Raw genomic sequence first — 224,820 nt, forward strand, 5'->3', positions numbered from 1 at the left:
TCCCCCGCCACCGCCCTTCGCACGCGCGATGCCACCAAAGGCGGCGTATGCGATGCTTGCACCCAAGGCCGAAAGCAATACACGACGAGACGTAAACACTGTTCGATCCTCCTACAATTTCTGTGAAACTTCGGAATTTGATAATCGAAATGCGACACGCACGCGACTTCCACCCGCAAGACGAGAGGGGTCCTTAAGCGATGCTACCGTAGTGTTTAAATGATTTGCGAGTTCCGCTTTAGCTTAACTTCGTCGGCAGCAAAATATCGGAATTTACAATTTTGGCTAAGAGGAATTTCAGTGCCCAAATCGAAATCTCAACCTATCCTGCCTTGAGCGATTTGCTGATATAGAGTGTAGTGCCTCCGCTCCCGACCACAGTTCCTTTGGCGGGCTTGGAAATTGCGGGGCCCCCATCTCACCGATACATTCAGTCTTCAACTTGAGCTTGGGGTTTGCAAGGAAATCAGCAACTACTTTCGACCCGCACGGATCGGAATCAATGACATCGTGTCCGATCCCCCGAAAGACCACCACCTGGCCGAAAGGAAGGGTCTTCGCCGCGTGGTCCGCCCATGCTGTCGGCGTTGCTGGATCATATTCTCCCGACAACAGAAGAGTGGGTATGTCAGTGCGGCGCGGCTGCACCTGCGATGCTGGCCCGTTCTCAAGCATCCAAAGAGGGCATGCCCAGGAGTAGTCGTTCAGCTCAACCCATTTCGACCAGTATTTGTCCTGCTTGCCATTCAGATCGGGGAGATCGCTGTCGGAACAACTTACAGAGAAGTCCATACCTTGGGAGATCTCCAGGTCGTCAGCATCGAAAAGTATCTCCGCCAGGGGTCTGAAATCCTGTTTGTATGTCCTCTCGATCAGCTCCGGCAGGGTCAGGAGCGCATCGCGATCGTATAAAATGCCGAATATAAGCTCGAGGAAATCTGCCCCGGAGACATATGTGTAGCGCGCCTCTTTATCTGTGCTGCGCAAGAGCAAAGGCTGCCGATCCAGCTGTCTTGCAATAAGCTGAACAGCATTGGATATCCCATTCATGCATCTGTTCGCTGCCTCACAGTCTCGCTCTAGCAATTTTAACGATCGGTCGAGATTCGGCCCATCTTCGTTCAGGTAATTGATATCCAGCGGAACAACTGAATCCAATATACTCGCCGAGACCCCTTCGGGGTGCTGGTTCATCACTTCGAGTGCAAGCCTGGTGCCATACGAGACGCCATAGAGAACCCACTTTTCTATCCCGAGAGCCTTCCGAAGGTCATCAATATCCTCCGCATTCTCCTCAGTGTTGTAGGCATCAAGATCAATGCCCTTTGCGATCAACGCCGTCCTGCATGCAAGAACTTCATCTTTTTTGAGCTTGCTAAAGGTGGTTTCGACCTCAACGCTCGAGAGAATGGCGTTCCAATGATCGGGCTTGAAATATTGAGAACAGTCCAAGGCGGGAGCGGACTTTCCGATACCCCGCTGATCAGCGACGATTACTCGGCGTCCGATCATCCAACTCTGGGCGCCGATGAATTCCCACCATCCATCGATGTCGTCGCTATTGGCAATGTCGGTAGGCTGCCCCGGTCCTCCTGTGAGAAACACCACCGGTTCGTGCCGTTCGCGGTCCGGTTCGAATACGACCACGGACAGGACGACCTCGGTACCGCCCGTCTTCTTTCGATTTTCTGGAACATTCACGGTCCCACACGTCATTGCCCGATCCCGGGGAATTTCGAACCAACAGCTGGTTTTCTTGAACTCACCCGCAGTGAGCTCCCCACCCCCCAGGCAAATGAGGAACGCAACCGACGTGACCACGAGAAGAAAACACCAACCTGGTTTGATGTACGCGCGTCTAAACACGGTAGACATCTCGCCCCTCATTTATAAGTATATGAAAACTGCTCGATTACGGATCGAATATTCTTCGCGTCATCGACAAATCAGGAATAAAACGCCCGTAATCACGGCTTCGTTATTTTATTCAAGACGGAGAGTCTTCCCCCGACATTGCCAAGGAACAATTCCGTGTTTCAGAAAAATGGCAGGAAAAAACCTACCCTGCACGCAGCCTAACGACTCTCTCCATTTCGTGTTCCCAAGCGATATTGGGTTACTCCAACACAAAATTGGAAACAAGCTCGACAAACCGGAGATTATATTAGCGCTTTTGATTGAGCCGTGCGCGAGACAGTTGGTCAGCACTGCGCTTATGTAAGCCGTGTTTTGCGCTACATTGCTCATCCGATTTTGCGCGGGTGCTCGCACCCTCCTCCTTATGGTGGATTCCCATTCTTTAGCATTAACGCATATAAAGACCGCGCTTCTGCACTCACGATGGGAACACAACCATGCGGAATCGAAAGTCACTTCAACTGGCGCTTTGGGCTTGTATATCGCTTTTTCTCACCGACGCCGCCTTAGCGAAAGATGCCTACAAGACTCCCTGTAGAGCGGACGCCAAGCGGGTGTGCCACATGGACAACGAAGTGAAGGCGCAAGGCTGCCTTAAACAGCACCTCAGCGAAGTCACGCCGGCTTGCAAGGCCTTCCTCACTAAACAATGAAATGACCACGGATCCTGTTGTTCCGCGTGCTCCAACAGCGGGGTTGCTCGCCGTGGGGTCTCACGCGATGGCACGATGAGCAAGGCGGACACCGTTCGCCCTGCCGGCATTCTGGTCCCGTTCGCTCCAACCGGGCGCCAGTCACGGCCCCGCCAGTTGCGTGGACATGCGAGGATGGCCGGGATTGACGAAAGGTATCAAAGGCCAGCGAGCGGCTGGCTTGTCTGTCTGACAGCCTGCCTCAGCCCACCCTGACCACGAAATGCTTCGTCACCGGCTCGATGATCTTCCAGGTTCCCTTGAAATCGGCTTCCACCACGAAGGCGTCGCCGGGGCCGACTTCGACCGGCGTGCCGCCGTCGGGCGTGATGATGATGCGGCCGGCGATCATGTGCACGAACTCATAGTCGGTGTAGGTGGCGTGATACGTACCGGGCGACGCGCGCCAGGTTCCGGAGATCACCTTGCCGTCCGCGGTCGTGTGCTGGACTGCGGTTTGCATGGTCGGCCGGCCCTCGACCGCGATCCAGCCAGGCAGGTCGCCGGCTTCCGCGTGTTCGACGGTGCCGAATTTCAGGATCGTCTTGTTCGTCATGCCGGGGCTCCGTTTTGCTTCGCTGTCGCACCGTCGGATAGCCGTTACGCGTGGCGTGGGCAATGCCGCCAGGGGGACCAGGGCAACCAATCCGGGTTCACCGGCGCCTTCGCACTGTTTGACGGAGCTCTGAACGAAAAAACCCGCCTGCTCGGCGGGTCCCTGGCGCGACTCAGCACCATAGGCAATTTGTAGCATTAACTGCCTTCACAGTCAATGAAGCTGAGTTCGCGGCCTTGCACCAGGAACCAGGCGCGTCCGCGCCTGGGTTGGGCGATTTGGCAATTCCTGCTGCTCCTCAGTCTGAAATCCTCAGGGCTTGTGGCGCGCCGCGACGAGTTCCGCCTTGCGCCTTGCCGTTTCCATTCCCAGCCCGATGAAGGCGCGCGCGTGCTTGGCCAGCGCCATGTTGTCCGTCCACAGATTACGCCAGATGGCGGTCTTCTTCGACAGGTTCTCGTCGACGATCTCCGAGGAGAAGGATTCGAAGCTGAGATCGTCGGCATAGCCGCTCGCCGTCAGGGCATCGAATATCGCGGCGAAGTCGATATTGCCGGTGCCGAGGAAGCCGCGATGGCTCTCGCCGATATGAACATAGCCGATCCTGCCGGCGGCATGGCGGATGGCCAGCCCGACATCGGCCTCCTCGATGTTCATGTGGAAGGTGTCGAGGTGGAGAAAGATGTTGTCAGAGCCGGTGTCCTCGATGAAGGCCAAGCCTTGCGCCGCAGTGTTGAGCAGATTGCTCTCGAAGCGGTTGACGATCTCGAGGTTGAGCGTGACGCCTGCCGCCTTCGCGGTTTCGGCGACCTTGGCCAGCGTCCCGGCGCTGCGGTTCCACTGGTCTCGCGTCGGCGCCTCGGTCTGCAATCCGTGGCTGGTCGAGAGGATACCGGCGACCTTCTGGCCGCCGAGGTCGCGCGTCAGGGCGACGGTGTCGTTGAGGATCCCGACGCCGCGCGCGGCGACCGCCTTGTCGGCGCTCGAAATGTCGCCGTCGACCGGCAGGCCGATGCTGATCGCCACGCCGAGGTCGAGATCGGCGATGCGCTTGGCGAGCCCGCCAATATCGACATTGGCGGGGTCGAGATAGGAGAATTCGATCAGGTCGAAGCCGGCCTCCTTGGTGTTGGCCAGCGTGCGTTCGAGCTCGGCCTGCGTCGAGCTCGCCGACCAGACGAAAGAGTGGATTCCGATGCGCGACATGATCGTCTCCGGTTTTGCGACGAAATGAGGAGGACGCGGCAGGTCAGCCCGGCCGCGTCCGCCTTGGACTGATCAGCGGGCCGCGGTCCAGCCCTTGTAGTCCTTCAGATTCTCGGCGGTGATCAGCTTCGGATCGAGCAGCACCACCGGCTCCGCCGGCTTCTTGCCGGCAAGCACGTCGGCGGCCATCGTCAGCGACTGGCCGGCCATCACGTAGGGATCCTGCGAGGCAGAAGCCTTGATCATGGACTTGCCGGATGCCAGTTCCTTCTCGATGTCCGGCGCGCCGTCGACGGCGGTGAAGATGAACTCCGAGCGGTTGAGCTGCTTGGCGGCGAGCTCGGCGCCGATCGCCGTCGGATCGTTGATGGCGAACACCGCGTCGATCTTGTCGAAACGGGTCAGCAGCGACTGGAACACCTTCAGGCCGCCGTCGCGCGAGCCTTCGGCGTTCTGGTCGTCGGACAGGATCTTGATGTCGGGATGCTGGGCAAGCACGTTCTTGCAGCCCTTCACGCGCTCCAGGATCGACGAGGACGCCGGACCGTTGAGGATGACGTAGTTGCCCTTGCCGCCAGTTTGGTCGACCAGATATTGGCAGGCCTCCTCGCCGGCCTTGACATTGTTGGTCATAACGGTGACGTCGGCGCCTGGCGCGGAGACGTCGAAGGCCGCGACCACGATGCCCGCCGCCTGCGCCTTCTTCACCGCGGGCGCGATCGCCTTGGCATCGACGGCGTTGAGCATGATGACGTCGACGCCGGCGGCGATGAAGGAATCGACCTGCGAGACCTGCTTGTTCAAGTCATAGTCGGCCGACACCGACGTCACCTCGACGTTCGGATTGATCTTCTTGGCCGCGTCCTCGATGCCCTTGATGGTGGCGACGAAGAAGGGGTTGCCGAGCAGGCCGACCGAGATGCCGACCTTGTTCAGGTCCTTGGCCGATGCCGGCGCAATGGCGACGGCCGCGAACGCGGCGCCGCAGAGCAGTTTGGCGATGGTCTTCATTACGCTTACTTCCTCCTGATGCCCCGCGCCTCTCACGGTGCGTTACACAAGCCGGTCTTTGATGCCGGCGACAAGGTCACTCACGTTCTTGCCCCTGCCTGGAGCCTGTAGCGGTCGAGGGCGACCGCCACGATGATGACCAATCCCTTGATGATGTACTGCCAGATGTCCGAGACGCCGGCCAGGATGAGCCCGTTGGACAGCACGGCGATGATCAGTCCGCCGATCAGCGTGCCCCAGATCGAGCCGACGCCGCCGACGAAGCTTGTGCCGCCCAGGATGACCGCGGCGATGGCGTCGAGTTCGTAGGACTGGCCGAGCTGCAGGCCGTTGGCGGCATAGAGCCTGGCCGCCGACATGGCCCCGCCGAGACCTGCCAGCAGGCCGGACACGCCATAGACGAAGAGCAGCACCAGCGGCACCTTGATGCCGGTCAGCCGCGCCGCCTCGGCATTGCCGCCCACGGCATAGATCCAGGTGCCGAGCACGGTGCGTTTCAGCACCAGCCACGACACCACCACCACCGTCAGCGCGATGATGACCAGCCAGGGAACGCCGAACAGCGAGCCGTTGCCGATGAAGTCGAACGGCAGGTCGGAGTTGAACACGGTCGTGTCTTCACCGAGCAGGCGGGCGACGCCGCGCACGGCGGTCAGCGAGCCCAGCGTGACGATGAAGGGCGGCAGCCTGATATAGGCGATGAGCAGCCCGTTGATGACCCCGAAGCCGAGACCGACCAGAATGGCCGCCGGCACGCCGAGCAGGCCCCAGTCCGGCACCAGCGACACCAGCACCGCCACCATTGCGGAAGCGGCAAGGATCGAGCCGACCGACAGGTCGATGCCGCCGGTGAGGATGACAAAGGTCATGCCGGCGGCGAGCACGATGTTGATCGAGGATTGCTGCGTGACGATCAACAGGTTGGTGCCGGTGAGAAAGCGCGGATTGATGAACTGGAAGCCGGCCGCCAGCAACACCAGCACCGGCAGCATGCCGAGCGCGGCCAAAGCCGTGCGCAACCGCCGGCTCCTGACCGCCGCCTGATCCACACTCGTCGTCGCGGTCGTTCTGTCGGTCATCCCTTCGGTCCTTCCTGGGCCGCTCCCGTCGCAAGTTCCATGATCGCTTCCTGGCGAAGCGCCTCGCCCCGGGACGCCGTCACCTCGCCCGCTATGGCGCCGTCGCGCATCACCAGAACCCGATCGGCGACGCCGATCACCTCTGGCAATTCGCTGGAGATCATCAGTATGGCGATGCCCCTGTTGGCGAGATTGTCGATCAGCCGGTAGATTTCCGATTTGGCGCCGACATCGACGCCGCGCGTCGGCTCATCGAGGATGACCACTTTGGGTTCGGTCTCCAGCAGGCGGGCCAGCAGCACCTTCTGCTGGTTGCCGCCCGACAGCGAACCGGCATTGGCCTGCGCCGAGCGGGTGCGGATCGAGAGATCGGCGACGGCTTTCGCAGCGCGCCTGTCGGCGGCGGCGAAGTCCCGCAAGCCGCCGGCGCGCGCATCCCTGGCCAGCACGCCCATGTTGATGTTGTCGGAAATAGACATGTCGAGGAACAGCCCGAGTTCCTTGCGGTCCTCGGTGAGATAGGCGATGCCGGCATCGAGCGCCTCGCGCGGCGAGCCGATGGCGATCGGCTTGCCGTCGAGCTCCAGCGTGCCGGCGCTGCGCCGGTCGGCGCCGAAGATGAGCCTGGCAAGTTCGGTGCGGCCCGAGCCGACGAGGCCCGCCAGCGCCAGCACCTCGCCGTGATAGAGGTCGAAGGAGCAGTCCTTCAGCAGCCTGCCGTCGGACATGCCGCGCACCGACAGCGCCACGGCGCGCTTTTCGCCCGGCGGGCGGTGATCCTTCTTGTAGAACGCCGAGAGATCGCGGCCGACCATCATCGAAACGAGCCGCGAGGCGCTGAGGTCGGCGCGCTCCAGCGTGCCGACATAGCCGCTGTCGCGCAGCACGCTGACGCGGTCGGCGAGCTGGTAGACCTCTTCCATGCGATGGCTGATGTAGATGATGGCGATGCCTTGCGCCTTCAGCGTCGCGATCACCTCGAACAGCCGCTCGGTCTCGCGCGAGGTCAGCGACGTGGTCGGCTCGTCCATGACGATGATGCGCGCATTGGTCGACAGCGCCCGGGCGATCTCGACCAGCTGGCGCTCGCCGAGTGACAGGCCGGAAACCAGGGCACGCGCCGAAAAGGAAACGCCGAGCCGGCCGATGATCTCGGTCGCGCGCCGGTTGCACTGGTCGCGGTCGACGATGCCGAAACGGCGCGGTTCGTTGCCGAGGAAAATGTTCTGCGCCACGGTCAGATTGGGCGCCAGCGACAGTTCCTGGTAGATCACCGCGACGCCGCTGGCGCGCGCCTTGATCGGATCGCCGGTCGCGGCGGGCATGCCATCGATCAGGATCTCGCCCCCGGGATCGGGACGATAGGCGCCCGAAAGCACCTTCATCAGCGTCGACTTGCCGGCACCGTTCTCGCCCATCAGCGCGTGCAGCTCGCCGGCCTGGACGGTAAGCGAAACATCCTGCAGGGCGCGGATCGCGCCGAACGTCTTCGAAATATGGCGCATTTCCAGCACCGGGTGGCGTTCCGCCCCCATGCCGGCTGTCTCCGTCCTGGCCTGCGCGCTCATCGGGCTGCGACCTTGCCGGCGGTCCCGGCGACCAGATCGCGCCAGCCGTCGCGGTAGCCGGCGAGGCTGGTGAAGCGCACTGCTTTCACCGGCTCCGGCGGCTCGGCGGCGAATTCACGCCCGACGCTCTCGAAAGCCAGGGCCGCAGCGCCCGTGGCGCTGCCTTGCAGCGAAGCGCCCTGCATGAAGGCCTGCTCCGGCCGCAGCTGCGCCAGCAGGCTGGCGAGCAGGCCGCCAGTGTTGAGACCGCCGTCGACGATCACGGTGTTGCTGGAATGGATGAGGTCGAGGCAGAGGTCGAGCATCAGCGCGACATAGAGCAGTGCCACGGCCGCACGCTCGCCGGCATCAGGCGTGCGTCCGACCAGCCGGCCCGAACGGCCTGGCATCGGCCCGCCCGGCGCGAAGCTCGGTAATGCCATCATGCCGGCATCGATCGCCCGCTGCACCGCCGCGCCTTCGACCGGGCCTTGCCAGCCGTCGCTGATGGCGGCGAATTCGCGCCCGCCCATGAAGCGGATGGTCGGCACCGGGCCGCCGTCCACATCGACATTGACCAGCATGTCGCGATCGCGGTCGAGCGCCTCGAGCGGACAGTCGGGATTGAGCACGATGACCCAGGTGCCGGTCGAAACCACTGTCACCGAGCCCAGCCCCTGCCGCCGATAGGCATGGAGCGCGGCATTCGAGTCGTGGACGCCGTTGTGGATGGCGAGCGGCCGTGCCGCGCTGCCGAAGTCCTGCTCGCCGATGACAGTTCCCGCACGCGCGAAGGCCGGCATCTGGTGGCGCCACCCCTCGGCGTCGACCAGTGAGGAAAAATCGTGACGACGCGGCGCCCACAGATGCGAATGGCAGCCGAGATAGGACACTTCGCAAACCGGCCTGCCGCCAAGGCGCCAGCTCCAATATTGCGGATAGCCGAGGATCCATTTCGCCGTCGCGAAAGCGTCGGGTGCGGCCTCCTGCAGCCACAGCATGTGGCGGCCGTAGTTGAAACCGAGCGGCAGCCGCGGCGAGAACGTCTCGGCGTAGTCCGGAATGCGGCGATCGATCCGCGCGGCGATTTCGGCCGGCGGCTCCTGCTCATAGTCGAGGATCGGATGCGTCAGCGCCGCGTCGTCCACGAGGGCGAAGGTGCAGCCATGGCCCGACACCATCACCCCTTCCACGCCATGGTTTTCGATCACAGCGGTGACGGCGCCGAGCGCCCAATCGTGGAGGTCGGCCTCATCGAGCACGCTGAAGCCGCCTTGGCGCGTCCATTTCGGCTGGGTCCGGCGCTCGTCGAGAATGCGTCCGTCCTGGCCGAAGACGAACAGCTTCGAATTGGTCTTGCCGAAGTCGAGCACCGCGACCTTCATGCGATGGCTCCCGTGGTCGAAGCAATCCGCACCATGACGCCGGCATCCTCCAGCATGCGCGCGTCGGCATCGGAAAGACCGTCGTCGGTGACCAGCGTGCCGATGCGCGACAGGGGCAGCGCAACGTTACGGGCCTGGATCGAAAGCTTGCGGCTGTCGGCCAGCACGACGATCTGGTCGGCGCACTGGCTAAGCTCGACGATCGAGCGCACCAGCAGCGGGTGCGATTCCAGCAAGCCTTCCTGGCCGATGCCTTGCGCGCCGAGAAAGAACTTCGAAGCGTAGAAAGGTGCCGGATGGGTGAGCGAGTGAATGATGCCCGGCTCGCGGTGCAGGTCGCCGCCGGCAACGGTCAGGCTGCAATGGCCATGATCGCTCAGATACGCCGCCAGCGGCATCGAGTTGGTGTAGAGCCGGATGCTGCGCTCGGCGAGCTTGACCCCGAGATGGAAACAGGTCGAGCCGCCATGCACGATGACCGCGTCGCCGTCGCGCACCATGGTCGCGGCTAGGTTGGCGATCTGCCGCTTGGCCTCGACCGCGAGGTCGCGATTCTCGTCATAGGGCCGGGCATAGGCGACGCCGGCCTGCGACGTGCCGTCGAGCGCCGAAACACCGCCATAGACCTTGCGCGCCTCGCCCGCCTCGTCGATCCGGTCGATGTCGCGCCGCACCGTCGCGGCCGAAACGCCGAGCCGCTCCTGCAGCTCCCGCACCGAGGCGAAGGGGCGATCACGCAAGAGTTCGACGATCTGACGCTGGCGGCCGGAGTCGCTCAACTGTTTCCTCCAAAACGCCGTTCTGCGACGGCAGTTGGTGTAACTTACTCAACATTAGCTCGATTGCAAGCCGCAACTGACGGTATTCGATCACGGTTGACGGAACTCACTCTTATCTGCGATATCAACCCGTCGAATGCCCGACCACCGCATTCGACGGTTGGCGGATTGTTGGAGGAGATGCGTGATGGCGACCCAGGCGGATGCGCAGGAATTGGCGGCGCTGCGGGCGCTTTCGGCCGCCATCGGACAGGATCCGCATCTGACCCAGGCCGCCGGCGGCAACACCTCGCTGAAAGCCGGAGACACGCTGTGGATCAAGGCTTCCGGGACCTGGCTGAAAGACGCGCTCGCCGATGACATCATGGTGCCGGTGGCGATGGCGCCATTGCTCGAGGCGGTTGAACGACGCGACCCCGCCGCCGACCAGCCTCAGGCCTTCGCCATTGGCGCGCTCAACCCGCGCGGGCTGCGTCCCTCGATCGAGACCACGGTGCATGCCTTGATGCCGCAGCGCGTGGTCCTGCATGTCCACTGCGTCGACACCATTTCGCTTGCGGTGCAGGCCGATTGCGAGGTCCTGGCCGCGTGCCGGCTCGCAGGCATCCAATGGGCCTATGTTCCCTACCGCCGGCCGGGCCTGCCGCTGGCCCAGGGCATCTCCGAAAGGCTGCGGCCGGGCGTCGATGTCCTGATTCTGGGCAATCACGGCCTCGTCGTCGCGGCCGAGACCGTCACCGGGGCCGAGGCGCTGTTGCGCCGCGTGACCGGGCTTCTGGCAAGGGCGCCGCGCGACGCGGCCGCGCCCGACATCGCGGCACTGACCGCGCTTGCCGCAAATTCCGGCTACCGCTTGCCCGTCGACACCGAGGCGCACGCGGTCGCCATCGATCCCGACAGCCGCCGCATGGCATCGGGCGGCAGCCTCTATCCCGACCATGTCATCTTCCTCGGCAAGGGTTCGGTGGTGGCTGCGCCCGGCGAGGACGTCGCCGCTGTCGTCAGGCGTCGCGGCGCCCAGCCCCTGTCGATCCTGTTCCCGGGGCTCGGCGTCCTGATGCGCGCCAATGCCAGCGCCGGCGCCGACGCCATGCAGCGTTGCCTTGCCGACGTGACGGCGCGGGTCGATGTCACGGCGACGTTGAATTACCTTACCGAGGCGGAGAACGACGAACTCGTCAACTGGGACGCCGAGCAGTACCGCCAGAAACTGAACGCCTCCGGTGGCTGACATGTCGCCCGTCGCCGGCTCGCCTCTCTCGGATCGCCTCGTCATCGGCGTCGATATCGGCACCTCGGGCGCCCGCGCCGTAGCCATGCGCCCGGACTTTTCAATTGCCGGCCAAGCCGCCGTCCGCCTCGACGCATTTGGCCAGGATCCGCGCAGCCCGGCGGCATGGTGGCAAGCGGTCCGGGCAGCGCTGGCGGAGTTGATTGCGGGCATCGACCGGACCACGGTCCGCGCCATCGCCGTGGATGGCACCTCGGGCACGTTGCTGCCGGTCGACGGTGCCGGACGGCCGCTCGCCGAACCGCTGATGTACAACGACAAGGTCGCCGGCGACGATATACTGGCCGCGATCGCGCGCGAGGCGCCGGCGGGCAGCGCCGCGCACGGCGCGACCTCAGGCCTCGCCAAGGCGCTTCACTTCCAGCATCTGCCGGGCGTGGCGGCGGTGCTGCATCAGGCGGACTGGATCGCCGGACAGTTCTCGGGCCGCTTCGACGTCAGCGACGAGAACAACGCCTTGAAAACCGGCTACGATGTCGAGGCCCGCCGTTGGCCGGACTGGATCGCGGCGACCGGAATGCGCATGGATTTGCTGCCTGACGTCGTCGAGCCGGGCGACGTCACCGGCACGCTCACCGCGGCGATGGCGGATCTGTTCGGCTTGGGCCGCGACGTGATCGTCGTTGCCGGCACGACCGATGGCTGCGCCTCTTTCCTGGCGACGGGTGCGGCGGGGGTCGGCGACGGAGTCACGGCGCTTGGCTCCTCGCTTACCATCAAGATCCTGTCCGACCGGCCGATCTCGGCGCCGCGATACGGCATCTACAGCCATCGGCTGGGCAATGCCTGGCTGGCCGGCGGGGCCTCGAATTCCGGCGGCAAGGTGCTGGCGCAGCATTTTCCCCTCGCGCGCATCATCGAGCTCAGTGCCATGATCGACCCGGCGACCGAGACCGGCCTCGACTATTATCCGCTCGCCACATCGGGCGAACGGTTCCCGATCGCCGATCCGGCGCTCCCCCCGCGCCTCGTCCCGCGCCCGGTGGATGATGCCGACTATCTCAAGGCGATGTTCGAAGGCATGGCCGCGATCGAAGCGCTCGGCTATCGCCGGCTTGGCGAGCTCGGCGCGCCGGCGCTGACTTCGGTGCGCAGCGTCGGCGGCGGCGCGGCAAATCCGGCGTGGAGCGCGATCCGGCAGCGTAAGCTCGGCGTTGCGTTCTTGCCGGCTTTGTCGGACGAGGCCGCTGCCGGAACGGCGCGGCTGGCGTTGAAGGGTGCGAACGAGGCGGGGCTGCTATGAACCGGAAACTGGCTGAACGCCTCGACGGCATCGGACCGCTGGCGGAGCGCTACCAGGTCTTCCTGGTCGACCAGTTCGGCGTGCTGCATGACGGCTCGGCCCCCTATCCCGGCGCGGTGGCGGCCTTGGCTGCACTGAAGCGCGCCGGAAAGACCGTGGTGCTGGTCTCCAACTCCGGCAGGCGCGCCAAGCCCAACGAGGACCGTTTGCTGAGGCTCGGCTTCGAGGCCGGAAGCTGGGATCATTTCGTTTCCTCCGGCGAGGTGGCGTGGCGATCCTTCCACGAAATGGCGGGGACCGGAGCGTTGCGGCCCGGCACGAACTGCCTGTTGATCAGCCGCGATAATGACCGCACAGCGATCGAGGGCCTGCCTTTTGTGTTGACCGGAGCCGGCGATACCGCCAACCTGGTATTGATCGCGGCCAGCGAGGGCGACCGCTACGACCTGGACCATTATCGCCGCCTGCTGGCGCCGGCGGCGGCGCGAAAGGTGCCATGCTTCTGCACCAATCCCGACAAGATCATGCTGACGGCGGTCGGGCCTCGCTTCGGCGCCGGCGAGATCGCCGATCTCTACGAGAGCCTGGGCGGCAGCGTCACCCGCATCGGCAAGCCCGGCCCGGCGATCTTCGATGCCGCACTGGCGCTGGCCGGCGAGCCCGACCGCGCCAGCGTGGTCTGCGTCGGCGACAGTGTCGAGCATGACATAGCGGGCGGAAACGGCTCCGGCATCGCCACGGCGCTGGTCCTGAGCGGGATATTGGCGGACACTTCGGATCTTGTCGCTGTTTTCGACGAGGAGCAGGCCTGGCCGGACTACGTCACGGGGTCCTTCAGCTTCCGTTGACCGCCTCGAGCATGCGCCTTGCGCTCTCTTCGTCGGTGATCAGGATGGTCGGCGCGATCAGGTTCATGGCGCCGAGCAGCGCCGCTGTCTTCTCTTCGCCGCCGGACGTGAGAATGCGGATCGGCGCCTTGCGCAGCCGATCGACCTCCACCGACATCACATGGCTGTTGACGGGGTGGTCGACGAGATTGCCATTGCGGTCGAAGAAATGGAACAGAAGGTCGCCAACGGCGCCACGCGCAACCAAGGCCTCGCGGTCCGCCTCCTTAAGAAAGCCGCCGCGAGAGAAGGTAGTGGCCGAAGCGATGCCGCCGACGCTCAGCAGAACGGCATCGAGCACGTTGGCCATCTCAAAAACCTCCTGCAGTCCGCAACGCTCGACCAGCGCGATCTTGGTCTCGACGCTGTCGACGACGGCCGGCGTCGGGATCAGATAGCCGTCGCCCTGGAAGATTTGGGCGAAGCGCCAGGCGAACTCGGCCGGGTTGTAGCGGCGCACGACGCCCACACCGCCTAGCAGCGAAATGACCTTGAAGTCGGTGAGCGATTTGGCGCTGATGAAGGGCAGACTCGAGAACAGCGTCTGACCCCAGCCGACGCCGACGCGCATGCCGGATTTCATCGTGTCGGACAGGAAAATCCCGGTCTTCGCACTGATCGCGGGGATCGGATCGGCATTGGGCGCGGTCAGCGGCGCCACCAGCGCCTGCTTCAGGCCGAACGTGCGCTCCAGCGCGCGCTCCAGCCGCACGATCTCTGACAACTCGCTTTCGATGGTGATTTTCACCTCGTTGCGCGAGCGCGCCTCCGCCAGCATGCGAACGATGGTGACGCGGCCGACGCCGAGCACGTCGGCGATCTCGTTCTGCGTCATCTGCTCGACGAAATACATCCAGGCGGCGCGGATCCTGAGGCGGTCCGTGCGGCTCTCGTTGACGACCTGTTCGGGCGCCTCGGTCACTCCGCTTTCGCTATCGCCCTGCCGTCGCCTGCCCAACTGTCTTCTCCCCGCTCGGCGATGTAGGAGTCACTCGCCGATTCTCCACGCTGGTTTAATATCGCCTATTGAGCTACCAATCGATAGGAACAATGTAGGGTCAGCGGCCGGCTCTCGGCGGCCGAGGCCGGTAGACGTTTTCGAGGCGATTCGCGATGCTCCGACAAATCTCCAGGGATGTCCGCGTCAATTTGAAGGACCGGCTGCGCGACGTCCGCGACATCATTCGCCAGAGCCGCCACGACAGCGACAGCGAGGCCAATCTCGTGCGGGAAGCAACCAGCCATTTGCCGCCGTTCCCGGGCAAAGGCATCGAAGGCCTGCTCGGCCATGCCGCCAGTGCCGTCGACGAAGCCTTGTCGATCGCCGAATCCTTTGTCCCGCATGACCGCCCGACGAAGATCGACGGAACGACCGTGAAAGGCCTTGGCATCTATTTCCCGGCCGGCAACGAGGAACGCCGGTCCAGCGCCGAGCGCGTCTTCCGGCGCGACATGTACTATCTGACCAGGACCGTGCTCGCCGCCCTGAGGATCGACAATGCCCGGATCCACGAGGCGGATTTCGCCGCCGTCCACGCCGCCATGCGAAAACGCCACGCCGGTCTGCTGGCCGCGATACCCGCCAGACCCGGCCCCGCCGCGCTGCCGGCCGTCGCCGCTGCCTGTGCGGCGCTGCTGGTCGAATGCCTCAATCACCGTCCTGTCCGCCTTGTCGAAGTCGAGCCGGAAGCAATGGGCGACCGGACCCTCGACATAGCTTGCTTGGCCCCCGTCGTCCTGGCCTGCGGCCTGGCCACCACGGCCAGCGACGGTGCGCCTGAGCCCGACATGCTGGAGACCGCTGTTCTGGCGGCCGGCATCCGTCACGACCGCGTCGTCAAGGCCTGTGCCAAGGCGAGCCCGGTCGATGAATTGACACCTGTCTTCGCCACCTTGCTTGCCCATTTGCCGTAGCTGCCGGTTCTGGCCGAGACTATCGCCCGAGCGCCATGTCCGCGATGGTCTTCTTGGCGCGCTGGATCGAGGCCGGGCTCATCGAGAGCTCGGTCAGCCCCATCTTGAGAAAGGCCGGGATGAGGTCGGGGCGTCCGGCCGCCTCGCCGCACATGCCCACCATGATGCCGGCGGCCACGCCGGCTCTTGCCGTCAACTCGATCGCCGACATGACGGCCGGGTTGGCGACATCATTGAGCTTGGCCACGGTCGGGTTGAGCCGGTCGGCGGCCATGATGTACTGGGTCAGGTCGTTGGTGCCGATCGAGAAGAACGACACCTCTTTCGCCAGCGCCGGCGCGATCAGAACGGCGGCCGGCGTTTCGATCATCACACCAAGATCGAACGCCGCATGCGGCACGCCTTGCGCCTTCAGTTCCGCCGCGCACTCGGCAACCAGAACCCGCGTCTGCCGTACCTCCGATATGTCGGAGACCATCGGGAGCATCACCTTGATGTTGCCGTGCACGGCTGCCCTGAGCAGCGCCCTGAGTTGGCGCTTGAAGATATCCGGCCGGTCGAGGCACATGCGAATGCCGCGCCAGCCGAGGAAGGGATTTTCCTCGTCGGGAAATTCGATGCCGGCGATCGGCTTGTCACCGCCTATGTCGAGCGTGCGCACGATGACGGGATAGGGCGCGAATGCCTTGGCCAGCGCCGCATAGGTCTCCGCCTGCATGTCCTCGGAGGGCAGATGCATATGACGCATGAACAGAAGCTCGGTGCGGAACAGGCCGACGCCCATGGCGCCGGCTTCCTGCGCTGCCTCGATTTCCTCCAGCGAGCCGATATTGGCGGCGACCTCGATGATCCTGCCGTCCGCGAGTTTGGGCGTCACGGTCTTGAACACGGCCAGTCCGGCGCGCTCCTTGGCCGCCGCCTGGACGCGGGCGGCGAAGTCCGCGCGGGTCGCCGCATCGGGGTCGACGATCACCTGCCCGCCATTGCCGTCCACGGCCACTTCGCGCGCGCTGCGCAGGGCATTGATCTGGTCGCCAAGGCCCAGCACTGCCGGAATGCCGTGCGAACGGGCGATGATGGCAATATGCGAGGTGGCCCCGCCATGGCCGCATACCACCCCGCCGATGCGCTTCAGCGGCGCCCGCGCCAGGTCCCAGGCGCCGATATCGTCGGCGATCAGGATGGCGCCTTCGGGGATATTTTCGAGGCTGGCGTCATCCTGGCCGAGCAACGCCAGACAGATCTGTCGTCCGACCGCATGGCAGTCGTCGGCGCGCGCGTTGAGATAGTGATCATCGACCGCGCTGAAATCGGCGGCTATGGTGGAGGCGGCGGTGATGACGGCTGAGACAGCGTCATTGCCGCTTTTGATCGCCTTCTCGGCCTCGCCGGTCAGGCTGTCGTCGGCGGCGATGTCCCGCAGCGCCGCGATGATGCCGCGATCTCCGGCGGACAGGGTGTCCTGCGCCAGCGCCTTGTCCATGCGCGCCTGAACGGCGGCGACGGCGGCGCGGAACCTGTCGATCTCGCCGGCGATCTCCTCCGCCTGCAGCATGCGGCCCTGTCCAGCGATGTCAGGCGGAAAATGCGCGAAGGCAGGCCCGATGGCGACGCCCTCGCTCGCCGCGACGCCGCGCAAACCGGCCACGCCTGAAGCAGCCGGTACGGGTTCGGACGCCGGCACAATGTCCTCGCCCGTATTGGCGGCCGGTTGCGGATCGTCATCGTCGAGACCTGCCTTCGGATTCTCGAGATAGCCGATCAGCGCCTCGATCGCCTCAATGGCGTCCGCGCCATTCGCCCGCACGGTGACTTCCTGGTTTTCCTTCACCGCCAGCAGCATCAGCTTGACCGAGCTCTTGGCGCTGACCGCCTTGCCGTCCTTGACCAGCTCGACATCGGATTCGAAACCCTTGGCAAGCTTGACGAAGCGCGTGGCGGGACGGGCGTGCAAACCTTCATGCACTCTGACGATAGTCGAGCGTTCCATGGCAAATACTCTGTTGTGGCGCCGCGCCGACATGGGTCGCGGCGCGAATGCTTCAGGCGGCGATGGTGATGATCGCGTCTGTCTTCAGGGCGGCCACGAGCGCTTGAGTGTCGACCTGCGAAGCGCAGATCTCGCCCGGCCGCTCGGCCTCGGTGGCGCCATTGAACGAGATGACGACATGCCCCATCTCGAGCACCTTGCTCCAGGCGCTGGAGCCGACCGCCGTGATTGTCGCGGAAACAGGTCCAAGGGTGATCAACGCGCCCTTCTGCGGCGCGCCTTCGCTGGGCCCGAGTTCCGTCTTGTGGAGCACGGAAACCTCGGCAAGCTCCGGCGGCGAGCCATCCGCGAACAGGATGAGCACGCCCCCTTCGGCAAGGTCCGCCACCTCAGGCCCGATGGAAGTGACCCGTGTTCTCAGCAGAACCGTCATATGGCGAACCTCATTTCCTTTTTCCGGGAAAGCCGTTTCAGGCTTTCCCGGAATTTGCTTAGAACACGATCAGGCTGACGACCCAGGCGATCAGCACCGAGACCGGGCCCATGATCTGGCGGCTGATGAGAACCGCCGGGACGCCGATTTCGATCGTCTTGGGCTTGGCTTCACCGAGCGCCAGGCCGACCGGGACAAAGTCGCAGCCCACCTGGGTGTTATAGGCAAACAGCGCCGGCAGCGCCATCGCCGGCGAAATCGTGCCGTTGGCGATCTGCGGACCGATGATGGCGACGCCGATGACCTGCGCGATGACCGCGCCCGGTCCCAGGATGGGGGACAGGAACGGCAGGCCGCAGATGGCCGAGATGATCAGCAGGCCGACGATGTTGTTGGCGAGCGGTCCCATCGGCTGGGCAAGCACGTCGCCGATGCCGGTGTACAGGATCAGGCCGATGAGCATGGTCACGAAGGCCATGAACGGCAGCACGTTGCGCACCACCTGGTCGATCGTACGGCGGCCGGCATTGAAAAAGATGCCGACCACGCGGCCCATGACGCGGCCGATCGAGCTGATCAGGCCGATCAGCCCGCCTTCGCTCGGTAGCGGCTGTGGTGCCGCGGCCGCGGTGTTGTTGCCTGGACTCATCGATGCTGCTCCCCCCGCAGTGGTGACCGCCTCGGATCCGTCCGCCATTGTGACATTGGCCGGCTTCACGCCCGAAACGTAGATGTCCTCGGTGATGAACTGGGCGAGCGGCCCAGCCTGGCCGACCGGCGTCAGGTTGACGGTCGGGATGCGCTTGCGCGGATAGACGCCGCAGCGTGCGGTGCCGCCGCAGTCGACGACGACGACCGCCATCTCGCTTTCGATCGGCGGCGCCTTGAAGCCGTCGACGGCCGTAGCGCCGGTCATGTCGGCGATGAGCTGTGCCACGGGATGGATGCCGCCTCCGGTGACGGAGACGATCTTATCGCGCTGTGCGGTCGGCTCGATGACGAGCGGGCCGCCCCAGCCTGTGGAGCCCCGGGAGATCCTTACGGCTTTGTATGTCTTGGCCATGATGTCCTCCCCGCCCTTACAGCTCGATGCCCTGGCGGCGTGCCATGATGGCGGTGATGCGCTCGGTCAGCATGCCCTTGAGCAGGATGACGACGAGGCCGACGATGGCGTACCAGATCGCCACCTTGACGTGATAGCCTCCGGCGACGACACCCCGCTTCTCGAGGTCGAGCAAGGCGACCAGCATGCCGCCCCAGACGAAGTATTCGCCGGGGTTGATATGCGGGAACAGGCCGAGCGGCGGATGCACGTAGGAGACAGCCGCGTCATAGAAGGCGGGCTTGTGCTTTTCTTCCAGGAACGATCCGAAGGTGTAAGCCATCGGGTTGGTGAGGAAGAACACCGCCAGCAGAGGCAGCAGCGTATAGCGGGTCAGCGCGATCCTGCCGGCGCCGCGTGCCAGGCCGTGGACGCGCTCCTCGCCGACCAGTTCGGTGACGGCGTAGAAGGCGGTCATCAGCACCACCAGTGTCGGGATGATGCCGGTAACGAAGCCGGCGAACACTTCGCCGCCTTTCTGGAAGATGCCGATGAAGTATTTGCCGATTGCGGTCAGCCAGCCGAGTTGCTCTTCCTGCTGCACGTTTTTCAGCTGTTCCTTCAGCTGATCGGCGGTGACAGGCGCGCTGTCGGTCTGCGCCTGCGCCAACACCACGAGATGATCGGTGGCATGCTCGACGCCGAGCCTGCCGTGCCAGGCAGCATCCGAGACCATGGTGCCTGCAACATGCAGGTTATGCACGGCCATGTCGGCATGCTGCGCCAATAACGAAAATACAGACATTTCTCCTCCTTATGCCGCCCGCCGGTTGATCCCGGCCGGTGCGCGGCGTCCTCTAGGCCCTTGCTACGTTCAAGCCGGACAAGCCCGGCTTCTTCCCCGGCTCCGACCGTGCTTTGTCGATCTGTTCGATCGCCCGTTTCACGGCCTCGGCCACACCGGGTTCCCCCTCCCCCATGATCGCAGGGTTGGACCGGAGTTGATCGAGGGGAACACCCTCGAATTGTTGATGTCGTTTGAATTTGGTGAACACCGAGCGCCCGCTCATGACCATCATGCGGCGCACGATGAGGTCCGGCGTCACCACGACGAGCGCGATGGTGCCCTTGGCCAGCCGGCCGCGAAAATTGCCGGCCCCGACGAAGCCATCCTTGTACTGGTCGGTGACGCCCCGGAAGACATCCGAATAGTGCCGCATCTGCAGCCAGACGCCGAGCGACTGCAGCGCCCACACGATAACCAGAAGAAGCAGTCCCCACTGCCAAATCGCCATTCGGTTCTCCTCCCGAAGCCTTCATTGAACCGCATCTTGGACGGATGCGCGACAACAGCAAAGTGAGAACATTTGTTTCCGAGAATGTCAATATGTATGATATTGACCTCGGTCACGGTCATCCACAGGGCCGTCGGCCGATTTCGGCGACGGCACGGTTGTGCTAGCCTGTCGTCAAACGGGATATGTGAAATGGAACTGCCCTTCAGGGATGAACTGGCCCTTATGCCCGACCTTCGCCATCGGTTGCGGCAATTGCGCTGGTTCCGCGCCACGTTTCGCGGCAGCGCCAAGGTGGTGTCCGACACATTCGGCGTGCGTTTTGAAATCGACGAAGCCAGGCTCACAAGGGCTTTTCTCGACTGGGTCGAGATCATGGAGGCGCAGAAGCGTTTCGCCGCGATCGACCGCGCCGACTTCATCGTCTTTGCCGCCGGCCTCGTGCTGCGCGAACTGATACGGCAGGCGCCGGCCAGGGAAGTCTCCGGCCTCAGCCATCTCGTCGAGACCGAGCAGAATGCCGGCACGCTGGAAATCGTCCGCTTCTGGCCTGAGGGGTTCCTCTACACCAATTATTGCGTTTCGGTGATTTCGGCGATCTACGAGCAGGAATTCGGCTCAGCGCCCAGCATCGACAAATGCGCCGACGACCTGCGCACATGGTGGTCCTATCGCGAGAACGTGACCGAGATGCCGGCCTATGCCGTGGCTTTCCTCGACCGCTTCCTTGGCGCCGAACCGAACTGGATCACGCCGGATCGCGCGCAATCGCGGCAGGCCATGCAAAGGGCGCTTGGGTCGGCCCGGGCCAGCGATGCGCTACGCCAGCTTTGACAGATTTTGGCGCCCGACCACCACGCTATTGAACATTTGACTTTTTGCCGGTAGCAAAGTGCAAAACTCCGGGGAGAAGCGCGTGGCGCGATCAAGGCCTATCATTTTCGATTGCGACGGCGTTCTCGTCGACAGCGAACCGCTGGCCGCGAGGGCCTATGAGCGCGTCTATGAAAAGCACGGCATGCCGGGCGTGCACGGCGGCATCATCGCTCAGTGCATCGGCATGAAACAGTCCGACATCATCGTCAAAATCAGGGAATTGACCGGCCATCAGTTTCCGGCGGCGGCGGATGGCGACATCTGGACCGAGACCAGGATCCTGTTTTCGCAGGAACTGAAGCCGACACCAGGAATCGCCGCGTTTCTGGAGGCGCTTGAGGGCGACCGCTGCGTTGCCTCGTCGTCCTCCGTCGAGCGCATAAACCACAGCCTGGCAGTGACGGCGCTGGCACGGTTCTTCGGCGACGCAATTTACAGCTCCTCGATGGTTAAGAACGGCAAGCCCGCGCCGGACATTTTCCTGTTCGCCGCGGCAAAGAGGGGCGCCAATCCGGCGGACTGCATCGTCATCGAGGATTCGCCCTTCGGTATCCAGGGCGCGGTTGCCGCCGGCATGACGGCGATCGGCTACACCGGCGGCGGCCACACCTATCCCGAGCATGGCGCGCGACTGAAGGCGGCCGGCGCCGATTTCGTCTGCACCGACTGGCAAGAGATCAGCCGGCAATTGTCCGGGCTCGGTGTCCCCGCCTAAGAGCTTGTTCTAGCGAGTGGGTAGTCCAAGCCGAACCCATTCGTCGGGCGGGATTACAGATCCGACACGTAGGCCGAACGACAAAACCCTGGTCACATCGCTGTCGACCTCGCAGCGGAAGCCCACATGGTACCACGTGCCCGTTGCGCGGAAAGCGACATCCGGGGCGTTGAGAATATTGCCGGCCTTCAGCGGCACGCTTGGGATCAAGTCGGGGAAATAAGAGGCGTCCAGCAATTGCTGCTGCAATGCGCTGGCGCAAAGTTTGGCACCACGCTGGGCGCGCGGCACGCCGCCCATCGAGGTCGTGGCCAGCGCATCGCCGGTAGCGTCTTGCGAATAGAGCTTGCGAACGCCCGGAAGCCCGGAATAGCGACGCGACGCGGCACTGGCGACATCAGGGGAAGCTGGGTCTCCCGCGCTCCCCTTGGGGGACTTCGAGACCTTTGAAGAGCCGGGCTTCGGCGCATTTGCGGGTTTGGGCGTCGGCTTTTCAGCCGATATGGGAAGCTCGACCTCAGTGTCGCCGTCATCGGCGGCCAACGGCGGTGCCGCGGCCGTTTGCTTGTCGGCGTCGGGGGTTTCCGCCTCCTCAGCATCCTTCAGGGACTCGGCATCCTTCGCGGCGGTTGCCGGCTTCTCGCCGGCCTCGGGCAACTCTGCCCCCTTTTCGGTGGCCGCCGGCGCGCCAGACTTGGTCTCCGCAGGCTCAGGTGTCACAGGCGGCTTCGACGTCTCCTCCTTGGCAGGCGCTGGCGAATTGTCTTGAGCGCTGGCTCCGTCCAGGGATTTCCTGGGGCCGGCGTCCTTGTCGCCGAACTGAAAGACAGGTCTCAAGGTCTCGATCGGCGGCGTCTTGCGCGGCTGCTTTGCGGGCGGTTCTTCAGCCTTCGTTTCCGGCGGCTTCTCGGCTTTGGGCTCCTTTGGCGGTGCGGGAGCAGGTTTCGGTTTTGGCTGATCGGGCGGAGGCACGAGCGCGACATTTACCGGCTGGTCCTGCTGCGGCTCTTGGGCTGGCCTCGGCAGGTTGTAGAACACCAGCGCTGCGAGGAGCGCATGCAGGATCAGCGATGCGGGCAGCGCCCACAACAGATCCCGACGCCGCTCTCGTGCCTCGTCCTTCATGCTGACCGATGTGGAATGAAATAGCGGCGGCTTCAAGCATAGGCTTTGGATTGATGCAATTTAACCGCTGCACAGCTCGGTGATCTGGATGATCCGCGCCGCTGCGCCGCCCGTCGAGGCGTTGGCACGGCTGGTCGAGCGACCGTACCGTCCTGAATATTCGCAACGACCCTGTTCTGTGACGAGTGACTAGCCTTGCCGCTGGTGCTGGATCTCGTCCAGAAACTGTCCGTCCAGCGGCGTTTCGCCAAACCAGTTCAGCCGGTTGATGCTGACGAAGCCGGCATCGATCGCCTCGTTCTCGTCGCCCGGCTCACTTGCGTGAGCGCGCCCGCGCGGGACTGTGATGACGGTGCGATCGCCGTCGCTCTCCAGGATTTCAGCCTTGCGGCCGATCTTGTCGCGGCCGATGCGCGGCTGCCGGATCCCGGCCGGCAGCGAAGCCGGCAGGTTGATACTGAGCCAATGGCCATCCGCCGCCCACTCTTCACGCGACCGCCAGAGCGAGGCGATCAACGCGCCGAGCCACTCGTCGTCGACACCGCTGAAGTCCGGATTCTTCACCCGGGAAAAGCCGATCGCCGGAATACCCCAGAATGTCGCCTCGCGCGCAATGCCCAGCGTCCCGGAATAGGCAAGGTCCTCGGCGACGTTGCGCCCGTCATTGACGCCCGCCAGAACCAGGTCGGGCTTTTGGCCATCCGCGAACAGCCAGGCCATCGCGCTCACCACGCAGTCGGCCGGAGTGCCGGAACACGAATACCAGCCGGGCTTGACGCGTCGCATCGTCAACGGCCGCGCGATCGTCAGCGACGCGCCCGCGGCGGTGCGCTTGCCGTCGGGTGCCACCACCCACAAATCGTCGCTCAGGCCGCCGGCCGCCTTGACCAGCCGGACAAGGCCCGGCGCCTCGATGCCGTCATCGTTGCAGATCAGGAGTCTCATGTCTCTTTTCCTCGGCGCACCGTTATGCTCTGGCCGGTGCGGCATTGCGGGCGCAGCGACGGAATATGGGCTTTCAGGTCGTCGAGGAGTTCGCTCGCGCAGGAATGACCGAGCGCCTCCGGGCGCCCTGCCTTCTCCCAGATATCGACATTGCCCGACAGCGTTGGGTGGGTGGGCATGCGCACCCAGTCCGCCCGGCCGGCTTTGTGCAGCAGATCGCCGGGGGAGCCGGAGGGCAGATGCCCGGTCAGCAACACCGGAAAGCCGGCCCGGTCGGCGCGCGGCAGCAGGCGGGACGAAGGCCCGGCCTCGCCCATGCCGTCATCGGCCAGCAAGGGCAGCGAGGGCAGCGGGTCGGCGTCGGTCCAGTCTGCGGCACTACCCAGCCGCAAGCGCAGGATCTCGGATACGCCAGGCAGCAGCGCTGAAGTGGCGGCGATCTGCGCTTCGAGCGAAGCACGCATGCCGGCGTGGATGGCGAAGGGTCCCGGCAAGGCCGCGATCAATTCCAGCGACCGCCCCGACAGCGGCGTCGGCAGAAGGCATCCGTTCGAATGGCGCGCCACCCAGCCCGAAATGGCCTCGGCGCGCGCCGCACCCGGCACGGGATCGGCGCCATAGGACGCGTCGAGAACGAGAAGATCGCATTCGGGGATCGCGTCCATCACGAAGACATTGCTGTCCGGCACCACGTCGGCCGAATAGACGACGCGGCTCTTGCCATCGTCGACGGCAAACCAGACGCCGCCGACGACATGTCCCGACCTCCCCGTCCTGACCCTGAGATTGCCGCTCTTCAGCAAATCGCCGGGTTCGAAAATCTCGATGCGATCTTCCGGAAAGGGAAATCGCTTGAGATCCCCGGGATCGGCATAGCCGGCGAGCGTGGCCGGAGCCTCGGCGCGGGTTTCGGCCGTCATGAAAATCGGACCGGCATAGCCGCGCGACAAAAGCCAGCTCAGAGCACCGACGTGATCCTCGTGCGCATGCGAGACAAACAACGCGTCGATGTCGGCGATCGACCCGTCAAGTGCCGGATAGTACTCCGCCCCTGTGGCCCCGACCTTGATGCCGATATCGAGCAGGATGCGATCGTTTCCGCTGCGGACGGCAACGCTGGTGCGGCCCTTTTCGCCGAAGCCGCCGGCCAGGTCCAGCTTCATCACGACGCCGCCTCCGCCGGGATTACCCAGCCGGACTTAATGCGCAGGCGCGCCTGGGCTCCGCTCTCCAGCACGACCGGGTCGGGCTGCTCGAAATGCAAGGTAAGATCAGGTCCTGCGGAAGGCGTAAATTCGATGCGCGCCGAGCCACCCTGGTAGATCACCCGCTTGACGAGGCCATCGAAGCCGGGGCCGTCCGACGAGACGTCGAGATCGGCCGACCGGCAGCAGATCCTTGCGCCAGCGCGCGGCCGCTCGCCTGCCCGGCAGCGGACGACCAGCTCGGTTCCGAGAACCCGGACCTTGCAATGACCCGCCTCCTCGGAGCTCAGCACGTCGGCCGGAAGCAGAATGCCCTGTGAAATGAAGGAGGCCACCATTTCATTCGCCGGCTCATGATAGAGCTCGCGCGGGGTCGCGAGCTGGACCAGGCGACCGTGATCCATCACCGCGATGCGATCGGCCAGCGCCATAGCCTCGGCCTGATCGTGGGTGATGTAGACGATGGTCGTGCCGGTGCGCTTGTGAAAGGCGGCGAACTCGTCCTCCATCGAGGCCCTGAGATGCACGTCGAGATTGGCGAGTGGCTCGTCGAACAATACCAGCGAGGGCGCGGCGACCAGGCAGCGCGCCAGGGCCACGCGCTGGCGCTGGCCGCCGGAGAGGTTGGCCGGCCTACGGTCTCCTAACCCCTGTAGATTGACCAGGGCCAGCGCGTCGGCAACCTTCTGGCGGGCGACCGCCTTGTCCAGCTTTGCAACCTTGAGCGAATAGCCGATGTTCTCGGCGACCGTCATGTGCGGCCACAATGCGTAGTTCTGGAAGACGATGCCGACCCGCCGCTTCTCTGGTGGAACGCTGCCGCCTGCACCCGACACGACCTCGCTGCCGACGCGGATTTCGCCCGACGTCACCTTCTCGAAGCCGGCCACAAGCCGCAGCAACGTCGTCTTGCCGCAGCCGGAAGGCCCGAGCACGGCAAGGAATTCGCCGTCGCCGACATCGATCGAAACGTCCTTGACCGCATCGAACTCGGCGAAGCTCTTGGTCACATGGTCCAGGGTCAATCGCGCCATGGCAGAACTCCACTCGGAAGGTGAGGGGCAAGCAGGTTGGTCACCAGCATCAGCACGAAGGTGACCGCGACCGTGATGACGGACATCGCCGCCGCGTAGTTGGAATCGCCGCCCTGTTCGAACGAGAACATCACCACGCCGATTGTCTCGGAACCCGACGACCACAGCAGCGCCGAGACCGTGAGCTCGCTGAGCGCCGTCATGAAGATCAGCAGGCCGCCGGCGATCGCCGCCGGCGCCACCAAAGGAAAGACGATGGTGCGCATGCGCGTGAACAGGCCGGCGCCCGCCACTTGTGCAGCCTCCTCCAGCGTCCGGTCGATCTGGTGATAGCCGCTGATGGTCGGCCGCAAGGCCAGCACCAGGAAGCGGGCGAGATAGGCGTAGAGGATGATCCAGACCGTGTTGTAGAGCTGTATGCCGGTCAGCGGGATCGGCCGCAGGAACAGCAGCAGCGATGCGATCGCCAGCACCACGCCGGGCAAGGCATAGGGCAGTTCGACCGAAAGATTGAGCAGCCGCACCCAGCGCTGTTTGCCCCAGGCAATGAGATAGCCGATCGGCACGGCGACGAGGACCGCGAAGAAGGCGGCGGCGATAGACAGCCAGAAGCTGTTGAAGAAGGCGCGGCTGGCGGCAGCGTGCTCGAACAACACGAAACGGTAATTGTCGAGCGTCGCCGTCTTGGCGCTGAGCGCGATGCCGTAGCCGGGAACCAGCGACGTCAGCACCAGCCCGAACAGCGGCAGGAACAACACCAGTACGACCAGCAGCCACATGCCGGCCTGGACGACCGGACGCCAGCGGCCAAGCTCGTAGGGCTCGGCGGGCAGCGAGGTGGAGCTGATGCGGTAGTCGCGGCGCCGGCTCATGACCTCCTGGGCGATAATGCCGGCCATGGCGATGATGCCGATCAGCACCGACAGGAACGCCGTCTCGCCGAGCACGGCCGGCCCGCCGCCGGCCAGTTTTTGATAGATCAAGGTCGGCAGCACCAAGTAATTGGCGGGAATGCCGAGAAAGGCGGGAATGCCGAAATTGCCGACGCAGGACACGAAGGCCAGTGCCGCTGCCGCCATGATCGACGGTGTCATCAGGGGTAGCACGATGGTGACGAGCACGGTGAACCAGCTCGCGCCGCCGGCTCGCGCCGCCTCGACCAGTTCGCGCGGCAGCTTGCGCAGGCCGGCGCGCACCAGCAGGAACACCAGCGGGCCATACTGCACGCCGAGCAGCAGGATGATGCCCGACGTGGAATAGAGCGGGTTTTTGGTGCCCAGCGGCGGTGCGGCGCCGAACAGCTTGAGGAACGGGCTGGCCGGTCCGAACAGTTGCAGCCAGGCAAGCGCCGTGACCTGCGGCGCGATCATCAGCGGCATGACGTAGCAGAGCACCAGCGCGCTTCGGCCACGTATGTCGGTCAGCGTGATGAGCACCGCCACCAGCGTTCCCGACAGCACGGCAAGCACCGTGCCGCCTATGCCGACGACAAGCGTATGCCAGGTGGCGATCCAGGTCGCCGGACTTCTCAGTCCGGCCTCCAGGGCCATCGTTGACACCATGCCGCCGGGTGCCACGATTTCCTTGATCAGGCGCAGCATCGGCAGCAGGGACAGCAGCACGATGACGACGGCTACCGCCGCCGTCAGGACCATTTCCTGGCCCCGGCTTTCCCTGATCGTTGATGGCATCGTTGCTTTCCTGAAATTCGACCAGCGCGCAGTGGGGATGCCGCCGAAGCGGCATCCCGGCCGGATCGCCGAGCCTTGTCAGCCGCCGAACAGTTCCGAGAACTTCGCCTTGTCGGCGTCGGTCTTGGCGACGATTGCCTTGGTGTCGAACGACATCACCTTGACCTTGACGCCTTCCGGCAGCCATTCGGGCCGGCCGACCGAGGCCCGTGCCGGCAAGTAGCCCATGGAAAGCGCCAGCTTCTGGCCTTCGTCCGAGAGAATGAAGTCGACGAACTTCTTCGCGCCGTCGACATTCTTGGCCGTCTTCATGATCGCGACCGGTTCCGTCACGGCCGGCACGCCTTCCGAGGGGAACACGAATTCCACCGGCGAGCCCTTCTTCTTGGCGTTCATCGCCATGAAGTCGACGAGGATGCCATAGGGCTTCTCGCCTGATGCCACGGACTTCAGCACCGCGCCATTGCCGCGCACGCTGACGGTGTTGTTGGCCTTCAGCTTCTGGAAGAAATCCCAGCCGTAATCGGCATCGCCGGCGAAGCCCGAAAGCAGGTAGGCGGCGGCACCTGAGTAGAGCGGGCTCGGCATGACGAGACCATCGGCATAGGCCGGCTTGGCGAGATCGGCCCAATGTTCCGGCTTCTCGGCGGCCGCGGTGTTGTAGACGATGCCGGTGGTGATCAGCTTGCTGCCGAAATAGGTCTTGTCGGCGTCGTAAGCATCCGGCTCGATGCCGTCGAGCTTTGCCTCGGGATAAGGCAGCAGCCGGCCGTCCTTCTTCAGCAGCTCCATCGAGACCGCATCGGCGATCAACAGCACGTCGGCCTGCGGGCTGCCGGCGGCGAATTCGGCCGCCATCTTGGTGAGGATGTCGCTGGTACCGGAACGATAGATTGCCACGTCGATGCCGGGCTGCGCCTTCTTGAAGGCCTCGACGGTCTTGGCCGCATCGGCTTCCGGCTGGGATGTGTAGAGCGTCAACGTTTCGGCACTTGCCATGCCGGCAAACAAAGTTGCCGCGAGCGCCAGCTGGCTTCCCAGCAGCTTGATGAATAGCGTCTTCATAAGACCTCCTGTCCTGTCTGTGCACGACTGGCCCGGCCCCGGCCGGTTCCCTGTCTCTTCCTCCCTGCACGGCGCATATGACTGGTGGATGACACAGCGCGTGAGATATACAAAATATGTTCATATGTTCGATGTCAATTACAAATGAACAAAACTGTGCAACAATCGACACGCCGGACATCCGGTGCCAGTTGACACGCGGCCGGCCTTTCTCCGAAGAGGCGATGCGGGGCCCAGGCCAAGGCTCATGAGGACGAAAAGCGATGCCCGTGGAAAAACCGAGACCGGCCCGCTCCGGATTGCCGATGGTGTCGTCGGATCTCAACGTCAAGACGGCGTGGCTCTATTATGTGGAGGGCTTCACGCAGGAGCAGATCGCCGAGAAGCTCGATGTCTCCAGGGTTAAGGTCATGCGCACGCTGGCCGCGTGCACGGCCGAGGGCATCGTCGTCACCATGATCAACGCGCCGACCGCCGAACAGGTGGCGCTCGAACGTGCACTCGAGAAGCGCTGGGGCCTCGATGCCGCCGTCGTCATCCCGACGCCTTCGGCGCAAGAGCACCTGGAGAAGGCGATCGGCCACGCCGTGGCGGCCTATCTCGGCGAGCAGATGCAGGACGGCATGACGCTGGCAATCGGCGGCGGCGCGACCCTGCATGCAAGTTTGGGCTTTCTCGCCCGCCGGCAGCTGAAGCACGCCTCGGTCGTGGCGCTCGTCGGCAGCCTGCCGCATTCGCAATGGATCAATCCGTCGATCGTCGCCGCCAAGGTCGCCGATGTCTTCGAGGTCGACAGCTACCAGATCACTGCGCCGGTGACGGTCGACAACCCCTCGCTGCGTGACCTGCTCTGGGCGCAGCCGGCGCTGCAGGACGTGCGGCAGCGCGCTGCCGCCGCCGATATCGCGCTGCTTACCGTCGGCGACATGTCGCCGGACGCGACCATCTTCCGCCACGGCATCGTGCCGTCGTCGCTCATCGCGTCGCTGAAAGCGAAGGGCGCGGTCGCCAACATGCTGTGCTATTTCGTCGATGCCTCAGGCAGGCTGGTCGACCACGAAGTCAACGGCCGCGTCATGGCCATCGACCTCGATGTCGTCGGCCAGGTGCCGAATGTCGTGCTGGCCGCCGGCGGAAAACGCAAGGTGGCCGCGATCCTCGCCGCGCTGAAGGCCGTCAGCACCAATGTGCTGATCACCGACAGCGATACGGCGACGGCGCTGCTGGCAAAGGCTGGCTGACGCTGCTTCCAGTGCCGCTTAGATCAGGCCGCGTTCGCGCAAGAAATCCTCGACGCCGACATGGGTCATGGATTCGAATTCGGCGATCGCCTCGGCCACCCGCCTGCGCTGGGCCGCCAGCAGCGTGAACACCTGCTTCATCTCGCCGGAAACGCCGAAGCGGCCCCAGCGCTCCGCGATATGCGCAGGCAAGCCGATGTCGGCGCAGAACGCATCCAGGCTCTCATAGCCGAGACTGGCGACGAGTTGCTTGGTTTCGTCCGCCGACATGCGCGGCTCGAAAGCGTGATCGTGCAGGCGCTGCGCCACCAGCTTGATGTCGGACGGAGACGCGCCCATCACCTTGCCGAACAGGGTCTTGACGTCGGATGGATCGAATGCGGGCATGCGGACCTCCCTTCATCACAGTCCACCTGAAACATGGGCGAAGGGTTCGCGCCTGACAAGTCGATTCTGTGGTGAGCCGGCGCATCATTCGACGCCGGCTCACGTCAACGTGACCTACACCAGCATGCCCATCGGGTTCTCGATCAGCTTCTTGAAGGCGACCAGCAGTTCGGCACCGAGCGCTCCGTCCACGGCGCGATGGTCGGTCGACAGCGTTACCGACATCACCGTGGCGATTCTGATCTCGCCGTTCTTGACCACCGCCCGCTCCTCGCCGGCGCCCACCGCCAGGATCGTCGCATGCGGCGGGTTGATGACGGCGGCGAAATCCTTGATGCCGAACATGCCAAGGTTCGACACCGCCGTGGTGCCGCCTTGATACTCTTCCGGCTTCAGCTTGCGACTGCGCGCGCGGCTGGCCAGGTCCTTCATCTCGTTGGAGATCACCGACAGCGTCTTTTCATCCGCCTTGCGAATGATCGGCGTGATCAGGCCGCCGGGGATCGAGACGGCAACGCCGACATCGGCATGCCTGTGCTTGACCATGGCGCTTTCGGTCCACGAGGCATTGGCATCCGGCACCGCCTTCAAGGCCATGGCCATCGCCTTGATCACCATGTCGTTGACCGAGAGCTTGTAGGCGGGCGCCTCGCCCTTGTCGGTCTTCTTGACCGGTGCGGCCGCATTGAGCTGCGTGCGCAGCGAAAGCAGCGCATCGAGCTCGCAGTCGAGCGTCAGGTAGAAATGCGGGATGGTGGTCTTGGCCTCGACCAGCCGGCGCGCGATGGTTTTGCGCATATTGTCGTGCGGCACCAGCTCGTAGGAACCTTCCTCGAACAGGCGCAGCACGTCCCCCTCCCCCTTGAAGAGAGGGTGGCCGGCCGCAGGCCGGTCGGCTGGGGTCGCTTCGACGGGGCTCGGCGCAAAAGCGGTGCCTTCTGAGGCGACCCCCTCCGTCCGCTTCGCGGACACCTCCCCCTCGAGGGGGGAGGAGAGTACCGCATCGATATCCGCCTTCACGACGCGGCCATGTGGGCCTGTGCCGGATATGCCGGAGAGATTCAGTCCTGCTTCACGAGCCAATCGACGCGCCAAGGGTGTAGCGCGGGTTTTCCCCTCCCCCTCGAGGGGAGGGTGGCCGGCCAAAGGCCGGTCGGGTGGGGTCGGTTCGACCGGGCTCAGCGCCAGAGTGGTGCTCAAGGACTTGGCGGTGCCTTCTGAGGCAACCCCCTCTGTCGACTTCGTCGACATCTCCCCCTCAAGGGGGGAGATTGGCGCCTTGTCCTGCTTGGCCCCGTAGCTTTCATCATCGGCATAGATCCACGCAACCGGCGCGCCGACGGGGATATCGACACCTTCCTTGCCGGAGACATCGCGCAGGATGCCGCTGGCCGGCGCGTCGATTTCCATCGCCGCCTTGTCGGTCTCGATCTCGAACAGCACGTCGCCCTTCTTGACCCGGGCGCCTTCCTCGGCGAACCAGCGCGAGATCTGTCCGGTCGCCATGTCCATGTCGACCTTGGGAAGAATGACTTCGGTCGGCATGTCTCAGCGAACCCCTCTCACGAGGTCGCGGGCGGCGGTGATGATGCCGGGAACCTGCGGCACCGTCGCCTTCTCCAGCTCCGGATTGTACGGGATCGGCGTCTCCGCGCCGCCCAGCCGCACGATCGGCGCGTCGAGATAGTCGAACGCCTCGCTCTCGGCGATCATGGCGCTGACCTCGGCGCCGATGCCCAGCGTCTTGACCGCTTCGTAGACGCACATCAGCCGCGACGTCTTCTTGACGCTGTCGATGACGGTCTGCTTGTCCATCGGCCGGATCGTCCTGAGGTCGACGACTTCGACGTCGATGCCTTCCGCTTCCAGCGCGGCCGCGGCGTCGAGCGCCTTCTGCACCATGATCGAGGTGGCGACGATGGTGAGATCGCGCCCTTCGCGGCGGATATTGGCCTTGCCGATCGGCACCGTGTAGTAGCCTTCCGGAACCGGGCCCTTCATCTTGTAGAGCAGCTTGTGCTCGAAGATCATCACCGGATCGGGATCGGCGACGGCAGCCAAAAGCATGCCCTTGGCATCGTGCGGCGTCGCCGGCTGGATGACCTTTAGGCCCGGCACATGGCCGAGCCAGGCCTCGAGGCTCTGGCTGTGCTGCGCGGCGGCACCGGTGCCGGAACCGGCGGGAAAGCGCATCACCACGGGAACGGAAACCTCACCGCCCAGCATGAAGCGCATCTTGGCCGCCTGGTTGACGATCTGCTCCATGGCGAGCGTGGCAAAGTCGGAGAACTGGAACTCGAAGATCGGCCGCATCCCGGTGAGGGCCGCACCCACCGCGACACCCGCGCCGCCCAGTTCCGAGATCGGCGTATCCATCACCCGGTCCGCGCCGTAGCGCTCGACCAGATCGCCGGTCACCTGGAAGGCGCCGCCATAGACGCCGATGTCCTCGCCCATCAGGAAGACGCGTTCGTCCATCTCCATGGCGATCGCCATGGCTTCCTGGATCGCCTGGGCGTAGCTCAGTTCACGCACCATCGCGTCCATCACGCCTGCTCCGTATACACGTAATTTCCGGTCTCGCTGACATCAGGCGACGGGCTCGCCTTGGCGAACTCGATGCCGTCGGCGATTTCCTTGGCCACCGCTTCGCGGATCGCCTCGATGCCCTTATCGTCAATGAACCCGAAGTCGCGCAGTTCGCTTTCGAACAGGGTGATCGGATCGCGGTTCGACATCCAGTCCTCGATCTCCTCCTTGGTGCGATAGCGGTTGCGGTCGCTCTTGGAATGGCCGCGATGGCGGTAGGTCTTGGACTCGATCAGCGTCGGCCCCTCGCCCGCGCGTGCGCGCTCGACGGCCTTGTAGGACGCCTCGGCGACCTCCGAAAAAATGTTGCCGTTGACGATGACGCCGGGCATCGAATAGGCGGCGGCGCGCTCGGCGATGTTCTTGACCGCGGTCGAGCGGGCCGTCGACGTCGACATGCCGTAGCCATTGTTCTCGCACACGAAAATCACCGGCAGCTTCCAGATCGCCGCCATGTTCAGCGCCTCGTGGAAAGCGCCCTCATTGTTGGCGCCGTCGCCGAAGAAGGAGACCACGACCTTGCCGGTCTTCATCATCTTGGAGGAGAGCGCCGCCCCGACGGCGATCGGAATGCCGCCGCCGACGATACCATTGGCGCCCAGATTGCCCTTGGCCACGTCGGCGATGTGCATCGAGCCGCCGCGTCCCTTGCAGTAGCCGGTGGTCTTGCCGAAGAACTCGGCGAACATGCGCTTGACCTCGGCGCCCTTGGCGATGCAGTGGCCGTGGCCGCGATGCGTCGAGGTGATCTGGTCATCCTCGCCGAGCGGCATGCAGATGCCCATGGCGCTGGCTTCCTGCCCGATCGACAGATGCATGGTGCCGTGGATGAGGCCGCGCGTGTAGCTCTCCTCCGCGCCCTCTTCGAAGCGGCGGATGAGGTACATCTTGTAGAGCACCTGTCTGAGCTGCTCGGCGCTGTACTGGCGATAGACGAAGGGCAGGTTGGCGCGGCTGTCCGCGACGGCTTTGCTGGCTGCGGCCATGATCACACCTCCACGGTTCCGTAGACGAGCTTGTCCTGGCGCGCGCGCAGTTCGGCGATCTTGGAGCCGGGAGCCGGGGCGGCATTGGCGTAGGTGATGAGCTCGCCCTTCTTGATCGGCGCCGTCACCGAACCGCCTTGCAGCAGACCGCAGGGAATGGCCCTGGCGGCATGTGCTTCCGGCGCCGTCATGATCCAGGCGCGGTAGCAATATTCGCCGATCGCATCGAGCTTCTCGCCCGGCTTCATGTCCTTCTTGGCCACGGCTGCGACTTCGGCCACCGGCTTTGCCAGCGGCACCATGTCGGCCTTGCCGTAGAGCACGACGCGGGCGCAGGTCAGGGGCACTTCGAGCGAGGTCAAATGGTAGGGCCGATGGAAGGTGAAGTACGGGCCCTTGCCCATCTTCAAATCTTCCATGCGCTCCGAAATGCGCGGATGCGACATGTCGGCGACGACGAACACGCCGGGCGCGACACCCTTGCCGATCGAATAGTCGACGACGCCGACCTTCGACAGCACGCCGCCGTCCTTCTGCGGCACCAGCACCTTGGACAATTCGCCGAGCGTCGCCGCCGGACCATGCATGCCGGCCTTGTCGGGCACCAGCCCGGTGGCGTTGGCGATCGCCGCCATCTCGACCATGGTCTTGGAGCCGTCGACGAACTCGACCAGCATACGCACATTCATGTGCCGGCGCTTGGCTTCCTCTTCATAGTCGGGCGGCGTGGCGTCGATGTTGAGCGGATTGTTCTTGCCCTTGCCGGCGGCGACGATCGGATGGCCCATGGCCGAGACGAATTCGATAAGCTCCATGCAGGAAGACGGCTCGTCGCCGGCGCCCAGCGAATAAGTGACGCCGAGCCGGTCGGCCTCGCTCTTGAGATAGGCGCCGATGGTGACGTCGGCCTCGACATTCATCATCACCAGGTGCTTGCCGTGCTCCATGGCGCGCAAGCCGATCTCGGCGCCGACGGCGGGAACGCCGGTGGCGTCGATGACGACATCGATCAGGTCATTGTTGATGACCAGGCTGGCGTCGTTGGTGACCGCCACCTTGCCGGTCTCCATGGCGGCCGTCATCGCCGAGGCGTTCCACACTTCGCGCGCATGCCCGGTTTCCTGGAAGGCGATATCCACGGCCTTACTGGCGGCGGGCAGGTTCAGCTCGGAAATGGCGCCGATCTCAATACCGGACATATGGGCGACGCGGGTGACGATGTCGGTTCCCATCTCGCCCGAACCGATCAAGCCGATGCGGATTGGCTTGCCCGACTTGGCCCGCACCTCGAGATCACGGGCAAGGCCCGTCAACGAAACATTGGAAGCCATACCGCTCATTCCTCCCGTAATGCTGCTATTCAATCACCTGACGGGTATTGAACATCTGTATTTCTGTCAAGACTAATGTCCAGATTTGATGCGCTTTTGCAGCACTTCCCAGCATCACGAGCAAGATGGGAAAGCCGGCAAATCCGACAACCAAACGGCTCGCGACGGTTCGACGCATTCGGGCCCGGAAAAACTTCAACCGTGAGCGCGCTTGATGGCGAGAGAAGGGGCGTCCCCTGCTTAAGTGCTAGCCAACCGGAAAATCGTGGAAATGGATGATGGTGCTGACCGGAATGCCGCGCCATTTGCCGGCGATCAGCCGGTGGACACGTCCGGCGAAGATGTGACGGACACTGCCATGGCGTTGGAATAGCTCTTGAAGGGCATTGGCGTCGGTTAGCGTGACCTCGTCGAGCACCGGCATGTGGATGCCGAACGGCGGGTGGTGCATAAACAGGAGGACCGACCGGTCCTGTGCCTCTTGCAACCGCTTGCCGGCGCCTGCGGCATCAGCCGGGAACAGAACCCCTCGCCTGGGCTCTATTGTGCCGTCCAGCCGCCGTCCATCGGCAAGGTCGTGCCGGTGATCTGCCTGGCTGAATCCGAGCACAGGAACAGCGCCAGGGCGGCAAGGTCCTGGACGGCGACGAATTCCTTTGTCGGCTGTGCGGCCAGAAGCACATCGCGCTTGACCTGTTCCTCGGTCATGCCGCGCGCCTTCATCGTGTCGGGGATCTGCTTCTCGACCAGCGGCGTCCAGACATAGCCGGGCGCGATCGCGTTGACGGTGATGCCGTCCTGCGCGACTTCCAGCGCCACCGTCTTGGTCAGGCCTGATATGCCGTGCTTGGCCGAGACATAGGCGGATTTGAACGGCGAGGCGACGAGCGCATGAGCGGAAGCCGTGTTGATGATGCGGCCCCATTTGCGGCTCTTCATGCCAGGCAGCGCCGCTTTTATCGCGTAGAAGGCCGACACGAGGTTGATGCGGATGATCGCTTCCCATTTGTCGTCCGGGAATTCCTCGATCGGCGCGACATGCTGGATGCCGGCGTTGTTGACCAGGATGTCGAGGCTGCCGAACGCCTCTTCCGCCTCATGCACCATGGCGCTGACCGCCGCGCCGTCCATCATGTTGGAATCGGAGTAGCGGCATTTGACGCCGAAATCCTTCTCGATGCCGGCGCGCTCCTGCTCGATCGCCGTGGCCTCGCCCAGGCCGTTGATGGTGAGATTGGCGCCTTCGGCGGCGAAGGCGCGGGCGATGGCCAGGCCGATGCCGCTGGTCGAGCCGGTGACGAGCGCATTCTTCGAAGACAGGGAACCCATGGGTGATCTCGATATGGTGGGAGGGAACACGAAAGATAGGGCGCGGTCTTGTGCGCCGCAACATGACGATGCCACAGCCATATATCCGCGCATGCCCGACTCGACCGGCTTCGGCGACTACACCGAGACCGGTCACGTCATTCCGGTGCGCTACAAGGCCAGCATGGCGACTATGTCCACTCGATGTACCTCGACGACGCGCCGATCACCGGCGCGAGCGCGGTTTTTCCTCCGGAATTGCCTGGAAACCGAACCGCCCTGATGGTCCGTCAGGGTCGCTTGGCCCGGGCAGGGCCAACATCGGGCGACCCGGCGATTTCCAGCAGCGACGACACCAGCAATTGCCGCTCGTCTGGGGAAAGCACGTCCGCGTCGAACAGGTTCATGCTGCGCAGGCCCTCGATGGCGAGATAGCAGACCAGCAGCGACTTGAGATCCGGCGTCTCGCTCTTCAGTCGTTGGAAGAGTTGTCGCTTGAACGTCTTTATCGGCGACATGAAGTCCGGATCCTCGGCGATCGCCGAAAATATCCACGACGCCGATGGCTGCTTGTCCTCGCAATCCTTGGCCGAAAGCCTGATGTAGACGGCGAGCGGATTTGCGCCATTGTCGTTGCTGCTGGCGGTCTCTAGCGCCTGCTCGAATTCGCGCAGATAGCCTTCGACCAGGCCCTGCATCAATTTGGCCTTGGTCGGGAAATTGTAGAGCAGTCCGCCCTTTGATACGCCGGCGCGGCTGGCGACGGCATCCAGGGACAGGCTACCGGGACCGGATTCCCGTGCGACGTCCGCCGCCGCAGCGAGAATCCTCTCGCGCGAGTTCGTTCGTTGGGCTTTCATGGCGCCTCCCATCGCAAGCTTAGGCCCAATTGACAAGACCGTCCAGACGGTACAGTAAGACCGCGGTCATTTGAAATCGGGGCCCGCAGTCGATATGTGTCCCGATATCCGCGCTTCGCGCCGGATTTCGACTGAGGGGACTTCCTTGTTCAAGCGCATACTCCGTTTCGTTATCATCATTCTTGTGTTGGCCGTGCTCGTCATCGTGGTCGGCGGCATCGTCGGGTTCAATTTCCTGCGTGACAACGGCATCAAGCAATATTTCGCCACGATGAAGCCGCCAGCGGCAACCGTGTCGACAACCATCGTCAAGCCGTCGAACTGGACGCCGGGCATCGAGGCGATCGGCACGGTCCGCGCCGTGCGCGGTGTCGACCTGACGGTTGAGACCGCCGGCATCGTCAAGGAGATCCCCTTCCATGCCAACGAGAAAGTGGCGGCCAATGCGGTGCTGCTGCAGCTCGACGACGCCGTAGAGCGTGCCGATCTCGCGGCACAGAAGGCGCAGGCGGCGCTCGATCAGACATCGCTGACCCGTGCACTCGAACTGACCAAGCGCGGTGTCGGCTCGGACTCGACCTTGGACACCGCACGTGCGGCCGCGTCCGCCTCGGCATCCCAGGTCAACAGGCTTCAGGCAGTGCTCGACCAGAAGCAGCTGACGGCGCCCTTTGCTGGAACCGTCGGCATCCCCAAGATCGATCTAGGCCAATATCTGGCGCCCGGCACCGCCGTGGTGACGCTGCAGGATCTCGACACGATGCGGGTCGACTTCACGGTTCCCGAACAGCAACTGCCGCTGCTCAAGATCGGGCAGACGGTTCGGCTGGGCCTCAGCGGCGGCGACATGCCTTTTGCTGGGACCATTCGCGGTATCGATCCCAAGATCGACCCGTCCAGCCGGCTGGTGAACATCCGGGCGGAAGTCGCCAATCCCGAAGGCAAGCTGACCCCCGGCCAGTTCGTGCAAGTGCGTGTCGAACTGCCCGAGGAGCAGAATGTGCTGGCGCTGCCGCAGACGGCGCTGACCACCAGCCTCTATGGCGACTACATATTCGTGGTGCACCCGGCAAAGCCCGCCGAGGCGCAGCCGACCAAGCCGGAGACAAACCCCGCCGCGGCGGCGACCGACAAGCCGGCGGACGCCAAGCCCGCGGCCGATGCCAAACCGGCCGAAGCCGCGAAGCCTGCCGCCGATGCGGCAAAACCAGCGGACAAGGCCGCCGCCGATCAGGCCAAGCCGGCCGCGGGGGGCGAGCAGCCTGCCCTGGTCCTGTCGCAGGTATTCGTCAAGCCCGGCCGCCGCAACGAGGGCATGGTCGAGATCGTCGAAGGCCTCAAGGCGGGCGATGAGGTTGTCACGGCAGGTCAGAATCGCCTCTTCAACGGCATGTCCGTCAACGTCGACAACACCATCGACCCAACCAAATCGGCGAACAAGCAGGCCGACCAGCAATGAGCGTTTCCGATCTCTTCATTCGCCGGCCCGTCCTCTCCACGGTCCTTGCATGCATGATCCTGCTCCTGGGTTTCCAGGGCATATTCAGCCTGTCGATCCGCCAGTATCCGAAGGTTGACGAAACCGCGATCACCATCACGACGGCCTATCCGGGCGCCAGCGCCGACCTGATCCAGGGCTTCATTTCCGCTCCGATCGCGCGCGCCGTCGCCTCGACCGAGAACATCGATTACGTCACGTCGTCGAGCCGACCGTCCTCCAGCACCGTGACTGTGCAGATGAAGCTCGGCTCCAACCCGGACGTCGCGCTGACCGAAGTGCTGTCCAAGGTCCAGGGCGTGCGCGGCACCTTGCCGGACGCCTCCAAGGATCCCGTCATCGTCAAGGGCACGGGCCAGCAATTCGCGATGATGTACATCTCGATGCAGAACCCGAACATGACCAAGGAGCAGCTGACCGAGTATATCGAACGCGTCATCAGGCCCCGCATGTCGACGGTCGAAGGCGTCGCCGACGTGCAGATCTTCGGTGCCCAGGAATACTCGATGCGGGTCTGGATCGATCCGGTCAGGCTCGCCGCGCGCGGTGTGACCGCATCGGAAGTGCTGACGGCGATCAACAACTCCAACTTCCTGTCGGCGCCCGGCAACACCGAGAACGAATATGTCGTCTCCTCGATCACCGTGCGCTCGACGCTCCAGACGCCGGAAGCCTTCGCCGAACTGCCGCTGCGCTCGACCGACGGCAATGTGGTGCGGCTGCGCGATGTCGCCCGCGTCGAACTGGGCGCCGAGAATACCGACACCAGGGTTTCCTTCAACGGCAAGCCAGGCACCTTCCTCGCCATCTTCCCGACCCCGGCTGCCAATCCCCTGACCACGGCGGCGGCGCTCACCAAGCTGGTGCCTCAAATCCAGGAGACGTTGCCGAAAGGCATGACGATCGAGATCGTCTACGACGCGACCGGGCAGATCAGCGCCTCGATCGACGAAGTGTTCAAGACCATCGGCGAGGCCGTTGCCATCGTCGTCGTCGTCATCCTTTTGTTCCTTGGCTCTTTCCGTTCGGTGATGATGCCCATCGTCACCATCCCGCTGTCGCTGATCGGCGTCTGCTTCCTGTTGTTCGCGGTGGGCTATTCGATCAATCTTCTGTCGCTGCTCGCCATGGTTCTGGCGATCGGCCTCGTCGTCGACGACGCAATCGTGGTGGTGGAGAATATCCACCGCCACATGGAAGAGGACCACATGTCGCCGATGCAGGCGGCCTTCAACGGCATGCGCGAGATCGCCACCGCCATCGTCGCCATGACCATGACGCTGGCCGCGGTGTTCGCACCATTGGCCTTCACCGGCGGCCTGACCGGCGCGCTGTTCCGCGAATTCGCCGTCACGCTCGCCGGCTCGGTGGTGCTGTCGGGCGTGATCGCCATCACCATCACGCCAATGATGTCGGCGCGCCTGCTGAAGTCCGGCTCGCCAGGCCGTTTCCAGCGCATTGTCGACGGCACTTTCGCGCGGGTCGAGCACGTCTATGAGCGGGCCGTCACCGGGTCGCTCAACTATCGCCCGCTGACGCTGATCATCGTGCTGGCGCTTGTCGGGGTGACCGGCTTCATGTTCACCAAGACCTCAACCGAACTGGCGCCGGAAGAAGACCAGGGCTTCCTGCTCTCGCTTGTAACGGCGCCGCGTTATGCGACATCCGATTACACCGAGACTTACGTCAACCAGATGCTCGGTCTGGTGAAGGATATTCCCGAAACGCGGGCGCAGTTCTCGGCCGTCGCGTTCGGCGGCACGACGAACAGTGCGTTCGTCGGTTTCGCCTTCAAGGACTGGGCGGAGCGCAAGCGCAACTCGAAGGAGCTGCAGGCCGACATCACAGCCCGTCTCGCCAAGGTGGCGGGCGTCCAGGCCTTCGTCTTTGCGCCACCGACGCTGCCGGGCTCCGGCGGCGGCCTGCCCATCGCCCTGGTGGTGCGATCGACCGGCGACTCCTCGGAAGTGTACGACGTGGCCGAGAAGATCAAGAACAAGGCACAGGCCTCCGGCCGCTTCATCGTCGTGCAGAATTCGATGGCCTATGACGCGCCGCAGGTGACGGTGACCATCGATCGCGACCGCGCCGCGGCGCTGAACCTGCCGATCGCCGATATCGGCCGGACGCTGACGCTGCTGGTCGGCGGCGCCGAAGTGGCGCAGTTCGACCGCGACTCCAACAGCTACGACATCATCCCGCAGGTGCCGAAAGAATTCCGCGACAATCCCGAAAAACTCGGCGAGTACTTCGTGCGCAGCGTAACGGGCGAGATGGTGCCGCTGTCGGCGGTGGTGAAGATCTCGACCAATGCGTCGCCGGCCGCGATCGAGCAGTTCAACCAGCTGAATTCGTCGACGATCTCGGCGCTGCCGCTGCCCGGCGTCACCACGGGCGATGGATTGAAAGTCCTCGAGGACATAGCCAGGGAGAGCCTGCCCGACACCTTCTTCATCGACTATTCGGGCCAGTCCAGGCAGGAGAAGGAACAGGGCAACACGATCCTGATCGCCTTCGGGGCGGCCGTCATCGTCATCTATCTGGTGCTGGCGGCGCAGTTCGAAAGCTTCCGTGATCCGCTGATCATCATGATGGCGGTGCCGCTGTCGATCTTCGGCGCCATCGTGCCGCTCAATCTGGGCCTCGGCACACTCAACATCTACACGCAGGTCGGACTGATCACGCTGATCGGCCTGATCACCAAGCACGGCATCCTGCTGGTCGAGTTCGCCAACCAGCAGCGCGAGATCCACGGTATGCGGCGACGCGACGCCATCATCGCTTCGGCCAAGGTGCGGCTGCGGCCTATCCTGATGACGACGGCGGCGATGGCGCTTGGCGTGGTGCCGCTGATCACGTCCAGCGGCGCCGGCGCCGCGGCCCGCTATTCGATGGGCCTGGTCATTTTCACCGGCATCCTGGTAGGCACCATGTTCACGCTCTTCGTCGTGCCCATGTTCTATACCTTCATTGCCAGCAAGGACTTGCCCCAGCTGGCCGAGAAGCCGGATCCCAAATTGATGCCGGCATTGCCGAGCTGATGGAAACGGCATTGCCGAACTAACAAAAACTAACAAAGAAAAGAGGCCGAAACGTCCCGGCCTCTTTCTTTGGCTGTGCTCGATTTACCGCGGGAAAATGTTCCGGCGGGAGCCCTGAACGGATATGGCTGCTGTGCCGATCCGTTGCCAGCCAGCTACTTGACGATGACGATGCTGGTGTTGGCCGGCCCGAAGGTTTCGACGAGCTGGTAGAAATCGGCGGCATTGTCGGGATGCAGCCGCACGCAACCATGCGAGGCCGGCCGGCCAAGCCGCTTGATGGCATAGGTGGCGTGCACCGCATAGCCGCCGCTGAAGAACACCGAATGCGGCATCGGCGCGTTGTCGTACTTCTTCGAATACCACATTTCATGCATGCGCGTCGGCTTAAACGAGCCGGTCGGCGTCACATGCGCCCTGTCGCCGGTGGAAACCTTCCAGGCGAAGGCCGGGCGGCCGTCGACCGAGACTTCCATGACCTGTTGCGAAAGCGAGACGCGCGCCACGATCTTGTTGGCGGCATGCGCGGTACCCGTGCCGGCGCCGAACAGAAGCGCCGCAGCCGTCAGGGCAGCGGCGGCGGTGATGTTGATGAGCTTGGCGGAAATAGCAGTATGCATGATGTCCCTCTCTCTGCCGGGCTGGCCGGCCCCAAATTCGATGAGCGGCTTATCCCTGCATCATGTTTCGGAAAGATTTCGTGAAATGCTCGTTTGTGTTTCGAATATGTTTCCTCTGGTTAATGGGCCAAAGTTCCCATATGGCGAACATCGACGCTGTCACCCTGGACAGGAGTAGGCACATAGGTATCCAGCCCGAAACGAAAGTTCGGATTAGCCAAAATTGAAAGGTTGGAGCCCTATTTCGAAACAGAATCTGCAACAAAGCGCATTTTCGGCGGCATGAAGCGGATACAGGCCGTCGGCAAAGTTGACGTAACGAAAGCAGACGGCAACGACCACGGGAACGAAAACGAACATGCGGTCCTGGTTTCTCGGGATCAGCATCGCAGCAGCAGCCATTAGCGTCGCCGGCACGGTTGCCGACGGTTCCATGGCCAGCCTCGCGGCGATGAGTTCGAGTGAGATCTCAACCCTCTATACCGTCCTGTTTTGTGCCACGGTCTGGATTGTTCCAGCCTGCGCATCGTCCGGCTCAAGGCCCACTGGCGGGTTGGCCTTCGGCTGCTGGCATTGCGCGGCCCCTCCGGCAACTTGCTGCTGAGAGGACCGAAGGCCCGCGCCGTGACGGGGGGCTCCGTAGACGGCGCGGGCACTTCGGGAGTTCCTGAAGTATGCCGAGGCGTCACGCGCCCACCCAAGACGGGCGTTGGTCTTCGGAAAACAAGCTGCCGCAACATGATTTACTGGGGATTGACGCAATGAAAACGAAACTTGCAGCTTCGGTGCTTTCGGCACTGCTCTACGCACAGGGCCTGCTCGGCTTTGCCGGGCTCGCCACCGTGCTCTTGAAAGAGCGCGCGCATGCAGGCGAGTTCGCGGCAGGCAGCGACATGCCGCCGGGGCCATCGCTACTGGTGGTGCGCTGAGCGCAGGGCAATCGGGCCCGAGGTGAAAACCGGTTTGGAAATCCGATGCTCAACCAGAGGAATTGCGTGAGCGCCCGGCCGTCAATCGGCGAATTGCGCCGGCGGATCGAAACGGTAGCCGGCGCCGCGTATGGTGATGATGGCTTCCGTATCGAGCTTGCGGCGCAGCCGCACGATGCGCGAATCGATCGAGCGGTCGAAAGCGTCGACATTCTCGGCCGGCGCCGCCGCGATTATGTCGTCGCGCGTCAGCACCTTGCGGGGACTGGCCAGGAACAGCCGAAGCAGCGCCACCTGGCCGGGCGAAAGCTGCTCCTCCGTGCCCGAGCGGTGCATGACGATGGCCGACCTCAAATCGACGGTCGCGTTCTCCAACACGATCAGTTCCTGGGCGGCCCTGCCCCGCCGCGTCAGCAGGCCGCCGACGCGGGCGGCGAGTTCCCTGACATTGAGCGGACTTTCGATGACGTCGGCCGCACCGAGCTCGAGCGCCAGCACCTTGTCGACGAGGTCGCACGGCCGGCAGATCAGGATGAAATCCGGTCCGCCTTCACCGCCCCCGCCTTGGCTGCCATAACGCCTGAGCAGATCACGTCCCTCCGCCTGGCTGAGGCTGTCACCGACGACGACGACGTCGACGCCCTTTCCCGCCAGCATAGATTCCGCTTCCCAGGGCTGGCGCGCCTGACGCACGTCGTGGCCTCGCCGCTCAAGGTGATCGGCGAGTTCGGTCGCCACCACTTCGGCGACGCAGATAAGCCCGATAACGGCGCGTGCAGCCATGTTTTCCAACCATTTCCTGGCAACCCGATATGAGTGCTGGACATCATGTTTATACCCAATCTACTTTCCACCGAAAGTGGGAGCGAGCGCATCGTGCGGGCAAGAATTTTAATTGTCGAGGATGAGCCCGATCTAAGAGAGGCGGTCGCCGAATATCTCGGCGCCGCCGGCTATGACGTGGCGACCGCCGAAACCGCGGCCGCCGCGCGCAGCCTGGTCGAAACGCAATCATTCCACCTCGCCATCCTCGACATCGCCATGCCGGGTGAGGATGGGCTATCGCTCGGCCGCTGGTTGCGCTCGAGACTGCCGATCGGCATCATCTATGCCACCGCCGCCGGCACCGCGCTTGATCGCATCGTCGGACTTGAGCTCGGCGCCGACGACTACATCGTCAAACCCTACGAGCTGCGCGAGGTGCTGGCCAGGGTCCGCAGCGTGCTGCGCCGGGTTCCGCAGCACGCGCCGATGCACGGCCAAAAGGCGAGCGATCCCCGCCGCTCCGTCGCTTTCGGCTCCTTCCAGGCTGATCTCGACGGCAGGCTGGTCACCGGCGCCAACGGCGCGGTGATCGACATGGCCAAGAGCGAGTTCGACGTGCTGGAGGTTTTCCTGACCCGCGCCAACCGGCTGCTGACACGTGCTGCCATTTCCGAAGCGATCGGCCTCACCGAAGATCCGGAATCCTCGCGCGCGGTCGACATTCGCATCATGCGCCTGCGCAAGAAGATAGAAACGGATCCGGCCAGCCCGAAATTCCTGCGCACGGTGCGCGGCGAAGGCTATATCTTCTCGCTGCCGGCCGGCGACGGCCACTAAGTGGGCGCGGGGGATTGCTCCCGCGCCTGTGCTGGTCTGTGGACGGATCCGTCGCAATACTTGTCGCCCAAAAACGCTCCTGGATTTGGGACAAGGCATAAAAACAAGGATTTGAAACGCGGCGCATGAAATCCGCTTGGCACCGCAACAATGGCTGAAAATGACCGCTGAAGCAGCAGGCACGGACATGCAAGACGGCCGGCAAGGCGCGGCGATGGCGGCCGTGCGCGTGGTGCGGCGGCTGCGCGAGGCCGGCGACTGGCAGCGCGAGATGGAAGCCATACTGGAAACGCTTTGCCGCGCAATGGACTGCCAGCGCGGCATCCTGTTCCGCCTGCGCGAACTGCCCGGCCAGGGATTTGCCCAGTCGGTGGCCGCCTACTGGATCGATCCCGTGGTCGGTGGCGAGCTGGCCTCGCCGACGGTGATCGTGCAGTCGATCATCAACGCCGATCCGCTGCTGGAACGGCTGCAGGAGGATGAACGGCAGGGCAAGATTTTCGCCGGCCATACGCGCGACCTCGAGGGCTTCCTGAGAGCCGACTTCGAGAAACAGAGCATTAAGTCGTTCCTGTCGGTGTCCGTATTCGCGCATGGCCACCTGTGGGGGACGCTGGCGGTCAATGACTGTATCGAGGAGCGCGAATGGACCGATGAGGAAGAAGCGACGCTGCATATCATCGCGCTGGCCATCGGCGACGCGATCGAACGCTCGCCCTCCGACGCCCACGCCAGCGAGGTCATCCGCCGCACCATGCTGCAAGCCTCGCTCGATGCCATCCTCGTCATCGACGAGACCGGCTCGATCGTCGAATTCAATCCGGCCGCCGAGAAGATGTTCGGCTTCCTGCGCAGCGATATCCTCGGCAAGGACCTGCTCGACACCATCGTGCCGATCTATTACCGTAAGGGCTATGCGTCGGGGGCCGAATACATGTCCGGCCGCGGCGCGCCAATGGTCGGACAGCGGCTCGAGACGGTGACCCAGAACGCCGCCGGCGAGATTTTCCCCATCGAACTGACGGCGACCGAGATGCGGGTCGCCGACCGCCGCCTGATCTTCGGCTCCATCCGCGACCTGCGCGACAAGCTGCGCGCCGAGGAGGAGATCAACCGCCAGCGCGAGAAGCTGCACCAGAACGAGAAGATGGCGGCGATGGGTTCGCTGCTTGCGGGTGTCTCGCATGAACTCAACAACCCGCTGGCCGTGGTTGTCGCCCAGTCGACGCTGCTGCACGAATTCGCCTCCGATCCGCAGACCAAGGTTCGCGCCGAGAAAGTTCGCGCCGCCGCCGAGCGCTGCGGCCGTATCGTCAAGAGCTTCCTGTCGATGGTCCGGCTGCATCCGACCGAGCGGGCCGAGACGGACCTTAACCAGGTGATCCGCGCGGCGCTCGAGGTGACCGCCTACGGCGCACGCTCGAGCGGGATCATCATCGACACCGATTTCGCGCCTGGCCCGTTGCTGGCCATGGCCGACGCCGATCACGTCACCCAGGTGGCCGCCAATTTCCTCATCAACAGCCAGCATGCGCTGGCAGGCATAGGCGGCGACCGGCTGATCAAGGTGCGGACCTTCCGCAGCGAGCGCGGCGATCCTGGTTTCTCGGTCGAGGACAATGGGCCTGGCGTACCGGAAGCGATCCGGTCCCGCATCTTCGAATCCTATTTCACCACCAAGCCGGTCGGCGTCGGAACCGGCATCGGCCTGTCGATCTCGAAATCGATCATCGAGCGGCACAATGGCAATGTCTGGTTCGAGGAAGTGCTGCCAAGTGGCGCCCGTTTCGTCGTCCAGCTGCCGGCCATTGTAGCCGGCGTCGCCATCGCCGGCGAGAGCCAGCCGCGATCGAGCGGGCTGCGCCACGCCTTGATCATCGATGACGAGCCCGACGTCGCCGGTTCGCTCTCCGACATACTCGAACTGATGGGCATCAAGTCACGGATCGCGCCCCTCTGGGACACGGCCACAGCCATATTGGCTGGCCACATGCCGCCCGACATCGTCTTTTCGGACCTGCGCATGCCTGGAACAAGCGGCATGACCATCTATCGAGAGTTGCTTGCCGAAAGACCGGAACTGGCGCGGCGTTTCGTGCTGGTCACTGGCGACCTGATCGGCGCCAAGGCCGAAATCGAGGCGCTGCCGCTACTGCAGCGTCCGCAGATCCTGGAGAAACCGTTCAGCACGCTGGATGTGCGCAGCGTCCTGTCCGCCATTGCCGACCAGGTGGTTTCGAAGGGATAGACCGCACCAACCGGTAAAAAAAGCCCCCGGCCGACATGCGGCGGGAGCCGAAGGGAGCGCTGGACGCGCTCGGGGAGCGCCGCGGCACGTTCCAAAGCGGAGCCGCTTCGGAACCATGTTTCAGTCGAACTCAGAAAATATTCGGCGTATTGGTCAGCGGCGCGGCATTGGCGATCATCCGGACCGCACGGGCTTTGTGGGCTCCGGACTGCTCGGCTATGGCCCGCAGGCAGTCGACGCTCTCGGCGCCCCAGGCCTGACCCTTGCAGGCAAAATCGACCATCGGCATCGGCAGGCGTGCGGTTCTGGTGGTGGTCATTGCGCCGCCGACGACGTTGGCCGGTGGATTGAGCGAAGCAAAGGCCGGGCCGACCGTCGGCGCGAACGCCATGCCGGCGAAGGCGCAAGCAGCCAGCGCCATGAACATCGCCATGGGGTGGTCGCTGGCGCGCTGGCGCAACGCCAGCTTCGGGCGGCGGCCAACGCGCTCCGGAGCCTGGGACCGGCGGTCATTGCTGGCAATCTGAACTTTCGCATGCATCATCATCCCCTTCGTTGACTTTCTTTTTTTTATAAAACGAACTTAGTCGCGCTCTGTATCAGCGGAAAGCTGGCGTGAATCTGATATTGTAACCGCCTTGAAACGGCACCCGCGGCAGACCCCACCAACTGGGCATCACGCGCCCGCTTGCCGATCTCGGCTCGGCGGATCGGCAAGCGGGCAAGACGCGCGGCGACGCCTTTTGCCTCGGCTTCCGCCGTGGCAGGATTTGCTTCGAAACCCTGCCGGAACCAAGCTTTGAAACCCGGGCTAACGCCCGGATTCTCCGGGGTTTTCGGGGCCAGCCGTCGCATCGGATTGGATTGAAATCGGCGCGCCAATTTTCTTTCGAAAATATGCTTGTCTCCACAAGCCATTGCATTTCAATGAAAAATATGATTATATTGAACGGATATTCAATAAAAAGAAGAGACGTTTTATGAACCCGCATCTCCGTGACGTGGCCATTCCCAACGATTGGGACCGGCGGGGACTGCCTGGCTGGAGCTACCATTCCGATGCCCTCCTCGAACTCGAGAAGGAGCACGTTTTCCGCAACCATTGGCAAATCGCCGGACATGTCAGCGACATCCCTGACGCAGGCGACTACCTGGCCATGGACGTCGTCGGCGAACGCGCTCTGATCGTGCGCGGCAAGGACGGCGTCGTGCGCGGTTTCAACAATATGTGCCGCCATCGCGGCAGCCGTGTCGTCGCCGACAGCCAGGGCAACTGCAAGAACGCGCTTGTGTGCCCATTCCACGGCTGGGTCTACAATCTCGATGGCACGTTGCGCGGCGCTGCCCGCCCGCGTTCCTTTCCCGATCTCGACAAGACCGAGTTCGGCCTGATGCCGCTCGATCTGGAGGTCTGGATGGGCTTTATCTTCATTCGCTTCCGCGCTGGCGGCCCGCAGCCCTCCGTCGCCGAGCTGATGAAGCCGATCGAGCCCGAATTCTCGCACTACAAGGCCGCCGACATGGTGCCTTCCTGGGGCATCTGGACCCAGAAAACTCCGGTCAACTGGAAGTCGGTGCGCGACGTCGACAATGAGGGCTATCACGTCGCCATGGCGCACCCGGCTCTGCAGGACCTCTATGGCGCGACCTATTTCGACGAACCCTTCGTCAACGGCGTGTCGCGCTCCTTCGCCAGCTACAACCCGCATGCCGGCCGTCGCTGGAGCGTAAGGAACTACGTCAAGATCGCGCCGGAGCCGGCGCATCTGCCGGACTATCTGAAGAAGGCCTGGGTCTATTATGGCATCTTCCCCAATGCCGTCCTCTCGGTGATGCCGGAATCGGTGCAGTTCTATCAGGAGTTCCCGCTGTCGACGGGTGAGACCCTGCTGCGCGGCGCCATTTACCGCTATCGCGACGAAAGCCGCGAGCAGGCTGCGGCCCGCTATCTCTCCTTCCGCATCGACCGCGACACCATGTCGGAGGATGTCCAGCTTTCGGTGTGGTCGAACGAATCCATGCTGTCGGAAGCCTTCGAGGGTTTTTACCTCTCCGACCTAGAATACGGAGTGCGCACCCACCACGACCATCTGCGCAGGCAGATCCCCGTGCTTGGGCTCGAAACGGCGCCGGAGGAGAACGACATGTGGAACTTGAACGACGCGCTGCGGTCGCGTGGATAGGCGACGCCGATAATTGGCGAAACCATCGGTGAGAGCGCTCCTCTCCCCGTCCTATGCGGGGCGAAGAAAGAACGTCATCCCCGCCACACCCCTTCTTTCCTGAGATCATCCATCGTGCGCGAAATGCCCTCGCGCAAAATGCCGACCATGTCGTCGATCTGCTCGCGCGTGATGACCAGCGGCGGCGACATCACGCACATGTTGATCAGCGGCCGCACCAGCAGGCCGAGCTCGTGGCAATGCGCGTCGATGCGTTTGCCGACATCCTTGTCGAGCTGCAGCGGGTCCTTGCTTTCGCGGTCGGCGACACATTCGACGCAGCCCATCAATCCCAGCCCGCGCACCTCGCCGACCAACGGCAATTCTTCCAGCGTCTTCATCTGCGCCTGGAAGTAGGGCGCGACCGCTTGCGTGTGGGCAAGTACGCCCTGCTCCAGAAGGTCGAGATTCCTGAGCGCCACTGCGCAGCCGACCGGATGGGAGGTGTAGGTCAGGCCATGGCCGAACATCGCGTCGGGATGGTTCGACCGGCGCAGTTCCTCCAGCAGCCGTTCCGATATGATGACGCCGCCGAGCGGGAAATAGCCTGACGTCACACCCTTGGCGAAGGTGATCATGTCGGGATCGATGCCGAACACATCGCCGGAGGCGAAGACATGGCCCAGCCGTCCAAAGCCCGTCACCACCTCGTCGGAGACATAGAGGATGTCGTTGTCGCGGCAGATCTCGCGGATGCGCTTGAGGTAGCCGTCCGGCGGCACGATAACGCCGCCGGAGGCCTGCACCGGCTCGCCGACGAAAGCGCCGATCCGGTCAGCACCGACTCGCGCGACGGTGTCGCGGAACTGACCGACGAGGAAGTCGGTGAAATCAGCCATGCTCATGCCCTGCGGACGACGGAACGGATCGGGCGAGGACAGCTTGATCACCAGCTCGTCGGCGCCGTCCATCCAGTCGCGGTCACGCGGGCGGCCATTGAGCGAGGCCGACAGATAGGTCGAGCCGTGATAGGCGCCGCCGCGCGACAGGATCAGCTTCTTCTCCGGCCGGCCCCGCACATTGTTGTAGAACTGCATGAAGCGCAGCGCCGTCTCCACCGCCGAGGAGCCGCCTGTGGTGTAGAAGACGTGGCTGAGATCGCCAGGCGCATGACCTGCTATGCGACCGGCAAGTTCCGCCGACGGCGCGTTCATCGTGTACCACGGCGTGTTGTAGGACAGTGCCATCGCCTGGTCGTACATCACCCTGGCGAGCTCCTCGCGCCGATGGCCGACATTGACGCACCACATGCCGGCCGGCCCGTCGATCAACCGCTTGCCGGTGCCGTCGGTGATGTAGATGCCGTCGCCTTCGCCGATCAGCGCGCGCGCTTCCGCGCCGACCGAACCGGCATACGGCCAAGGCTGGACGAGATGGCGCCTGGCCAACTCGACGGCATCGGCAGCTCCGGCTCCGGCCATTTCGCTCGCCTTCAGGTCCCTCGCAGCCGCCATTGTCGTCTCCACATCACTTGTCGAATTCAGGATTTCGAAATTTGGCCGGCAATGCCGGAAATTTCCGGCATACTCCCCACAATTTTGAATGTCCGTTCAATCAATATCTCAGAAATAGCGCTTGATTTCAATCCGCGGATGCGGGCATGATGAAAGAAAGCCGGCAAGCTCGGAGCGCGATCAGCAAAACTGGTCACCGGTTTTGCGTTCGATCGCGCTCCAAAACAAAATTGGGAACAAACAGCCGGCGCCAGTCCAACGGGATACCGCATGGCGGGACGCTCCAGGCCAGCAACCGAGATCACAGCCGGAGCCCTGCCCCCCGGAGTCTGGCAATGACGGCGGCGGTGGAAGGGTCGCCCCCGTTGCGCATGACGCGGGCCAGACGAAATGCCCTTCTGCAATCCGAACCCGTGCAGGGCTTTGCCCTGATCAGCCCAACCTTTCTCTACGCGCTCATCCTCCTGGTCCTGCCGATCCTGGTGGTCATCGCCCACTCCTTCTGGACGCAGAACTATCTGACCATCGACCGCACCTTCACGCTGGAAAACTACCGCGTCGCCCTGACCGAGCCGATCTATCGCGATCTGTTGTGGCGCTCGCTGTATATCTCGCTGACGGTCAGCTTCTTCACCGTCGTCCTGGCTTATCCGATCGCCTATTTCATTTCCTTCCACGGCGGCCGCCACAAGAGCCTGTGGCTGTTCCTCATCACCATCCCGTTCTGGACCAGCTATCTCCTGCGCGTGATGTCGTGGAAGGTCATTCTCGGCTATAACGGCGTCTTGAACTCCGGGCTGATCGGCCTCGGCATCATCAACGAGCCGTCGACGGCGCTGCTCTACAATTCGAGCGCCGTCATCATCACGCTGACCCACGCCTGGGCGGCCTTCGCCATCCTGCCGATCTTCGTCTCGCTGGAGAAGATCGACCGGACCCTGGTGGAGGCGGCTACGGATCTCGGCGATGGTCCCTTTCGTTCGTTCCTTCGCGTGACTTTGCCGCTGTCGGCGCCAGGCATCATCTCGGCGGCGCTGATCGTGATGATCCCGACGGTCGGCGACTATGTCACCCCCAAACTCGTCGGCGGCAAGGACGGCGTCATGATCGCCAACGCCATCCAGGCGCAGTTCGGCAAGGCCTCGAACTGGCCGCTGGGCGCCGCCCTTTCCGTCACCACCATGCTGGTCGTGACGTTGATGGCCGGCGCCACGGTGCTGGTCATCCGTGCCGCCCAGAGGCTTGCGCGATGAGCGCGGCGCGACGTCTGCTGCCGGGCGGCTGGCTGTCGGCCTACGCCTTCCTCTATGTCGGCTTCCTTTATCTGCCCGTGATCTTCCTGCCGATCTTTTCGATCAACACTGCGGCCACACCGAAATTCCCGCTGACCGGCTACACCCTCAAATGGTACGAGGACCTGCCCAACACGCCGGCGCTGCTCGACGCCACCTGGAACAGCCTGATCGTCGGCGTCTCGGCGTCCGTCCTTTCGACGGTTCTCGGCATCCTCGCTGCCCGCTCGATCACCCGCTACCGCTATCCCGGCCGGCGGGCCATCAACGGTCTGATCATGGCGCCGCTCGTGCTGCCGGAAGTCATCGTCGCCATCTCGATGCTGCTGGTGATGCTGCAGCTCGGCTTGAGCCTCTCTCTGTTTACCGTCGTGCTCGGCCATGTCCTGGTCTGCATCCCCTATTCGATGACGGTGCTGACCTCCGGCTTCGAGGGTTTCGATCGCAGCCTCGAGGAGGCCTCGGCCGACCTCGGCGAGAGCGCCTTCGGCACCTTCCGGCGGGTGACGCTGCCGATGGTGGCGCCGGCAATCATCTCCAGCCTGCTGGTCTGCTTCACCATTTCGCTGGACGAGTTCATCATCGCCTTCTTCCTGACCGGTACCGAGGCGACGCTGCCGATCTATATCTGGGGCCAGTTGCGCTTCGCGGCGAAACTGCCGGGCGTGCTCGCGCTCGGCACGCTGCTGCTGGTCGCCTCCTTCCTGCTGATGACCGTCGCCGAAATCCTGCGCCGCCGCGCCGCCAGACGCACCCAGAACGAGGGAGGGCTTTATGCCTGAGCAGGCCCCATCCGCACGAACCCTGTCCGAACGGACGATGATCGAGATCAACGGCGTCACCCGCAGCTACGGCGCCTTCAAGGCGCTCGACGATGCGTCCTTGACCATTCGCGAGGGCGAATTCTTCTCGCTGCTCGGCCCGTCCGGCTGCGGCAAGACCACGCTGTTGCGCATGATCGCCGGCTTCGACAACCCGACGAGCGGTTCGATTTCGGTCGGCGGCCAGCCGATGGAAGGCATTGCGCCCAATCGCCGACCGACCAACATGGTGTTCCAGAGCTATGCGATCTTCCCGCATCTCAATGTCGAGCAGAACGTCGCCTATGGCCTGAAGCGGCTGAAATTGCAGGGCGGCGAGGAGAAGCGCCGCGTCGAGGAGGCCTTGGCGCAGGTGTCGCTAACCGGTCTCGGCAAGCGGCTCGCCACCGAACTGTCCGGCGGCCAGCGGCAACGCGTCGCGCTCGCCCGCGCGCTGGTGATGCGGCCCAAGGTGCTGCTGCTCGACGAGCCGCTGTCGGCGCTCGACAAGAAGCTGCGCGAGCAGATGCAGGTCGAACTGCGCCGCCTGCAGCAGGCTGTCGGCATCACCTTTGTGCTGGTCACCCACGACCAGTATGAGGCGCTGGCCATGTCCGACCGCATCGCCGTGATGTTCGGCGGCAGGATCGCGCAGGTCGCCTCGCCCAAGGAGATCTACCAGCGGCCGGTCAACCGCCAGGTCGCCGACTTCCTCGGCGGCATGAATTTCGTCAAGGCCGAGATCGTCGAGGAGAACGGCGCCTCGCTGGTCGTCGACACGCTGGGCTTCGGCCGTGTGAAGACCGACAAGCCGAAGGCCTTCGTGCGCAATGGCGGCGGCGCCACGCTCGGCATCCGCCCGGAGCGCCTGCGCGTCCTGTGGGACAATGCGACGGCCAAGTTCGAGGTTGCCGGAAAGGTGGTCGAACGCCACTATTTTGGCGAGATCACCCATTTGATCGTCGAGATCCCCGGCCTGGAAAAGCCGCTGTCGGTAACCGAGACCAACGATTTCGGCGCCGACGATATTCCGGTCGGCACTTCGATTCGCCTCGCCTACGATCCCGAAGCCCTGGTGGCGGTGGCGGATTGACGGTCCGCGATGATCTTTCGCGCCGCTATGCGACCGGCAACGATCGCCCCTTCGACATAGCCGGGAAATGACGGCGACAGCTCCGACGATGCGAAATGAACAGGCGGCGCGCCGGCCAGGAGCACAGGTTCGGCATCGGTCGCCGCGACGTCGACGATGAGGTCGCTGTAGCCGCCGCCGCTCCAGCGGTCATGCGTCCAGTCGCGCTGGCTGAAACCCGCGATTTCGGCCGCGTCGGGACCGAGGGCTTCCACCAGTTTCCCGGTCACTTCGGCGCGCAGTGCCGTCTCGCCAAGCTCACCCCAGCGCAAGGCGAGCGGGCCGCCGACGAAGACGACCAGCGCCGCGTGGCCTTCATCCGGACTGGCATCGCAAGCGAACAGCCCCGGCGGGTCGCGCCACATCACCATGCCGCTCAAGCCGCGGCGGCGCCAGAAGGCAGCGGGGTAGCGCACTAGCACCTTGATCACGGCGCCGCTTTCCCAAACGCCGAGCGCCTTCGCCAGGGATTCGGGCAGGGCGGGTGCGAAGCCCAGTTTCGCCGCCATGACCGGCGGCACCGCGACAAGTGCCGCCCGCGCTTCAATGACACCCGCCGCCGAGACGATGCGAACGGCTTGCGGTCCATGCTCGATGCATGAAACGGCCGCGTTGAGCCACAGCCGGTCGCCGAGATCGCTGGCCAGGTCCTCGGCCACCGACTGCATCGTCTCGCGCAGGAAATACTGGAGCTCCGGCACCTCATTGGTGATGCGCCGATCGTTGTCGATCAGGTGCCAGAGCGGCAGTTTCTCCAGCGTCAGGCACCACAGGCCTTCGATCATCGAGCGGAAGGCTGCCTTGGCGGCATCGGCATCGTCTTGCCGGTCGAGCCAGGCGGCAACGGTCAGCCCGGCAATCGAGGGATCGTCCGGCGCGATCGCGTTCATCCGATCGCGGATCGCCATCGAACCAGAATAGGTTCGCTTCGCCTCGGCGGCGGAGATTGGCGGCTGGGCGATAAACGCGCCGTCGACATGGGTTTCGACAAGCGTCTTGCCGCGCGCGTCGACAAGCGCCATCAGCTCCGGCATGTCCTCGCACAGGAACTGCCCGCCACTGTCGATGCGCTCGCCGGAACCGATCTCCATCGACTCGACGCGCCCGCCGACACGGTCGCGCGCTTCGAGCAGCACGAAATCGACGCCGGCCTTTTTCAGCTCGAGCGCGGCCGACAGTCCGGTGAAGCCGGCGCCGATGATGACGACATCGGCTCTTGCGGATCCGCTGTTCAATAGCCGGCCTTGATCTTCTCGAACTCGGCGACCATGCGCTGCTTCAGTGCCGGCGGCACCGGCTGCTGGAACAGCGTCTTGTCGAGGAATTTGTCGAGATTGTCGAAGCCGCGGTCGGCCAGCACCTGGTGATCGACCGCGGCCATGCCGGCACCGTTGCCATGGCCGTAGCCGAAGGTCTTGACCATATAGTCCGACACCCCCGGCGCATTGACCGCGCTGAGGAAATCATAGGCCTGGTCGAGCTTGCCCGGCGCGTCCTTCATCAGCACATAGCCGCACACCCAGGTCGAGATGCCTTCCTTGCTGTCGCGGTTCATGGCGATCGGCAGGCCTTGCCCCTTCAGCGTCACATAGGTCTCGTTCCAGCCCCAGACGAGATCGACCTCATTGCCGATGAAGGCCTGGTTGAGATCGGTGTCGTCGGTCCAGTAGAAACGGATGTTCTTGTGCACGTCGCGCAGGAAGGCGGACGCCTTCTGGAACTGGGCATCGGTCATCCCTGTCCAGTCTTTCAGCCCGATGACCAGGCTCGCCAGCGCATAGGCGTCGTCGACATTGTCGCCGATGGTGACGCGGCCCTTGAACTTCGGGTCGGCGAAGATCCTGAGCGATTGCGCCTGCTCCGGCGTCACCTTGTCGGTGCGGTAGAGAAGCGAGGTGTTGCCCCAGTCGAATGGCATGAACCACGCCTTGCCGTCGTCGGTGGTGGCGAGATCCTTCATCGCCATGATGCCGGGATTGAGGTCTTTCCAGCCTGCTATCCTCGACGTGTCGAGCGGCTGCAGTAAGCCCGCCTCGCGCCACTTGACCACGCTTTGCGAACAGGGATGCGCGATGTCGGCCTTGAAGCCGGCCCGCATCTTCTCGAAGGCTTCGTCCTCGTCGCCGAAGAAGGCGAAGGTCGGCTCGGCGCCGTATTTGGCGGCATAGGCGGGGTGCAGCAGCGGGTCCTCATAGCCGGACCAGTCGAACACGACGAGGTCGCCGCCACCTTCCGCCCAGGCATACACAGCGCCGGCGCCGATCACGCAGGCGGCGGCAAGGGCAAGACGGCGTAGCACTGGCTTCATGGTGCGAATTCCCCGTCGCAAAAAGGCTGCCGCGAGGTTAGGAGAATTCGCCTCTCTTGGCGAGCCCGTCCGCCCACCATCTCCGCAGGCGGGCGGGCGGCCGAACCGGCTCAATAGCCGGCTTTGATCTTCTCGAACTCGGCGATCATCTTGAGCTTGAGCTGCGACGGCACCGGCGACTGGAACAGCGTCTTGTCGACGAATTTCTGGACATCGTCATAGCCTTTTTCCTTCAGGACGGCCTGATCGACGCCGGCCATGCCCTTGGCATTGGCCTGGCCGTAGCCCCAGTCCTTCACCAGCACCTTGGCGGTTTCGGGATCGTTGACGGCGTTCAGATAATCATATGCCTTATCGACATTGCCGGGCGCGTCCTTGAACAGCACATAGCCGCAGACCCAGGTCGAAATGCCTTCGTCCGTGTCCTTCTTCGCCTTGATCGGCACGCCCGCGGCGACCGACTGCACGGTGGCGTCGTTCCACGCCCAGGCAAGATCGACCTCGCCACCGCTCAAAAGCTGCACCACGTCTGTTGTGTCGGTCCAGTAGGAGCGCACGTTCTTGTGCACCTGGCGCAGGAAATCCGACGCCTGTTTGAACTGGTCGTCGGTCATCTTGGTCCAGTCCTTGACGCCGATGGCGAGGCTCGCCAGCGCATAGGCGTCGTCGACATTGTCGCCGATCGACACCCGGCCCTTGAACTTCGGATCCGCGAACGCCTTCAGCGACTGCACGTCCTTGGCGTCAACCTTTTCGGAATTATAGGTGAGCTGGGTGTTGCCCCAGTCCCAGGGCATGAACCAGGCCTTGCCGTCCGCGGTCGTGGCGAGATCCTTCATCGCCATGATTCCGGGATTGAGATCTTTCCAGCCTGTTATCTTCGATGTGTCGAGCGGCCGCAGCAGGCCGGCCTCGCGCCATTTCACCACGCTCTGCGAGCAGGGATGGCCGAGATCGGCCTTGAAACCCGAGCGCACTTTTTCGAACGCCTCGTCCTCGTCGCCAAAGAAGGCGAAGGTCGGCGAATCGCCGTTCTTCTCGACATATTTCGGATGGAAGCTCGGATCCTCATAGCCGGACCAGTCGAACACGACCAGGTCTTTGTCGGCGGCAACCGCCAGGGCTGCGGCCGACGCCGCCAGCACGCCGGTCAATGCCAGGGTCAATGTCAGGCGTCGGGCCAATGTCAGCCGCTGGATTGATGTCTTCATTGCTGTTCCATCCTCTTTTATTTTATCGATTGCTTCATGCCTTGCGACGGGTGGCGGCTGCTCCCTGGTAATGTTTAGGGAATGCGGCCGACAGGAATTCGTTGGCTGCCTGCAAGGCGCTCTCGCGGGTAGTGTCTTCGGTGCCCATCATCAAGCGCAGCCACAGTCCCTCCAGCATCGCGCTGAGCGCCAGCGCCATGACCTGCGGCTCATAGGCATAGCCGCCGCTTTGCTTGAGCGTCGCGCAAAGCTCGATGAAGATGTTCTGGTAGACGGCATCGCGGGCGCTGCTCAGCGCCTGGTAGGTCGGCCGCGACTTGGCCTCGCCCCAGAAGGCGCACCAGGCCGCCAGCTTGCGCTTGTTGCAGATCGAACGGTCGAAATCGGCCGCGACCAGGGTCCGCAACTGGTCGGCGGGGTCGTTCCCCGCTTTCTCCAAGGCATTGCGCCAATGCGCCGAGTACTCGTCATACATATGCTGCAAGGTCGCGATCAGCAGTTTTTCCTTGCTCTCGAAATGGAAATTGACGATGCCGCGCGACAGGCCCGCGCCATCGGCGACGTCGGCCATCGTCGTCTCCGAATAGCCGCGCTTGGCCAGCGAATCGATCGTCGCCTCGATCAGCTGAAGCTGCCTGACCTCCTTGGAGGCCTTGCGCCCGCGTTTCTCGGGTTCGCTCGATGCCTCGGCGGACTGCTCTTGGCGTGCTGCAATTTTCATGGGTGCGGTCATGCTCCACATCGCCGGCTAGCCGACCATCTTCGGTTTTTGCCCGCGAAGATGAGTGGGACGGTGCTCGCCACTGTCAAGCACCTTCTGCATGGCCTCCCAGGTTCGTATGTTCTTGTCGACATAGGCGGCGCCCACTGCCGCCGCGACCGTCGGATAGAGCGGCCCCTTCAGCCCTTCCAGTTCGCCCCGCGCCACCTCGCGGTACCAGGGATTGCGGTCACGAACCGCGATCTCGGCAAAGCCCGCCTGGCGCATCGCCTGTGCGTAGCGCGCCGGCGAGGCCATCGCGAAGGACAGCCCTTCGGTGGCGACATAGGCCTTCATCTCCGGTGATGGTTCGCCGTCATGCGAGATCATCCAGTTTGATGCCGCAAAGGCGCCGCCGGCCTTGAGCACGCGGAATATCTCCACAAACAGCGCATCCTTGTCGGCGACATGCAGCAGCGCATCCTTGGAGAAGACGACGTCGAAGGACTGATCCTCGAAAGGCAACCGCCCAGGCGGCGCCTGGATGAAGCTGGCGCGGTCGGCAAGCCCGCGGGAGGCTGCCCGGCGCCTGGCCGTTTCGATCACCGGCCGCTCGACATCGAAGCCGGTGACGTGCGCAGCGCCATGCCGTTCGACCAGATGCAGCGTGATGCCTCCGGACCCGCAGCCGATATCGAGGATGGTCTTGCCTGCGAGCGAAAGCCCCTCGAGCACGCGGTCGACTTCGTCGGGCCCGCCCGGCGACAGGTAGCCGTCGCCCCACAGCGCCTCGAGGAAGCGGATGGCGGCTCCGTCATACTCCGGCTCGGCCTCGGCCGTTTCGATCATCAACCCTCGATCCCCAATCGACGAATGTCCGTCTCGAACGCCTGCAAAGCCTAGCCCATGTCTGGGAAAACGCAACATCATTTGTTGAACATTCATTCAATATAGCTGGACAAAACGACGACTACCATGCCAAATTTCGCGCATTGAGGGGACGGATTACGCCAAAATGAACAGCGGATCGCATGGAAAGACTGGGCCAAAATGAAAGCTTGGGATGCGATCGTCATCGGCGGCGGACACAACGGACTGGTCAATGCCTGCTATCTCCAGCGCGCCGGGCTCGACGTGCTGGTGGTGGAGAAGAATCCCTGGGTCGGCGGCGCCGCCACCAGCCGGGAACTGACGCCGGGCTTCCTCTATTCCAACTGTTCCTATGTTTGTTCGCTGTTTCGCCCTGAAATCATGCGCGACCTCGAACTGCCGCGCTTCGGCCTGCAGGTTATCTCCTATGAGGGCGGCGCGGTGTTCACCAGGGATGGCGATTATCTCGCCAATTACCGGGACCATGATGCACACCGGCGCGAATTTGCGCGCTTCTCGAAACGCGATGCCGAAGCCTACGACCGTTATGCGCGCGACGTGACGCGCCAGTGCCGTTTCATCCAGCCGCTGTTGATGCGCACCGCGCCCGACCCGACCAGTCTGCGGCCGCGGGATCTGGGCGAGCTCCTTTATCTGGGCAAGAAATTCGCGGGCCTGTCGGCGGAGGAAATGGCGCTGACGCTGCGCTTCTGGACCATGTCGATCTCGGACTTCCTCGATGAATATTTCGAGACCGATGTCATCAAGGCCAATTTCGCTTTGTCCGGCATCATCGGCACGGCGCTCGGGCCGATGTCGCCCGGCACGGCTTATGTGCTGCTGCACCACTATATGGGCGAGGTCGACGGCTCGGTCGGCGCCTGGGGCTATGCGCGCGGCGGCATGGGCGCGGTGACAAAAGCGCTGGCAGCATCCTTCAAGGCGTCGGGTGGAACCATTCGCACCGGCGCCGAGGTCGACCATGTTCTGGTGAGCCGCGGCAAGGCCAAGGGTGTGGTGCTGGCCGGCGGTGAGGAGATCCGTGGCAAGCTCGTCGTCTCCAGTGCCGACGTGAAGCGAACCTTCCTGAAACTGGTCGAGGAGAAGGAACGGCCAGAGATTTTCCTGCGCCGGGTCAGGAACTTCAAGATCCGAGGCTCGTCCGGCAAGGTCAACATCGCGCTGGACTCGATGCCCGAATTCCCCGCTCTGCCGAAGGATTCGCCAGTTTATCGCGGCGACATGCATTTCACCGATTCGATGGAGCGCATGGAGCGCGCCTATGACGATTGGAAGGCCGGGCGCTGGTCGGCCGACCCCTTCCTCGACATGGTCATCCCGACGACGCTCGACCCGACGATGGCGCCGCCGGGAAAACACTTCATGAGCTGCTTCGTGCAATACGCGCCGCCCAAGGTGAACGGCCATGAATGGACCGACGCCGATCGCGACGGATTCGCCGAAAGCGTGATTGCGCAGATTGCCGACTACTCGCCCGGCTTTCGCGACCGCATCGTCCACATGGAGGTGCGCACGCCGCGCGAAATCGAGGCCGAGGTCGGGCTCACCGAAGGCAACATCTTCCAGGGCGAACTGACCTTCGACCAGCTCCTGTTCAATCGCCCGGTGCCGGGCTACGCGCAATACCGCTCGCCGGTCGGCGGGCTTTACATGTGCGGCTCCTCGACCCATCCCGGCGGCGGCGTCATGGGCGCGCCCGGACGCAATGCCGCGGCCGAGATCCTGCGCGATCTCGCAAGATCGACCTCGCATATGAGCCCGGCCCATGACGTCATATGATGCAATCGTTGTTGGCGGCGGCCATAATGGCCTCGTCACTGCTGCCACGCTGGCGAAGGCAGGGCGCAAGGTGCTGCTGCTGGAAGCGGGAGCCGAACTCGGCGGCGCCGCGCGCACGGAGGAATTCGCGCCGGGTTTTCATGTCTCGTCGATCGCCCATCTGCTGAACCGCCTGCATCCCGACGTGGTGAAGACGCTGGAGCTGGAGAAGCATGGCCTGCGGATCACCCCAGACGACTTCGCGCCGTCGGTTGCGCTGTCGATGGACGGCTCCCCGCTGGTCCTGCACCGCGCCTATGGCGAAACGCTGACCGGCGCAAGTTCGTCCGAGCAATCCGCGTGGAAGCAGTTGCGCGCGCAACTGCTTCGCTACGCCGGCATCCTGGAACCCTTCCTCTCGCGTCGTCCGCCCGATCTGGCCGGCATGTCGCTGCTGGAGACGGCGGCGCTCGGCCAGACCGCTCTGGCGCTGAAAAGGCTCGGCAAGGAAGACATGCGCGATTTCCTGCGTGTGCTTTTGATGAACGTCGCCGACCTGCTCGACGAGCAGCTTGCCGACATCAGGCTGAAAGGGCTGCTTGCCTTCGACGCGACGCTCGGCAGCCATCTCGGTCCGCGCTCGCCCACCTCGTTGCTCGGCCTCTACTACCGGCTGGCCGGCGAGGCCGGCGGTGCGGCCGGCGCGCAGATAGTGCCGAAGGGCGGCATGGGCGCGGTGATCGCCGCCATCCGCGCCTCGGCCGAAAAGGCCGGCGTGAACGTCCGCACATCGGCGCCTGTCGCAAGGATCATTGTCGAGAAAGGCCGCGCCGTCGGTGTCGCATTGGACAATGGCGAGGTGCTGCGCGCCAGGACGATCGTCTCCGCGACAAATCCGGCGACGACTTTGCTCGACCTTGTCGGTCCACGCGAACTCGACATCGGCTTCGTGCGCAAGGTGAACAACATCCGCATGAAGGGTGATGTCGCCAAGCTTCACCTGGCGCTCGACAGGCCGCCGCAATTCACAGGTGTCGATGCCGCCGGCCACAGGGGGCGGCTGGTTATCGCCCCCTCGCCCGATCATGTCGAGCGCGCCTTCAATCCATCCAAATACGGCGCGTTCTCGCCCGAACCGGTGATGGAGATCACGCTGCCAAGCCTCGCCGATCCATCGCTCGCGCCCGACGGCGCCTGCGTGCTGTCGGCGGTGGTGCAATACGCGCCCTATGCTCTGAAAGAGGGATGGGGCGCCGGCAAGGCGAAATTCCTGGAGGCAATCATGGCTCAGCTCGAAGCCTACGCGCCAGGCATCGGCAAGACGGTGCGCCACACCGAGCTCTTGACGCCCGCCGACATCGAAACGCGCTACCGCATGCCGGGCGGCCACTGGCACCACGGCGAGTTGCAGGCCGACCAGATGCTGATCTCGCGCCCGGTCTCGGGCTGGTCCGGCTACGACACACCGCTCGACGGGCTGTTTCTCGCCGGTGCCGGTTCACATCCCGGCGGCGGCGTCTCCGGCGCACCTGGATTGAACGCCGCTCGACGCATTATTGCGATGAAGGGGTAAGGCGATGTTTCAGTTGGCGGCAGTCGCGTTCTACGGCGAAGGATCGCCAGCATGAATCAGCAACCATCATCCGCCCGCATCGCCGCCCAATCCCACTTCCGCACGTTGCGTCTCGGCACGCCGTTCCAGCCGCGCATCGATGCTCTGGCCAAGACCCAGGATTGGTACAACTGGGCGGGCTACCGCGCCCCCCATTCGCTGTGGGACGAGGAGCTCGAATATTTCGCCATTCGCAGCCAGTCGGCGCTCTTCGACATCTCGCCGATGACCAAGTACCGCGTCGAGGGACCGGACGCCGAGGCCTTCCTCGACCGCGTCACGCTGCGCGACGTGACCAGGCTGAAGCCGGGCCGCGTCCATTATACCGCGTGGTGCGACGACGAGGGCTTCGTCCTCGATGACGGCACGCTGTTCCGGCTCTCGCCAACGCGGTTCCGGCTGTGCTCGCAGGAGCGGCATTTGCCTTGGCTGCTCGACAGCGCCATCGGGTTCGATGTGACGGTGGAGGAAGAGACCGAAGCCGTCGCGGGCCTGGCACTGCAAGGTCCGACCTCTTTCGCCGTGCTGCGTGATGCCGGTTTTGCCGATGTCGAAAAGCTGAAGGCATTCGACCTCGCCGAATTCCCGCATGATGGCGAAACCGTCACCATCTCGCGCACCGGCTTCACCGGCGACCTCGGCTATGAACTGTTCATGCCGGTCGACAAGGCGCTGAGCCTGTGGGACCGGCTGATGGCGGCCGGCGAACTGCGCGGCATCCGCGCCATCGGCTATGCCGCGCTCAGCCGCGCCCGGATCGAGGCCGGGCTGATCGTCGCCAATGCCGACTTCACGACGGCCGAACACGCCATCCGCGCCGACCGCTTGCGCATGCCCGATGAGATCGGGCTCGGCTTCATGATCGGTCTGGAAAAGGCCCATTTCAACGGCCGTCGCGCCATCTTCGAGGCGCGCGCCAAGCGCAAGCTGCGGCATGTGCTGGTCGGGCTGGAGATCGAAGGCAACATCCCGGCCGAACACGCCATCGTCTATCACAGGAAGAGCCAGGAGGTCGGGCTGGTCAGCGCCGCCATGTGGTCGCCGATGGCCAAGCGCAACATCGCCATCGCTTCGCTGGTGCGACCATATGGTGATACTGTCGTCGACGACCTCTGGGTCGAGATCTACGCAATGCGCGAGCTGCAATACCAAAAGCTGATGAAGCGGGCCAAGGTGGTGCCGCGGCCGTTCATCAAGCTCGATCGCCGCACCGCCAATCCGCCGGCGGATTTCTGACCATGGACGAGGAAGCCGACAAGCAGCAAGAAGAGGCGGCCGAACAGTGGGAACTGGTCAACACGCCGCTCGGCGAAAAATGGTCGGGCCGCACACGCTATGCCGCCGCCATGTTCTTCTACAAGCGCGGCGAGATGAGCGCCGAGACGCTTGAGGTCTACCGCATCTGCGCGCGGCTCGATTCGGAAAACCCGCTGCCGATCATCCGCGACCGCGGCGTCGGCAAGGACTGGCTGAAGCGCATGGGGTTCGGCTGACCTGCCTATCCTATGGTTCTTTCCAGCATGGCCAGCCAGTTTCGGTAGGCGATCTTTTCGATCAGCGCGCGGCCGAAGCCGCGTGCGGCGAGCGCATCGATGAGCTTCGGCAGGCCGGCGGCGTCGCCAATGACGGCCGGGATCATGGCTCCGTCGAAATCGGAGCCGAGGCCAACCCCATCCTCACCCAGCGCCTGCAGCAGGGAATCGATGTGGCGCACCATGATGTCGAGGCCGGTATCGGCATTCATCTTTCCGTCCTCGCGCAGGAAGCCGGTGGCGAAGTTCAGCCCGACCAGGCCGCCGGTTTCGCGAATCGCGCCGAGCTGCCAGTCGGTGAGATTGCGTGAGTGGCCGCAGATCGCATGCACGTTGGAATGGGTCGCGACCAGCGGCGCATCGCTGAGCGCGGCGACATCGCGAAAGCCTTTCTCGTTGAGATGCGACAGGTCGATCATGATCCTGAGTTGGTTGCAGGCCTTGACCAGCGCCTTGCCGGCATCGGTCAAGCCGGGACCGGTATCGGGCGAGGACGGAAAGCGGAACGGCACGCCATGGCCGAAAGCGTTCGGGCGGCTCCAGACGATGCCGAGCGAGCGCAAGCCGGCGGCATGCAGCACGTCGAGCATGGTGAGTTCGGGATCGATCGCCTCGACCCCTTCGATATGGAATACCGCAGCGATCGACTCGCGCGCCATGGCGCCGCGCACATCTGCGGCATTGCGGCAGACGCTCAGCGCTCCGGCCCGCTCCAGCCTGAACAGGATCGAGGCCATCGCAATCGTCGAGGCCAGCGCATCGCTGTGCGGGAGTTCGGGCGGCAAAGGCTCGGCATCGCTGGGCGTCGACGGGACAGCGCCGCGCCGGCCTCTCTCGACAGGGGGCGGGAAGATCGCGAACATGCCGCCGGCAAACCCGCCGGCCCGTGCGCGCGGCAGGTCGATATGGCCGCCCGATTTCCCTTCCATGAACAGCTTTTCGACGTCCGGGTCTTTCGACTGATAGAGTCTGAGCAGCGTGTCGTTATGGCCGTCGAAGACGGGAACGAGATCGGTTTCGGTCATGAAGGGATCATTCGGTTCGATGTGTCGCACGCCGCCCGCGATATATCATATCTACTTAGGCAAGATGGGCCGAGCGTGCAAATGCCAAAGCCGTGCTGGCCTATCACACTGTTTTACTCCCGCGGGTCCCGACTGGCAAAGCGCCGGCTGATCCTACCCCTTCAGCACGTCGGCCCACTCCGGATGACGGCGGAACTGGGCGTTGGCGAAGGGACAGAGCGGGATGATCTTCTTGCCCGCCGCGCGCGCATCCTCGACGGCGCGGGTGACGAGCCGAAGCCCGGCACCCTGGCCGCGAAACGCGTCGGGCACTTCGGTGTGGTCGATGATGATCTGGTGCTCGCCGATCCTGGTGAAGGTCATCTCCGCCTCGGCGCCGCCCGGACCACGCAGCACGTAGCGGCCCTTGGAACCACGATCTTCGAGTTCGATCTCCGGCAGTTGGTCAGGCATCACTTACTCCTTGGGCCACGCCGGCAAGGAGCTGCCGCGCCGCCTCGATTTCGTTCGGCCGCACATCGTGCCCGCCTTCATGCCACTCCACTGTGACATCGGCGCCATCGGCGCGCAAATAGGCTTCGAGCCGCGAAGTCAGGTTCGGCGGACAGATCGGATCCCGCCTGCCGGCGGTCACCAGAATGCGGCGCCCGGCAAGACTCCCGTTCACCGCCGGTTCGAACGGGATCAGCGGGTGCATCAGCACTGCCGCGTCGAACAGGTCAGGGGCTTCGAACAGCAGCGACGCCAGGATGTTGGCGCCGTTGGAATAGCCGAGAGCGTAGACCGCCGACGGTTTTGCCGCTGCTATCTGCGCCTTGACGAAGCCCGCCATCTTCCTAGTCGCGCGCGCCAGGTCCTGCATGTCATAGACGCCCTCGCCGGTGCGACGGAAAAAGCGCGCAGCGCCTTGTTCAGACACATCGCCGCGTGGCGAGATGATGGTTGCCTGGGGCGCGAGATCGCGCCCCAGCGAGACGAGCTGGCCCTCGTCGCCTCCGGTGCCATGGAAGACGAAGAGCAGCGGACCGCCCGGCGAACCGGGCAGCACCTTGTGGATGTAGCTGTCTGTGCTCATGACCCCGCCCCCCAGTCTTCCAGCTTCTGCAGATGCTGTTCGAGATAGGGCCGCAGGTGTTGATGCTGCGCCGGCAGCTTCAAAGCTTCACCGAGATGGGCGGTGTCCTCGTCGCGGTCGAAGCCCGGCTCGTTGGTGGCGACTTCGAACAGAACGCCGCCCGGCGTGCGGAAATAGATCGCCCAGAAGTAATCGCGGTCGATCACTGGCGTCACCTGGTAGCCGGTATCCATCAGCGCCTTGCGCACTTCGAGCTGCCTGGCTCGATCCTCGACGGCGAAAGCGACGTGATGGACCGAGCCCGCGCCGAGATCGGCAAAGGCGGCACCGGGTAGCGATTCGATGTCGACGACGTCGGCGCCATTGCCGTTCCTGATCGCCAGCCGCCGGACATTGCCGGATTTGTCGACCTCCTCATAGCCCATGAACTTCAAGAGTTCCTCGGTGGCGCCGCCATCCTTCAGGCGCAGCGACACGGAGTGAAAGCCGCGGATCGCCTCGTCGGCGGGGATGCCGCCCTTCGCCCATGGCGCGCGCGTGTCGGCCCTGTCCTCGACGAGCGCGAAACCGTCGCCGTCCGGTCCGGCGAAGGCCAGACGCTTCTCGCCAAAGGTCTCTTCGCGCGACAGGCCGGCGATACCTTCCTCGGCGAAGCGCCTTTCCCAATAGGCGAGCGTGCCTTCCGGCACCGAATAGGCGGTGGTGCCGACTTCGCCGACGCCGTGACGGCCCTTGCCGATATTGGGAAACGGAAAATAGGTCATCACCGAACCCGGCGTGCCGAGCTCGTCGGCATAGTAGAGGTGGTAGACGTCGGGCGCGTCGAAATTGACCGTTTTCTTGACCCGGCGCAGGCCAAGCTTCCCAGTGAAGAACTCATTGTTCTGGCGGGCATCGCTGGCCATCGAGGTGACGTGATGCAAACCCTTGATCTGATCGAGCATGAGTGCTGCTCCCTTGTTCTGTTGCGGCCCCTGCCGCTGTCCTCGCCAATATGAGCATCGGCCTGTTCCCGTCAAAGGCGACAAAGACGGGATGGACTGTACTCTGGAAGTGAACAATCGAAAGCAGTTTGTTCACCGATCCACCAGCAGCCCAGGCTTGCGCCGGGGCGGGATTTCGGTTCCATGAGCGACGCTCGCACATTAGCCAAGGATTATCGCCAGTGACCGGAAAAGGCAGGCGTCCGAACGTTCTCCTGATCACCTGCGACCAATGGCGCGGCGATTGCCTTTCGGCGGCCGGCCATCCCCTGGTGAAGACGCCGAATGCCGACGCATTGGCAGCGGAAGGCGTATTGTTCAAGCGGCACTATGGCGGCGCGGCACCCTGCTCGCCGGCCCGTGCCTGCCTCTATACCGGGCTCTACCAGATGAATAACCGGGTTTGCCGCAACGGCACGCCGCTCGATGCCCGTCACGGCAATATGGCGCTTTCGGCGCGCGCGCTGGGCTACGATCCGACGCTGTTCGGCTACACCGACGTATCGCTGGATCCGCGCCGGCTCGCTCCGGCTGATCCGCGGCTGCGAAGCTATGAAGGCGTGCTTCCTGGTTTCACGGTGCGCCAATTGCTGCCAGAGCATCAGAAGCAGTGGCTGTCATGGCTGGGAATGCAGGGCATCGATACCGACGCCGGCTCCCCCGCGATCCATCGACCGGCGAACGGGGCAGGCGACGCCGGCTCCGTGACGACTGCGCCGCCCGTCTATTCGAAGGAGCAGACGCCGACGGCTTTTCTTGCCGGCGAATTCATCCGATGGCTGGGCGAACAGGAGCATGCCGCGCCCTGGTTCGCGCATCTCTCTTTCCTCAGCCCACATCCGCCCTTCATCGCGCCTGCACCATACGACGCGATGTACGACCCCGCCGACGGCCCCGGCTTTCGCCGCGCGGCAGGCTGGCAGAAAGAGGCGGACAGCCATCCCTATCTCGCCTACGATTTCGGCAGGCAGAAAAAGCACAAGTTTCGACCTGGCGCCGCAGGCAGCGTACATGACTGGAGCGAGGATGATTTCCGCCGCATCCGCGCGATCTATTACGGCATGATCTCGGAAGTCGATGCGCAGCTCGGCCGTATCTGGCAGGCGGTCAAGACGGCGGGCGCGTGGGACGACACGATCGTTGTGCTTACCTCCGACCATGCCGAGATGATGGGCGACCATTTCATGCTGGGCAAAGGCGGCTTCTTCGACGCTAGCTATCATATCCCCCTGGTCATCCGCGACCCGCGTCACGGCCACACCGCAGGCGTGGCCGTCGACCGCTTTACCGAGGCGGTGGACATATTGCCGACCTTGCTCGACCTGCTGGGCGGCGAACCGGCGCCGCATCTCGACGGTCACTCGCTGCGGCCGTTCATCGTCGGCGAGGAGCCGTCGGACTGGCGCGACGCCGCGCATTGGGAATTCGATTTTCGTTCGATCGCGGAAGGCGAAGCCGAACGGCATTTCGGCCATGCCTCGCGCCAGTGCAATCTCGCCGTGATCCGCACGGAAAAATTCAAATATGTGCATTTCGGCGGCGGCCTGCCGCCCTTGCTGTTCGACCTGGAGAAGGATCCCGCCGAGCTCGCCAATCTCGCCGCCGATCCCGCCTATCTCCCGACCAGGCTCGAGTTCGCCGAACGGCTGCTTGCCTGGCGGGCCGAACATCTCGACCAGTCGCTGGCGCTGGCGGAGCTGACCAGGGATGGCGTTGTGGGCTATGTAAGTAGGGCAGTAGGGGAATAGGGAATCCCTACTGCCCTACTGCCCTACTGCCCTACTGCCCTACTGCCCTACTGCCGTTGTTGCTATCTCACGATCATCCGCTGCTGCTCGCGGTTCTGCGCATAGCTGCCTTTGTCATAGGCGGCCTGGGCCTCGAGCTGCTCCTTGGTGAAGGTCGTGTAGAGATATTTGTTACCGTCCTTGTCGGTCATGAATTTCAAGTTGTCCATGCCGACGGCGACTTCCTTCTCGCCGACGCCGAGGAAACCGCCGACATCCACGATGACCGCGTCGGTCTTGTTGTCGGGCGTCAGCACGACATCGCCGATCTCGCCGACCTTGACGTCGTTGGCGCCATAAACTGTGGTACCCTTGAGATCGTCGCCCCTGACCTCGCCGACAGGCATTTCGGTCAGTTTGGATTTGTCGATCGCTGCGGTCTTCGTCTGGTCGGGAGCGGTCGCATCAGGCGTGGAGGCGGACGGGGCCTGCGCCGTCTTGTCCATCGGAGCCGTATTGGTTGTCGGCGCGACGGCCGGGGTGGACGCAGCAGGTGCGTTCGATGCCGTCGTGACCGGAGCCGGATCATAAGCCTTGCGGTTGAAGTCCGGCAATGCCTGCAGCTCTTCCTTGGTGGTTTGAGCCACCAGCCAGCGGTCGCCGTTTTTCTCGGCCCACTGGGCCTTGCCGAAATCATACGTGACGTTCTTCTCGCCGATGCCGAGGAAGCCGCCGACGCCGATGACCAGTGATTGCGCCTTGCCTTCCTTGGTCAGGACGATGTCGTTGACGTTGCCGATGTTCTGCGCATCGTCGCCGGTCCCGTTATAGACGCTCTCACCGATGATATTGGTGGCGAGATTGCCGTCGGCGCGCTTCACCGGTTCCGCCGGAGCCGCGTTCATGTCGACTGGCGCCTGGGCGGTATCGCTCGGCGCGGATGTGGACGGCGCCTGTGCGGCTGTCGATGCGGCCGGTGCCGGAGCATAGGGCTTGGTGTCGAACTCCGGCTGCGCCGTCAACTGGTCCTTGGTCGTCTGGGCGACCAGCCAGCGGTCGCCGTTTTTCTCGGCCCACTGCAGCTTGTCGTAATCGAACGCGACATTCTTCGTCCCGACGCCCAGAAAGCCCCCGACGCCGATGACTATGGATTTGGCCTGACCGTCCTTGTCGAAGACGATGTCGGTTACTTTGCCGATATTCTCGGCATTGTCGCCGGTGCCGTTATAAACCGATTCACCGATGATGTTGGTGGCGATGCTGCCCTCGGCGTGCACCACAGGAGCGGCGGGTTGCTCCGCGCCAGGCGCAGCCGGTGTCGGAGTTGTCTGCGCATGCGCGCCCGTCGCCACGAACATGGCAAGAGCAGTCGTGGCTAGAAGATTGCGGATCATGATGGTGTCTCCTCGTGCCTGATTTCATGCATGCCGCACCGGCCTCCGCCGTCACCGGCGACGGGCGAACGCGGCATTCGCCTGATCACAACGTCGTGACTGCGCCCATTGTTCCGACAAAAGCCAGGACGCATATTCTCCGCACACGCGGCCCGCAACTTGCGTGCTGCAAAGGGAAATTCGCCGCATCATCCGGAACCTTTTTGCCACTTGCGCCGTTCAGCCGACGGCTGGAGCTTCTCCGGCTCGGAGTTTTTTTGAGAACACGGAGGGGACATGCGGTTTGCGGCGGTGCTGAACCGGGACGGTGGCACCTTGCGCACCCTCGACCTGGATGGCTTTCGCGATCGCATGCGCGACCTGCTGGAGGCAGCAGGCCATTCCATCGATATCGACGTGGTTGCCGGCAAGGACATCGTGCCGGCATTGGACAACGCGGCTTCGCGTCGCGGCATCGACGTGGTTCTCGCCGGCGGCGGCGATGGCACGATATCGGCGGCGGCGGCGCGGCTGATGGGCAAGAAAAAGGCGCTGGCCATATTGCCCGCAGGCACCATGAACCTCTTCGCGCGCGGGCTCGGCATCCCGCAGACGCTCGATGCGGCTTTGCGATCCTTCGCCGATGGCGAGGTGATGGCGGTGGACATCGCCACCGCCAATGGCCGGCCTTTCGTGCATCAGTTCTCGATCGGCATGCACGCCAAGATGGTGCAGCTACGCCAGAACATGGAGTTCGGCTCCCGGCTGGGCAAGATGCGGGCATCCGCGAAAGCGGCTTGGCAGACGATCAAGAATCCGCCGGCGATGACGGTCACCCTGACCATTGGCGAGGCCGAGATCACGGCGCGAACCACCGGCGTCGGCGTCACCAACAACCTGTTTGGAGAGGGTCACCTGCCCTTTGCCGACAATCCGGCGGGCGGCGTGCTCGGCATTTATGTCACGGTCGCGCGGCAGCGCGCCGAACTGGTCAAGTTCTTCTTCAACGTCGCGCGTGGCAAATGGCGGGACAATGAACATGTCGAAATCCATCAGACAGAGCGGGCTGTGCTGAAGATCCGGTCGGCGGCCAGGAAATACCGCGCCGTCCTCGACGGTGAACTTATCAAGCTCGAGGACGAAATTACCATCGAAATCCACCCGGGCGCCTTGAACGTGCTGGTGCCGCGGCACGCCATGCGGGCAAAGGCGGCCTGATGCAGGGGCAGCCGACGAGGAACAGAAGACTAGCCGCTCGGAGCGCTGCCTTGTTCGGTGGTCGGGGATTTCGTGTACTCGCCGTAAATCTCGACGATGCCCCAAACGACAAAGGCCAGGAGAAGTCCCGCAATCAGGATCCGCAAGCCGTGCCAGCCCCAGTGTCCCTGACGCGCTTTGTTTTCAGGAATGGTCTTGGGCATAGCCGGCCTCGATGCGATGTGGACGCGTTGAGCGTCTCTGGCAAAACATCTTCGGGTAACGGTTCCTTGCTACGAAGGTTCCGCGTTTGGCCAAGCCCTTCGCCGGCAAGTCGGGAAGGCGAAGTCGGAGGGCTCGCGAGGAAGCGTCGGGGGCGCTGGTGAACAAGGCGGCGAAATTGGCGCCGGGCCTTCCGGCCGAAGTAATGCACGTCGTCAACGACGCCGGCCGGCTGGCCGTGCTGCACGGCTTGCAGGCGCTGGATACGATGACTGACGCCGACTTCGACGGCGTCAGCCGCCTTGCCGCGGCCGCCATGCGCGCACCGATCGCGCTGGTTACGCTCGTCGACGTCGAGCGGCAATGGTTCAAGTCGCGTGTCGGCCTGGACGAGATCGAGACCGCAACCGACATCTCCTTCTCCGCCCATGCGATTGCCGCGGGCGGCGAACTGATGGTGGTACCCGACGCGACCTTGGATCCGCGTTTTAAAGCCAACTCACTGGTCACGGGCAAGCATCACATCCGCTTCTTTGCGGGCGCGCCGGTGACCGTCGCCGGCGCCAGGATCGGAACGCTCTGCGTTTTCGACCGCAAGCCCCGTCCCTTTCCATCGCGCGTCAGGCTCGACCAGTTGAAGGCGCTGGCCGGCCTAGCCGCCAGCCTGTTCACGCTGAAGGATGCGACGCGCAGCGGCGCCATCGCCGAGGCGGCGCTGGTTCGCGAAGAAAAACGGCGCGCCATAGCGCTCGACGCGGCATCGCTTGCCAGCTGGGCCTGGGACATCCGCACCGACATGATCGAATGCGATGGTTTGCTGCCGGAATTGTTCAATCTGCCGCGATCGAACCGGTTGCGGGCGCGCGACATCCTGATGGCAATAGATCCACGCGACGTCTATCAAACCGAAACCCGCTTCCGCGACGCCTTGGCCGGCGGCGACGACTATTTCGGCGAGTACCGCGTGAAAGGCTTCCATCCACCCCGCTGGCTGGCGACGCGCGGCCGCGTCATCGAGCGCGATGGCGACGGCAAGCCGACGCTGATCTTCGGGGTCAATTACGACATATCCGAACGCAAGCTTGGGGAGGAAAGGCAAAGGCTGCTGCTTCGCGAACTCAATCATCGCGTCAAGAACACGCTGGCGACCGTTCAGGCGCTGGCGACGCAGACCGTGCGCCATGCCCGGCAGCCGAGCGCTTTCCTGGAAGCCTTCGGCGCCCGGCTCCAGGCACTCGGCATTGCCCATAATCTCCTGTCCGACCGGGAATGGCGCGGCATCGGCATCCATGAACTCATCCAGATCGAGGTGAGGCCCTTCGACACCGCCGAGCAACTGCGCATGACGATCACCGGTCCCGATCTGTTGCTGTCGCCGGACCAGGCAGTGGGGCTGGGCCTGATCTTGCACGAACTGGCCAGCAACGCCCTACAATATGGGTCGCTGTCGGCAACATCCGGCAAGGTCGATCTGAGCTGGAAGACACAAGGCAGAAAAAGCGACCGGCGCCTTGTCTTGACCTGGCGCGAAAGCGGCGGTCCTGCGGTTGCCCCGCCCGAGCGGCACGGTTTCGGCTCGATCCTGATCCGCCGCAGCCTGGCCAAGGTCATCTCCAGCGAAGTGGCGCACGAGTTCCGGCCGGAAGGCGTCTTTGCCGAAATATCCATGCCGCTGGAGGATCTCTCCAAGTGACCGGCCCAGCTTTAATCCGGACGCAGCCTTCATCCGGTCAGCCTCAATCAGGATCGCCGCCAGCCGGCCCGCCGGGACCTGGTTTCACGTTCTCGCGGTAGATGGCATAAGCCGCCAACGCCACGGCGGGACCGAGAATGGCCCCGAGGCCGCCCTTTCCCTTGAGCAGCGCCGGCAGAGCGGCCAGTGCGGCGGTGACCCCGATTGCGGTCATGTCCGCCTTGCGCCGTTCTGCCCGGCGCCGTGCGCGCGAGCCGGCCGAGAAGCGATAGATCAGCAAGATCAGGCCCGCGACGATCAGAAAGCCGACGCCGAAGCCCAACGCCGCCGCGAGCGGCCCATAGCGGTCCGCAGCCCATATATAGCCGGCCCCGATCAGGAAGCCGAGACCGCACAGCGCCGCGAGCGCGGCAAGCGCATAGACAATTGCAGCCGTGCGCGCGCGGCGCATGGCTGCAACGGTTTCGCCCGAAGCCAGGCCCGAGACAAGGGAAGCCAGCAATCCCATTTGAGCGGGACTAGCGGCGCGCCAGGAGCGCGAACAGGAAGCCAACGCCGGCGGCGATCGCCAATGAAGTCACCGGCTTCTCGCGCACGCTTGCCGCTATCTGCGCCTCTATATCCCTGGTGTTGCTGCGCAGGCTATCAAAGGCTGCCTCGCCTTGGGCGCGCAGATGCTCGACACCTTCGGCGGCGGCACGGCGGGCGGTGCCGTATCCATGCTCACCTGTCTTTGCCAGCTGCTTCGTCAGCTTGTCGATATCGGCCTTCAACTGCCTGATATCGGCTTCGAGGTCCGAGTTCGCCCGCGCTTCGCTTGCGTTCTTTCCTGCGGCAGCTGCCATCGCTTAACTCCCTGTGATTGCTTTGATTTCAACGCGCTGCATGTCTCAAGGTTCCGAGCCCCTCGGATAAACGGGCATGATCCCGCAAAGCGGGTGTCGGTTTGCCAAAAGATCACGCTCAATCCAATGGATAGAGGCCGTCCCGGTTCCATCGATCTGGACCCTAGCTCAAAACGGGGCCTCCTGCATCCGATCAGATCAGTGGCCGTCGTTCCTTGCCCAGCCCCTCCCAGCCGGCAAGCTGCTTCAACCCTTCATGATCGATGATCTCGCAGCCGCCATCGCGCCAAGCGATCAGCTTGCGATCCATCAGTTTGCGAATCGTCTTGTTGGTATGGACCAACGACAGCCCGAGCGTATCGGCGATGTGCTGCTGCGTGAACGCGATCCGGGTGAGCCGCCCGCCATTGAGGCCAACGGCCTTGGCCCGGCTGCCGATGAAGGCGATGAGATAGGCGGTGCGCTCGATCGCGCTGCGGCGGCCGACGCTGAGCAGGTTCTCATCCAGCATCCGCTCCTCGCGCGACGCGATCCAGGTGATGTCATAGGCCAGGCCCGGATGGTTGCGGAAAAGCTCATGCAGGGACTCCCGCTCGAACACGCAAAGCAGCATCGGCGACAAGGCTTCGACGGAATGCTGCATTTCGCCCATCACGCTGCCTTGCAGCCCGATGAGATCTCCAGGGATGGCGTAGTTGAGGATTTGACGGCGGCCATCCGACAACAGCTTGTAGCGGAAAGCCCAGCCCGACAGCACCGTGTAGAGATGAGTGCTGCGGCGTCCTTCCACCAGCACCGTTGCGCCCTTGTCGACCGCGAGCTCGCCTTTCTTCAATTTGTCGATGAAGGCCAGTTCCGATCTCTCGAATTTGCGGAAACCCGGCAGCGGCCGCAGCGGGCAATTCTCGCAATCATACCGGCGGCTGGAGGAAGCAAGGCCGTTCTGGATTGACATTTCGACCGCTCCTCGAGAACCGCGGGCTCAGCCGCTGCGGTGGCATGTCTTTTTTAAATGACAGCGCGTCAAATAGCGATCATGACTCGCTGCGTTTCAAGGAGCCATTGCCTGTGTCGCCTTTGCTTGACGGATTGCGCATTCTTGTCCTGGAAGATGAATTTCTCATCGCCATGGATGTCGAGCAGCTTTGCCGTGATCACGGCGCCGACGACGTAGTGCTTGTCCGCGACCTGGCCGAGATCGATGGTCGACAGGTTGCCACCCAATTCGATGCGGCGATCGTCGACCTCATGCTGGGGGGCACTCCGACTTTCGACTTTGCATCGCGCCTGCGTGAAACGGGCGTGCCCTTCGTCTTTGCCTCCGGTTATTCGGATGCGGACGAGATCAAGGTTGCCTTTCCAGGGATAAGGCTGGTCAGCAAACCTTATTCGGGCGAAGATCTTGTGGAAGCGGTGGCCCGGGCCTGCGGACGAGTCCCGCCCGCCTGACGACGTCGCGTCGCGTAAGAGTCAGAGCGGATGCGATGGCGATTCTGTCAGCCGTTTCGATGCGACGCTTTTTTAGTGCGCCGCCGTGCCCGTGACCTGTGCTGAGATCGCATCGGGACCGTACTCGTCTTCGCCGGAGATTTTCAGTATCTCCTGCAGGCGCGTGCGGGCTCGGCTGACGCGGCTCTTGATCGTCCCGACCGCGCAACCGCAAATCTCGGCCGCCTCCTCGTAAGAGAAGCCCGAGGCGCCGATGAGGATGATGGCCTCGCGCTGGTCTTCGGGCAGTTGCTCGAGCGCACCGCGGAAATCCTTGAGGTCGAGCTGGCCGTGCTGGGCGGGATGCACCGCAAGCCTGGCTGTCATGATGCCGTCGCTGTCCTGCACCTCGCGGCCGCGTTTGCGCATCTGCGAATAGAACTCGTTGCGCAGGATGGTGAAGAGCCATGCCTTCAGGTTGGTACCGGGCTGAAAGCTCTCATGCTTGTCCCAGGCCTTGACCAGCGTTTCCTGCACGAGGTCGTCGGCCTTGTCGGCATTCTGCGTCAGTGACACTGCGAAGGCACGCAAGCTCGGTATTGCCCCAAGCAGATCGGTCTTGAAGCCTTGTGAGACCGTTGCCATGCCTCAGTCCTTTTTCTGTGCGGGCTCGGCCCGCTCCAGTTGGCTGAGCAACTGCGCGAAACGATCCGGCACATCGTCGGAGACCAGCTCGTCGTAATACTGCTTGAGTTTGCGTCCGATTTCGGAATTCGGCCCGAGCGGGTCGCCCACGCCGTTCCGGCGCCTGATTGAGGCGCCAGTCAAGACATCTTTCGTCATTTCCTTCATTTCGCCCTTTAATCCAGCCCCATAGCCGCTCAACATAACTCAACACAACACAAGCGGCATCCTCGTCTGGTTGCCCATCCCCAATTCAAACGCCGTTCAGGCGTATTAGTTCCCGGGGCCGGAACTTTTTGCGAAAGCCCGCGTTTGTGTCGTTGGGGCTTGCAATGGGGCTTGACCTGCATTTTTAGTCAATCACGTCATCTGAGGGAGACGTCCGTCATGAGTTTATCCGCCACCATCGCTCCGCACCTGCCGTTCCTGCGCCGCTTCTCGCGTGCCGTATCGGGATCGCAGGAGAGCGGCGACGCGCTGGTTGCCGCGATGCTCGAGGCCATCATCGCCGATGTCGACATTTTTCCCGAGGCATCCAGCGACCGAATCGCGCTGTACAAGGTCTTCGCCAAACTGTTCACGTCCGTCGCCATCCGCGTTCCACAAGAACAGGCGCAATCGGCATGGGAACAGCGCGCCGCGGCCAATCTCAATGCGATCGCGCCGCTTCCCCGCCAGGCCTTCCTTCTGGTGGCCGTCGAGGGTTTCAGCGAGGATGAGGCGGCCGAAATTCTTGGCGTCGGCGAACAGGAATTCTCAGAACTGCTTGCCCAGGCGAGCAACGAGATTTCCCGTCAGGTGGCGACCGACGTGCTGATCATCGAGGACGAACCGCTGATCGCCATGGACATAGAGGAGATGGTCGAGAGCCTGGGCCATCGGGTCGTCGGCACCGCCCGCACCCATGCCGAAGCGGTGACGATGTTCGGCAAGACGCGGCCGAAGATGGTGCTCGCGGACATCCAACTCGCCGACGGCAGCTCGGGCATCGAGGCGGTGAACGAGATTCTGTCGTCGACTTCCGTGCCGGTGATCTTCATCACCGCCTTTCCCGAGCGTCTCCTGACCGGCGAGCGCCCCGAACCGGCTTTCCTGGTGACGAAGCCGTTCAACCCGGACATGGTCAAGGCGTTGATCAGCCAGGCTCTGTTCTTCGACCGGCAGGCGAAAGCAGCCGCATAGCCATGCGCAACTGAAGTCGCAAACGCGCGCAAAAGCAGGGCGCGACCAGCCGGAAGGTTCCGCTGGCCGCGCCTTGCTTTTCCGCGCCACGGTGGTGCGCGGGGGGATCGTCTTTTTCGGCAAAAAGTGGAACAAACCGCATCCACCCACGTTTTTCTCACATAGTTGGAAGGAGATGGAACCATGCTTTACTGGGCGCTCGTGTTTCTTGTCGTGGCAATCATCGCCGGCGCGCTTGGTTTCGGCGGCATTGCCGGTACATCTGCCGGGATAGCGCAGATATTGTTCTTCATCTTTCTCGCTTTCCTCATCATTTCGCTTCTCGCCGGCCTGTTCAGACGGGCCTGAGAGTTATCAGGCGAACACTGGAAGCCGCACCCCTCAAACGGTTTCCAGCCACCGCCGGGTGGTGTCCCACAAGGACGCCGCCCGGCGGACCGCTTTTGGGGCGTCTGGTTCCCGTAAAACCTGCCTTGGAACCCATTGGACGGTGAGCCGTTCAGCCTGAGTTGGGTGAACAGGTCGGATGCGTTCCAGGGCTCGAGATACCAAGAAGAACGAGCGGGGGGACGAGGTCATCGCCCTGCATCCCGCCGAAAGCGGCATGCAACTTGGCCGGGCGCTTCTCCACGCACTGCACAATGCCGGCATTTCCGTCCTCTACCAGGACCGCGACATGAAAACGGTCTGGGCGCGGAACATGCGTGCGCCCTGGGCCGCCGACAGCAGCGAGGGCGACGGCATCCTGCCGCCGGCACAGGCCGACCGCATTGGCGCTGCCAAGCGCAACGTCGTCGCAAGCGGCGATCCGCAGCGCCTCGAGATCGGCGTCCCGATGGAGGACGGCATGCGCTGGTTTCAGGTCTGGATCGACGCCGACCATGGCGAGGCCGGCGACGTGCAAGGTGTCGTCACCACCATGGTCGAGACGACCGAGCAGCGACGCCGCGAACAGACGCTGACGACGCTGTTGCGCGAAGTCACGCACCGCTCGAAGAATTTGCTGGCAATCATCCAGAGCATCGCCACCCAGACGGGACGCTATTCCGACAGCATCGGCGATTTCCTGACCCGCTTTCGCGGCCGGCTCCAGTCGCTGGCCTCCTCCCAGGATTTGGTAACCTCCTCCAACTGGCGCGGTGCTGCCCTTCGCGAACTCGTCGCCGGTCAGGTCGGCCGCTACGGGACGGACGCGTCGCACAGCCTTCGCTTCCGCGGCGCAAATCCTTACCTCAACCCCAACGCCGCGCTGCATATCGGCCTTGCGATGCATGAACTGGCCGTCAACTCGGTCAGCTATGGCGCCCTGTCGCGGCCGGAGGGCTTCGTCGAAGTGACCGCCGTCCTCGACACCGCCGCCGATGGCGGCATTGCCCTGTCGCTGACCTGGGCCGAAACCATAGGAACCGACAGCAACCAAGAGGGCAAAAAGCGCTTCGGCAGCGTCGCACTGGAACGCGTAGTGCCCTCTTCCCTGAACGGAACGGCGCGCCTCGAGATCGCGGATGGTCGCCTCGAATACCATCTCGTTGTTCCGCACGGCAATTTCGAGACGGAGTAGGCGACCGCCATTTTTTAACCGGCTGTTCACCATAGAAGCAGATGCTGTTTTTGCCAGATACCGATGGAACTGCCGAGCCGACGAGCATGCTTTCGAGGGCTTTGCCGCAGCATAGTGGGGAGGAGCGCCTTGACGGTCGCCGATATCAACAGACTCGAGCAGGCCGCTCGCATTTCGATGAGCGAATTCCAGGATCCCGAGACATCCACGGCATCGCCGGTTGCTCATGGCATCCTGCCCATCGTCGCTCCGGCGTTGGCCGCGGCAATTGTCCTGATCGCCCTGTCCCAGCTGGCCTGATCCCGCCCCCACGTTCGCGCGCGCACATCGCTCGGGTTTTTCGGCGGCCGAGGCATCGGAAAGCTGCGCCCAGAAAAAGACTCTCTTCACCAACAATAAATTGGAGCAGCAAAGGTCGTTTTTTCATGCTAAGTGACGGCTGGAGCTTATTAAAGTGAGGACACGAAGTGAGGAGTGACCCTATGCGGAAAATTCTTATTGCCATGGCTGCCGTGGTCGCCGTCAGCGGCTGTACCTCGACCGAGCAGGATGTCGTCGGCGGTGGCTTGATCGGCGCCGGCGTGGGCGGCTTGGTCGGCGGCGGCAAGGGCGCGCTGATCGGCGCGGCCGTCGGTGCCGGCTCCGGCCTGCTGGTCCGCAACCTGCGCAATGGATACTGCCAGTATCGCGATCATCGGGGTCGCATCTACACGGCTCGCTGCAACTAAGGCAATTCGGGCGGGAAAAGCGCGGAGCGGTTTTCCCGCCGGAATTGCGAGCAAGGAGCGGATCGGCGATCTATCGACGCTGAACCGCTCCGAGCAACTTGAATCGCGCGCTGCCGGGCTCATTCGCGAACCCGGCAGCGGCGCGGCAATTTATTGGCCGCCGCGTGAAGCCTGGAGCGATTCCGCCAAGGCCCGATGGCCTTCACGCCGGCAGCGGAATCCTGATTTCCACATTCAATCCGTCATCGCGATAATCGCGGTGGATCGTGCCACGCAGCTCACGCGTGACATTGAGGTCGATCAATTTGGTGCCGAAGCCGGTCGTGGCCGGGGCGTCGACCTTCTTCTGCCCGGTTTCCTGCCAGCTCAGAGCCAAGACCCGGTCACGCCCGCGCCCTTCGACCGACCATTCGATCCTGAGGGCGCCGACCGTATTGCCGGCCTCGCCATATTTCAGCGCATTCGTTGCCAGTTCATGGAAGGTGAGGCCCAGTGCCTGCGTCGTGGTTTCGTCAAGCAGCACCTCCGGCCCGGACAAAAGCTCTTCCGGCAGTTCCTTTCCGAACACCTGGCCAAGCTCGATGCGCAGGAGATCGCCGAGATCCGCCTTCTGCCAGCGCGAGCGCGTCAGCATGTCCTGGGACGCGGCCATTGCCTGCAGCCGGGCCGAGAACGATGCCGAGAACTCATTGACGTCGCTGGCACGTGACGCGGTCTGGCGCGCGATCGCCAGCACTCGCGTGATCGAATTCTTGATGCGATGCTTCATCTCCTGCAGCATCAAATCCTTTTCGAGCAGGCTCTTTTCCGTCGTCTCGTGCAGCAGCGACGCTGCCTCGTAGGCTCGCTCCTGATAGCGCGCGACGAGCGCGATGGCGCCGGCCAGCAGCAGCCCGAACAGGCCGAGCATGACCGGGATGGCCCGCGACGATGGTTGCGAGAAGGCGCTTGTCGGCCTGAACTGCACGGTCCACGGCCGGCCCGCCACGCTGATCTTGCGAGTAACCAGCAGCCTGTCGCCGAAGGCCGAGACGGGCGGCGTCTCCGACCGGAAAAGCAGATGATCGGGATCGACCGCGCCATCGTAGATTTCGGTGTTGACCGGCAGCAGCGGCGCGCGGCTGAGCGCGATCTGGAACAGCTCCCTGGCCCGGAAGGCCGCGTAGAGAAAGCCTACCGTCGAGGATCGCGATGCGTTTATGGCATCAGGTGCGGTCTCGACGTTGAGCCGCACGAAGACGAGAAAGCCGGTGAAGGTCTGTGCTGCACCCGTGTCCTGGCCGAGTTGCACCAGCCCGCTCGCGTGCTGCTGGTCATCTGCCATTGCCTTCTCGATTGCCGCGCGCCGCACGGGCTCGGTGAACATGTCATAGCCGATGCTGGCCTTGTTGGACGGATCGAGCGGCTCGAACAGCACAACGGGCGTCCGCCATGGCTGGGTGGTGTCCGGATAGATCGCACGCCTGGTGCCCTGGTCATGCAGCATGTCGCGCTCGACCGTCGCCTCGTCGCCTGCTTTCACCAGCCGGAGAAAGCCGATGCCGCGCAGGCCGGCGAAATTGGTATCGACATTGAGGGCATTGAAGAACGCTTTGAACTCGCTCTGCGAGATGTCGCCATTGCGGGCGTCGAACAAGGCTTGCGACGAGCGCAGCAGCGACAGCTGCAGGTCGATCCGGCTCTCGATACGGTTGAGCGCATCGTCCGCGGTCGCGTCGAACTTGATGCGAGCCGCCTCTTGCGTCGCGAAATAGGCGAACCCCGCCATTGTCATGCTGATCAGCGCAACGGCAACGAAAGCGACGATTGGAAAAAGCTTCTTCAACGGATAATGCGGCCTATCAGCATGTGAGCCCTTTATGGGCAAGTCGCCCGGTCAACACAATGGCAAGGCCAAGCCATCCCGCCGGCTGGCATATCACCTGATCGGCAGATCGGTAACGGGCTCAGGCCAGCAGGCTTCAGGCAGCGATCTTCAACGCGCCTGGTCCGGGAATGGCGCCAGGCGGACATTTGCCCAGGATGATCATGCCCAGCACCTCGTCCTGGGTCACATCGGTGGTGCGGGCAGTGCCGACGACCTGGCCGTTTTTCATGACGCACACCCGGTCGGCCAGTTCGAATACGTCGTGAATGTCATGGCTGATCAGGAAGATGCCGATGCCGTCGGACTTGAGCTGCCTGACCAGTTCCCCGACCTGGGCCGTTTCCTGCGGTCCAAGTGCTGCCGTCGGCTCGTCCATGATCAGGATGCGGGCGTTGAACAGGATCGCGCGTGCGATCGCCACCGACTGCCGCTGTCCGCCCGACAGCTTGATCACCGGCTCCTTGAAGCGCTGGAAGCGGGGATTGAGCCTGCCCATCACCTTGCGCGCCTCGGCCTCCATGGCGACATCATCGAGCGTGCCCCAGGCGGTCCTCAGCTCGCGGCCGAGGAACAGGTTGGCGGCGGCGTCGACATTGTCGGCGAGCGCCAGGGTCTGGTAGATCGTCTCGATGCCGTATTTCTTGGCATCGCGCGGGTTGGAGATCGAAGCCTCTTCGCCGTTGACGAAGATTTGGCCCGCGTCACGCTTGTAGGCGCCCGACAGGATCTTGATCAGTGTCGACTTGCCGGCGCCGTTATGGCCGAGCAGGGCCACGACCTCGCCGGGGAAAAGATCGATCGAAGCATCGTCGACGGCGCGAATGCCGCCGAACGCGATTGAGATGTTGCGCATGTCGACCAGCGGGTTGCCGGCGGGAGCGATCCTGTCAGCCATGATTGTCCTCCTCCCTCAAACGCGTTTGCGATAGACGGTGTCGAGCCACACCGCGATGACCAGCACGGCGCCGACGACGATGCTCTGCAGAGGCGAGTCGACGCCGAGCAGCACCATGCCGGATTGCAGCGACTGCATCAGAAGCGCGCCCAGCATGGCGCCGATGATCGTTCCCGAACCGCCGGCGAGCGACGTGCCACCGATGACGGCCGCCGCGATCACCAGCAATTCATCGAGCGTTCCGAGCACGTTGGTGGCCGAGTTCTGCCGGGCCGACGAGATCGCGGCGGCGATCGTGGCCAGCACGCCCATGATCATGAACACTTTCATCGTGATCCAGCGTGTATTGATGCCGGCGAGGTTGGCTGCTTCCGGATTGCCGCCAATGGCAAAGACATAGCGACCAAAACGGGTGCGTTTGGTGATGAAGGTCATGACCAGCCCGACGGCGATGGCCATCAGCACCGGTATGGCGATGCCGTGGGCGATGAACAGGCCGCCCTCGGGCACGGTTATGTTGTTGGCGGCTGCATATCTGTTCACGATGCCGACTGGCCACGGATAGGAATTGGCCAGCCAAACCGCGCCCATGATGACGGCGCAGGTCAGCACGCCGATCAGCGTCTCGGCCCAGATCGGACGCAGCGGGAAACGGAAGCGCTTGCGCTGTACCCGCCCGTTGAACAGCGCAAGCACCACCGCAAGGCAGGCGGCGATACCGACCACCCAGCTCCAGGTCGCGCCGATCGATCCGGCCGGGCCGCCGCCCATCAGCTGGAACGTCGCGTTGAGCGGCGCCACCGTCTGGCCGCTGGTAACCCACCATGCCGCACCGCGCCAGACCAGAAGCCCGCCCAGCGTCACGATAAAGGCCGGCACTTCGAGATAGGCGATGACAAAGCCCTGGAAGGCGCCGATCAACAGACCGAGCACCAGGCCGATGACCAGCGCCAGCACCCAGATCCATGGGTTGCCAAGCTCAAGCCCGACGAAGCGCACTAGGAAATGCACTTGGGCGAAGCCCATGACCATGCCGATCAACCCTTCGGCGGAACCGACGGACAGATCGATATTGCGCATGACGATGACCAGCACCATGCCGCAGGCCATGATGGCGACGGCCGAGGTCTGCACCGACAGGTTCCACAGATTGCGCGGCGTGAGAAAGGTACGGCTGTCGAAATCGAGCGGATTGACGCCGAGACGCAGGCTGGACAAGACATGCAACCCGATCCAGATCAGCAGCAGCGCGCCGATCATGCCGAGCATGCGCGTGTCGATCTCGGTCGCCTTAAGGAACCGGGCGACGGCGCCGAGTTCCGACGCACGCGCGGTGTCGGCCTGCGGGTTGGACGTCGTATCGGTCATGATTTTCTCCCACCGGCCTGCCCGTCCGATGCGGGATGCCGGAAGCCAGCCTAGAAGTTACCCGCCCGGGGCGGAAAAACAAATTTTCTTGAAAAAACGCCGCGGCTTGGCAGCCGCGGCGTTCATCGCATGAAATGGAAGATCAGTTGCAGGCCGCGACGCTGCCCGCCGCGACGCCGGCACAGACCTCGTCTTTCTTGATCCAGCCGGCGTCGATGACGACGTTGAGATTGTCCTTGGTGATCGCAACCGGGGTCAGGAACAGCGATTTGACGGTGTTCCCACCGGGCGTTGTGAAGTCCTTGACGCCGGCGATATCGGTCATCTTCTTGCCGTCGGCCAGCTGCGAGGCGATCTCGGCGGCATTCTTGCCGAGTTCACGCGCGTCCTTCCACACCGACACGGTCTGCGTGCCGAGCGCGATGCGGTTCAGCGCCGCGTGGTCGCCGTCCTGGCCCGAGACCGGAACGGTACCGGCCAGGCCTTGAGCCGTCAGCGCCGCGACGACGCCGCCGGCAGTGCCGTCATTGGCCGCGACGACCGCGTCGACCTTGTTGTCGTTGGCGGTCAGGAACTGCTCCATGTTCTTCTGCGCATTGGCCGGCAGCCAGCCATCCGTATAGGCTTCGCCGACATTCTTGATCTTGCCGCTGTCGATGGCGTCCTTGAGCACTTCCATGGAGCCCGAGAACAGGAAATCGGCATTCGGATCGGCACCCGAGCCCTTGATGAAGACGTAGTTGCCTTCCGGCTTCACCTTGAACACTTCGCGGGCCTGCATGCGGCCGACTTCCTTGTTGTCGAAGGTCAGATAGAAGACGTCCTTGTTCTCGATCAGGCGGTCATAGCCGACGACCGGAATGCCTTCGTCGAGCGCCTTCTGCACCGCCGGGCCGATGGCGGAGGCGTCCTGCGCCAGGATGATCAGCGAATTGGCGCCCTGGGAGATCAGGCTCTCGACGTCGGTGAGCTGCTTGCCGGGATTGGACTGGGCGTCGGCGGAAATATACTTGTCGCCGGCGGCTTCGATCGCCTTCTTCATGGCGGCCTCGTCGGTCTTCCAGCGCTCTTCCTGGAAGTTCGACCAGGAAACGCCGATGACCTTGTCCTTCGCCTGCGCGACCGACGCGAGCGTCAGCGACATGGCGACACCCGCCAGGATGGCGGCTGTGAATCTCTTCATCTTAATCCTCCCTGCGCCGCGTATGGCGCGACCAAACAGGCCCGTAGGCCGGCACAAAGGCTCTATTTTTTCGAGCCTCGAAAAAACACTGGTCCATCGTCGGAACGCTGTCAACGTCGATTCTGATGTATTTTGATGTCCTCGTGAATTTTTTTCGAGCTCCGGAATAAATAATGACAGCCAAGGCCGGTTCTGCCAGTATTTGACGGTCGTCGGGATCCTGGGGAGAGAACGCGGCGACGGGGAGGATGCGAGAAACATGTCGGTCGGAATCCGCCACGACGATTTGCGCCGACGCAACCGGGCGATGGTGATCGCGGCCGTGCGCCGTGCCGGGCAGCCCTCGCGCACCGAGATTGCCGCGACCACCGGGCTCAGCCATTCCACCATATCGGCGATCTCCTCCGACCTGATTGGCGAAGGCATCCTGGCGCAGAGCAAGCCGAGCGAGGCCGGTGCGCTGAAACGCGGCCGGCCGCAGGTCGGCCTCAGCCTCAACCCTGAAGCCGCGGCGGTGATGACCGTGGTGCTGTCGCTGAATTTTCTCTCCGTCGCCGTCATCGACTATGCCGGCCAGGTGATATCTGAAGAGCAGCGCCGGCTGGACACGCTCACCCTGTCGCGCGAGGCGCTGATCGGCGAATGCGTGGCCATCGTCAGGCGGCGGTTCGAGGATCCCGACCTCGACGTCGGCAGCATCGCCCGTATCGCGCTGGCGATCCAGGGCATCACCGACACGGATGCGCGCACCATGCTGTGGTCGCCGATCACGCCGCAGACCGACATCGCCTTCGCCGACATACTGGAGGCCGAGTTCGGCATTCCCGCCACCATGGAGAACGATTGCAACATGATGGCGGTGGCGCTGCGCTGGCGCGATCCCCAGCGCTACCGCGACGACTTCATCGCCATCCTTTTGTCGCACGGCATCGGCATGGGCTTGGTGCTGAAGGGTGAACTGTTCACCGGCACCCATTCATCCGGAGGCGAGTTCGGCCACATGATCCATCGCCCCGGCGGGGCGCTCTGCCGCTGCGGGCGGCGCGGCTGCGTCGAGGCCTATGCCGGCAACTATGCCATCTGGCGCAACGCGAGGCAGCTTGGCGAGGACACCGAGCCCGTCGACGTCAGCGACGCCGACATGCGCACCCTGGCGGCCTCGGCGCGCGAAAAGGACGGGCCGGAGCGCGAAGCCTACCGCAAGGCCGGCGAGGCGCTGGGTTACGGCCTTGGCAGCCTGTTCGCGCTGATCGATCCGGCGCCGGTCGCCATGGTCGGCGTCAGCGCCGCCGCCTTCGACCTGATCGAGCCGGCTCTGCGCGAGGCCATTGCCCAGACCGCCGGCGGCCAGCACTCGAAATCGATTTCCTTCGACACCGAGCCGAACGAACTGCCACTGATCCGCGAGGGCTGCGCCATGCGCGCGCTGACCTTCGTCGACCAGGAGATTTTCGCGCCGGGGGCACAGGCGAAATCAGGCGTGGGCGAGAACGTTGCGTGACATATCCCTAGTCTTCGCGAATCGCATACCCCGCGCCCCGAATGGTGCGGATCACGTCAGGCATGCGGCCATTGTTGACCGCCTTGCGCAGCCGGCCGACATGCACGTCCACGGTGCGCTCGTCGATATAGATCGTTTCGCCCCAGACATTGTCGAGCAGTTGGCTGCGCGAGAACACGCGGCCGGGATGTCGCATCATGAATTCGAGCAGGCGGAACTCGGTCGGCCCGAGCCGGATCTCGCTTTTCTTGCGGTAGACCCGGTGCGATTCACGGTCGAGCACGATGTCGCCGACCTTGAGCACGCTGGACAGAACTTCGGGCTTGGCGCGGCGCAGCAGCGCCTTGACGCGTGCCATGAATTCCGGCGTTGAGAACGGCTTGACCAGATAGTCGTCGGCGCCGGTGGAGAGACCGCGCACCCGGTCGCTTTCCTCGCCGCGCGCCGTCAGCATGATGATCGGCAGCCGCTCGGTCTCGGGCCGCATGCGGAGACGGCGGCAGAGCTCGATGCCGGACACCGCCGGCACCATCCAGTCGAGCACAAGAAGGTCAGGGACATTCTCCTGCAAGCGGATCTCGGCTTCGTCGCCGCGCGTCACCACCTCTACCTGATAACCCTCCGATTCCAGATTGTAACGGAGCAGCACACCCAGCGGCTCCTCGTCCTCCACCACCATGATGCGTGGCGCGATCATCGACTGGTCACCCCTGCCGTCAAGCCGCTGGCGCCGACATCGCCGTCTCGTCCTGCTTCGGGCGATTGGCGGGCAATTGCGTGCCGGTCAGCACATAATAGGCATTTTCGGCAATGTTGGTCACGTGATCGCCGATGCGCTCGAGATTCTTGGCGCAGAACAAAAGATGCGTGCAGGCGGTGATGTTGCGCGGATCCTCCATCATGTAGGTCAGCAGCTCGCGGAAGACCGACGTGTATTTGACGTCGATGCGTTCATCGTCGGCGCGCAGCTTGGCAAGTGCCGCGGCATCGCGCGCCGCATACTCCTCGATCACGCCTTGGACCTGGATCAGCACAAGCTGCGCCATGGCGTCGATGGAGTGCGACAGGTCGCGCGGCGTGGCGGCAAGGCCGACGGTGCCGACGCGCTTGGCGATGTTCTTGGCGAGATCGCCGATGCGTTCGAGATCGCCCGCCATGCGGATCGAGCCGACGACATGGCGCAGATCGTCCGCCATGGGCTGCCGCTTGGCGATCAGGGTGATGGCGCGGTCGTCGAGTTCGCGCTGGCGCGCATCCATGATCGCGTCGTCGGAGACGACGCGCTGGGCGAGCGCGTTGTCGGAATTCAGGAGCGCCTTGGTCGCGCCGCCGACCATCGATGAGGCGAGATCGCCCATGTCGCGGATCAGCCTGCTGATCTGTCCGAGATCTTCGTCAAAGGCTGCGACTGTGTGTTCGGCCATGATCTTGGTCCTCGTATGCCTGGGATCAGCCGAAGCGGCCGGTGATATAGTCCTGCGTGCGCTTCTCGCGGGGCGACGTGAAGATCTTCTCGGTGCGGTCGAACTCGACCAGCTCGCCCAGATACATGAAGGCGGTCTGCTTCGACACGCGCGCCGCCTGCTGCATGTTGTGGGTGACGATGACGATCGTATAATCGGCCTGCAACTCGTCGATCAGCTCCTCGATCTTGGCGGTCGACAGCGGATCGAGCGCCGAGGCAGGCTCGTCCAGCAGGATGACCTCCGGCTTCACCGCCACCGTGCGGGCGATGCAGAGGCGCTGCTGCTGGCCGCCCGAAAGGCTGAGGCCGCTGGCGTTGAGCTTGTCCTTGACCTCGCTCCACAGTGCCGCGCGCTTCAGCGCCTGCTCGACACGGCCGTCCATCTCCGCCTTGCTGAGCTTCTCATAGAGCCTGACGCCGAAGGCGATGTTCTCGTAGATCGACATCGGGAACGGCGTCGGCTTCTGGAACACCATGCCGATCTTGGTCCTGAGCAGGTTGAGATCCTGCGAACGGTCGAGGATATTCTGGCCGTCGAGCAGCACCTGGCCCTCGGCGCTCTGCCTCGGGTAAAGCTCGTAGATGCGGTTGAAGACGCGCAGCAGCGTCGACTTCCCGCAGCCCGAAGGCCCGATGAAGGCGGTGACGCTGCGCTCGGGCAGCGACAGGCTGATATCCTTCAGCGCCTTCGACTGGCCATAGTAGAAATTGAGGCCCTTGACCTCGATCTTGGCTTTCTCGACCGCGACTTCGGGCGTATTCAACTCGGTGGACAACATCGGTTTCATCTGTCCTCTCTGCGTCCGGTAAGGCTGCGGGCGAAGATGCTCAGCCCGAGAACCGTAAGGGTGATTATGAGTGCGCCGGTCCACGCCAGCTGCTGCCATTCCTCGTAGGGGCTGAGAGCGAACTGGAAGATGGTGACGGGCAGGCTGGCCATCGGCGCATTGAGATTACTCGACCAGAACTGGTTGTTGAGCGCCGTGAAGAGCAGCGGCGCCGTCTCGCCGGAAATGCGGGCGATGGCCAGCAATATGCCTGTGACGATGCCCGACAGCGCCGCACGGTAGGCGACCGAGCGGATGACCACCCAGCGCGGCGCGCCGATCGCGGCGCCGGCCTCGCGCAAGGCGTTCGGCACCAGGTTGAGCATGTCCTCGGTGGTGCGAACGACGACCGGGATGACCAGGATGGCCAGTGCGACGGCACCGGCGATCGCCGAGAAATGTCCCATCGGCCGCACCAGCAGCTCGTAGACGAACAGGCCGACGATGATCGAGGGTGCCGACAGCAGGATGTCGTTGATGAAGCGCACGACGGTGGTGAGGCGCGAGAAGCGGCCATATTCGGCCATGTAGGTCCCAGCGAGGACACCGATCGGCGTGCCGACGATGACGGCGATGACTGTCATCATGATACTGCCGTAGATGGCATTGAGCAGGCCGCCGGCATCGCCGGGCGGCGGTGTCATTTCGGTGAACACAGAGAGCGAAACACCCGACAGGCCCTTATAGAGCAGTGCGCCGAGGATGAGCGCCAGCCAGGCCAGGCCGATGCCCGCCGCCGTGACGCATAGCGTCATCATCACGGCATTCCTGCGCTTGCGTCGATTGTGAAGCGATGTGGCCGTCGACATCGGTCAGGCTCCCGTGCGGCTGTCCATGCGCAGCAGCATGTAGCGCGCAAGGGCAAGGATCAGGAAAGTGATGACGAACAGGATCAGGCCGAGCGCCACCAGCGAAGACGTATAGAGATCGCCGTCGGCTTCGGTGAACTCGTTGGCGATGGTCGCCGAGATCGTCGTGCCGGGCGCGAACAGCGAGCCGCTGATGCGGTGGGCGTTGCCGATGACGAAGGTTACCGCCATGGTTTCGCCGAGCGCGCGGCCGAGGCCGAGCATGACGCCGCCCATGATGCCGACGCGGGTATAGGGGATGACGACGCGGCGCGTGACCTCCCAGGTCGTGCAGCCGATGCCGTAGGCCGATTCCTTCAGCACCGCCGGCACCGTGTCGAAGACATCCTTGGTGATCGAGGTGATGAAGGGCAGGACCATGATGGCAAGGATCATCGCCGAGGTCAGAAGGCCGATGCCGTAGGGCGGGCCGGCAAACAGGCTGGAGAGTCCCGGCACGTCGTGGAAAAGCTTGATGATGAAGGGCTGCACCGTCGTCTGCAGGAACGGCGCGAACACGAACAGGCCCCAGATGCCGTAGATGATGGAGGGTATGCCGGCAAGCAGCTCGACGGCGATGCCGATGGGGCGTCGGAGTGGCCGCGGGCAGAGTTCGGTAAGGAAGATGGCGATGCCGATGCCGATGGGAACGGCGATCAGGATAGCGATGGCGGCGGTGACGATGGTTCCGTAGATCGGGGCCAGCGCTCCGAAATTCTCGGTGACCGGGTTCCACGATTCGGTCGTCAGGAAGGAGAACCCGAATTTCGACAGCGCTTCCCACGAGCCGGCAAACAGCGAAATCGCCACGCCGCCGAGGATGAGCAGGACGAGGATGGCGGAAAAGCGTGTCGCCGTTCGGAAAATCGTATCGGTGAGCGCGAAGCGTCGGACCGTCGCTTCCCTGGCCCGCATGGCGGCCGACGATGGCATGGCTTCGGAGACGGCGGTCATCTGGCCCTCGCGTTTCAAGGAAGACAGGGAGGGCGCCGTGAAGCGCCCTCCTCGTTCAGCAGGGATTACATGGCGGAATAGAGCGGCTTGCCGTCTTTGCCGACGATGTCCTTGGCCCACATGTCCTCGACGCTCTTGACGACCGCGTCGGGGATCGGAACGTAGTCCAGCGCCCCGGCCATGTCGTCGCCCTTCGCGTAGGACCAGGCGAAGAACTTGAGCGCTTCACCGGTCGCCGCCACGTCGCCGGGCTTCTTGTAGACCAGGATCCAGGTCGCCGACGTCATCGGCCAGGATTCGGCGCCCGGCTGGTTGGCCAGGATGACGCCGTAACCAGGCTGCGAGCTCCAGTCGGCATTGGCCGCCGCCGCCGAGAACGCCGCCGCCGTCGGCTCGACCTTCTTGCCGTCCTTGTTGATCATGTCGGCATAGGTCAACTTGTTCTGCTTGGCGTAGGCGTATTCGACATAGCCGATCGAGCCACCGGTCTGCGAGACGTTGTTGGCGACGCCTTCATTGCCCTTGGCGCCGATGCCAACCGGCCATTCGAGCGCGGTGTTGACGCCGACCTTCGACTTCCAGTCGGCGCTGACGTCGGCCAGGTAGTAGCTGAAGTTGAACGTGGTGCCCGAACCGTCGGAGCGATGCACGACGGCGATCGCCTGGTCGGGAAGCTTGACGTCGGGATTGAGCTTGGCGATCGCCGCGTCATTCCAGTTGGTGATCTTGCCGACGAAGATATCGGCCAGCGTCGGGCCGTCGAGCACCAGTTCGCCCGGCTTGATGCCTTCGAGATTGACGACCGGAACGATGCCGCCCATCACCATCGGGAACTGTGCAAGTCCGGTGGATTCGAGATCCTCGCCCTTCAGCGGCGCATCGGAAGCGCCGAAGGTGACGGTCTTGGCTTTGATCTGCTTGATGCCGCCGCCCGAGCCGATCGACTGGTAGTTGAGACCGATGCCGGTCTCCTTCTTGTAGGCATCGGCCCACTTCGCATAGATCGGGTAAGGGAAGGTGGCGCCGGCACCGGAGATGTCAGCTGCCATTGCCGCGGAAAGGGTGAGGGTGGACGCCGCAGCCATTGCGATCGCAACGGCCGCCGAGCGGATGAAATGTCTCATATGGCCTGCTCCTGTTCGGAAGATGGTCTCTCGGCGCCATTCCTTGCCAGCGCCCGCTGAGGCCAATAGCGTTCGATTATAACAGTCGCATGACAGTTTCGTGTCAGCCCGGTAACGCGTCGCCGGCGCCTGGAAAGGCGATGGCGATTAGCGGCTGCGGCATGGCGCCGGTTTGCCTTCGGGAATCAGGGACTTGCGCTATCCGGCCACCCAAACAGCCATCGGATTCGGCATGGATCGCTGATCGAAGAAAAGCCGGACGGGAGCGCGTCGCTCGAGGCCAGAGGATGTCTTGGCCGGGCCATCGCCAAAAACAGGTCCGTTGGGGTAGATTGACGCTGCTTCATACTGGCGGTCGCTGCTCCCGCCCGTAACTAGAAGAGAGCGGAAATCGATGCCGTCATTGTCCCGGCTGGACGCCGGCTTTGATATGGTGCGATCGCACCATAGTCTTGCTCGAAGGGCTGCAGCCGGCCCCGGGTGATTCTCGCCGCAATCCGGCCGAAGGCGCAAAGTCTATCCCGCGTTGCGCCGGGCCTGGCGACCAGCGCCGACCCAGCGCTCGACCTTTTCGAGCAGGGCCCTGGGGCTGATCGGCTTGGGCAGATAATCATCCATGCCGGCGTCCAGGCAGCGTTCGCGATCGCCCTTGAGCGCATGCGCGGTGACCCCGACGATCGGCACATGCGTGCCGGTTTCCTCTTCCAGCCGGCGGATGGCGGCGGTTGCCTCGAGCCCGTTCATCTCCGGCATCGAGACGTCCATCAGGATCATGCACGGATTGAGCCTGCCGAAAGCGTCCAGCGCCTTGCGGCCATTGCCGACGATCTCGAAACCGTAGCCGGTCTCGCCGAGGATCTGGGTGAAGACCATCTGGTTGACCTCATTGTCCTCGGCCACGAGGATGCCCAGCCGCTGCTCGCCGCCAGTCGCGGCAAGCCGAGGCCTGACCGGCGGCGGCTGCAGCAACGCGCGTTGCCCTGCCGCCGGTGGCGGTGACTGCGGATTGTTCCCGCCGCCTCCCTCGACAGCAAGCGGCCGGGCGACATCCGTGGCGTGGCGATGCCGCTGGATGGTGGCGACCAGCGTTTCCAGGAGCACCGAGGAGCGTGCGGGCTTGATGAGTTGGGCATCAATGCCGAGATCGCGGTAACTGGTGTTGGCCAGCGACTGGTCGACGGAGGTCAGCATGATGATCGGCGTGTCGGCAAGCCCGGCGGTGTTGCGCACGACACCTGCCATCTCGGCGCCGCTCATCTCGGGCATCTGATAATCGAGCACGACGCAATCGACCGGCACGCCGTAGGCGGCGGCCGCGATCAGCACTTTCAGTCCCTCGGCGCCGCTCTCGGCCGCGCAGGAATCGAAGGTCCATGACGTCATCTGCTCGGTCAGGATGGCGCGGTTGACGGCATTGTCGTCGACGATCAGCACCCGCGCGCCGGTCACGTCCACCGGCATGATGCGCTGCGCGTTCTGTTGTCCGGCCCTGGGCAGCGTGACCGTGAACCAGAAGGTCGACCCCTTGCCTTCGGCGCTTTCCACGCCGATGTCGCCGCCCATCAATTCGACCAGCCGCGAGGTGATCGCGAGCCCGAGCCCAGTGCCCTCATGCCGCCTCGTCGAGGAGGTGTCGACCTGGCTGAATTTCTCGAACACCTGTTTCAGCTTTTCCTCAGGGATGCCGATCCCGGTGTCGGTGACCGAGATCGTCAGCCTGGTTCCGTCCGGCACACTTTCGCCGGTGACGTCGACGAGCACATGGCCTTCTTCGGTGAACTTCACCGCATTGCCGAGCAGGTTGGTGACGATCTGCCGGATGCGGCCGACATCGCCGATGAACAGGCTTTCGAGCCCAGGCTCGATGCGCACGATGAGCTCGAGGTCCTTTTCCTTGGCCCGCGTCGACACCAGCGTCGCCACGTCCTCGATCGCCTCGGCGAGATTGAAGGGGGCGGGATCGAGCACCAACTGGCCGGCATCGATCTTGGAGAAATCCAGGATATCGTTGATGATGGTGAGCAGCGCGTTGCCCGATTTGACGATGATGTCGGTGAAGGTCTTCTGCTTCGGATCGAGATCGGATTTGGCCAGGAGTTCGGCCATGCCCAGCACGCCGTTCATCGGGGTGCGAATCTCATGGCTCATATTGGCGAGGAATTCCGACTTGGCGCGGTCGGCAAGTATGGCGCGCTGGCGCGCCTCGCGCAGTTCCGCCTCGCGCAGCTTCAATTCGGTGATGTCGGTGGTCGACCCGATCAGGTAGAGCGACCCGTCGGACGCGATCATCGCGCCCTTGCGGGCGAACTGGTGGCGCACGCTGCCGTCCGGGAGCATCACCGTCTCCTCGATCTCCTGGGTTTCGCCGCTGCGCAGCACCGTGAGGTCGCCATTGACGAAGGCTTCGCCGTCGGGCCCGAAAATTTCGATATCGGTCTTGCCGATCGCGTCCTGCTTGCTGAAGCCGGTGAGATCGCACCAGCCCTTGTTGACGTAGAATTGCCTGAGATCGGAGCGTTTGGCATAGATCGACACCGGCACGTTGTCGATCAGGCTGCGGAACACCTCGTTCTCGCGCATGCTTTCTTCCAGCGCCCGCTCGCGCGCCTTGACCTCGGTGATGTCGGTGCTGGAGCCGACCAGATGCACCGATCCGTCCAGCGCCACCAGCCGGCTCTTGCGCGTCATCAACTGCCGCACCGTGCCGTCGCGATGGGTGACGGGCTCCTCGACCTCCCTGACGCTGCCCGTGAGGGCAACCTCGGTATCGTCCAGGCTGTAGCTTTCTCCATCTCCGTCGCCGAACAGCTGCCGATCGGTGCGGCCGATAACGTCTTCCTTGGCGAGCCCGGTGATCGCGCACCAGGCCTTGTTGACGAACTCGATGCTGAGGTCCTGCGCCTTGATGAAGGCGGCCACGGGCAGTTCGTCCAGCACGTGCCGGAACAGGTCGATCTGCCGCATCGAATCGTGCAGCGCCTTTTCGCGGCTCTTGATCTCGGAGATGTCGACGCGCACGCCGATGAACGTGCCGTCATCGGTGCGCATGTCATAAACCTGATACCAGCGGCCGTCGGGATTGAGACGTTCGAAGGATGAGTATGGCAGGTGGTAACGGGCGAGGATGCTGTCCAGCCAGCCATCGAGATCGCCATCATAGAGCGCATCGACCCGCGGATCGCCGCTCGAGCGGAAATAGCCAGCCGAATGACCGAGTGCCAGCGCGTCGCGGAAGGTGCGGCCGGGCTGCCACGCCGGCTTCAACGCCGGCAGCGTGTCCTGCATCTTGCGGTTGGCGAAAACGAAATTGTCCTCGCGGTCGTAGATGATCACGGCGGCCGGCAGCGATTCCAGCACGCTGGCCAGGTGTTTGCGGGCGTCCTGCGCCTCGGTCTCACGGCCCTTCATGTCCGAGACGTCGAAGAGGAAGCCGGCCACGTAGTTGCGGCCGCTTACCATTCTAACGCGGTTCTTCCTGACGACGCGCGAGCGGTTGACGCCGTCGACCTCGAAGCTTTCCTCCACCTCGTAAGGCCGCCCGGTCGCCAGCACCTCGCGCTCGCTTTTCTCGAACAGCGCAACCTCGGCCGGCGCGAGAAAATTGCCGCCGGGCTTGCCAAGCATGGTTTGCGGCGTCTGGCCGAACAGGCCCGCAAACGCCTCGTTGACGAAGACGAAGCGCAGATCGTCATCCTTGACGAAGATCGGATCCTTGACGCCGTTGATCACCGCTTCCGCCAGTCGCGCCTTTTCCAGCGCGTCGGCCAGCTCGGCCTCGCGATCCTTCATGTCGGTGACATCGACATAGGAGATGAGCCGCTTGCCGCCGGCCAGCGGGGCCAGCGACGCAACCAGGGTACGCCCGTCATTGCGCGGCAATTGTCTCGAGCCGGCGACGCCGGCCCTGATCTCGGCCTCGCGCTCGGCGGTATGACGCTGCCAGGCAACGTCGTCGGCGCCGTAGGAATCGGCGGCGCGGCTGGCCTCCATCAACTCGCGGAAGCCCGAGCCGATCCCGGCGCGCTGGGGATCGATTTTCCACAAATTGTAGAAGGCCTGGTTGATCACTTCGGCGCGCAGGTCGGCGTCGAGGACCATGATCCCGATCGGCATCGAATCGACCATCGTGCGAAGGTCGGGAAGGCCTCCCGAAGACGCCTCTCCTTGCTGCTTCTGCTCCAGTTCTTCGAAGGCGACGGCCAATCCCGTGACATTGCGTCCAATGCCACGATAGCCGGCGAATTTCCCCTCGTCATCGAAGCGTGGAAAGCCTGAGGTCAGCACCCAGCGGCAATCGGCGCGACCTCCCTTCAGTTCGTAGACAAAGTCACGGAACGGCCGATGCGCCTGCAGATCCTCCAGATGCATTGCCGCGCTGCGGTTGCCGTTCAGGACCTGCTTCAGGAAATCGAAACGGAAGCGGCCGAGCACGGCGGCCGGGTCGATGCCCGTGACCGCCTGGTAGTTGTGCGAAAGCCAGGAAAAGCGCAGCTCGGCATCGGTCTCCCAGATCCAGTCCGAGCCCGTCTCGACCAGCTGGCGTAGCATGGCCAAATCCATGCCTGCGGTGAACGAGGCCGCGTCGTTCACTGTCATTTCGCCCGACCCGCGCTCGCCGCGCACGCCGGCTGTCTCGTTCGCTTCAGCCATGCCGTCCCCACCCCGAATCCAAGGCCGAACCCTCCCTCCGCGGTTCGTCGGCGGAATGTGCCCGAGAAGCATTAACGATCCGCTAACCTTAACAAGCCGTTGCGCACCGGACGGGCCCTGGCCTGCGCCATTGCGCCCGGTTGTCGGCCGGATCGAAGCCGCGCTATAAGCCAATATTGGGGTGTTGCTGATGTTTGGACGGATTGTGCCTTGCTTGCTGAGCGCGGCGCTGCTTTTCGGCAGCGGCTGTTCGCGCAGCTATGACGGCACCGTCGTCATTCCGCGCCCGCTCGATGCCCGGCGTTTCTGGGACCGGCCGCCGCCCAATGTGGAATACGGGCCGTCCGGAATGGAAAACGGCGCTTTTCCGGCGCCGCCACAACCGCCAACCCGGTTTTCCGAGCGCAGGCCCGCGCCGCGCGCCGCACCGAGACGTCATCTTTCAAGAGTTTCGAGGCCACCTCCGCCGTCCTCCGATGAGGAAAAGCCCCTGGCATGCAGGAATGTCAGCGAACCCGGAAAGAGGGTTCGCATGGTCTGCGACTGATGGGTGCCACCCAAAACTGACATTGGCTGGGAAACCGGCGCCTACCCCGGGGCGGATAATCATTCGGCTGGGAAGAAGGCCGGGCCGACTATTCTCACCGGCCGCTTGCCGGCCTCTATCGACTGATGCTGGGCCGCCCCGGAGGCTTCGGCGTCCGCCGCGGGAATTGCCGCGACGCTGCCGAGGTCCGGCTTGGCCGACGGCAAGGGGATGATGGCATTGGTCATGTTTGTGGGCGTTACCGTTCGGGCCCTCAATTCGGCGACCCTGCTGTAGTAGCGTTTTAGGTCACATGCCTTGAAATTGACGTCGTCGCGGTAGCGGAATGCGGTCGGCAGATCGGTGTAGGGCTTGCGCGTGTCGAGAGAGACCATCTTTTCGGTTTCGAGGCTGACGTCGCTGAGCGTATAGAGGTCGACGCCCGGCTCGTCGCAGATGTAGCGGCATTGATCGGCCATATCCTTCACATCGTCGCTGCCGGCGAACTGCGACTTGGGTGCTGGGAAGAAATATCCATCCGAAAGGCGCACGCAGAACAGCATCGCGTTGCCGGCGCCCGTTGCCCTCGCCGCTGGCGCCGCCGCAGACACCGATTGGGTCTTCGCCGCCGCGCGCTTTGCCGCTGGCGCGCAGCCAAGCGCGACAAAGCGTGCCCGCAGCCCCGACATGTCCCGGCCTGAATTGGAGGCCGCAGCGATCTGGCGCTGCACCTCGCTCCTGTTCCTGGCAAGATCGGCGCATGCGTTGAAGAAACCACCGAGGGAATTTTTCGCCGTACACTTGCGCTGCCTCTCGATGCCTTGGATCGCGGCAAGCTGGCGGTGCAACTGGGCAAGCTCGGGGCTCGTGCCGCCGCCACGGCCGGCCGAAGACAACTGATTTCTTATTGCACTGCAACTGTCGGCATAAGAACTGGACATGCCGAGCGCGAGCACGGTCAGGGTGACGAACGCGATCATCATGGGGGACCAGAAACGGATCATCGGAAGGACGCGGTCCTTGTTGCTGAGAACCTGGAATGACAACTCTTTCGACTTCGGTAAGCTTTCGCTAAATGAGTTTTATCTAATCTTTCTAATCTCCATGCATTGAGAGACTTGTCTTTAGTTTAATAGAAGAACCTCTGGGAATTCAATATTGCATTTTTATTTCAAGATTGAGACGAACTGCAAAACAATGCAGCCGGACCGACGGCTGGCAGGCCTGCCGAATCACTCCGGCGTTACCGGAAACGGGCCCTGAAACCTTTGCCCGTCCTTTCGCGTTGAAGCGCGAAGGAGAACGCAGATGTCGATCCAGATCACGGTATCGGAACTGACAAGAAATCTTTTTCATTCCCTGGGACTTGACCCGAGGCCCCTGAGCGCCGAGCAAAACCTGCTGCTGGAATGCTATCTGGCCGGGCAAATCCCGGAATCGGCCTGGAACGACTACGTCTTCGAGACACCCGACCTGGCGCGGCACGCTGAGGCGCGGCGTACCAGTCACTGACCGGTGAAGGCGGTGCTGGGCGAGTGGTTTGGTAGTAGCTACCTGAGCGGCTCGCTGACCCTGGCAGATGTTTTCCGGCAGGAATTGCGTAAAAAATGGAAGCGGGATCGGCGATCCGCCGAACGCCGAACGGCTCTAGCGCATTAAGCCGCGGCGCGCCCTGCGCGGAGAGTTGCGGAAAACAGCTATTGGCCGATCTTGGGAGATACGAATTGCAAGGTGAACACGTTGCCGGCAATCCCTTGCGCCAGTTGCGGCGAAAGGCTGAGCGGCGTGCAATTCTTCACCGCGGTCATTGCGGCGTCGATGAACGACTTTCGCGCCTTGTCGTCGCCGGCCACCTTGGCGGCGGTCGGCCGTGGCGGACCAAGCAGCGTGCCGTCGCGCTTGAAGCTGAAGCTCAGAGTGACGATGGAATTTCCAGCATCCGCCGGCGGCGTCCAGCATGCCTGGATCGCCGTGCCGACTTCGTCCATCGTGTTGAGCTGGGCGGCAGCCGACGGGCAGGTGGCGCCAATCGCCAATGCGCCGCTAATCAGGAGCATTCCAGCGGTTCTTTTCATTGCAATTCCTCCACCGTCGACCCTTCCGGCCGCCCGCGTGCGATCGTCAGGATTGATGGTAGGGCTGGAGATGGCAAGGGCAATATGCTTTGGCGAAAGCTCTTGCCGAAAGCATTGGAGGCAGCCCTGCCCGCAGCGGCCGGCCAAAAAACAAAAGGCCGGCAGTGGGCCGACCTTTGTTTTCACCGCAGCGCCAGTACATCCGTGGTCGCGGGTGAATTGTCTCCAATAGACAGATTATAGGTAAACGAAACGTTAATCGAAGCCGCCATGCCATAGCTCCGAGCCCGGCTTTTGCCAGCGCTCCATGCGGTCATATGCGCGCATATGACGAAGCTTCCGCGGAGGCCTTGAACATTGTTTGATGCTGGAGGGATCATCAACGGCTGAGCCGTCGCCTTCTTGGTACGCCCAAGGGGAATCGAACCCCTGTTCCCGCCGTGAGAGGGCGGTGTCCTGACCGCTAGACGATGGGCGCGTTCAAGAACCGGCGATATAGGCTGGCGGCGGAGAAAAAGCAACTGGGGTCCGCCGGCTTTCCCGGGATCAAGAAAAAGCTGGCTGCTGCTAGCGTTTTGGCTCGATCAGGTCCCATAGATTGCCGTGGAGATCGGCGAAAACCGCCACCGTGCCGTAGGGCTCCAAGCGCGGTGGCTCGCGAAATTCGACGCCCTTCGCCACCATCGCCGCATGATCGCGGGCAAAGTTGTCGGTTTCCAGGAAGAGAAAAACCCGCCCGCCGGTCTGGTTGCCGATGCTCTTCCTTTGTGCCTCGTCGGAGGCCTCGGCCAGAAGCAGCCGCGCGCCGCGCCCGCTGGCCGGCGCGACCGTCACCCAGCGCTTGCCGCCGCCAAGGTCCACATTCTCCAGGAGCACAAAGCCCATTCGCTCGACATACCAGTCGATTGCTTCGTCATAGCTGTCGACGACCAGCGCAACGGTGGCGATATGACGGTTTTCGGCAAAGCCGGTCATTGCGCGCCGGGCTTCATTTGTTGCGGATCGCGAAGCGGCCGATTATGCGCCGCTCGCCCATATCGTAGACGAAGATCGTGCGGCTGCCATCGACAAGTTCGGCCTCGATCGAGACGCGATTGCCGGATAGCGACTGGCTGACCACCCTGGCGCCGACCGGCAGCACGATGTCTCCGCTGAGCGGTTCGCCGGCGGGCACCTGGATGTCGCCGGCCAGCGGCGGGCTCACCGGCGCTGCCTTGCGTGATTTGTAGACAATCGCCGCGATCACCACCATAAGGGCCAGCAAGAGCAGGCCGAGATTGATGGCCATGAAGCGGATGAGCCTGCCGCGCACCTTTTCGATCTCGGGGTTGAGCGGCTTTTCCCCGCCTTCAACAACGGCGTCTTCGTCGGCGGCGGGGCGGGCCATGGCAAACATTCCGGAACGATTCTCGATGAGCGCTCATAACGAAGAGGCCCCCGGATTGATAGAGGACCAATTCATGCAGGCAGAACCGATCGTGCTCGTGGCCGGCGCCGACGATGCCGGCCAGCGCATCGATCAGTGGCTGGCAGGCAGGCTCGGCCCGGAAATGTCGCGCAGCCGCGTGCAGATGCTGATCAGGCAGGGCGCGGTCTTGGTCGACGGCAAGGCCGTTGTCGAGACCAAGTGCAAGATGTCGCCGGGCGAAACTGTCTCGGTCGCCATGCCGGAGCCGGAACCGGCGGAGCCACAGGGGGAAAACATCGCCCTCGATATCCTCTATGAAGATGACGAACTGATCGTCATCAACAAACCCGCCGGGCTTGTCGTCCATCCCGGCGCCGGCAATTGGACCGGCACGCTGGTCAATGCGCTGATCCATCATTGCGGCGACAGCCTGTCCGGCATCGGCGGCGTGCGCCGGCCGGGCATCGTTCATCGCCTCGACAAGCAAACCAGCGGCGTCATGGTCGTGGCCAAGACCGACCGCGCCCACAAGGCGCTTTCGGAGGCCTTTGCCGATCACGGCCTGACAGGCGATCTCGAGCGCGCCTACCTGGCGCTGGTCTGGGGCATACCGCAGCGGCCGGCCGGAACGGTGGATGCCCCACTCGGCCGCGCCGCCGACCGTGTACGTCGCGCCGTAGTACCCGAAGGACGCGACGATGCCCGCCACGCCGTCACCCATTTTGCGGTGCAGGAGCGCTTCGGCGAAAACCAAAAGGAATTCGCAACCGCAAGTCTGGTTGAATGCCGGCTGGAGACCGGCCGCACCCATCAGATCCGCGTCCACATGGCCCATATCGGTCATCCGGTGCTCGGTGATCCCGATTACGGCCAAGCCTTTCGCACCAAGGCCAACCGGTTGCCCGAACCGCTGAGAAGCCAGGTCAAGGCCTTCTCCCGGCAAGCTTTGCACGCCTGGCTCCTTGAATTTCGCCATCCGACTACCCATCTATCGATGAGGTTCGAGGCACCGATACCGAGGGACATGGAGGAACTCGTCGGCGGCTTTCGCAGTCTTTGAATCGGCCGCCCGGCAAGCTTCAAATCAACCATCAAAAAACCTGACTGGCGTTGTTCACTTCAGCGTGACACACTGTTTCGTGTTGAACAAATGCCTGTCTTTTCTGGTTTTGTTCCTGTATATATCTGATGTCGCGAGCGAGCCTTTGGTGCTCGCGTCACATGCCCGCCGCGTTTCGGGGGCATCACTCCAATAGAGAGGGGGCGCTATCATGGCCCAGTCACTACCCAGTATCGTTTCCGGCGAAGGCGGCCTCAGCCGCTACCTGGAAGAGATCCGCCGCTTTCCGATGCTTCAGCCGCAGGAAGAGTACATGCTCGCCAAGCGTTATGCCGAGCATGAGGACACTTCCGCAGCGCACAAGCTCGTCACCAGCCATTTGCGGCTCGTCGCCAAGATCGCCATGGGCTATCGCGGCTACGGCCTGCCGATTGGCGAAGTGATCTCGGAAGGCAATGTCGGCCTGATGCAGGCCGTCAAGAAATTCGAGCCAGAGCGTGGCTTCCGCCTCGCGACCTACGCCATGTGGTGGATCAAGGCCTCGATCCAGGAATACATCCTGCGCTCGTGGAGCCTGGTCAAGATGGGCACGACCGCCAACCAGAAGCGTCTGTTCTTCAACCTGCGCAAGGTGAAGGGCAAGATCCAGGCGCTTGACGACGGCGACCTCAAGCCCGACCAGATCGCCGAAATCGCCACGAGGCTGAACGTCTCGGAAGCGGAAGTCGTGTCGATGAACCGCCGCCTGTCGGGCGACGCCTCACTCAACGCGCCGATCCGGGCGACGGAAGGCGAGTCCGGCGAATGGCAGGACTGGCTGGTCGACGACCACGAAAGCCAGGAAGAGATGCTGATCGAGCAGGACGAGCTGGAAAACCGGCGCGGCATGCTGTCGGGTGCTCTTGCGGTGCTCAACGAACGCGAACGGCGCATCTTCGAGGCGCGCCGCCTCGCCGATGAGCCGCTGACCCTGGAAGAACTGTCGGCTGAGTTCGACATCAGCCGCGAGCGCGTGCGCCAGATCGAAGTGCGCGCTTTCGAGAAGGTGCAGGATGCCGTCAAGGCCGCCGCCAAGCGCCAGACCCAGGCGCTGCGCACCATCGAGGCGCAGCCGGCGGCTTAAAGCCGGCATCGGCAACAAGATAAAACGGCGGCGTCAGGAGACTGGCGCCGCCTTTTTGTATACCGCAGCGGGTGCTGTGATTGCTTCAAAGCCCATCCAGCGGAAATTTCAGATACCGTCGGCCATTGGCTTCCGGTTCCGGCAGGCGTCCGCCATTCATGTTGACCTGCAGCGCATGCAGGATCAGCCTCGGCATCGGCAATGTCCGGTCGCGCGCCTCGCGCAGGGCAACGAATTCGGCCTCGCCGCGCGCGGCGGCAAGATGTATGTTGTCGGCTTTCTGCGCGGCAACCGTGCTCTCCCATAACGCCTGGCGCCCGCCGGGCTGATAATCATGGCCGACAAAGACGCGCGTGTCCTCCGGCAGGGCCAGAATGCCCTGGATCGAGTGCCACAGGCGCGCGGCGCTGCCGCCGGGAAAATCCGTCCTTGCCGTGCCGCTGTCGGGCATGAACAGCGTGTCGTGAACAAAGGCTGCATCCCCGATCACATAGGTGATCGACGCCAGCGTGTGCCCGGGCGAGAAAAGCACCCTTGCTGGAAGCGTTCCCACCCGAAAAACCTCGCCGTCGCCGAACAGCCGGTCCCACTGCGAGCCGTCGGCGGGGAAATCCGGCCAGTTGTAGATCGCCTTCCACAATTTCTGGACCTCGACGATCCTCTCGCCGATCGCCGTCGGCGCCGCGGTCCTTTGCTTCAGGTACTGCGCGGCCGAGAAATGATCGGCATGCGGATGGGTGTCGAGAATCCATTCGACGCTCAGTCCCTCCGCCCTGACGAAATCCAGCAGCGCATCGGCATTGGCTGTCGAAACTGCGCCGGACTTCTCGTCGAAGTCGAGGACCGGATCGATTATGGCACACCGCTTCGTCACCCGGTCGGCGACGACATACTGGATGGCGCCGGTCGGCTTGTCGTGGAAACCGGTGACCTCAGGCTTTGCCGAACCTATGTCCAATCCGACGTCCCCTCCGTTAGCCAGACAGCAATGATTTTCTCTGCCAGAGCAACATAAGAGCATGCTTGTCTAGCGGGGCCCTGCCGTCAAGCACGCCTTGCCAGAAAAGCGACGGAAGTCGAAAAATGCCGGCCAGGCAACTGGAGCAATTCCAAGCGGTTTCCCGGGAAAGGCGCGTGGCGCTTTGCCCAAGGAATTGCGCAAAAACAAAGAGATGGTTCGCCGTTTCCGTGAACCGGAGAGCCGCTTTACGCGGAAGGCTGCTTGGTCTTCCTGAGATAGGGCAGGATGGTCTCGTAGGCGCCGAAGCGCTTGATGGCGTCCTCGTTGGAAACGGCCGCGGTGATGATGACGTCCTCGCCCTGTTTCCAGTTCGCCGGCGTCGCCACCTGGTGCTTGGCGGTCAACTGCATGGAATCGACCGCGCGCAGGATCTCGTCAAAGTTGCGGCCCGTGGTCATCGGATAGGTCAGCACCAGCTTGATCTTCTTGTCGGGCCCAATGACATAGACCGAACGCACGGTGGCATTGTCGGCGGGCGTGCGGCCTTCCGAGGTCTCGCCGGCACCGGCAGGCAGCATGTCGTAAAGCTTGGCGACCTTGAGATCCTTGTCGCCGATCAGCGGATAGTTCACCGAATGGCCGGTCGCCGTCTTGATATCGTCCTGCCATTTGCCGTGGCTTTCGACCGGATCGACCGAAATGCCGATGATCTTGACGTTGCGCTTCTTGAACTCGCCCTCGAGCCCCGCCATCGTGCCCAACTCGGTCGTGCAGACGGGAGTGAAATTCTTGGGGTGGCTGAACAGCACCGCCCAGCCGTCACCGATCCACTGGTGAAAGCTGATCGGTCCTTGCGTGGTCTCGGCGGTGAAATCCGGGGCGATATCGTTGATGCGAAGGCTCATGGTGTTTCCCTACCCTTGAAATGTTGCCGGCAACGGCTGGCGAGCGCTCAAATCTTTTTAACACCTCGGCGGCAACCCACAAATGCCTAAAGCCACAGGCGCCCGTCGCGCCCGCGAAAAAATTTCTCTTCTTGCCGCCAAGTTCGGCAGGAATTTCCGAGGAGACCGCTTATGCCTTGTTGACGGCCAGCGTCGCCGCAAGATCTTCCATGCGCTGCGCCAGCGCGCCAAGCGCGTTGGTCAGCACGCTGTCGCTCTTGTCGGCCTTGGTCAGCGCCTCGTCGCGGGTCTTGCGCAAGGTCAGCACTTCGCTTTCCATGCCCTTGACGCGCTTCTGCAGCTCCGAGAGTTCATCCATGACCATGATGCCGGCCATGACCGTCAGCCGCTGGTCGCCGATCTCGCCGAATGAATCCTTCAGATGCGAGACGTAGCGGTCGAAACGCTCGGCGAGATCGATCAGATGCTCTTCCTGGCCTTCGTCGCAGGCCATCCGATACTGCTTGCCGTCGATGGAAACCGTGACCTGTGCCATCAGCCTACCTATCCAACACAGCGCGGATGGTTTCCATGGCGGTCACCAGTCGTCGCGACACTTCCTTGTTGGCATCCTCCAGCCGCTCGGCGCGCGCCTCGGAACTGTCGAGCTCCTGCGCCAGCCGCGAGCGGTCGGCATTCATCCGCTGCACCTCGGCCTCGGCTTCCGAATAATCGCGCTCATGCTCGAGCTTGGCCGCGACGGCGTTTTCCAGGCCTTCCATGGCCTTGCCCAGCCTTGCGATGACTTCCTTGAGTGTCGTTTCCCCGGTCATGGCCTCGTCCTGTGCCCTGCCCATCACCGAATCGCTCGCGTTCAGAACGCGTTATCTCTGAAACATTAGGCACCGGGTGAAGGCGACGTCAACAAAGCTCTCGCGACTGTCCCCTGCTAACGCTAATATAGGCCTGCCCGCGGCATCACAAGGCCGGCAAATGCGCACCGGTTTGTTGACTAAAAGTGCGCGCCTGCTATGTGTCGCGCACGCTTTTCAAGGGCTCTCCCAAGGCCCCAAACCCCACCCCGGAGGAACCATGACGTCGCGTGAACAACATGACCGGATGGCCAATGCGATCCGCTTTCTCTCCATGGACGCGGTCGAGAAGGCGAACTCCGGCCATCCCGGCCTGCCCATGGGCTGCGCCGACATTGCCACGGTGCTGTTCACCCGTTTCCTGAAATTCGACGCCAAGGCGCCGCATTGGGCCGACCGCGACCGCTTCATCCTGTCGGCCGGCCATGGCTCGATGCTGCTCTACTCGCTGCTCTACCTGACCGGCTACGAAGACATGACGATCGACCAGATCAAGCACTTCCGCCAGTTGGGCTCGAAAACCGCCGGCCATCCCGAATATGGCCACGCCGCCGGCATCGAAACGACCACCGGCCCGCTCGGCCAGGGCCTTGCCAATTCTGTCGGGTTCGCGCTCGGCGAGCGCATCATGAACGCCGCCTTCGGCAACGACCTCGTCAGCCACTACACCTATGTGCTGGCCGGCGACGGCTGCCTGATGGAAGGTGTCTCCCAGGAGGCGATCGCGCTTGCCGGGCACCTCAAGCTCAACAAGCTGATCGTGTTCTGGGACAACAACAACATCTCGATCGACGGCCCGGTGTCGCTGGCTGACAATACCGACCAGGTCGCGCGCTTCCAGGCTTCCGGTTGGAACGCCAGCCACATCGACGGCACGGATCCGGAAGCCATCGCCTATGCGATCGAAGCCGCCCGCCATTCCGACAAGCCGACGATGATCGCCTGCAAGACGACCATCGGCTTCGGCGCCCCGACCAAAGCCGGCACCAACAAGGCGCACGGCTCGCCCCTCGGCGCCGACGAGATCGCCGGCGCGCGCAAGTTCTTCAACTGGGAGTCACCCCCCTTCGAGGTTCCAGCCGACATCCTCGATGCCTGGCGCACGGCCGGCACGGCCGGCGCCGAGGCGCGCGCCGACTGGGAAGGTCGCCTCGCCAAGGCCGACGCCAAGCTCAGGGCAGAGTTCGAGCGCCGCGTCGCCGGCAAGCTGCCGTCCAACTTCGACGCCGTCATTGCCGACTACAAAAAGAAGCTCTCCGCCGACAAGCCGAAGGTCGCCACCCGCAAATCTTCCGAAATGGCGCTGGAAGTCATCAACGGCGCCGTGCCCGAAACCATCGGCGGCTCGGCCGATCTCACCGGCTCCAACAACACGAAGACCAGCCAGACCAAGAACATCACCCCGGACGACTACGGCCAGCGCTATGTCCACTACGGCATCCGCGAACACGGCATGGCTGCCGCCATCAACGGGCTGACGCTGCATGGCGGCCTGATCGCCTATGGCGGCACTTTCCTGTGCTTCTCCGACTACGCCCGCCCCTCGATGCGGCTGGCCTCGCTGATGGGCATCCGCTCGATCTTCGTCATGACCCATGACTCCATCGGTCTCGGCGAAGACGGCCCGACCCATCAGCCGGTCGAGCATGTGGCGGCACTGCGCGCCATCCCCAACCACAACGTGTTCCGTCCGGCGGACGCGGTCGAGACCGCCGAATGCTGGCAGTTGGCCCTTGAATCGGAAAAGACGCCGTCAACGCTGGCGCTGACCCGACAGAACCTGCCGACCGTGCGCACCGAATTCACAGAGAAGAACCTGAGCAGCCAGGGCGCCTATGAGCTCGCCGCCGCCAGCGGCGAAGCCGCGGTGACGATCTTCGCCACGGGTTCGGAAGTCGAGATCGCGCTCGGCGCCCGCGACCTCCTGGAGAAGCACGGCCATCCGACCCGCGTCGTTTCGGTTCCTTGCTTCGAACTGTTCGATAAGCAGAGCGAGGACTACCGCCGCAAGACGATCGGCAATGCGAAGGTGAAGATGGCGATCGAAGCCGGCATCCGCCAGGGCTGGGATCACCTCATCGGCTCCGATGGCATCTTCATCGGCATGACCGGCTTCGGCGCCTCGGGAACGATCGAGCAGCTCTATCCGCATTTCGGCATCACCGCCGAGGCGGCCGCCAAGGCGGCGGAAGCCCGCCTGCATGGCAAGTAAGGCCGTGCTTGTTGCCCAAAAGTGTATCTCGATTTTGGGACAGCGACATGTATGAAACAAGAACGCTCGGCGAAACCGCGTACAGCGGTTCCGCCGGACTGGCCTGACCTAATCGATTTAAATCCACGTCGCCGCGGCTGGATTCTTTCCGCTTCCGCCGCTATGAAGCTGCGGACCAATCGTCTGCCCTCCAGCTCCCAAGGAGAGAAAAATGACCGTCAGAGTTGCCATCAACGGATTCGGCCGCATCGGCCGCAACATCCTGCGCGCCATCCATGAATCCGGCCGCAAGGACATCGACGTCGTCGCCGTCAACGACCTCGGCCCGGTTGAAACCAACGCCCACCTCCTGCGCTACGACAGCGTACACGGCCGCTTCCCGCACGAGGTATCGGTTTCCGGCGACCAGATCACCGTCGGCAAGGAGACGTTCAAGGTCACCGCGATCAAGGATCCGACCCAGCTGCCGTGGAAGGAGCTCGGCGTCGACATCGCGCTCGAATGCACCGGCATCTTCACCGCCCGCGACAAGGCAGCCGCACACCTGACCGCCGGCGCCAAGCGCGTCCTCGTTTCGGCGCCCGGTGAAGGCGCCGACCTCACCGTCGTCTACGGCATCAATCACGACAAGCTGAACAAGGACCACATCGTCATCTCGAACGCGTCCTGCACCACCAATTGCCTGGCGCCGCTGGCCGCAGTCCTGCACGAGACGGTCGGCATCGAAAAGGGCATGATGACGACGATCCATTCCTACACCGGCGACCAGCCGACGCTGGACACCATGCACAAGGATCTCTACCGCGCCCGCGCCGCGGCACTCTCGCAGATCCCGACCTCGACCGGTGCCGCCAAGGCCATCGGCCTGGTGCTGCCCGAGCTCAAGGGCAAGCTCGACGGCATCTCGATCCGCGTGCCGACGCCGAACGTCTCGCTCGTCGACTTCAAGTTCATCGCCAAGCGCTCGACGTCGGCGCAGGAGATCAACGAGGCGGTGATCGCCGCCTCCAATGGCAAGCTCAAGGGCATCCTGTCGGTTACCCATCATCCGAACGTGTCGATCGACTTCAACCACGACCCGCACTCCTCGATCGTGGCGCTCGACCAGACCAAGGTGATGGACGGCAACTTCGTTTCGGTGCTGTCCTGGTACGACAATGAATGGGGCTTCTCCAATCGCATGGGCGATACCGCGGTCGCCTTCGGCAAGACCATCGCCTGATCGCGGGCCCATCTTCCAGAGACTTGAAACGCCCGGCTTGGTCCGGGCGTTTTTCGTCGGAATACTCGGCAAGGCGTCGCTTCGCTCCTGCTAAGCCGAAGGACGACGAACTTGTAGGGCTTCGGCCAAAAAACCGCTCTCCCGCCTTGCGCCGGCCATGCCTTCGCCCCACTCTTCCTTGAATCGAGAGAAGAGGCAGGGGCAAGTCACGGATGGAGCATGCGATCTATCTCGTCACGCTGGTGGGCACCGCGCTTGTCGTCGTCGCCGCGTTTTCGAGCCTGATCGCCTTCCGCTTCGGCGCACCGCTGCTGCTTCTGTTTCTCTGCATCGGGCTCGCCACCGGGACCGATGGCCTCGGCATCGAGTTCGACAACGCCCGCATCGCCTATTTTGTCGGCTCACTGGCGCTGGCGGTGATCCTGTTCGATTCCGGCTTCGGCACGCCTCTCAATGCCTTGCGGCAGGCAGCCGGGCCGGCGCTGTCTCTGGCCACATTCGGCGTGATCCTCACCACTGGCCTGTTCGGCGCCGCCGCCTACTATATGCTCGATCTCACCTGGCTGGAATCCTTCCTGCTCGGTGCCGCCGTCGCCTCCACCGACGCGGCCGCCGTGTTCTTCCTTTTGCGCGCCGGCGAGATCAATCTGCGCGAGCGCGTGCGCTCCACGCTGGAGGTGGAGTCCGGCACCAACGATCCGATCGCCATCTTCCTGACCATCACCCTGGTCGAGATCATAGCCGCCCATGCCGACCCCGAGGCCAATGTCCTGGTCACCAACCTCGTCCTCGGCTTCCTCATTAACATGGGCCTAGGCGCCATTGTCGGCGTGCTGGGGGGCCTCGCCATCGTGCGCCTCGTCGACCGGCTCAATCTCGACCATGGCCTGCTGCCGATCTTCGTGCTGACCCTATCGCTGATGGTCTTCGCCGCCGCCGGCGCCATCGGCGGCTCCGGTTTCCTGGCGGTCTATCTTGCCGGTCTCATCGCGGGTAATTCCGACATCCGCGCCGTCACCATCCTCAAGCGCTTCCAGGACGGCATGTCCTGGCTGGCGCAGATCATCATGTTCCTGATCCTCGGCCTGTTCGCGACGCCCTCGCAATTCCCGGCGATCATGGTGCCGGCGGTGCTGCTTGGCCTGTTCCTGATGTTCGTCGCCCGGCCGATCGCGGTCTGGCTTTGCCTGGTCCCGTTTCGTCTGCCGCGCCCCGAAGTCGCCTTCGTTTCCTGGGTCGGCCTGCGCGGCGCCGTCTCGATCCTGCTTGCCATCACTCCCTTGCTCGGCGGGCTGGAGAATGGCCGCACCATCTTCAACGCCGCCTTCATCATCGTCCTGGTGTCGCTCGTCATCCAGGGCTGGACCGTTGGTCCGCTGGCGCGCCGTCTCGGCCTGATCGTGCCGGCGCGGCTCGGACCTCTGGACAAGGTCGAGCTCGAACTGCCGGGCTCGGCCCATCACGAGCTCCTCGCCTACCGCGTCGCGCCGGGCAGCCCGGTGGCGCGCGGCGAGCGCATCCCTCGCTGGGCGCGGCCCTCGCTGGTGTTGCGCGACGGACGCTCGATGCGTTTCCAGGACATGGGCAGGCTTGCCGCCGGCGACCAGGTCTACATCTTCGTGCCGGACCGCTATCCACGCCTGCTCGACAAGCTGTTCGCCAGCCGCGCCGTCGTCGACCCCGAGGACGCCGATTTCTTCGGCGCCTTCGCCGTCGATCCGGCGCGTTCCGCTGCCGAACTGGAAGCCGCATACGCGCCGGGCCTGAGCGAGGCGGAACAGAAGCTCACCGTCGGCGCTCTGGTCACGGCGCGGCTCGGCGGCCACGTCGAATACGCCGACCGCGTGCTGATCGGCCCGATCGAGCTGATCGTGCGTGACGTCGACGACAAGGGCAGGATCACAGGCCTGGGCCTCTCCTTCGAACCGACCGCGCCCGTGGCGCGGGTACCGGTCTTCCTCAGCGCCGGCGAGATCGCCGACCGGATCAAAGCTTTCGTCCAAACCTGGCGCAAGCCGGTGGAAACACCGATCACCGCGGCACGCGCAGACGAGAAAACCGAGCCGGCGGTGGACAAGGCAACGACCGAAAGCTGACACGGCGATCCTTTGCGCCGCACCCATCCGCCTGCCGTGACGCTTCGCGACGTCGACGCCTTCGCCTTGAAAATTTCGCGCCCTCCCCAGCCAAGTCTTGCATCGTCGTCGGTGCGGGGTATGGTCCCGGCGATTTCTCAGCGAAAGGAACCAGCATGGCCAGCTTCAAGACACTGGACGATATCGGCAACATCAATGGCAAGCGCGTGCTGGTGCGCGTCGACCTCAACGTTCCGGTCGCTGACGGCAAGGTTACCGACACGACCCGCATCGAACGCATCGCGCCGACCATCGCTGAATTGTCAGGCAAGGGCGCCAAGGTCATCCTGCTCGCCCATTTCGGCCGGCCCAAGGACGGTCCCTCGCCGGAATTCTCGCTGGAGCCGATCGCCAGGGCGACGGCCGAGGTGCTTGGCCGTCCCGTGGGCTTTGCCGGCGACTGCGTCGGCGACACGGCGGGAAGTGCGGTCGCCGCCATGAACAAGGGCGACGTGCTGCTGCTCGAGAACACCCGCTTCTACAAGGCCGAGGAGAAGAACGACCCGGCCTTCACCGAACGGCTCGCCGCCAATGGCGATATCTTCGTCAACGACGCCTTCTCCGCTGCCCACCGGGCGCATTCCTCGACCGAGGGACTGGCGCATCTGTTGCCAGCCTTTGCCGGCCGCACCATGCAAGCCGAACTGGAAGCGCTGGAGAAGGGCCTTGGAAATCCTGTTCGCCCGGTGGTCGCCATCGTCGGCGGCGCCAAGGTCTCGACCAAGATCGACCTGCTGATGAACCTGGTCAAGAAAGTCGACGCGCTGGTCATCGGCGGCGGCATGGCCAACACCTTTCTCGCCGCACGCGGCACCGATGTCGGCAAGTCGCTGTGCGAGCACGACCTCGCCGCTACCGCCAAGCAGATCATGATCGAGGCGGCCGAGGCCGGCTGCGCCATCATCCTGCCCGTCGACGGCGTCGTGGCGAAGGAATTCAAGGCGGGTGCGGCCAGCGAAACCGTGGCCATCGCCGACGTGCCTGCGGATGGCATGATCCTCGATGTCGGCGAAAAGACCGTGAGGGCCGTTGCCGACTGGATCGACCGCGCCGCGACCTTGGTCTGGAACGGGCCGCTCGGCGCGTTCGAGATCGAACCCTTCGATCGCGCGACGATGGCGGCAGCCAGGCATGCGGCGGCGCGCACCAAGGCCGGCAAGCTGGTTTCGGTGGCCGGTGGCGGCGATACCGTGGCGGCGCTCAACCAGGCCGGGGTTGCCGACGATTTCACCTATGTCTCGACTGCCGGCGGCGCCTTCCTCGAATGGATGGAAGGCAAGCCGCTGCCGGGCGTCGACGTGCTCAAGCGTTGAGACGATCAACTCGAGGCGAGCGCGCGGCGTTGCCGGGACTTTCGATCGATTGGAGCTTTCCGGCGTCATTCCTTTGGCGGTAGTGTCCTGTCAGGCGCAGAACAACACCGTCAAGGAGTAGCACGATGAGCGAACGTCTCGAAGACATTGCCGCCGCGATGGTGGCCAACGGCAAGGGCCTGCTGGCCGCCGACGAAAGCTCGGGAACCATCAAGAAGCGCTTCGACGTCATCGGCGTCGAATCGACCGCGGACAGCCGGCGCGACTACCGCGAGATGATGTTCCGCACCAGTGACGCCATGACCAGGTATATTTCCGGCGTCATCCTTTACGACGAGACTATTCGGCAGAAAGCGGCCGATGGCACGCCGCTGGTCGATATCATCAAGGCTTCAGGCGCCATCCCCGGAATCAAGGTCGATGCCGGCGCCAAGCCCCTGGCCGGCTTTCCCGGCGACACGGTCACCGAGGGCCTCGACGGCCTGCGCGAGCGGCTCGCCGACTATTACAAGCTCGGCGCCCGCTTCGCCAAATGGCGTGCCGTGATCGACATCGACAAGGCAAAGGGCGTGCCGTCGGTCACCTCGATCAGCGCGAACACCCATGCGCTCGCCCGCTATGCGGCCCTTTGCCAGGAAGCCGGCATCGTGCCGATCGTCGAGCCGGAAGTGCTGATGGACGGCGCCCACGACATCGACACGTGCTATGAAATCTCGAGGGCGACGCTGACGAAGCTCTACGACGAGCTCTACGCGGCCCGGGTGGTGCTCGAGGGCACGATCCTGAAGCCCAACATGGTGCTGGCGGGCAGGAAGTCGGGCGCGGTGAGCAGCCCTGAAGAGGTCGCGGAAAAGACCATAAAACTGTTCCGTGAGGCCGTGCCGGCGGCGGTGCCGGGCATTGCCTTCCTCTCCGGCGGCCAGGAGGACGAGGAAGCGACCGCCAACCTCAACGCCATCAACGCCATCGGCCCGCATCCGTGGAAGCTGACCTTCTCCTATGGCCGCGCCCTGCAGGCTGCCCCGCAGAAGGCCTGGAGTGGCAAGGCATCCAATGTTGCCATGGGTCAGGCCGCCTTCACCCACCGTGCCCGCATGAACCATCTGGCGGCGCTTGGACAATGGAAGCCGAGCCTGGAGCAGGCTGCCTGACCACGGTTTTCCGTCTCTATCGGACCCGGGCCATGCGCCCGGGTTTTGCTGCGCTCCGCCGGACTTGGGATGAAGCGCCTCCATCCCTATTTCTCTCCAGCGCAGCCGGCGCGATGTCGGCTCATGCCCGTCCCGAACGTCCTTGGGATGAAGCCAGGGAGAGGTTCATGCATCGCAACAAGGTCGTTTCACGCGAGGATTGGTTCCGGGCACACAAAGCGCATCTGGCGCGCGAGAAGGAATTGACGCGATTTCGCGAGCGCATCGCGGCGGAACGGCGCGAATTGCCTTGGCTGAAGGTGAGAAAGGACTACGTCTTCGAAACCGAGCAGGGTCCAAGATGCCTGGCCGAACTGTTCGCCGGCCGCAGCCAGCTGATCGTCTATCATTTCGTGTTCGGGCCCGGGTCGACCCATCATTGCGAAAGCTGTGCGTTCGTCGCCGACCACATGGACGGCGCCAACCAGCATCTGAGACATCATGACGTGTCGCTTGTCGCGGTGTCACGCGCGCCGCTTGCCGAGCTGCTGCCCTACCGAGAGCGCATGGGTTGGAGATTCGACTGGGTCTCATCCTATGCCTCGGACTTCAACTTCGACATGCAGGTGTCGTTCACCGACAAGCAGATCGCATCCGGTGAAGCGATCTACAACTTCGAGACGCCCGTTCTGAAATCGAAAGACCTGCCGGGCACCACCGTGTTCTACCGGGACGAGACCGGCGACATCTTCCTGACCTTCATGTCGCGCGCCCGCGGCAGCGAACAGCTGATCGGCGCCTATCAATATCTCGACCTTGCGCCGAAAGGCCGCGACGAGACCGGGCCTTATAGAACCTTGATGGACTGGGTGCGGCTGCATGACCAGTATGGAAACAGGTCGCAAGCGGACAGGGCTTAGGCATTCAGCGATCCCATCGAACATTGGACGCTTGAAGGCGTCCGCCACCGGTGCAAGGATCGTTCACCTCCGGCGCAACATGCGTTAAATGCTGCTCGATGCGACGCTTTCCGGCTCTCCTCACTTGGCTCGCCTTCCCTGTCTATGTCTGGCAGGGGCTTGGCGTGCGCCGACGCACCTCGCGCATGCTGCCCGCGCAAGGCCCGGTCATGCATGAGATAGCCGGCGGCCAGCCGGCGGTTTGGCTGCTGGTGCTGGGCGATTCCTCCGCCGCCTCGGTCGGCATCGAAAAATCCGAGAATGGCCTGGCCGCGCAGCTGGCCGCCCTGATCTCGCAGCGAACCGGCCGCGCCGTGCGCTGGCGCGCCGCCGGGTTCAATTCGGCGACGTCGGGGCAGATCCGCGACCACGTCCTGCCCAATCTCTCGGCCGATCCGTGGACGCATATCGTGCTCGCCATTGGCACCAACGACACCAAGAATTTCCACTCCGTGCCCCGCTTCAAGAGGGCGTTCGGCGGTCTGCTCTACGCCCTGCGCGCCAAATGGCCTGAGGCCCGCGTGGTGTGGTCTCCTGTGCTGGAGTTCACGCAAGCGCCAGCCATGCCGCCGCTGCTCGGCAAGATCCTGGAAATTCGCGCCGGTGAGATGAACCGGATGGGCAAACGTCTTTGCCTCGAACGCGGTGCGGTGCCGGCGCCGCGCTTGCCGATCACCAATCCAGAAGCCGGCTTCGCCTCGGACGGATTTCATGCATCGGAAGCCGGTTACCGGGCCTGGGCCGAGCACCTCGTCGGCTGCGTGATCGAAGAGTGATTGCCGCCGGCTCGTGCCGGCCCGATATTCCATCCTGCGCATTCCAGGCGGGAAACCGCCAGACACCTTCCTGGAACTGCGCTACGTCCAATGTCCAAGCACGGCCGTTATCGAAATGGCCGCCATGGCCAGGAGCGCCAGCTTCCAGAAGTCGCTGCGCCGTTTCAGCCCCGGCCAGCCGAGCGGCTTGATCAACTGGATGACCATGATGCCAAGGATGACGAGGGCGAGGAGTTTCGACATGCCGCCTTTGACCAGCATCGCGGTCGGCTGTCAAAGCGCGTCGTTCGTCGCTCGAATAAAATAGGCGCCGCGATCCGGACTGGAACGCGGCGCCAGCCTTTGATCGGGGAACGATCTACTTCAGCGGCTTGAGGCCGGCCTCGATCGAAGCGCGCTTCGATTCCAGGAATGGCGGCAGGGCCAACTTTTCGCCCAGCGTCTCCAGCGGTTCGTCGGCGGTGAACCCCGGCCCGTCAGTGGCGATCTCGAACAGGATGCCATTCGGCTCGCGGAAATAGAGGGAGCGGAAATAATAGCGCTCGACCTCGCCGCTCGACGGCAGACGGAATTCGGCCAGCCGCGCCGTCCATTGATGCAGCGTCTCCTGGTCCGGCGCCCTGAAGGCGACGTGATGAACCGCACCGGCACCTTGCCTTGCCGGCGCCAGTCCCGGCTGCACGAGGACGTGCAATTCCGCCGCCGGCCCACCCTCGCCCATTTCAAAGACCTGAACCTGGCCCTCCGGCGAGGCATAGTCTCGGACCTTGCGCATGTTCATCACTTGCGTCACCACTGCTTCGGTATTGGTGAGGTCGGGAACGCTGATGACGATCGGCCCGAGCCCGCGGATCTGGTGTTCGACCGGCACGCGGCTTTGCGCCCAGGGGCGGCTGTCGCCCTTGCCGTCATCGCTGACGAGGCGAAGACGCTGGCCCTCGGGGTCCTCGAAATCCAGGCTGGCGTAGCCACCGATGTCTGCAATCTCACTCGTGACGATATTTTCGTCAGTCAAGTGTTGCTTCCACCAGGCAAGGCTGTCCTGGCCACCAACCCTGAGGCTGGTCCGGACAATGCTGTGGGTGCCGCGTCGCTCGCGGCCGACCGGCCAGTCGAAGAAAGTAAGGTCGGTGCCCGGCGTCGCTTCGCCATCGGCATAGAAGAGGTGGTAGGCTGAGGTATCGTCCTGGTTCACCGTCTTCTTGACCAGCCGCAAACCCAGCACCCTTGTATAGAAATGAAGATTTCCACGCGCATTGGCGGTGATGGCGGTCAGATGGTGAATTCCTGTCAGTTGAAGGCTCATGGTCGTCTCCCTGTTTTTGGGGAAGAATTTTCTCCTTCCATATCAGAACTTCGGATCCCTGGCTGGAGACCACGTATCCTGACAGTTCGTCGCCAAAGACTGAACAATGGATCATGACCAGGCATTGCATTAGTGAACAATCTCCGCCTTCTAAACCTGCTTCGGGCCGCGGTCTGATGCAGTGAAAACGATACCTTCACAGGGATAACGCACCGATCGCAACTATTATCCAGGCCCTGCCATCCTCCTGACAGACTGCTGTCAGGAGGGGTGTGCAATACTGTCTTCATTCACAGAGAGGAGACTAGCCATGACCGGTTCCACCATTCTGCGCGGCATGCAGCACTATGTCGGCAAGATTCGTACGATGCGCAACGAGATCCGCACCCAGCGGTTCATCAACTCGCTGCCGGCGGACATTCGCAAGGATATCGGCTGGCCGGACATGTATGCCGAACGTCGCCTTCGCGACAATTGAGACGAATTTTTCGGCAAAGCGGTTGGATGTAGGCGCCCCAACGCCCAGAGGATAAGTCCGGCACGCGAGGGACGGAGCGAGCGTATGCCCAAGCAGAAGACAATTGGCCTTCTTTTCATGGACGGCTTCGCCGACTGGGAATATGGCCTGCTGGCCGCCTCGGCGGTCGAATGGTTCGGCGCCCGCGCGGTTTCGCTGACACCCGATGGCACGCCGGTGAGCGGGATCAGCGGTTTCCGGCTGACGCCCGACCGCTCGGCCGGCGCCGATGAAAATGCCGATCTCGATGCAATCGCCGTCATTGGCTCCGACCGATGGGCGGGCGAGGCGCCGCCCGAGGTGGCGGAATTGCTCAGGGATGTTGCGATGCGGGATGGTGTCGTCGGCGGTATCTGCGCTGGAACGCTGGCGCTGGCCCGGGCCGGCATGTTCGAGAAGGCGAGGCACACCAGCAATGGCCGTGACTGGATCAACCGCCACATTGCTGGCTATGCCGGCGATCACAATTATCAGGACGTGCCGCATGCCGTGTCCGATGGCAAGATCGTTTCCGCGCCAGGTTCGGCGCCCGGCACCTTCGCGCTGGCTTTCCTGAAGACGCTCTATCCTGAACGAAACGGCGAACTTGCCGAGATGCGGACGCTATTCGCCAGGGAGTATGCTGAACCCTCCTGACAGAATGGTGTCAGGAGCGCCATGCCATAGATGCGAGCGGTGAACAGGACGAGCGATGAAGAGCGGGACCGACAGATTGAACACGCCGGGGGTCAACGGCATCAGACCGGCCCCGCGCACGGTGGCAGATGGAGTCGAAGACCAGACGACGCTGGTGCCGACGGCGCAACAGGTCGACGAATTCATCCGCTCGATTCCCGAAGGCGTCGAGATGGACGTTCGCGTGCTGCGCACGGCGCTTCCCTTTGAACGTGGCGCCGAAGTGACATGCCCGGTCGCGATCGGCTATCATCGGCGTACCGTTGCCGAAGCAGCCATTGAGTATCTCGGGCGCGGCATGACGCTGAGCGATGTCGCGCCTTTCTGGCGCGAGCTCGATGCCAATGACGCCGACAAGGAGGAAATTGTCCTTCGGCGCGGAATCTGTGGCCGCGCAGCGCGAGTGCGAAGGCCTGAAACCATGATGCATGCCGCCGAGTGTTCTGCGGTTTCGGAATAAAGGCATGCGCAAGAACACGATGCATGCAGCCCAAAAGTGGGAACCGGTTGGGCGACATGCATAGGAACAACATCGAGGGACCATACGATGCGACGCGCCGACAGGCTCTTCCAGATCGTGCAGCATCTGCGCGGTGGCCGTCTGGTCACCGCGCAGAAGCTTGGCACATGGCTCGAGGTTTCCGAGCGAACCATCTATCGCGACATAGCCGACCTTCAGTCGACCGGAGTGCCGATCGACGGGGAAGCGGGCGTCGGCTACATGATGAGGGAGGGTTTCGACCTTCCACCGCTGATGTTCACGCGTGACGAGATCGTGGCGTTGGTCGCCGGCGCCCGCATGGTGCGTGCCTTTGGCGGTGCGGCCATGGCCCGGGCCGCTGATGAGGCTTTGGTCAAGATCGGCGCTGTGCTGCCCGATGCCGAAAAGGACCGTATCGCCCGCACTGAGATCCACACGCCGATGTGGGTGGTGAGCGACGCCGCGCGCGAAGCGATCGACCTGATCGAGCGCGCCATAGAGAAGCGCCAGGTGCTGACCATCGACTATTCGGACGAAGCTGGCCGCGGCACCGCCCGCGACATCAGGCCCTTGGGCCTTTGGTTCTGGGGCAAGGTGTGGACACTGGTCGCCTGGTGCGAGATGCGCGACGATTTCCGCGCCTTCCGCATCGATCGCATCGCCTCGGTGGTCATCGCAGGCCGCGTCTTCAAGCCGGAGCGCGGCAAGCAGCTCGCCGATTTTTACCGGGCGGTGGAACGCAGCGAGGATTACGGCATGGCGCCGGACCGTGCGGCGCGAAGCTGAGATCTCCAACCCGTAAGTAAAAAAGCCCGCTCGAAGCGGGCTTTTCGGTCGAGTTCGCGAGAATTCTACTCCTCGTCGTCGTTATCCTTGTCCTTCGACTTCAGAGCCGAGAGCTTGGCGAACACGGCGTTGGCGTCGAGTTCGGCATCCTCGTCCTTCGGCTTTTCGGGAGCCGGAACCAGGCGCTCGGTCAGCGCCGCCGGCAGCAATGTGTCGCCGACCGGCTGTGCCTGCTCGCGGCCGCGCGATGCGCGGTTGACTTCCATGTCAAGATCGATCTGCGAGGCGAGACCGAGCGTCACCGGGTCCATCGGCTGCAGGTTGGCAGAGTTCCAGTGCTTGCGCTCGCGGATCTGCTCGATCGTGGACTTGGTGGTGCCGACGAGGCGCGAGATCTGCGCGTCCTTCAATTCGGGATGGTTGCGCACCAACCAGAGAATGGCGTTCGGTCGGTCCTGACGCTTCGACAGCGGGGTGTAGCGCGGCCCCTTGCGCTTGGATTCCGGCACCCGCACCTTGGGGTCCGAAAGCTTCAACCGCTGGTTCGGATCCTTCTCGGCACGCGCGATCTCGTCGCGGGTCAACTGGCCGGTCATGATCGGATCCATGCCCTTGATGCCTTGCGCCGATTCGCCGTCGGCGATCGCCTTGACCTCGAGCGGATGCAGCCCGCAGAACTGTGCTATCTGCTCGAAGGAAAGCGCGGTGTTGTCGACCAGCCAGACAGCGGTCGCCTTTGGCATCAGCAGCGTATTGGCCATTTTAAAAAATCCTTCTCGTTCGCCCGCGTTCCCGCGCGGGCGGTGGTTTAGAGCCACCAAAATGGGAAATTCGCAGGTTATATAACCGCTCTCCGGCGGTTCCGCAATGTTTTTGGGAAGGCGTTTTTGGGAACGCCCGTCGATCTGGCAACCACACCGGGGCAGATCAATCACGGGCGGCATGAAAATGGTGCCGCGAATATGTTTGGGGTCCAGAAAGACAAAACCCGCCGGACAGGTCCGGCGGGTTCGGAACCGGCGACGAGCAAGCGTCTGCGGCGGCTCTGCTTTGCGACCCCGCCTTGCGGCGGGGCGGTTCTTGAAGTCAGATCGCCTGGCGGGCGATCTTTTCGATGTCGGCGCGGTTGATGCCGAGATCGCTGAGCTGGCGCGCGTTGAGGCGGTTCAGTTCGCGCACGGTCTCGTTGTACATACGCCAGTTACGAAAAGCGCGGATCGGGTTCATGTCAGTCCTCCAAATGGGGTGTTCGTTTCGATGATGCTCAAATAGTCATCATCGAGCGGCACTTGAATGGCTGATTTTGCATAGCAATGATGCAAATGCTGCATTGCACCATTAAGCTTTTGTTCAGCTTGCAGGCAGGGGCCGGGTCGCGGGTATGAGCCCGCCTCGGCCAGCCGGGCATCGGCAATGTTGCCGTCAGCCGACGTCGAGCACGATCTTGCCGATATGATCGCCTTCCTCCATACGCTCATGCGCCCGCCAGGCATCGGCAAGCGGGAAGATCATGTCCATGACGGGCGCGATCCGGCGCGTGCCGAGCAACGGCCACACCTGCGCTTCGAGCGCGGCTGCCAGCGCCGCCTTGAACTCGACGGTGCGCGGCCTCAGTGTCGAACCGGTATGAACAAGCCGCTTGACCATGATTTTCGAGAAATCGGCGCTCGCCACCGCGCCGCCTTGCAGGGCGATCTGGACGATCCGGCCCTCGACCGCCGCGGCCTCGTAGTTGCGCGCCACATAGTCGCCGCCGACCATGTCGAGGATGACGTCGGCACCCTTGCCGCCCGTCGCTTCCTTGACCGCCGCGACGAAATCCTCCTCGCGGTAGTTGATCGCCCGGTCGGCTCCGAGCTTCAGGCAGGCATCGCATTTCTCCTTGTTGCCGGCCGTGGTGATGACATGGGCACCGAAGGCAGATGCAAGCTGGATCGCTGTCGTGCCGATACCCGAAGAGCCGCCATGGACCAGCAGCGTTTCGCCTTTCTTCAAGCCGCCGCGCTCGAACACATTGTGCCAGACGGTGAAATAGTTTTCCGGCACGGCCGCCGCTTCCGTGTGGGTGAAACCGGCCGGCAGCGGCAGCACGCTGCCGGCATGAACCTTGACATATTCGGCGTAGCCGCCGCCGGGAGTGAGCGCGCAGACGCGCTCGCCAAGGCGCCAGCGAGATATCTCGTCGCCGAGCGCGGCCACTTCGCCCGACGCCTCCAGGCCCGGCAGGTCCGACGCACCGGGCGGCGGCGGATAGGCGCCCTTGCGCTGCTGCACGTCGGGCCTGTTGACGCCGGCGGCGCGCACCTTGATCAATATTTCGCCGGGACCGGGCACAGGCACATCGCGCGTCTCCGGTTTCAGCACCCTGGGCCCCCCCGGCTCGGAGATCGCGATGGCCGTCATCCTTGCCGGAATTTTAGATCCGCTCGCCATGAAATCTCCCGTCTTTCCTCGCCGCATTCTTGCCGGCTGTTTGCATCGACGCCCCTGCCCTATGTATGCTCATTGGCAAATCAGGCAAATGGCCAATCGGTATGGCGGAGGAGGAGCACAAATGGCGATCTTCGACGACGAACCCAAGAAGAAGGCGCGTCCGCACGAGATCGGGCAGGACCTGTCGCTGCTCTCCGTCGGCGAGTTGTCGGAACGGATCGGCATGCTGCGTGACGAGATCGCCCGGTTGCAGGCTGAACTCAAGTCGAAGGACAGCACCAAATCCGCGGCCGAGGCGCTGTTCCGCCGCGGATAAGGCCGAAAAGACCCGCCTCCGAAAAGCCCGAATGCGACTGTCTTCAGACTCTGCGTCTCTCCTCGATTTCAGCCGGATCAAAAAATGCTCGCAGCCTACAGACCGATCCTTTCGCTGCTTCGGGGCACCGCCTTCCTTTTGGCAGCGTCGGGATTGCACGGCTTGCTGTTGCCGCTGCGCGGCCAGGTGGAAGGCTTCTCCACCGCATCGCTTGGCCTGATGGGCACAGCCTGGGCCGGCGGCTTCGTCACCGGCTGCTTCTTTGCACCACGTATCGTGCGCCGTGCCGGCCACGTGCGCGCCTTCGGCGCCTTCGCCGCGTCCGGCGCCATCGTTGCGCTGCTCACCGGACTGGTCATCGACGAATATGTCTGGATCCTGTTGCGCGCCTTCACCGGCTTCACCATGGCCGGCGCCTTCATGGTCATCGAAAGCTGGCTGAACGAAAAGGCCACCAACGAGAATCGCGGCACCGTCTTCGGCCTCTATATGATGGTCACCTATGCCTCGATCATGGGCGGGCAGATGATCGTCGCCGGCGGCGACGTGAAATCGGCCTCACTCTTCATGATCACCGGCATCCTGTTCTGCCTGTCACTGATCCCGACCGCGGTATCGACCGCCTCGCACCCCAAGCCGCTCCAGGACGTCAAGCTCGACGTCAAGGGGCTCTACGCCAACTCGCCGGTTTCGGCCATCGCTTGCGTCCTCATCGGCATCGCCAACGGCGCATGGGGCACGCTTGGCGCCGTCTATGGCGCCCGCATCGGCATCTCCACCGCCGAGATCGCCTTGATGATGAGCCTGGTGGTGGTGGCGGGTGCCGCCATGCAGCTTCCGGCCGGGCGTTTCTCCGACAAGACCGACCGGCGCTTCGTGCTGGCGGGTGCCGCTTTCGGCGCTGCGCTGTTCGCGCTCTTGATCTTCCTGTTCGAGCCGCGCTCCGGCGTCTTCGTCATCGTCTTCACCGCCGCCTACGGTGCTTTCGCCTATACGCTCTATTCGATCGCCGTGGCGCATGCCAACGACCACGCCAGTGCCGAGGACTTCGTCAAGGTTTCGGGCGGCCTGCTGCTGCTCTATGGCTTCGGCACCATGATCGGACCCTTGCTGGCGGCCGCCCTGATGGGCTGGATGCGTCCGGAGGGCCTGTTTCTGGCGACCGCCTTCGCGCATCTTTCCCTGGCAGGCTACACGCTGCTGCGCATTAGCCGCCGCGCGCCGGTGCCGATCGAGGACCGCGACGCCTTCAAGACGCAGCCCGCCGACCGTTCGGTGACGCCGGAAGCATTGCGGCTTGACCCAAGAAGAAAAGCAGAAGCAAACGGTTGAGATTCGAAGAACTTTGCCCCACAAATGAGGCATGATGCTTTCCGACGCCTTCATGGCGATCGCCGATCCCAACCGGCGCCATCTCCTGGAAGAACTTCGACGCGGTCCCAAAACCGTCAATCAACTGGCAGCCGGGCTGCCGGTCTCACGTCCGGCCGTATCGCAGCATCTGAAGGTGTTGCTCGATGCCGGCCTTGTCCACGCCAAGGCCGAAGGCACGCGGCGCGTCTATACGGTGAGCAATGCCGGCTTCCTGAAACTCAACATCTGGCTCGACCAATTTTGGGAGACTTGATCGTTCCTGTTCAAACGACCGGTCACGCACCACGATCAGCCATCATTATAGGGGAAGAGCTTGAAATAGGGCTGCGCCTCCTCAATCACCTGGGCGAAGGCCGGCCGCTGCAACAGCCGGTCATGGTAGCGACTCACGGCAGGATATCTGTCGCCGAATGGCTCGACCTTGTTGGCGTAGAACAGGGCCGGCGAGGCCGCGCAATCGGCCATGGTGAAGGCGTCGCCCACAGCCCAGTTCCTCGACGCCATCTCCTGCTCGATGATCGCATAGGAATTGCGCAACTGGTCGCGCGCCTGTTCGACGCCGAACGGATCGGTCCTACGTTCCGGGCGCAGCCGGTTCCCGACGATCTTCTGCATCGGTTCCAGCACATAGAGATCGTAAAAGCGATCGGCCTGGCGAACCGCGATTGCGAGGTCGATATCGGCGGGGACGAGGTCGACCGGTCCGGGATAGTGCGCGGCCAGATACTCGATGACGAGGGTCGACTCCAGCACGGTGCGGTCGCGCGCATCGTCACGCAAAGCGGGCATCTTGCCCCAGGGCGCTATCTTCAGGAAGGCCGCTCGCGACTGCTCGTCGCCGAGATCGACGATGACGGACGCGAACGGCGTGCCGTTCTCGTAGAGCGCGATCAGCGGCTTCCAGCAAAACGAGGCCAGCGGATGATAGTGAAGCGTCAGGGACATTTTTGCTCACCTGTCTCGGGGTTCACGTCGTCTAGTACCGAAATGTTTACTTAACTATTGCCCAAACTTGTGGCGTCAGGACCGCGCTTTGAGTGCCAATCGGCCCGGATATGAGCAACGATGCCGGTGAGGATCACATCCCAATCGTCCGGATGCAGTTCGTGGCCACCGCCTTCAACCCGGAGGAGTTTCGCGCCGGCGACCGCCCCGGCCAGCGCTTCGCCATGCTCGACCGGAAAGATGGGATCGGCCGTACCATGGATTACCAGCAGCGGCGCGTTCATCTCGTGCAGTCGGCCCCTCCATCGATCACTATCGCCCTTGAGCAGGAAATGATTGGTCGCGCTGAGCAGGCCGCCGGAGCGATCATAGTCCCGCTCGATGAAGGCTCTCATGCGGCCCTCGTCGAAGGGATGCGCTGTGCTGGCGATCGCCTTGGCATCTTTGATCATGAAGTCCATGACCTGGCGGCGATCCGACCAGTCAATGTGCGCGCCTTCAGCCGAATGTTTGATATAGGCATCGCTGGTCTGCGGCAGGTTCGAGGTGTCCACTCCCATCGGCGAGCTGCTGATCACGGTCAGCGACGCGACGCGGGACGGATGCTTGAGCACCACGAGCTGCGTGATCATGCCGCCCATCGACATGCCGGCGATATGCGCCTTGTCGAGGCCGTGGCTGTCGAGAACGCCGATCGCATCGTCGGCCATGTCGTCGAACGTGTAGGGCGGCTCTCCCGGCGGATATTTGGTCGAGCGGCCGGTATCTCGATTATCATAGCGGATTACGAACAGTCCCGCGGCGGCGAGTTTCCGGCAAAACGCCTCCGGCCACCACAGCATTGAGGCCATCGCTCCCATGATCAGCAGCAGAGCGGGGTCGGCGGGGTCGCCAAAGGCTTCGGATATGATAGTGGGGCGTCCAGTCTTCGTCATCGCGTCGCCTCCTCATCTGCTTGCATTTTGCAATCGGGTGCACCATAATAAAACCGATACAATAATGCAACCGGTTTTGGAGAAGTCGAATGAACATCGATCGCCGCTCGGGTTGCCCGATCAATCTTTCGCTGGAAGTGTTCGGCGACCGCTGGAGCCTGATCATCCTTCGCGACATGATTTTTGGCGGCAGGCGCCATTTTCGCGAGTTGCTCAACGGGTCGATGGAAGGCATTGCTTCCAACATACTGGCCGACCGGCTGAAGCGGCTGATGGATCTGGGCATGCTGACCAAGGCCGACGATCCTTCGCACAAGCAGAAGGCGATCTACAGCCTGACCGAAATGGCGATCACCCTGGTGCCGATCCTGGCCCATCTCGGCGCCTGGGGCCGCGTCTGGCTGCCGGTCAGCGAGGAATTGTCGATCCGGGCCGAGCTTCTGGAAAAGGGCGGGCCGCCGCTATGGGAGAAATTCATGGATGAGTTGCGCCACGAGCATCTCGGCACGCCCCTCGATGCAGCGTCCGGCCCCTCTGTACGCGCGACCCTGCAGGCCGCCTATGAGGCCGTGCTCGCCAGCAAGGCTCTCGGCGCCAACCCGGCCGCGTGACCAACTATTTTCCCCGTTGAATGGCCGGCTCTGCTACAAGAGGCCGAAAATCACGTCACGAGATTGGAACAGACTCTTGGTTGAGAACTCTAGGGATACTGCCCGCGCGCGCGCCGATCTGCGCTTCAAGAAGCAGGAGGAAGCGGCCACGGTCCGACAGAAGGCGATGGCCGAGTATGTCGCCGAGAGCGATGCCCGCAAGGTCAAGACCGACAAGCTGCGGGCGCTGCGGCTGGCCAAGGAAGCCGAAGACCTTGCCAACGCGCCGGCAGTGCCCGCCAAGAAGCCCGCCCGCGCCAAGAAGAAGTAGCACGCCGCTCCTTCGTTGCCGGCCCTGAGCCGTTGGCCGTTGACCGCGTTGGCATCGCGGCATCAGCGCGATCTGGATTGGCGGCGCCTTCATCCCGCTTTCCAGCGCAAAGCAATTTCTACCGGAACCTCGGTTGCCTCGTTCGGCTGGCTGCCGATGATATCCGTTTCAAACAGGAGATCGCCATGACCGCACTGCCGCTCGACAAAGCCCTCGAGATCATCGACGCCGCCTTCGCCAAGGGCGCGGAGCTCAAGCTCAGGCCGCTCGGCGTCTCGGTGCTCGACGCCGGCGGCCATCTCGTCGCCTTCCAGCGCCAGGACGGCGCCTCGTTCCTGCGCCCGCAAATGTCCGCCGGCAAGGCCTATGGCGCGCTCGCCATCGGCATGGGCTCGCGCCGCGTCGAGGCCTTCGCCAAGGAGCGCCCGCATCTCATGACCGGCATCTCCGACGTCTCGGGCGGACGCGTGTTGCCGGTCGTGGGCGGCGTGCTGATCCGCGACAAGGCAGGCAGCATCATAGGCGCGGTCGGTATTTCGGGCGACAGCTCGGACAATGACGAAGCCGCCGCCATCGCCGGCATCGAGGCCGCCGGCTTCACCGCCGATCCGGGCTGAGGCTAATTCAGGTTGATATCCCTGCTCGCCGACCGCATCGACACCGAGAAGCCGGCGAGCACGTCGAACAGCGCGATGATCATCAGCGTGAAGAAGACCGAATGCCCGGCGCCCTTGACCAGTAGGAACTCGACTAGGAAGGCCACGAAGACCAGCGTCGACAACAGATGGTCCATGATCGAGGCGTTCGTAGTGCGCGCCGATTTCACGATCTCGACGAAGAGGAAGATGAGCCCGATCAGCACCATAAGGTCGCCGAGCGTCATCGAGAACACCCCGCCGGACATCATGCCGACGGAAAAGACCTCGCTTGCCCAGGGATCGTCACCGCTGCCGAATATTCCGAGCAGCCCGAGATTGTAGAGGACAAAGGGCACGATCAGCAGCGGGACGGCACCGAACATCTGGCGTCTCCATTTGGGGGCACCCCTTTGTAGAGTGCGCCACCGGCACGCCGTCAAGAATTTTCGCAGCACGCCCCAAACACGCTAGAAAACCGAATGCAACAACGATGTCAGCCGGTTGTCCGGCCGACATCTTTGAAATCGAGCCGCGGGATGCGTGAACGCGCACCCCGCTCGCGATCAGCGCTTGAAGTAGCCGGCGCGCACGGCCGCGCCGATGACGTTGAGGATGATATGGCCGGCCGTCATCGAGGTGATCTCGTTGACGTCGCGCGCCGGCGCGATCTCGACGATATCCATGCCGACCAGCCTTCCTTTGCCGACCAGCCCCTTGATGAGCTCAATCGTCTGCCGGTAGCTGACGCCGCCCGGCTGTGGCCCCTCGACCGCCGGCATCACCGCCGGATCGAGGCCGTCGGCATCGATGGTGAGATAGTAGCGACCGCCGTCGGGAATTCGCTTCAGGAGCGCGGCGGTGCCGATGTCCTGCCATTCATTGGTGGTGATGATGTTGGCGCCATAGGCGCGGGCGGCCTCGACCTCCTCGGTGCGCGCGCTGCCTTGGCCGCGAACGCCGACCTGAAAAATATCCTTGATATGCGCCATTTCCGAGGCCCGCCGGATAGTGCTGGAATAGCCCTCCTTGACCCCGTTGACGTTGTCACGCCAGTCGAGATGGGCATCGAGCTGGACCAGCGTGATCGGACCCTCGCCGTCAAGCGCCCGGAAGATCGGGATCGGAATGCCGTGGTCGCCGCCGATTGTGATCGGCAGTGCGCCCGCGGCGCGGATCTTGCGGATCGCCGCTTCGGCTCTGCCATAGTGCCCGACATGATCGGCCGCCGCGCCGGGAACGTCGCCGACGTCTACCACCTTGATGTCCTTGCCGTCGAAGACTGGCCCACCAATGTCGAAATCATAGCGGTCGAGCGCCTGGCTGATCCGCTGCGAGGCGCGCCGCACCGCGGTCGGCGCATTGGTCTGGTCGTTGATCAACTCGTCGATCGTGTAGGGATCGCCATAGGGCATGCCGATGATGGCGACATCGGCCTTCAGCGTGTCGAGATCCTCGACCAGCGGAAAGTTCATGAATGTCTGGAAGACATCGCGCGGCGCGGTGGTGAGTTTGGACATGGGGTCTCCTCTGCGTTGAAGCTTTTTTGGATCAGGCGCCACGGCGGGCTGCGAGATGAGGCTGCAGCCTGTGCTCCAGGCTGCGCGAGATCGCTGCCACGAAGGCCGTCAGCCCCCAGTACAGCAATGCGATGGCGGTGAAGATCTCCACCGGCGAGAAGGTGCGGCCAATGATGTTCTGGGCCATGTAGGTGAGTTCCGGTACGGTGATCGCCGACAGGATCGCCGATTCCTTGATCAGCGTAATGGTGAGATTGGTGGCCGCGGGCAGGATGTAGCCGAGCACCTGCGGAACCAGGATCTTACGGAAGATAGTCAGGTAGCGCAGCCCCAGCGCGTAGCCGGCCTCGACCTGGCCGTACGAAATCGACTGGATCGCGCCCCTGATGATCTCGGCGGAATAGGCGCTGGCGTAGGCCGACAGCGCCCCGATCGACACGACCACGGGCGAGAGCCTGACACCGAACATCGGCAAGGCGTAGAACAAAAGGAAGATCTGGATCAGGAACGGGATATTGCGGAATATTTCGACATAGGCCGAGACGATCGCCGTCGGCACCCGTCCGCCGCGCAGCCGGATCAGCGCCAGCACGGTACCGAGCGCGAAGCCGAACGGCAGTGCGACAGCGCACATCAGCGCCGTGTTGCCGAAGCCCTTGGCGAGTATGTGCCAGTTGTCCGCTATGACGGAAAAATCGAAGTTCATGCGCGTACGCCTTGCGCCTTGCGTTCCAGGCGCTTGGTCAGCACGCTGCATGAGAGCAGCACGACGAAATACAGCACCGCCGCGATGCAGAAGGCCTCGACCGGCCGGTAGGTGACGTTCATGATGTTCTGCGCGGTGCGGGTCAGTTCCACCACCGCGATCACCGACAGGATCGAGGATGCCTTCACCAGCATGGTGAACTCGTTGACCATCGGTGGGATAATGGCGCGGAAGAGCTGCGGCAGGATGACCTTGAACCAGGTCACGGCAGGCTTCAGCCCGAGCGCCTTGGCCGCCTCGTACTGGCCGGCGGGAATGCGCGTCAGCCCGGCGCGCAGGATTTCGGCGACGAAGGCCGCGCTGTTGAAGCTGAGCGCCAGCACGCCGGCCAGGAGCGGCGGCAGGTCGATACCGACGAGGCCCGGCAGCACGTAGTAGACCATGAAGATTTGCACGATCAGCGGCGTGCCTCGGATGAAGCTGGTGTAGACCGCGCCGATCCAGCGGATCACGCGCCAGCGCGACCTGCCACATGCGAGCAGGCCGAAGCCGATCAATGTGCCCACCAGAAACCCCAGCGCCGAGACGCTCAGCGTGATGCCGGCGCCGGCCAGGAATTCCGGCAGGAAGGTCAGCGTCTTTGAAAAATGGAACATTTTTCAGCTCGAATGATCCCTGGACGTCCGGGCCATCCGAGACCGGCGCGTCCAATGACTGGAACCACCGGTCCGGCAGCGCCGGGCGCCTGGTTGGGGGCTTAGAGCGCGCCAGGCGGCAGATAACCCTCGTCGGGCGTCTTCATCTCGAACCCGAACCATTTGAGCTGAAGCTCCTTCAGCTTGCCGCTGTCCTTCAAGTCGCCGATTTTGGCGTTGATGAAGGCGCGCAGATCCTTGTCCTCCGGCCGCACCACCCAGGAGAGATAGGAGAATTCGCCGATCGAGCCGACGACCTTGTAGGTATCGGGAACGTTCTTCATCAGAACGGCCGCCGAAGGCGAGGCGATGACGATGGCGTCGACCTGGCCGGAGGCCAGAGCGACATGGGTCTCGGGGAAGGAGGTGAACAGCTTCATCTCGCCGACACCCTTGCCGCCCTTATCCTTGAGCTCCTTGTCATAGGCCTCGATGATGGGCTGCACGGAGGAGGCGAGTTGCGTGGCCACCACCATGCCGTTGATGTCCTCCGGCTTCTTGATGCGCTCCTCGTCGACGCGCACGACGACGACGTTCTCGAACGAACCGGTTGGCCGCGTGTAGGCGTATTTCGCCGCCCGCTCGGCGTTGATGCCGGTCGAGGTCGCCATCAGGTCGAACTTCTTGGCCAGCAGCCCTGGCAGCAAGCCTTGGAAAGGCAGGTTGAGCTGGTCGAGCTTCACGCCGAGCTGGCTGACCACATAGTCGAGAATGTCCTTGTTATAGCCGACGATCTGGCCGTCGCGGACGAATTCGAACGGCTCGAACGCGGCCTCGGTTCCGACAAGGATGGTGCCGCGCTGCTTGATTTGGTCGACCAGCCCATTGGCATGGGCGGTGGCAGTGAACGGCAGGAGGAGCGGCGCGGCGGCAAGAAGGGTCAGGACGCGGCGGCGCGAAGCGGAAAGAAACTCACCCATTGTTACCCTCTTTTTTCTTCGGTTTTGCTGTGCTGGTAAGCCCGGCCGCTATGCTTGAAGACGCGACCGATCATGTAGCTCTCGGAATCCTTGATCCCGGGAACGTTGGCCAGTTCACTGACGAGGAAATCGTGCAGGCTGGTCGTGGATGGCAAAGTGAGCTGGATGATGATGTCGAACGGCCCGGTCATGGCGTAAACGCTGTCGACGAACGAGTATTCCGACAGTTTTCGAGCAACGCTGATGATGTGCTCGCGGTCGACGTCGAGCCCGACAATGGCCGCAATGCCGACATCGCTGCGCAAAGGGCGCACGACCGCCTGGATGCAGATATCCGGGTCCTCGAGCACACGGGCCATTTTCCGCCGCACCGTCGCTTCGGTGACGCCGATGCGCTTGGCGATATCCACACTCGACATCCGCCCATCGACTTTGAGTTGGGAAAGGACGGCCTGCTCGGTATCGTCGAGATCACTTGTGCTGACGAAATCCCACATCGAATTCCCAATCTGTGTCGATTTCCGACTATAAATTCAAAAATCGCATAAGAAACCGTCTATGGCAATCCCACAGATTGCGAAAAACACCAGCGACGCTGCCTCCGGCGATTGCCGCGCATCGGGCTCACGGTTCGATCATTGGGAAAAGTCGTGTCGACCGAGTCGAAGGCGATGTGCGGTATGCAATCGGCCATGCCTCGAGGATGCACGATGAGGCGGCGTCCGGGCCGATCGGAGATCAAGGCCTGGAGACGCAGCTACGCTGTCGGTCGTCGGTCCGGCCAGACGCAAAAAGACCGGCCAGCGGCCGGTCTTTTTAGCTCAAACATCAGGAAAGCTGGTCTCAGCTTTCCTTGGGCGTCAGCACCTGGCGGCCGCGATACATGCCGGTCTTCAGGTCGATATGGTGCGGGCGGCGCATTTCGCCGGAGTTCTTGTCCTCGACATAGGTCGGGGCCTTGAGGGCGTCTGCCGAGCGGCGCATGCCGCGCTTGGACGGAGAGGTTTTTCGTTTCGGAACGGCCATGGATATGCTCCACTACATGGTCAAAAGCCCCGCCCGCCCTCGTGAAAGGGCCGTGTCAGGGGCCGGAATCTGAGAAAGTCGGGTGCCTATACACGCCCGGTGCCGTTTTGGCCAGCGCTGCCCGCGAATTTTTTTATGTCGGCTACTGGAGGCAGCCGACATAAGCGCCGGATCGGCCGGCGCGCCGCTCAATCAGGTTGGCCAGCCTCCTCAGCCCCGGCCCGGGCTTGGCCGGGTTGCGGGCGATCGGATTTGGCAAGCTGACGGCAAGCAGCGCGGCCTGACGGCGCGACAGCTGTTTTGCCGAAATACCGAAATGGTGCCGCGCCGCCGCCTCGATGCCGTATATGCCAGGCCCCCACTCGGCGATGTTGAGGTAGATTTCCATGATGCGCCGCTTCGACATCACCGCGTCGAGATACACGGCCAGCGGCAACTCGACGACTTTGCGAACCGTGCCGAGCGGACGGGACCACAAGAACAGGTTTTTCACCGTCTGCATGGTGATGGTCGAAGCGCCGCGCGTCCCCTCGCCGGCCAGCGCGTCGTCGACGACACCCCGCAATTCGCCGAGGTCGACGCCGCGATGGAAACAGAACTGTCCGTCCTCCGACATGATCACCGAATTGGCCAGCACCGGTGCCACGTCGTCGATCGACACCCAGCGGCGGTCATAGCCGGAGAAGGTGGCAAGATCCTTCAGCATCAGCGTCGACACCGGATGCACGAAAGACGGCAGATAGAGAAAGGTCAGCACCGTAGGGATAAGCGCCAGCACGGCAGCCACGACGACACCGCGCCGGACCCAGCGTTTGAGAGCACGACGGTTCACGCCACGGGATCTCGTCGCCATGTCCAGCTTTTCGGTTTCATGATCGACGATCGGTTCCGCCAAGTCGCCCAACCCGTGTCTCTCCCTCCCCCGGCATAATGGCGCTTGTCTTCTTGCGCAACGTCTGAGTGTCGGCTACCGGTCCGGGCCATGATGAATGACGATGAAATGGCGTTCGAAACGGCGCTCGTTGCACGGGCCGCCGCCGTCGAGACGTTGCTGCGGCGATTGCTCGACGACCGCGCGCTCACGGGCGAGATCGCGCGGCCCGAGCGCCTTATGGCGGCGATGCGGCACGGCGTGCTCAACGGCGGTAAGCGCCTGCGCCCCTTTCTGGTGATGGAAAGCGCGGCCCTGTTTTCCGCCGACGGCGAAGCGGCACTGCGCGTGGCGGCCGCACTGGAATGCGTGCACTGCTATTCGCTGATCCATGACGACCTGCCGGCGATGGACGACGACGATCTGCGCCGCGGCCAGCCTACCGTGCACAGGGCCTTCGACGAGGCGACTGCCATCCTCGCCGGCGACGCCCTGCTGACGCTTGCCTTCGACATCCTCGCCGACGAGACTACGGCGCTGCCGGCGGAGCGGCGGGCCGCCCTTGTGCTGGCGCTCGCCCGCGCCGCCGGGGCCGGCGGCATGGTCGGCGGCCAGACGCTGGACCTCGAGGCCGAGCGCATCGCGCCGGACGAGGCCGGGATCATCCGGCTGCAGGCGATGAAGACCGGTGCGCTGATCCGCTTTGGCTGCGAGGCGGGCGCGGTCGTCGCCGGCGTGCCTGCCGGGGATCGCGAAAGACTGGCCGAGTTCGGCTCGGCGATCGGGCTTGCCTTCCAGCTTGCCGACGATCTTCTCGATTTGACCGCGGATGCCGCACAGATGGGCAAGGCGACGGGCAAGGACGCCGCCGCCGGCAAGGCAACGCTGGTGGCGCTGCACGGGGAGGCATGGGCACGCGCCCAGTTGCATGGCCTTGTCCATCAGGCGCATGCGCTGCTCGAACCCTATGGCGAGCAGGCTGGCCTGCTGAAGGCAGCCGCGACCTTCGTGGCGACGCGCAACAATTGAGATCGGGGCAGACCCCGAGGCTTGGCGTGAAGGTTTCTGTTTAACGGGCCAATCGGGAGGATCAGGTTCGATGTCGACCAAATTGTTCGATCTCAGCGGGCGCACCGCCCTCGTAACCGGCTCCTCGCAAGGCATAGGCTTCGCCTTGGCCAAGGGTTTGGCCGAAGCCGGCGCCAGGGTGATCCTCAACGGCCGTGACGAGGCAAGGCTCGCCACCGCGATCAGGCAGATTCCCGGAGCGGAAAAGCTGGCCTTCGATGCTACCGATCATGAAGCGGTTCGCTCGGCGGTCGACGGTTTCGAACTGGACGGCGGAGCGATCGACATTTTGGTGAACAATGCCGGCATGCAATTCCGCGCGCCGCTCGAGGAGTTTCCCGCCGATGCGTTCGAGCGCCTGCTGCAGACCAACGTCGCCAGCGTCTTCCATGTCGGCCAGGCCGTGGCGCGCCATATGATCAGGCGCGGCCGCGGCAAGATCATCAACATCGCCAGCGTGCAGACCGCGCTCGCCCGTCCGGGCATCGCGCCCTACACGGCGACGAAAGGCGCGGTCGGCAACCTGACCAAGGGCATGGCTACGGATTGGGCCAAACATGGCCTGCAATGCAATGCCGTTGCACCCGGCTATTTCGATACGCCGCTCAACGCTGCCCTTGTCGCCGACCCTGCGTTCAGCACCTGGCTGGAAAAGCGCACGCCAGCCGGCCGCTGGGGAAAGGTCGAGGAACTGGTCGGCGCCTGCGTCTTCCTGGCCAGCGAGGCCTCCTCTTTCGTAAACGGCCATATTCTCTATGTGGACGGCGGCATCACAGCGTCGATCTGATCCGCCGCGCCGAACAGGCAGGCGCGCCAAATGCTGCCCGATCGATAACCGGTTGACGCGGAGCTGACATCACTCGTGGCAGCATTCCGCTGTTCGAAGATACGCGGCTGCGGTGGTCTCACTCCCGGCCAGAGCGTTTGGGGACCTTGCGTTTCGGGAACAATTGCACCCGTCGCGACGTTCGGGACCAGAAGCAGGAGGCAACCCATGAACGACAACAAGCATCGCAAACAGCCGAGGCCAAGCGATCGCGACTTGCGCAACGATCCCGGCATCGGCGCATCCAAAGGCACCATCAAGGGTGGCGACATTCTTGACGACGACGAGGAACTCGATGGCGAAAATACTTTTCGGGGCGATGTCGAGAACGACACCACCCCGCAAGGCGGTGTGAACCCCGACCAGACCGGCCGGACGAACAAATAGAGGGAGATATCCCATGACCGGCAAGAAGACCCACGAACAGCAGGTGCAAATCATCGAGGAGCGGGTGAACACCAAGAATGCGGACAAGAATTTCAACGCCGAGGACGAACTGAAGCGGTCGAAGCAGGAAAGAACGGCTCGCCAGCAGGGCCAGTCGCTCAGGGGCGGCGACGTCGATCTGGTCGATGCCGATGACCGTGAAATGCTTCGCGGCTCGAACCAGGAATCCCGGCATCACAAACGGCCCGCGGATTGAAATAATATCCGAAGCTTGACCGTCCCTTGAAGTGGCGCGGCCCTTCATCTCGGCGCAGCCGGCAGGCTACATGGGAGGCTGCGGGAATCCGAAATTCTCGGTCGCCAGAACGAAATCTTAATGTAAATCAAGCGTAATCCCGACCGTTAAAATAATGCGTATGTGTTGGGGTTGCGCATGCCGGAATATTCTTCCTTCATACGGTCCATCCGGAGCCGTTATCTCTCAGGATTGCTGATCTTCGCGTTGGCTTCGCTGGCGATCATGCTCGCACTTGATCGCGTCAATTCCTTCCGCCACCAGATCGATGCCCTGAGCAGCAACCTTGTCATCTTTACCCGCGATCTGCGCAACGCGACCAGCTTCGCCGAGACGACGGGAACCGCCTGGCGAGCGGAGACGCGCGATGCGCTGACCGCGTCGGCGCGCGGCCATTCGGAACGCCTGACCAGCGAGATTGGGACGCTTGCGACCCAGATCGCCGCATTGCGTCCACGCCTGTCGACAAAGACGATCAACGAGCTCGAATCCGCTTCGGTCAATGGCGACCTTTTCTGGTCTCCGCGCGACATGATTCGAAACTTCAACCTGATGTCGGTGGCGCAGAAGGTCGATGAGTGGAGCTATCGCGAAATCCGCAACCAGAACGACCTGTTTGCCCAGCCGATGCTGGTCCGCGTCCGCACCGCCATGGACGACGAGCGCCATTTGGCCGATGCCTCCAGTGACCGGCTGCTGCTGTGGGCGAGCGGATTGCTGTTCGCGGTGCTCTCCATCGCCGCTTTCTGGATCTTCCGGCCGATGGAGCAAGCCATCCGCCGCGCCTTCGCCGAATCCGCCGAGTCGCTGTTCAAGGCCGAGGCGGCCGACCGCGCCAAATCGGAATTCCTCGCCAATATGAGCCACGAAATCCGCACGCCGATGAACGGCGTGCTCGGCATGGCCGAGCTGCTGGCCAAGACTGAGCTGACCGCGCGCCAGAAGACCTTCACCGACGTCATCGTCAAATCCGGCAATGCGCTGCTCACCATCATCAACGACATCCTCGATTTCTCCAAGATCAATGCCGGCCAGCTCACGCTCGACCCGGCGCCGTTCCGCCTTGCCGAGGCGGTCGAGGATGTGGCCACGCTCGTCTCCGCCCATGTCGCCGAAAAGAACCTCGAACTGATCGTGCGCGTCGACCCGCGCCTGCCGGCCTACGTCGTCGGCGACGCCGGGCGGTTCCGCCAGATTGTCACCAACCTGCTCGGCAACGCGGTGAAGTTCACCGAGAAGGGCCATGTGCTGATCGACGTCGGCGGCGAAACCGTCAATGACGTCGTCCAGCTCAAGTTGCGCGTCGAGGACACCGGCATCGGCATCCCGGCCGAAAAGTTGCAGAACGTGTTCGAAAAATTCGCCCAGGTCGACGGCTCCTCGACCCGCCGTCACGAGGGCACCGGCCTTGGTCTCGCCATCGCCGCCCGCCTCGTCGACCTGATGGCCGGCAAGATTGGCGTCGAGAGCGAGATCGGCCGCGGCTCCGTATTCTGGTTCGCGGTGCCCCTGCCCGTGCATCGTGCCGAGGCTCGCGACGAGATCGTGCCGGTCGACGTCACCGGCGCCCGCGTTCTGGTCATCGACGACAATCCGGTCAACCGCGAGATCCTGCTCGAACAGCTCAGGAGCTGGAGCTTCGACTGCGCCGCCGCCGAAAGCGGTGCGGTCGGCTTGGCTTTCCTCGACCGCGCCTGCCAGCTGGGGGCCGCCGTCGATTGCATCATCCTCGATTACCAGATGCCCGGTATGAACGGCGCCGATGTCGCGAAAGCCATCGCCGCCGACAGCCGGCTGTCGGCCATACCGGTCGTGCTCCTGACCTCGGTCGACCAGGTCGATTTCGGCAAGATGATCATTGATTTCGGCATTGCCGCGCACCTGACCAAGCCGGCGCGCTCCGCGGTCCTGCTCGGCACCGTCATCTCGGTCGTCCAGAAAGCCCGCTCGCAGGTCGGCAGGGCGCAGTTCGTTCGCGAACCCGTACCGGCGCTGCCGCAGGCGGCGCCGCCCGCCTTTACCGTCATCCGCGGCCCGGCAATGCCAGCCGTCCCCGTGCCGGAACCGACGGTCGCGCCGAATGGTCCGATCGACATCCTCATCGCCGAGGACAACGAGGTGAACCAGCTGGTGTTCGGCCAGATTCTCAACGGGTTGGGCTTGAGCTATCGTATAGCCGGCAACGGCCGCACGGCGGTCGAGATGTACCGCTCGTTGCGCCCGAGGCTGATCCTGATGGACGTCTCCATGCCGGAGATGAACGGTTACGAGGCGACCCGCGCCATCCGGGCGACGGAGGCCTCGGATGGCAGCCACATTCCGATCATCGGCGTCACCGCGCATGCGCTGAAGGGCGACCGCGACAAGTGCATCGAAGCCGGCATGGACGACTATCTGCCGAAGCCGGTTTCACCCGACCGCCTCGGCGCCAAGATCGGCACCTGGCTCAGCGAAACGGTGGTGGCGAAGACGGCATAGCTATACCGTCGACGCCTCGGACGCCGCATCCAGATGATAACGGCGCATCCAGTTGAGGCTTGTCTCGTCGGCAAGCCTTGCGACGCCGGGTCTTATATCCCCAGCATCCGGTGCGTGAACCCCCAAGGCGTCGCAAACGGACGCCAACGTTGCAACCGGATCGCTCGACAGGCGCTCATAGCCGATCCGCAGCGGGATTACCTCTTGCTCCGCGAACCACATGTTCCAGGCAGCGTCATAAGCTCCGAGCTCGGCAACCTCATCCTTGATCCGCCCGAAATCATATTGTGGTTCCCGGGGAGGCCCCACCCTTTCCAGCTCGGTTCCATCAGGAGCGACATGCCAAAGGCCGGTTTGCTGCGCCTTGACCAGCGATACGGCCTGCGCAAGCTTGTCCTCGCGTGACAGATGTATGTAGAGAACACGGCCAAACGCCCTCTCGAAACGAGCTTTATCCGAGACAAGCCCCGGGAAAATCCGGTCGAGTATCGCTGAAAGCTCATCCAGATTCTCTCGCATCAGGCGCAGGCCGAAAATACCGGTCCCATCCTTGCCGGCGGCGATGGCCGCATTGAGATAGGCGGCATTGAATTCGAGTTCGCCCATCGTGTCGCGGCCGGGCAGCCCCCACTCTTCGGCCCATTCGGGCACGTCCTGCCGCCGATAGAACGAATGAGGATCGCCCGCCGCCTTCGTGGAGGCCAGGAGTTTGCACAGCAAAGTGCTTCCGGTCCTGGGCGTGCCGCAGATAATATATGCGTCGACCATCCTGCGGCCCTCATTGCTCGTCGAAGGCAGGGCAATGCCGGCCAATCCAGGGTCGCCTATAGCCGCGGCCGGCATTTTTTATCGCCCCTTCACCCGCAACGACACACCCTCTACCGGTTGCGCACCACCACGCATGCCCCGCCGACACTTTGCAGTTTCTGGCAGATAGCGCCGGCGGCGGCACGGTCGTCGACCCCGATCCTGACCGCGTAGATGCCGCGCCGGCCGATCGGCGTGCGCACCCGGCTGACCACCGGATCATGCCCGCCTAGCAGGGCCGGGAAGCGGCCTCTCACCCTGAGCCACTGGTTGATCGCGGCGCTGCGGCGGAAATTGCCGGCCACCTGGATTCCCCACGGCTTTATGTTGATGGAAGCCATCGCCACCGTGCGCGACATGATCACCGGGAGCTTACGGCAGGCCGCGACGAAATCGGATTTCGCGTCGAGCGGTCGCACGCTTCCGGCATAGGCGCGGTCGGCGAACTTATCGACCGGCTCGCCCATGATGTCGAAGACATAGCTTTCGGTTTCCATCGGCAGGAAGCCGCCCGAGCCCAGCCAGCGCGAGACCCGGTTTTCGCCGGCATTGTAGGCGGCGGCCGCCAGGCCGAGATTGCCATAGCTGGTCTTCATCTCGGCGAGGTATTTCGCCGAGGCCGGGATCGCCTGGTTGATGTCGAAGGAATTGGCGAGCCCGCGCATCTTGGCGGTCCCCGGCATGAACTGGGCGATTCCTTCGGCGCCGACCGGACTGACGGCGTTGGGATCGAACCGACTTTCCTTCCAGATCAGCCGGGCGAAGAAATCCCTGGGCAGGCCGTTCTGGTCGGCATGGGCCTGGATCAGGTTGCAGACCTTGTCGATCAGCCGCTGCTTGGCCGATTGCGGCGGATCGGCCTGGACCAGGGTAGGCCACCCGCACAGCAGGATCAGCGCAACCGGGAGGAAGCGCAGCATTCGACCTACTCTGCCGCGGCCTTGCCGCGACCAAATCGTTGTTCGATATAGTCGGCGACCATCTTTTCGAAATCCTGCGCGATCGACGGTCCGCGCAGCGTCGCCGCCTTCTTGCCGTCGACGAAGACGGGCGCTGTCGGCGTCTCGCCGGTGCCGGGCAGCGAAATGCCGATATCGGCATGTTTGGACTCGCCCGGGCCGTTGACGATGCAGCCCATCACGGCGACCTTGAGGTTCTCGACCCCTGGGTATTTCTCACGCCACGCCGGCATGTTCTTCCTGAGATCGGCCTGGATGTTCTGGGCCAGTTCCTGGAACACGGTCGAGGTTGTGCGGCCGCAGCCGGGGCAAGCGGCGACGATCGGCACGAATTGCCTGAAGCCCATGGTCTGCAGCAATTCCTGCGACACCTGCACCTCGCGCGTGCGATCGCCGTTCGGCTCCGGCGTCAGCGATATGCGGATGGTGTCGCCGATGCCTTGCTGCAACAGGATGCCCATGGCGGCGGATGAGGCGACGATGCCTTTCGAGCCCATGCCGGCTTCGGTGAGGCCGAGATGCAGCGCATGGTCGGAACGGCTGGCGAGCTCGGTGTAAACGGCTATCAGGTCCTGCACGCCGCTGACCTTGGCCGAGAGGATGATCTTGTCGCGGCCAAGGCCGATCTCCTCGGCCATCTCGGCCGAGAGGATCGCCGACTGCACGATCGCCTCGCGCGTCACTTGCTGTGCGGTCAACGGAAAGCCGCGGGCCTGGTTGTCGTCCATCAGCCGGGTCAGGAGTTCCTGGTCGAGCGAGCCCCAGTTGACGCCGATGCGCACCGGCTTGTCATGTTTGATCGCCATCTCGACGATTGCCCCGAACTGCCGGTCCTTCTTGTCCTTGAAGCCGACATTGCCGGGATTGATGCGGTATTTGGCCAGCGCCTCGGCGCAGGCCGGATGATCGGCCAGGAGCTTGTGGCCAATATAGTGGAAGTCGCCGACGATGGGCACGTTGATACCGAGCCGCGCCAGCCGCTCCCGGATGCGCGGCACGGCGGCGGCGCTTTCATCGCGGTCTACGGTGATGCGCACGATCTCGGAGCCGGCGCGATGCAGCGCCGCGACCTGGGCGACCGTCTGGTCGACATCGGCGGTATCCGTATTGGTCATCGACTGCACGACGACGGGAGCACCGCCGCCAACCACCACGCCGCCCACATCGACGCCAACCGAGGTGCGGCGCGGGAAGGGAAAGGAATAATATCCGGTCATGCCGGCAGCCTTTAATCTCTGGAGCGCCGCGCGTCCACTTGGACGCACAAAAGCGCGCTCCGGGCCGATGCGCTGAAGTCCGGGCATGAGGTGGAGGAGCAAAGATGGCTTGTCAATGGCGACAGGTCGCCACTGGCCGCAATCGATGCCGCCGCCGGTTGCTCGGCGTCCGGTTTTTATGGTCGCTTGCGTCGGCCAATCGGGTACCTGGCGACTGGCGGCCCCCCATCGCTTCGTTTTTCCGGGAACGAGTCCGTCATTTCCGGGGAGGAGCAAGGAGACGAGCGACGCAGCGCAGACCCCAGAATCCAAGCCCTGACCTCAGAGCGCCGCGGCAAGGCGGAATTCTGCTCCGCTGCACTCTTCGGTCAAGGGTTACGGCATAGACTAAAGGAGGGGCCCGCGCCGAGCTTCGTCCCTGCTCGTCTTGGGATTACGAAGTCGGCAGGTCTCGGCCTGGTACGGATATCTGTGATGGCCGACCTGAAACCGAAGATAAAAACCACCAGTCCGGCGGCAATTGCCGCCGGCAGGAAAGACCCGAATGGTGAGCGGTTATGTCAGTGGGGCATCAATGCGTCGTGGGTTTGGCCCTCAGTTTTTCAATCTCGTCCTTGATTGCCAGCTTGCGTCGCTTGAGATTCACGATTTCGAGGTCGTCCACCGACGGGTGATTCATCGCGTCATCGAGCTCGCGTTCGATGTCGCCGTGTTTCCGCTGCAACTCATCAAGATGGGATGCAAGAGACATGATTGGTTCTCCCTTTCATGATTTCCTCGATTGCAGCCGCCAAAGGCGCGTCCACCGCAGGCTCGCTCTGTGACGGCACAATGACAGTGTGCCACCTTCGCGCAGCGATGTCGAATGATCCGTGGTAGCATTCCACGACAACGTGAAATGTGATATGGGCTGCGCGCCGGTGGCAGAGAGTGCCACCCCCCGCCCAATCAGGCCCAGCTTTGGGCGCCGCAGAGGTGCAGACGGTAGAGAATGTCCGATCAGGAACAGGCCGATATTCGCCTCGAATTTTCCCGGCTGAAGCAGGAACACGCCGATTTCGACGCCGCTATCAATGCGATGATCGCCATGAACTGCGACCCGCTGCAGATCCAGCGCATGAAGAAGAAGAAGCTTGCGCTGAAGGATCGGCTGATGAAGCTGGAAGACAAGATCATCCCGGACATCATCGCCTGACTTCAGGTCCAGGCCGCGATCGAAAGCCGCGCCGCGCGTTCGCGCAACAGGGCCAGGAGTTCGCCTGTCTTCTCCTGCGACGTGTCGATGGGCACCACCAGGCACATCGTCGCCTCGACGGTGCCGGGTGCTGAAAACACCGGCGCGGCGAGGCATTTCGTATAGGCGTCGACGAGCCCCGAAGTGATGCAATAGCCGGTGGCTCGCGCCGTCGCTATGTCGGCGATGAAATCGTCCAGCCGCAATCTGCGGCCATCGGGCAGGATGAGATCGTCTTCCGATATCATGGCCTCGATCCGGGCCTGTTCGAGGCCGGCGAGCAGCAGCCTGCCTGACGCGGTCCAGGGCAGCGGGATCTGCAAACCGGTGGCGGAGCTGATGCGGAACGGCCGGGTGCCCGGGCTCGAGTGGACGATCGTGTAGCGGCCGCTCTGCAGCATGCACAGTTCGGAGGTCTCGCCGGTCTCGCGCGACAGGTTGTCGACCTCCTGGCGTCCTCGCCTCAAGAGGTCGTTGCCGCGCACATAATCCATTCCATAGAGATAGAGCTTCTTACCGAAATAGACGCGGTTGCCGTCGCCTGCCATCTCCAGGAGGCCCGCATCGACCAGCGATCGCACCAGTGTGTAGGTGGTCGAACGCGGCGCGTTGACCCCCTTGGCGAGGTCGCCGATACCGATGGCGCGCTGCGTCGAATGAAGGAACTCCAGAATCTCGAGCACCCGGTTGAGGCCCTTCTCCCGAGAGACCGAAATCTTTGCGTCCGCTGAGACCGCCAAGGCGCTGCCATCTTGCATTGTTGATTCCTGATGTTAGTATCTGTCTTGTACAGGATACACTCGTCCCTTGTAAGAGACAATTTCTGTAACGATCCGGGTGCGCGTATTGCCTGTGCGTAGGGGAACACAACACGAAAGGAGGTCGCTGTGGACGACACATCCAAAAGGCGTGATTTTCTGAAACTGGGTATGGCCGGACTGGCAACGGCCGGCGTCATGAGCGCGGCGGCAACGGTCGACGTCCAGAAGGCGGCGGCGCAGGCTGCGCCCGATAGCCTGCTACGCACCGTGCTGGAGCGCGGCAAATTGATTGTCGGCACCGGAAGCACCAATGCGCCATGGCATTTCGAGAACGATGCCGGCGAACTCGTCGGCATGGACATCACCATGGGGCGGATCCTGGCAAAGGGCTTGTTCGATGACCCGGCCAAGGTCGAGTTCGTCATGCAGGACCCGGCGCAGCGCATTCCGAACGTGACGACGAACAAGGTCGACATCACCATCCAGTTCATGACCATGACCGCGCAGCGCTCGCAGCTGATCAACTTCTCCAGGCCTTACTACGTCGAGGGCGTCGCCTTGCTGACTTTGCCCGGCGCTGAGAACAAGACCTTCGACAAGCTGCTTGCCGCAGGCTCCGCGACGCGCGTTTCCATCCTGCAGAATGTCGACGCCGAATCTTCGGTGCATTTTGCCTTGCCGGAGGCGCAGGTGATGCAGATCGATACACAGGCCAACGTGCTGCAGGCATTGGAATCCAAGCGTGCCGATGCCGCTGCCGTCGACCTCTCCACCGTGCGCTGGCTCGCCTCGCGCAATCCGGACAAATACTTCGATGCCGGCAAGAGCTGGTACTCGATGCTTTATGGCGCGGCGCTCCGGCAAGGCGATCTCGATTGGCTGACCTTCGTCAACCAGACCTTCACCATCGCCATGTTCGGCCATGAAACGGCGCTCTATGACGCCGCGTTCAAGGACTATTTCGGGCAGGAGCCGCCGGCGCGCCACCCCGGCTTCCCGGTTATCTGACGTCATCGGCGGAAGGGCGCCGACCCTTCCGCCTTTTTTCCTGGCGACGCGGCCAGCTTTGCGTCACATCGGGAGCACTGAGGCCGACGCATGGGTTATGCGCTCAATTTCAACCTGATCTGGCGGCATTTCGACAAGCTGTGGGGCGGTCTGCTGCTCAGCCTGGAGCTCGCCGTCATCTCGATCGCCATCGGCATCGTCATCGGCCTGGTCCTGGCGGTCTGGTACGTGTCGGCCGGACGCATGGTGCGCGGCATCATTGCCGCCTATGTCGAATTCATCCGAAACGTGCCGCTGATCCTGCTCGTCTATCTCGTCTTCTACGGTCTGCCGACCGTGGTCGACATCGCCTACAGCGCGCAAACCTCGTTCGTCGCCACGCTGGCGCTCTACAGCGGCGCCTATCTGGTCGAGGTGTTCCGCTCCGGTCTCGAAGCGGTGCCGCGCGGCCAGCTAGACGCCGGCAAGGCGATCGGCCTGACGCCCTGGCAAAGGCTGCTCCATGTGCGCCTGCCGACCATGCTGCGCATCACGCTGCCGGCGCTTTCCAACACTTTCATATCGCTGTTCAAGGACACCTCCGTCGCTTCGGTCATCTCGGTGCCCGAACTGACCTTCGGCGCGCAATGGATCAACTTCAACACCTTCCGCATCGTCGAGGTCTATCTCGTCGTGACGGCGATGTATCTGCTGACCGGCTACGCCCTGCTTTACGCGCTCCGGCTCGTCGAACGCTGGTTCAAGGTGGTGCACTAGCATGCTTGGCCAGATCGCCTACGCCTTGCCTTTCCTGGCTCAGGGTTTTGCGCTGACGCTTTGGGTGTCGCTGCTGGTCGTGACGTTCTCGCTCGTCGCCGGTGTCGTCCTTGGCGTCGGCCTGGTCTATGGCCCGGCGCCGGCGCGCTGGGCGGTGCGCATCTTCAGCGACACTATTCGCGGCATACCGATCCTGGTGCTCATCTTCTTCGTCTACTACGGGATGCCGGCCGTCGGGCTTCACCTGCCGTCCTTCTGGGCTGCCGTGCTGGCGCTGACCTTGTTCAAGACAGCCCAGGTCGTCGAATATCTCCGGGGCGCCGTCGGCTCCATCCCGAAGGGACAATCGGAGGCGGCAATGGCGATCGGCCTGACCTTCCGCCAGCGGCTGGCCCATGTCATCTTTCCGCAAGCGTTCAGGCGTTTCCTGCCGCCCTGGATCAATGGCGTCACCGACGCGGTCAAGGGCAGCGCGCTGGTCTCGCTGCTCGGCATCACCGATCTCATGCAGGCCATCAACCAGGTCATCGGCCGCACCTATGAGGCCATGCCGCTCTACATCCTTGGCGCCCTCATCTACTTCGCCGTCAACTATGCGCTTTCGCTTGCCAGCAGGCGGCTGGAGCGGCGTTTCTCCTTCATCCGGGAATAGCAATGTCCACAAGCTCGAACGATGCCCCGGCCCTTCTCGACATCCGCGATGTGTCCAAATCCTTTGGCGCCGTCCAGGTCCTGCGCTCGGTCAGCCTGCGCGTGGCGCGCGGCGAGGTGGTGACGGTCATCGGGCCCTCGGGCAGCGGCAAGACCACGCTGCTGCGCTGCGTCAACTTCCTGGAGAGCTATGACAGCGGGTCCATCCGCATCGACGGCAAGGAGGTCGGCTTCCGAGAAACCGGAGCCCGCCAGCGCCGCAGCGAACGCGACCTTGCCGCGATGCGCGCCGAGACCGGCATGGTGTTCCAGAGCTTCAACCTGTTTCCGCATCTCACCGCCGCCGGCAACATCATGCTCGGCCTCACCAAGGTGCGCGGCAAAAGCACCGTGGAGGCGCGCACGATTGCCGAACACTGGCTCGGCCGCGTCGGTCTTGCCCATAAGGCCGACAGCCTGCCGGCGGAGCTCTCCGGCGGCCAGCAGCAGCGCGTCGGAATTGCGCGCGCCGTGGCCATGGGGCCGAAAATCCTGCTGCTCGACGAGATAACCTCCGCCCTCGATCCGGAACTCGTCGGCGAGGTGCTTGAAGTGGTGCGCAGCCTCGCCGAGGACGGCATGACGATGGTGATGGTCACGCATGAGATGGCCTTTGCCCGCGACGCCTCGAGCCGCATCGTCTTCATGGCCGATGGCGGCGTCGGCGCGGTCGGCCCGCCGAAGGAGATTCTCGCAGCAGACGCCGAGAATGAGCGTCTGCGCAATTTCCTGGCGCGCTTCCGCGCCTCGCATTTCTGACATTGGATGGTTGACACCATCCCAAGGAGCCTTCTTCCATGACGCCTTACACCAGGCTCGCCGAACTCGGCCTCACATTGCCCGAGCCGCCGACGCCCATCGCCAACTTCGTTACCCATGCCGAGAGCGGCCGGCTGATCTTCCTGTCCGGCCAGGGACCGCTGCGGGCCGACGGCTCGCTCTGCACCGGGAAGGTGGGCGAGGATGTGACGGTGGAGGAGGCTTATCAGCATGCCCGCCTCACCGGCCTCAACCTGCTTGCCGTCATGCATGCTGCCGCCGGCGATCTCGGCCGCATCGTGCGCGTCGTCAAGCTGCTCGGCTTCGTCAACGCCACGCCGACCTTCAGCGACCACCCCAAAGTGGTGAATGGCTGCTCCGATCTTTTCGCCGACGTTTTCGCCACGATCGGCGGGCATGCCCGCTCGGCGATCGGCGTCGGCTCCTTGCCGGGAAACATCACCGTCGAAATCGAAGCGGTCGTCGAGATCGCTGCCTGATCTGTCATCCACGGGATTGCTCACATGAAAACATATTCAGACACCGGCTCCAACACCACGATCCGCGAACGGCTCGGCCTTCGCCCGATCATCAACGTCTCCGGCACGATGACGGCGCTCGGCGCGTCGATCATCGTGCCTGAAGCGATCAGCGCCATGTCTGAAATGGCATCGCAATGGGTGGAAATGGACGATCTGCAGCGCGCCGCAAGCGCCGTCGTCGCGCGCCTCACCGGTGGCGAGGCCGGCTTCATCACCGCCTGCTGTGCCAGCGGCATCACCATGGCGATCGCCGGCGCGATGACGGAAACCAACCTGCTCGCCATCGAACGCCTGCCGGACGACACCGGCGACCTCAAGTCGGAGGTGATCATCCAGCTTGGCCACATCGTCAACTACGGCGCCCCGATCGACCAGTCGGTCCGCGTTGCCGGCGCCAAGGTGGTGCCCGCCGGCACGGTCAGCGTCACGCAGGACTATCATGTGCGCGACGCGATCAACGACCGCACGGCGGCAGGGCTCTATGTCGTCGCGCATCACACGGTGCAATACGGCATGCTGTCGCTGGAGGAGTTCTGTGAAATCTGCCACGCCAGGGGCGTGCCGGTGATCGTCGACGCGGCTTCCGAATATGACCTGCGCGGCTTCCTGGCGCGCGGTGCCGACATCGTCATCTACAGCGGCCACAAATTCCTGAGCGGCCCGACCAGCGGCATCGTCACCGGACGCAAGGATCTGGTGCGCGCCGCCTATCTGCAGAACCGCGGCGTCGCCCGCGCCATGAAGGTCGGCAAGGAAAGTATCGCCGGCACCATGGCAGCGCTCGAAGCCTGGGAGAAGCGCGACCACGCCGGCATCCGCCGGCGCGAAGAGGCCGCCCTCAACCTTTGGAAGGATGCTCTGCAGGGTATCCCGGGCATTGGCGCGGAGATCATTCCCGACCCGACCTCCAACCCGCTCGACCGCCTGCAGGTCTTCGTGCTGCCGGAAAGCCGCTTCACCGCCGCCGGCCTTGCCTCGGCGCTTGCCGGTGGATCGCCGCCCATCATCGTGCGCAATCACGAGGTCGAACGCGGCCATTTCTTCCTCGACCCCTGCAATCTTCATCCCGGAGAGGCGGAGAGCGTCGCCGAACGGCTGCGCGCCCTGTTAACCGCGAAGGACCGGCCCGCCGACGCCATGAAGATTGCTCGCAAGGACTCTTCCGGCGCCTTACGCTGGCCGGATTGAGCGCCAAGCGGACCAACGAACCCAAAGCACCGGCTGATCACGTGACTGTGAACAGCCGGATGCGTACGCGGCGGGAATAAATCTCGGCCGCAACGGGTCTCCTCGACATAGGCCGCTACAGGCGTTGAGGAGATCCGCATGTCCGTCATCATGAACACGACAGCGAACATGGCCGCGGCGTCGGCGGCCGCCATGTGCTGGAGCGCATGACCTCAACCGGCCTCTCTCCCATGATGCACGGCTTTCCCATTGCGCTTGACACTGGTGACGCAGATGAATTCACTTTCGCCACGGCAGGCGGCTTTGCCTGTTGCCGAGGGTTTCGCCCGCACGGGCGGGGCGAGACCGCCGGTATTGCTTGAAAGCGCACGGCCTGTTCCTCGTGGAGTATCGGATGGTGCTGCTTTGAGCGAGAAGGCCGGAGCCGAGCGCTTCAGCGAGGTGGTGCTGCCTCATCTCGGTGACGCGCTGGCGCTTGCCCGCTGGTTGACCGGCAATGGCGCCGATGCCGAGGACGTCGTGCAGGACGCCTGCATAAAGGCGCATGCGGGCATATCAGGCTATGCCGGCGGCAATGCCCGCGCCTGGCTGCTGACCATCGTGCGCAACACCGCCTATACCTGGATGTCGCGCAACCGGCCGCGCGGCATGTTGGCCGTCGGTGATCTCGGCGATCTCGACGAGATGGCGGCGGCACACGGCATCAGCGTGCCGGACGAATATGGTCCGGAGGCAAGCCTGATCGCCAAGGCCGACACGGTGGCGCTTGAAACGGCGATAGCAGCCCTGCCGCAGCCGTTTCGCGAGACGCTTGTGCTGCGCGACATCAGCGGCCTCAGCTATCGCGAGATAGCGGCCATGCTCGGCGTGCCGATGGGCACGGTGATGTCCAGGCTGGCTCGCGCGCGGAGCCTGCTTATGTCTGACCTGGGGAGAGCGCCATGACCATGCATGACGATGGACTGCCCAATGATCCGGAAGGCATCAGGCTGATGATCCACGCCCTCGTCGATGGCGAACTTGATGCAGCGGCCGCGCTTGCGGTGGAGCGGCGCATTGCGGCCGATCCGCGGCTTGCCTCGGAGCATGCCCGCATCGTGGCCTTGCGGGGCGCGGTCAGCCGCCTGCCGCGCCCAGATGTCGGCGACGCCTTTCGCGCGCGCATCGCGGCCATTGGCACTGCGGCCACCGCGCAGCCGGAGTCAGGCGAAACGGCCAAGCCGCAGCAGGGCCGGCCGGCGCTCCCGGGGGTGCTTGCCCCGGGCGGGAGAGGCCAGAGGCGAAACGCCGATACGCGGCTGTCGCCAAGTCGAGCGCGCCGCTTCGGTTCGTTCGACTGGCGCGCTCTTGCCGCCTCGATCATGATCAGCGCGGTGCTGGCCAGCGGGGCAACGCAATGGGTGATGGTCAACGGCGCGTCCGACAGCTTCGCCGCGGCGGTCGCCAGCGGCCATCGCCGCAGCCTGCTTGCCGCCAGCCCGATCGACATCGTCTCGTCGGATCGCCATACGGTAAAACCCTGGCTCGACGCCCGGATCGGCGTGTCGCCGCCGGCACCGGACCTTGCCAAGGACGGTTTTGCGCTGATCGGCGGCCGGGTCGAGGTGATTTCCGGCCGCCCGGTGCCGGCACTTGTCTACCGCCACCGCGAGCATCTGATCACGCTGGTCGCCGAACCGCAGCAGGGCGGCAAGGTCAGCGAGCCTGACGATCTTTCCTCGGGCGGCTTTTCGCTGGTGCAGTGGAGCGACGGCGCCTTCTCCTACTGGGCGATCTCCGACATGGAGCGGCCCGAACTCGACGATTTCGTCGCCCGCTTCCGCAAGGCTGCGGCATAGGCCGATTTCCCGGCCGGACACCGGCAATGCCCCGCATCCTTGCCGCCGCCGCCGAATTCCGCTAAGGCGCGCCTTTGTCGCCGGGAGCAGAAGCTTGAACGATCAACGCGCCGACGTCGCCATTATCATGGGCAGCCAGTCCGACTGGGCGACCATGCGCCATGCCGCCGAGACACTGGAGGCGCTTGGCATCCCGCACAAACGGCTGATCGTCTCGGCGCACCGCACTCCCGACCGGCTCTACGCCTTCGCAAAGGGCGCCAAGGCCGCCGGCTACAAGGTCATCATCGCCGGTGCCGGCGGTGCGGCGCACCTGCCCGGCATGACGGCGGCGATGACACCGCTGCCGGTGTTCGGCGTGCCGGTGGAATCCAAGGCCCTGTCGGGACAGGATTCGCTGCTGTCCATCGTCCAGATGCCGGCCGGCATTCCGGTGGGGACGCTGGCCATCGGCAAGGCCGGTGCGGCCAATGCGGCTCTGTTGGCCGCCGCCGTGCTGGCGCTCAACGACGACAAGCTTGCCGGGCGGCTCGATGCCTGGCGCGCCTCGCAGACCGCCAAGGTCGCGGCCGAACCCACGGACACGCCGTGAGCCTGCCCGCCGGATCGACCATTGGCATCATCGGCGGCGGCCAGCTCGGCCGCATGCTGGCAATGGCGGCCGCTCGCCTCGGCTACCGCACCGTGGTGCTGGAGCCGCAGCCGGATTGCCCCGCGGCACAGGTCGCCAACCGTCAGGTCACGGCCGCCTACGATGATCCCGCCGCGCTTGCCGAATTGGCCGAGGCAAGTGCCGTCGTCACCTATGAATTCGAGAACGTTCCGGTTGCCGCCGCCGAGGCGCTCGCCGCAAAGGTGCCGGTCTATCCGCCTGCGCGCGCGCTTGATGTGGCGCAGGACCGGGTGACCGAAAAGACATTTCTCAACGGCATCGGCATTGCCACGGCGGATTTCCGCGCGGTCGACAATGACGGCGAGCTGACCGCAGCGCTGAAATCCTTTGGCGGCAGCGGCATATTGAAGACGCGGCGCATGGGCTATGACGGCAAGGGCCAGCGCGTCTTCCGTGACATGCAAGCCGGCGGTTTCGCCGGCACCTGCGAGGCCATGGGCAGCGTGCCGCTGGTCCTCGAGGCCTTCGTTTCCTTTGAGCGCGAAGTCTCCGTCATCGCCGCGCGCGGCATCGATGGCGTCGTCGCCGCCTACGATCCGGCCGAGAACGTCCACCGCAACGGCATTCTCCACACATCGACCGTGCCGGCCGCGATCGCGCCCCGGACAGCCGAGGCGGCCCGGACAGCGGCGGTGAAGATCCTGTCGGCGCTCGACTATGTCGGCGTCATCGGCGTCGAGTTCTTCGTGCTGGCCGATGGCTCGCTGCTGGCCAACGAGATCGCGCCGCGCGTCCACAATTCAGGCCACTGGACGGAAGCCGCCTGCACCGTTTCGCAGTTCGAGCAGCATATCCGCGCCGTGGCCGGCCTGCCGCTCGGCGACCCGCGACACCATTCCGACTGCGTGATGGAGAACCTGATCGGCGACAATATCTCGCGCGTTCCGGAATTGCTGGCGGAGCCCGACCTGATGCTGCATCTCTACGGCAAGGCCGCAGCGCGGCCCGGCCGCAAGATGGGCCATTTCACCCGGATCAGCCGCCGCGCCTGACAGCAATCTCGACGCCGCGAGCTACCGGGCAGGAAAACTCGGCGCATGGCGTTCTCAAGTCACGTGGCGACCACCACATCATACCAGCCGGTGCCGAGCCATTGGCCGATTGCGGATATTTGACAACACCGGGCATTCATCTCCGCTACCGGGCATGCTTGCGGTTGACACGGACAAGGCTCCTCGTTTATGAGCCACCCACAGTTCAAAGGCGCGTCTTCTGGCGCGCCTTAAAATTTCGACCCGGACCGGGTCCACACCGACAGGCAAGACCATGAAGATCAAGAATTCGCTCAAGGCGCTGAAGGCGCGTCATCGCGACAACCGTCTGGTTCGCCGCAAGGGCCGCGTCTACATCATCAACAAGACCGCCCCCCGCTATAAGGCGCGCCAGGGCTGAGCTTCGTCGCGAGGCTTTTGCCTCCGCAGTTGGTGTTTATCGTCGGTCCGCCGGCCGTTCACGCTAAAATCAGTTTGACGTTCCGCCGCCCGGGACTAGATTCGGGCGATGCGGATTCTTTTTGCATTTTTGACGGTCCTTCTCTTTTGCAGCGCCATCTCGTTGCCGGCGCGGGCCGATGATCGGGCGGTGGTGCAAGCGGCCCCGGAGCCGGCGCCTCCGGATGCCCAGCCAGTGCCGCAAGCCGCGCCTCCCGCAATGAACAGGGAAGCCCGCCTCGACAAGCTGTTTGCCGATCTCAAACGCGAGCGCAACGAAAAGGCGGCAGAGCGTATCGCCGGCATCATCTGGAGCGAATGGTCCCAGTCGGGCAGCGCCTCGATCGACCTGATGATGCAATGGTCGCAGAAGGCGCTCGAGAACCAGAAATTCGACGTAGCGCTCGATTTCCTCGACCAGGTGGTCACCTTGCAGCCGGCCTATGCCGAGGGCTGGAACCGGCGCGCCACGGTGCATTTCATGATGAAGAACTACGGCAAGTCGATGTCCGACATCGACCATACGTTGCAACTCGAACCACGCCATTTCGGCGCGCTGTCGGGCCTGGCACAGATCATGACCGTGACCGGACGCAAGCAATCGGCGCTCGAGGCTTGGCAGAAGGTCCTTGCCATCTATCCGATGCTGCGCAGCGCCCAGGATCAAGTCGGTACGCTTTCGGAAGAACTCGCCGGCGAAGGCATTTGATATTTAAGGCAGTAGGGGAATAAGGCAGTAAGGCAGTAGGAAAGAGATCGCCCGGAAATACTCCCCTATTCCCCTATTCCCCTATTCCCCTATTCCTTCTCGTATATCCCACATGAACCTGCTCTATGCCGTCTTCGCCTTCCTTCTGGCGCTCGTCTTTGGCCTTGTCGGCATCACCCGCGTCGGCTCCTGGCTGATCGAGCGCCGCAACCCGGCCGTCGGCGAATTCATCGACATCGATGGCGCGCGCATCCATTATGTCCACGTTCCTGGCCACGCCAAGGCCGACCTGCCGCCTGTTGTCTTCATCCACGGCGCCAGCGCCAATCTCAGGGATCAGATGCTGCCGCTCAGGCCGTTGCTCGAAGGGCGCGCCGAATTGCTGTTCTTCGACCGGCCGGGATTCGGTTGGTCGGGACGCGGGCCCGGCAACAACAAGGATCCGTGGTCGCAGGCCGACACCGTCGCCGCGCTGATGGACCATCTCGGCATGAAGCAGGCTATCATCGTCGGCCATTCCTTCGGTGGCGCGGTGACGACCGCCTTCGGCCGCGAGCATGCCGACAAGACGCTCGGACTGGTATTCCTGGCACCGGCAACCCATCCGTGGCCCGGCGGCGCAACCGCCTGGTACTACGACCTGACCACCATTCCGGTGATCGGCCGGCTGTTCTCCGAAACGCTGAGCTATCCGGCAGGAATGCTGCGGATCGCCGACGCTACGACCTGCGTCTTCTCGCCCAACAAAGTGCCGGACAATTATGTCGCCGAGGCCTCGATCCCGCTGGTGCTGAGACCGTCGGCCTTCCGCGCAAATGCCAGCGATGTCGCCGGCCTCTACCGCTATGCGCTTGGGGCCGCGCCGCGCTACGCCGAGATCAAGGCGCCGACCGTGGTCATCTCGGGCGATCGAGACAAGGTCGTCTACGCCCATATCCATTCGGTCGGCCTCGAGCGCAACATTGCCAGCGCCGAACTGGTCTGGGTGCGCAATCTCGGCCACAAGCCGGACTGGATCGCGTCTGATCTGGTCGTTGGCGCCATCGAGAAGGCCGCCGGCAGGAGTGTGGATCTGGAGGCGATGGCAAGGGCGGTGGAAGCGCGGATCGCCGGCGATGCCTATGGCGTCGGCAAATGCGCCGACCTCAAGGAACCCGAAGCGGAGTTGGCGCCGACCTGATGTGCGTCTTCCGAAAATGGTCGTCGAAAAAGGGTATCGGGGCCAGAGCGGCATGTACGTCCTGAAACACGGCATAAAGAAAAATCCCGAAAAATTCTGGACGCTGCCGGACCGCATCTTCTTCGGTTACGGCGCCTGCCCCATCCTTGCGGGCGTCTTTCTCAGCTATCCTCCCCTGGACGGATTTTACGGCGAGCGGATCATTCCAAGCGGGAACGATTCCGGAAACCATATCTATGTGACCAACGGGGCGTGATCGCCTTCGACTACCATGGCTATTCCAGCCGCGAACGGCTTCTGGAACACCACAAACGAGGATGGGCTTCGCACAGCGCCGACTGGCACTGCACGCTGGAAAAGGTCGATTTCGATCTGCTCGACACTGCCGAACTTAATCGGCGAAAGATGCGGGGACCGGATCAATATCTGCAAGATCCCATACCCCGCGCGCGTCGCTTCCTTCAGCGCATTGACCACGCCGCAGCGGCAACAAGAGCTCTCAAGATCGCAACGCGGTGAAGCCCTGGGGCGGGCTTATCGGGTGCCCAAGTCCGAACCGACATAGGCGATGCGCAGCATATTGGTCGAACCGGGCGTCCTTAGCGGCACGCCGGCGGTGATGATGACGCGGTCGCCGGGCTTGCCGAATTCCTCTTCAAGCGCGATGCGGCAGGCGCGATCGACCATGTCGTCGAGATCGGTGGCATCGGGGGAGACGACGCAGTGCGTGCCCCACAGCAGCGACAGCCGCCGCGCCGTGTTGACGATCGGCGACAGGGCCACGATCGGCACCTGCGGGCGCTCGCGCGCGGCGCGCAGGCCCGTGGTGCCGGAAGCCGTGTAAGTGATGATCGCCGACAGTTTCAGCGTCTCGGCGATTTCGCGGGCCGCCAGCGAGATCGCATCGGCGCCGGTTGCTTCAGGCTCGGAACGCTGGGCGTTGATGATGCCTGCATAGGTCGGATCGGTTTCCACCTTGGTGGCGATGCGGTTCATCATCGCCACCGCTTCCACCGGATAGGCGCCCGCGGCCGATTCGGCCGAAAGCATGATGGCGTCGGCGCCTTCGAAGACGGCGATCGAAACGTCGGAGACTTCCGCGCGGGTCGGCACGGGCGCGGTGATCATCGATTCCAGCATCTGCGTGGCGACCACCACCGGCTTGCCGGCGCGGCGCGCTGCGCGCGTGATCTGCTTCTGGATCCCGGGCACGGCTTCCAGCGGCATCTCGACGCCGAGATCGCCCCGCGCGACCATCAGCGCGTCCGAGAGTTCAATGATTTCGGCCAGACGGGCAACCGCCTGCGGCTTCTCGATCTTGGCCATGATCAGCGCCCGGCCGCGTGCGATCTTGCGCGCTTCGGCCAGGTCCTCCGGCCGCTGCACGAAGGACAGCGCTATCCAGTCGACGCCGGTGGCGAGCACCGCGTCGAGATCCCTGCGGTCCTTCTCGGTCAGCGCGCCGACCGGCAGGTCGGTATCGGGCAGGCTGACGCCCTTTCTGTCGGAAATCGTCGTGCCGGCAACGACGGTGCAGACGATCGCCTTGCCATTGGCCTTCACCGCTTTCAGCTCCAGCTTTCCGTCGTCGATCAGCAGCCGGTGGCCGGCCTCGACCGAACTCAGGATTTCGGGATGCGGCAGATAGACCCTGGCCGCGGTGCCGGGCTCGGGATTGTCGTCGAGCGTGAAGGTCTGGCCGACGGTCAGCACCTCCTTGCCGTTGGCGAACTTGCCGACGCGCAGCTTGGGTCCTTGCAGGTCGGCAAGGATGCCGATCGGCCTTCCGACCGTCTCCTCGACGGCGCGGATGCGTCCGACGAGCGTGCGCATCAACTCGTGATCGGTATGGCTCATGTTGATGCGGAACACATCGGCGCCCGCTTCGAACAGCTTCTTCAGCATTTCCTCGGAAGAGGAGGCCGGACCGATGGTGGCTAGGATCTTGACCTTGCGGCTGCGTCTCATTGACTGTTTGTTCCCGGGGCGGCTGGCGCGCCTCCCGTTGCGGGGTCGTCGGTTAGCTGGACCATCCAGCTTGCCTGCTCGCCCGTGTCGTATTCCTGGAATCCGGCGCGCTGGAAGCCCCGGGCGACGCAATCGGTGACGCCGGCGATCTTGAACTCTTTTTCAGCCACGCACATGTTGATCGGGCCGTCCCAGCGTCCGCCGCGTTCGGCGTCTTCTGCATAAAGATAGTAAAACCTTGATGACAGCGGCCCTTCGATCAGCGTCTTGCAACTCGATCCTTCGATGTGCCACCAGCCCTCGGTGATCCAGCCGGCCTTGGCACGATAGCCGATGCCGACGCCGACCAGGTTTTGCGTCGCGTTGCAGACGCGGAAATCAGCGCGGGCGGGCGAGGCCGCAACCATCGCGGACAAACCCACGGCGAGCGTCAGGAGCGGCATGGCGAAGGCGAAGCGCACGCGCCGCCCGCCGGCGGAACTCATCCTGAAACCCCTCAAGAACCACATCAGCATCTCTCTGCGCCCCTTTTCGGAAAAGTCCGGGCGCATGTCAACGCGCCGTTTTGTCCAATTCCAATCGATTTAAGAAGGCTCCCGGCGCGCGATCCGTCGCCCCTTGCCAGATTTCAGCGGAAACCTTGGCCAAACAACGGCATTGCGCCCGCGTCGTCTTCGTGGAAAGACGATAGCATCCTCCCCGGAAGCCAGCGAACAGACCATTTCCCGCCAATGACCCGATCCACAGTTTTCGCGCCTTTCGATGTCGTCGAGGGCGACCGCAAGCGGGGCATGGTGCTGTTGGCCGACCATGCCCGCCGCGACCTGCCTGAAGACTATGGCAGCCTTGGCCTGCCGGCGGCGGCGTTCGACCGCCACATCGCCTATGACATCGGCGTCGAGGCGGTGACGCGCGAACTCGCTGCCTTGCTCGATGTGCCAGCGGTGCTCGCCAATTTTTCGCGGCTGCTGATTGATCCCAATCGCGGCGAGGATGATCCGACGCTGATCCGTCAGCTCTATGACGGCACGGTCGTGACGGGAAACTATCCCCTCGCCCCGGAGGAGCGCGAAAGGCGGCTTGACCGCTTCTACCGGCCCTATCACGACGCCGTCGGCGCCATGATCGCCTCGGTCGCGCAGGCTTCCGGCAAGGCACCCTTCATCTTCTCCGTGCATTCCTTCACGCCGGTCATGCAGGGCAGGCAGCGGCCGTGGCATGTCGGCGTGCTGTGGGACCGCGACGACCGCGTGGCGCGGCCGCTGATCGACATGTTGGCCGCTGACAAAAACCTCGTTGTCGGCGACAACGAGCCCTATGACGGCGCGCTGCGGGGCGACACCATGTTCAGGCACGCCATCGTCAACGGCTATGCCCACGCGCTGATCGAAATCCGCCAGGACCTGATCGCGACCGGCGGGGATGCGCTTTCGTGGGCTGAGCGTCTGGCGCCGATCGTTGACGCGATCGATCGCCGTCCCGATATACACCAAGTGAAGATGTTCGGCTCGCGCACCGGGCCGTTATGAGGAGGTTTCGATGACCGAACTCAGCGACGAACAGAAACGCGACTTCGAGGCCGCCGCCTTTCGCCGGCTGGTGGCGCATCTGCGTGAGCGTGGCGACGTGCAGAACATCGATTTGATGAACCTCGCCGGCTTCTGCCGCAACTGCCTGTCGAACTGGTATCGCGAGGCCGCGGAAGCCGAAGGCGTCGATCTCAGCAAGGACCAGTCGCGCGAGATCGTCTACGGCATGCCTTACGCGCAATGGCAGGCGCTGCACCAGACCGAAACCTCCGACGCCAAGAAAGCCGAATTCGAGGCCAGGCGACCCAGAGACCACTAGGTGGTCTCTCACGTCCTCGATTACCCTAGGCGTTCGTTTGGCCCAAATGCTTCCCGAGCGCAGCGCTTGACTGAAAATTGAATCGATCTAATTTGCCGCGCAAAGCCACTTTCTGACCGGATTCGCCTATGAACGCGTCGAATGCAATGCAGACCGCCATTCGCGGCCGCTGGGCCGTGGCGGCCATCTTCCTCGCCAACGGCTTCCTGACCGGCAGCTGGGCGCCGCAGATCCCGGTGTTCCTGACCCGCCTGGACATTTCCAAGTTCACTCTGGGGCTTTTGATCCTGCTGTTCGGCGCCGGCGCCGTCACCGCCATGACCTGGTGCGGTCACCTGATTTCGAAACACGGCTCGCGCACCGTGCTGCGCTGGTTTGGCCTCTGCGGCAGCCTCGGCCTGCTGGTCGTGGCGCTGGCGCCCAACGTGCCGCTGGCTGCCGTCGCCATGTTCATCTTTGGCGGCTCCATCGGCGGCATGGATGTCGCCATGAACGCCAATGCGGTGGTGGTCGAGCGGCGGCTGTCGCGCGCGATCATGTCCTCCTCGCATGGCTTCTGGAGCCTCGGCGGTTTCGCCGGCGGTGCCCTTGGCGGCTTTGCCATCCAGAACTACGGCCACCTCGCCCACGCCGCGGTCGTGACGGCGCTTGCCTTAGCGGCGATCGCGGCGGCGGTGCCCTATATCGTCGCCGAGGGCAGGCCGCAGGCTGCCGAGCATCATAAATTCAGCTTGCCGGGAAACCCGCTGGTCTACCTCGTGGGCCTGATGGCGCTGCTGACGATGGTCTCTGAAGGCGCCGTACTCGACTGGGCAGCGCTTTATCTCAGGCAGGAACTTGGCGCCGATCTCGCCATTGCCGGCCTCGCCTATGCCGCCTTTTCCGGCGTCATGGCGATCATGCGTTTCTTCGGCGATGGCGTGCGCAATCGTTTCGGGGCCGTGACGACGTTGCGCGGTTCGGCGATCATCGCTGCCGCCGGCATGCTGATCGCAGGCCTGTCGCCCTCACCGTGGCTTGCCATCTCCGCCTTCGCTCTGTGCGGCTTCGGCATCGCCAATATGGTGCCGATCATCTTTTCGGCCGGCGGCAACCAGGAAGGCATGTCGTCGGGCACCGGCATGAGCGTGGTCACCACTATGGGCTATTCCGGCATCCTCGTGGCGCCCTCCGCGATCGGCTTTGTCGCCGAGCATTCCAGCTTCGGCCCGATCTTCATCGCCATGTCGGGCCTGCTGATCGTCGTCCTGCTGATGGCCGGATTGGCTCACCGCGCCGAATTCGCTCCCGACGCGGCGCCGGCCGAATAGCGTTTCAGTTCCTCGTGGAGGAAATCCGCCACGCGTCGGATGCGCACGCTGGTGCGCACGTCGCGATGCATGGCCAGCCACACCGGCAAGCTGGGCAGCGGCAGGCCCGGCAGCACCTTCTCCACCAGGGGGTCCCGCTCGGCCAGCGGCTCCTGGCCGAGGCCGATGCCGTTTCCCGCCCGTACCGCCTCCCAAAGCACGATCTGGTTGTCGGCCCGGAAGCGAAAACTGTTCCGGGTGACCGGTATGCCGAAATGCGTAAAGCCTCGGATCATCTCGTCGCTCCGGTCGAAGCCGATCAGCGCGTGGTCGAGCAGGTCGGCCGGCTCGCGCGGGTGGCCGCACCGGTCGAGATAGGCTAGGGAAGCACAGGCGCAGAGCGCGATATCGCAGACCTTGCGCGCCACCAACTCGTTCTGTGTCGGCTTGACCATGCGGATGGCGATGTCGGCATCCCGGCGCAGCAGGTTCTCGACCTGGTTGGAAGCGACGATCTCGACCTCGATGCCGGGCTCCTCGATGCCGAGCCGCGCCATCATGTCGGGCAGCACATAGGCCGCCACCACCTCGCTGGCGGCGATGCGCACCGTCCCTTCGATCGCTTCGACCGAACCCAGCGCCAGCCGTGAAAAAGCGCTCGCCTGCTCGCTCACCGCCTTGCCGCGCTCGAAGAGAGTGGCCCCGGCCTCGGTCAGCGCGTAGCCGCTTCGCCCGCGCCGGAACAGGATGACGCCGAGCGCTTGTTCTAGTTCCGAGATGTGGCGGCCAAGCGTCGGCTGGCTTGCCGATAGCTTTCTCGCCGCGGCCGACAGGCTGCCGGTCTCAGCGACCGTGACGAAGCTCTTGATCAGGTTCCAGTCGATATCAGCCATTCACAACTGAATATCAGAACTGCACACATGGTCAATTTCAATTCATTGGTGAGGCAATCATATTCGGCCTGCAAACATCGATACGCCCTGCAACAAGCCAACCAGGAGTAACCCAAATGACCAAGATTGCACTCACCGCCGCTGCCCTCCTCATCGCCGCCAACGCCGCTTTCGCAAGCAGCGACAAGTTCGGCTCGAACAATGCCAGCCAGACGCCTGTCGCCAGCAAAGACAAGACGATCACCACATCGATCGAGAAGTCGAATGCAATCATCCGGAAGCCGGTCGTCCAGGGCAGCAACCGCGACCTCTTCGGCAACCGCTGAACAGACGCCGAGATATCCCCAAGGCGGTGGGCTTGTCCCGTCGCTTCACAGCAAACAGGAGACGAAGAATGACCAAGATTGCAATCCTCGGCGCCAATGGCCGGCTCGGCCGCGTGGTCGCCAAGGCCTTCATCGATGCGGGCTATGATGTCCGCGCCATCACCCGCACCGGCAAGGTGCCGGCTGAGCTTGCAGGCGCGACGGCCGTCGCCGGCGATGCGCTGGACGGCGAGTCTCTGATCCGCGCCACGCAGGGCGTCGACATCATTTTCAACGGCCTGAACCCGATCTACACCGACTGGGGCAAGTGCCTGCCGATGGCCGAGAATGTCATGGCCGCCTGCCGCGCCAACGGCACGCTGCATCTCTTCCCCGGCACCATCTACAATTATGGCTCGCCGATGCCGGCGGTGATCACGGAAGACACGCCGTTCCACCCGACAACCGAGAAAGGGCGGATCCGCTGCGCCATGGAGGCGCTGTTCCGCCGTGAAGCTGAGGCGGGTCGGGTGCGCACGATCATTCTGCGCGCCGGCGATTTCTTCGGCGGCACCGGCAACGGCTCCTGGTTCGACCTCGTCGTGGCCGCCAAGATGAGCAAGGGCATCTACACTGCGCCCGGCCCGGCCGATCTGGTGCATGAATGGGCCTATCTGCCGGATTTCGCTGTCGGTTTCGTCGCGCTGACGCGCAACCTCGACAAGCTCGGCTCTTACGAGGCGCTGAATTTTCCGGGCCATGCCGTCACCGACATCGAAATCAAGACGGCCGCCGAAAAGGCGCTCGGACGCAAGCTGAAACTCAGCTTCATGCCCTGGTGGGTGCTGCGCGCCGGCAGCCCGTTCGTGGCGATGTGGCGCGAGATCGTCTCGATGTCCTATCTGCGCTTCGAAGCGCACCGGCTGGCCTCGGCGCGGCTGAACGAGATCATCGGTGAAATCCCGCACACCCCTCTGAACCAGGCGGTGCACGAAGCCTTGCAGGATATCGGCGTCGCCGTCGCGCCGGCCTGGCACCAAGCAGCGTGATTGCCGAGCGTGCCGAAAAGACGGGAACGGCGGGCTCGGCCGCAAATCGTTGCCAGTCAGATCCGGCCCATCAGAAGCAGGATAAGCACCACGACGAGGACGACGCCGACGATGCCCGACGGCCCGTAGCCCCAGGAGCGCGAATGCGGCCATGCCGGCACCGCGCCGATCAGGATCAGGATCAGGATGATGATGAGAATCGTGCTGATCGTCATTTTAGAGCCCTCGCCGTCTGGTTGAATCCGAGGGAACAATGCAAAAGGCCGCCCGGTAGTTCCCGGGCGGCCTTTTGACCTGCCTTGCGAAACCGCTCTATTCGGCGGCCTTCGGGAAGGCGACTGCCGGCTCGGCGTCGCCATCGGCCGCTGGCTCCTGCGGCGAGATCTCTCGCTTGCCGCGTCGCAACAGCCGGCTGAACCACCCTCGCCGCGCGCCGGGCTTGACCTTGGCGCGGGTGAACACCATCAGCATCGACGGCGTCACCACCAGCGTCAGCACGGTGGCGAAGGACAGGCCGAACACGATCGCCGACGACAGCGAAATCCACCACTGCGTCGAAGGCGCGTTGATCGTCGTCTCATGATGGAAGATCTCGAGACCGAGGCCGAAGGCGATCGGCAGCACGCCGAGGATAGCCGAAACCGCCGTCAGCACCACAGGGCGAGCACGCTCGCGGCAGGTCTGCAGCACAGCTTCCATCTTGTCCCAACCCTCCTCGCGCAGCCGGTCATAGGTGTCGATCAGCACGATGTTGTTGTTGACCACCACGCCGGCCAGCGCGATGACGCCGATGCCCGACATGACGATGCCGAACGCCTCGCCTGTCAGAAGCAGGCCCAGGAACACGCCGATCGTTGCCATGACCACGCAGGACAGCACCAGCCAGACGCTGGTGAACTTGTTGAACTGCGCCAGCAGCACCAGGAAGATCAGGAAGATCGCCGCGCTGAAGGCCTTGCTGAGGAAGGCGCTCGCTTCCGCGCTGTCCTCGTTGGAGCCGGCGAGCTTCCAGCGTATGCCGCTGCCGAGATCCATGTCCGAGACCGCCTTGGTCACCTGCTCCTGTACGGCGGCGACCTGCGCGCCGGCGGCGACATTGGCCTGCACCACCACGGTGCGCGCGCCGTCGATGCGGTTGAGGATGCCGACCGTCGGCTCGGGCTTGCGCACGACGAAATTCGAGATCGGCACCGATCCTTGCGACGTCTGCACCCTGAGTTCGTCGAGCGTCGACAGCGTGCGCCGGTCTTCCGGAAGGCGCAGGCGGATGTCGACGGCATCGTCGGCGCCCGCCGGCCGGTATTCCGACAGCTTCAAGCCGTTGGTCACCAGCTGCACCACGGTGCCGACCGAGGTCGGGCTGATGCCGTATTGGGCGGCCTTGGCGCGGTCGACCTCGAGCGCCCAGTCGACGCCGGGCGGCGGCAGGCCGTCCGAAATGTCGATGACGTTGGGCACCTTGGCGATCCGCGCCGCCACCGCGCGCGCCTTGTCGTCGAGCCCCTTGGGATCGGCGGCCGAAAGCCTGATCTGGATCGGCTTGCCGGTCGGCGGACCTGCCTCCGGCACGCGCACCTCGACATCGACGCCGGGAATGCCGGCCATGACGCCGCGCAGGTCGCTGAGGATCTGGTTGGCGGACTTGCGCTCGCGCCAGTCGACGAATTCGTACTGGATCACGCCGACGACGTCCTCGGGAATGTCCTGGCCGCCGCCCTGAGTCTTGCCGGCGCGTGTATAGACCGATTTCACGCCCGGCCAGCCGAGCAGCCTGTTCTCCGCCGTCCTGGTGGCGGCATCCATCTCGGCCAGCGAAAGATTGCCGCGCGCATGCACGTAGAGCAGGCCGTAGTCCGGCTCGACGCTGGGGAAGAACTCGACGCCGGCGCCGTATTTCGAATAGGCGTAGCCGACGCCGAACAGCAGCGCCACGGTGAGCACCAGGACGGTGATCGGGAAGCGCACCGCCTGCTTGACGATGGCCATGTACCAGCCGTCGCGGTTGTCGTCCTCGTGATGCTTCGGCGCCTTGGCGAAGATCGCGCCCAGCGTCGGCGCGAACACCAGCGCATAGAGCATCGAGGCCGACAGCGTGACGATCAGCGTGATCGGCATGTATTTCATGAAGTCGCCGATGATGCCGGGCCAGAACAGCAGCGGCGAGAACGCGGCGATGCGCGTCATCGTCGCCGCGATAACCGGGCCGGCCATGCGCTTGGCGGCGAGCGCGAAGGCATCCGCCTTCGGCATGCCTTCGCTCATGCGCCGCTCGGCGAACTCGGTGACGATGATGGCGTCGTCGACCAGCATGCCGACAGCCAGGATGAGGCTGAACAGCACGATCATGTTGATCGTGTAGCCCATCATGGCAAGCAGCAATATGCCGATCAGGAAGGACGATGGTATGGCCAGCCCGATGAGCAGCGAGGCGCGGCCCGACAGCGCGTAGAGAATGACGATGAACACCAGGATCACGGCGATCATGACGTGGTTCTGGAGGTCACCCAAGAGCTGGTTGACGAAGACCGACTTGTCCTGCGTGTAGGTGACATGCATGCCTTCGGGCATCGTCTTGATGAAGGTGTCGGACACCTCCCTGACATGGTTCAGCGTGTCGATCAGGTTGGCGCCGATGCGCTTCTTCACCTCGATGGCGATGGCCGGCTTGCCGTCGAGGCGAGTGACCGTCTCGGCGTCCTTGAAGGTCGAGCGTATGGTGGCGATGTCCTTGGCCTGCACCACGGCGTTGGGTGTGGCGACGACCGGCAGGTTGGCCACGTCCTCGGGCGTCTCGATCAGCGACGGCACCTTGACCGCGTATTTGCCTTCCGAGCCTTCGAGATTGCCGGCGGCGACCAGGCTGTTGGAGGCGCCGACGCCTTGCATCAGCTGGTCGAGCTGCAGCCCGTAGGAGGACAGCTTCACCGGATCGATGACCACTTCGACCAGATCGTCGCGCGCGCCCTGCAGCGAGCCTTCCAGCACGCCCGGTACCTCTTCGATACGGTCGCGCAGTTCGCGCGCAGCCGCCGTCAGCACGCGCTCCGGCACGTCGCCCGACAGAGTGACGACGAGGACCGGAAACTCGGAAACGTTGACCTCGTTGACCGTCGGCTCCTCGGCCGCCTGCGGCAGGTCGGCCTTGGCGTCCTGCACCTTGCTGCGCGTGTCCTGGAGCGCCGTGGCCAGATTGGTCTGCGGCTGGAACTCGACAAGCACGTAGCCGCCGCCCTGGAAGGCGGCCGAGCGCATCTCCTTGAGGCCCTTCAGGCTCTTCAGCTTGCTTTCCATCGGCCGCAGGAGAAGGCGTTCCGAATCCTCCGGCGAAATGCCCTGGTAGATCAGGCTGATATACATCATCGGGATCGGAACGTCGGGTTCCGCTTCCTTGGGCGTCGACTGATAGGCGACCCAGCCCGCCGCCAGCAGGAACAGCAGGGCGGATATTGTGAGGCGGGCGTTGTGGATTGCGAGTCTGACGATATCCATGACTTGATGCCTGCTGTTTCTTCGGAAGCGGCGAACTGGCGGGAGGCGCCGGAGATCCCGACGCCGGGCTTTGCGCTACTGCGTACCGGCGGTGGCTTCGCCGATCAGCTTGTTGATGGTCGCCTGGTCGGCCTCGACGGGCTTGACGATATCGCCTTCCTTCACCAGTTCCTGGCCGGCGACAATGATGCGCGCATCTTTCGGAATTCCGCCGAGCACGAGACCGTTCGGCGTGTCGTCCACCAGGTCGATCGGGTAGAAGGCCACCTTGTCGTCGCTGCCGACGGCGCGGATGCCGAGATCGCCCTTGTCACCCAGCGTCACCACCGAACGCGGCAGCAGAACCGCGTCGGTCGGCTCGGCGCTGAGCGTGATCTCGGCCGTCATACCGGCGGGGATGCTGCCATCCGCATTTGGGATCGCCACTTCGACACGGAAGGTGCGGGTCTGGGAGGAGGCGTCGCGGCTGATATACCGCACGGTGCCGGTGACCTTCTGGTCGTTGACCAGGCGCACATTGGCCTCTTCGCCGATCTTGATGTAGCGCAGGTCGCGTTCGCTGATTTCGCCGCGGGCGATCACCGGATCGAGCTTGAGGATGGTCGCCACCTCGCCGCCTTGCATGACCGAGCTGCCGAGTTCCACCGGCACCCTGTCGATGACGCCGTCGAACGGCGCCTTGACCTCGTTGCGGTCGAGCTCAGCCTGCGCGGTCTCCAGCATCGATTGCGCCGAGGTCAAATTCGAGCGCGCCGTGTCGAGCTGCAGCTTCGGCAGATTGCCGGTCTTGGCCAGCCGTTCGGCGGCGTCGAGCTCGGCCTTGCGTTGCGCCAGCAACTGCTTGGCGTTGTCGACATTCGAGATTTTCTCTTCGGCCGCCAGCATCAGAACCAGATCGCCCGTCTTGACGTGCTGGCCTTGGCTGACCGGCAGTTTGTCGATGACACCGGCGACGCGCGTTGCCAGCACCGCCCGCTTGTCGGCCTCGGTCAACCCCGAAATGCGGATAGCGCGCGCATAGGTCTTGCGCGGCGGCGTCACCACCGCGACGGTGCGCGGCGCGGCTTTCGGCTCGGCTTGCGCCGTGTTCGGCTTGCCGGCCTCCGGCGTCTTGGCCTTTTCGGCCTCTGCCGCCCTCTGGGCGTCGGCGGCGGCACTGCCAACGGATGAAAACTCGCCCGTCGCCATCCAGGCGGCGAAACCGATGAGCACAACAATGGCAGCAAGCTTGTGAAACCTGATTTTCGGCATCGTCGTTTTTTCCACTGCGGGGTTTGGCCGGGACTGCGTCCTCCTCGAGGAGCGCGTCGCCGATATGGGTGCGCGCCAGGCCGTGTTCAAATTGCCGTGATCGGCGAAGCGCGCTTCTACATCAAGTTTGCAACGCAATATAGTCGGAAAGTTGCAGCAGCATTGCGAAGCTGGACAGAGTATAGCCGTCGCGAAGCATTTTTTTGCCCAACTAGGGTGCGGCTTGAGCGGGGCTCGTTGGCGACCGATGATCGGCCGTTGAAGGCCCGGTGCCGCCGGGCCTGCGTCTGCTCTCGGAGGCACGACGCCGGCGCGAGGCGATTTTCAACCCCACGCGGGTTTCGAGCACGATGATAACCTCGGCCTGACGGACCATCCCGGCGTGCGACATTTCACGCAACACACTGGAATTGCTTGAAGAACGGACCGTTCAACTCTGATCCAGATCGTCGTTCCCTGGTCAAGCCGGATGCTCCAGGAGCGAGGACGGGTCGCCTCGATGCGTCTGCTCCATCGCGTTCCGCCGTCTAGGCTTGAGACATGATATAGCCTCGAACAAAACGCCTGCTGGTGCTGTTCGTGGCAGTATTCCTCGCCCGCCAGTCACCGTTCCGGATACGGTCGAGGGATGGCGCCCAACAGCGGCGCCCGCACGACACTGGCAGCAGGCGTCAGCATGATGATGCGCGCCTCACACGCGATGGTTGTTGCTGGCGCCGGAAGGAACTTGCTGGCACCGCGCGGCAGATCACGCCCGTGTGACGGATGCGGGTTCAGGCCCGGCGACGCTCCGCTTCGGGGTTCTTGCGCGCGGCCAGGAATTCCTTCACCCGTCGGCCAGGTGCCGGACCCCGCACCGGCTTGAAGCCGTCGTCGAGCTCGCCGGAGAGGTCGAGCGTCGGCCGCTTGCCGACGGCATCGTAGTTCTCCTCCAGCCAATCGCTGGCAGCGGTGCGGCCAAGATCGCGCAGATAGGCCAGGAATGCCCATTCGGCATTGACCTTCGATGATGCCGACAGGTCCTTGAAGGCCTCATCGGCGTCGATGCGGTGCATGCGGATGTCCCGGTACTCGCCCCGCGGCAGGCGGCCGGCGGCGATCAGTTCCTTGACGAAGGCGATCGAACGGAATTCGCGCAGCAGCCCGGCGTTGAAGGTGATCTCGTCGATGCGGTTCTGGATCTCGTTGGCGCTTTTGGGCGTTCCCTCGCGCACGACCGGATTGATCTGCACCAAAAGCACGTCCTCGGTGGCAGCCGTCTTGAAGAACGGATAGAGCGCCGGATTGCCGCCATAACCGCCATCCCAATAGGGCACGCCCTTGATCTCGACGGCGCGGAACAGTTGCGGCAGGCAGGCCGAGGCCATCACTGTGTCGAGGTCGATCTCGCCATCGGAAAACACCCGTAGCTGTCCGGTCTCGACATTGGTGGCGGAAATGAACAGTTCCATCGACTTGCAGGCATGCACATTCTTGAAATCAATCTCCTGCGCAACGACGTCGCGCAGCGGATTGAGGCCGAGCGGGTTGGCGACATAGGGCGAGAACACGCGCGACATGGTGTCGAAGAAGACATAACCCGGCGTGTTCTCGATCGACCAATTGCCCCAGGCGACGTCCCACGGCATGCGCTGCACCGGGCTGAACCGGCCCTTCGCCGCCACCGCATGCCAGAAGTCGTCGAGCTTCTTGCGCGCGCCTTCGACGCCGCCGCGAACGAAGCCGTCGGCCAGCGCCACCGCGTTCATCGCGCCCGCGCTTGTGCCGGACACCGCTGCGATCTCCAGCCGGCCATCCTCCAGAAGCCGGTCGAGCACGCCCCAGGAAAAAGCCCCGTGGGAACCGCCGCCCTGAAGCGCGATGTTGATCTTCTTCTTTTCCTCCGCCTCGCCGTTCTTCGTCATGGCGTTCCTGTCGATCCGGTGCCTGACTTATTGCGCGCGCCCGGGAATCGGGGCGTCACCGTCACGGCAGACCTATGTTGCAGTGCAGCATATAAGGACACACCAAGGCAAGAACACGAGCACGGTCGCGTGATCGCATGAAATTTCGATCATGCAGAAACACCCCTCCGCCTCGCGACAGAAGGGTGGCGCATCTTCGAAACAGATTTGATGCTCAGGCGACGAGGTCCGGCATCGGTCCGACATAGCGCGACAGCGGCCGGATCAGCCGTCCCGTCGTCTGCTGCTCGCGCGCATGCGCGACCCAACCGGCGACGCGCCCGGCCGCGAAGACATTGCTGAAGGCTTGGCTGGGAAAACCCGCCGCTTCCAGCACCAGCGCGGTGTAGAACTCGACATTGGTCTGCAGCGAGCGCTGCGGCTTGGCAATCCGAAGCACATCGAGCGCCGTCTGTTCGACTGTCTCGGCGAAGGCCAGCCGGCGACCGGTCTCGCCCTCGCCGCCGAGCTGCCGCACCACCGCCTTCAGCACATCGGCGCGCGGATCGCGCACGCGGTAGATGCGGTGGCCGAAGCCCATGATGCGTTCACCACGCGCGATCTCGCCGCGCAGCCAGCCGGCGGCGTCGCCATGCGCCTGGATGGCGTCGAGCATCTCGATGACAGGGCCGGGCGCGCCGCCATGCAGCGGCCCCTTGAGCGCCCCGAGGCCAGCCAGCACCGACGATGTCAGCCCGGCCTGCGTCGAAGCGACGATGCGCGTGGCGAAGGTCGAGGCATTGAGGCCGTGGTCGCAGACGGTCACGAGGTAAGTGTCGAGTGCCTTTGCCAGAACCGGCGTCGGCACGGAACCGTCGAGCATCCTCAGCATATCGGCGGCATGATCGGCCTTCCCATCCGGCGCGACCGGCTGCTCGCCGCGCCGCAGGCGCAAGAGCGCCGGCGTCAGCACGGCGGGCGCCGCGATCAGCCGAAGCGCGTCCGTCAGCGTCTCGCCGTCCGGCAGCAGCGCCATGCCGGCGCGCATGGCGCTATAGACGTCGAGCGGCGCCAGCAGGGGCAGGCAAGACAAGAGCCGGTCGAACACCTCGACGCGCGCCTGGCCCAGTCTCGCGGCCAGTTCCGCGTCTCCGGGAAGGTCGTAGAAGAAGCCGTCGAAAAGCAGGCGAACGACCTGCGGATAGTTCCATCGCCCGGCCAGTTCCGGCAGGGAGTACCCCCGGATCGTCAAGCGGCCGCCCAGCCCATCCACGTCGGACAGCACCGTTTCCGCCGCCACCACATCATCGAGCCCGTTCGCCATGGCTTTGTCTCCTTGAGCTTTTCCGACACTAAGGATAAGGATGGGCAACACGCGCATCAATCTTGATCAACATAATCAATATGGGACCGACATGTCCGAATGGCTGTCGCGGGACGAGGCACTGGAACGGCTCAAGGTGCGGCCGCAGACGCTCTACGCCTATGTCAGTCGCGGGCGCATCGGCATGCGCCGGGACATTGCCGATCCACGCCGCAGCCAATATCGCGCCGACGATATCGCGGCCCTGATGATGCGAAGAGAGCGCGGACGCAGCCCATCGGCCATCGCCGAAAGCGCCATCGCCTGGGGCGAACCCTCGCTCGTCACCTCGATCTCGACCGTTTCGCACGGCCACCTTGTCTATCGGGGCCGCGACGCCGTTGCGCTGTCCGAACATGCCACGCTCGAAGAGACCGCCGCCGTGCTGTGGGCCCTGCCTGAGCCGGTGAGTTTCGAGGCTCCGGCCTCGGATCAATCCCAACAACTCGGCCGAGCCCCAGCCTTCATGCAACTTGCCATGCTCGCCGGCCAGGCGCGGCCTTCACTAGGGCGCGGCGCCGCCTCGCTGTGCGCCGACGCCGCGCGCGCGATCGGCGTGCTGGCCGGCGCTCTTGGCGCCTCGGCGGGATCAGATCCGGTGCACATGCGGTTGGCGCGAGGCTGGTCGGTGGATGAAGGCGGGGCGCAGGCTATCCGGCGCGCCCTTGTGCTGCTTGCCGATCACGAACTCAACGCATCGACCTTCGCGGCGCGCGTCGCGGCCTCGACCGGAGCCTCGCCCGCCGCCTGCCTGCTCGCGGGTCTGGCGACACTTTCCGGTCCGCGGCACGGTGGCGCCGGCGAGGCTGTGATGCAACTCGCGGACGATGCGGCGCGGCACGGCGCCGATGCGGCGATCCGGCGCTGGCTCGGCCATGACAGGCCTTTGCCAGCGTTCGGCCATCCGCTCTATCCCGAAGGCGATCCCCGCGCCACGGCGCTTTTGGCGGCCATCGACAACACCGACAGAACATTGCGATCGCTGGAAATCGCCGCCATTGCCGCGACCGGCGCCCGCCCGAACGTCGACTTTGCCCTGGCCGTTCTGACGCGCAGCCTCGACCTGCCGCGCGATGCGCCGTTCCAGCTGTTCGCGCTTGGGCGCAGCGTTGGCTGGGCCGCCCACATGGTCGAACAGGCAATGAGCGGCGGCAGCATCAGGCCGCGCGGTCGCTATGAGGGATTATTGCCGTAGGATCGGAAGAAAAGCGCTGCGCGCTCACGACATGGTGTCGAGCTTGCGCTGCATGGCCGCGATCTGGTCCTTCAACTGCTGCAGATCGTCGGGTTTTTCCGGCGTTTCCTTCCTGGCCGGTTCGGCGGGGGCCGCCGCAGGTGCCGAGCCTGCCGGCGGGAAAGGCGTGAACAGCCGCATGGCATTCTGGAACATTTCCATGTTGCGGCGCGTCTGCTCCTCCAGCGCCTTGATCGGCGTGGCCATCTTCATCATGTCGAGTGGTGACTTGCCGATGGCGCCCTTCATCTGCTCGCGGAAGCGCTCCTGTTCCTTGGAGAAGGCGATCATCGACTGTTCGAGGAAGCTCGGCACGATCATCTGCATCTGGTCGCCGTAGAAGGCGATCAACTGGCGCAGGAACGGGATCGGCAGCATGTTCTGCCCGTCCTTGTTCTCCAATTCGAAGATGATCTGGGTCAGAACCGGATGCGTGATGTCGTCGCCGGTCTTGGCGTCCTGCACCGTGAACTCTTCGCCCTTCTTGACCATTTCGGCCAGGTCCTCGAGCGTCACATAGGTGCTGGTGCCGGTGTTGTAGAGCCGGCGATTGGCATATTTCTTGATGACGATCGGATCGTCTTTCGCAGCCATCTGCATCCTCCCCGGACACCGGCGCGCCTGAGTAAGCCGCCGGTAACGATTGCGCCCGTTCAAAGGATATGCGCAAAAGCGTCACAATTCCAAGCAGTTTGTGCAGTGCGGGATTAATTATCGCTGCATGGCCGGTGAAATATGCTGCGCAGCAGCGGACAGCTTGATGTCGCGGCCATGCGCAGCTTGCTTGCGACGCATGGGTGCCCTGCCGATTTCCGGTTTGACTCGGGGTTGGGAAAGGGCAAGAAAAGTCTTCAATGACAGAACATCAGCTTGAAGTTTGGAGAACAGAATGCCCGCTTCCAATGCCATCGTCGTCGCCAGCGCGGCGCGCACACCGGTCGGTTCCTTCAACGGCGCTTTCGCCGCCACCCCGGCTCACGAGCTTGGCGCCGTCGTCGTAAGGGAATTGTTGTCGCGCGCCGGCGTCGAGGCGGCCGAAGTCGACGAGGTCATTCTTGGCCAGGTGCTGACCGCGGCCCAAGGGCAGAACCCCGCCCGCCAGGCTTCGATCCTCGCCGGGCTGCCCAGGGAGACCACCGCCTGGGGCCTCAACCAGGTGTGCGGCTCGGGCCTGCGCGCCATCGCGCTCGGCATGCAGCAGATCGCCACCGGCGATGCCAAGGTGGTTGTCGCCGGCGGCCAGGAATCGATGTCGATGTCGCCGCACGCCCAGCATCTGCGCGCTGGCGTCAAGATGGGCGACTACAAGATGATCGACACCATGATCAAGGATGGACTGTGGGATGCCTTTAATGGCTATCACATGGGCAACACGGCCGAGAACGTCGCCCGCCAGTTCCAGATCACCCGCGAGGACCAGGACCAGTTCGCGCTGGCCTCGCAGAACAAGGCCGAGGCCGCGCAGAAGGCCGGCCGGTTCAAGGACGAGATCGTCGCCTTCACCATCAAGGGCAAGAAGGGCGATACAATTGTCGACCAGGACGAATACATCCGCCATGGCGCGACGCTGGATGCCATGACCAAACTGAAGCCGGCCTTCGACAAGGACGGCACTGTGACCGCCGCCAATGCCTCCGGCATCAACGACGGCGCCGCCGGCGCGCTTTTGATGAGCGAAGCGGAAGCTGCCAGGCGGGGCATCACCCCGCTGGCGCGCATCGTCTCCTGGGCGACCGCGGGCGTTGACCCGGCGATCATGGGCACCGGTCCGATTCCCGCCTCGCGAAAAGCGCTGGAAAAGGCCGGCTGGTCGGTCGGCGATCTCGACCTGATCGAGGCCAACGAGGCTTTCGCCGCGCAGGCCTGCGCGGTCAACAAGGACATGGGCTGGGATCCCTCGATCGTCAACGTCAATGGCGGCGCCATCGCCATCGGTCATCCGATCGGCGCCTCTGGCGCGCGCATTTTCAACACGCTGGTCCACGAGATGCGCCGAAGAGGTGCCAAGAAGGGTCTCTCCACCCTGTGCATCGGCGGCGGCATGGGCGTCGCCATGTGCGTCGAAGCGCTCTAAAAGAGAAGTGAATGGGGAGTAGCGAATAGGGAAGAACGGCGTCGGCGCAATGGGATATCTGATCCCTGCTCGTCATTCGCTACTCCCTGTTCACTCTCCCAACCAAAGGGAGGGAGCGCATGACCAAGGTTGCAATCGTCACGGGCGGATCGCGCGGCATCGGCGCGGCAATATCGATGGCGCTGAAGGAAGCCGGCTATTCGGTTGCCGCCAACTACGCCGGCAATGATGAGGCGGCGAGCAAGTTCACGGCCACAACCGGCATCAAGACCTACAAATGGTCGGTCGCCGACTACGACGCCTGCGCCGCCGGCATCAAGCAGGTCGAGGCCGATCTGGGCCCGGTCGCGGTGCTGGTCAACAATGCCGGCATCACGCGCGACGCAATGTTCCACAAGCTGACGCGTGAGCAGTGGAAGGAGGTCATCGACACCAATCTCTCCGGCGTTTTCAACATGACGCATCCGCTGTGGAGCGGCATGCGCGACCGCAAGTTCGGCCGCGTCATCACCATCTCCTCCATCAATGGCCAGAAGGGCCAGGCCGGCCAGGTCAACTACTCCGCGGCCAAGGCCGGCGACATCGGTTTCTCGAAGGCTCTGGCCCAGGAAGGAGCCCGCGCGGGCATCACCGTCAACATCATCTGCCCAGGCTATATCGCCACCGAAATGGTCCGGGCGATCGACGAGAAGGTGCTCAACGAACGCATCATCCCGCAAATCCCGGTCGGGCGCCTCGGCGAGCCGGAGGAGATCGCGCGCTGCGTCGTCTTCCTCGCCTCCGAGGACGCCGGCTTCATCACGGGATCGACCATCACCGCCAATGGCGGCCAGTACTTCGCCTGAGGTCTCGCCGGGCTGCCGGCTTCCCGGTGCCGATTGAAAGGGGGCTCGTTCGCCATCCGCTTCGGATGTCCGTGACGCCGTCCGATGACGGCTGTCGGTCTGCTGTTCCAATCCGGCACGCAAAGGTTAATGGCGGCAGCGGGTATTGTGCAAAACTACCTGGACAAGCTGTGCATTGTCGGTGGAAAACCTGTGCGCAACACTACATCTTGTCGTGAACAAACAGGGAAAATCCCGACATCGCCGATTCGTCGCCCTTTCGTTCCATGTTTGGCCGCAATGTTAACGAGAGCAGTCGCAATCGCCTGTCAAACTGTTAATTTCTATTAAGAAAGTTCAACAATTTCATAAGCTTGGATGAAGCAAGGCGGGCTGCCACACGGCTTTGCCGGCGAAAGTTAACGGCGGCTCTCGCCTAGCATGAAACGGGCCAATTCCGTGATTCAGCATGTGGTGAGAATCATCAGCCACAACTCCACATCTAGCCGTGAACAAAACATGAATCCGGGCGAGTCAGCGATTCGTCGCCGATTCGTTCCAGACTCGTTCCAACCCTTAATCAGCAGCCGAACCGAAGCTTGACGAAGGCGGCTTCGAGCCGCCAGCGGAACATTCCGCTTTCGCTTCGCGCCTGAAATCCCTATGTGTCGCCTGTCATACGCGCCACCCGAGGCGTGCTCCCGACAATGAGAGGCCAGAAAGCCTTATTTCCGAGCCGATGAACATCCATCCGAAACCCACCGAGCCGCTGATCCTGTCGGGTCGCGACGTGACTGCCGTGCTTGGGCCGACCAACACAGGCAAGACCCATCTCGCCATCGAGCGCATGGTGGCGCATGAAAGCGGCATCATCGGCCTGCCGCTCAGGCTCTTGGCGCGAGAGGTCTATACCCGCGTCTGCGAAAAGGTCGGTGCCCACAAGGTGGCGCTCATCACCGGCGAGGAGAAGATCCAGCCGCCAGGCGCCAGATATTCGGTCTGTACCGTCGAAGCCATGCCGCGCGAGACCGATGCCGCCTTCGTCGCCATCGACGAGGTGCAGCTTGCCGGGGACCTCGAGCGCGGCCACATCTTCACCGACCGCATCCTGCATCTGCGCGGCCGCCAGGAGACGCTGCTGCTCGGCGCCGCCACCATGCACGGCATCTTGCAGCGCCTGTTGAAAGGCGTCTCGGTGGTGACACGACCGCGGCTGTCACATCTGGCCTATGCCGGTTCGAAGAAGCTGACCCGCTTGCCCCGGCGCACAGCGATCGTCGCCTTCTCCGCCGACGAGGTCTATGCCATCGCCGAACTGATCCGCCGCCAGCAGGGCGGTGCGGCCGTCGTGCTTGGCGCGCTCTCGCCCCGCACCCGCAACGCCCAGGTGGCGCTGTTTCAGTCGGGCGACGTCGATTATCTCGTCGCCACCGATGCCATCGGCATGGGCCTTAACCTCGATCTCGACCATGTCGCCTTCGCCCAGAACCGCAAGTTCGACGGCTATCAGTATCGCAACCTGACGGCGGCCGAACTTGGCCAGATCGCCGGGCGCGCCGGCCGGCACCTGCGCGACGGCACCTTTGGCGTCACCGGCCAGGTCGACCCGCTGGACGAGGAATTGGTCAAGAAGATCGAAAGCCACGACTTCGACCCCGTGAAGGTTCTGCAGTGGCGCACAGCGCGTTTCAATTTCGCCAGCCTCGACGCGCTGAAGCGCTCGATCGAGACCAATGCCCCGGTGGAGGGCCTGACCCGTGCGCTGCCGGCAGTCGATGCGCAGGCGCTTGAGCACCTGTCGCGTGACGAGGACATCAGGGCGCTCGCCACCGACGCAAGGCGCGTCGCGCTGCTGTGGGAGGCCTGCGCGCTCCCCGACTACCGCAAGATAGCGCCGGCCCAGCACGCCGACCTCATTGCGTCGATCTACATGGACCTCGCCAGGCATGGCCATGTCGACGAGAATTACATGGCCGAGCAGGTGCGCCGCGCCGACACCACCGAGGGCGACATCGATACGCTGTCGCATCGCATCGCCCAGATCCGCACCTGGACATTCGTGTCGAACCGGCCCGGCTGGCTGGCCGATCAGGCACACTGGCAGGAAAAGACGCGCGAAATCGAAGACAGATTGTCGGATGCGCTGCATGAGCGGTTGACGAAACGCTTCGTAGACCGCAGGACTTCCGTCCTCATGCGGCGCCTTAGAGAAAATACCATGCCTGAAGCCGAAATAAGCCCAACCGGAACCGTCCTCGTCGAAGGCCACCATGTCGGCGAGTTGCAGGGGTTCCGTTTCACCGCCGATCAGAGCGCTGGCGGCGAAGACGCCAAGGCCGTGCGCGCGGCCGCCCAGAAGGCGCTGGCGGCGGAGTTCGAGGCACGCGCCGAACGCTTCGGCGCCTGCGCCAATGGCGACATCGCGCTCGGTTCCGACGGCACGCTGCGCTGGATCGGCGCGCCGATCGGCACGCTTGTTGCCGGCGAGGACGCGCTGAAGCCGCGCCTGGTGCTTTTGGCCGATGAACAGCTGACCGGCCCGGCGCGTGACAAGGTCGCGGCGCGTGCCGAGCGCTTCGTCAATTTCCAGATCGAATCCCTGCTGAAGCCGCTGGTCGATTTGAAGAATGCCGAGCAGATATCGGGTATCGGCCGCGGCATCGCCTTCCAGCTGGTCGAGAATTTCGGCCTTATCAATCGCCGCGACATCGCCGAGGAGATGAAGTCGCTCGACCAGGAAGGCCGCGCGGCATTGCGCCGGCTGGGCGTGCGCTTCGGCGCCTATCATGTCTTCGTGCCGGCGCTGATCAAGCCGGCGCCCGCGGGATTGGTGACGTTGCTGTGGGCGCTGAAAAACGACGGCAAGGACAAGCCCGGCTTCGGCGACGTCGTCCATGCGCTGGCATCGGGCCGCACCTCGGTGGTCATCGATCCGGCTTTCGACAAGGCCTTCTACAAGCTTGCCGGCTACCGCAATCTCGGCCGCCGCGCCGTGCGCATCGACATTCTGGAACGGCTGGCCGACCTGATCCGCCCGGCGACCAACTGGAAGCCCGGCCTCGGCCAGCGTCCGGATGGCGCCTATGACGGCCAGTCTTTCATGGTGACGCCGCCGATGATGTCGATTCTCGGCGCCACGGCCGATGACATGGAAGAAATCCTGAAAGGTCTTGGCTACCGTGCCGAGCCGAAGCCGGCGGCCGAAGTCAAGGCACGGCTGGAAGCGCAGGACAATGCCGCCCGGGAAGCCGTGGCGGCCAAGCTGGCAGCGGAAGAGGCCGCGCGCGCCGAGCAGGCCAAGGCGGCGGAGGCGGCTGCGACGGACACGCCTGAGGAGACATCGGCGGAAGATCCGCAAACTGCGACTGCCCAGACCGCCGTCGAAATTCCTGCTGAACCCATTGCGGAAGCGGCCGAAACTGTTGCGGAAGAACAACCCGAAGTTCCAGCCGAAGCGACGCAAGAGGTTGCGCCTGTAGCAGAAGCCGTGCCTGAGACTTCTGCCGCCGAAAGCGCCGACGCTCTCACCTCCCCCTCGACGGGGGAGGTCGCGGAGCGAAGCGAGGGGGGTGACAGCGCCGACGCTCCCCAACAGGGACAGGATGAAGCCGGCGTGCCCGCCGCGGAAGCCGAAGAGCCTAAGCCGATCCTGTTGTGGCGGCAGGGTCGCTTCGACCAGCGGCCTCGTCACCGTCACCACGAGAACCGCGCCCGGCCGCGCAACGGCCAGGCGGCGCGCTCCGATGCCCCGGCGGATGCCGCTGTCGGCCAGCCCGGCACCCGGCCCGCCCATGAAGGGCGCCGCGATGGCGCCGGCAAGCCGCGTTTCGATCGCTCGAAGTTCAAGCCCAGGCCGCAAGGCGAAGGCGGGGAACGGCGGGAGGGAAAGCCGCAGGGCGAGCGTTCTGACCGCCGTGAGGGCCGGCCGGGCAGCAGGCCGGAAGGCAAGGGCGGCCCGCAAGGCGGCAAACCCTCGTTTCAGGCAAAACCGCGCGAGGAGCGCCCGGTGCGCTTCGATCCCGACTCTCCCTTCGCCAAGCTCGCCGCTTTGCGCGACCAGCTGAAGAAATAGCCGCACAGGATCCGATGGTCGCCCCGATGGCCACCGACCGCCAGCGTATCGACAAATGGCTGTTCTTCTCGCGCGCGGTGAAATCGCGCTCGCTGGCCGCCAAACTGGTCGTGGCCGGCCGGGTGCGCATCAATCGCGACAAAGCAGCGCAGGCCTCCGACCTGGTCAAGCCTGGCGACGTCCTGACCATCACGCTGGAGCGGCGCATCTTCATCTGGAAGGTGCTCGATGCGGGAAGCCGGCGCGGCCCCGCCGTGGAGGCACGCACGCTCTACGAAGACATGTCGTCGCCTGCCGCACCGACGGGCGAGGCGCCTCCCGACGCGATCCCAGGGCTGCGCGAGGCCGGAAGCGGCCGCCCGACGAAGAAGGAGCGCCGCGAGACCGACCGCTTGCTTGGCGACGACTGACCGCCGGTGCACGGAGGGAGCATGTATGTTCTTCCACGCCGCCGACACAACGGTCCGAGCACATGACCGATGCCCGTCATTGCCGACCCGTTGGAATTCCATTCCCGGCAATGCCGGCATGGCCGGAATGGCCGCCCTTGCAAGCGGGCGCCAAAGGCGTTACCTCACGGAAAAAGCCAACAAAAACGGGACGTCCCGGAGCAGATCGATGACCTATGTCGTGACCGACAATTGCATCAAATGCAAATATATGGACTGCATCGAGGTCTGTCCGGTCGACTGTTTCTACGAGGGCGAGAACATGCTCGTCATCCATCCCGACGAGTGCATTGACTGCGGTGTCTGCGAACCGGAATGCCCCGCCGACGCGATCAAGCCCGATACTGAGTCGGGCCTCGACAAATGGCTGCAGATAAACACCGAATACGCTGAGAAATGGCCTAATATCACCGCCAAGAAGGAGCCGCCGGCCGACGCCAAGGCCTTCGATGGCGAGGCCGGCAAGTTCGAGAAATATTTCTCGGCTGAACCCGGAGAAGGCGACTGACAGCGCTGCCGTTTCAAGCGGCATGACGCGGCGTAAGAGGTACGGCCTATTAACCGCCTTGACAGGCGGCGTGAACCTGTGGCCTTCGCTTATGCAGCAAAACCTTGATTCTTCCGACTTTTTGTGTTACATGAGCGAAACATGCCGGTGACACAACGTCGATTTATGGCGCTAACGCCCCAAATCACTGAAAGGTGAAAATCCCATATCGGACCAGAGCGATCTGGGCCAGGCGATCGCAATCATGCGGTTTGCCGGTCCCGGCTTTTCCGGTGGGTTCATCTGTTGTGCGGCTAATGATCGGTAACCCGATCGCGCGAGTTCAGCCGGCACCGCCGCCGGCCCACAACAAGGAGTTCAGGGCGTAATGGCAACGATCACCCCGCAGAAGAAGTCCACCGCTGCACGTCACGGTTTCAAGACCGGCGAGTACATCGTCTATCCGGCGCATGGTGTCGGCCAGATCGTCTCGATCGACGAGCAGGAAGTGGCCGGGCACAAGCTGGAACTGTTCGTCATCGATTTCCAGAAGGACAAGATGCGCCTCAAGGTGCCGGTCGCCAAGGCAACCTCGATCGGCATGCGCAAGCTGTCGGAAGAGGATTATGTCGAACGCGCACTGAAGGTCGTGCAAGGCCGCGCCCGCGTCAAGCGCACCATGTGGTCGCGTCGCGCGCAGGAATATGATGCCAAGATCAATTCCGGCGACCTGATCTCGATCTCGGAAGTTGTTCGCGACCTCTACCGCGCCGACAACCAGCCGGAGCAGTCCTATTCCGAACGCCAGCTCTACGAGGCCGCGCTCGACCGCATGGCCCGTGAGATCGCCGCGGTCAACCGCATGTCGGAAACCGAAGCCGTGCGTTTGATCGAGGTCAATCTCAACAAGGGCCCTAAGCGCGGCGCCAAGGCCGACAATGAGGAAGCCGAGCAGGAAGAAGCTGCCTGAGGCCTTGCGCCTTTTGAGTTTTTGAAAAACCCGGCCTTGCGCCGGGTTTTTTGTTGCAGGCAATATTTGGAAAGTTAGTGCACGCCACTCGGCGTGGAATCGTCACAGGAACGTTACGCGGGTCGCTTCCTTCTTGCCTTGGGCGAAACCGGCACGGGCCGCGGGGATGCGGGTCGCCAGATCCATCTGGTTGGTGCCCATTGCGGCGCGGGAATCGACGTCAGGCGTGATCACCACCACCTCGCTGCCCTGCTGGCGCAGGGCTTCGACCTCGCTTGCAAGGTCCGCGCCCGGCGGTCTGCGCAGGCCCTCGAACTGGCCTTCCGGTAGCGGCCCGCTCCGTCCGCTGAACGGCGAGAGCACGATCACGTTCGCATAGCCCGAGGCAAGGTCGGCATTATCGGCGGAGCGCACGCCACCGGAGATGTAGCGGACGCCATTGATGCTGTGCGTTGGCCCCGCACCGGGCAGCGCGGTGCTCGCGGTGGCCGCGTCAACCAGATCGACGCCGGAATCGCGGTCGAACGCAGCCAGTTCACCGGTAAGCGCGTCGACGGCCACCAAGATCATCGGCCTTTCCGGCCATTCATGGCGAGGCAATCTGGCGGCGACCAGCGCGCGCCGCTGTTTGGCCACTTCAGGTCCGAATTTGGCATCGCTCTCCAATCCGAATGCGCCCATCGCCCGCTGCAGATCGGCTGCCGAGGTAGCGGCGGCGGAAATGGAACGCATCCGCTCGAATACACTATCCATCGGCGGCAACGGCGGTTGACGGCTCGGTCCGGCCGGTTGAACCGGCAGCGGGGACAGCACCGCGGCCAGCAGCTCGCCCGGCGGTATGCCGCTGCGCACCTGCACTGCCGCATTGGCGCCTGCCGAGGTTCCGATCACCAGATCGGCGGCCTCGGTCAGATCGACACCAGTGTCGGCGAGGCCCGCGATGATGCCGATCAGCCAGGCATTTCCGGCGGCCCCGCCACCACCGAGAACAAGAGCAACGTTGCGAACCATCGGCCCCCACTATTGCAGCGCATGGACACGCCCGTCCATCGAAATAGAAACACCGTGCCTGACGGCGGCTCACGAGGATAAATGCCCGGCAGGGAGCAAGCGCAGCGCAGGCCTAGGACGAGAAATTGCCGCCTTCTCCCCCACCCTCCTTCTCCGCCATTTCCTGCTTTAGCGTCGCGATGAACCGTCTTGTCCGTTCGCGCTCCGGATTGCCGAACAGCACCGCCGCGGGGCCCTTTTCGACGACAATGCCGGCCTCGAGGAACACCACCTCGCGAGCGATCTTTGAAGCAAGCCGCAGATCGTGCGTGGCCATCACCATCGTCGTCCCCTCGCTGGCGAGCCGGCCGAGCACGTCGACGACTTCCTGCGCCAGTTCCGGGTCGAGCGCGGAGGTCGGCTCGTCGCACAAAAGCACCTTTGGCGACGGCGCCAGCGCCCGGGCGATCGCTACCCGCTGCTGCTGGCCGCCCGACAGCGTTGCCGGCCAGGCATCGACCTTGTGCGCCATGCCGACCTTTTCCAGCAGCGCGAGCGCCCGTTCGCGCGCCCGTGCGTGGGGCCACTTCAGCACCGTCACCAGCCCTTCCATGACGTTCTCGATCGCGGTGCGATGCGGGAACAGTTGGAAGTTCTGGAACACCATGCCGGTCTGCAGCCGCAGCCGCTGAATGTCCCGGGCCGCCACCTTCGCTCCCGGATGGAACTCCAGCGCCTGATCGCCGATACGCACTGTGCCCGAAGTTGGGATCTCAAGCAGGTTGATGCAGCGCAGCAGCGTACTTTTGCCACCACCCGAAGGACCGACCAGCGCGGTGACGCTGCCTTCGGCAATGGCAACCGTCACGCCCTTCAGCACGAGATTGTCGCCGAAGCGCTTTTCGATGTTGGCAAGGTCGATCACGAGCGCGCCTCCAGGAACCCGCCATAGCGATTGAGCCGCGCCTCCAGCCGCGTCTGCAAGGCCGACAGCACCGAACTCATCGCCAGATAGAGGATCGCCGCCTCGACATAGAGGATCAGCGGCTCATAGGTGGTGGCGACGATACGCTGCGCGGCCTGGAACATTTCCGGCACGGTGATGGCGGCGGCCAGCGACGTGTCCTTGACCAGCGAGATGAAGGTGTTGGAGAGCGGCGGCACCGCCACGCGCCCAGCCTGCGGCAAGATGGTGCGGCGCATCGCCTGGCTCCAGGTCATGCCGATCGAATAGGCCGCCTCCCATTGCCCCTTTGGCACCGCGCCTATCGCCGCGCGAACGATTTCCGACGAGTAGGCCCCGATATTGAGCGTAAAGCCGATCAACGCTGCGGGAAACGCGTCAAGCAGGATGCCGACCGAGGGCAGGCCGTAGAAGATCAGGAACAGCTGCACCAGGAGCGGCGTGCCGCGGAATATCCACACGTAGAAGCGCGCCACCGCGACCAGGGGCATTGGCCCGAAGAGCCGGATCAGCGCGGTTCCGAGACCGACGCTCAAGCCAAGCACAAAGGACAGGAGCGTCAGCGGTACGGTGAAGATCAACGCGGCCCATAGCAGCGAAGGCAGCGATTCCAGCATGAGTTGCAGCCAGTGCGGCACGAAAGGCTCCTTCTTGCGACTGCCGTATATCACGCGAAAGGCGGCGGGCCGTCAAAACGGTCCGCCGCCGGGCGATGTCGCGCGGGCCGCCAACGGCCCGGCCGTAAATTACTTCGAAACGTCCTGGCCGAAATACTTGTCTGCGATCTTCTGATAGGTGCCGTCTGCCTTGATGTCGGCCAGCGCCTTGTTGATCGCGGCAACCAGTTCCGGGTCGCCCTTGCGAACGATGACGCCGGAATAGTCGGCGTTCTCTTCCTGGGCCGCGATCTTCACATTGGCATCCGGCTTGTGCTTCTTGAAGTCGAGGAAGGACAGGCTGTCATTGATGGTTGCGTCGGCGCGGCCGGTCAGAAGCAGCTGGATCGACTGGTCGAACCCGTCGGTGCCGACCAGTTCGGCGCCGTTGGCCTCGGCCAGTTTGCCGAAATTCGAAGTCAGCGACTGCGCCGACTTCTTGCCCTTGAGATCGGCGAAACTCTTGATGTCGGTATTGTCGCCGCGCACGATCAGCACTGCCTTGGAGGCGATGTAGGGGTCGGAGAAATCGTATTTCGCCTTGCGGGCGTCGGTGATGCCGACTTCGTTGATGACCGCGTCATAGCGGTTGGCATCGAGGCCCGCGATCAGCCCGTCCCATTTGCCCTCGAGGAACTCTACCTTCACGCCGAGCTTGTCGCCGATCGCCTTGGCGATTTCGACATCGAAGCCGACCAGCGCTCCGCCGGCATCATGATAGGTAAAGGGTGCGTAGGTGCCCTCCGTGCCGACCTTGATGACGCCGGCCTGCTTGATCTGGTCGAGATTGGCGCCGGCATAGCCTGCGGTAACAGCCAGAACCTGCAAAGTTCCGGCGACGATGAGCGACTTGAGCCATTTCATTTTTCCGTGATCCCGTCCTGGCCTGATATCCGGCATGGTGTGTGAGCGCTGGAAATTGACAGATGTGAGTTGAAAAAATAAGGAATGAGATTTCAAAAACATCCATTATTCGGAATCGGATTCTACCACTGACGTTTCTGGCGGTGCCTCGAACCCGCCCGGAGTTTTTTCGCGCAGCCTCCACGCCGCGCCGCCGGCGGCGGAACCTTTCCCGCGCATGGCACGTTTTGCGTTCGTTGTAGGGCAGGACGCCGTCATTTCAAGTCGAGCGGCTGCCGGGTTTCGAAATGACATCCGTATCGCCAGAGCCAGGGAGTGCCTCATGATGGAAGACACGGCAGGACGGATCATGGTCCGCGCGGCAATGAGGGCTCCCTATCTCGAACGCGACGAGGAGTTGCGGCTGGCGCTGCGCTGGAAAAAGGACAACGACCAGAACGCGCTGCACAGCATCACCGTGGCGCATATGCGCCTGGTCATTTCCATGGCCTCCAAATTCCGTCATTACGGCCTGCCGCTTGGCGATCTGGTCCAGGAGGGCCATGTCGGCCTGCTCGAGGCCGCGGCCCGTTTCGAGCCGGAGCGCGAAGTGCGGTTTTCGACCTATGCGACCTGGTGGATCCGGGCCTCGATGCAGGACTACATCCTGCGCAACTGGTCGATCGTGCGCGGCGGCACCAGCTCGGCGCAAAAGGCTCTGTTCTTCAACCTGCGGCGCCTGCGCGCCCGGCTGGCGAACGGCGCCGCGGAGCCGCTGTCGAACAGGACGTTGTACCGCGAGGTTTCAGCGGCCCTCGGCGTCTCCGAAGCCGATGTCGCGCTGATGGATTCGCGGCTCTCGGCGCCCGACTCCTCCCTCAATGTCCCGCTTGCCGACGATGGGGGCGCGACCGAGCGGATGGACTTCCTCGTGTCGGACGATCCCTTGCCCGACGAGGTCGTCAGCGACACCATCGATATCGAACGCCGCTCGATGTGGCTGAAGGCGGCGCTTGCCGCACTCAACGCGCGTGAGCTGCGCATCATCGAGGAGCGTCGGCTGAGCGACGAGGGCGCGACGCTCGAAGCGCTCGGCGAGACGCTTGGCATTTCCAAGGAACGCGTGCGCCAGATCGAGGCCCGCGCCATGGAAAAGCTGAAAGTGGCGCTGGTGAAGCAGAACCCGGAATTCCTCGCCACCGCCGCCTAAATCCATTCCAGGAAAACTACCTAGAAGTTTCTCGTCCCAAAAACGAGAGAGCGGGTCAGCGCCGACTATCGGCTATTTGTCGGTGACGATCTTGACCTTGTCGCCGGCCGAAACCGCAGCCCCCGGCGACAGCGCGTTGAGCACCCGGAACAGGTCGAGTTTGCGGTCGACGCCGACCATCTGCGCCGAAAGCGAACCCATCGTCTGCCCCGGCTGGACGGTGACCACGCGGATATGCAGCGGCTTCAGCGCCGCCTTTTCGGCGGCACTCAGAATGCGGAACGAGCCGCTGACGGAACGCGCCACGGTGTCGAGCGACGTGCTGGCGGATGGTGCCGCCGTCAGCAGCCGGTAGACCTGGCCGCCGGCGCGGATTACCGCGATATCGAACTGCCAGCCTTCGGCGCCTGCATGCGCCGTCGCCGCCTCGTTGCCGTTGATCGTTTCCTGCCTGACGCTCGCGTCGTCGAGACCGGCCACCCAGCCGCTCCTGATATAATCGGTCAGCGCACGGTTCTTGTCGATCGACACGCCGTCGAAGCGGATCGCAATGTCGCCCGGCCCGGTCGCCGTCACGGCGGCGGCCGAATTGTCGATGATGAAGCCCTCCGGCACCGAGAAGGACACGCCCAGGCCCGGATGCAGAAAGGTCTCGCCGCGCACATACCCTTCTTCCGGCGTGTCGCCGTAGAGCAGGCCGTCTATCCCGGCGAGGAAGGCGTCGCGATCGCGGGTGCCGACGCCCGGCGGGCCGAACTGGCGGGCATGGCGTTGCGCAAGGTCGATACGCTGCGGCGTATTGGGATGCGTTGCCAGGAAATCGAGGCTGGCGTCGGTGGCGCCGCTGATCGAGCGGAAATCGGTGTAGGCCGACATGGACTGCAAGAAGCGGCCGGCGGCGTAAGGATCGTAGCCGGCTTCGCCGATCGACTTGATGCCGATCGCGTCGGCCTCCAGTTCCTGGTTGCGCGAAAACTGCGCCAGTCTCAGCTTGCCGCGGATCAGCGCCGCCTTGGCGGTCGGGCTGTCGCCGAGCACGTCGGAAACAACCTTGGTGGCGAGCCCCTCCTCGGCCTCGAGCTGCTGGCGCTGCAGGCCGTGGTTGGCGGTGACGTGGCCCATCTCATGCGCGATGACGGCGGCGAGCTCGGCCGAATCATTGGCCAGCGCCAGCAGGCCGCGCGTGACGTAGAGATAGCCGCCCGGCAGCGCGAAGGCATTGACGTTGGGCGAATTGAGGATGGTGATGCGATAGGTCTGGGTCGGATTGGCCGACACCACCGTCAGGCTGCCGACGACCTTGGCGACCATGCGCTCGAGCTTGGGATCGGAATATTCGCCGCCATAGGTCGCCAGTATGCGTGGATGCTGCGCCTTGGCGAGTTCGGCCAATTTGTTATTGGCCGCGACGTTGTCGACCGTGATCGGTTTGTCGGAAGGCTGGAAGCCGGATTCCTGGACTTCCGGAGGTGTGAACATCTGGCAGCTTGCCAGGGCCACTACAAAGCCGGCCAGCGCCAGAAAGCGCGCCAGCATTTTCCCTCTTGGTCTTTCCGTGCCGGTCGGCAGAACGGCTTCCTTTCGGGTCTGGCGCATGCCCGCGAAAATCGGGGCGATCCTCGCAAGGGCTCATGCGCAAATCAAAGCATTACAGCATCCACGCCATACCAACGCGCGGCGGATGCTGCAGGCAAATCACGGCCTGCACCGGACCGGTACGGGGCGGACCTAGCCACACTACCTCTGTCATGGCAAGCAATCGCCCCGTCGCCAGGAGCCGGTTTGAGCGTAAATTATGTCCGCTTCCGGGCAATATCTCGTGATCCAGCCTCCCAGGCGCTTGTGCCAACATAGCGCCGGAAAACTTCAGGACCAGCCCCGGCAAAGAAATCATCCGCCTTGCCCTTGGCGGCAACCATGCCGTTGTCGAGGAACACCACCTCCTCACAAATACGGCGTGCGTCCTGTGGCTGGTGCGTAACGAACAGCAGCGTCATGCCCCGCTCGGCATGCACGTCGGCGACAAGATCGAGCATGTCGTCGCGCAAGGCCGGTCCGAGTGAAGCGAAAGGCTCGTCCAGAAGAAGCACCGGGCGGTTGCGAACCAGCACGCGCGCCAATGCGACACGCTGGCGTTCGCCTCCCGAAAGTTCGCGCGGCAGGCGTCTTTCCTTGCCCGCGAGGCCGGTGCGTGCGATCGCCTCCGCGATATCAGCGCGATCGGCCTCGGTCAGCCGCAGCGAGGGCGAGCGGCCGAGCCCGACATTCTCTTCGACCGAAAGATGGGCAAAAAGATTGTTTTCCTGGAATACCATCGACACCGGCCGCGCCGAAGGCGGCGCCGCGCCGACATCGGCGCCGCCGATCAGCACGCGGCCAGCCTGCGGCGTCTCGAAGCCCGCCACCAGATTGAGCAGCGTCGACTTGCCCGAGCCGCTCGGCCCCATGATGGCGGTAATTTTCGACGCGGCGAAATCGACATCGAAAACGAGCGGCGCGTCGCCGTAGCTGAACGAGACCGTGTCCAGCCGCACCTCGGCTCCCCTTGTCGCACCATTGGTGGCGCCCGCAGCCATCAGTCTCGTTCTCCCCTTCCCAGCCCGCTCGCCGCCACCACAAGCGCAAGGCAGACCAGACCGAGCAGCAGCGCCAGGCCGGCGGCGTCCTCGGTACGGTAGCTGCCCATGCGCGCCAGGAGAAGGTAGGGCAAGGTCTGCACGGAATCACTGCCGAACAATGCGATGACGCCGAGATCGCCAAGCGACAGCGCCATGGCAAACGCGAAGGCGGTGGCCAGCGGCCGTCGCAGCGAGGGCCAGTCGACCAGCCGCAACCGGGCCCAGCCCGCTATTCCCAGAAGCGCGCAGAGCCGCTCATGGCGCTCGCTCGCCGCATCATAGGCGGGGCGGATGGCACGGATGGCGAAAGGCATCGCCATGACTGCATTGACAGTGACGACCATGACCGGGGCTATGGCAAAGACATCGCCGACATGGCGCAGCAGAAGGAACCAGCCGGCGCCGATGACGATGGGCGGCACGACCAGGACGAAGCCGGCGCCGGTGTCGGTGGCGTGTTCGAGCACGGTCCGCGGACCGGAGCGGCGCTTCAGGGCCAGCACGCGGCGCGCCATGGCGAGCGAAAGCGACAGCGCAACCGACAGCAGCGCCGACAGGAAGGCCAGCACGGCGCTGGTCAGCGTCGCCTGCCGCACCGCCGCCTCGCCGGCGAGACGACCGAGGTCGGCGCCGAGGCCTGACATCACCGTCGCCGTCATCGGCCCGGCGACGAACAAAAGGGCCAGCACGACGAGCGCGGCATTCAGCGCGGTCTCGGTCCTGCCGGCCGAGACGTAGCGGCGCGGCGCCACCGGCAGATTGGCGTCACCGGTGGTGTTGGCGCCGAGCCGCGTCAACGCCAGCACCACGACAAAGGTCAGCGCGATCTGCAGCAGCGTCAGCGCCACCGCCCGCGCGGGATCGAAATCGAAACGCAGCGCCTGGTAGATGCCGACCTCCAGCGTCGTCGCGCCGGGGCCGCCGCCCAGCGTCAGCACGATCGTGAAGGATGTGATGCAGAGCATGAACACCAGGCCGGCGACGCCCGGCAGAGCGGCGCGCAGTGTCGGCCACTCGATCAGCCGGAAAACCGGTGCGGCACCCATGCCGAGCTGGCTCGCCAGGCGCCATTGGTCGGCTTGGATGGTTTGCAGCACTTCGAGGAACAGCCGCGTGGCCAGCGGCAGGTTGAAGAAGACATGAGCAACGAGGATGCCGGAGAGGCCATAAATGCCCGGCCAATGGTAACCGCCGACGGCACCAAGAAAGCCGGCGAAATAGCCGGCGCGGCCGTAGAGCGCCAGGATGCCGAGCGCCGCGACGATCGCCGGCAGCGCCAGCGGCAGGGCGAAGAGCTGCAGGATGAAGCCGCGGCCGGGAAAGTGCGGATGCCGCGACAGCGCGCGAGCCACGAACAGGGCCGGCGCCACCGACAGCAGCGTCGAAAGCGCCGCCTGCCACAACGTAAAGCGCACGACGCGCAGGAGATAAGGATCGAAGGCCGCCCAGGCTCCGGAGAAATCGTTCGCGCCTTCGAAAAGAAGACCCGCAAACGCGCCGCCGATCAGCAGCGCGATCGCCGCAAGCGCGAGGATGCCGGCGGAGATGCGGGGGTCAGACGCGCGCTGCACGCTGGGCCGCCCAAAGGACCTTTAGCAAGCGTCGCGTTCCTTCGCGCCCCCCTCTGTCCTGCCGGACATCTCCCCCACTTGGGGGGAGATTGGCTGCTTCAGCGCTCCACCCTCTCCTGTGACGTCGCCAATTGGCGAAAGCCGTCGTGACGGCCAATCTCCCCCCTCGTGGGGGAGATGTCCGGCAGGACAGAGGGGGGCGCCGTAGAGCACTCATCATTCGATCATACGACCAAACTACTTGCTCATCACCGCCAGCCATTCATCCACCCATGCCTTGCGGTTGGCCGCGACCTCCTCGGGACTGAACAGCAAGGTTTTGGTCGGCCTGACCAGTCTGTCGAAGGCCGGATTGAGCGGCTTGTCGGTCTTGCCGGCCGGGAACATCCAGTTGGTCTCGGGGATGACATCCTGGAATTTCGGCCCGGTCATGAAGGCGATGAACTTTTCCGCCAGCGGATTTTTGGCTCCCGTCGTGGTGATGCCGGCGACCTCGATCTGCAGATACTCGCCCTCCTCGAAGGAAGCGGCCTGGTAGCGCTCGGTGTTCTCGGCAACCATGTGGTAGGCGGGCGAGGTCGTGTAGGACAACACCATCGGCGCCTCGCCCTTGGTGAACAGGCCGTAGGCCTCGCTCCAGCCCGGCGTCACGGTCAAGACCTTCGCCTTGAGCTTGGCCCAGGCCTCCGGCGCCTTGTCGCCATAGACCGACTTCACCCACAACAGCAGGCCGAGGCCCGGCGTCGAGGTGCGCGGATCCTGGATGACGATCTTGTCGTCGGCACTGCCCTCGACCAATTCCTTCAGGCTCTTGGGCGGCGTCTTCAGCTTCTGCGTGTCATAGACGACGGCGAAATAGCCATAGTCGTACGGGACAAAGATGTCGTCGTTCCAGCCGCCCGGCACATTGAGCCCGGCCACGGCGCCATGCGGCGCAAACAGGCCAGTGGCCTTGGCGTCGGCGGTGAGATTGGTGTCGAGGCCAAGCACGATGTCGGCCTTGGTCGCGGCCCCTTCCAGCTTGACGCGGTTGAGCAGCGCGACGCCGTCGGCAACCGAGACGAAGTCGACATCGCAGCCGCATTCGGCCTCGAATCCCTTCTTCACCACCGGGCCGGGCCCCCAGTCGGCGGTGAAGCTCTCATAAGTGTAGACGGTGAGTTTGTCCTTGGCCAAGGCCGGCCCGGAGAGAACCACGACCATTGCAGAGACAAGGGCGTATAAAAGCGTGCGCATCGGCGCCTCCTTCGTTCGGGTTAAAGGAATTGAGGCGTCGGACTGTCCGAAACGTCTAATCCCTCCGCCGGTACAAACCGGATCAGGTTCAGCGGGTTGGCGAGACTGCCTCTCAGCCGGTCCGCGAATATCGCGTCCGGCACCCCGTTAGAGCGCCTCGACACATAGGCCCGGCCGGTGAACCGCGCAAGTGGCTGTTTGCCGGCCTTCCGTTTCCGCTGTCGGGCTGGTAAGGGCCACACGATATGAGCACATTCACCATCCTGCTTGGCGGCGACCTCATCCGCACGCCACGGCTCGACCGTCAGGTCGAGGGGACCCGCGTCATCGCCGCCGATGCCGGCATCGGCCATGCGAGGACGCTCGGCCTTGTGCCGGAACTGTGGGTCGGCGATTTCGATTCCGTGCCCGCCGGCCTGCCGGATGAGTTGGCCGCCGTGCCGCGCCGGACCTTTCCGGCAGAGAAAGACACCACCGATGGAGAACTCGCGATATCGGCCGCCCTGGAGCGCGGCGCTACCAGCCTCGTGCTCGCCGGCGCCTTCGGCGGCAAGCGCGCCGACCATGCCTTCCTGCACATGGCGCTCGCCCTGCGGCTGGCCGGGGCCGGGACAAAGGTGCTGTTGACCAGCGGCGCGCAGGAAGCCGTGCCCCTGGCGCACGGCACGGCCCGCTTCGACTATGCCGACGGCACCCTGTTCTCGATCCTGGGTTTTTCCGAGCTTGCAGGGCTGACCGTCGCCGGTGCGAAATGGCCGCTTGACCGCGTCAAGGTCGCGTTCGGCTCGTCGCTGACCATCTCCAACGAGGTCAAGGGCAGGCTCGAGATCGCGCTGGGAGCGGGCCGCGCGCTGCTGCTCGCCCATCCCTATCCCTTGCCAGAAAGCTGACATGGCGCCGCCTCTTCTCAATCTCGACGGAATAAAACTGACCTTCGGCGGCACGCCCCTGCTCGACGGCGCCGACTTGGCTGCGTCGGCCGGCGACAAGATCGCGCTGGTCGGCCGCAACGGGTCCGGCAAGTCGACGCTGCTCAAGATCGCCGCCGGCCTGATCGAGCCGCAGGACGGCGAGGTGTTCCGCCAGCCATCGGCGACCGTCCGCTATCTGCCGCAAATGCCCGACATGGACGGCTTCGCAACCGTGCGCGCCTATGTCGAGGCCGGCCTCGGTCCCGCCGACGATCCTTATCGCGCCAGCTACCTGATGGAGCACCTCGGCCTCTCGGGCGAGGAGCAGCCGGGCGACCTCTCCGGCGGCGAGGCCAGGCGCGCCGCCCTTGCCCGCGTCATGGCGCCCGAGCCTGATATCCTGCTGCTCGATGAGCCGACCAACCACCTCGATCTCTCGGTGATCGAATGGCTGGAAGAGGAACTCGTCCGCACCTCCTCGGCCCTCATCGTCATCTCGCACGACCGCCGTTTCCTTGAGCGCGTATCGCGCGCCACCGTGTGGCTCGACCGGGGCCAGACGCGCCGGCTGGATAAGGGCTTCGGCCATTTCGAGGAATGGCGCGACCAGGTGCTTGAGGAAGAAGAGCGCGAACAGCACAAGCTCGGCCGCCAGATCGTGCGCGAGGAACACTGGCTGCGTTATGGCGTGACGGCGCGGCGCAAGCGCAACATGCGCCGCCTGGGCGAATTGCAGACCATGCGCCAGCGTTTTCGCGGCCATCGCGGCGCCGAAGGCACCGCGACCATGGTGGCCAGCGACGCCGCCGAATCCGGCAAGCTGGTGATCGAGGCCAGGAACATCGAGAAGAGCTTTGGCGACCTCACCGTGGTCAAGGGGTTCTCGACCCGCATCCAACGCGGCGACCGCGTCGGCCTCGTCGGGCCGAACGGCGCCGGCAAGACGACGCTTCTGAAGATGCTGACCGGAGAATTGCAGCCGGATGCCGGTTCGGTGCGGCTCGGCACCAATCTGGAGATCGCCACGCTCGACCAGAAGCGCGAGGCGGTCGATCCGCAGGAGACGCTGGCTCAGTATCTCACCGACGGGCGCGGCGAGAACCTTGTCATCAATGGCGAGCAGCGCCACGTCGTCTCCTACATGAAGGACTTCCTGTTCAAGCCGGAGCAGGCACGCACGCCGGTGCGCGAGCTGTCGGGCGGCGAGCGGGCACGGCTGATCCTTGCGCGCGTGCTGGCCCGGCCGGCGAACTTGCTGGTGCTCGATGAGCCGACCAACGATCTCGACATGGAAACGCTGGAGTTGCTGCAGGAACTGGTCGCCGGTTTTGCCGGTACGGTCATCCTGGTCAGCCACGACCGCGATTTCCTCGACCGCACCGTGACCAGCGTGATCGCGCCGGACGGCGGCGGCCGCTGGGTCGAATATGCCGGCGGCTATTCCGACATGCTGGCGCAGCGCGGCGGCACCAGGCTCGACGACCGCAAGGCGCGGGCGAAGGCGGATGCAAGCGAGGCGCCGACGGCGAAGGCGGACAGCCCCACCGCCAAAGCCCCGGCAAAAAAACTCTCGTTCAAGCAGAAATTCGCGCTGGAATCGCTGCCCAAGAAGATCGAGGCGGTGACAGCCTCGATCTCGCGGCTGGAGAACAACATCGCCGATCCGGCCTATTACGAGCGCGATCCGGCCTCGTTCCAGAAGACCATCGCCGCCCTCGACAAGGAGCGCGCGACGCTGGCGGCACTGGAGGAAGAGTGGCTGCAACTGGAGATGTTGCGCGAGGAGATGGAGGGGTGAAGATGGTATGCGCTACGTTATGCGCTTAAAAGAGGGCTGTCTCCGTGCTTCAATCGACGACAAAACCTCAGCGAAAGTCTGTCAATACATCCATTGACGCTCAGCTGATCAAAGACGCCAAAGCGTCGGGTATCAATCTCTCGCGCGCCGCCGAGGCGGGTATTGCGAAGGCCATCGCGTCGGAAAAAACGCGTCGGTGGCAAGAGGAGAACTTTGAGGCGATTGTGAGCTCCAACGCCTATGTCGAGCGGAACGGGTTGCCATTGGCCACACGCCCGCTGTTTTGATGGGCCCGTTACGATCTCTATCGGAATGCCGGAGGCAGTGGTTACCTTGTCGATGTTCAGTCCGACCTTCTTGAGAGGCTGAACACGAGAGTCGTCATTCCGTTGATGCCGCCCGACACAGCCCCCGTTCCTGGCCGCCGGCTCTGCCTTGATGGCCACTGAATTGCCGGATGCCGAGGGAAATCTCTCCAAGCACCACGACGACATCGTCGCCGCGCTCGACATGCTGTTCCAAGGCTTCTGACCGGAGCCGACCGTTGCCGTCGGCTCAGCCCGCCGTCTTCGCCTGCCAAGCCTTGATCGCCTCGTCGAACACCTTCTCGCCGGGAATGCCTTTTTCCATCGTCAGCAACGCTCGTCGTCCGGTCTTGTAGACGACCGGCACGTCGATCCAGTCCTGTCCCCGAAGCAAGGTCAGATTGGCGTCCTCGTCGGCCTTGGTATCGTTGAGCGCGACGAGGAAGAAGCCGTCGGCGATCTTGGCCGGAATGCCGATCAGCGGGCTGCCGGCATCCTGCTCGGAACTCTTCATGGCCACGCGCAGGATGTTGTCGACGCCGCCGCCTTCGAAACCGTCGGGTGTCAGGAAGATCATCTCGATGATGTGGCTGGCCGGCAGCGTCTGGTCAGTGTTGCGGCGGATGGTCATGCGCAACTGGATGTCCTTGCCGGGAATGGTCGCCTCGGCGCGGATCGCCGGCTCAGGCGGCAGGTCGCCGCCGGGCGATTCCTGCACCAGCGACCAGACGATGTTGCCCGGCTCGGCCGAACCCTGCGCGGTGCTGGTGCGCTCCTCATAGAAGATCGCCTTCTGGCCGACCGGCAGAGAGGTTTGCGTCGGCGCACCGGCAGGCGAGGGCGGCGTGGCGGCGTTATCAGCCGGCGCCGCGGGTGCGGTCCCATTGGCGGGTGGCGCCGCCGGCGCAGCGCCCGGTGCAGGGGGCGTGGTCCCGGCGGGCGCGCCTGCGGCCGGCGTGCCTCCTGCCGGAGCCGACAAGGCCGGGGTGGTCGTGGCTGAAGGCGGCGTCGTCAGCGCCGCAACGGACTCGCCCTCGCCCACGCCGCTCTGTCCGCCGGCCGGGCCAGGATCGACCTCGCTTCCTTGCGGTGTCAGTCTTTGAGTGAACTTCGGTGTCCCTTCGGGCTCGGCACCGCTAGCCGAAGGTGCCGGGGGCGTTGCCGCCGCATCGCTCGCCGGCTTGGCGGGTGTCGATTTGACCGGCTCGGTCGTCGCGACCTTGCTGCCGCCGCCCAGACCCAGCATCTTGCCGAAGGCATCCTTGTTCAGCCAGATGCCATAGCCGCCGCCGGCAATGACCAGCAACGCAACGGCAGCGGCAATCAGCCCGCCATAGCTGCGCTTGCGTTCAGCCGGACGCAAGCGCTGGAAAGTGTCGGCGGCCGCAGCCTCTTCGTCGCTCGCAAAGACATCGGCATGCTCGTCGTCCTGACCCACATCCATGCCAGGCTGAGCCCTGTCGTCGAACTCCGGGGCCGGCTGCACCGGTACGGGCTTTTGCCAGTTCGGCTCGACCTCGGCGGCGGGCGATGCAGGCCTGGAGATGTCGGGCTCCGGAGCGGGGGGCGGCGGCTTGTAGGGTTCAGCCTTCGAGGCAGGCGCTGCCGGCCAGGCCGGCTCCGCCTTTACCGGCTGTTTGGTATGGTTCGACTGGTTCTTGTTGCGATCGATGGAGGAAAATATGTGCTCCAGTTCGGCAAGCGGATCGGTCTCCGGCACGCTTTTGGCATATTCGCGCTCGAGCCTCGATATGGCGTCTTCCAGGCCGCGCTTCTGCCTTTCGGCTTCCGACGGCGAAAGCGGCGGCTCGCGCTCGGCAATCTTCTTTGCAATCGTCGAGCGCGCTTTGTCGTAGACTTTGGCCCGCAGCTCCGGCGTAGGATCGCCAAAATTGTTTATCGTATCCCTCAGAGCAGAAACGAAATCTTTCGCCATGCGTCAGTCGACCTGTATTGTGCTCCGGGCCGGCCTCCGCAAATCAGCCGCAACGCCCGGAAAGGCTTGAGAAACTAGTCTTGAAACGGATCGGTCACAAGTATCGTGTCGTCCCGTTCCGGGCTGGTGGAGAGGAGCGCGACCGGCGCGCCGATCAACTCCTCGATATGGCGGACATATTTGACGGCCTGGGCCGGAAGGTCGTTCCAGCTGCGCGCGCCGGCGGTGGTGCCTTTCCACCCCTCCAGCGTCTCGTAGATTGGCTCGACGCGGGCCTGCGCGCCCTGGCTGGCGGGTAGATAGTCGATCGTCTCGCCGTCGAGGCGGTAGCCGGTACAGACCTTGATCTCGTCCAGCCCATCAAGCACATCGAGCTTGGTCAGGGCGATGCCCTTGATGCCGTTGACGGCGACGGCCTGGCGCACCAGCACCGCGTCGAACCAGCCGCAGCGGCGCTTGCGGCCGGTGACGACGCCGAATTCATGGCCGCGCGTGCCGAGGAATTCACCGATCTCGTTCTGCTGCTCGGTCGGGAACGGACCTTCGCCTACGCGCGTCGTATAGGCCTTGGTGATGCCAAGCACATAGCCGATGGCGCCCGGGCCCACGCCGGCACCGGCTGCCGCCTGGCCGGCGACGGTGTTGGACGAGGTGACAAACGGATAGGTGCCATGATCGATGTCGAGCAGCGTGCCTTGCGCGCCCTCGAACAGGATGCGCTCGCCGGCCCGGCGCTTGTCGTCGAGCACCTTCCAGACCCGGTCCATGTAGGGCAGGATTTCGCCGGCGACCGAGGTCAGCTCTTGCATGACCGCGTCATGCGTGGCTTCGGCATGGCCAAGGCCGCGACGCAGTGCATTGTGATGCGTCAACAGCCTGTCGACCTTCAAGGGTAGTGTTTCCAAATCCGCCAGATCCATCACCCGCACCGCGCGCCGGCCCACCTTGTCCTCATAGGCGGGGCCGATACCGCGGCGGGTCGTGCCAATCTTGGTCCCGGAATTTGAGGCGGCGTCCTCGCGGAAGCCGTCCAGTTCCCGGTGCAGGGACAGGATAAGCGCTGTGTTTTCGGCTATTTTCAGGCGCTCCGGCGTTACCTCGACGCCTTGCCCCTTGAGCTTCGCCACTTCGGCAACGAATGCGTGCGGATCGAAGACGACGCCATTGCCGATGATGGACAGCTTGCCCTGCCGCACGACGCCCGACGGCAACAGCGACAGCTTGTAGACCTTGCCGTCGACGACCAGCGTGTGGCCGGCATTGTGGCCGCCCTGGAAACGCACCACGACATCGGCGCGCTCCGATAGCCAGTCGACGATCTTGCCCTTGCCTTCGTCACCCCATTGCGAGCCGACGACCACCACATTGGCCATGTTTCTTTTCCTTCGAGGCGCCGCCGCGCGGCTTGGATACGGTTCGAAACGACAGGCCTCTATAACGTCAAGAGCAGGCCGATGCGACCTTTCTTTGCCGCCGAAAATGGGCTGAGGCACAACAATTTTCAGCTTTGACATCATTTACTTGTCCAGGCGGGGGCAATAGGCCGGCAGGCACGCCCCATTCACCTCCTCCCCGCTGCGACCCGCCATGCACCGAAGCGCCTACATGTTCCTGCTGCTCACCACCTTGCTGTGGGGCGGCAACTCTGTGGCCGGCAAGCTGGCGGTCCATCACGTCTCACCGATGACGCTGGTCTTCCTGCGCTGGGTGCTGGCGGTAGCGATCCTGCTGCCGATCGGCTGGAATGCGCTGAAAAGAGATTGGCCCGTCGTGCGCAGGCACTGGTTCGTGCTCGCCGCACTTGGCGCCAGCGGCTTCACCTTGTTCAACACGATCTTCTATACGGCGCTCAATTACACGACCGCGATCAACGTTTCGATCGAGCAGGCGGCAATGCCTATCCTGATCATCGTAGCCAATTTCATCTTCTTCCGCCTGCGCGTGAACTGGGCGCAGATCGCCGGCGTGGTGCTGACGATCTTCGGCGTCATCCTGACCGCCTGCCACGGCGATCCGCGCCGGCTGCTGACATTGGAGCTCAATTTCGGCGACGCCATCATGCTGGTCGCGGTCATTCTCTATAGCGGCTATTCGGTCGGATTGCGGCTGAAGCCGGCCATGCAATGGCAGAGCCTGATGCTGGCCATGTCGCTCGCCGCGCTCGTCACCTCGCTGCCGTTCTTCCTATGGGAAATCGCGGCCGGCAAGGTCATCGTTCCCGACGCACGCGGCTGGGCGGTGATCGTCTATACTGCGATCGGCGCCTCGGTCGTCTCGCAGATATTCTACATCAGGGGCAATGAGCTGATCGGCGCCAACCGGGCCGGCCTGTTCATCAACCTGGTGCCGATCTTCGGCACCCTGCTATCGGTGCTGATCGTCGGCGAGACATTCCAGCTCTACCAGGCGTTGGCGCTCGTCCTTGTGCTGGGCGGCATCGCGCTTGCCGAATATAGCGGCCGCAAGGCAGCCATGCCGAGGCGCCAGTAAACTCGCTTCGCGCCCCGATCGTCAGCTTCAAGGAGAGCGTCGGCTCGCCCGGCAATTCGCAGGACTACTGCAATTCCTTGCGCACCGCCGCCACGTAGTCGGACGAGACTGCCGGGGCGGCGTTGCCCCAGCAGACAAGCCCTACACGCTGCCGACGTCGAACTGCAGCCGCTTGGCCGAATCGATCGATTTGTGCGCCCGCACCTGCTCCAGCACTTTTTCCGGAAACGGTGCGTCGAGATAGAGCAGCGCGATGGCATCGCCCCCCGGCCGGTTGCGGCCGAGCTGGAAGTTGGCGATGTTGACGCCGTTCTCGCCGCACACCGTGCCGAGCAGGCCGATAATGCCCGGCGCGTCGGCATTGGTCGTATAGAGCATGTGCTGGCCGACCTCGGCATCGAGATTGATGCCCTTGATCTGTATGAAGCGCGGCTTGCCGTCGGAAAAACAGGTGCCGGCGATCGAGCGCGTCATATGCTCGGTCTTGACCGTCAGCTTGATATAGCCGTCGAACACGCCCGATTTGTCGCGCTTGACCTCGGCGACGATGATGCCGCGCTCCTTCACCATGATTGGCGCCGACACCATGTTGACGTCGGCTACCTGCGGCCTGATCAGCCCGGCAAGGGCCGCGCTGATCAGCGCGCGCGTATTCATCGTCGCGGTCGAGCCGTCGAACAGGATTTCCACCTCCTTGATCGGGTCCTCGGTGACCTGGCCGACAAAGGCGCCAAGCACTTCGGCGAGCTTGACGAAGGGCTTGAGCCGCGGCGCTTCCTCCGCGGTGATCGACGGCATGTTGATGGCGTTGGAGACGGCGCCCTTGATCAGATAGTCGGCCATCTGTTCGGCGACCTGCAGCGCGACGTTCTCCTGTGCTTCCGCCGTCGAGGCACCGAGATGGGGGGTGGCCACCACATTCTCCATGCCGAACAATGCGTTCTGTTCGGCCGGCTCGGCCTCGAACACGTCGATGCCGGCGCCGGCCACCTTGCCGCTCTTCAGCGCCGCCACCAGGTCGGCTTCGACGACCAGCCCGCCACGGGCGCAGTTGATGATGCGCACGCCGTCCTTCATTTTGGCGATCGCGGCGGCATCGATGATGTTGCGCGTCTTGTCGGTCAACGGCGTGTGCAGCGTGATGAAGTCCGCGCGGGCGAAGAGCTCGTCCAGTTCAACCTTGTCGACGCCGAGTTCCTCGGCGCGTTTGTCCGACAGGAACGGATCGAAGGCGACGACATGCATCTTCAGGCCGACGCCGCGCGTGGCGACGATCGAGCCGATATTGCCGCAGCCGATGACGCCGAGCGTCTTGCCGGTGATCTCGACGCCCATGAAGCGGTTCTTTTCCCATTTGCCTGCATGCGTCGAGGCGTTGGCTTCCGGGATCTGGCGGGCGAGCGCGAAGATCATCGCTACCGCATGCTCGGCTGTCGTGATCGAATTGCCGAACGGCGTGTTCATCACGATAATGCCCTTGCGGCTGGCCGCCGGTATGTCGACATTGTCGACGCCGATACCGGCCCGGCCGACGACCTTGAGCCTGGTGGCGGCATTGATCAGCTTCTCGGTAACCTTGGTCGCCGAGCGGATGGCGAGGCCGTCATACTGGTCAATTACTTCAAGCAGCTTCTCCTTGTCCTTGCCGAGATCTGGAAGATAGTCGACCTCGACGCCGCGATCCCTAAAGATCTGAACAGCGGTGGTGGAAAGTTTATCCGAGACGAGAACGCGAGGCATGGGATTGGTCCTTGTTGCTTACCCCACCCGCCTTCGCTTCGCTCAGGCACCTTCTCCACGGGGGAGAAGGTCGGGCGCCGATCTTTCTCCCCTTGTGGGAGAAGGTGGCCGCGAAGCGGCCGGATGAGGGCTGTTCCAGAAAATAACTGTTGAGTTTCAGGCCGCCGCTTTCAGCGACGCCTTCTGGCCGGCGAAGGCCCAGTCGAGCCAGGGCAGCAGAGCTTCGAGATCGGAGGTCTCGACCGTTGCGCCGCACCAGATGCGCAGGCCAGGCGGCGCGTCGCGATAGGAACCGATGTCATAGGCGACACCTTCCTTGTCGAGCGCTGAAACCAGACCCTTGGCGAAGGCCGCCTGTGCGTCGGCGTCGAGTGCAGCGACTTGTCCGTGGGTGAAGGACAGGCAGACGGACGTGTTCGACCGCGTCGCCGGCTCTACGGCGAGATGGCCAAGCCAGGAGGATTTCGCGACGAAACGGTCGAGCACGGCCGCGTTGGCGTCGGCCCTGGCGACCAGCGCATCGAGGCCGCCGATCGATTTCGCCCAGCTGAGCGCGTCGAGATAGTCCTCGACGCACAGCATCGACGGCGTGTTGATGGTTTCGCCCTTGAAGATGCCTTCGATCAATTTGCCGCCCGAGGTCAGGCGGAAGATCTTCGGCAGCGGCCATGCAGGCTTATAGCTCTCCAGCCGCTCGACGGCGCGGGGCGACAGGATCAGCATGCCATGCGCGCCTTCGCCGCCCAGCACCTTCTGCCAGGAGAAGGTCACGACATCGAGTTTCTCGAAGTCGAGCTTCTGCGCGAAGGCGGCCGATGTCGCGTCGCAGATGGTCAGACCCTTGCGATCGGCCGGGATGAAATCGCCGTTCGGCACGCGCACGCCCGAGGTCGTGCCGTTCCAGGTGAAGACCACGTCGCGGTCGAAATCGATCTTGCCGAGATCCGGCAGTTCGCCGTAACCGGCCTCGAGCTTGCGCACATCGGCAAGCTTCAACTGCTTGACCACGTCGGTGATCCAGCCGGAGCCGAAACTCTCCCAGGCGACCATGTCGACGCCGCGCTCGCCCAGCAGCGACCAAAGCGCCATCTCGACGGCGCCTGTGTCGGACGCCGGCACGATGCCGATGCGGTAGTCGGCAGGAACCTGGAGAATTTCGCGCGTCAGCGCGATCGCCTGTTCGAGCTTGGTCTTGCCGATCTTGGCGCGATGGGAACGGCCGAGCGCGGCAGCTTTCAGCGCCTCGACCGACCAGCCGGGACGTTTCGCGCAGGGACCTGAGGAAAAATTGGGGTTTGCCGGACGGAATCCGGGCTTCGTATGCGTCGTCATCGTGGTCTATCCTTCCAGATAGTGGCCCCTCGTTGGGGAGGGGTGGCCCACGGACGGCGATATGCGCTCGGGCTTCGGGCGTCAAGGGGAAAGTTTTTGTCGCGGGCAGGATATCGGCGATCCGCGATCAGGATCTCGTGAGCTTCAAACGCAAACGGCGGACCGAAGAGATCCGCCGCCAGGGTTCATGTATGCCAGCCTACTACCAGAGATCGTAGCGTAGCCCGAGCTTAACCTGATGATTGCTGATTCCCTTGTGGACCGGAAACGAGGTCAGGCTCTCGGCCGTCACATATTCGGCGTCGGGCGCCGAGAAATACTGATAGCCGAGATCGACGGAAACATTCTTCGACACCTGATAGGCAAGGCCGGCATTCAGCGTGTAAGCGAAGGAATACTTGGTCTTGTCGTCACTCAGTCCGAAGTCGTCGGTTGGATCGCCATTGTCGGTGAAATAGCTCGCCGAGAGCTTGTGCGTGCTCCTGACGATGCCGATGCCGGCGCCGAGATAGGGTGTTATGCCGACATAGGTTCCAAGGTCGACATAGCCGTTGAGCATGCCTGAAAAGGCATAGTTCTTCAGGGACGCCGACGCCAGGGTCGCCTCTGCCGCGGTCGCTGAATCGTCATAGCCAATGCCGATCTTGTTGCCGGGCAGGTAACCCAGATTGAGATCGGCACGCAGATAATCGTTGAAGTGGTAGCCGAAGCCGATGCTGGCGAAGACCGGGTCTTCCTCGTTGTCGAAGCTCGCCGGCGTGAAGGCGAAATCCTCATTCTTGAAGCTCTTCTCTACCAGGTAGGAGACATCGCCGCGCAGATACCAGCCCGAGCCGACCTCGACCGGCACGTAGTCGGGCGCCTGGTCGACATAGACCGGGGGATCATAGTCGGCGGCCAGCGCAGGCGTCAGCGGCATGATGGCGAATGTGGCAAGCACCGGCGCCATACGCGATGTGAGTTTCATGATCCCCTGCTCCCGATTTCGGCGCCACCAGACGGCAGCCATCGTTTCAGGAAGCATTGTTAACCATAGTGGTTAAGTCGGGGTTAAGGCTAACAGAGCGTTAGCGAATGATTTTCGGGCAGCCAGACAAGCGAAAACCGCCCGGCTGATGCCGGGCGGTTTCGGACCGTTGGATGGTCGGATGTTACTTGGTGTAGATCGGCTCGGGTTCGGGCTGATAGGCCACCGTCGGCGCGGCGCAACCGTTGTTGCCGCCGAACTGGTACCGCAGGCCGCCGCGCACCTCATGCGTGTCGATGCCGCGGTCGAAGCCCGGCCCGGCGCTGCTGATATCCCACTCGAACATGCGGCCACCCTGGATGTGGCTGTAGCGATAGCCCGCGTCCAGGATCAGCTTGTCGGTCAGGCAGTAGGAAGCGCCGGCCATGAGCGCGTAGGCAAAGCGCCAGCTTTTCGCACCGGGGTTGAACTCGGTGGTGTTCGGGTCCCTGACATCGTCCCATCTGACATGCGCGCCGCCGATGCCGGCGCCGACATAGGGCGTGATGCCGTGATAAGTGCCGAGATCGACATAGGCGTTGGCCAGCAGCAGCAAGGCGCTCATTTTCGACACTTCGGTCGACGTCGAGAAAGCGTCCGAGGTTCCGCCGTCGAAGTTCGACTTGAACCAGTAATCGGCGGTCAAATCCGTACGAAAATGATCGTTGATCTTGTAGCCGACGCCGGCGCCGAGCGAGAAGCCGCCCTTGAGCTTGCCGAAATCGAAGCTCCTGTCGCCGGGAATGACGTTACAATTACAGGGATCGATGGTGTAGGTCGTGTAATCGATGCCGCGCACTTTCGACTTGTGGTAGTCGAGATCGCCGCGAATGTACCAGCCGCCGACATCGACTGGCTGCTCGTATACCGGCGGCGGCGCCTCTTCGACCACCGGCTCCGGAAGGTCGGCCGCGAACACCGGCCATGCCAGGCCCGCGAACAGCGCGGCGAACAGGGCCTTTCTTGCTGTATTGAACATGCTTGTCACCCCTAGAAACCCTCGGAACAGCGGTCGCGTCCGAATGAGATTGGCTTTCAGGCGTGGATAATGAATTGCAAAGGTTAAAAGGCATTTAACCCTGTCTATTAACCACGAATCTCGAGCATTTGAGGAATTCGGATGGTTCCACATGTCTCGAGCCAGTTTCGCAGGCAAACAAAAGCCCGCCGGACGGGCGGGCTTCTAAGCAATCAGAGCGGCGTCGGCCCTCCGAATGCACCTGAGATCAGGCGGCGCTGCGTGTTTCCGAGATGACCTCGACGATGTCGTTGACGACGGCCTCGACCAGCTGCGGGTCGTCGCCCTCGGCCATGACACGGATCAGCGGCTCGGTGCCGGACGGCCGGATGACGAGCCGCCCCGCCTTGCCGAGGCGTTGACGGGCGTCCTCGATCGCAGCCTTGACCGGAGCTTCCTCGAGCGGCTTGCCGCCGGCGATGCGGACGTTCTTGAGGAGTTGCGGCACCGGCTGGAACTTCTTCGACAATTCGCTGACCGGCCGGCCCTGCCGCTTGATGCAGGCCAGCACCTGCAGCGCCGAAACCAGGCCGTCGCCCGTGGTCGAGAAGTCCGACAGCACGATGTGGCCCGACTGCTCGCCGCCGACATTGAGCCCGTGCGCGCGCATATGCTCGACGACGTAGCGGTCGCCGACCTTGGTGCGGTGCAATTGCAGCTTCATGTCGCCGAGGAAGCGTTCGAGGCCGAGATTGGACATGACCGTCGAAACGACGCCACCGCCGGCAAGCCGCCCGCTCTGGTGCCAGGACTCGGCGATCATTGCCATGATCTGGTCGCCGTCGACGATCGCGCCGTTCTCGTCAACGATGACGACACGGTCGGCATCGCCGTCGAGCGCGATGCCGATGTCGGCGCGCACCTCGTGCACTTTCTTCTGCAGGCCTGCCGGATGGGTCGAGCCGCATTCCTTGTTGATGTTGAAGCCGTTGGGCTCGACATTGATGGCCACCACTTCGGCGCCCAGTTCCCAAAGCGCCTCGGGGGCAACCTTGTAGGCGGCGCCATTGGCGCAATCGACGACGATCCTCAAACCTGAAAGCGACATCGAACGCGGCAAGGTGCGCTTTGCAAACTCGATGTAGCGGTCATGCACGCCATCGACGCGCTTGGCGCGACCAAGTCCGTCGGAATCGGCGAGTGCCAGTTCGATATCCTTGTCCAGCATGCTCTCGATGCGCTCTTCGATCTCGTCGGAGAGCTTGTAGCCGTCGGGACCGAACAGCTTGATGCCATTGTCGTAATAAGGATTGTGCGAGGCCGAGATCATGACGCCGATATCGGCGCGCAGCGAACGCACCAACATGGCGACCGCCGGCGTCGGGATGGGGCCGAGCAGGAACACGTCCATGCCGGCGGCGCAGAGGCCCGCCACCATGGCGTTCTCGATCATGTAGCCGGAAAGTCTGGTGTCCTTGCCGAGCACCACACGGTGACGATGGCTGCCGCGCTGGAAGGACAGGCCGGCCGCCATGCCGACCCTCATCGCGATTTCCGCCGTCATTGGAAACTTGTTGGCGCGCCCGCGAATACCGTCCGTGCCGAAATAATTTCCTGCCATGCTAGTCAGTGTCCCCGGTGGTTCTTGCCCGGTACGTCATGCCATAATTGGCCGGCGCACTACGATCACATTTCGTGATTATCTGTTACCAATCCTTTAGAAAACCCTTGTTGTGCATTGCACAGAGACTGGCGCAACCTAGCGTGATGGCGCTGCCTCGCCACAATATGCCATGCCTGTGGACCATTCGACATGGATTTACCCACAAATTCTTGTCTTCCAGCCGGCAACAGGCAACGATTTCATCACCTTGCCGGCAGAAGCCGGGTTTCGGCGATGTATACGCCACTTAGCATCTGGCGCAACCGACCGTTGAGCGTTATTGATTCGCTGGGACGTATAATGGGCTGCTGCAACGGAGAAACGCTATGCTCATCCACCGACTTGCCACTTTGACCGGCCTTGCGGTCGCGACGTTATTCCTGGCCGCGCCAGCCAACGCGCTGACGATGGCCGAGTGCAGCACGAAGTATAACGCGGCCAAGGACGCGGGGACACTTGCCGGCCAGACCTGGAACCAGTTCCGCAAGGCGCAGTGCGGCACTGATGCCGCCGCGACAGCCAAGCCCGACGCCAAGGCAGCGGACACCAAGGCGGCCGATACGAAGCCGGCCAAGGCGACCAAGGCTGCGGCCGCCGCCGACGACGGAGCCAAAGGCCTGACCGCAAAGGAATGCAGCACCAAGTACCAGGCGGCCAAGGCCGCCGGCACGCTCAACGGCATGAAGTGGAACGACTTCCGCAAGAGCGAATGCGCCACCGGCGCGTCCGCTGCCGCCGGCGCATCCGCTGCCGCCGCCACCAAACCGGCGACCACCAAGGCGGCGACCACGGCTGCGGCGACCGACAGCTCGGGCAAGGGCCTGAGCATGGCCGACTGCAGCAGCAAGTACCAGGCTGCCAAGACCGCCAATACGCTCAACGGCATGAAGTGGAACGACTTCCGGAAGGCCGAATGCGGCGCCAGCGCCTCGGACGATGACACCGTCCCGGCTCCAACAGAGGCGACCTACACCAAGGAGCCGGCAAAGCCGACTGTCGCTGCGCCGAAGGGCGTGAGTTTCCCGACCGCAATCTCGCCGAAATTCGCCACCGAAACCCCGGCCAAGGCCCGCATGCATACCTGCCTCCAGCAGTACTATGCCAACAAGGACGCCAACACGCTTGGCGGCTTGAAGTGGATCCAGAAGGGCGGCGGCTTCTACAGCCTGTGCAATGCCAAGCTGAAGAGCTGAGCGACAGCACTATTTGAGGAAAGTAAGGCCCGCGAGCCGCAGGGTTCGCGGGCTTTTTTGCCCGCAGCTTCAGCAGGAATCCCCGCTGACGAGAGGCGCGTTGCCGGCGACGCTGCAAACTCCCCTCGTGGGGGAGATGGCCGGCAGGCCAGAGGGGGGGCACGAAGGATCGTTGCCTGCTCCGGCCAGGTTGCCTCGCATTCACGAAAAGCTGGGCGAGGGTGGCTCGAGGAATCGTCGAACGGCAAGAGAGATCCTCCCCCGCAGCCCGGAAGGCCTAACTCGATTTGTCGGCGGACGCTGCCCCCGCTGAGCTGCCCGTCATCTTCCACAAAGTGGGAAGATTGGCTGCTGCCACGCCGGCTTCCGCCAATCGCCTAGCCAACCTTGCAGGCGCAGGCCACGGAGAAACTCAGCAGCCTGCCCCAAACAAAAACGCCGCGGTCGAACCGCGGCGTTTCTCAATTTGTTCTTGGCCGAGTTCAGCTCGACGGCTGCGGTTCCATGCCGCCCTCGGGCTCGGGACCCTTTTTGCGGCGGCCCGACTTCGGCACGGCCGAACCACGGCTCGGCGGCGTGTCGTCGCCGAGATCGCGCGCGGGCTTCTCGCCGGCGATCAGCTGCTTGATCTCGTCGCCCGACAGCGTCTCGTATTCGAGCAGGCCCTGCGCCAGCGCGATCCATTCCTTCTTCTTCTTAGTCAGCACCGACCTCGCGGTCGAATAGGCCTCGTCGATCAGGCGCCGCACCTCGGCGTCGATGATCTGCGCGGTTTCTTCCGAGATGTTCTGCGTGCGCGCCACCGAATGGCCGAGGAACACTTCCTCCTGGTTGTCGCCATAAGCGACATGGCCGAGCTTGTCGGAAAAGCCCCAGCGCGTGACCATGGCGCGCGCCAGCTTGGTCGCCTGCTCGATATCGGAGGAAGCGCCCGACGTGATGTTCTCCTTGCCGAACTTGAACTCCTCGGCGACGCGGCCGCCCATCATGATGGCAAGCCGTGAGATCATGTACTTGTAGCTCATCGAATAGCGGTCGCCTTCCGGCAACTGCATGACCATGCCGAGCGCGCGGCCGCGCGGAATGATTGTCGCCTTGTGCAGCGGATCGGCCGACGGCACGTTGAGCGCCAGTATGGCGTGACCGGCCTCGTGATAGGCGGTCAACTCCTTCTCGGCCTGGGTCATGGCCGAGGAGCGGCGCTCGGCGCCCATCATGATCTTGTCCTTGGCGTCCTCGAACTCGGCCATGGTCACGAGGCGCTTGTTACGCCGCGCCGCCATCAGGGCGGCCTCGTTGACGAGGTTCATCAGATCGGCGCCGGAGAAGCCCGGCGTGCCGCGGGAGACGACCTTGAGGTCGACATTGGGCGCCAGCGGCACGTTGCGCACATGCACTTTCAGGATCTTCTCGCGTCCGACGATGTCGGGGTTCGGCACCACCACCTGGCGGTCGAAACGGCCGGGCCTCAGCAGCGCCGGGTCGAGCACGTCGGGCCGGTTGGTGGCGGCGATCAGGATGATGCTTTCGTTGGACTCGAAGCCGTCCATCTCGACCAGCAGCTGATTCAGCGTCTGCTCGCGCTCATCATTACCGCCGCCGAGACCCGCGCCGCGGTGACGGCCGACCGCGTCGATTTCGTCGATGAAGATGATGCAGGGCGCGTTCTTCTTGGCCTGGTCGAACATGTCGCGCACGCGGCTGGCGCCGACGCCGACGAACATCTCGACGAAGTCCGAACCCGAAATGGTGAAGAACGGCACGTTTGCCTCGCCGGCGACCGAGCGGGCGAGCAGCGTCTTGCCGGTTCCCGGAGGGCCGACCAAGAGCACGCCGCGCGGGATCTTGCCGCCGAGCCGCTGGAATTTCTGCGGATCGCGCAGGAACTCGACGATCTCCTCCAGGTCTTCCTTGGCCTCGTCGACGCCGGCGACGTCCTGGAAGGTGACGCGGCCATGCGCCTCGGTCAGAAGCTTGGCCTTCGACTTGCCGAAGCCCATGGCACGACCGGAGCCGGACTGCATCTGGCGCATGAAGAATATCCATACGCCGAGGATCAGGATCATCGGCAGCCACGAGATCAGGTACCCGAACAGCGAGTTTGAACCGTCGGTCTCCGGCCGCGCATTGATGGTGACGTTCTTGTCCTGCAGCCGCGAGACCAGCGACGGATCGCCGGGCGAATAGGTCTGGAAGCCGCTCGAATTGTCGGTGTAGGTGCCGGAGATGCGGGCGCCGGCGATGGTCACCGTCTTGACCCGGCCCGCCGCGACATCCTGCAGGAACTGCGAATAAGGTACATCGCTCGAAGCCCCACGCGTCTGCGGCGTCTGGAACAGATTGAAGAGGGCGATGAGCAGGACCGCTATGATCGCCCAGAGCGCGAGGTTGCGATAGTTCGGATTCATCAATTGTCCCGTTGGTGTCCGCGGGCAGACACGCGTCGTGAGAGGAAACTTGAGCCTAACATAGGGAGAGCGCCCCCCCTTGCCAAGCAGAACAGCACGTGTGGGTTAAGCTTTCGCCCATGACCGACCGGCGCTATGGCCGCTTGAAAGGCAGGGCGGGAGGCAACGGTGCGCCGATCAATTCGGCGACGGCCCGCGCCGGCGCCAGGTCGAAGGACGGCAGGAAGCGGGCAAAGGGGGCGACGACGGCCTGTGCCGTGAACCCCGGCGACGCCTGCCCACCCTGAGGCAGGCCAGGATTTTCAACGGCTTGCCGCGATGCCGGCTCGCAGGCCAGCGCGGCGCGCACGAGGCTGCGCGGCGTCTCGCCTTCCGCGATTGCCAGACGCTTCGCCGCCGCTGCCCCGAACGGCGCGATCAACAATGCACTGCCGCCGTCGTCCAACGTGATGTTCCGGCGGCCGTCCCAGAGCAGCCCGCCGGTGGCCGCGACCACAGGCGGCAAGCCTCGCGTCTCGCGGCGCAGAAAGATGCCGGCGCGCCTGGAATCGACCACCGTCCGCGACAATGTGGCGCAAAGAAATCCAGCCTTCAGCCTACCGAACAGCGCCTCGCATCGCGCCTGGTCCGGCAGAAACGCAACGCCCCCGCTTGTGGCGAGGAGGATGCGCAGCGCATAGACGGCCGCCGAATCGTCGCCGGCCGAAAGCAGGGTCGGATCGAGGCGGACAAGACCCGGCGCCGGCTGGCTGGCGAAGCGCGCGATTAAATCCGCGGCGCGGATGCCAAGCCGGCTGCGCGCCTCGCTCTCGCGCGCCGCCAGCGTCAATGCGTCATCGATGCGCTGCGCACCGTCAGCGCCGGCCAGTGCCGCGCGCATGCGCGGTCGCTCGAAGGCCGCGTCGGCATTGGTCGGGTCCTCGGCCCAGCCGACATGCTCGCGCCGCAGGAAGTTGCGCAAAGCCGCGCGCCGAATGCCAAGGAGCGGCCGCACGATCCATTCGTGCCAGTCGTGCAAGGTGACCGGCGCCATGCCGGCAAGGCCGCGGGCGCCCTTGCCTCGGACTAGCCGCATCAGCACCGTCTCGGCCTGGTCGTCCGCCGTGTGACCGGTCACGATCAGACCGAGGCCTTCCTCCCGCGCCGCCTCGGCCAGCAGCCGGTAGCGAGCCTCCCGCGCGGCGGCCGGCAGCCCGGTCGACGGCTTGCGTCCGGACCAGGCGACGATGCGGTGCGCGATGGCGTGCGCGGCGCAAAGCCTGGCCACCGCTTCCGCTTCGGCCGCCGCGCCCTGCCGCAAACCGTGGTCGATCGTCACCGCCAGCAGCTTCGCGGACGGCGCGGTTCGGTCGAGATGTCGTTTGAGAAGGAGAAGTAGGGCGGTCGAGTCGCTGCCGCCGGATACGGCCGCAACGGCGCCGCTGGTAAAGTCGATGTGCGAAAAAAGGTCTTTCGAAAGATCAGGCTCGGTGTCGAGCATCAATGCATGTCGCCCGAACACGGCTCCGAGGGCAAGGCAACGGCAGGCAGGAGAAGGGCTAGCACGCCGCCAGGGCCTTTTCCTGCTTCACGCGCTCCTTGAGCGTGTTGGAAATGTCGGGGTAGCGCTTGCCGACCTCGCTGAAGGTGGCGCAGGCCACGTCGTGCTGCTTCAGGCCGACCAGCGACACGCCGAGCTTCAGCAGCATGTCGGGGGCCTTCTTGGCCTTGGGATAGTCCTTGCTGGCGGCGAGGAAGACCTCCGCGGCATCGCGGTATTTCTGCTGGCCAAGCAGCGATTCGCCCAGCCAATAGTGCGCATCCGCCGTTTTCGCGTCACGGGGAAAACGCGCGATGTGGTCGCGAAAGCCCTGTTCGGCGGTGCCGTAGTCGCCCGAAAGGATGAACTGGTAGGAGTTGCGGTAGAGCTCCTCGGGATCGTTCGTGGAAGGCAGCGCCGCAACCACCGTGCCGTCGGACTTGCCGCTCTTGGCCGGAGCGCCGGTGGCTGGAGCGACATCCTGCGCCGGTGCGGTCGCCTGCGTGCTGCCGCCGGCATCGACCACATTGCCGTTCTTGTCGACGGTGATGCTGCCGAAGGTCTTTTCGGGCGCTCCCGTTCCGGGGATCACCTTGCCCGGATCACCGTCAGAGGATTCGACGATGACGTCCTCGACGCTCTGGCCGCCGCCAGCCGACTGGCCGGCCGCTGCCCGATTGTCGGCCTTCGCGGGCGGTTGCGTGGCCGGCGCCTCGGCCACGCTGTCATCGCTGTCGGCGGGCGCGGCCTGTGACTTCTTCTGCCCGGCCGGCTGCTGCGCACCCTGCGTACCGCCTTCGAGCTGCTGGAAGCGGAACTCGTTGTCTTCCTGCTGTTTGCGGATCTGCTCCTGCATTTGCAGGATCTGGAAGTTCAGTTCCTCGATCTTGCCGTTCATCTGGCGCAGTTGGTCCTCGAGCCCGGTGGCGCCTGTGCCAGTCGACTGCTGCGCGAACTGAACCTGGTCCGACTTCTTCTTTTCGCCGAAAACGCCAGGCAACTCGATGCTGGGCAGATGGAACGAGAAGCCGCTGTCGGCTGGCTGTCCCGTGCCATCAGTCCCTAAGCCACCCGCCATCGCGGTGACGCCTGAAAGGAGCAGCAGTGCAAGCGTGCCGCTCAGAACTGATCTCAAATGCATATGCCTCTCGCCGTGTCGTTAGCTTGTTCGCGCTTTCCAATCGGTATGGGACCAGCCAAGCGCCCTCGGCTCATAGCAGGACGCGAGACTTCGGCCAAATTTTGTTTGAAGGGACCAAACATGAAAAAGGCGGCCTTTCAGCCGCCTTTCGCAAACCTGTGTTGCATTTTTGTCGTCGTGTTTTTCGCGCGTCGCTCGACGCGCGAAAAATGTCAGGAACCGGCGCCGCTGAGCGTGGTGACCGCGCGGCGGTTCTGCGACCAGCAGGAGATGTCGTCGCAAACCGCGACCGGCCGTTCCTTGCCGTAGGAAATGGTCTTCAGGCGGTTGGCGGAGACGCCCTTGGAGACCAGGAAGTCGCGCGTGGCGGCGGCACGGCGGGCACCGAGCGCCAAATTGTATTCGCGCGTGCCGCGTTCGTCGGCATGGCCTTCAACGACGATCGCATACTGCTTGTACTGGTTCAGCCACTGCGCCTGGCGCGACAGCGTCGTCTGGGCGTCGGCGCGGATCGAGGAGGAGTCCGTGTCGAAGAAGATGCGGTCGCCGATATTGACGGTGAAGTCCTGCGCCGATCCGGGCGTTGCGGCACCGGCGCCGTTGAGGCCGAGATCGGCGGCGCTGTTGGGCGTCTTCTTCGAAGCGCAACCGGCAATGGCGAGCATCGCCACCAGCGCGATCATGACGGGATTTCTGGTAAGTGCTGCGATACGGCTCATGCCGCCTCTCCTTCGCATTCGAGTGATTTCGTTGATCACCCAGTAACCACGTTTGGGTTAACCGGCATTCAAGAAACACGGTTAAAATTTGGTTTAGGCCGCCCGTCCGCAGCCCTTTGATCCGGGCCACAGTTGGCGCGGACCCTAGGCGGAAATGCGGCCAAAACGCGACAAAGAGGTGGAAATGGAGAATTGAGGAATTGAGGAATTGAGGAAAAGGGGCATTTCAACTTCTTCCTGAGATTCACCAGCATTCCATAGATATGGACATAGGATTGAAGCCATTCATCGCGCTGCGCGTGGGTGATGTAGCCAAGGTCGAACGCATACGAAATCCACGTCTCTACTTCGCTGCATGATCCCATGGCCATCGAAATGAAACGCGCAAATTCGGGCCTGGAATGGGTCTGTTTGGCAAATCCTTCAGCCAGATTGGCACAGATCGCCTTGCTGGATCGCCGCATTTGGTCAGCCAACGCGTATTGTTCCATTTTCGGAAAAACAAGCGTGGCCTTGTGGACGTCGAGGGAAACCCCATAAGCGTGCCTATAGACATCCAAATCCTTCGCGCGCTTGATGTAACCCGCTTCTCTCTCCATCCCTCAATTCTTCATTTCTTCATTTCTCCAATTCCTCTCACTCCAGCAGCGGCGACCAGGCCGGATCGGAGGCAAAGTTCGCGGTCGGGATCGACTGCTCGTTGCGGCCGGTGAGATCGACAGAAACCAGTTTCGGGCCGCCGGCGGAATCGCGGAAGAACATCAGCACGCGGCCGTTCGGCGCCCAGGTCGGTCCTTCCTGCTGGAAGCCGGATGACAGGATGCGCTCGCCCGAACCGTCGGTCTTCATAACGCCGATCTGGAATTCGCCGCCGGTCTGCTTGGTGAAGGCGATGAGATCGCCGCGCGGCGACCACACCGGCGTCGAATAGACCCCGTCGCCGAAGGAGATGCGGGTCTGGCCCGAACCGTCGGCGCCCATCACATAGATCTGCGCGCGGCCGCCGCGGTCGGAGGTGAACACCACCTTGCTGCCGTCGGGCGAATAGGAAGGCGAAGTGTCGATGGCGGTCGAGTTGGTGAGCCGGGTCGTCGAGCGGCTCCTGAGGTCCATGGCGAAGATGTTGGAATTGCCGTCGTCGCGCAGCAGGCTCATGATCACCTTCTGGCCATCCGGCGAAAAGCGCGGCGCAAACGTCATGCCCGGAAAATTGCCGACCAGTTCGCGCTGGCCGGTCTCGATCTGCAGGAGATACACCCGCGGCTGGCCGCTCTCATAGGACATGTAGGTGATTTCCTGCCGGTTCGGCGAGAAGCGCGGCGTCAAGACGATCGCCCTGCCGTCCGAGAGATAGCGCACATTGGCGCCGTCCTGGTCCATGATGGCGAGGCGCTTCTTGCGCGCATTCTTGGCGCCGGACTCGTCGATGAAAACGACGCGCGTGTCGAAATAGCCCTTCTCGCCGGTCAGCCGCTCGTAGATGGCGTCGGCGATGATGTGAGCGACGCGTCGTTGATTGGCGTCGTTAGCGAAGAATTGTTCGCCCGACATCTGCTGTCCAGCGAACGTGTCCCACAGCCGATACTGCGCGCGGATGCGCCCGTCGGCCTCCTTGCTGACGCTGCCGGTGACCAGAGCCTGGGCATTGATCACCTTCCAGTCGTCGAAGCGAGGCGCTGCGTCAGGATTGGCGATCTTCTCGATGAAGGCGCTTTTGTCGATCGGTGCGAACAGGCCCGAGCGCTTCAGGTCGGCGGTGACGATGCCGGAAATCTGCGCGCCAAGCCCATCGCCCGACTGGAAATCGGTGATGGCGATCGGCAGCGGCTCGACATTGCCCTTGTTGACGTTGATCTCGACGAGCGCCCACGCAGGCATGACGGCGCCGGCCATCGAGCCCAGCGCTATTGTCGCGACCATCAGGAGCGGCTTGAGGATGAATTTCATGTCTTCTCGCTTCTCTTCACTGATTCTGCAGGGCAGGCCTCAAAGGCCAAGCATTTCCCTCGGATCGAAAGTGACACGGACCTGGGCCCAGATGTCCTGTTTGCCCGCCGGAACCTGAAGGCCGGCCATGTTGCATTTCTGAACCGCACGCACGGCGCTTTCATCGAATTGGCGATTCCCGCTCGATTTCTCGACGGTGGGCCGGCCATCCAGCTTGCCCGAGGGGTCGAGGTTGAACATGACCACGGCGACGAAGTTCTCCGAGCCCTCCAGCCCCGCCGGCAATGTCCAGCAACCGCCAAGCTGATCCGACAGGGCGCCCAGTTCTGATCTCGACAGCTTCTGGCCCTGGTCCTTCTCGCCGCCGAGCGAAGCCTGCTGTGTCGAACGCTTGGCGCCGCCGCCGGAGGGCTTCTGCTTGTCCAGCAGGGCCGAGATCTCATCGGAATTGAACTGCTTGTCCTCCGATTTCGGCTTGGATGAAGCCTCCTTGACCGGTTTGTCGGCGTCCTTGCGCTCCGGCGCCTTGGCGCTTTCGGCCTGTGCCGGCTGCGGCTTCGGCCGCGCCTGAGGCGCGGGCGCGGAGTCCGGCAGTTGGGCATCGTCAGGCTGGTCCTTGGCGATCGCCTGGGCGACCGCGTCCGGCTTCACCTCGGGCGTCGGCTCGATGGCCGCGGTCTTGTCCTGTGGCGGTGCGGGCGTCGGCTCCTTGGCCGGCGCCGGCTTCGGCTCGGTCTGCTTGACCGGCTCGGGCTTGACCTCTTCCTTGGGCTGCGGCGCGGGAGCCACTTCCGTGGCCGGCGTCGGCTTGGGCTTTTCCTGCGGCTTCGGCACGTCCTCGGTCTTCGGCTTTTCGATCGGCGTTGGCGCCGGCGCCGGAGCCGACGTCATGTCGACCGGCTTCGGCTTGGCCTCGGGCGTTATCGGCTTGTCGGCATCGACGCTGTTCTCGCCGACCTTCTGCGCATCCGGCACCACATCGGGACGCTGCGTGGGCAAGGGCGCCGGCTTTTCATGCACCACCGATTTCTTGTCGCCCTGCAGCACCTGGGCAGTGGCTTCGATCGGCACGATGTCGACAGCGACCGACTCGACGTCGGCCGACGGAAGCGCGGCCGGTGCCGACAGCGTGAACAGGCCGAAGCCAATCAGCGCCGCATGCATGATCACCGATGTGGTGAGGCCGGTCCTCATAGTGGGTCTATTGATCCTGTTCCTGCAGTGAAACCAGCCCGATATTCTTGTAGCCGGCGGCCGAAATGCGGGCCATCACCTTCATCGCCGTGCCATAGTCGGTGGACTTGTCGCCGCGGATGAAGATGCGCTCGTCATAGCCGGTCTTCGAGATCGCCTGCAGCTTCGCCACCAATTCCTCGATCGGGATTTCGGTCTCCTGAAGATAGATCTGGCCGGCGGCATTGATCGAAACGGTGATCGGCTGGGTGTCGGCATTCATCGCCTTGGCCTGCGTATCCGGCAGATCGATCGGCACGCCGACCGTCAAAAGCGGCGCCGCGACCATGAAGATGATCAACAGAACCAGCATCACGTCGACCATCGGCGTGACGTTGATTTCGGCGATGAGGCCATGATGGCGGCCGCGCCGCCTGTGGCCGCGCCCGCCGCGTCCAGCCATGCCTACGGACATTCCCATCGGCTTACTCCTCAGGCCTTCGGCGCTACTTTTTCATCGATTTGGCGCGAGAGTATGGCGGAGAACTCGTCGGAGAACCCTTCCATGCGCACCGCGATCTTGCTCGCATCCGATGACAGCTTGTTGTAGGCGATGACGGCCGGAATGGCGGCGAGCAGGCCGATGGCGGTCGCCAGCAGCGCCTCGGCGATGCCGGGCGCGACCACCGACAGGCTGGTGTTCTTGGAGCCGGCGATCGCCTGGAACGACGTCATGATGCCGATGACGGTGCCGAACAGGCCGATGAACGGGGCCGCCGAGCCCGTGGTTGCGAGGAAGCCGAGGCGGCCTTCGAGCTTCTCCATCTCGCGGGTCAGCGCCAGGTCCATCGCCTTATCGATGCGGGTTTGCAAGCCGAGCGGCGTCTTGGCGCCTTTTTCGAAACTCTTCTTCCACTCGCGCATGGCAGCAACGAAGATGGCGCCCATGCCCGATGTCTTGCGGTCGGCCAACGTTCGGTAAAGCTCCTCCAGCGACTGCCCCGACCAGAACACCTGCTCGAACCGGTTCAGCGCCAGCCGCATGCGGGCATAGGATACGAGCTTGTCGACGATAATCGCCCAGGTCCAGACCGAGGCGCAGAGCAGCCCGATCATGACCAGCTTGACCACCCAGCTGGCCTGCATGAACAGCGCCCAAATCGACAATTGCGCGCCCGGTTCGGCGAGTGCGATATTTTCCATCGTAACGTCCTTAAGATTTCCGGGCGAAGCTGGCGGCTGGCCCCTGGCATCCCTTGTGGTCGGTTCGCGCGAAGCTACCGGAACAACCCCAAAACGTGCCTTTCGCGGCCTTTTCGGGGCAAATGTTGGTGAAAGGAAGGCGCTGGATAGCGCCAATCTTCACCAATCTCTTCATGAACCGTTATGGTTAAGGATGGGTTAGTCCACCAGACGCGGCGCATTGCCGCGCTTCAAGCCGGCGCCGGCGATACCAACGACGTCGGCCTTTTAGCCCGCCTTGGGTATGAACGCTGCTATCCACTCCCTGGGGAAGCGGCGTGGCCGGCCATTCTCGCCGATGATCGCCGCCTCCACCCTGGCCTCGACCAGCACCTCGTCGCCGCGCTTGAGCTGCTGGGCCATGAAGATGCGCGCGCCGGAGATTTCCTCGGTCCGGGTGTCGATCGTCAGGATGTCGTCCATGCGGGCCGGGATGCGGAAGTCGATCTCCATGCGACGCACCACCCAGACTATTCTTTGGCCATGCTTGCCATCGGCAAGTTCGGTGTGGTGGACGCCGCTCAGCCTCAGATAGTCGGAGCGGCCGCGCTCGAGGAATTCGAGATAGCGGGCGTGGTAGACGACGCCGGAGAAATCGGTGTCGGCATAATAGACCCGCGCCATCAGCCGATGGCCGAACGCCGTCAGCGCACCGGAAATCCCCGCCAGCAAGGTCGCGGATTCACCATGATCGTCCATTGCGCTTCCTTTTTCAGTCGCGGCAAGGCACCTGTGCCGCGCGTGACATGGCATCGGATGGCACTGTTGACGGCGATGATCAAGACCTTGGTGACGGCGCTGTTCGTGGTGATGGCTCTGTTCGTCGTGATGGCTCTGGCCGGGCCGAGCCAGGCCGCGACCTTCTCCATGAAGCGCGGGCTCAATCTCGACCAGTGGGTGACCTGGCCGGGCGAAGACCAATGGGGCAACGCCAAGGCCATCCTGCCCTACCCGGAATGGCGCAAATTTCTCAAGGACGACGATCTCGAGGCTTTGAAGCATGCAGGCTTCGATTTCCTGCGCATGCCGGTCGATCCTTCGCCCTTCCTTTCCGAAAATACGATGGCCTTGCGCGAGGATCTCTATGCCAGCGTGCTGGACTCTGTCCGCATGATCAACCGCGCCGGCCTGAAGGTTGTCGTCGACATGCATCTGATCCCCGCCGGCAGTGGGCGCAAGATCGGCATGGCCGAGGTGATGAACAACCCGGTGACATTCGATGCCTATGTCGAGGTGGTGCGCAAGATGGCGCACACGCTCGCCGGGGAAGATCCGGGGCAAGTGGCCTTCGAACCGATGAACGAACCGATCGTCGACTGCGACGCCGACGGCACCAGCCTGTGGCCGCAACGCCAGCAGAGGTTGTTCGCCGCGGCGCGTTCTTCGGCGACGAGATTGACGCTTGTGCTGACCGGGGCCTGCTATTCCGCGGCGTCGTCGCTGGAAAAAATCGATCCGATGGCGATCCCGGACGACAACGTCATCTGGACCTTCCATTCCTACGATCCGTTCCTGCTTACCCATCAGGGCGCGACCTGGGCCGGCGATTTCATTCCCTATGTGACCGGCCTGCCCTACCCGCTGACCGCGGTGCCGCCGGCTGAGCTCGACGTCACGCTCGACGCCATCCGCGCCAGGACCAAGACCGAGGCACCTTGGGCGCGGCAGGGCGGGCTGCTTGCCTATCTCGACGAGCAGGTAGCCAGCATGGACACCGACGCCAAGCTGCTTGGTCTCATGGACGCCCCATTCAAGGCCGTCGATGCCTGGGCGAAGGCCAACCGCATCAGGCCGGAAAACGTCACGCTGGGCGAGTTCGGCATGATCCGCCAGGAATACGGCAATCCCTATGTGATGCCGGCCGGCTATCGTGCCGCCTATGTCCGGGACATGATCGCGCGCGCCGAGGCGCATGGCTTCTCCTGGTCGGTCTGGAGTTACGGCGGCGCTTTCGGCATCGTCGATGCTTTCAACGGCGAAAAGGCCGAGCACGATGTGCTGGACGTGATCCGGTCGCTTCACTGAGCGCCGTTGCTCCACACCGCCGGGATCGATCAGCAAGATCTCCGGTCGCACACCGCAAAGCGGTTGCGACGCTTGATCGCCGGCCCGAACGCCGCCGCCGGGGGCCGCTATTCTTCCTGGAATAAATTGATCTGCTGTTGCGCCAGGTCCTTCGGCGCGTCGAGGCCGAGGTGGCGCCAGGCATTGGCCGTCAGCACACGGCCGCGCGGCGTGCGCTGGATGAAACCCTGCTGGATGAGATAGGGCTCGATGATGTCCTCGATGGCATCGCGCGGCTCGGACAGGCCGGCGGCGATCGTCTCGATGCCGACCGGCCCGCCGCCGAAATTGCGCGCGATCATCGAAAGATACCGGCGGTCGAGCGCATCGAGGCCGAGCGCGTCGACCTCCAGCCGGGTCAAGGCCTCGTCGGCGATCAAGCGGTTCACATGACCATCGCCGGCGACCGAAGCGAAATCGCGCACGCGCCGCAACAGCCGGCCGGCGATGCGCGGCGTGCCTCGCGCGCGCCGCGCGATCTCCAGCGCGCCGTCATCGCCGAGCGGCATTTGCAGGATGCGTGCGCCGCGCCGCACGATCTGCTCCAGTTCCTCGACCGTGTAGAAGTTGAGCCGCACCGGGATGCCGAAGCGGTCGCGCAGCGGATTGGTGAGCAGGCCGAGCCGCGTGGTGGCGGCCACCAGGGTGAAACGGGCAAGATCGATCTTGACCGAGCGCGCCGCCGGCCCCTCGCCGATGATCAGGTCGAGCTGGAAATCCTCCATCGCCGGATAGAGGATCTCTTCCACCGCAGGATTCAGCCTGTGGATCTCGTCGATGAACAGGACGTCGCCTTCTTCGAGATTGGTCAAGAGTGCGGCGAGATCGCCGGCTTTGGCGATGACCGGTCCGGAGGTTGAGCGGAAGTTGACGCCGAGCTCGCGCGCCATGATCTGCGCCAGCGTCGTCTTGCCTAGACCTGGCGGCCCGACGAACAGCACATGATCGAGCGCTTCCTTGCGCCCCTTGGCGGCCTCGATGAACACTTTGAGGTTGGCCCGCACCGCCGCCTGGCCGACGAAATCGTCAAGCGTCTGCGGCCGCAAACTCTGGTCGGCATCCTCGCCGCGTTTTTCCGGAGCGATCAGACGGGGGGCAAGGCTCATGCCGCCTTCCTTGCATATGGCCGGGAACCGGACAAGCGTGCGCTCATCGCGCCAGTTCCTTGAGCCCGAAGCGAATCAGCTTCGACGCGTCCGCCTCCTCGCCCGCCGTCTTCAGTGCCGCCGCCACCGCATTGGCGGCGGTGTCGCGGGAATAGCCGAGATTGACTAGGGCCGAGACCGCGTCTGTGATCGGCGCGGCTGCCACGCCTTCGCCGAGCTCCTGCTTCAAGCCGATCGTGCCCGACGCGGCACCGGCATAGGCCGGCGCCTTGTTCTTCAATTCGGTAACGATGCGCTCGGCCACTTTCTTGCCGACGCCGGGCGCGCGGGAGACCATAGCGATGTCGCGCAGCGCGATCGCGTTGGCAAGGTCGGCCGGCGCCAGCGTCGACAGGATTGCCAGCGCCACCTTGGCGCCGACGCCCTGCACATTGCTCATCAACAGCCGGAACCATTCACGCTCCAGCACCGACTGGAAGCCGTAGAGCCGGATCATGTCCTCGCGCACATAGGTCTCGATGAACAGCACCACCGCTTCGCCGGGCGAAGGCAGCGCGGCAAGCGTGCGCGCCGAGCAGTAGGCGACGTAGCCGACGCCATGCACGTCGACCAGGCAATGATCCTCGTCGATCTCGTCGAGCATACCCTTGAGCTTGCCGATCATGCCAAATCTTTCATGGAAGATAGGCCCTCATGGGTGCGTTTCAGGAGAAATGATGTCAAGGTCCGGGAAATAACTGCGATAACGCGCGGCGTCGCGCGTCAAAAGACGATGTCCGGCAACGGTCGCATGAGCGCCAATAAAGAAGTCCGGCAAGGTTCGTTCGCGGATTCCACCAGCACGGCGATAACGGGAATGCGTCACACCTGCAAGGAAGGCCGCATCCCAGGGCAGAAACTCGCGATCGATCTCGAGCATGTCGACCGCTTTTCGAAGCGCTGCCTCCGAGGCGATCAGCGGCGCCAGTTCAGACCAGATGATCGTATTGACCACCAAGTCGCCGTCGCGGCGGCATGAGGCGATTGCAGACGCCGACCATTTTGTCAGCGGTCCGGCCGGCCCCCAAACGTCGATCAGGACATTTGTGTCAATCAACGTCGAGATCTTCACGCGGCCCCCTCAGCCACTCCATATACTCGTCGGTCGTCATGCCACCCAGATCCAACGTCCCCTCCATCCGGTCAAGGACATTACTGAACCTGCGCAATTTCTCCTCCTCCGGGAGATTCTCGTTGACGGCCACAAGCCGAGCACCCTCATCGGTGGCCACGAATTCCACCTCGGAGCCCGGGCGGATACCCAGGTGATCCCTTATCTGTTTGGGGATCGTGACTTGGCCTTTGGTGGTGACGCGCATGGTAATACCTCAAAGTATTACCTACGACAGACAAGGGAACAAGTCAAGAACATCGTCAACCGGCAAGTGCCATCCGATAGGCGACGCTTTGCCGGTGATGCGCATGGCAAATGGCTATGGCGAGCGCGTCGGCGGCATGTTCGGTGTCGAAGGTCGCTTTCGGCAGCAGCACCTTCACCATCATGTGGATCTGCTTCTTGTCGCCATGGCCGACGCCGATCACCGCCTTCTTGACGGCATTGGGTGCATATTCGGCAACGACCAGGCCGGCGCGTGCCGGCACCAGCATGGCGATGCCGCGCGCCTGGCCAAGCTTCAGCGTCGCCACCGCATCCTTGTTGACGAAGGTCTGTTCGACGGCCGCCTCATGCGGCATGGCCGTATGCAGGATTTCAGCCAACCCGTCATGCAGCTGGCACAGCCGCGTCGCCAGCGCCGCCTTGTCTTCGGAACGCACCGTGCCGGACGCGACGAAGCGCAGCGAATTGCCGAGGCTTTCGACAATGCCCCAGCCGGTGCGCCTTAGCCCCGGATCGATACCGATGATGCGAATCGCGTCCCCCATCCGGTTACTCTACCTCCCGGAGACAGCGATGCCAGCGAAATGTGAACAAACCGGAAACAGCAGCCCGCCGAGCCAGAAATGCTCCGAACCCCCTAGTTGCGGGCGAAAGCCGTGTTGAGCAGGCTGATCTGGTCCGAGACCGGATTGGGCCGGCGGCTCAAGGGCTGCATGTCGACCACCGCACCGGCGCCGTAGATCTCCTCGTCCATGCGGCGCACCAGTGCCTGCAGGCGCAGCGACCGGTTGACGAGGTCGAGGAAATCCTTGGGCAGTTCGGCCCAGCCGGCCGCCTCGTCATGGGCGGAGGCGGTGTCGAGGCGCACCTTGGACTTTTCCGACGCGACCTGGTCGCGGGTCATCTCGCCGGAATTCGCGGCGCGCTGCAGAAGCAGCCACGAGGCGACCTGCATCAGCCTTGTGGTCAGCCGCATCGATTCGGCCGCATAAAGCGTGGCCGCCAGCCGCGACAGCTTCTTGGCCTCGGCCCGGCCCTTGCCGTCGAGATACTCCGCCGCCTGTTCGACTAGCCCCATGCCTTCCTGGTAGAGCGGTTTGAAGGAGTGCGAAAAGACCCGACGTTCCGCCAGCTTGACGGTTTTCGCGCTGCCCTTCGAAGGCTCGTTCATCGATACGCCCCTGCACTTGCAACCGGCCGATTCGGCTTACTGCCGATACACCCGTAACCCTACATAACTGAAGCTTGAAAATGCGCTTCGTCCGGGGTGAAGGCAAGCACATGTTTAACAGAAGGTTAACGCGATCCGGTGCGGACCGTATCGCTGGAAAGCGGACAAAAAAAGAGCCGCGGATAAGGCGGCTCTCAGGAGTTTAACAGGGAGGCGTCAAACAAAGTGGCTCCAACCACTCGGTAAGAATCCAGATCACTGGATGCGCATAGTAAACGCCTGTAAAGCTTAATGAATCCTTAACGACGCCGATGTTTTTTGAGCGAACCCCGCGCCACTGTGCCGTAACAGCACAGTTCCTGAAGGATGTGCCGGGCCTCGACTCAGGCCGTTTTCCAAACCGCCGGCAAGGCGATGAAGGCAAACAGCAGCAAGGCCGCGTAGAAACCCATCGAAGACGCCGCCACCAGCGGTTCGATCGCGGCATTGCCGCCAAGCAGGAAGTAGAGCCCGATCAAAAGGCCGATGCCGCTGATTGCGGTCAGCCAGAAGTGAACGACGGCAACCGTCTTCTGTCCGACCGCCGGTAACAGATGATAGAAGAAGGCGAAGACCGCCGACATCAGCCAGCCAGCGACCATCGTATGGGCGTGGGTCGGCATCTGGCCATGGTCCTGGCTGATCGCCATGTACAGGCCGAGCGCCATGCCGCACAGCGCATAGATAACGGCCAGCGTAAAGAAATTCCGTGCTACCCCTTGCATATCTTTCCCCCAAGTTGCCTTTCCCGTTTTCGGGAAAGGGTTGATCGTCAGGCGATTGCTCTCGCCACCGGGCTCCCGGCGCGGGCGCACTAGCATCGGCACTGTTTCTGGACGATGTCGCGCCCCCGGACGCCACTCATAATAGCAGAAAACCGGATGGCGCGCTCGCAATATCAGCGGCTCCTTACGTTAGCCGGCACTTGAAACAGAACTGGTTTTTTCACGACATCGTTCCGAAACAGGCGCGGCGATACACGCTTGGCCATCGAAGCGGCGGGCGGGCGACGGCTCGCTTCCTTCGCTACATCAGGCACCGGGGAGAAAGCCATGGATTGGTATTCCATCGTCAAATTGCTGCACATACTTTCGGTGACCCTGTGGGTCGGCGGCGGCTTCGCGCTGATGGTGCTGGCGACGCTTGCCGACCGCTCGGGAAACATCCAGGGAACGCTGCAGGCAATGCGGGCGACGGGCGAATTGGGAAACCGCTTCTTCGCGCCGATGTCGATACTGACGCTGGCCTTCGGACTGATCATGTGCTGGTTCTGGGTCGGCTTCTCGCAACTGTGGATCCTGATCGGTCTTGCCGGCTACGCCACCACCTTTTCAATCGGCATGTTCGTCTTCAAGCCGAGCGCCGATCGCATGGGCGCGATGATCGCCAGGGATGGCGTGACGCCGGCCGCCCTAGCCTATGGCCAGCGCATCCTGCCGGCGGCACGCTTCGACTATGCGGTGATGCTGGTCATCATCGCCGACATGGTGTTGAAGCCGACCATCCACGACTTCACGGTCCTTGCCGCCATGGTGCTTGTGTTGGCGGCCGGCGCCACCCTGGCGCTCGGCCGACCAAGGCGCATGGTGCCGAGCGTCGCCTGAGGCAGGCGAAAACGGTCCCGGCTACATCAGGCCGGCGATCCCGTCCCACAGAAGCTTCACCGCGACGACGGCCACCGTCGCATAGGTGAAGGGATAGAAGATCTCCGGACGCATGCGGCGCACCAGCCAGGCGCCGGCGATGGTCGATAGCGGCGCCAGCGGCATCAGCACCGCCGACGCGGTCAGATTGGTGCTGTCGAACTGGCCGAGCGCGAAATAGGGAACGAGCTTCAGCGCGTTGGTGGCGGCAAAGAAGATCGCCGCCGTGCCGGACAACACCTTCGGGTCGAGCCGGATCGGCAGCGCGTAGACCTGAAAGGGCGGGCCGCCGACATGGGCGACGAAGCTGGTGAAGCCGGCGACCGTGCCCCAGAGGGCCGCGGCGACGCGGTTGGGCTGCGCCGCATGATCGGCGCCGTGGCGGTACTTCAGATAGAGCCAGCGCAGCACGAAAATGATGGCGACGGCGCCGACGATCAGCCGCACGGCCTCCTCGGTGACCAGTGCGGCCGTCAGCCAACCGAGACCGATACCGATCACCGCGCCGGGCATCATGTCGACCAGCATCTTCCTGTTATAGACGCCCCACCATGTCCATACCGAAACGATGTCCATCAGGCACAGGATGGGCAGCAGGATGGCCGCCGCCTGCACCGGCGGCATGGTCAGCGCCATCAGCGGCACCCCGACGAAACCGACGGCGCCGCCAAATCCGCCCTTGGACAGGCCGACCAGAATGACCGCCGGGGCGGCGGCCGCATAGAACCACGGATCGGAAAGCAGGCCTGACATGGAGGAGGGACTGGTCTGGAGGGAAAGCGCGTCAACGCCTGAATAGCCCAGATTCCCGAGCGGAGCGACAGCAATGTGGGCGTCGCCACAGCAAGCCCTGCCCATTCTGCTCTGATCTATCGCCGGGCCGAGACCAGCAGGAACATCGGCCGCTCGAGCTCTTCCGCCAGTTCGGGCTTGGCCGCGATCTGCGCGTCCGTCGGACGGAATTCCTCGACATGCTCGATGGTGAAGCCGCTCCGGATGAGCGTGTTGAGCGTGGTGCCGATGGTGCGGTGATGTTTCACAACTCCCTTGGCCAGCCAGTCCGTCTTGCGCGGTCCTTCCACCAGATACCGGTCGACGGGCCATGTCTTGCGACCTTCGGCATCGACAGACCAGCCGGGATGGGTCGGCGCCATATAGATCGGATGCTCCGTCGAGAAGACGAAATGCCCGCCGGGGACCAGGGACTGGTGCACGGTCTGGAACAGCCGCGCGGCATCGCTGACATAGTGCAGGGCAAGCGAGCTGTAGGCGAGATCGAAAGCCGTCCGCGGCAGGCTGAGTTCATCGAGATCGGCGCGTTCGTAGACGATGCCGGCATTCGGGCCGGCGGCACGCGCCCGGGCGAGCATCTTTTCCGACAGGTCGAGACCCAGAACCTCCTTGGCCCCGTGTTCAAGAGCCCAGCGGCAGAACCAGCCGAAACCGCAACCGAGATCGACGATTCGCAAGCCGCTGACGTCGGGAAGCATCGCGCGCAGCGCCGGCCACTCGGCGGCGCCGTCCAGCCCTTCGACGGACCGGCCGAGTTGGCTGTAGCCTGCGAAGAAATCCGGCTGATCATAGACATTCTGCGCCATGTTCTTTCCTCGTTGTTCATATGCCTGACTGGCGGAGCCGCCACGCATTTCCACCACCGCCAAGCAGAGTCAAGAAACGCGGACCGGTCATGCGCCGAGCGGTGGCGGCCGCCGCCGGATCGGCTGCGCCTTGATGATGGCGGTGCTGGTCTCGGCCTTGTCGGCGATGCGATCAAGGATACCGTCGAGGTCGCCGATCGAACGCACGAACAGCCTGGCCACGAAGCAGTCGTCCCCCGTCACCTTGTCGCATTCGCCGAATTCGGCGATCTCCTCGATCAGCTTCTGGACGATGTGCAGCTTGCCCGGCAGCGGCTTGATGCGCACGATCGCCTGCAATGTATAGCCGAGCGCCAGCGGGTCGATCTCGACGGTGAAAGCCCTGATCACGCCGCGCTCCTCGAGCCGCCGCAGCCGCTCCGAAACGCTCGGCGACGACAGGCCGACCTGGCCGGCCAGCTCCTTCAGCGAAGTCCGCGCATCCCTCACCAGGATTTCGAGGAGACGTCGGTCGAGATCGTCAAGCATTTCACATTCTCAGGATTTTCGGATATTTGCCTACTTTTAAATAGGTGAAACCACCATGTCACCTTTCTCGTTGGGTGGAAAGCCCAGGATCAGCATGAGACTATGCACAAGCAACGATCTGGAGATTTGTCGTGAGCGATACAGCACGTGGGACGATCGAAATGTCCGCCGCAATGGCGATCCTGGGAACGATCGGATGGTTCGTCGTCCTGTCCGGCCAGCCTATCATGGATGTGGTGTTCTGGCGCTGCGCTTTCGGCGCGGTGACGCTGCTCTTCATCTGCGCCGGCCTCGGCCTGCTGCGCAACAGGTTGTCGCTTCGCGTTTTCGCCATCGCGGCCCTCGGTGGCGCCGCTATCGTCGTCAACTGGCTGCTGCTGTTTAGTGCATTCTCGCGCGCGTCGATCTCGATCGCCACCGCTGTCTACAATACCCAGCCTTTCATGCTGGTCGGCTTCGGCGCGCTCTTCTTCGGCGAGCGGCTGACCCTGACGAAATTGACTTGGCTGGCAATCGCCTTCGCCGGCATGGTGCTGATCGTCGAGGCCGCCCCTGACGCCGGCGATATCGGCACCAACTATTTCGCCGGCATCGTCATGGCGCTGGCCGCTGCCTTCTTCTGGGCCGTCGCCGCCATCGTCACCAAGAAGCTCAAGGGCACGCCGCCGCATCTCATCGCGCTCGTCCAGGTCTGCGTCGGCGTGTTGATGCTGGCCCCCTTCGTCAATCTCTCGCATCTTCCGACCGACGCAAGGAGCTGGGCCATGCTGGCGACGCTCGGCATCGTTCACACCGGCCTGATGTACATCCTGATGTATGGCGCCATCCAGAAGCTGCCGACGCACCTGCAGGGGTCGCTCTCCTTCATCTACC

The 224,820-nt window shown here is 63.7% G+C and carries 225 protein-coding genes, 1 tRNA gene, 3 pseudogenes and 1 riboswitch (1 of these 230 only partly in view); of the genes and pseudogenes, 93 read left to right on the top strand and 136 right to left on the bottom strand.

The window, feature by feature from the left end; genetic code table 11:
- Positions 1–297 precede the first annotated feature (297 nt).
- The 8 genes from FJ959_RS00005 to FJ959_RS00040 all read right to left on the bottom strand — a co-directional run bounded on the left by FJ959_RS00005 (position 298) and on the right by FJ959_RS00040 (position 10,172).
- Positions 298–1,875, bottom strand: a complete 1,578-nt coding sequence (locus FJ959_RS00005) for an alpha/beta hydrolase (RefSeq protein WP_181165413.1) — start codon at positions 1,873–1,875, stop codon at positions 298–300.
- 936 nt (positions 1,876–2,811) lie between these two features.
- The gene (locus FJ959_RS00010; RefSeq protein ID WP_140501578.1) at positions 2,812–3,165 is read right to left on the bottom strand and encodes a cupin domain-containing protein; all 354 of its coding nucleotides are present in this window, start codon (positions 3,163–3,165) and stop codon (positions 2,812–2,814) included.
- A 312-nt stretch (positions 3,166–3,477) separates the two neighbouring features.
- Positions 3,478–4,371: a sugar phosphate isomerase/epimerase gene (locus tag FJ959_RS00015; protein WP_140627861.1), complete on the bottom strand. Its 894-nt coding sequence runs from the start codon at positions 4,369–4,371 to the stop codon at positions 3,478–3,480.
- 72 nt (positions 4,372–4,443) lie between these two features.
- Positions 4,444–5,382 (bottom strand): ABC transporter substrate-binding protein, encoded by a 939-nt coding sequence (locus FJ959_RS00020; RefSeq protein ID WP_140517934.1) that lies wholly within the window; start codon positions 5,380–5,382, stop codon positions 4,444–4,446.
- 80 nt (positions 5,383–5,462) lie between these two features.
- Entirely contained in the window at positions 5,463–6,461 is a 999-nt protein-coding gene (locus tag FJ959_RS00025) for a ribose ABC transporter permease (RefSeq protein ID WP_140517933.1), read from the bottom strand.
- A complete protein-coding gene (locus FJ959_RS00030; RefSeq protein ID WP_140584662.1) occupies positions 6,458–8,029 on the bottom strand; it encodes a sugar ABC transporter ATP-binding protein in 1,572 nt (523 codons plus the stop codon). Before FJ959_RS00030 ends, FJ959_RS00025 begins: the two co-directional genes overlap by 4 nt.
- Positions 8,026–9,393: an FGGY-family carbohydrate kinase gene (locus tag FJ959_RS00035; RefSeq protein WP_140627864.1), complete on the bottom strand. Its 1,368-nt coding sequence runs from the start codon at positions 9,391–9,393 to the stop codon at positions 8,026–8,028. The genes FJ959_RS00030 and FJ959_RS00035 overlap by 4 nt, the downstream gene beginning before the upstream one ends.
- Complete coding sequence (locus FJ959_RS00040; protein WP_140525811.1) at positions 9,390–10,172, bottom strand: DeoR/GlpR family DNA-binding transcription regulator; 783 nt, start codon at positions 10,170–10,172, stop codon at positions 9,390–9,392. The genes FJ959_RS00035 and FJ959_RS00040 overlap by 4 nt, the downstream gene beginning before the upstream one ends.
- A 187-nt stretch (positions 10,173–10,359) precedes the next feature.
- Here FJ959_RS00040 and FJ959_RS00045 point away from each other — a divergent pair, with 187 nt between their 5' ends.
- From FJ959_RS00045 to FJ959_RS00055, 3 genes are read left to right on the top strand one after another with little or no spacing between them, the layout of a single operon-like run.
- Complete coding sequence (locus FJ959_RS00045) at positions 10,360–11,403, top strand: class II aldolase/adducin family protein (protein ID WP_140584660.1); 1,044 nt, start codon at positions 10,360–10,362, stop codon at positions 11,401–11,403.
- Between the two features lies 1 nt (position 11,404).
- Entirely contained in the window at positions 11,405–12,706 is a 1,302-nt protein-coding gene (locus tag FJ959_RS00050) for an FGGY-family carbohydrate kinase (RefSeq protein WP_140627866.1), read from the top strand.
- On the top strand, positions 12,703–13,554 hold the full coding sequence (locus FJ959_RS00055; protein WP_140567505.1) for a TIGR01459 family HAD-type hydrolase: 852 nt from the start codon (positions 12,703–12,705) through the stop codon (positions 13,552–13,554). The genes FJ959_RS00050 and FJ959_RS00055 overlap by 4 nt, the downstream gene beginning before the upstream one ends.
- Here the strand turns inward: FJ959_RS00055 and FJ959_RS00060 are convergent.
- Positions 13,541–14,551, bottom strand: coding sequence for a sugar-binding transcriptional regulator (locus FJ959_RS00060; protein WP_140627869.1), 1,011 nt, complete (start codon positions 14,549–14,551; stop codon positions 13,541–13,543). The genes FJ959_RS00055 and FJ959_RS00060 overlap by 14 nt on opposite strands.
- A gap of 155 nt (positions 14,552–14,706) precedes the next feature.
- On the opposite strand from FJ959_RS00060, the gene FJ959_RS00065 reads away from it, so the two are divergent.
- On the top strand, positions 14,707–15,507 hold the full coding sequence (locus tag FJ959_RS00065) for a hypothetical protein (RefSeq protein ID WP_140627872.1): 801 nt from the start codon (positions 14,707–14,709) through the stop codon (positions 15,505–15,507).
- A gap of 19 nt (positions 15,508–15,526) precedes the next feature.
- On the opposite strand, the gene ptsP is transcribed toward FJ959_RS00065, so the two are convergent.
- The 5 genes from ptsP to FJ959_RS00090 are packed head-to-tail and all read right to left on the bottom strand — an operon-like array spanning position 15,527 to position 20,267.
- Positions 15,527–17,497 carry a phosphoenolpyruvate--protein phosphotransferase gene (gene ptsP, locus FJ959_RS00070; RefSeq protein WP_140627875.1) on the bottom strand — a complete coding sequence of 657 codons (1,971 nt, stop codon included), beginning with the start codon at positions 17,495–17,497 and terminating at the stop codon, positions 15,527–15,529.
- A gap of 52 nt (positions 17,498–17,549) precedes the next feature.
- A complete protein-coding gene (locus FJ959_RS00075; RefSeq protein ID WP_140561612.1) occupies positions 17,550–17,930 on the bottom strand; it encodes a PTS glucitol/sorbitol transporter subunit IIA in 381 nt (126 codons plus the stop codon).
- Positions 17,931–17,988: 58 nt separating this feature from the next.
- Positions 17,989–18,993 (bottom strand): PTS glucitol/sorbitol transporter subunit IIB, encoded by a 1,005-nt coding sequence (locus tag FJ959_RS00080; RefSeq protein ID WP_140558471.1) that lies wholly within the window; start codon positions 18,991–18,993, stop codon positions 17,989–17,991.
- Between the two features lie 16 nt (positions 18,994–19,009).
- On the bottom strand, positions 19,010–19,777 hold the full coding sequence (locus FJ959_RS00085) for a PTS glucitol/sorbitol transporter subunit IIC (RefSeq protein WP_140501608.1): 768 nt from the start codon (positions 19,775–19,777) through the stop codon (positions 19,010–19,012).
- A gap of 52 nt (positions 19,778–19,829) precedes the next feature.
- The gene (locus tag FJ959_RS00090; RefSeq protein ID WP_140501610.1) at positions 19,830–20,267 is read right to left on the bottom strand and encodes a transcriptional regulator GutM; all 438 of its coding nucleotides are present in this window, start codon (positions 20,265–20,267) and stop codon (positions 19,830–19,832) included.
- Positions 20,268–20,459: 192 nt separating this feature from the next.
- Here FJ959_RS00090 and FJ959_RS00095 point away from each other — a divergent pair, with 192 nt between their 5' ends.
- Complete coding sequence (locus tag FJ959_RS00095) at positions 20,460–21,101, top strand: hypothetical protein (RefSeq protein WP_140517923.1); 642 nt, start codon at positions 20,460–20,462, stop codon at positions 21,099–21,101.
- Positions 21,102–21,183: 82 nt separating this feature from the next.
- Positions 21,184–21,858 (top strand): HAD family phosphatase, encoded by a 675-nt coding sequence (locus FJ959_RS00100; RefSeq protein WP_140525806.1) that lies wholly within the window; start codon positions 21,184–21,186, stop codon positions 21,856–21,858.
- 9 nt (positions 21,859–21,867) lie between these two features.
- Here the strand turns inward: FJ959_RS00100 and FJ959_RS00105 are convergent, their stop codons facing one another.
- From FJ959_RS00105 to FJ959_RS00130, 6 genes are all read right to left on the bottom strand, one after another.
- Entirely contained in the window at positions 21,868–22,983 is a 1,116-nt protein-coding gene (locus tag FJ959_RS00105) for a DUF930 domain-containing protein (RefSeq protein ID WP_140627878.1), read from the bottom strand.
- Between the two features lie 189 nt (positions 22,984–23,172).
- Complete coding sequence (locus FJ959_RS00110) at positions 23,173–23,928, bottom strand: 5'/3'-nucleotidase SurE (protein ID WP_140627881.1); 756 nt, start codon at positions 23,926–23,928, stop codon at positions 23,173–23,175.
- On the bottom strand, positions 23,925–25,091 hold the full coding sequence (locus FJ959_RS00115; RefSeq protein WP_140500642.1) for an MBL fold metallo-hydrolase: 1,167 nt from the start codon (positions 25,089–25,091) through the stop codon (positions 23,925–23,927). Before FJ959_RS00115 ends, FJ959_RS00110 begins: the two co-directional genes overlap by 4 nt.
- Positions 25,091–26,167, bottom strand: coding sequence for an ABC transporter ATP-binding protein (locus tag FJ959_RS00120; protein ID WP_140500632.1), 1,077 nt, complete (start codon positions 26,165–26,167; stop codon positions 25,091–25,093). The genes FJ959_RS00115 and FJ959_RS00120 overlap by 1 nt, the downstream gene beginning before the upstream one ends.
- Positions 26,155–27,858 (bottom strand): iron ABC transporter permease, encoded by a 1,704-nt coding sequence (locus FJ959_RS00125; protein ID WP_140500631.1) that lies wholly within the window; start codon positions 27,856–27,858, stop codon positions 26,155–26,157. Before FJ959_RS00125 ends, FJ959_RS00120 begins: the two co-directional genes overlap by 13 nt.
- 78 nt (positions 27,859–27,936) lie before the next feature.
- Complete coding sequence (locus tag FJ959_RS00130) at positions 27,937–28,923, bottom strand: ABC transporter substrate-binding protein (protein ID WP_140500630.1); 987 nt, start codon at positions 28,921–28,923, stop codon at positions 27,937–27,939.
- Positions 28,924–29,186: 263 nt separating this feature from the next.
- On the opposite strand from FJ959_RS00130, the gene FJ959_RS00135 reads away from it, so the two are divergent.
- Positions 29,187–30,164: a sugar-binding transcriptional regulator gene (locus FJ959_RS00135; protein ID WP_140525496.1), complete on the top strand. Its 978-nt coding sequence runs from the start codon at positions 29,187–29,189 to the stop codon at positions 30,162–30,164.
- A gap of 18 nt (positions 30,165–30,182) precedes the next feature.
- Here FJ959_RS00135 and FJ959_RS00140 read toward each other — a convergent pair whose 3' ends face one another.
- The 7 genes from FJ959_RS00140 to FJ959_RS00170 form a co-directional block, all read right to left on the bottom strand.
- Positions 30,183–30,551, bottom strand: a complete 369-nt coding sequence (locus FJ959_RS00140) for a hypothetical protein (RefSeq protein WP_140500628.1) — start codon at positions 30,549–30,551, stop codon at positions 30,183–30,185.
- A gap of 114 nt (positions 30,552–30,665) precedes the next feature.
- Entirely contained in the window at positions 30,666–32,096 is a 1,431-nt protein-coding gene (locus tag FJ959_RS00145) for a pyruvate dehydrogenase complex dihydrolipoamide acetyltransferase (RefSeq protein ID WP_140627884.1), read from the bottom strand.
- 3 nt (positions 32,097–32,099) lie between these two features.
- On the bottom strand, positions 32,100–33,098 hold the full coding sequence (locus FJ959_RS00150; protein WP_140627887.1) for an alpha-ketoacid dehydrogenase subunit beta: 999 nt from the start codon (positions 33,096–33,098) through the stop codon (positions 32,100–32,102).
- Entirely contained in the window at positions 33,098–34,126 is a 1,029-nt protein-coding gene (locus FJ959_RS00155; RefSeq protein WP_140500625.1) for a thiamine pyrophosphate-dependent dehydrogenase E1 component subunit alpha, read from the bottom strand. The genes FJ959_RS00150 and FJ959_RS00155 overlap by 1 nt, the downstream gene beginning before the upstream one ends.
- A gap of 2 nt (positions 34,127–34,128) precedes the next feature.
- Positions 34,129–35,457 (bottom strand): NAD(P)H-dependent oxidoreductase, encoded by a 1,329-nt coding sequence (locus FJ959_RS00160; protein ID WP_140627889.1) that lies wholly within the window; start codon positions 35,455–35,457, stop codon positions 34,129–34,131.
- A 247-nt stretch (positions 35,458–35,704) separates the two neighbouring features.
- The gene (locus tag FJ959_RS00165) at positions 35,705–35,881 is read right to left on the bottom strand and encodes a hypothetical protein (RefSeq protein WP_246674866.1); all 177 of its coding nucleotides are present in this window, start codon (positions 35,879–35,881) and stop codon (positions 35,705–35,707) included.
- Between the two features lie 116 nt (positions 35,882–35,997).
- Complete coding sequence (locus FJ959_RS00170) at positions 35,998–36,786, bottom strand: 3-hydroxybutyrate dehydrogenase (RefSeq protein ID WP_140517914.1); 789 nt, start codon at positions 36,784–36,786, stop codon at positions 35,998–36,000.
- Between the two features lie 88 nt (positions 36,787–36,874).
- Between FJ959_RS00170 and FJ959_RS32025 the strand changes: the two are divergent.
- Positions 36,875–36,999, top strand: a pseudogene (locus FJ959_RS32025) (acetoacetate decarboxylase family protein); the annotation flags it as partial.
- Positions 37,000–37,055: 56 nt separating this feature from the next.
- Here FJ959_RS32025 and FJ959_RS00180 read toward each other — a convergent pair.
- Positions 37,056–37,625, bottom strand: a complete 570-nt coding sequence (locus tag FJ959_RS00180) for a TetR/AcrR family transcriptional regulator (protein WP_140517913.1) — start codon at positions 37,623–37,625, stop codon at positions 37,056–37,058.
- A 145-nt stretch (positions 37,626–37,770) separates the two neighbouring features.
- Here FJ959_RS00180 and FJ959_RS00185 point away from each other — a divergent pair, with 145 nt between their 5' ends.
- On the top strand, positions 37,771–39,084 hold the full coding sequence (locus FJ959_RS00185; RefSeq protein ID WP_140525491.1) for an efflux RND transporter periplasmic adaptor subunit: 1,314 nt from the start codon (positions 37,771–37,773) through the stop codon (positions 39,082–39,084).
- Entirely contained in the window at positions 39,081–42,164 is a 3,084-nt protein-coding gene (locus FJ959_RS00190; RefSeq protein WP_140627892.1) for an efflux RND transporter permease subunit, read from the top strand. Before FJ959_RS00185 ends, FJ959_RS00190 begins: the two co-directional genes overlap by 4 nt.
- Positions 42,165–42,319: 155 nt before the next feature.
- Here the strand turns inward: FJ959_RS00190 and FJ959_RS00195 are convergent, their stop codons facing one another.
- Together FJ959_RS00195 and FJ959_RS31495 are read right to left on the bottom strand one after the other, a co-directional pair.
- A complete protein-coding gene (locus FJ959_RS00195; protein ID WP_140525489.1) occupies positions 42,320–42,784 on the bottom strand; it encodes a L,D-transpeptidase in 465 nt (154 codons plus the stop codon).
- A 213-nt stretch (positions 42,785–42,997) separates the two neighbouring features.
- Positions 42,998–43,219 (bottom strand): hypothetical protein, encoded by a 222-nt coding sequence (locus FJ959_RS31495; RefSeq protein ID WP_181167427.1) that lies wholly within the window; start codon positions 43,217–43,219, stop codon positions 42,998–43,000.
- A gap of 326 nt (positions 43,220–43,545) precedes the next feature.
- Between FJ959_RS31495 and FJ959_RS00205 the strand changes: the two genes are divergently transcribed.
- Positions 43,546–43,713 carry a hypothetical protein gene (locus FJ959_RS00205; protein WP_140558462.1) on the top strand — a complete coding sequence of 56 codons (168 nt, stop codon included), beginning with the start codon at positions 43,546–43,548 and terminating at the stop codon, positions 43,711–43,713.
- A gap of 81 nt (positions 43,714–43,794) precedes the next feature.
- On the opposite strand, the gene FJ959_RS00210 is transcribed toward FJ959_RS00205, so the two are convergent.
- Positions 43,795–44,496 carry a response regulator transcription factor gene (locus FJ959_RS00210; RefSeq protein ID WP_140558460.1) on the bottom strand — a complete coding sequence of 234 codons (702 nt, stop codon included), beginning with the start codon at positions 44,494–44,496 and terminating at the stop codon, positions 43,795–43,797.
- Positions 44,497–44,541: 45 nt separating this feature from the next.
- Here FJ959_RS00210 and FJ959_RS00215 point away from each other — a divergent pair, with 45 nt between their 5' ends.
- Entirely contained in the window at positions 44,542–45,315 is a 774-nt protein-coding gene (locus FJ959_RS00215; protein ID WP_181167426.1) for a response regulator transcription factor, read from the top strand.
- Positions 45,316–45,475: 160 nt separating this feature from the next.
- Positions 45,476–47,563: a sensor histidine kinase gene (locus FJ959_RS00220; protein ID WP_181170962.1), complete on the top strand. Its 2,088-nt coding sequence runs from the start codon at positions 45,476–45,478 to the stop codon at positions 47,561–47,563.
- Between the two features lie 130 nt (positions 47,564–47,693).
- Here FJ959_RS00220 and FJ959_RS00225 read toward each other — a convergent pair whose 3' ends face one another.
- Together FJ959_RS00225 and FJ959_RS00230 are read right to left on the bottom strand one after the other, a co-directional pair.
- Positions 47,694–48,104 carry a hypothetical protein gene (locus FJ959_RS00225; RefSeq protein ID WP_140558459.1) on the bottom strand — a complete coding sequence of 137 codons (411 nt, stop codon included), beginning with the start codon at positions 48,102–48,104 and terminating at the stop codon, positions 47,694–47,696.
- Positions 48,105–48,133: 29 nt separating this feature from the next.
- Entirely contained in the window at positions 48,134–48,481 is a 348-nt protein-coding gene (locus FJ959_RS00230) for a hypothetical protein (protein ID WP_140627895.1), read from the bottom strand.
- A gap of 62 nt (positions 48,482–48,543) precedes the next feature.
- Between FJ959_RS00230 and FJ959_RS00235 the strand changes: the two genes are divergently transcribed.
- Complete coding sequence (locus FJ959_RS00235) at positions 48,544–49,746, top strand: aromatic ring-hydroxylating dioxygenase subunit alpha (RefSeq protein ID WP_140558455.1); 1,203 nt, start codon at positions 48,544–48,546, stop codon at positions 49,744–49,746.
- A 74-nt stretch (positions 49,747–49,820) separates the two neighbouring features.
- Here FJ959_RS00235 and FJ959_RS00240 read toward each other — a convergent pair whose 3' ends face one another.
- Entirely contained in the window at positions 49,821–51,239 is a 1,419-nt protein-coding gene (locus tag FJ959_RS00240; RefSeq protein WP_140627898.1) for an aminotransferase, read from the bottom strand.
- A 26-nt stretch (positions 51,240–51,265) separates the two neighbouring features.
- A complete protein-coding gene (locus FJ959_RS00245) occupies positions 51,266–51,511 on the bottom strand; it encodes a hypothetical protein (RefSeq protein WP_140567487.1) in 246 nt (81 codons plus the stop codon).
- A gap of 63 nt (positions 51,512–51,574) precedes the next feature.
- Between FJ959_RS00245 and FJ959_RS00250 the strand changes: the two genes are divergently transcribed.
- The 3 genes from FJ959_RS00250 to FJ959_RS00260 are packed head-to-tail and all read left to right on the top strand — an operon-like array spanning position 51,575 to position 54,424.
- On the top strand, positions 51,575–52,492 hold the full coding sequence (locus tag FJ959_RS00250) for an ABC transporter permease (protein WP_140517906.1): 918 nt from the start codon (positions 51,575–51,577) through the stop codon (positions 52,490–52,492).
- Positions 52,489–53,313 (top strand): ABC transporter permease, encoded by an 825-nt coding sequence (locus tag FJ959_RS00255; protein WP_140525484.1) that lies wholly within the window; start codon positions 52,489–52,491, stop codon positions 53,311–53,313. Before FJ959_RS00250 ends, FJ959_RS00255 begins: the two co-directional genes overlap by 4 nt.
- Positions 53,314–53,350: 37 nt before the next feature.
- Positions 53,351–54,424 carry an ABC transporter ATP-binding protein gene (locus FJ959_RS00260; protein WP_140525502.1) on the top strand — a complete coding sequence of 358 codons (1,074 nt, stop codon included), beginning with the start codon at positions 53,351–53,353 and terminating at the stop codon, positions 54,422–54,424.
- Here FJ959_RS00260 and FJ959_RS00265 read toward each other — a convergent pair.
- From FJ959_RS00265 to FJ959_RS00285, 5 genes are all read right to left on the bottom strand, one after another.
- A complete protein-coding gene (locus tag FJ959_RS00265) occupies positions 54,388–55,698 on the bottom strand; it encodes a flavin monoamine oxidase family protein (RefSeq protein ID WP_181171661.1) in 1,311 nt (436 codons plus the stop codon). The genes FJ959_RS00260 and FJ959_RS00265 overlap by 37 nt on opposite strands.
- Positions 55,695–56,771, bottom strand: a complete 1,077-nt coding sequence (locus FJ959_RS00270; protein ID WP_140627901.1) for an extracellular solute-binding protein — start codon at positions 56,769–56,771, stop codon at positions 55,695–55,697. Before FJ959_RS00270 ends, FJ959_RS00265 begins: the two co-directional genes overlap by 4 nt.
- Before the next feature lie 110 nt (positions 56,772–56,881).
- Positions 56,882–57,982, bottom strand: a complete 1,101-nt coding sequence (locus tag FJ959_RS00275; protein WP_140525481.1) for an ABC transporter substrate-binding protein — start codon at positions 57,980–57,982, stop codon at positions 56,882–56,884.
- Between the two features lie 34 nt (positions 57,983–58,016).
- Positions 58,017–58,703, bottom strand: a complete 687-nt coding sequence (gene betI, locus FJ959_RS00280; RefSeq protein ID WP_140525480.1) for a transcriptional regulator BetI — start codon at positions 58,701–58,703, stop codon at positions 58,017–58,019.
- Positions 58,704–58,730: 27 nt separating this feature from the next.
- Positions 58,731–59,531: a class I SAM-dependent methyltransferase gene (locus FJ959_RS00285; protein ID WP_140627903.1), complete on the bottom strand. Its 801-nt coding sequence runs from the start codon at positions 59,529–59,531 to the stop codon at positions 58,731–58,733.
- Between the two features lie 201 nt (positions 59,532–59,732).
- On the opposite strand from FJ959_RS00285, the gene FJ959_RS00290 reads away from it, so the two are divergent.
- The 4 genes from FJ959_RS00290 to FJ959_RS00305 are packed head-to-tail and all read left to right on the top strand — an operon-like array spanning position 59,733 to position 64,436.
- Positions 59,733–61,352: an NAD(P)/FAD-dependent oxidoreductase gene (locus FJ959_RS00290; protein ID WP_140627905.1), complete on the top strand. Its 1,620-nt coding sequence runs from the start codon at positions 59,733–59,735 to the stop codon at positions 61,350–61,352.
- Entirely contained in the window at positions 61,339–62,904 is a 1,566-nt protein-coding gene (locus FJ959_RS00295) for an NAD(P)/FAD-dependent oxidoreductase (RefSeq protein ID WP_140627908.1), read from the top strand. Before FJ959_RS00290 ends, FJ959_RS00295 begins: the two co-directional genes overlap by 14 nt.
- A gap of 51 nt (positions 62,905–62,955) precedes the next feature.
- Positions 62,956–64,179, top strand: coding sequence for an aminomethyltransferase family protein (locus tag FJ959_RS00300; protein ID WP_140627911.1), 1,224 nt, complete (start codon positions 62,956–62,958; stop codon positions 64,177–64,179).
- 2 nt (positions 64,180–64,181) lie between these two features.
- Positions 64,182–64,436 (top strand): hypothetical protein, encoded by a 255-nt coding sequence (locus FJ959_RS00305; protein ID WP_140500602.1) that lies wholly within the window; start codon positions 64,182–64,184, stop codon positions 64,434–64,436.
- A gap of 5 nt (positions 64,437–64,441) precedes the next feature.
- Here the strand turns inward: FJ959_RS00305 and FJ959_RS00310 are convergent, their stop codons facing one another.
- The 4 genes from FJ959_RS00310 to FJ959_RS00325 all read right to left on the bottom strand — a co-directional run bounded on the left by FJ959_RS00310 (position 64,442) and on the right by FJ959_RS00325 (position 67,519).
- Positions 64,442–65,500: a dipeptidase gene (locus FJ959_RS00310; protein ID WP_140627914.1), complete on the bottom strand. Its 1,059-nt coding sequence runs from the start codon at positions 65,498–65,500 to the stop codon at positions 64,442–64,444.
- A 153-nt stretch (positions 65,501–65,653) separates the two neighbouring features.
- Positions 65,654–65,953 carry a GNAT family N-acetyltransferase gene (locus FJ959_RS00315; RefSeq protein WP_140500600.1) on the bottom strand — a complete coding sequence of 100 codons (300 nt, stop codon included), beginning with the start codon at positions 65,951–65,953 and terminating at the stop codon, positions 65,654–65,656.
- Positions 65,946–66,575 carry an alpha/beta hydrolase gene (locus FJ959_RS00320; RefSeq protein WP_140627917.1) on the bottom strand — a complete coding sequence of 210 codons (630 nt, stop codon included), beginning with the start codon at positions 66,573–66,575 and terminating at the stop codon, positions 65,946–65,948. The genes FJ959_RS00315 and FJ959_RS00320 overlap by 8 nt, the downstream gene beginning before the upstream one ends.
- Positions 66,572–67,519 carry a VOC family protein gene (locus FJ959_RS00325; RefSeq protein ID WP_140627920.1) on the bottom strand — a complete coding sequence of 316 codons (948 nt, stop codon included), beginning with the start codon at positions 67,517–67,519 and terminating at the stop codon, positions 66,572–66,574. Before FJ959_RS00325 ends, FJ959_RS00320 begins: the two co-directional genes overlap by 4 nt.
- 221 nt (positions 67,520–67,740) lie before the next feature.
- Between FJ959_RS00325 and FJ959_RS00330 the strand changes: the two genes are divergently transcribed.
- Entirely contained in the window at positions 67,741–69,306 is a 1,566-nt protein-coding gene (locus tag FJ959_RS00330; protein WP_140627923.1) for an alkaline phosphatase family protein, read from the top strand.
- 62 nt (positions 69,307–69,368) lie between these two features.
- On the opposite strand, the gene FJ959_RS00335 is transcribed toward FJ959_RS00330, so the two are convergent.
- Positions 69,369–70,679 carry a PRC-barrel domain-containing protein gene (locus tag FJ959_RS00335; RefSeq protein WP_140517892.1) on the bottom strand — a complete coding sequence of 437 codons (1,311 nt, stop codon included), beginning with the start codon at positions 70,677–70,679 and terminating at the stop codon, positions 69,369–69,371.
- A gap of 276 nt (positions 70,680–70,955) precedes the next feature.
- Between FJ959_RS00335 and FJ959_RS00340 the strand changes: the two genes are divergently transcribed.
- Positions 70,956–71,876 carry a diacylglycerol kinase family protein gene (locus FJ959_RS00340; RefSeq protein ID WP_140500595.1) on the top strand — a complete coding sequence of 307 codons (921 nt, stop codon included), beginning with the start codon at positions 70,956–70,958 and terminating at the stop codon, positions 71,874–71,876.
- A gap of 29 nt (positions 71,877–71,905) precedes the next feature.
- Here FJ959_RS00340 and FJ959_RS31500 read toward each other — a convergent pair whose 3' ends face one another.
- Positions 71,906–72,079, bottom strand: coding sequence for a hypothetical protein (locus FJ959_RS31500; RefSeq protein ID WP_181165417.1), 174 nt, complete (start codon positions 72,077–72,079; stop codon positions 71,906–71,908).
- A gap of 158 nt (positions 72,080–72,237) precedes the next feature.
- Here FJ959_RS31500 and FJ959_RS00345 point away from each other — a divergent pair, with 158 nt between their 5' ends.
- Positions 72,238–73,770 carry an HWE histidine kinase domain-containing protein gene (locus tag FJ959_RS00345; protein ID WP_224704190.1) on the top strand — a complete coding sequence of 511 codons (1,533 nt, stop codon included), beginning with the start codon at positions 72,238–72,240 and terminating at the stop codon, positions 73,768–73,770.
- 43 nt (positions 73,771–73,813) lie between these two features.
- Here FJ959_RS00345 and FJ959_RS00350 read toward each other — a convergent pair whose 3' ends face one another.
- The 3 genes from FJ959_RS00350 to FJ959_RS00360 all read right to left on the bottom strand — a co-directional run bounded on the left by FJ959_RS00350 (position 73,814) and on the right by FJ959_RS00360 (position 75,570).
- Positions 73,814–74,278, bottom strand: a complete 465-nt coding sequence (locus tag FJ959_RS00350; RefSeq protein WP_140500594.1) for a hypothetical protein — start codon at positions 74,276–74,278, stop codon at positions 73,814–73,816.
- A 10-nt stretch (positions 74,279–74,288) separates the two neighbouring features.
- Positions 74,289–74,615 (bottom strand): DUF883 family protein, encoded by a 327-nt coding sequence (locus tag FJ959_RS00355; RefSeq protein WP_140517891.1) that lies wholly within the window; start codon positions 74,613–74,615, stop codon positions 74,289–74,291.
- Positions 74,616–74,808: 193 nt separating this feature from the next.
- Complete coding sequence (locus FJ959_RS00360) at positions 74,809–75,570, bottom strand: Crp/Fnr family transcriptional regulator (RefSeq protein ID WP_140525472.1); 762 nt, start codon at positions 75,568–75,570, stop codon at positions 74,809–74,811.
- Between the two features lie 44 nt (positions 75,571–75,614).
- Between FJ959_RS00360 and FJ959_RS00365 the strand changes: the two genes are divergently transcribed.
- Positions 75,615–76,064, top strand: a complete 450-nt coding sequence (locus FJ959_RS00365) for a response regulator (RefSeq protein ID WP_140500637.1) — start codon at positions 75,615–75,617, stop codon at positions 76,062–76,064.
- 72 nt (positions 76,065–76,136) lie between these two features.
- Here FJ959_RS00365 and FJ959_RS00370 read toward each other — a convergent pair whose 3' ends face one another.
- On the bottom strand, positions 76,137–76,688 hold the full coding sequence (locus FJ959_RS00370; RefSeq protein WP_140500591.1) for an RNA polymerase sigma factor: 552 nt from the start codon (positions 76,686–76,688) through the stop codon (positions 76,137–76,139).
- Between the two features lie 3 nt (positions 76,689–76,691).
- On the bottom strand, positions 76,692–76,895 hold the full coding sequence (locus FJ959_RS00375; RefSeq protein ID WP_181165418.1) for a NepR family anti-sigma factor: 204 nt from the start codon (positions 76,893–76,895) through the stop codon (positions 76,692–76,694).
- Between the two features lie 219 nt (positions 76,896–77,114).
- Here FJ959_RS00375 and FJ959_RS00380 point away from each other — a divergent pair, with 219 nt between their 5' ends.
- From FJ959_RS00380 to FJ959_RS00395, 5 genes are all read left to right on the top strand, one after another.
- The gene (locus FJ959_RS00380) at positions 77,115–77,909 is read left to right on the top strand and encodes a response regulator (protein ID WP_140500589.1); all 795 of its coding nucleotides are present in this window, start codon (positions 77,115–77,117) and stop codon (positions 77,907–77,909) included.
- A 183-nt stretch (positions 77,910–78,092) separates the two neighbouring features.
- Positions 78,093–78,257 (top strand): DUF1328 domain-containing protein, encoded by a 165-nt coding sequence (locus FJ959_RS00385; RefSeq protein ID WP_006203859.1) that lies wholly within the window; start codon positions 78,093–78,095, stop codon positions 78,255–78,257.
- Between the two features lie 178 nt (positions 78,258–78,435).
- Positions 78,436–79,470, top strand: coding sequence for a PAS domain-containing sensor histidine kinase (locus tag FJ959_RS00390; RefSeq protein ID WP_140500587.1), 1,035 nt, complete (start codon positions 78,436–78,438; stop codon positions 79,468–79,470).
- Between the two features lie 129 nt (positions 79,471–79,599).
- Positions 79,600–79,770: a hypothetical protein gene (locus FJ959_RS31505; RefSeq protein ID WP_181167424.1), complete on the top strand. Its 171-nt coding sequence runs from the start codon at positions 79,600–79,602 to the stop codon at positions 79,768–79,770.
- 182 nt (positions 79,771–79,952) lie between these two features.
- On the top strand, positions 79,953–80,198 hold the full coding sequence (locus tag FJ959_RS00395; RefSeq protein ID WP_140500585.1) for a YMGG-like glycine zipper-containing protein: 246 nt from the start codon (positions 79,953–79,955) through the stop codon (positions 80,196–80,198).
- A 202-nt stretch (positions 80,199–80,400) separates the two neighbouring features.
- Here FJ959_RS00395 and FJ959_RS00400 read toward each other — a convergent pair whose 3' ends face one another.
- From FJ959_RS00400 to xylF, 4 genes are all read right to left on the bottom strand, one after another.
- The gene (locus FJ959_RS00400) at positions 80,401–82,023 is read right to left on the bottom strand and encodes a CHASE domain-containing protein (protein WP_140500584.1); all 1,623 of its coding nucleotides are present in this window, start codon (positions 82,021–82,023) and stop codon (positions 80,401–80,403) included.
- 136 nt (positions 82,024–82,159) lie between these two features.
- Positions 82,160–82,960, bottom strand: a complete 801-nt coding sequence (locus tag FJ959_RS00405; protein WP_140500582.1) for an ATP-binding cassette domain-containing protein — start codon at positions 82,958–82,960, stop codon at positions 82,160–82,162.
- Positions 82,961–82,975: 15 nt separating this feature from the next.
- Positions 82,976–84,328 carry a sugar ABC transporter permease gene (locus FJ959_RS00410; RefSeq protein WP_140500580.1) on the bottom strand — a complete coding sequence of 451 codons (1,353 nt, stop codon included), beginning with the start codon at positions 84,326–84,328 and terminating at the stop codon, positions 82,976–82,978.
- 142 nt (positions 84,329–84,470) lie between these two features.
- Positions 84,471–85,511, bottom strand: coding sequence for a D-xylose ABC transporter substrate-binding protein (xylF, locus tag FJ959_RS00415; protein ID WP_140500579.1), 1,041 nt, complete (start codon positions 85,509–85,511; stop codon positions 84,471–84,473).
- Positions 85,512–85,770: 259 nt separating this feature from the next.
- Between xylF and FJ959_RS00420 the strand changes: the two genes are divergently transcribed.
- Positions 85,771–87,012, top strand: coding sequence for an ROK family protein (locus FJ959_RS00420; RefSeq protein WP_140500577.1), 1,242 nt, complete (start codon positions 85,771–85,773; stop codon positions 87,010–87,012).
- A 7-nt stretch (positions 87,013–87,019) separates the two neighbouring features.
- Here FJ959_RS00420 and phoB read toward each other — a convergent pair whose 3' ends face one another.
- The 8 genes from phoB to FJ959_RS00465 form a co-directional block, all read right to left on the bottom strand.
- Positions 87,020–87,709: a phosphate regulon transcriptional regulator PhoB gene (gene phoB / locus FJ959_RS00425; protein ID WP_010911896.1), complete on the bottom strand. Its 690-nt coding sequence runs from the start codon at positions 87,707–87,709 to the stop codon at positions 87,020–87,022.
- Between the two features lie 19 nt (positions 87,710–87,728).
- Positions 87,729–88,436 carry a phosphate signaling complex protein PhoU gene (phoU, locus tag FJ959_RS00430; protein ID WP_140500575.1) on the bottom strand — a complete coding sequence of 236 codons (708 nt, stop codon included), beginning with the start codon at positions 88,434–88,436 and terminating at the stop codon, positions 87,729–87,731.
- Positions 88,437–88,461: 25 nt separating this feature from the next.
- Complete coding sequence (pstB, locus tag FJ959_RS00435) at positions 88,462–89,265, bottom strand: phosphate ABC transporter ATP-binding protein PstB (RefSeq protein WP_140500574.1); 804 nt, start codon at positions 89,263–89,265, stop codon at positions 88,462–88,464.
- On the bottom strand, positions 89,262–90,113 hold the full coding sequence (pstA, locus tag FJ959_RS00440) for a phosphate ABC transporter permease PstA (protein ID WP_140500572.1): 852 nt from the start codon (positions 90,111–90,113) through the stop codon (positions 89,262–89,264). The genes pstB and pstA overlap by 4 nt, the downstream gene beginning before the upstream one ends.
- Before the next feature lie 3 nt (positions 90,114–90,116).
- Positions 90,117–91,106, bottom strand: coding sequence for a phosphate ABC transporter permease subunit PstC (pstC, locus tag FJ959_RS00445; RefSeq protein WP_140500571.1), 990 nt, complete (start codon positions 91,104–91,106; stop codon positions 90,117–90,119).
- 65 nt (positions 91,107–91,171) lie between these two features.
- Positions 91,172–92,230, bottom strand: a complete 1,059-nt coding sequence (gene pstS / locus FJ959_RS00450) for a phosphate ABC transporter substrate-binding protein PstS (RefSeq protein ID WP_140627925.1) — start codon at positions 92,228–92,230, stop codon at positions 91,172–91,174.
- 516 nt (positions 92,231–92,746) lie between these two features.
- Entirely contained in the window at positions 92,747–96,880 is a 4,134-nt protein-coding gene (locus tag FJ959_RS00455) for a PAS domain-containing protein (protein WP_181171953.1), read from the bottom strand.
- Positions 96,881–97,486: 606 nt separating this feature from the next.
- Positions 97,487–98,410, bottom strand: coding sequence for a DUF2865 domain-containing protein (locus FJ959_RS00465; protein ID WP_140525468.1), 924 nt, complete (start codon positions 98,408–98,410; stop codon positions 97,487–97,489).
- Positions 98,411–98,714: 304 nt separating this feature from the next.
- Between FJ959_RS00465 and FJ959_RS00470 the strand changes: the two genes are divergently transcribed.
- Complete coding sequence (locus FJ959_RS00470; protein WP_140517882.1) at positions 98,715–98,918, top strand: hypothetical protein; 204 nt, start codon at positions 98,715–98,717, stop codon at positions 98,916–98,918.
- A 185-nt stretch (positions 98,919–99,103) separates the two neighbouring features.
- Here FJ959_RS00470 and FJ959_RS00475 read toward each other — a convergent pair whose 3' ends face one another.
- The 4 genes from FJ959_RS00475 to FJ959_RS00490 form a co-directional block, all read right to left on the bottom strand.
- Complete coding sequence (locus FJ959_RS00475; RefSeq protein WP_140500560.1) at positions 99,104–99,481, bottom strand: hypothetical protein; 378 nt, start codon at positions 99,479–99,481, stop codon at positions 99,104–99,106.
- Between the two features lie 403 nt (positions 99,482–99,884).
- Positions 99,885–99,959 (bottom strand) — tRNA-Glu (locus FJ959_RS00480).
- Positions 99,960–100,048: 89 nt separating this feature from the next.
- Positions 100,049–100,456, bottom strand: a complete 408-nt coding sequence (locus tag FJ959_RS00485) for a VOC family protein (protein ID WP_140525467.1) — start codon at positions 100,454–100,456, stop codon at positions 100,049–100,051.
- A gap of 13 nt (positions 100,457–100,469) precedes the next feature.
- On the bottom strand, positions 100,470–100,868 hold the full coding sequence (locus tag FJ959_RS00490; protein ID WP_140517879.1) for a fimbrial protein: 399 nt from the start codon (positions 100,866–100,868) through the stop codon (positions 100,470–100,472).
- Between the two features lie 25 nt (positions 100,869–100,893).
- Here FJ959_RS00490 and FJ959_RS00495 point away from each other — a divergent pair, with 25 nt between their 5' ends.
- Positions 100,894–101,949: an RluA family pseudouridine synthase gene (locus FJ959_RS00495; RefSeq protein ID WP_140517878.1), complete on the top strand. Its 1,056-nt coding sequence runs from the start codon at positions 100,894–100,896 to the stop codon at positions 101,947–101,949.
- 211 nt (positions 101,950–102,160) lie between these two features.
- Entirely contained in the window at positions 102,161–103,072 is a 912-nt protein-coding gene (gene rpoH, locus FJ959_RS00500) for an RNA polymerase sigma factor RpoH (RefSeq protein ID WP_027023478.1), read from the top strand.
- 85 nt (positions 103,073–103,157) lie between these two features.
- On the opposite strand, the gene FJ959_RS00505 is transcribed toward rpoH, so the two are convergent.
- From FJ959_RS00505 to FJ959_RS00520, 4 genes are all read right to left on the bottom strand, one after another.
- Positions 103,158–104,030 (bottom strand): MBL fold metallo-hydrolase, encoded by an 873-nt coding sequence (locus FJ959_RS00505; protein ID WP_140500555.1) that lies wholly within the window; start codon positions 104,028–104,030, stop codon positions 103,158–103,160.
- Positions 104,031–104,278: 248 nt separating this feature from the next.
- Complete coding sequence (locus FJ959_RS00510; RefSeq protein ID WP_140500553.1) at positions 104,279–104,938, bottom strand: peroxiredoxin; 660 nt, start codon at positions 104,936–104,938, stop codon at positions 104,279–104,281.
- A 169-nt stretch (positions 104,939–105,107) separates the two neighbouring features.
- Entirely contained in the window at positions 105,108–105,473 is a 366-nt protein-coding gene (locus tag FJ959_RS00515; protein ID WP_140500552.1) for a cell division protein ZapA, read from the bottom strand.
- Positions 105,474–105,477: 4 nt separating this feature from the next.
- On the bottom strand, positions 105,478–105,750 hold the full coding sequence (locus FJ959_RS00520) for a DUF4164 domain-containing protein (protein WP_140500550.1): 273 nt from the start codon (positions 105,748–105,750) through the stop codon (positions 105,478–105,480).
- Between the two features lie 259 nt (positions 105,751–106,009).
- Here FJ959_RS00520 and tkt point away from each other — a divergent pair, with 259 nt between their 5' ends.
- From tkt to FJ959_RS00555, 7 genes are all read left to right on the top strand, one after another.
- Positions 106,010–108,001: a transketolase gene (gene tkt, locus FJ959_RS00525; protein ID WP_140525465.1), complete on the top strand. Its 1,992-nt coding sequence runs from the start codon at positions 106,010–106,012 to the stop codon at positions 107,999–108,001.
- 211 nt (positions 108,002–108,212) lie between these two features.
- Entirely contained in the window at positions 108,213–109,223 is a 1,011-nt protein-coding gene (gene gap, locus FJ959_RS00530; RefSeq protein ID WP_140500546.1) for a type I glyceraldehyde-3-phosphate dehydrogenase, read from the top strand.
- A 212-nt stretch (positions 109,224–109,435) separates the two neighbouring features.
- Positions 109,436–111,319: a potassium/proton antiporter gene (locus FJ959_RS00535; RefSeq protein WP_140627931.1), complete on the top strand. Its 1,884-nt coding sequence runs from the start codon at positions 109,436–109,438 to the stop codon at positions 111,317–111,319.
- Between the two features lie 155 nt (positions 111,320–111,474).
- Positions 111,475–112,671 (top strand): phosphoglycerate kinase, encoded by a 1,197-nt coding sequence (locus tag FJ959_RS00540; RefSeq protein ID WP_140627934.1) that lies wholly within the window; start codon positions 111,475–111,477, stop codon positions 112,669–112,671.
- Positions 112,672–112,796: 125 nt separating this feature from the next.
- The gene (locus FJ959_RS00545; protein WP_140627937.1) at positions 112,797–113,822 is read left to right on the top strand and encodes a class I fructose-bisphosphate aldolase; all 1,026 of its coding nucleotides are present in this window, start codon (positions 112,797–112,799) and stop codon (positions 113,820–113,822) included.
- 167 nt (positions 113,823–113,989) lie between these two features.
- Entirely contained in the window at positions 113,990–114,721 is a 732-nt protein-coding gene (locus FJ959_RS00550; protein WP_140627940.1) for a thioredoxin family protein, read from the top strand.
- A 98-nt stretch (positions 114,722–114,819) separates the two neighbouring features.
- Entirely contained in the window at positions 114,820–115,536 is a 717-nt protein-coding gene (locus FJ959_RS00555; protein ID WP_140627943.1) for an SGNH/GDSL hydrolase family protein, read from the top strand.
- Between the two features lie 81 nt (positions 115,537–115,617).
- On the opposite strand, the gene FJ959_RS00560 is transcribed toward FJ959_RS00555, so the two are convergent.
- Together FJ959_RS00560 and FJ959_RS00565 are read right to left on the bottom strand one after the other, a co-directional pair.
- Positions 115,618–115,797 (bottom strand): hypothetical protein, encoded by a 180-nt coding sequence (locus FJ959_RS00560; protein WP_181165425.1) that lies wholly within the window; start codon positions 115,795–115,797, stop codon positions 115,618–115,620.
- 97 nt (positions 115,798–115,894) lie between these two features.
- Entirely contained in the window at positions 115,895–116,842 is a 948-nt protein-coding gene (locus FJ959_RS00565; RefSeq protein WP_140517873.1) for a ring-cleaving dioxygenase, read from the bottom strand.
- A 310-nt stretch (positions 116,843–117,152) separates the two neighbouring features.
- Between FJ959_RS00565 and FJ959_RS00570 the strand changes: the two genes are divergently transcribed.
- The 4 genes from FJ959_RS00570 (at position 117,153) to FJ959_RS00585 (ending at position 119,301) form a co-directional block, all read left to right on the top strand.
- Positions 117,153–117,320 (top strand): hypothetical protein, encoded by a 168-nt coding sequence (locus tag FJ959_RS00570; protein WP_140500534.1) that lies wholly within the window; start codon positions 117,153–117,155, stop codon positions 117,318–117,320.
- Between the two features lie 84 nt (positions 117,321–117,404).
- The gene (locus FJ959_RS00575; RefSeq protein ID WP_140627945.1) at positions 117,405–117,995 is read left to right on the top strand and encodes a DJ-1/PfpI family protein; all 591 of its coding nucleotides are present in this window, start codon (positions 117,405–117,407) and stop codon (positions 117,993–117,995) included.
- Between the two features lie 55 nt (positions 117,996–118,050).
- Positions 118,051–118,494: a hypothetical protein gene (locus FJ959_RS00580; RefSeq protein WP_246678987.1), complete on the top strand. Its 444-nt coding sequence runs from the start codon at positions 118,051–118,053 to the stop codon at positions 118,492–118,494.
- An 87-nt stretch (positions 118,495–118,581) separates the two neighbouring features.
- Positions 118,582–119,301, top strand: coding sequence for a YafY family protein (locus FJ959_RS00585; protein WP_140500532.1), 720 nt, complete (start codon positions 118,582–118,584; stop codon positions 119,299–119,301).
- Positions 119,302–119,366: 65 nt separating this feature from the next.
- On the opposite strand, the gene FJ959_RS00590 is transcribed toward FJ959_RS00585, so the two are convergent.
- The 3 genes from FJ959_RS00590 to FJ959_RS00605 form a co-directional block, all read right to left on the bottom strand.
- Positions 119,367–120,062 carry a DUF1013 domain-containing protein gene (locus FJ959_RS00590; RefSeq protein ID WP_140550924.1) on the bottom strand — a complete coding sequence of 232 codons (696 nt, stop codon included), beginning with the start codon at positions 120,060–120,062 and terminating at the stop codon, positions 119,367–119,369.
- Between the two features lie 325 nt (positions 120,063–120,387).
- Positions 120,388–120,528, bottom strand: coding sequence for a DUF1127 domain-containing protein (locus FJ959_RS00595; RefSeq protein WP_140500528.1), 141 nt, complete (start codon positions 120,526–120,528; stop codon positions 120,388–120,390).
- A gap of 195 nt (positions 120,529–120,723) precedes the next feature.
- Positions 120,724–121,734: an NAD(P)H-quinone oxidoreductase gene (locus FJ959_RS00605; protein WP_140500527.1), complete on the bottom strand. Its 1,011-nt coding sequence runs from the start codon at positions 121,732–121,734 to the stop codon at positions 120,724–120,726.
- Between the two features lie 121 nt (positions 121,735–121,855).
- Between FJ959_RS00605 and FJ959_RS00610 the strand changes: the two genes are divergently transcribed.
- The 3 genes from FJ959_RS00610 (at position 121,856) to FJ959_RS00620 (ending at position 123,677) form a co-directional block, all read left to right on the top strand.
- A complete protein-coding gene (locus tag FJ959_RS00610) occupies positions 121,856–122,050 on the top strand; it encodes a DUF1192 domain-containing protein (RefSeq protein WP_140627951.1) in 195 nt (64 codons plus the stop codon).
- Positions 122,051–122,134: 84 nt separating this feature from the next.
- Positions 122,135–123,382 (top strand): MFS transporter, encoded by a 1,248-nt coding sequence (locus FJ959_RS00615; protein ID WP_140500523.1) that lies wholly within the window; start codon positions 122,135–122,137, stop codon positions 123,380–123,382.
- Between the two features lie 31 nt (positions 123,383–123,413).
- A complete protein-coding gene (locus FJ959_RS00620; RefSeq protein WP_140500522.1) occupies positions 123,414–123,677 on the top strand; it encodes a metalloregulator ArsR/SmtB family transcription factor in 264 nt (87 codons plus the stop codon).
- 35 nt (positions 123,678–123,712) lie between these two features.
- On the opposite strand, the gene FJ959_RS00625 is transcribed toward FJ959_RS00620, so the two are convergent.
- Together FJ959_RS00625 and FJ959_RS00630 are read right to left on the bottom strand one after the other, a co-directional pair.
- On the bottom strand, positions 123,713–124,369 hold the full coding sequence (locus tag FJ959_RS00625) for a glutathione S-transferase family protein (RefSeq protein ID WP_140627954.1): 657 nt from the start codon (positions 124,367–124,369) through the stop codon (positions 123,713–123,715).
- 50 nt (positions 124,370–124,419) lie between these two features.
- Positions 124,420–125,304: an alpha/beta hydrolase gene (locus FJ959_RS00630; RefSeq protein ID WP_140500518.1), complete on the bottom strand. Its 885-nt coding sequence runs from the start codon at positions 125,302–125,304 to the stop codon at positions 124,420–124,422.
- A gap of 89 nt (positions 125,305–125,393) precedes the next feature.
- Here FJ959_RS00630 and FJ959_RS00635 point away from each other — a divergent pair, with 89 nt between their 5' ends.
- From FJ959_RS00635 to FJ959_RS00645, 3 genes are all read left to right on the top strand, one after another.
- On the top strand, positions 125,394–125,915 hold the full coding sequence (locus FJ959_RS00635; protein ID WP_140500517.1) for a helix-turn-helix domain-containing protein: 522 nt from the start codon (positions 125,394–125,396) through the stop codon (positions 125,913–125,915).
- 76 nt (positions 125,916–125,991) lie between these two features.
- Entirely contained in the window at positions 125,992–126,225 is a 234-nt protein-coding gene (locus tag FJ959_RS00640; protein WP_140500515.1) for a hypothetical protein, read from the top strand.
- A gap of 185 nt (positions 126,226–126,410) precedes the next feature.
- Complete coding sequence (locus FJ959_RS00645; RefSeq protein ID WP_140500513.1) at positions 126,411–126,842, top strand: heme-binding protein; 432 nt, start codon at positions 126,411–126,413, stop codon at positions 126,840–126,842.
- A 2-nt stretch (positions 126,843–126,844) separates the two neighbouring features.
- Here the strand turns inward: FJ959_RS00645 and FJ959_RS00650 are convergent, their stop codons facing one another.
- The 8 genes from FJ959_RS00650 to FJ959_RS00685 form a co-directional block, all read right to left on the bottom strand.
- A complete protein-coding gene (locus tag FJ959_RS00650; RefSeq protein ID WP_140627957.1) occupies positions 126,845–127,246 on the bottom strand; it encodes a hypothetical protein in 402 nt (133 codons plus the stop codon).
- Positions 127,247–127,426: 180 nt separating this feature from the next.
- Positions 127,427–128,380, bottom strand: coding sequence for an agmatinase (locus FJ959_RS00655; protein WP_140562415.1), 954 nt, complete (start codon positions 128,378–128,380; stop codon positions 127,427–127,429).
- Between the two features lie 31 nt (positions 128,381–128,411).
- Complete coding sequence (locus tag FJ959_RS00660; protein ID WP_181165382.1) at positions 128,412–129,086, bottom strand: amino acid ABC transporter permease; 675 nt, start codon at positions 129,084–129,086, stop codon at positions 128,412–128,414.
- Positions 129,083–129,742: an amino acid ABC transporter permease gene (locus FJ959_RS00665; RefSeq protein ID WP_140568180.1), complete on the bottom strand. Its 660-nt coding sequence runs from the start codon at positions 129,740–129,742 to the stop codon at positions 129,083–129,085. Before FJ959_RS00665 ends, FJ959_RS00660 begins: the two co-directional genes overlap by 4 nt.
- 101 nt (positions 129,743–129,843) lie before the next feature.
- Entirely contained in the window at positions 129,844–130,701 is an 858-nt protein-coding gene (locus FJ959_RS00670; RefSeq protein WP_140500505.1) for a transporter substrate-binding domain-containing protein, read from the bottom strand.
- Between the two features lie 2 nt (positions 130,702–130,703).
- The gene (locus FJ959_RS00675) at positions 130,704–131,198 is read right to left on the bottom strand and encodes an Lrp/AsnC family transcriptional regulator (RefSeq protein WP_140500504.1); all 495 of its coding nucleotides are present in this window, start codon (positions 131,196–131,198) and stop codon (positions 130,704–130,706) included.
- Positions 131,199–131,544: 346 nt separating this feature from the next.
- Positions 131,545–131,727 (bottom strand): 50S ribosomal protein L32, encoded by a 183-nt coding sequence (rpmF, locus tag FJ959_RS00680; protein WP_008834724.1) that lies wholly within the window; start codon positions 131,725–131,727, stop codon positions 131,545–131,547.
- Between the two features lie 142 nt (positions 131,728–131,869).
- Positions 131,870–132,631 (bottom strand): transglycosylase domain-containing protein, encoded by a 762-nt coding sequence (locus tag FJ959_RS00685; RefSeq protein ID WP_140625012.1) that lies wholly within the window; start codon positions 132,629–132,631, stop codon positions 131,870–131,872.
- Between the two features lie 78 nt (positions 132,632–132,709).
- Between FJ959_RS00685 and FJ959_RS00690 the strand changes: the two genes are divergently transcribed.
- The 5 genes from FJ959_RS00690 to FJ959_RS00710 all read left to right on the top strand — a co-directional run bounded on the left by FJ959_RS00690 (position 132,710) and on the right by FJ959_RS00710 (position 137,652).
- Positions 132,710–133,627 carry a polyprenyl synthetase family protein gene (locus tag FJ959_RS00690; RefSeq protein ID WP_140627960.1) on the top strand — a complete coding sequence of 306 codons (918 nt, stop codon included), beginning with the start codon at positions 132,710–132,712 and terminating at the stop codon, positions 133,625–133,627.
- A 70-nt stretch (positions 133,628–133,697) separates the two neighbouring features.
- Positions 133,698–134,453, top strand: coding sequence for an SDR family oxidoreductase (locus tag FJ959_RS00695; protein ID WP_140500499.1), 756 nt, complete (start codon positions 133,698–133,700; stop codon positions 134,451–134,453).
- Between the two features lie 207 nt (positions 134,454–134,660).
- Positions 134,661–134,879, top strand: coding sequence for a hypothetical protein (locus tag FJ959_RS00700; RefSeq protein ID WP_140517598.1), 219 nt, complete (start codon positions 134,661–134,663; stop codon positions 134,877–134,879).
- A 13-nt stretch (positions 134,880–134,892) separates the two neighbouring features.
- Positions 134,893–135,135, top strand: coding sequence for a hypothetical protein (locus FJ959_RS00705; RefSeq protein WP_140500496.1), 243 nt, complete (start codon positions 134,893–134,895; stop codon positions 135,133–135,135).
- A 177-nt stretch (positions 135,136–135,312) separates the two neighbouring features.
- Entirely contained in the window at positions 135,313–137,652 is a 2,340-nt protein-coding gene (locus FJ959_RS00710) for a response regulator (protein WP_140500494.1), read from the top strand.
- Here the strand turns inward: FJ959_RS00710 and FJ959_RS00715 are convergent, their stop codons facing one another.
- The 4 genes from FJ959_RS00715 to FJ959_RS00730 form a co-directional block, all read right to left on the bottom strand.
- Positions 137,653–138,465, bottom strand: a complete 813-nt coding sequence (locus FJ959_RS00715) for a Stf0 family sulfotransferase (protein ID WP_246678986.1) — start codon at positions 138,463–138,465, stop codon at positions 137,653–137,655. It lies immediately after the preceding gene.
- Between the two features lie 65 nt (positions 138,466–138,530).
- The gene (locus FJ959_RS00720) at positions 138,531–139,379 is read right to left on the bottom strand and encodes a lytic transglycosylase domain-containing protein (RefSeq protein ID WP_140568182.1); all 849 of its coding nucleotides are present in this window, start codon (positions 139,377–139,379) and stop codon (positions 138,531–138,533) included.
- Between the two features lie 5 nt (positions 139,380–139,384).
- Entirely contained in the window at positions 139,385–140,635 is a 1,251-nt protein-coding gene (gene ispG, locus FJ959_RS00725; RefSeq protein WP_140627964.1) for a flavodoxin-dependent (E)-4-hydroxy-3-methylbut-2-enyl-diphosphate synthase, read from the bottom strand.
- A gap of 571 nt (positions 140,636–141,206) precedes the next feature.
- Entirely contained in the window at positions 141,207–141,386 is a 180-nt protein-coding gene (locus tag FJ959_RS00730; RefSeq protein ID WP_097571999.1) for a YdcH family protein, read from the bottom strand.
- Between the two features lie 240 nt (positions 141,387–141,626).
- Between FJ959_RS00730 and FJ959_RS00735 the strand changes: the two genes are divergently transcribed.
- On the top strand, positions 141,627–141,830 hold the full coding sequence (locus FJ959_RS00735) for a YdcH family protein (RefSeq protein ID WP_140550905.1): 204 nt from the start codon (positions 141,627–141,629) through the stop codon (positions 141,828–141,830).
- A 2-nt stretch (positions 141,831–141,832) separates the two neighbouring features.
- Here FJ959_RS00735 and FJ959_RS00740 read toward each other — a convergent pair whose 3' ends face one another.
- On the bottom strand, positions 141,833–142,627 hold the full coding sequence (locus tag FJ959_RS00740; protein ID WP_140627967.1) for an IclR family transcriptional regulator: 795 nt from the start codon (positions 142,625–142,627) through the stop codon (positions 141,833–141,835).
- Between the two features lie 129 nt (positions 142,628–142,756).
- Between FJ959_RS00740 and FJ959_RS00745 the strand changes: the two genes are divergently transcribed.
- The 14 genes and pseudogenes from FJ959_RS00745 (at position 142,757) to FJ959_RS00810 (ending at position 153,922) form a co-directional block, all read left to right on the top strand.
- On the top strand, positions 142,757–143,638 hold the full coding sequence (locus tag FJ959_RS00745; protein WP_140500486.1) for a transporter substrate-binding domain-containing protein: 882 nt from the start codon (positions 142,757–142,759) through the stop codon (positions 143,636–143,638).
- Between the two features lie 90 nt (positions 143,639–143,728).
- Positions 143,729–144,394 carry an amino acid ABC transporter permease gene (locus FJ959_RS00750; RefSeq protein ID WP_140500485.1) on the top strand — a complete coding sequence of 222 codons (666 nt, stop codon included), beginning with the start codon at positions 143,729–143,731 and terminating at the stop codon, positions 144,392–144,394.
- Between the two features lies 1 nt (position 144,395).
- Complete coding sequence (locus tag FJ959_RS00755; RefSeq protein ID WP_140500483.1) at positions 144,396–145,046, top strand: amino acid ABC transporter permease; 651 nt, start codon at positions 144,396–144,398, stop codon at positions 145,044–145,046.
- A 2-nt stretch (positions 145,047–145,048) separates the two neighbouring features.
- Complete coding sequence (locus FJ959_RS00760; RefSeq protein WP_140517594.1) at positions 145,049–145,843, top strand: amino acid ABC transporter ATP-binding protein; 795 nt, start codon at positions 145,049–145,051, stop codon at positions 145,841–145,843.
- Positions 145,844–145,881: 38 nt separating this feature from the next.
- Positions 145,882–146,343 (top strand): RidA family protein, encoded by a 462-nt coding sequence (locus tag FJ959_RS00765; RefSeq protein WP_140525749.1) that lies wholly within the window; start codon positions 145,882–145,884, stop codon positions 146,341–146,343.
- A 24-nt stretch (positions 146,344–146,367) separates the two neighbouring features.
- On the top strand, positions 146,368–147,573 hold the full coding sequence (locus tag FJ959_RS00770; RefSeq protein ID WP_140517592.1) for an aminotransferase class V-fold PLP-dependent enzyme: 1,206 nt from the start codon (positions 146,368–146,370) through the stop codon (positions 147,571–147,573).
- A gap of 405 nt (positions 147,574–147,978) precedes the next feature.
- On the top strand, positions 147,979–148,518 hold the full coding sequence (locus tag FJ959_RS00775; RefSeq protein WP_140500476.1) for a sigma-70 family RNA polymerase sigma factor: 540 nt from the start codon (positions 147,979–147,981) through the stop codon (positions 148,516–148,518).
- Positions 148,515–149,411 (top strand): anti-sigma factor, encoded by an 897-nt coding sequence (locus FJ959_RS00780; RefSeq protein ID WP_140517591.1) that lies wholly within the window; start codon positions 148,515–148,517, stop codon positions 149,409–149,411. Before FJ959_RS00775 ends, FJ959_RS00780 begins: the two co-directional genes overlap by 4 nt.
- 94 nt (positions 149,412–149,505) lie before the next feature.
- Positions 149,506–150,003, top strand: a complete 498-nt coding sequence (purE, locus tag FJ959_RS00785) for a 5-(carboxyamino)imidazole ribonucleotide mutase (protein WP_140500472.1) — start codon at positions 149,506–149,508, stop codon at positions 150,001–150,003.
- The gene (locus FJ959_RS00790) at positions 150,000–151,076 is read left to right on the top strand and encodes a 5-(carboxyamino)imidazole ribonucleotide synthase (protein WP_140500470.1); all 1,077 of its coding nucleotides are present in this window, start codon (positions 150,000–150,002) and stop codon (positions 151,074–151,076) included. The genes purE and FJ959_RS00790 overlap by 4 nt, the downstream gene beginning before the upstream one ends.
- Before the next feature lie 274 nt (positions 151,077–151,350).
- Entirely contained in the window at positions 151,351–151,476 is a 126-nt protein-coding gene (gene ykgO, locus FJ959_RS00795) for a type B 50S ribosomal protein L36 (RefSeq protein ID WP_125004464.1), read from the top strand.
- A gap of 108 nt (positions 151,477–151,584) precedes the next feature.
- Positions 151,585–152,223, top strand: a complete 639-nt coding sequence (locus tag FJ959_RS00800) for a hypothetical protein (protein ID WP_140500468.1) — start codon at positions 151,585–151,587, stop codon at positions 152,221–152,223.
- 112 nt (positions 152,224–152,335) lie between these two features.
- On the top strand, positions 152,336–153,403 hold the full coding sequence (locus FJ959_RS00805) for an alpha/beta hydrolase (RefSeq protein WP_140493394.1): 1,068 nt from the start codon (positions 152,336–152,338) through the stop codon (positions 153,401–153,403).
- A gap of 52 nt (positions 153,404–153,455) precedes the next feature.
- Positions 153,456–153,922 (top strand): annotated as a pseudogene (locus FJ959_RS00810) (hypothetical protein).
- A 15-nt stretch (positions 153,923–153,937) separates the two neighbouring features.
- Here FJ959_RS00810 and pyk read toward each other — a convergent pair.
- Together pyk and FJ959_RS00820 are read right to left on the bottom strand one after the other, a co-directional pair.
- On the bottom strand, positions 153,938–155,371 hold the full coding sequence (pyk, locus tag FJ959_RS00815) for a pyruvate kinase (protein WP_140493391.1): 1,434 nt from the start codon (positions 155,369–155,371) through the stop codon (positions 153,938–153,940).
- On the bottom strand, positions 155,368–155,856 hold the full coding sequence (locus FJ959_RS00820; protein ID WP_140493388.1) for a DUF1036 domain-containing protein: 489 nt from the start codon (positions 155,854–155,856) through the stop codon (positions 155,368–155,370). The genes pyk and FJ959_RS00820 overlap by 4 nt, the downstream gene beginning before the upstream one ends.
- 246 nt (positions 155,857–156,102) lie before the next feature.
- On the opposite strand from FJ959_RS00820, the gene FJ959_RS00825 reads away from it, so the two are divergent.
- The 3 genes from FJ959_RS00825 to FJ959_RS00835 all read left to right on the top strand — a co-directional run bounded on the left by FJ959_RS00825 (position 156,103) and on the right by FJ959_RS00835 (position 158,529).
- The gene (locus FJ959_RS00825) at positions 156,103–156,900 is read left to right on the top strand and encodes an N-formylglutamate amidohydrolase (protein ID WP_140493385.1); all 798 of its coding nucleotides are present in this window, start codon (positions 156,103–156,105) and stop codon (positions 156,898–156,900) included.
- A 10-nt stretch (positions 156,901–156,910) separates the two neighbouring features.
- Positions 156,911–157,219: a DUF1244 domain-containing protein gene (locus FJ959_RS00830; protein WP_140493382.1), complete on the top strand. Its 309-nt coding sequence runs from the start codon at positions 156,911–156,913 to the stop codon at positions 157,217–157,219.
- A gap of 128 nt (positions 157,220–157,347) precedes the next feature.
- Positions 157,348–158,529, top strand: coding sequence for an MFS transporter (locus FJ959_RS00835; protein ID WP_140493379.1), 1,182 nt, complete (start codon positions 157,348–157,350; stop codon positions 158,527–158,529).
- Here FJ959_RS00835 and FJ959_RS00840 read toward each other — a convergent pair.
- Entirely contained in the window at positions 158,487–159,401 is a 915-nt protein-coding gene (locus FJ959_RS00840) for a LysR family transcriptional regulator (protein WP_140560812.1), read from the bottom strand. The genes FJ959_RS00835 and FJ959_RS00840 overlap by 43 nt on opposite strands.
- A 116-nt stretch (positions 159,402–159,517) precedes the next feature.
- Here FJ959_RS00840 and FJ959_RS00845 point away from each other — a divergent pair, with 116 nt between their 5' ends.
- Positions 159,518–159,727: a DUF680 domain-containing protein gene (locus FJ959_RS00845; RefSeq protein WP_140493372.1), complete on the top strand. Its 210-nt coding sequence runs from the start codon at positions 159,518–159,520 to the stop codon at positions 159,725–159,727.
- Between the two features lie 68 nt (positions 159,728–159,795).
- Complete coding sequence (locus tag FJ959_RS00850) at positions 159,796–160,755, top strand: SDR family oxidoreductase (protein ID WP_140493369.1); 960 nt, start codon at positions 159,796–159,798, stop codon at positions 160,753–160,755.
- A gap of 56 nt (positions 160,756–160,811) precedes the next feature.
- Here the strand turns inward: FJ959_RS00850 and FJ959_RS00855 are convergent, their stop codons facing one another.
- The 5 genes from FJ959_RS00855 to FJ959_RS00875 all read right to left on the bottom strand — a co-directional run bounded on the left by FJ959_RS00855 (position 160,812) and on the right by FJ959_RS00875 (position 168,702).
- Positions 160,812–160,970 (bottom strand): DUF3309 family protein, encoded by a 159-nt coding sequence (locus FJ959_RS00855; RefSeq protein WP_140493366.1) that lies wholly within the window; start codon positions 160,968–160,970, stop codon positions 160,812–160,814.
- Between the two features lie 97 nt (positions 160,971–161,067).
- The gene (locus FJ959_RS00860) at positions 161,068–164,244 is read right to left on the bottom strand and encodes an efflux RND transporter permease subunit (protein WP_140627970.1); all 3,177 of its coding nucleotides are present in this window, start codon (positions 164,242–164,244) and stop codon (positions 161,068–161,070) included.
- Between the two features lie 75 nt (positions 164,245–164,319).
- The gene (locus FJ959_RS00865) at positions 164,320–165,495 is read right to left on the bottom strand and encodes an efflux RND transporter periplasmic adaptor subunit (RefSeq protein ID WP_140493360.1); all 1,176 of its coding nucleotides are present in this window, start codon (positions 165,493–165,495) and stop codon (positions 164,320–164,322) included.
- Between the two features lie 773 nt (positions 165,496–166,268).
- Positions 166,269–167,399: a patatin-like phospholipase family protein gene (locus FJ959_RS00870; RefSeq protein ID WP_140627973.1), complete on the bottom strand. Its 1,131-nt coding sequence runs from the start codon at positions 167,397–167,399 to the stop codon at positions 166,269–166,271.
- A 214-nt stretch (positions 167,400–167,613) separates the two neighbouring features.
- Positions 167,614–168,702, bottom strand: coding sequence for a citrate synthase/methylcitrate synthase (locus FJ959_RS00875; protein WP_140627975.1), 1,089 nt, complete (start codon positions 168,700–168,702; stop codon positions 167,614–167,616).
- Positions 168,703–168,793: 91 nt separating this feature from the next.
- Here FJ959_RS00875 and FJ959_RS00880 point away from each other — a divergent pair, with 91 nt between their 5' ends.
- Positions 168,794–169,936, top strand: a complete 1,143-nt coding sequence (locus tag FJ959_RS00880) for a citrate/2-methylcitrate synthase (RefSeq protein ID WP_140627978.1) — start codon at positions 168,794–168,796, stop codon at positions 169,934–169,936.
- 24 nt (positions 169,937–169,960) lie between these two features.
- On the opposite strand, the gene phaR is transcribed toward FJ959_RS00880, so the two are convergent.
- Both phaR and FJ959_RS00890 read right to left on the bottom strand, forming a co-directional pair.
- Complete coding sequence (gene phaR / locus FJ959_RS00885) at positions 169,961–170,569, bottom strand: polyhydroxyalkanoate synthesis repressor PhaR (protein ID WP_140493348.1); 609 nt, start codon at positions 170,567–170,569, stop codon at positions 169,961–169,963.
- Between the two features lie 117 nt (positions 170,570–170,686).
- Entirely contained in the window at positions 170,687–170,884 is a 198-nt protein-coding gene (locus FJ959_RS00890; protein WP_140493345.1) for a hypothetical protein, read from the bottom strand.
- On the opposite strand from FJ959_RS00890, the gene FJ959_RS00895 reads away from it, so the two are divergent.
- From FJ959_RS00895 to FJ959_RS00920, 6 genes are all read left to right on the top strand, one after another.
- The gene (locus tag FJ959_RS00895; protein ID WP_140493342.1) at positions 170,865–172,049 is read left to right on the top strand and encodes an acetyl-CoA C-acetyltransferase; all 1,185 of its coding nucleotides are present in this window, start codon (positions 170,865–170,867) and stop codon (positions 172,047–172,049) included. The genes FJ959_RS00890 and FJ959_RS00895 overlap by 20 nt on opposite strands.
- 119 nt (positions 172,050–172,168) lie before the next feature.
- Positions 172,169–172,894 carry an acetoacetyl-CoA reductase gene (gene phbB / locus FJ959_RS00900; RefSeq protein ID WP_140627981.1) on the top strand — a complete coding sequence of 242 codons (726 nt, stop codon included), beginning with the start codon at positions 172,169–172,171 and terminating at the stop codon, positions 172,892–172,894.
- A 718-nt stretch (positions 172,895–173,612) separates the two neighbouring features.
- Positions 173,613–176,945, top strand: coding sequence for a helicase-related protein (locus FJ959_RS00905; RefSeq protein WP_140627984.1), 3,333 nt, complete (start codon positions 173,613–173,615; stop codon positions 176,943–176,945).
- A gap of 26 nt (positions 176,946–176,971) precedes the next feature.
- Positions 176,972–177,355: an RNA-binding S4 domain-containing protein gene (locus tag FJ959_RS00910; RefSeq protein ID WP_140627987.1), complete on the top strand. Its 384-nt coding sequence runs from the start codon at positions 176,972–176,974 to the stop codon at positions 177,353–177,355.
- 208 nt (positions 177,356–177,563) lie between these two features.
- Positions 177,564–177,902 (top strand): ferredoxin FdxA, encoded by a 339-nt coding sequence (gene fdxA, locus FJ959_RS00915; protein ID WP_140493333.1) that lies wholly within the window; start codon positions 177,564–177,566, stop codon positions 177,900–177,902.
- Between the two features lie 367 nt (positions 177,903–178,269).
- Entirely contained in the window at positions 178,270–178,851 is a 582-nt protein-coding gene (locus tag FJ959_RS00920; RefSeq protein ID WP_006327799.1) for a CarD family transcriptional regulator, read from the top strand.
- 102 nt (positions 178,852–178,953) lie between these two features.
- Here the strand turns inward: FJ959_RS00920 and FJ959_RS00925 are convergent, their stop codons facing one another.
- From FJ959_RS00925 to FJ959_RS00940, 4 genes are all read right to left on the bottom strand, one after another.
- On the bottom strand, positions 178,954–179,862 hold the full coding sequence (locus FJ959_RS00925) for a patatin-like phospholipase family protein (RefSeq protein ID WP_140624991.1): 909 nt from the start codon (positions 179,860–179,862) through the stop codon (positions 178,954–178,956).
- Positions 179,863–179,974: 112 nt separating this feature from the next.
- Entirely contained in the window at positions 179,975–180,766 is a 792-nt protein-coding gene (locus tag FJ959_RS00930; protein WP_140566896.1) for an amino acid ABC transporter ATP-binding protein, read from the bottom strand.
- Complete coding sequence (locus FJ959_RS00935) at positions 180,763–181,443, bottom strand: ABC transporter permease subunit (RefSeq protein ID WP_140550874.1); 681 nt, start codon at positions 181,441–181,443, stop codon at positions 180,763–180,765. Before FJ959_RS00935 ends, FJ959_RS00930 begins: the two co-directional genes overlap by 4 nt.
- Positions 181,444–181,551: 108 nt before the next feature.
- Positions 181,552–182,325 carry an amino acid ABC transporter substrate-binding protein gene (locus tag FJ959_RS00940; protein WP_140493318.1) on the bottom strand — a complete coding sequence of 258 codons (774 nt, stop codon included), beginning with the start codon at positions 182,323–182,325 and terminating at the stop codon, positions 181,552–181,554.
- Between the two features lie 322 nt (positions 182,326–182,647).
- Here FJ959_RS00940 and FJ959_RS00945 point away from each other — a divergent pair, with 322 nt between their 5' ends.
- Positions 182,648–183,514, top strand: coding sequence for an RNA polymerase factor sigma-32 (locus FJ959_RS00945; protein WP_140517570.1), 867 nt, complete (start codon positions 182,648–182,650; stop codon positions 183,512–183,514).
- Positions 183,515–183,586: 72 nt separating this feature from the next.
- Here FJ959_RS00945 and FJ959_RS00950 read toward each other — a convergent pair whose 3' ends face one another.
- The 4 genes from FJ959_RS00950 to thiB all read right to left on the bottom strand — a co-directional run bounded on the left by FJ959_RS00950 (position 183,587) and on the right by thiB (position 188,939).
- Complete coding sequence (locus FJ959_RS00950; protein WP_140493312.1) at positions 183,587–185,050, bottom strand: M48 family metalloprotease; 1,464 nt, start codon at positions 185,048–185,050, stop codon at positions 183,587–183,589.
- A 257-nt stretch (positions 185,051–185,307) separates the two neighbouring features.
- Positions 185,308–186,090 carry a thiamine ABC transporter ATP-binding protein gene (gene thiQ / locus FJ959_RS00955; protein ID WP_140627990.1) on the bottom strand — a complete coding sequence of 261 codons (783 nt, stop codon included), beginning with the start codon at positions 186,088–186,090 and terminating at the stop codon, positions 185,308–185,310.
- Entirely contained in the window at positions 186,090–187,703 is a 1,614-nt protein-coding gene (gene thiP, locus FJ959_RS00960; protein ID WP_140493306.1) for a thiamine/thiamine pyrophosphate ABC transporter permease, read from the bottom strand. Before thiP ends, thiQ begins: the two co-directional genes overlap by 1 nt.
- A gap of 237 nt (positions 187,704–187,940) precedes the next feature.
- Complete coding sequence (gene thiB, locus FJ959_RS00970; protein WP_140493300.1) at positions 187,941–188,939, bottom strand: thiamine ABC transporter substrate binding subunit; 999 nt, start codon at positions 188,937–188,939, stop codon at positions 187,941–187,943.
- 42 nt (positions 188,940–188,981) lie between these two features.
- Positions 188,982–189,096: riboswitch (TPP riboswitch) on the bottom strand.
- A gap of 88 nt (positions 189,097–189,184) precedes the next feature.
- Here thiB and FJ959_RS00975 point away from each other — a divergent pair.
- The 4 genes and pseudogenes from FJ959_RS00975 to FJ959_RS32565 form a co-directional block, all read left to right on the top strand.
- The gene (locus FJ959_RS00975; RefSeq protein WP_140627993.1) at positions 189,185–189,829 is read left to right on the top strand and encodes a thiamine diphosphokinase; all 645 of its coding nucleotides are present in this window, start codon (positions 189,185–189,187) and stop codon (positions 189,827–189,829) included.
- Between the two features lies 1 nt (position 189,830).
- Positions 189,831–191,648: an ATP-binding cassette domain-containing protein gene (locus FJ959_RS00980; protein ID WP_140627994.1), complete on the top strand. Its 1,818-nt coding sequence runs from the start codon at positions 189,831–189,833 to the stop codon at positions 191,646–191,648.
- A 44-nt stretch (positions 191,649–191,692) separates the two neighbouring features.
- Positions 191,693–191,935: a type II toxin-antitoxin system CcdA family antitoxin gene (locus tag FJ959_RS00985; protein ID WP_140580085.1), complete on the top strand. Its 243-nt coding sequence runs from the start codon at positions 191,693–191,695 to the stop codon at positions 191,933–191,935.
- Positions 191,936–192,001: 66 nt separating this feature from the next.
- A pseudogene (locus FJ959_RS32565) lies at positions 192,002–192,097 on the top strand (hypothetical protein); the annotation flags it as partial.
- A gap of 106 nt (positions 192,098–192,203) precedes the next feature.
- Here FJ959_RS32565 and FJ959_RS00995 read toward each other — a convergent pair.
- A complete protein-coding gene (locus FJ959_RS00995) occupies positions 192,204–193,889 on the bottom strand; it encodes a hypothetical protein (protein ID WP_140554927.1) in 1,686 nt (561 codons plus the stop codon).
- Positions 193,890–193,963: 74 nt separating this feature from the next.
- A complete protein-coding gene (locus FJ959_RS01000; protein ID WP_140493285.1) occupies positions 193,964–195,262 on the bottom strand; it encodes an adenylosuccinate synthase in 1,299 nt (432 codons plus the stop codon).
- A 214-nt stretch (positions 195,263–195,476) separates the two neighbouring features.
- On the opposite strand from FJ959_RS01000, the gene FJ959_RS01005 reads away from it, so the two are divergent.
- Positions 195,477–196,379, top strand: a complete 903-nt coding sequence (locus FJ959_RS01005; protein WP_140554926.1) for a DMT family transporter — start codon at positions 195,477–195,479, stop codon at positions 196,377–196,379.
- A gap of 141 nt (positions 196,380–196,520) precedes the next feature.
- Here the strand turns inward: FJ959_RS01005 and serA are convergent, their stop codons facing one another.
- From serA to glmM, 5 genes are all read right to left on the bottom strand, one after another.
- A complete protein-coding gene (gene serA, locus FJ959_RS01010) occupies positions 196,521–198,119 on the bottom strand; it encodes a phosphoglycerate dehydrogenase (protein ID WP_140554925.1) in 1,599 nt (532 codons plus the stop codon).
- A gap of 156 nt (positions 198,120–198,275) precedes the next feature.
- Entirely contained in the window at positions 198,276–199,451 is a 1,176-nt protein-coding gene (locus FJ959_RS01015; RefSeq protein ID WP_140627997.1) for a phosphoserine transaminase, read from the bottom strand.
- A 202-nt stretch (positions 199,452–199,653) separates the two neighbouring features.
- Entirely contained in the window at positions 199,654–200,418 is a 765-nt protein-coding gene (locus tag FJ959_RS01020; RefSeq protein ID WP_140493272.1) for an outer membrane protein, read from the bottom strand.
- A 184-nt stretch (positions 200,419–200,602) separates the two neighbouring features.
- Positions 200,603–201,436, bottom strand: coding sequence for an outer membrane protein (locus FJ959_RS01025; protein WP_140493269.1), 834 nt, complete (start codon positions 201,434–201,436; stop codon positions 200,603–200,605).
- Positions 201,437–201,683: 247 nt separating this feature from the next.
- Complete coding sequence (gene glmM, locus FJ959_RS01030; RefSeq protein WP_140628000.1) at positions 201,684–203,036, bottom strand: phosphoglucosamine mutase; 1,353 nt, start codon at positions 203,034–203,036, stop codon at positions 201,684–201,686.
- A gap of 368 nt (positions 203,037–203,404) precedes the next feature.
- On the opposite strand from glmM, the gene FJ959_RS01035 reads away from it, so the two are divergent.
- The gene (locus FJ959_RS01035) at positions 203,405–204,271 is read left to right on the top strand and encodes a hypothetical protein (RefSeq protein WP_140493263.1); all 867 of its coding nucleotides are present in this window, start codon (positions 203,405–203,407) and stop codon (positions 204,269–204,271) included.
- A 482-nt stretch (positions 204,272–204,753) separates the two neighbouring features.
- Here the strand turns inward: FJ959_RS01035 and ftsH are convergent, their stop codons facing one another.
- From ftsH to ybgC, 10 genes are all read right to left on the bottom strand, one after another.
- Entirely contained in the window at positions 204,754–206,679 is a 1,926-nt protein-coding gene (ftsH, locus tag FJ959_RS01040; RefSeq protein ID WP_140493260.1) for an ATP-dependent zinc metalloprotease FtsH, read from the bottom strand.
- Between the two features lie 133 nt (positions 206,680–206,812).
- Positions 206,813–208,159 carry a tRNA lysidine(34) synthetase TilS gene (gene tilS / locus FJ959_RS01045; protein ID WP_140628798.1) on the bottom strand — a complete coding sequence of 449 codons (1,347 nt, stop codon included), beginning with the start codon at positions 208,157–208,159 and terminating at the stop codon, positions 206,813–206,815.
- Positions 208,160–208,217: 58 nt separating this feature from the next.
- On the bottom strand, positions 208,218–209,339 hold the full coding sequence (gene ybgF / locus FJ959_RS01050; RefSeq protein WP_140628003.1) for a tol-pal system protein YbgF: 1,122 nt from the start codon (positions 209,337–209,339) through the stop codon (positions 208,218–208,220).
- Positions 209,340–209,551: 212 nt separating this feature from the next.
- Positions 209,552–210,058 (bottom strand): peptidoglycan-associated lipoprotein Pal, encoded by a 507-nt coding sequence (gene pal / locus FJ959_RS01055; RefSeq protein ID WP_140493251.1) that lies wholly within the window; start codon positions 210,056–210,058, stop codon positions 209,552–209,554.
- A gap of 68 nt (positions 210,059–210,126) precedes the next feature.
- Positions 210,127–210,657, bottom strand: a complete 531-nt coding sequence (locus tag FJ959_RS01060; RefSeq protein WP_140628006.1) for a four helix bundle protein — start codon at positions 210,655–210,657, stop codon at positions 210,127–210,129.
- A gap of 37 nt (positions 210,658–210,694) precedes the next feature.
- On the bottom strand, positions 210,695–212,005 hold the full coding sequence (gene tolB, locus FJ959_RS01065) for a Tol-Pal system beta propeller repeat protein TolB (protein WP_140566857.1): 1,311 nt from the start codon (positions 212,003–212,005) through the stop codon (positions 210,695–210,697).
- A gap of 39 nt (positions 212,006–212,044) precedes the next feature.
- Complete coding sequence (locus FJ959_RS01070; RefSeq protein WP_140566853.1) at positions 212,045–213,199, bottom strand: energy transducer TonB; 1,155 nt, start codon at positions 213,197–213,199, stop codon at positions 212,045–212,047.
- A gap of 7 nt (positions 213,200–213,206) precedes the next feature.
- Complete coding sequence (tolR, locus tag FJ959_RS01075) at positions 213,207–213,659, bottom strand: protein TolR (protein ID WP_140493239.1); 453 nt, start codon at positions 213,657–213,659, stop codon at positions 213,207–213,209.
- A gap of 11 nt (positions 213,660–213,670) precedes the next feature.
- Positions 213,671–214,381: a protein TolQ gene (tolQ, locus tag FJ959_RS01080; protein ID WP_140493236.1), complete on the bottom strand. Its 711-nt coding sequence runs from the start codon at positions 214,379–214,381 to the stop codon at positions 213,671–213,673.
- Between the two features lie 267 nt (positions 214,382–214,648).
- Positions 214,649–215,119, bottom strand: coding sequence for a tol-pal system-associated acyl-CoA thioesterase (ybgC, locus tag FJ959_RS01085; protein WP_140566850.1), 471 nt, complete (start codon positions 215,117–215,119; stop codon positions 214,649–214,651).
- Positions 215,120–215,176: 57 nt separating this feature from the next.
- On the opposite strand from ybgC, the gene FJ959_RS01090 reads away from it, so the two are divergent.
- Positions 215,177–216,445 (top strand): cellulase family glycosylhydrolase, encoded by a 1,269-nt coding sequence (locus tag FJ959_RS01090; RefSeq protein WP_140628009.1) that lies wholly within the window; start codon positions 215,177–215,179, stop codon positions 216,443–216,445.
- A 107-nt stretch (positions 216,446–216,552) separates the two neighbouring features.
- Here the strand turns inward: FJ959_RS01090 and ruvB are convergent, their stop codons facing one another.
- The 7 genes from ruvB to FJ959_RS01125 form a co-directional block, all read right to left on the bottom strand.
- Complete coding sequence (ruvB, locus tag FJ959_RS01095; protein WP_140628012.1) at positions 216,553–217,590, bottom strand: Holliday junction branch migration DNA helicase RuvB; 1,038 nt, start codon at positions 217,588–217,590, stop codon at positions 216,553–216,555.
- Positions 217,591–217,633: 43 nt separating this feature from the next.
- Positions 217,634–218,254 carry a Holliday junction branch migration protein RuvA gene (gene ruvA / locus FJ959_RS01100; RefSeq protein WP_140566844.1) on the bottom strand — a complete coding sequence of 207 codons (621 nt, stop codon included), beginning with the start codon at positions 218,252–218,254 and terminating at the stop codon, positions 217,634–217,636.
- 27 nt (positions 218,255–218,281) lie between these two features.
- Positions 218,282–218,701, bottom strand: coding sequence for a type II toxin-antitoxin system VapC family toxin (locus FJ959_RS01105; protein WP_140493214.1), 420 nt, complete (start codon positions 218,699–218,701; stop codon positions 218,282–218,284).
- Positions 218,679–218,948, bottom strand: a complete 270-nt coding sequence (locus FJ959_RS01110) for an AbrB/MazE/SpoVT family DNA-binding domain-containing protein (RefSeq protein ID WP_140493211.1) — start codon at positions 218,946–218,948, stop codon at positions 218,679–218,681. Before FJ959_RS01110 ends, FJ959_RS01105 begins: the two co-directional genes overlap by 23 nt.
- Before the next feature lie 55 nt (positions 218,949–219,003).
- Positions 219,004–219,513, bottom strand: coding sequence for a crossover junction endodeoxyribonuclease RuvC (ruvC, locus tag FJ959_RS01115; RefSeq protein ID WP_140628015.1), 510 nt, complete (start codon positions 219,511–219,513; stop codon positions 219,004–219,006).
- 92 nt (positions 219,514–219,605) lie between these two features.
- Positions 219,606–220,139 carry a DUF1465 family protein gene (locus tag FJ959_RS01120; RefSeq protein WP_140525047.1) on the bottom strand — a complete coding sequence of 178 codons (534 nt, stop codon included), beginning with the start codon at positions 220,137–220,139 and terminating at the stop codon, positions 219,606–219,608.
- A 383-nt stretch (positions 220,140–220,522) separates the two neighbouring features.
- Complete coding sequence (locus tag FJ959_RS01125; protein WP_140628018.1) at positions 220,523–220,903, bottom strand: cbb3-type cytochrome c oxidase subunit I; 381 nt, start codon at positions 220,901–220,903, stop codon at positions 220,523–220,525.
- A 327-nt stretch (positions 220,904–221,230) separates the two neighbouring features.
- On the opposite strand from FJ959_RS01125, the gene FJ959_RS01130 reads away from it, so the two are divergent.
- Complete coding sequence (locus FJ959_RS01130) at positions 221,231–221,782, top strand: DUF2269 family protein (RefSeq protein WP_140628020.1); 552 nt, start codon at positions 221,231–221,233, stop codon at positions 221,780–221,782.
- Between the two features lie 21 nt (positions 221,783–221,803).
- Here FJ959_RS01130 and FJ959_RS01135 read toward each other — a convergent pair whose 3' ends face one another.
- From FJ959_RS01135 to FJ959_RS01145, 3 genes are all read right to left on the bottom strand, one after another.
- On the bottom strand, positions 221,804–222,574 hold the full coding sequence (locus FJ959_RS01135) for a sulfite exporter TauE/SafE family protein (RefSeq protein ID WP_140628023.1): 771 nt from the start codon (positions 222,572–222,574) through the stop codon (positions 221,804–221,806).
- A 116-nt stretch (positions 222,575–222,690) separates the two neighbouring features.
- Positions 222,691–223,419 carry a class I SAM-dependent methyltransferase gene (locus FJ959_RS01140; protein WP_140628025.1) on the bottom strand — a complete coding sequence of 243 codons (729 nt, stop codon included), beginning with the start codon at positions 223,417–223,419 and terminating at the stop codon, positions 222,691–222,693.
- A gap of 87 nt (positions 223,420–223,506) precedes the next feature.
- Positions 223,507–223,947 (bottom strand): Lrp/AsnC family transcriptional regulator, encoded by a 441-nt coding sequence (locus tag FJ959_RS01145; protein WP_140566836.1) that lies wholly within the window; start codon positions 223,945–223,947, stop codon positions 223,507–223,509.
- A 131-nt stretch (positions 223,948–224,078) separates the two neighbouring features.
- Here FJ959_RS01145 and FJ959_RS01150 point away from each other — a divergent pair, with 131 nt between their 5' ends.
- On the top strand, positions 224,079–224,820 hold the 5' portion of the coding sequence (locus FJ959_RS01150) for a DMT family transporter (protein WP_140628028.1). Its footprint extends 164 nt past the window's final position; the window shows 742 of its 906 coding nt (coding positions 1–742); its start codon is at positions 224,079–224,081; its stop codon lies off the right edge, out of view.

The organism is Mesorhizobium sp. B2-2-4 (genome assembly GCF_006442375.1).
Taxonomy (GTDB): domain Bacteria; phylum Pseudomonadota; class Alphaproteobacteria; order Rhizobiales; family Rhizobiaceae; genus Mesorhizobium.

Coding starts and splice junctions, on each gene's coding strand:
- FJ959_RS00005 (WP_181165413.1), bottom strand. CDS start 1,875: ATGTCTACCGTGTTTAGACGCGCGTACATCAAACCAGGTTGGTGTTTT.
- FJ959_RS00010 (WP_140501578.1), bottom strand. CDS start 3,165: ATGACGAACAAGACGATCCTGAAATTCGGCACCGTCGAACACGCGGAA.
- FJ959_RS00015 (WP_140627861.1), bottom strand. CDS start 4,371: ATGTCGCGCATCGGAATCCACTCTTTCGTCTGGTCGGCGAGCTCGACG.
- FJ959_RS00020 (WP_140517934.1), bottom strand. CDS start 5,382: ATGAAGACCATCGCCAAACTGCTCTGCGGCGCCGCGTTCGCGGCCGTC.
- FJ959_RS00025 (WP_140517933.1), bottom strand. CDS start 6,461: ATGACCGACAGAACGACCGCGACGACGAGTGTGGATCAGGCGGCGGTC.
- FJ959_RS00030 (WP_140584662.1), bottom strand. CDS start 8,029: ATGAGCGCGCAGGCCAGGACGGAGACAGCCGGCATGGGGGCGGAACGC.
- FJ959_RS00035 (WP_140627864.1), bottom strand. CDS start 9,393: ATGAAGGTCGCGGTGCTCGACTTCGGCAAGACCAATTCGAAGCTGTTC.
- FJ959_RS00045 (WP_140584660.1), top strand. CDS start 10,360: ATGGCGACCCAGGCGGATGCGCAGGAATTGGCGGCGCTGCGGGCGCTT.
- FJ959_RS00050 (WP_140627866.1), top strand. CDS start 11,405: ATGTCGCCCGTCGCCGGCTCGCCTCTCTCGGATCGCCTCGTCATCGGC.
- FJ959_RS00055 (WP_140567505.1), top strand. CDS start 12,703: ATGAACCGGAAACTGGCTGAACGCCTCGACGGCATCGGACCGCTGGCG.
- FJ959_RS00065 (WP_140627872.1), top strand. CDS start 14,707: ATGCTCCGACAAATCTCCAGGGATGTCCGCGTCAATTTGAAGGACCGG.
- ptsP (WP_140627875.1), bottom strand. CDS start 17,497: ATGGAACGCTCGACTATCGTCAGAGTGCATGAAGGTTTGCACGCCCGT.
- FJ959_RS00075 (WP_140561612.1), bottom strand. CDS start 17,930: ATGACGGTTCTGCTGAGAACACGGGTCACTTCCATCGGGCCTGAGGTG.
- FJ959_RS00080 (WP_140558471.1), bottom strand. CDS start 18,993: ATGGCCAAGACATACAAAGCCGTAAGGATCTCCCGGGGCTCCACAGGC.
- FJ959_RS00085 (WP_140501608.1), bottom strand. CDS start 19,777: ATGTCTGTATTTTCGTTATTGGCGCAGCATGCCGACATGGCCGTGCAT.
- FJ959_RS00090 (WP_140501610.1), bottom strand. CDS start 20,267: ATGGCGATTTGGCAGTGGGGACTGCTTCTTCTGGTTATCGTGTGGGCG.
- FJ959_RS00095 (WP_140517923.1), top strand. CDS start 20,460: ATGGAACTGCCCTTCAGGGATGAACTGGCCCTTATGCCCGACCTTCGC.
- FJ959_RS00105 (WP_140627878.1), bottom strand. CDS start 22,983: ATGAAGGACGAGGCACGAGAGCGGCGTCGGGATCTGTTGTGGGCGCTG.
- FJ959_RS00110 (WP_140627881.1), bottom strand. CDS start 23,928: ATGAGACTCCTGATCTGCAACGATGACGGCATCGAGGCGCCGGGCCTT.
- FJ959_RS00115 (WP_140500642.1), bottom strand. CDS start 25,091: ATGAAGCTGGACCTGGCCGGCGGCTTCGGCGAAAAGGGCCGCACCAGC.
- FJ959_RS00120 (WP_140500632.1), bottom strand. CDS start 26,167: ATGGCGCGATTGACCCTGGACCATGTGACCAAGAGCTTCGCCGAGTTC.
- FJ959_RS00125 (WP_140500631.1), bottom strand. CDS start 27,858: ATGCCATCAACGATCAGGGAAAGCCGGGGCCAGGAAATGGTCCTGACG.
- FJ959_RS00130 (WP_140500630.1), bottom strand. CDS start 28,923: ATGAAGACGCTATTCATCAAGCTGCTGGGAAGCCAGCTGGCGCTCGCG.
- FJ959_RS00135 (WP_140525496.1), top strand. CDS start 29,187: ATGCCCGTGGAAAAACCGAGACCGGCCCGCTCCGGATTGCCGATGGTG.
- FJ959_RS00140 (WP_140500628.1), bottom strand. CDS start 30,551: ATGCCCGCATTCGATCCATCCGACGTCAAGACCCTGTTCGGCAAGGTG.
- FJ959_RS00145 (WP_140627884.1), bottom strand. CDS start 32,096: ATGCCGACCGAAGTCATTCTTCCCAAGGTCGACATGGACATGGCGACC.
- FJ959_RS00150 (WP_140627887.1), bottom strand. CDS start 33,098: ATGGACGCGATGGTGCGTGAACTGAGCTACGCCCAGGCGATCCAGGAA.
- FJ959_RS00155 (WP_140500625.1), bottom strand. CDS start 34,126: ATGGCCGCAGCCAGCAAAGCCGTCGCGGACAGCCGCGCCAACCTGCCC.
- FJ959_RS00160 (WP_140627889.1), bottom strand. CDS start 35,457: ATGGCTTCCAATGTTTCGTTGACGGGCCTTGCCCGTGATCTCGAGGTG.
- FJ959_RS00165 (WP_246674866.1), bottom strand. CDS start 35,881: ATGCCGGTGCTCGACGAGGTCACGCTAACCGACGCCAATGCCCTTCAA.
- FJ959_RS00170 (WP_140517914.1), bottom strand. CDS start 36,786: ATGGGTTCCCTGTCTTCGAAGAATGCGCTCGTCACCGGCTCGACCAGC.
- FJ959_RS00180 (WP_140517913.1), bottom strand. CDS start 37,625: ATGAAAGCCCAACGAACGAACTCGCGCGAGAGGATTCTCGCTGCGGCG.
- FJ959_RS00190 (WP_140627892.1), top strand. CDS start 39,081: ATGAGCGTTTCCGATCTCTTCATTCGCCGGCCCGTCCTCTCCACGGTC.
- FJ959_RS00195 (WP_140525489.1), bottom strand. CDS start 42,784: ATGCATACTGCTATTTCCGCCAAGCTCATCAACATCACCGCCGCCGCT.
- FJ959_RS31495 (WP_181167427.1), bottom strand. CDS start 43,219: ATGGAACCGTCGGCAACCGTGCCGGCGACGCTAATGGCTGCTGCTGCG.
- FJ959_RS00205 (WP_140558462.1), top strand. CDS start 43,546: ATGAAAACGAAACTTGCAGCTTCGGTGCTTTCGGCACTGCTCTACGCA.
- FJ959_RS00210 (WP_140558460.1), bottom strand. CDS start 44,496: ATGGCTGCACGCGCCGTTATCGGGCTTATCTGCGTCGCCGAAGTGGTG.
- FJ959_RS00215 (WP_181167426.1), top strand. CDS start 44,542: ATGTTTATACCCAATCTACTTTCCACCGAAAGTGGGAGCGAGCGCATC.
- FJ959_RS00220 (WP_181170962.1), top strand. CDS start 45,476: ATGACCGCTGAAGCAGCAGGCACGGACATGCAAGACGGCCGGCAAGGC.
- FJ959_RS00225 (WP_140558459.1), bottom strand. CDS start 48,104: ATGCATGCGAAAGTTCAGATTGCCAGCAATGACCGCCGGTCCCAGGCT.
- FJ959_RS00230 (WP_140627895.1), bottom strand. CDS start 48,481: ATGGCTTGTGGAGACAAGCATATTTTCGAAAGAAAATTGGCGCGCCGA.
- FJ959_RS00235 (WP_140558455.1), top strand. CDS start 48,544: ATGAACCCGCATCTCCGTGACGTGGCCATTCCCAACGATTGGGACCGG.
- FJ959_RS00240 (WP_140627898.1), bottom strand. CDS start 51,239: ATGGCGGCTGCGAGGGACCTGAAGGCGAGCGAAATGGCCGGAGCCGGA.
- FJ959_RS00245 (WP_140567487.1), bottom strand. CDS start 51,511: ATGCGGTATCCCGTTGGACTGGCGCCGGCTGTTTGTTCCCAATTTTGT.
- FJ959_RS00250 (WP_140517906.1), top strand. CDS start 51,575: ATGACGGCGGCGGTGGAAGGGTCGCCCCCGTTGCGCATGACGCGGGCC.
- FJ959_RS00255 (WP_140525484.1), top strand. CDS start 52,489: ATGAGCGCGGCGCGACGTCTGCTGCCGGGCGGCTGGCTGTCGGCCTAC.
- FJ959_RS00260 (WP_140525502.1), top strand. CDS start 53,351: ATGATCGAGATCAACGGCGTCACCCGCAGCTACGGCGCCTTCAAGGCG.
- FJ959_RS00270 (WP_140627901.1), bottom strand. CDS start 56,771: ATGAAGCCAGTGCTACGCCGTCTTGCCCTTGCCGCCGCCTGCGTGATC.
- FJ959_RS00275 (WP_140525481.1), bottom strand. CDS start 57,982: ATGAAGACATCAATCCAGCGGCTGACATTGGCCCGACGCCTGACATTG.
- betI (WP_140525480.1), bottom strand. CDS start 58,703: ATGAAAATTGCAGCACGCCAAGAGCAGTCCGCCGAGGCATCGAGCGAA.
- FJ959_RS00285 (WP_140627903.1), bottom strand. CDS start 59,531: ATGATCGAAACGGCCGAGGCCGAGCCGGAGTATGACGGAGCCGCCATC.
- FJ959_RS00290 (WP_140627905.1), top strand. CDS start 59,733: ATGAAAGCTTGGGATGCGATCGTCATCGGCGGCGGACACAACGGACTG.
- FJ959_RS00295 (WP_140627908.1), top strand. CDS start 61,339: ATGACGTCATATGATGCAATCGTTGTTGGCGGCGGCCATAATGGCCTC.
- FJ959_RS00300 (WP_140627911.1), top strand. CDS start 62,956: ATGAATCAGCAACCATCATCCGCCCGCATCGCCGCCCAATCCCACTTC.
- FJ959_RS00305 (WP_140500602.1), top strand. CDS start 64,182: ATGGACGAGGAAGCCGACAAGCAGCAAGAAGAGGCGGCCGAACAGTGG.
- FJ959_RS00310 (WP_140627914.1), bottom strand. CDS start 65,500: ATGACCGAAACCGATCTCGTTCCCGTCTTCGACGGCCATAACGACACG.
- FJ959_RS00315 (WP_140500600.1), bottom strand. CDS start 65,953: ATGCCTGACCAACTGCCGGAGATCGAACTCGAAGATCGTGGTTCCAAG.
- FJ959_RS00320 (WP_140627917.1), bottom strand. CDS start 66,575: ATGAGCACAGACAGCTACATCCACAAGGTGCTGCCCGGTTCGCCGGGC.
- FJ959_RS00325 (WP_140627920.1), bottom strand. CDS start 67,519: ATGCTCGATCAGATCAAGGGTTTGCATCACGTCACCTCGATGGCCAGC.
- FJ959_RS00335 (WP_140517892.1), bottom strand. CDS start 70,679: ATGATCCGCAATCTTCTAGCCACGACTGCTCTTGCCATGTTCGTGGCG.
- FJ959_RS00340 (WP_140500595.1), top strand. CDS start 70,956: ATGCGGTTTGCGGCGGTGCTGAACCGGGACGGTGGCACCTTGCGCACC.
- FJ959_RS31500 (WP_181165417.1), bottom strand. CDS start 72,079: ATGCCCAAGACCATTCCTGAAAACAAAGCGCGTCAGGGACACTGGGGC.
- FJ959_RS00350 (WP_140500594.1), bottom strand. CDS start 74,278: ATGGGATTGCTGGCTTCCCTTGTCTCGGGCCTGGCTTCGGGCGAAACC.
- FJ959_RS00355 (WP_140517891.1), bottom strand. CDS start 74,615: ATGGCAGCTGCCGCAGGAAAGAACGCAAGCGAAGCGCGGGCGAACTCG.
- FJ959_RS00360 (WP_140525472.1), bottom strand. CDS start 75,570: ATGTCAATCCAGAACGGCCTTGCTTCCTCCAGCCGCCGGTATGATTGC.
- FJ959_RS00365 (WP_140500637.1), top strand. CDS start 75,615: ATGTCTTTTTTAAATGACAGCGCGTCAAATAGCGATCATGACTCGCTG.
- FJ959_RS00370 (WP_140500591.1), bottom strand. CDS start 76,688: ATGGCAACGGTCTCACAAGGCTTCAAGACCGATCTGCTTGGGGCAATA.
- FJ959_RS00375 (WP_181165418.1), bottom strand. CDS start 76,895: ATGAAGGAAATGACGAAAGATGTCTTGACTGGCGCCTCAATCAGGCGC.
- FJ959_RS00380 (WP_140500589.1), top strand. CDS start 77,115: ATGAGTTTATCCGCCACCATCGCTCCGCACCTGCCGTTCCTGCGCCGC.
- FJ959_RS00385 (WP_006203859.1), top strand. CDS start 78,093: ATGCTTTACTGGGCGCTCGTGTTTCTTGTCGTGGCAATCATCGCCGGC.
- FJ959_RS00390 (WP_140500587.1), top strand. CDS start 78,436: ATGCGTTCCAGGGCTCGAGATACCAAGAAGAACGAGCGGGGGGACGAG.
- FJ959_RS00395 (WP_140500585.1), top strand. CDS start 79,953: ATGCGGAAAATTCTTATTGCCATGGCTGCCGTGGTCGCCGTCAGCGGC.
- FJ959_RS00405 (WP_140500582.1), bottom strand. CDS start 82,960: ATGGCTGACAGGATCGCTCCCGCCGGCAACCCGCTGGTCGACATGCGC.
- FJ959_RS00410 (WP_140500580.1), bottom strand. CDS start 84,328: ATGACCGATACGACGTCCAACCCGCAGGCCGACACCGCGCGTGCGTCG.
- xylF (WP_140500579.1), bottom strand. CDS start 85,511: ATGAAGAGATTCACAGCCGCCATCCTGGCGGGTGTCGCCATGTCGCTG.
- FJ959_RS00420 (WP_140500577.1), top strand. CDS start 85,771: ATGTCGGTCGGAATCCGCCACGACGATTTGCGCCGACGCAACCGGGCG.
- phoB (WP_010911896.1), bottom strand. CDS start 87,709: ATGATCGCGCCACGCATCATGGTGGTGGAGGACGAGGAGCCGCTGGGT.
- phoU (WP_140500575.1), bottom strand. CDS start 88,436: ATGGCCGAACACACAGTCGCAGCCTTTGACGAAGATCTCGGACAGATC.
- pstB (WP_140500574.1), bottom strand. CDS start 89,265: ATGAAACCGATGTTGTCCACCGAGTTGAATACGCCCGAAGTCGCGGTC.
- pstA (WP_140500572.1), bottom strand. CDS start 90,113: ATGTCGACGGCCACATCGCTTCACAATCGACGCAAGCGCAGGAATGCC.
- pstC (WP_140500571.1), bottom strand. CDS start 91,106: ATGACCGCCGTCTCCGAAGCCATGCCATCGTCGGCCGCCATGCGGGCC.
- pstS (WP_140627925.1), bottom strand. CDS start 92,230: ATGAGACATTTCATCCGCTCGGCGGCCGTTGCGATCGCAATGGCTGCG.
- FJ959_RS00455 (WP_181171953.1), bottom strand. CDS start 96,880: ATGGCTGAAGCGAACGAGACAGCCGGCGTGCGCGGCGAGCGCGGGTCG.
- FJ959_RS00465 (WP_140525468.1), bottom strand. CDS start 98,410: ATGATCCGTTTCTGGTCCCCCATGATGATCGCGTTCGTCACCCTGACC.
- FJ959_RS00470 (WP_140517882.1), top strand. CDS start 98,715: ATGTCGATCCAGATCACGGTATCGGAACTGACAAGAAATCTTTTTCAT.
- FJ959_RS00475 (WP_140500560.1), bottom strand. CDS start 99,481: ATGAAAAGAACCGCTGGAATGCTCCTGATTAGCGGCGCATTGGCGATT.
- FJ959_RS00485 (WP_140525467.1), bottom strand. CDS start 100,456: ATGACCGGCTTTGCCGAAAACCGTCATATCGCCACCGTTGCGCTGGTC.
- FJ959_RS00490 (WP_140517879.1), bottom strand. CDS start 100,868: ATGGCCCGCCCCGCCGCCGACGAAGACGCCGTTGTTGAAGGCGGGGAA.
- FJ959_RS00495 (WP_140517878.1), top strand. CDS start 100,894: ATGAGCGCTCATAACGAAGAGGCCCCCGGATTGATAGAGGACCAATTC.
- rpoH (WP_027023478.1), top strand. CDS start 102,161: ATGGCCCAGTCACTACCCAGTATCGTTTCCGGCGAAGGCGGCCTCAGC.
- FJ959_RS00510 (WP_140500553.1), bottom strand. CDS start 104,938: ATGAGCCTTCGCATCAACGATATCGCCCCGGATTTCACCGCCGAGACC.
- FJ959_RS00515 (WP_140500552.1), bottom strand. CDS start 105,473: ATGGCACAGGTCACGGTTTCCATCGACGGCAAGCAGTATCGGATGGCC.
- FJ959_RS00520 (WP_140500550.1), bottom strand. CDS start 105,750: ATGACCGGGGAAACGACACTCAAGGAAGTCATCGCAAGGCTGGGCAAG.
- tkt (WP_140525465.1), top strand. CDS start 106,010: ATGACGTCGCGTGAACAACATGACCGGATGGCCAATGCGATCCGCTTT.
- gap (WP_140500546.1), top strand. CDS start 108,213: ATGACCGTCAGAGTTGCCATCAACGGATTCGGCCGCATCGGCCGCAAC.
- FJ959_RS00535 (WP_140627931.1), top strand. CDS start 109,436: ATGGAGCATGCGATCTATCTCGTCACGCTGGTGGGCACCGCGCTTGTC.
- FJ959_RS00540 (WP_140627934.1), top strand. CDS start 111,475: ATGGCCAGCTTCAAGACACTGGACGATATCGGCAACATCAATGGCAAG.
- FJ959_RS00545 (WP_140627937.1), top strand. CDS start 112,797: ATGAGCGAACGTCTCGAAGACATTGCCGCCGCGATGGTGGCCAACGGC.
- FJ959_RS00550 (WP_140627940.1), top strand. CDS start 113,990: ATGCATCGCAACAAGGTCGTTTCACGCGAGGATTGGTTCCGGGCACAC.
- FJ959_RS00555 (WP_140627943.1), top strand. CDS start 114,820: ATGCGACGCTTTCCGGCTCTCCTCACTTGGCTCGCCTTCCCTGTCTAT.
- FJ959_RS00560 (WP_181165425.1), bottom strand. CDS start 115,797: ATGCTGGTCAAAGGCGGCATGTCGAAACTCCTCGCCCTCGTCATCCTT.
- FJ959_RS00565 (WP_140517873.1), bottom strand. CDS start 116,842: ATGAGCCTTCAACTGACAGGAATTCACCATCTGACCGCCATCACCGCC.
- FJ959_RS00570 (WP_140500534.1), top strand. CDS start 117,153: ATGACCGGTTCCACCATTCTGCGCGGCATGCAGCACTATGTCGGCAAG.
- FJ959_RS00575 (WP_140627945.1), top strand. CDS start 117,405: ATGCCCAAGCAGAAGACAATTGGCCTTCTTTTCATGGACGGCTTCGCC.
- FJ959_RS00580 (WP_246678987.1), top strand. CDS start 118,051: ATGAAGAGCGGGACCGACAGATTGAACACGCCGGGGGTCAACGGCATC.
- FJ959_RS00585 (WP_140500532.1), top strand. CDS start 118,582: ATGCGACGCGCCGACAGGCTCTTCCAGATCGTGCAGCATCTGCGCGGT.
- FJ959_RS00590 (WP_140550924.1), bottom strand. CDS start 120,062: ATGGCCAATACGCTGCTGATGCCAAAGGCGACCGCTGTCTGGCTGGTC.
- FJ959_RS00595 (WP_140500528.1), bottom strand. CDS start 120,528: ATGAACCCGATCCGCGCTTTTCGTAACTGGCGTATGTACAACGAGACC.
- FJ959_RS00605 (WP_140500527.1), bottom strand. CDS start 121,734: ATGGCGAGCGGATCTAAAATTCCGGCAAGGATGACGGCCATCGCGATC.
- FJ959_RS00610 (WP_140627951.1), top strand. CDS start 121,856: ATGGCGATCTTCGACGACGAACCCAAGAAGAAGGCGCGTCCGCACGAG.
- FJ959_RS00615 (WP_140500523.1), top strand. CDS start 122,135: ATGCTCGCAGCCTACAGACCGATCCTTTCGCTGCTTCGGGGCACCGCC.
- FJ959_RS00620 (WP_140500522.1), top strand. CDS start 123,414: ATGATGCTTTCCGACGCCTTCATGGCGATCGCCGATCCCAACCGGCGC.
- FJ959_RS00625 (WP_140627954.1), bottom strand. CDS start 124,369: ATGTCCCTGACGCTTCACTATCATCCGCTGGCCTCGTTTTGCTGGAAG.
- FJ959_RS00630 (WP_140500518.1), bottom strand. CDS start 125,304: ATGACGAAGACTGGACGCCCCACTATCATATCCGAAGCCTTTGGCGAC.
- FJ959_RS00635 (WP_140500517.1), top strand. CDS start 125,394: ATGAACATCGATCGCCGCTCGGGTTGCCCGATCAATCTTTCGCTGGAA.
- FJ959_RS00645 (WP_140500513.1), top strand. CDS start 126,411: ATGACCGCACTGCCGCTCGACAAAGCCCTCGAGATCATCGACGCCGCC.
- FJ959_RS00650 (WP_140627957.1), bottom strand. CDS start 127,246: ATGTTCGGTGCCGTCCCGCTGCTGATCGTGCCCTTTGTCCTCTACAAT.
- FJ959_RS00655 (WP_140562415.1), bottom strand. CDS start 128,380: ATGTCCAAACTCACCACCGCGCCGCGCGATGTCTTCCAGACATTCATG.
- FJ959_RS00660 (WP_181165382.1), bottom strand. CDS start 129,086: ATGAACTTCGATTTTTCCGTCATAGCGGACAACTGGCACATACTCGCC.
- FJ959_RS00665 (WP_140568180.1), bottom strand. CDS start 129,742: ATGTTCCATTTTTCAAAGACGCTGACCTTCCTGCCGGAATTCCTGGCC.
- FJ959_RS00670 (WP_140500505.1), bottom strand. CDS start 130,701: ATGGGTGAGTTTCTTTCCGCTTCGCGCCGCCGCGTCCTGACCCTTCTT.
- FJ959_RS00675 (WP_140500504.1), bottom strand. CDS start 131,198: ATGTGGGATTTCGTCAGCACAAGTGATCTCGACGATACCGAGCAGGCC.
- rpmF (WP_008834724.1), bottom strand. CDS start 131,727: ATGGCCGTTCCGAAACGAAAAACCTCTCCGTCCAAGCGCGGCATGCGC.
- FJ959_RS00690 (WP_140627960.1), top strand. CDS start 132,710: ATGATGAATGACGATGAAATGGCGTTCGAAACGGCGCTCGTTGCACGG.
- FJ959_RS00695 (WP_140500499.1), top strand. CDS start 133,698: ATGTCGACCAAATTGTTCGATCTCAGCGGGCGCACCGCCCTCGTAACC.
- FJ959_RS00700 (WP_140517598.1), top strand. CDS start 134,661: ATGAACGACAACAAGCATCGCAAACAGCCGAGGCCAAGCGATCGCGAC.
- FJ959_RS00705 (WP_140500496.1), top strand. CDS start 134,893: ATGACCGGCAAGAAGACCCACGAACAGCAGGTGCAAATCATCGAGGAG.
- FJ959_RS00710 (WP_140500494.1), top strand. CDS start 135,313: ATGCCGGAATATTCTTCCTTCATACGGTCCATCCGGAGCCGTTATCTC.
- FJ959_RS00720 (WP_140568182.1), bottom strand. CDS start 139,379: ATGCTGCGCTTCCTCCCGGTTGCGCTGATCCTGCTGTGCGGGTGGCCT.
- ispG (WP_140627964.1), bottom strand. CDS start 140,635: ATGACCGGATATTATTCCTTTCCCTTCCCGCGCCGCACCTCGGTTGGC.
- FJ959_RS00730 (WP_097571999.1), bottom strand. CDS start 141,386: ATGTCTCTTGCATCCCATCTTGATGAGTTGCAGCGGAAACACGGCGAC.
- FJ959_RS00735 (WP_140550905.1), top strand. CDS start 141,627: ATGTCCGATCAGGAACAGGCCGATATTCGCCTCGAATTTTCCCGGCTG.
- FJ959_RS00740 (WP_140627967.1), bottom strand. CDS start 142,627: ATGCAAGATGGCAGCGCCTTGGCGGTCTCAGCGGACGCAAAGATTTCG.
- FJ959_RS00750 (WP_140500485.1), top strand. CDS start 143,729: ATGGGTTATGCGCTCAATTTCAACCTGATCTGGCGGCATTTCGACAAG.
- FJ959_RS00755 (WP_140500483.1), top strand. CDS start 144,396: ATGCTTGGCCAGATCGCCTACGCCTTGCCTTTCCTGGCTCAGGGTTTT.
- FJ959_RS00760 (WP_140517594.1), top strand. CDS start 145,049: ATGTCCACAAGCTCGAACGATGCCCCGGCCCTTCTCGACATCCGCGAT.
- FJ959_RS00765 (WP_140525749.1), top strand. CDS start 145,882: ATGACGCCTTACACCAGGCTCGCCGAACTCGGCCTCACATTGCCCGAG.
- FJ959_RS00770 (WP_140517592.1), top strand. CDS start 146,368: ATGAAAACATATTCAGACACCGGCTCCAACACCACGATCCGCGAACGG.
- FJ959_RS00780 (WP_140517591.1), top strand. CDS start 148,515: ATGACCATGCATGACGATGGACTGCCCAATGATCCGGAAGGCATCAGG.
- ykgO (WP_125004464.1), top strand. CDS start 151,351: ATGAAGATCAAGAATTCGCTCAAGGCGCTGAAGGCGCGTCATCGCGAC.
- FJ959_RS00800 (WP_140500468.1), top strand. CDS start 151,585: ATGCGGATTCTTTTTGCATTTTTGACGGTCCTTCTCTTTTGCAGCGCC.
- FJ959_RS00805 (WP_140493394.1), top strand. CDS start 152,336: ATGAACCTGCTCTATGCCGTCTTCGCCTTCCTTCTGGCGCTCGTCTTT.
- pyk (WP_140493391.1), bottom strand. CDS start 155,371: ATGAGACGCAGCCGCAAGGTCAAGATCCTAGCCACCATCGGTCCGGCC.
- FJ959_RS00820 (WP_140493388.1), bottom strand. CDS start 155,856: ATGAGTTCCGCCGGCGGGCGGCGCGTGCGCTTCGCCTTCGCCATGCCG.
- FJ959_RS00825 (WP_140493385.1), top strand. CDS start 156,103: ATGACCCGATCCACAGTTTTCGCGCCTTTCGATGTCGTCGAGGGCGAC.
- FJ959_RS00830 (WP_140493382.1), top strand. CDS start 156,911: ATGACCGAACTCAGCGACGAACAGAAACGCGACTTCGAGGCCGCCGCC.
- FJ959_RS00835 (WP_140493379.1), top strand. CDS start 157,348: ATGAACGCGTCGAATGCAATGCAGACCGCCATTCGCGGCCGCTGGGCC.
- FJ959_RS00840 (WP_140560812.1), bottom strand. CDS start 159,401: ATGGCTGATATCGACTGGAACCTGATCAAGAGCTTCGTCACGGTCGCT.
- FJ959_RS00845 (WP_140493372.1), top strand. CDS start 159,518: ATGACCAAGATTGCACTCACCGCCGCTGCCCTCCTCATCGCCGCCAAC.
- FJ959_RS00850 (WP_140493369.1), top strand. CDS start 159,796: ATGACCAAGATTGCAATCCTCGGCGCCAATGGCCGGCTCGGCCGCGTG.
- FJ959_RS00855 (WP_140493366.1), bottom strand. CDS start 160,970: ATGACGATCAGCACGATTCTCATCATCATCCTGATCCTGATCCTGATC.
- FJ959_RS00860 (WP_140627970.1), bottom strand. CDS start 164,244: ATGGATATCGTCAGACTCGCAATCCACAACGCCCGCCTCACAATATCC.
- FJ959_RS00865 (WP_140493360.1), bottom strand. CDS start 165,495: ATGCCGAAAATCAGGTTTCACAAGCTTGCTGCCATTGTTGTGCTCATC.
- FJ959_RS00870 (WP_140627973.1), bottom strand. CDS start 167,399: ATGACGAAGAACGGCGAGGCGGAGGAAAAGAAGAAGATCAACATCGCG.
- FJ959_RS00875 (WP_140627975.1), bottom strand. CDS start 168,702: ATGGCGAACGGGCTCGATGATGTGGTGGCGGCGGAAACGGTGCTGTCC.
- FJ959_RS00880 (WP_140627978.1), top strand. CDS start 168,794: ATGTCCGAATGGCTGTCGCGGGACGAGGCACTGGAACGGCTCAAGGTG.
- phaR (WP_140493348.1), bottom strand. CDS start 170,569: ATGGCTGCGAAAGACGATCCGATCGTCATCAAGAAATATGCCAATCGC.
- FJ959_RS00895 (WP_140493342.1), top strand. CDS start 170,865: ATGCCCGCTTCCAATGCCATCGTCGTCGCCAGCGCGGCGCGCACACCG.
- FJ959_RS00890 (WP_140493345.1), bottom strand. CDS start 170,884: ATGGCATTGGAAGCGGGCATTCTGTTCTCCAAACTTCAAGCTGATGTT.
- phbB (WP_140627981.1), top strand. CDS start 172,169: ATGACCAAGGTTGCAATCGTCACGGGCGGATCGCGCGGCATCGGCGCG.
- FJ959_RS00905 (WP_140627984.1), top strand. CDS start 173,613: ATGAACATCCATCCGAAACCCACCGAGCCGCTGATCCTGTCGGGTCGC.
- FJ959_RS00910 (WP_140627987.1), top strand. CDS start 176,972: ATGGCCACCGACCGCCAGCGTATCGACAAATGGCTGTTCTTCTCGCGC.
- fdxA (WP_140493333.1), top strand. CDS start 177,564: ATGACCTATGTCGTGACCGACAATTGCATCAAATGCAAATATATGGAC.
- FJ959_RS00920 (WP_006327799.1), top strand. CDS start 178,270: ATGGCAACGATCACCCCGCAGAAGAAGTCCACCGCTGCACGTCACGGT.
- FJ959_RS00925 (WP_140624991.1), bottom strand. CDS start 179,862: ATGGTTCGCAACGTTGCTCTTGTTCTCGGTGGTGGCGGGGCCGCCGGA.
- FJ959_RS00940 (WP_140493318.1), bottom strand. CDS start 182,325: ATGAAATGGCTCAAGTCGCTCATCGTCGCCGGAACTTTGCAGGTTCTG.
- FJ959_RS00945 (WP_140517570.1), top strand. CDS start 182,648: ATGATGGAAGACACGGCAGGACGGATCATGGTCCGCGCGGCAATGAGG.
- FJ959_RS00950 (WP_140493312.1), bottom strand. CDS start 185,050: ATGCTGGCGCGCTTTCTGGCGCTGGCCGGCTTTGTAGTGGCCCTGGCA.
- thiQ (WP_140627990.1), bottom strand. CDS start 186,090: ATGGCTGCGGGCGCCACCAATGGTGCGACAAGGGGAGCCGAGGTGCGG.
- thiB (WP_140493300.1), bottom strand. CDS start 188,939: ATGCGCACGCTTTTATACGCCCTTGTCTCTGCAATGGTCGTGGTTCTC.
- FJ959_RS00975 (WP_140627993.1), top strand. CDS start 189,185: ATGAGCACATTCACCATCCTGCTTGGCGGCGACCTCATCCGCACGCCA.
- FJ959_RS00980 (WP_140627994.1), top strand. CDS start 189,831: ATGGCGCCGCCTCTTCTCAATCTCGACGGAATAAAACTGACCTTCGGC.
- FJ959_RS00995 (WP_140554927.1), bottom strand. CDS start 193,889: ATGGCGAAAGATTTCGTTTCTGCTCTGAGGGATACGATAAACAATTTT.
- FJ959_RS01000 (WP_140493285.1), bottom strand. CDS start 195,262: ATGGCCAATGTGGTGGTCGTCGGCTCGCAATGGGGTGACGAAGGCAAG.
- FJ959_RS01005 (WP_140554926.1), top strand. CDS start 195,477: ATGCACCGAAGCGCCTACATGTTCCTGCTGCTCACCACCTTGCTGTGG.
- serA (WP_140554925.1), bottom strand. CDS start 198,119: ATGCCTCGCGTTCTCGTCTCGGATAAACTTTCCACCACCGCTGTTCAG.
- FJ959_RS01015 (WP_140627997.1), bottom strand. CDS start 199,451: ATGACGACGCATACGAAGCCCGGATTCCGTCCGGCAAACCCCAATTTT.
- FJ959_RS01020 (WP_140493272.1), bottom strand. CDS start 200,418: ATGAAACTCACATCGCGTATGGCGCCGGTGCTTGCCACATTCGCCATC.
- FJ959_RS01025 (WP_140493269.1), bottom strand. CDS start 201,436: ATGTTCAATACAGCAAGAAAGGCCCTGTTCGCCGCGCTGTTCGCGGGC.
- glmM (WP_140628000.1), bottom strand. CDS start 203,036: ATGGCAGGAAATTATTTCGGCACGGACGGTATTCGCGGGCGCGCCAAC.
- FJ959_RS01035 (WP_140493263.1), top strand. CDS start 203,405: ATGCTCATCCACCGACTTGCCACTTTGACCGGCCTTGCGGTCGCGACG.
- ftsH (WP_140493260.1), bottom strand. CDS start 206,679: ATGAATCCGAACTATCGCAACCTCGCGCTCTGGGCGATCATAGCGGTC.
- tilS (WP_140628798.1), bottom strand. CDS start 208,159: ATGCTCGACACCGAGCCTGATCTTTCGAAAGACCTTTTTTCGCACATC.
- ybgF (WP_140628003.1), bottom strand. CDS start 209,339: ATGCATTTGAGATCAGTTCTGAGCGGCACGCTTGCACTGCTGCTCCTT.
- pal (WP_140493251.1), bottom strand. CDS start 210,058: ATGAGCCGTATCGCAGCACTTACCAGAAATCCCGTCATGATCGCGCTG.
- FJ959_RS01060 (WP_140628006.1), bottom strand. CDS start 210,657: ATGGAGAGAGAAGCGGGTTACATCAAGCGCGCGAAGGATTTGGATGTC.
- tolB (WP_140566857.1), bottom strand. CDS start 212,005: ATGAAATTCATCCTCAAGCCGCTCCTGATGGTCGCGACAATAGCGCTG.
- FJ959_RS01070 (WP_140566853.1), bottom strand. CDS start 213,199: ATGAGGACCGGCCTCACCACATCGGTGATCATGCATGCGGCGCTGATT.
- tolR (WP_140493239.1), bottom strand. CDS start 213,659: ATGGGAATGTCCGTAGGCATGGCTGGACGCGGCGGGCGCGGCCACAGG.
- tolQ (WP_140493236.1), bottom strand. CDS start 214,381: ATGGAAAATATCGCACTCGCCGAACCGGGCGCGCAATTGTCGATTTGG.
- ybgC (WP_140566850.1), bottom strand. CDS start 215,119: ATGGACGATCATGGTGAATCCGCGACCTTGCTGGCGGGGATTTCCGGT.
- FJ959_RS01090 (WP_140628009.1), top strand. CDS start 215,177: ATGGCACTGTTGACGGCGATGATCAAGACCTTGGTGACGGCGCTGTTC.
- ruvB (WP_140628012.1), bottom strand. CDS start 217,590: ATGAGCCTTGCCCCCCGTCTGATCGCTCCGGAAAAACGCGGCGAGGAT.
- ruvA (WP_140566844.1), bottom strand. CDS start 218,254: ATGATCGGCAAGCTCAAGGGTATGCTCGACGAGATCGACGAGGATCAT.
- FJ959_RS01110 (WP_140493211.1), bottom strand. CDS start 218,948: ATGCGCGTCACCACCAAAGGCCAAGTCACGATCCCCAAACAGATAAGG.
- ruvC (WP_140628015.1), bottom strand. CDS start 219,513: ATGGGGGACGCGATTCGCATCATCGGTATCGATCCGGGGCTAAGGCGC.
- FJ959_RS01120 (WP_140525047.1), bottom strand. CDS start 220,139: ATGAACGAGCCTTCGAAGGGCAGCGCGAAAACCGTCAAGCTGGCGGAA.
- FJ959_RS01125 (WP_140628018.1), bottom strand. CDS start 220,903: ATGCAAGGGGTAGCACGGAATTTCTTTACGCTGGCCGTTATCTATGCG.
- FJ959_RS01130 (WP_140628020.1), top strand. CDS start 221,231: ATGGATTGGTATTCCATCGTCAAATTGCTGCACATACTTTCGGTGACC.
- FJ959_RS01135 (WP_140628023.1), bottom strand. CDS start 222,574: ATGTCAGGCCTGCTTTCCGATCCGTGGTTCTATGCGGCCGCCGCCCCG.
- FJ959_RS01140 (WP_140628025.1), bottom strand. CDS start 223,419: ATGGCGCAGAATGTCTATGATCAGCCGGATTTCTTCGCAGGCTACAGC.
- FJ959_RS01145 (WP_140566836.1), bottom strand. CDS start 223,947: ATGCTTGACGATCTCGACCGACGTCTCCTCGAAATCCTGGTGAGGGAT.